This is a genomic window from Leucobacter edaphi (assembly GCF_016522535.1).
Taxonomy (GTDB): Bacteria; Actinomycetota; Actinomycetes; order Actinomycetales; family Microbacteriaceae; genus Leucobacter; species Leucobacter edaphi.
Window position 1 is genome coordinate 1 of record NZ_JAEHOI010000001.1, and the last position, 230686, is coordinate 230686.

Genomic DNA, 230686 nt, shown 5'->3' on the forward strand with positions numbered 1-230686 from the left:
CCCAGGTGTGGGCGCCGAAGCTTGCGGTGTCGACGGTTGATGGGAAGGCGTTGGCGTCGGGTGCGACGGTGTATGAGGGCGATGAGATCGTTGTGCGGGGGTCCGGGTTTGATCCTGAGGCGCATCCGCTCCCGCAGGGTTCGCGTCCGCCGGTGACGGTGGGGGATCCGACGGGGAACTATGTCGTGTTCGGGAATTTCGCGACAGAGTGGAAGCCGTCCTCTGGTGCGCCTTCTGATTCGCGTTCGGTCGCGTCGCAGAAGTGGGCGATGACGGATAAGACGTTCGGGAACCTGGATCCGCGTTATGCCTCGTCGGTCGCGAAGGACCGTATCGTGCTGGGGGCCGATGGCTCGTTCGAGGCGCGTCTTACGGTGACGGCAGCGAAAGCGACGCCGGGCAGTTACGGGGTGTTCGCGTTCGCGGCCGGCGGCCCGAAGGATGCTTCGCAGGAGATCGAGCTCCGCCTCAACTACCAGGCCGAACGGCCCCAGGTGTGGGCGCCGAAGCTTGCGGTGTCGACGGTTGATGGGAAGGCGTTGGCGTCGGGTGCGACGGTGTATGAGGGCGATGAGATCGTTGTGCGGGGGTCCGGGTTTGATCCTGAGGCGCATCCGCTCCCGCAGGGTTCGCGTCCGCCGGTGACGGTGGGGGATCCGACGGGGAACTATGTCGTGTTCGGGAATTTCGCGACAGAGTGGAAGCCGTCCTCTGGTGCGCCTTCTGATTCGCGTTCGGTCGCGTCGCAGAAGTGGGCGATGACGGATAAGACGTTCGGGAACCTGGATCCGCGTTATGCCTCGTCGGTCGCGAAGGACCGTATCGTGCTGGGGGCCGATGGCTCGTTCGAGGCGCGTCTTACGGTGACGGCAGCGAAAGCGACGCCGGGCAGTTACGGGGTGTTCGCGTTCGCGGCCGGCGGCCCGAAGGATGCTTCGCAGGAGATCGAGCTCCGCCTCAACTACCAGGCCGAACGCGGGAGCCCCAGCGTGACGGTCGACAAGCTGAACGCCTCGACCGCGGGCATCGAGGCCACGATCTCGGGCCAGGGGCTCACCCGGGAGGCCGCACCGAACGGGGTGTACGTCGCGATCGTTGAGGCGGGCGCCGCGATCATGAACGGTCGCGAGCCCGAGGTACAGGCTGTGGCGTGGATCACCGCGGACAAGATCACCGACGGCGCATTCACCACCCAGCTCCTCGCCCCCGCTGCGAAGCTCGATCGCGAGAAGAAGTACGAGGTCCTCGTGTGGAAGGCGCACGGCCCCGCGACCGCGCAGTCCACGGTCCTTAGGAAAGAGCTCCAGCTCACGCCAGCGAATTGGGACGCCGTCTTCGGCCCGAGTACCTCGCGCGTCTACATCGACCCGAAGGTGACCAAGGCGAGCGCCTCGGGCGTGGAGATCAGCGCCGACATCGCCCGGATCAAGCTCGGTTCCGCGGACGCTGGCATCTATTACGCCCTCATCGAGAAGGGCACCGAAGACAAGATCTCTCCGCAGAACATGGGGCTCGACGCGAACCTCGTGAACAAGGGAGAGATCGTCGACGGGGCGGTCAGCGTGAAGCTGAGTGGCGCAGCGACCAAGCTCGACCGGAAGAAGAACTACGAGGTTCTCGTGTGGCGCGCCCACAACATGCCAACGGCCCAGACGATCCTCGGCCGCGCGGACGTACAGATCAGCGAGGCGCAGTGGGACCAGGTGTTCGGCCCGGAGGTGACACCCGAGGGCAAGGCTCTGGTGAACGCGGCAACTCCGGCCGGCCTCTCCATTAACGCTGAACTCAGCGGATTCCGCCCCGAAAAGTACGGTGCGGGCGTGCAGTTGGGCGTGATCGAGGCCGGCACCGCGGCGACCGTGGCCGAATCGGCGGTGCTGGGTCGCACCGCCGTCGAGAGCTTCCCCGATACCGGGTCGCTCAAGAAGTCCTTCTCGATCCCGGCGGCACAGCTCGATCGCGCGAAAAAGTACCAGGTGCTCGTGTGGAAGGCGGGCGCCAAGCCTGGCTCTGCCGCGAACATTCTCGTCCTCCCGCTCGCGATCTCAGCTTCGCACTGGGACAGCGTCTTCCCCGCGGTCGTTGAAACGACCGAGGGCAGCTTCTCCTGGGGCGTCAGGAAGGCGTTCCGGAATTACGTCACCGGACCCATTGCGAGGGGGAAGATCACCGTTCAGAAGCCAGCAACGGGAACGGATGTCTACACGTTCCCGCAGACCACTGGCGGCACCTGGAACGCGAAGACCCACACGGGCACCGTGCAGTTCGCGGGTCTCGTGAACTTCAAGGGACACCTCGGACCCGAAGGCTACGCGCTCAATCTCGATCTCGCGAACCCCGTCCTTGAGATCACGAGTGCCCGCTCCGCGCTGCTCAAGGCACCGGAGAATCAGACGAAGCGCCTCATCACGATCGCGACCCTCGACCTGACGAAGGCCAAGAAAACCGCACTGAGCGGCGGAGCCGTCCGCTTCGAGAACGCCCCGGTCAAGCTCACGCGGGCGGGCGCGGACGAGTACTTCGACGAGTACCTGACGGTGGACAGCGCAATGGACCCCGCCTCGTTCACGGTCGGTGCGGCCGCGAACGTGAAGCCGGTGACCCCGCCGATCCGGCCGGTGGTCACGCCCCCCGCGCCGAAGCCGAAGCCGAAGCCGGTCCCCGTGCGGTCGACGGGCGGCCAGCAGGCCGGCTCTCTCACCTGGGGCATTTCCTCCGGTTTCGCCTCGTACACGACCGGGCGCATCGCCAAGGGGTCGATCTCCAGCAGCGGGGTCGGAGGGGGTCCTGGCGGCTACATCTACCCGCAGTCGAGCAGTACGTGGAACGCGACGACCCAGACCGGCACCGTTCAGTACTCGGGTGTCGTCACCTTCAGCGGCCACAAGGGCCTTATGTCAGAGTCCTTCGCGAACCCCGTGATCAGGATCACGAGTTCCACCTCGGGGAGCTTGACCGCCGGCGGCCGCACATTCGGGCTGAACCTGGCCGCTGGCAGCAAGTCGACCGGCCCCAAGGGCGAGGTCACCTGGAGCGGAGTCCCCCTCTCCGGAGGAATTTCCGGCGGTGGTGCCGGGGGCGGTGGCGCCTTTGGCGCCGATCCGGTCACGTTTACCGTCGGCGCGGCAAACGGGGCCGCCTTCGGAAGCTCGTCCGTCGGCGCCGAGGACACGAAACGGACCCCCGCGAAGACCCCTCCGGCCACGACGGGGATCCGCGTGATCACTTCCGCGGAGAAGATCGTCGCCGGTGGCGAGATCGAGTTCGAGGCGTCCAGATTCGAGGCGAATGAGCGCGACGTGCTCGTCGTCCTGTACTCGGAACCGATCGTGCTCGACGAGGCGGCGGGGGCCGACGCGAACGGCGTGGTCCGATGGATCGGCACGCTCCCGAAGGATCTCCCCAAGGGGACCCACACGATCACCCTCCAGGGCAGCACCAACGCCGGCGCGATCATCGAGGTCGTCGACGCGAAAAAGGCCAAGGACACGCGAGCGATCGAAGCTGCGACGGTCGACCCGCTGACGCCGGCGCAGGCCGCGATCCGCGAGGCCGAAGCGCAGGTCCCGATCTGGCTCTACTGGGCCGGGGCGATCGGACTGCTCGCGATCGCCGCCACCATGAGCGGGCTCGTGATTGCTCAGCGGCGTCGCGCGGAGTAGCTGCCGCGAGGCGGAGGCCCGCCGGGGGAGGCTGAGCGCCGCGCCCCGGCGGAACACCGTACAGTGATGAGGTCGGAACCGAGGAAGGAACCCCAATGCGTAACCGAACGGTGACAGGGAATCGGCTGCGTGCCGCCGCAACCGGGATCGGCGCGCTCGCGCTGCTCGGTGGCCTGCTCGCGGCCCCGGCAGCGGCAACTGCCGCGCCGGCCAGCGCCACCCCGACGCGCGCCGTCACGGCCGAGGCGACCGGGGAGTGCACCGCGGAGGCGGGAACGCTCACCTGGGGGGTCAAGGAGAGCTTCCGCTCCTACATCAGCGGCAGCATCGCGAACGGGAAGTGGACGGTCTCGGACGACATGAAGTACGAGACGCCCAACTTCATCTGGAACAAGATCGCAGGCGGCTTCGACCCCCGGCTCGAGTCCGGACGCCTGAGCTTCACGGGCGCGGTCGACTTCACCGGCCACGATGGCGCGATGAAGCTCGATATCGCCAATCCCGCGATCGAGTTCGCGGGAGACGACACCGCGTATCTGCTGCTCACGATCGGGTCTACCGACAAGGCGAACACGGGCGGTGCAGCCGCCGCGAAGGAGGTGCGCGCAGCGAAGATCGAACTCGCCGGAACCGTCACCGCCGGCGAGGGCGCGCTCTCGGTCGCGAAGGCGCCGGCCCGGCTCACCTCCGATGGGGCCGCCGCCTTCAACGGCGAGTACGGGAGCTACGCCGCTGGTGACGAACTCGATCCGATCACCCTCGCCGTGACGGCCGGCGGCTGCACGATCGGGGCGCAGGAGGCCTCACCGAGCGCCCCGCCCGCCACTGAGGGGAATGGCTCATCCGAGGGAGCGCTGGCGGACACGGCGAAGCAGCAGACGCAGCCATTCCCGTGGGTGCCCGTCGTCGTCGGCGGCGTCGCGCTCCTCGTGATCGGGGTCACGGCCGGGATGCTTATCGCGGGACGAAAGCGTCCGTCCGCGGAAACGCACCCGGTTTCCGATGACGGAACGTCCTCTGATCAGCAGGAACGACCGGAACACCCCGGCGGCCCCCTCGCTTAGTCGCGCTTCGGCATGACGATCCCGCGCCCGGTCACCGGGTGCGGGATCACCTCGACCGGCGTCCGATACACCTCGCTGACGGTCTCCGCGGTCAGCACCATCTCGGGGGAGTCGCAGGCGACGATCCGACCCTCCCGCAGCAGCGCGATCCGATCAGCGTAGGCGCTCGCGAGGTTGAGATCGTGGAGCACGATGAGGACCGCGTCTCCTGCGCGGGCACGATCGCGTGCCAGTCCGAGGACTGCCTCCTGGTGGCCGAGATCCAGGGCAGCGGTCGGTTCATCGAGCATGAGCACTCCGGTCCGCCCGGCCATGACGCGCGCGAACGCGGTGCGGGCCCGCTCCCCGCCCGAGAGCGAGGGCACGCGACGGTTCCCGAGATGCGAGATGTCCGCCGTGGAGATCGCCTCGGAGATTGCGGCGTTGTCCTCATCCTCGCGTTCGGTGCGGCGCCACGGCGCCCGCCCCATCTCGACGACCTGGTGCACCGTGAAGGGGAAGAGGAGGGCGTTGTCCTGCAGGAGAACGCTCCGCCGGCGCGACAGGTCGATGAGCGACCACTCGTGGATCTCCCGATCCCCGAAGCGGACGGTCCCCTCGTCGGGGCGCACATCGCCGGAGAGCACGCTCAGGAGCGTCGACTTGCCTGCGCCGTTCGGACCGAGCAGCGCCAGAACCTCACCGGCCTTGAGCTCGAGCGACACCGAGTCGAGCAGCTTTCGCCCGCCACGGCGCAGGACCACGGAGCTCGAGGAGCACACCGCGGTGCCGGTTGTCGGGCGCTCGGGCAGCCCGATATGCCGCGCGCTCATCCCCAGCCTCCGCTCCGCTTGCGCGTTCGTCGCAGCAGCCAGAAGAAGAACGGCCCGCCGACGAGGGCCGTGAGCATGCCGATCGGCATGTCGGCCATCGGCACGAGCGAGCGGGCCGCGAGATCGGCGAGGGTCAGGAGCAGCGCGCCGCCCAGGGCGGAGGCCGTGACCAGGGGGAGATGCGCTGGCCCCAGGATCATGCGCATGAGGTGCGGGATCACGAGGCCGACGAAGGAGATGATTCCCGCGAAGGCGACGGCGACGCCGGTGAGGAGGGCGACGACGAAGATCATCGCGATGCGCAGCGCCTCCACGTTCACCCCGAGGTGCCGAGCGTTGCGCTCTCCCAGGGCGAGGAGATCGAGCTTGCGCGCCGCGAAATAGGCCGCGAGCAGGCCGGCTGCCACGACCGGGGCGATGATCAGGACCTGGCTCCACCGGCTGCCCGCCAGGCTGCCCAGCTGCCAGAAGACGATCTGCTCCCGGGACTGGGTGTCGCCGAGGAAGGTGAGCAGGGCGATTCCCGCGCCGGCGATCGCATTGACCGCGATGCCGGTGAGGACGAGGGTGACCACCTCGGTGCGGCCGTCGGCGCGGCTCATGAGATAGACGAGGAGCGTCGCGCCGAGGCCCGCGATGAACGCGAACACGGCGGTCGTCCACTCTCCGAAGAAGGTGAGCCCGAAGACGATGGAGAGGCCGGCGCCCACGGCCGCGCCGGAGGAAATGCCGATGACGCCGGGTTCCGCGAGCGGGTTGCCGAATATCGCCTGCATGAGGAGACCCGCGACCGCGAGCGCGGCGCCGATCAGCACCGCCATCGCGACCCGGGGGAAGCGGATGGCCCAGAGCGTCTGGTCACCCGCGGGGTGTTCCGGCAGTGGCAGCCAGTCGATCCCGATGCGGTGCAGGAGCGATCCGAGCACCTCCTGCGGCGGGATCGCGAGCTGGCCGGTGCCTGCGGACACGAGGATCGAAAGGGCGAGCGCGATGCCGAGCGAGACGAAGAGCACCGTCTTCGCCGCGGTGCGACGGGAGACTGTGGTCTGAATGGGGGATGTCATGCGAGGCGTCGACCGCTTTCTCAGGTGACCGGGAAGCGGAGCGCGAAAGAATACAGATCGCCCCGCGATGCGTTGTGGACACAGGTCCAGCGAATATCCTACCGTCGCTGAGCTATGCTTATCCGGGTAAACATCTGATGAAAGAGGTCGGAATGCGGAAGCCGCGGACGCGGAGCCTGCTCGTGCTCGGACTGGTCGCGCTCCTCGGGCTCGGACTCAGTGCGTGTCAGACGGGGGAGGGCGGATCCGGGGTCGCGGGCAGCGAGCAGAAAGTCTCGCTGCCGCCGCTGACGGACCTCACCCCGGTCGCGGATCCGCGCGGCTACGAGGGGCCGAGCACCGCGGTCATCGGCGGGCCGAGCATTCCGCCACTCGATCCGGCACCGAAACCGAAGGTGCCCGTGACCGTGACTTCCCACGACAAGTCCGGCGACCGCGAGATCGAGGTGAAGGACGTCTCGCGCGTGGTGCCCCTGTCGCTCAGTGGTTCGGTCGGCGAGCTCGTCCACGCGTTCGGCATGGACAAGAACATCGTCGGCCGCGACGTCTCGACGAACTTCCCCGGCGCGGAGAAGATCCCGGTCGTCACGAAGGACGGCCACTCCATCGACGCCGAGGGCGTGCTCTCGCTCAATCCCACGCTCATCATCACGGACGGCAGCATCGGCCCCGTCGACGTCGTCCTGCAGCTGCGGGACGCCGGGATCCCCGTCGTCACAGTGGATCGCGCGATCGACCCCGAATCGAGCTACCGGGTCGCCCAGCAGGTCGCCGACGCCCTCGGCGTCGGCCCTGCGGCTGAGGATCTGATTGCGACGCTCAAGCACGCGATCACCGAGAAGGAGCAGGAAGTAAAGTCCCTGCTCCCGAAGGAGGAGGCCAAGCGACCGCGGGTCGCCTTCCTCTACGTGCGTGGCACCGCGGGCATCTTTTACCTGTTCGGTGAGGGAAGCGGCGTTGACAGCCTGATTCGGTCCGTCGGCGCCGTCGACGTGGCGGAGGAAGCCGGCTGGGTGGGGGAGAAGCCACTCACCGAGGAAGCGCTGGTCTCAATGGATCCCGATGTGATCCTCGTCATGACCCACGGGCTCGAGAGCGCAGGCGGAGTGGACGGGCTGCTCGCGGCCCAGCCGAGCATCGCGCTCACCCAGGCGGGGAAGCATCGCCGCATCGTGGACGTGGACGACACCCTGCTGTTCGCGGGGGGAACCCGGATCCCGGATGTCATCGACGGCCTCGCGCGGGCGCTCTACGCGCCCGACTCCCTCGCGTAGCCGACGGCCGTCGCTGTTCACCGACTGTCGAGGCAGCGCAGGGTACGCTGTTCCAGAGCGGAGCCGCGGGCTCCGTGGCGAGTCTCGCGCGCACTGCGCGACAAACCTGGCATGACCGAGGGGACCAGAGTGGCGGCAAGCGGCGGAGACGCGAACGGGCGTCGCTCGGGCAAACAGACGTACCCCGAGGATCGCTTCGATCGGGTCGAGCGCACCCACCGGGTGGGCGCGCACCGCGTCACCGCGCGTCCGCGATACGGCTGGCAGTTCGTGATCGCCGGCCTGATCGGCTTCGCGATCCTCACGGGCATCGGGATCGGCCTGTTCTCCCTGTTCGATTCCCAGGGCAGACTGCCCGCCTCCGTCACGGGCGAGGCGACGCCGAAGGCCTCGAAGTCGACGACGCCCCCGAAGATCGATCCCAAGGCGACGATCGCGATCCTCAACGGCACGTCCACCCAGAACCTTGCCGCGGGCGTCGACCAGACGATCGCCAAGGAGAAGTGGGGATCGATCGTCTTCGCGGGAAGCGCTGCGTCGACTGACGTGAAGATCTCCGCCGTCTTCTACCGCGACGACAAGGATCAGCCCGCTGCGGCCGGCCTCGCCGCGAAGCTCGGCGGCCTCTCGACCTACAAGACCGAGGACTACGCGGACTATCAGGCGACGCTCATCGTGCTCCTCGGCTCGGACTACGCCGGTCCGGGGATCGACGCCGCGAAGAAGATCACGGCGAGCGGCGAACAGAGCGGTCCGGCGTCCGGGACCGGAACCCCGACGGCCGATCCGAACTCCCCGTAGCGCGCGGCGAGCGCACCGCGATGCCCGCCGCAGCTGCGCCCCGCGGGCAAATCGCCGCTGTCTGGTTACCGACTGTTCGCTGTGCGCGAGCGAGATCGCTTGCACTCGAAAGGTGTGAGTGCCAAGATTGGTGTTAGCAGTCGATTCGACTGAGTGCTAAACAGCTGTGAGCCACGGCGGCGCATTCGATGTCGCCTGGATCACTCCGAAACGTCCGGGAGGGGCGAATACATGGCAAAGATCATTGCGTTCGACGAGGAAGCACGTCGTGGACTCGAGCGGGGTCTCAACACCCTCGCAGACGCCGTCAAGGTGACGCTCGGCCCGCGCGGCCGCAACGTTGTCCTGGAGAAGAAGTGGGGCGCTCCCACCATCACCAACGACGGCGTTTCGATCGCCAAGGAGATCGAGCTCGACGAGCCGTACGAGAAGATCGGCGCTGAGCTCGTCAAGGAGGTCGCCAAGAAGACCGACGACGTCGCGGGTGACGGCACCACCACCGCGACCGTTCTCGCACAGGCGCTCGTGCGCGAGGGCCTCCGCAACGTCGCCGCCGGCAGCGACCCGATCGCCATCAAGAAGGGCATCGAGAAGGCCGTCGCCGCCGTCTCCGCCAAGCTCCTCGAGAACGCCAAGGAGATCGAGACCACGGACGAGATCGCCGCAACGGCTTCCATCTCGGCCGCTGACGAGCAGATCGGCAAGCTGATCGCCGAGGCGATCGACAAGGTCGGCAAGGAGGGCGTCGTCACCGTCGAGGAGTCGAACACCTTCGGCACCGAGCTCGAGCTCACCGAGGGCATGCGCTTCGACAAGGGCTACCTCTCCGCATACTTCGTCACCGACGCGGACCGTCAGGAGGTCGTCTTCGACGATCCCTACATCCTCATCGTCAACAGCAAGGTCTCCAACATCAAGGACCTGCTCCCCGTTGTCGACCCGGTGATCCAGTCGGGCAAGCAGCTCCTCATCATCGCCGAGGACGTCGAGGGCGAAGCCCTCGCGACCCTGGTGCTCAACAAGATCCGCGGCATCTTCAAGTCGGCTGCCGTCAAGGCTCCGGGCTTCGGCGATCGCCGCAAGGCCATGCTGCAGGACATCGCGATCCTCACGGGCGGCCAGGTCATCTCCGAGGAGGTCGGCCTCAAGCTCGAGAACGCAACGCTCGACATGCTCGGCACCGCGCGCAAGGTCATCATCACCAAGGATGAGACCACCATCATCCAGGGCGGCGGCGAAGAAGAGGCGATCCAGGGCCGCGTTGCCCAGATCCGCCGCGAGATCGAGAACACCGACAGCGACTACGACCGCGAGAAGCTCCAGGAGCGCCTCGCGAAGCTCGCCGGTGGCGTCGCCGTCATCAAGGCGGGCGCCGCGACCGAGGTCGAGCTCAAGGAGCGCAAGCACCGCATCGAGGACGCCGTTCGCAACGCGAAGGCGGCCGTCGAGGAGGGCGTCCTCCCCGGTGGTGGCGTCGCGCTGATCCAGGCAGGCAAGGACGTGTTCGCCGGCCTCGAGCTCTCGGGTGACGAGGCAGTGGGTGCGAGGATCGTGCAGGCCGCCATCGAGGCGCCCCTCCGCCAGATCGCGCTCAACGCCGGCCTCGAGCCGGGCGTCGTCGCAGATCGCGTCGCGGGCCTCCCGATCGGTCACGGCCTCAACGCCGCGACCGGCGAGTACGGTGACCTCGTCGCGCAGGGCATCCTCGACCCCGCCAAGGTGACCCGCTCGGCGCTGCAGAACGCGGCATCGATCGCTGGCCTCTTCCTCACCACCGAGGCCGTCGTCGCCGACAAGCCCGAGCCGGCTTCCGCCGCTCCGGCCGGTGACCCGACCGGTGGCATGGACTTCTAAGTCCCGCAACCACGAGAACGGGGTCGCGCCTTCGGGCGCGGCCCCGTTCCGCGTTTCCGAGCGCTGCACGCGGAGACCCGAGCCCCTGCTCGCCCTCTCGACGCGCGTACGAAGTCTTGGCGCGAAAGCGGGGCCTGAGGGACCTCAGCGAGCGCCGGGGCGCCCGGGCGTGCGCATCGCGCGGGCGAGCGGTTGCGTCTCCGAGCGCAGCGAACCGCCCCGCGCCGCGTGTGCGTGCGCCGGGAGCGTGCGCAGGGTGTGTGCGCGTGCGCAGCGGAGCGTACGCAGCGGAGCGCGAGCCGGGAAGTGCGTGCAGGGACCGTGCGCAGCGGGAGTGCGCGCCGTGGGTGCAGGCCGGGGTGCACGCTGGGAATGCGCAGCGTGAGTGCGAAGCGTGAGTGCGCGCCGGGGCGCGGAGGTTCTGCGGCGCAGCGCAGGAAGCCCGCACCCCTGTGGGGGCGCGGGCTTCCTGCTTCGCAGCGGCGGTGGCGCGCACGCGCGCCGGGTGTTTCCTCGGGCCCCTACTTCCGCGGCGCAGCCGGGAGGTCGACCTGGAAGGTCGCGCCGCCACCGGGAGTTTCGATCACCTTGACGGTGCCCCCGTGCGCGTCGACGATCGACTGCACGATCGCCAGGCCGAGGCCCGAGCCACCGGTTTCCCGGTTGCGCGAGGTGTCAGCGCGCCAGAAACGACCGAAGATCTTCTCTCGGAGCTGCGGCGGGATGCCTTCGCCGTGGTCGACGATCTCGAAGCGAGCGAATGGCGTGCCCGGGGCGAGTCGCACCGCGGGCATGGGGCGAGTGAAGGTGTTCTCCTCGGGCCGCGCCGGAGTGCTTTCTGGTGCGGCGAAGTCGTAGCTGTCGACCCCCTGCGCGGGCGTGGCGGGCGCATCGGGCGTCGCAGCCGCGTCGGCCGCAGCGGACTGCTCCGCCGATCGTTCCGCGCCATCTGCCGGAGCGTTTGCCTGGTCGGGGGCGGGATTCGCGTTCGCGACGTCCGTGGTTTCCGAGGCGTGCACCTCGGCGTTCGCGGCTCTGCCGGCATCGCGCGGGACGCCCTCTGGGTGCCCCGTGATGACGATCTCGATGGGGCTGCCCTCGGGGGTGTGCCGCATGGCGTTGCCGAGCAGGTTGGTCATCAGCTGTTTGACCTTGTGCCCGTCGCCGAGCACGGCCGGAGCGGCAGGATCCTCGATGACGGTGATCGTGCGGTCGGGTGCCTGGGCGGTCGCGTCGAGCGCCGCGTCCTGAGCGAGCGTGTTGAGCGGCACAGCGGTGAGCTCGAGGGCGCGGCGCTCATCGAGCCGCGCGAGCGCGAGGAGATCCTCGACGAGGGAGGTCATGCGGATCGCCTCCTTTTCGATGCGCTCCATGGCCTGGCCGACCTGCTCGTCCTCCCTGAGCGCGCCCATCCGGTAGAGCTCGGCGTAGCCGCGCACGGAGACGAGGGGGGTGCGAAGCTCGTGGCTCGCGTCGCCGATGAAGCGGCGCATCCGCTCGATCGTTCTCGCGCGATCCTCCAGGGAGCCGTCGAGGCGGTCGAGCATGATGTTGAGCGATTCCCCGAGGTGCCCGACCTCAGTGTGCGGGCTGCGCACGATGATGCGCTTCGAGTAGTCGCCGCGGGCGATCTCGAGGGCGGTCTTCTCGACCTCGGCGAGCGGGAGGAATGTTGCTGTGACCAGGAGCCGCGTCAGGGCGGCCCCGAGCAGGATCACGGCGATGCCGAAGCCCGTGAAGATGATGACGTAGCGCGCGACGACCTGGTTCACGGCCGACGTTGACGAGGAGATGAGGAGTGATCCGCTCGGCTGCCCGTCGATGAGAATGGTCGTCATCACGGCGCGCCACTCGACGCCGTCGGAGCCGCGGAGGCTGAACACCTGATCGCGGACCGAATTATCGTCGAGCCCGAGTTTCGGGACCTTCGGCTTTGCGAGCGTTTCGCGGCCCTGCGTGTTGTCGTAGCGGAGGTTGCCTTCTGCATCGAGCATGGCAACGTAATACTGCGGCCCCGCGTAGAGCACGTCGTTGCGAGACAGGCCACCGCTGCCCGCTCCCGCCGCGAGGGCCGGGGTGGGGTCAGAACGGAGTTGCCTGAGTTCGCCGTCGAGGTTCCCGACCAGCATGGGACGCAGCACGGACAGCGTGCCGACGCCCGCGACGACCAGGCCGAGGAACAGAATGAAGACTGTAACTCCGGTGATCTTGGTGCGCAGCGAGACGTCGGCCCAGCTGTCGGAGAACCGACTCAAGCTACTTCGTTTCGGTCTTGAGCATGTATCCGAACCCGCGCTTGGTCTGGATCAGCGACTCCTCGGTGAGGGGGTCGAGCTTACGGCGCAGGTACGAGATGTAGGACTCGACGATGCCGGCGTCGCCGTTGAAGTCGTACTCCCACACGTGGTCGAGGATCTGGGCCTTCGACAGCACGCGGTTGGCGTTCTGCATGAGGTAGCGCAGCAGCTTGAACTCGGTGGGGGAGAGCTCCACGGAGGTGCCCTCCACGGTGACCTCGTGGGTGTCCTGATCCATCGTGATGGGGCCGACGGAGATGACCGAGTCCTCGTCTTCCTGGATGGTGCGGCGGAGGACTGCCTTGATCCTGGCGATGATCTCGTCGAGGCTGAACGGCTTCGTGACGTAGTCGTCGCCGCCAACGGTCAGGCCCTCGACCTTGTCCTCCGTGTCATCCTTCGCGGTGAGGAAGATGATGGGTGCCGTGTAACCGGCTGTGCGGAGGCGCTTGGTGACGCTGAAGCCGTTCATGTCGGGCAGCATGACGTCGAGGACGATCAGATCGGGTTCCTCCTCGAGGACGGCCGAGATGGTCTGCGCGCCGTTCGAAACGGCGCGCACGCCGAAGCCCGCGAAGCGGAGGCTCGTGCTGAGCAGCTCGCGGATGCTGGGCTCGTCATCGACGATGAGAATCCGGGGTCCCTTGTGCTGTGTAGTCATGCCATCAGTCTCTGATTATTTGCTATGAACCTGCTGGAAGTGAGTGAACTCCGAGGGAGCGCCTGATCCTCACGCCAGCGGGCCCGCCATCTTCCGGAAGTCCCGGAGATGACGGGCCCGCAGGCGTGACGCGAGGAGCGATCACGCGAGGCAGCGGATCGGGATCAGGCCCCGGTCACCCAGGTCGCCCAGGCGGCGGCCATCGCGTCGTAGTTCTTCACCCAGAAGTCGATGTCGGGTACGCGCCCGGTCTCGAACCGGGAGCTCGCGAGCCACTCCGAGAGGGTGTCGTCGACCTGCGGCTTCGCGTCGACGTTCACGGGTGACATCGAGTTGAGCTCGGTCATCTTCGCCTGCTGATCGGCGCCGAGGAAGTAGTTGATCGCGGCCTCGGATGCGCCCTTGTCCTTCGCGCCCTTCGGAATCGCGGTCGAGTCGATCGCCACGAGCCACTCGTCCCACACCGGGGCGATGGGCGCGCCAGCATCGGCGGCTCCGTAGCCGCGACCGGACCAGACGAAGCCCATGACGGCCTCGCCCGATTCGAGCTGCTGCTGCGCCTGCGCTCCCGTGGTCCAGACGATGCCGTCCTTGCCGAGGCTCTTGTACTTCTTGATGGCCTGATCGATGTGCTCCGGCTTCAGGTTGTCGAGGTCGACCCCGTCGGCCATCAGGGGGAACTCCATGTTCTGCGGGTCCACGTAGGTGGTCGCTGGAACGGTCCGCTTCCCCGGGAACTTCTTCGTGTCGAAGAAGTCGGCGGCGCTCTTCGGCGGGTTGTCCCCGAACTTGTCCTTGTTGTACGCGATCACGAAGCCGTACATCACGTTCGGGATCATGCACTCGTCGGTGAGGGTGCCCTCTGGCAGCTTGGACGTGTCGATCTTGGAGCGGTCGATCTTCTCGTAGAGCGTGCCGCAGCCGCGGGCCGAGTCGACCTGCGAGGTGTCGACGATATCCCAGGTCACGTTCTTGCTGTCGACCATGGCCTTGAGCTTGCCCGCGTCGAACGCGTCCATCTGCATCGTGGCGCCGGACTCCTTCGCCATGGGCTGCCAGATCGCCTTGTCCTGACCCTCTTGGAAGATGCCGCCGGGGCCGGCGTAGGTCAGGGTCGTCCCCTCGAGGATCCCCTCCTTGATCTTCCCGGCTGCCGGGGTGCCGTAGTCGCGTTCCTGCTCGGCGGGGGCTGCGGATCCGCTCGAGCATGCGGCGAGGAGGAGCGTCGCCGCGCCCAAGAGGGCGACGGCGGCGGCTCCACGGCCGCGGGCCCGGGGGCGACGGCCGGATCCGGATCCTGATCCATTGCGGGAGAGTTTCGTCATTGATTCTTCCGTTTCGTTGTGCGGGGGACCGCGGGTGGTCGGAGGCTACTGCCCCCAGAGTGAGAGGAACTCGTAGGCGACGTGGGCCGCTGCGAGCGAGGTGATGTCCGCGTGGTCGTAGGCTGGGGCGACCTCGACAACGTCTGCCCCGACAATGTTGAGGCCGGACAGGCCGCGGATCAGGAACATCAGTTCCCGGCTCGAGATGCCGCCCGGCTCTGGGGTGCCGGTTCCGGGCGCGAACGCGGGATCGAGCACGTCGATGTCGACCGAGACGTAGACGGGTCGGTCGCCAAGGCGCGCGCGGGTGAGATCGAGAATGCCCTGCAGGCCGGTCGTGGAGAACTCGCTCGAGTGCACGGTGCGGAAGCCGAGCGCGCGGTCTTCGGACAGGTCGTGCGGGCCGTAGAGCGGGCCGCGGATCCCGATGTGGAGACACCCCTCTGGGTCGAGCAGCCCCTCCTCCGCAAGCCGGCGGAACGGGGCTCCGTGATGCATCTCGGCGCCGAAGTAGGTGCCGAAGGTGTCGATGTGCGCGTCGAAGTGGAGCACGGAGATCGGGCCGTGCTCGGCCGCGAGCGTCTTGATCGACGGGTAGGCGATCGTGTGATCGCCTCCGAGGACCACGAGCTTGCCCGCCCGATCGCGCGCCTCGGTGAGACCGGCGAGCATCGCTTCGACCGCGCGGTCGACGCCGAAGGGCGTTACCGCGAGGTTGCCGACATCCGCGACCTGGTGCTTCGCGAAGGGGAAGGAGTCGAGCTCGACGTGGTACGGGCGGATCAGGCGGCTCGCGTCGCGGATCTGATCGGGGCCGAAGCGGGCGCCGGGCCGGAAGGTGACGCCCGAGTCGAACGGGATGCCGATCACGCCTGCCCGAGCCTCGCCGACGTCGGTGAGGCGGGGGAGGCCGGCAAAGGTGGACGGGCCGGCGAAGCGCGGCACCTCCGAGAAATCGACCTGACCGGTGATCGGGCGGCCGTCCTGGGAGAAGCTGCGGGTGTACGGGATCTCGAGGCTCATGCTGCTGCTCCGGGGTTGAGGGTGTCGGCTTCGACGCGCTGGTCGGCGGGGGCCTGGGTGATGATGACGTCGAGACCCGCGAGCCCGCTCGCCTCGCGAAGCGCGTCGGCGAGCTCGTCGGGGGTGGTTGGGCGCTGCACGCGCGCGCCGAATCCCGCGGCGATCGCCCCGAGGTCGTGGGCCGTGGTGCGGACGCCCGCGGGATCGATGTCGGTGCGCTCGAACGACACCTCGATCTCGCGGTAGCCGCCGTTGTCCCAGATCACGAACGTGATGTTTGCGCCGAGATCGTAGGCGGTCGCGAGCTCGGTGAGCGTGAAGAGGGAGCTGCCGTCGCCCGCGAGCGCCACGATCGGCGTCTCGGGCGCGGCGATGGCAGCGCCGATCGCCATGGGGAGCGCTGGTCCGAGGGTGCCGTAGCCGTAGGGCGCGATCCAGCGCCCGGGCTCGTCGAGTTCGAGGTAGTGGTGGGACTGGTAGGCGACCTGGGCGGAGTCCGCGGTGAGGATCGCGTCGCCGGGGAGGGCGCGCGCGATCGCGTCGATCCACGGCGTGTGCGGGTCCGCGGCGCGCTCGGCTGCGAGGCCCTCCCTGGCCGCCGCGGCGCGGGACAGGCCCGCGGCCGTCGCTTCGGCGTCGGCCTGCGGAAGGCGGTCGAGGGCGCGGGTGAGGAAACCGGCGACGCGGGCGCGCACGGTCGGCCGGGTCTGATCCGGGTGGGTGACGGCCGGGTCGATGTCGACGCGCACGATGTCCGCGATCCGCGGCTCGGCTGAGCCGGTGAAGAGCACGTCGAAGTCGCTGAGCTCGGTGCCGAGGCCGATCAGGAGATCGGCGTCCTCGACGAGTTCCTGGGTGCGGGGGAACGGCAGGCTGATTCCCACGTTGAGCGGGGCGTCCGCTGGAATGATCCCCTTCGCGTTGCCGGTCAGGATCACGGGAGCGGCGATCCGCTCGGCGAGCGCGGCGACGAGGGCGCCGTCGTGGCGGGTGCCGCCTCCCGCGAAGATCACGGGGCGCTCGGCCCGCGCAATCGCGGCGATCGCCTCGTCGAGCTGGGCCTCGCTCGCGTCGGCGAGTACGGGGCCGGTCGTCACAGGGAGCGGCTCGGCGGGGCGGTGCAGTTCGCCGACCTCCTCCTCGAGCAGGTCGCGGGGAATGCCGATGTAGACGGGGCGGGGGCGCTCGGTCTGCCATCGCGTGAACGCCTCGTCGATCAGCACGGGGATCCGGGCCGGATCCGTGACCGTCTCGCTGATCAGGCAGAACGGGGCGAGCACGGGCGCGAGGTCGGGGGTGTCGTGCAGGGTGCCGCGGTGCGCGCCGAGTTCGGGCCGCGTGACGGTCGAGCCGATCACGAGCATCGGGATCGAGTCGTGCCAGGCCTGCGCGATCGGGGTCAGCGCGTTGAGCACTCCGGGGCCGGTGATGAGATAGCAGACACCGGGCTTCCCGGTCACGCGCGTGTAGGCGTCGGCCATGTAGCCGGCGCCCTGCTCATGCCGGGGGATCGTGACGTTGAGGCCGCTGTCGCCGATCTCGCGGAACAGCTCGAGCGTGTGCACGCCCGGAATGCCGAAGATCTGCTCCACGCCGTATTCGGTGAGGAGCGAGCTGATCGCCTGGCCGAGTCTCATCGTCGAGTCCCCCATCCGGTCCGCGTCGTCGCGGACCAAAAGTTTGTTATTACTGCACAAAGTATCGCGGTGTAATACTCTTTCGGGAAATCGTAAGGAATTCGGAGCGGTTCGTCAACGTCCGAGATATGACAAGATCAGTGAGGTTCCCGGCGGCGAGAGCCGCGGCGGATCCCCGCGCCGGCGAGCCGGCGGAGCATGCATCGGAGGAGCGCGTGACCGAACGAAGAACCCAGGCCAGGCAGGCGCACGCCGGCGCGACCGAGCAGCTCACCCAGATCGGTTTCCGCCTGCGGGTCGCCCGCGAGGAGCGCGGGATGACGATCTCGAGCGTCGCGGAGTTCACGGGCCTCACGAAGGGCTTCATCTCGCAGGTCGAGCGCGGGCTCGCCTCGGCATCGATCACCTCGCTCGCCGCGATCTGCGACGCCCTCACGCTCCCGATGGGGCGGCTGTTCGACCCGCCCCGGGTGTACGTGAGCCGCGGCGCAGAGCGGCAACCGGCGAAACTCATGGGGGAGGGGGTGCGCGACTCGGTGCTCACCCCGCCGGGGCAGAGCGACATGCAGGTGATCGAGACGACGATCGAGCCGGGCGGCGGGTTCGAGGACGAGCCCTACCGGCTGCCCGTCGACCGGGAGTTCCTCGTCGTGCTGGAGGGCACGCTGCAGCTCGAGCTCGAGGCGGAGAGCTACCTGCTGGAGGCGGGCGATTCGATGAGCTTCGCGGGCAGGCACGCCCACATCTGGCGGAACCCCTCGGCTAGCGAACCCGCGCGGGTGATGTGGGTCCTGTCGTCGAACCCCTGATCAGATCTCGTGTGAGTCGAGAATCGCGTAGGAGTATCCCTGCTCGGCGAGGAAGCGCTGGCGGTTCTGCGCAAAGTCCTGGTCCACGGTGTCGCGCGCGATGAGCGTGTAGAACGACGCCGTCTGCCCGTTCGACTTCGGCCGCAGTAGCCGGCCGAGTCGCTGCGCCTCCTCCTGGCGCGATCCGAAGGATCCGGAGATCTGGATCGCGACCGAGGCGTCGGGCAGATCGACCGAGAAGTTCGCGACCTTCGAGACAACGAGGATCCGTTCGGCCCCCTCGCGGAACGCGGCGAACAACTCCTCGCGCTCGTCGACGGGAGTCTGGCCCGTGATGAGCGGTGCGCCGAGCGCCTCGGCCATGGACTCGAGCTGGTCGATGTACTGACCGATCACGAGCACGCTCTCGTCGGGATGCTTCGCGATGATCCGCTTCGCGATCTGCTCTTTCATCGCGGAGGAGGACGCGATCCTGTAGCGATCCTGGTCTTCGGCAACCGCGTAGTCCATGCGCTCGGACTCGGAAAGATCGATCCGCACCTCGAAGCAGGCGGCCGGGGCGATGAAGCCCTGCGTTTCGAGGTCCTTCCACGCCGCGTCGTAGCGCTTCGGCCCGATCAGGCTGAACACGTCGCCCTCGCGGCCGTCCTCGCGCACGAGCGTCGCCGTGAGCCCGAGACGGCGGCGGGCCTGCAGATCCGCGGTGAGCTTGAAAACGGGGGCCGGGAGCAGGTGCACCTCGTCGTAGACGATGACGCCCCAGTCCTCGGCGTCGAGGAGGGAGAGGTGCGAGTACACGCCCTTCCGTCGGCTCGTGAGGATCTGGTAGGTCGCAATGGTGACGGGCTTGATCTCCTTGACCTGGCCGGAGTACTCGCCGATCTCGTCCTCGGTGAGGTTCGTGCGGCGCAGGAGCTCGTCGCGCCACTGCCGCGCCGAAACCGCGTTCGTGACGAGGATCAGGGTTTTCGCTCCGACGGCTGCCATCGAAGCGGCGCCGACGATCGTCTTGCCCGCTCCGCAGGGGAGCACCACGACGCCCGAGCCGCCCTGTTCGAAGGCCTGCACCGCTCGCGCCTGGTAGTCGCGGAGTGCCCAACCGTCCTCGACCAGCTCGATGTCGTACGGGTCGCCCGGCGTGTATCCCGCGAGATCCTCAGCCGGCCAGCCGCGCGCCACGAGCTGCTGCTTGAGCTCGCCCCGTGCCCAGGCCTCGACCGGGAACGTCTGCTCGTCGATCCGGTTTCCGAGCAGGGGCGCGATCTTCTTCGCGCTCGACACCTCGCGGAGCACGGCAGCGTCCTCGGACCGCAGCACGAGCGCGCCCTCGTCGTCACGCTCGATCGTGAGGCGCCCGTAGCGCCGCATCATGTCCTCGATCTCGCTCGCGACACCCGTCGGGACCGGGAACTTCGCGTACGTGTTGAGCGTCGCGAGAATCTCCTCGGCGGTATGGCCAGCCGCGCGGGCGTTCCACAGGCCGAGCCGTGTGACCCGGTAGGTGTGAATGTGCTCGGGGGCGCGCTCGAGCTCGGCGAAGACGGCGAGCGCGTGGCGCGCCTCCTCCGCGTCAGGGTGCGCGACCTCGAGGAGGACGGTGTGATCGCTCTGCACGATGAGGGGGCCGAGAGTCATAACCACCCATTCTACCCGCGACGGGCGGTCAGACCGGCTCGACGGCTGTGATCAGGTTCACCGGCAGCGTGCGCTCCACGCCGGCGGTCTGATCGGAGGCGCGGAGCCGGCCGCCGCTCAGCGAGACCGGCAGGAGGGTGAAGCTGCGCGACTGGCCCGCCGCCTCCGCCGTCACGCGGACCGCGCGGCGCTCACGGATCGCGAGCTCGATCCTGCGGGTGAAGTCGCCGGTTCCCGGTTCAGACCTCGCGGCCTCGAAGACCCGCTCGACGAGCTCGGCAAGCGCCGACTCGTCCTCCGCGCGGCGGACCGCGGCCGGGCTGGGATCCTGCGCGTCCGCTCCGGGATCTCCGCCGCGCGATCCGGGGATATCGAGCCTGATCCCCGGCGCAGAAGCGAGATAGCGAGCGTCGGACAGGGCCGCGATCACGTGGTCCGGGCGCAGCCGGGAGAACAGCACGGACGCGTCGCGGTCTCCGCGGCGCAACTGGAGATGCTGGAGCGCGCGATCAACGAGCAGGGTTTCGGCGAGCTCGGGCCGGGACACCGAGATGCGGCTGCGGCCGTCGTCGCCGTCGTGCTCGGAGACGACGATGCTGCCCACCCGCTCCGCGAGCGAGGTGACGAGGTAGGTGAGCGGCTGTGGCACCCCCGTGAGGGAGAGGCTCGCGAACAGCTGCAGCACCTCTTCGCCGGTGCGTCCGGCCTCGAGTGCCTCGGTGACCGCGGCCTCCGTGACGCGCCTCGTTGACGCGATGCCGATGTGCTCGGGACGGGACAGCGCAGACAGCGCCTCCTCGTCCGCGGGCGCGAGCGGGCCAGGCACGATCACGCTGAGGTCCGGCTGCAGGTAGATGCCCTGGGCGCGGGCGGGGATCGCCGCCTCCGCGGCGCGCGCCGCCTCGTCGCGGTGCCCCTCGAGCAGCAGGCGACCGGGCTCGGACAGCCTGCCGCGCAGGGTGAGGCCGAGCGCTTCGGCGAGCTCAACGGAGTTCGCCGCGGCCGTGAGGTCCGCTTCCGGGAGGAGTGGATACGCCGTCGGCAGCTCGCTGAGCGCCCCGCCGAGATCGCCGTCGTGCGTTTCGAGCACCGCGCGGAGCGGCCCGGACAGCGTGCCGAGTGCGCCCTGCGCGAGCGCGATCCAGCGTTCCGCAATGTCGGCCTCGAGCCAGTCGGCGGACTCGGCCGTGGTCAGGAGGAGCGGTTCGCTCGCGGCCGGTGTCGTGAGCCCGGCGAGCCCGAGCGCGGCAAACGCCCGCTGCACCGAATCGACCGGGATCCCGATCCGCTCCGACACCCACTTCGCGGCCGAGTACGACACAACACCCGTGCGGTTCAGCCGAAGCGGCCGATCGCGCAGCTGGCGCAGGCACTCCGCGCAGCGGCCGACAGCGGTGAGCGCGGTATCGATCCACGCGGCTGCACCGATCTCCGGCTCGGAGAGGCTGTTCGTCGCCGCGGGAAGATCGTCGCCAGCGGAGGCTTCCGCGGCCTCGAGCGCGGGATCCCCGTCCTCGTCGAGCGGTGAACGCTGGGCGATCGCCTCGAACGCCTGAGCAATCGCGGCCGAAACCTCGGGGAGCGGCGCTGCGGCCCCGGCGTCCTCGCCCACGAGGCCCAGCGATAGGAGTCCCGCGATCGTGTCCCGATCCGGTTCCCTGCCGGCATCGAGCTCGTCGAGCGCTCCGAGCTGCACGATGGACAGCAGGGAGACCGCGCGGGAGATGGAATCCGGTCGAAGAAGCTCGCTCGCCAGCCCGATCGGGTCGAGTACCGCTGCCGGGGCGTGCGGCCTGCGCGCGTGCACGAGACGCGACAGCTCGTCGCGATCCATCCGCGCAAGGGCGGATGCGAGTGCGAGCGTGCCGCTCATGTCAGCCCGAAGCCTCAGTCGCCGGCGTTCCGCCGGAACTCCGCGCGCCGCCGCACCTGGCTGATGATCAGCAACAGGATCAGCAGGACGAACCCGATCGGTAGCCCGATCAGGGAAATCCCGTATACGAACGGCCACAGGCCCTCGGCCATGGCCTCCCGGTCATTCAGTCCCACGATCAGGGTCGCGAAGAACGACAGCAGGGCCACCACAATGATGGACAGCGACGCATACGCGAGGATGCGCTCGATGAGCGAGGGGGAGCTGGTTTCTGACGACATCCGTCCCATTTTACCGCGGATCCGCCGCCAATGCCTCTGCGCGGTCTCACCGCCCCAGACGATAGACTTGAACGGATTGGCGGCCCGTTCTGGGATCCGCCGCGCGGGGCGGTGCACGGGGCTCGCCGCCGGAGTGGAAAGGGACGAGGCATGCCGAACGGCAAGGTCAGGTTCTTCGACGAGGACAAGGGCTTCGGATTTATCCAGGGCGATGACGGGGAACAGGTGTACCTGCACGCCTCCGTGGTGCCCGATGGCGTCGAACTGCAGGCGGGCACGAGACTCGAGTACAGCGTCGGCGCCGGCCGCCGCGGCCCGCAGGCGCTCTCGGTGACGGTGCTCGAAGCACCGCGGCTCGCCCGCCGCAACCGCAAGTCCGCAGACGAGATGGCGATCATCATCGAGGACCTCGTCAAGCTGCTCGACGGACTCGGCGGCCGCCTCAAGAACGGTCAGTACCCGGAGCGGAGCCAGTCGCGCAAGGTCGCGACGATGCTGCGTCGTGTTGCGGACGATTTCGATGTCTGAGCAGGAGGAAGTCGTCGCGGTGGAGACCGAGCGCGTGGAGACGGCCGGTGCCGGTGCCGGTGCTGATGCGTCCGCAACGAAGGCGCCCGCCGCGATCGATCCGGACCCGACGCTGCTGAGCGCAAGGGAACAGGCGCGCGCGGCGCTCGCCGAGATCACCGACGCTCAGTCGATCGGCGCCGACGAGGGCTTCGAAGCGATCGCCGAGCGCGTGGTGACCCTGTTCTTCGAGTGCAGGCTCCCCGGCTACCCCGGTTGGCGCTGGGCCGCGACCATGACCCGCGTCGACGACGAATCCCCGATCACCGTGCTCGAGGTGGAACTGCTCCCCGGCGCGGGAGCCGTCGTGGCGCCCGAGTGGGTGCCCTGGTCGGAGCGCCTCGCTCAGTACCGCGAGAGCCAGGCCAGGCAGGCGGCAGAGGAGGCCGCAGCCGCTGAGGCAGCCGCCGAGGAACTGAGCGACGAGGACGACGTCGACCCCGAGGACGACCTGCTCGACAACGACTTCAGCGACTTCGACGACGACCTCGACGGGGCTGAAGTCGACGAGGCCGGTGAGGACTCGGATGACGACGCGGACGAAGACGACGACTCGGACGACGATGATTCCGATGACGACGATGATTCCGACGACGATGATTCCGACGACGACGACGATGACGATGACGATGACGACGACCTCGATGACGATGATCTCGACGACGAGGATGACGACTTCGACGAAGAGTCCGAGGACGACGAGGATGACGATGACGAGGACGGCGACGATGAGATCGACGACCTCGATGTGACCGACCAGGCCGACGACGAGGCCCTGGACGATGACGACGACGACCTCGATTCGGACGACGATTCTGAGGAATAAGCCTCAATCGCTGAGCGCTACCTGAACGTAGCAACCCCGACTGATCCCCGGCCCTCATTGCCGGGGATCAGTCTTTTTGTCTATAGCCTCAGCGCCTCCTCCTGCTGAGACGACCGCACGCCTCTTTATGGGTGTTTTCCACGTATGCCTGAAAACGGCGGCCCTCGTACTCTTTTCGACTTGTGGAAGCGGCGTTCGCCTGAGTGCGTTCGCCTGAGTGCTTCTGCTTCAGAGGCGGGACGCGCGTGAGGGGATGGACATTCGTACAGAGCATCGGCGGTACGGCCGGGTGAGACGTGGATCGAATGCGAATGAGCGCAGTTCAAGGTTGCGGGCCTGGGGGAGGTCTGCCCTTGCACTGTGTATCACGTGCTCGCTCCTGTTCGGGCAGGCTCCCGCGCAGGCGATCGCAGGCGGGACCGGTCCGGTGCGCGATTTCCACACTCTCGAAGCAAGCCACCGGGCAGTCCGCGAAGACGCGGGCACCTCTCTCGAACCCGAGCAGCCAGCGCCGAGTGCGCGTGCGGGGTCCTCGGAGGAACGACGCTCGGGGTCAGCGGAACTTCCTCAGCCGCAGGGCACGGAGACACCGAAGCCTCAGCCGGCGCCCACGACACCGCCGAAGCCTTCCTCGTCGAAGGCGTCCGCGCCTGCACCCATGCCCGCGCCTGCGCCCGTGCCCGCGCCCGCGCCCGCGCCTGAGGTCGATAAGGTTCCCCAGAAGACTCTCCCGACCGGAGACGTGGCAACCCCGCATGACGACGCCAATCAATCGCATAGGCGTGTTCCTCGCAGCGGCGGAAGAGGAAAGATCACCTGGTCGGTCGTCGACGAAAATGGTGACTTCGTCGGCGGGGCGACCTTCGCACTGGAGGGTCCTCGCAATTCGAACTTCTTTAGCGACGGCCTCAGCGCTGTGTGGAACGGCCGACGCGAGCAGCAAATCATGGTGAAGGATCACCTTGCTGGTGACAAGGCAAGAGTCGACGATGATCCCGACGAGGGCAAATTCATGGTCACCGACGCCTCTATCGCCGAGGCCGGTGCCAAAGAAATTCAAACCAGTTTGCGCTATCGCGTCCGCCCGCTTTCGGCGCCGGATGGCTGGGAGTTCGTTGACCCCTCTCCGGTCCTGATGCCAGCGGAGGGACCGAACTCGGCCCGTGCCAAACCGGGGGTGTGGGACTATGACGAGGCCGACCTTGGCCAATTTGTGGTGCGACCGAAGTCCGATGCGCAGCTCGTCTGGCGAGTCTCTGACCTCAGGAACAAGCCCATGGGGGGTGTGACAGTCACGGTCCAGGGGCCCTGGACCGGATGGGGCGAGAACTGGTGGTCGGAAGCAGTCGTCCCCGATTGCGTATCGGCTCCATGCTCGGGCCTCGATCGAGATCCCGCGCCCGGTGCGTTCCGGGTGACAACGGAGTCGGCCAGGTCAAGCGGCGTTCTCGATGGAGTCCGTGACGGCGGCAGATACCGAATAAAGGTGTCGACAACACCGGCTGGGTACGTTGCGCGCCCCTCCGGCTGGGTCACAATGCCAGGGGACGACTATCGAGGAACGTGGAACGGTAAGCCCCAGGCGAAGAGTCATGATTTCGGGAACCTGCAGCTTGTGCCCCCTGCCCCGGCGACAATCACGGTCCATGTCGGCGGCGATCGGATGAGTGACGGCTCCGTCAAGGGGGTGCAGGGCGCCTGGCTGGTGCTGAACACGGGCGACGATGCGCCGAGCGGCGTCCGCGCGGACGGGCTCCAGGACTTCGACATCGGGTGGGCGCGTTGCGTGTCGGACTTTTCGGGCAACTGCACTTTTTCGGTCCCCGATACGCAGCCGGGCGAACCGAATCGTGACGCACGTTTTTGGATCACGCAGATTGACTCACCCTGGAGCTGGTCCGCCAACGAGAAGCTGGGCACGGGGGCTTCCCCGGGGCAAGTAAAGGTAACTGACTATCGGTTCAGAACGGGGCCGGAACTGCGCTCGGGAGCGAGGTACGTGTTGGGCGAAAACTTCGGGACGGGTGAGCGAGATGCGGAGACCGCCACCTCCGGAGTGTGGCAGCAGTCCAGGCGCAATCCGTCAGGCCCTCTGTCCTGTGCCGCGAACATCGCACTCATCATGGATTATTCAGGCGCTGGATCGGAGCATACCCAGCAACTCCGCTCGGCCGCGGACGGAATCGTAGACAGCCTCGTCGGAACTCGGTCGAAAATGTCGCTCTTCTCGTTCTCGAATGCGAGCCCCGCTCTGGGCGCACCTCAGAACGCCGAAACTCTCACGAGTATCGAGACAGAGGCGGAGGCGGCGCAAATGAAGAATACGTATTCGTCGTGGAACGCTGAGGGCGGGAGAAACTGGGATCGAGGCCTTGCGACAGTCGCGGAGGCTGATCGCGAGGAAAACCACTTTGATCTGGCTGTAATCCTCACTGACGGGATGCCGAACTACTCCGGGAACCCGGCACAGGGGGACGGGCGAACCACTCGGTTCACAGAGATTGAAAACGCAGTTTTCTCGGCGAATCAGCTCAAGGCGAGAGGAACGCGCATCCTCGCGGTTGGCGTTGGACCCAACGCCTCCGGATCGGAAATCGCATTGGATCTGCAGGCAATATCGGGGCCTACGGCGGGCACAGACTACTTCCAGGCGACGGATTTCGCGAGTGGGAGCCAGTTCGTGCAACACTTGCTCGCCGACGGCTGCGCGGCTCCGATCAACGTCACCAACATGATCGTCCCGCCGGGAACCCCGCCTGACCGGACGGACGGCGCCGTGCCAGCAGGGGCGGGCTGGACCTTCACAGTACGCGATCCCGGGGAGGGACTCTCCCTTCCCTCGCAGTCGTCCAGGACGACCGCGGCCGATGGAACTGGCTCGGTCGAGTTCGCGTTCAAGCTGCCCGTTGAGAACACGCGCAGCGCACCGGTGACGATCGAGACGTCGCCGCTGCCCGACTATTCACGTGTCACCGCAGGCGGGAAGGTGGCTACCTGCCGCGATCAGGGTTCGGGAGCCGAGCTTCCCGCGGAGTCGGCGGGTCCACATGCGTTTCGAGTGAGTGCAAGTCGTGGCGCTCGGATCGGGTGCACCGTGTATTACCGTTTGCCGGATGTCTCTGCGTCGATGCAGGTCGAAAAAGTCTGGGTGCTGCAGGACGTCGACGGCGGGACGACCGGGGTATTCCGTGGCGCAGGCGCAGGCGCAGGCGCGGGTTCGGATTCGGGTTCGGGTTCGGGCCTCCCCGCAGGCCTGACCTCGACGCTCCGCATGAACGGCCCCGGCTCTGCGGGCGATTCGGAACAGAACTGGGGAGAGGCGCGCACGCGATACGCCGAGGGGGACCAGGTCAGCGTCACCGAGACTGCCGCGGTCGATGAGTCGCTGCTCCCAGGATGCGCGATCGTCTCGGAGCGCGCGACAAAGTTGAACGGAAAACCGGTCGACGAGGCCGTGCCGTTTGCTGCACCGCTTGTGCAGGGCGCGAACTCCGTCGAGCTGACCACCACGGTGCGGTGCGAGCAGACGCTCGAGCTGCGGGCGGGAGTGGAAAACGGATCCGCCTCAGCTGCCTCTTGGACGTTGTCTGCCTCACCCCTCACTGACGCGAGGCCGGGTCCCCAGGGGAGCTATACAGCCCAGGGGAGCGTGCGCGGGAGTGTGACCGCGGCGGCCAAGTATGCGCTCTCGACGGGAGGGGGAGGCGACGCGGCAGCGTATGTGCAGCGTGGATCCTGGGTGTGCGCGGATGCCCGAAGCGGCGCCCCGGTCGTCCTGGGAGGGGGCGGTACCGTGAGCGTGCCGCTCGGACGTAGCGTGATCTGCGAGGTCCGTTTCGCCACCGCTGAACTCACCGTCTTCACCGATGTCACCGAGGGCGATCTTCCGCCGTCGCGGTGGACCGTCGAGGGTGTCCCAGCCGGATCGGGTTCCGGGCTTGCAACAGCCCGCTGGGGAGGAACGGCCTCGGGGGCGGGGACGGCCCCGGGCGCGGCACCGGCCGCGGGTCTCGCGCTCGCAATCCGGCCAGGGCACCAATACACGCTTACGCAGCACACATCCGATGGCGCCTCGCTCGCCTACCTTCCTCAGAAGTTCCAGCGCTGGGACGGCGCAGCGTGGGTGGACGTCGCCCAGACGGCATCGGGCGCCGCCGAGGTGTCGGTGCCAATCGGTGAGCACGCCTTCTACCGTTTCGTGAACACCCGGGCGCCCGCGATTCCGCTGCCGTTCACGGGGGGACTCGGAACCGACGCGATCCTCGCGATTGGTGTTGCCGCAGCGATCGCGGCGATCCGGCTGGGCGCTCGCCGCAGACCCCGCGAGCGAGCACCCGTTGCCGCCCACAGCCACCACAGCACATCTACTGCCGATCAGGCACTTTGAATCAAAGGAGAACACACATCGTGAAACTGCACCACCCACCCCGATCAGTGCGCAGCCGGCCCGCGGCCGCACTTGTCGCAGCGCTCGTCTTCCTGAGCGCGCTCATCCCCGGGACGGCGGCACTCGCTGAGCCGCCCGGCGGTCTGACGGGCACCTCAGGAGACCTGGTCATTCACAAGCACGCCGGAACACCGGGAGCCGCCGGTAACGGCCAGGAGATCACGGACACGTCGGCACTCGGGATCGGACTGCGCGGCGTCCAGTTCACGATCGCGCGCGTCAGCTACGACGGCACTCCGATCTCGCTCACAGAGGCCGCCGGCTGGGACCTCGCAAAGAACGCGACCCTGCCACTCAGCGGCCGCTACAGCTCAGCGCCGATCGCCGGTGGCCCGATCGTCACCGATGCCAGCGGAACCGCGACCGCGGCGGCCCTCCCGTACGGGCTCTACCTGGTCACCGAGACCTCGGCGGGCCCGAACACCGTCACCGCGCCAGCTCAACCATTCCTGGTCACCGTGCCGTACCCGAACGAAACAACCGGTGGCTGGCTCACCCGCGTGCACGTCTACCCGAAGAACCAGCTCGCAGACTCACACCAGTTCACCGCGGGGAAACCGGCGAAGCCGGTCCTCGGAGACCCGATAACCTGGACAGCCACGGTGTCCGTGCCCCGGCCGTCGAGCGGGTCCACGTATACGCGCTTCGCGATCACCGACAAGCTCGACCCCCGCCTGCAGTTCACGGGCGTCACCGTGACCCGCGACGGGGTTCCACTCACCGAGGGGGTCGATTACACGGTAACGGCGCCCACCCCGGGGAACGGCAACACGGTCACGGTCACTCCGACGCTCGCATCGGTGCGCACCGGCCAGAACTACTCCGTCCAGGTGACCACCCGCGTCACGGGAACCGGTGAAATCGTCAACTCGGCGACACGAATCGTGAACGACGTCGAAACCGCGCTCGGTCCCGCGCAGACCAACTGGGGTGCGCTGCGCCTCGTCAAGCATGCGCAGGGGAGCCAAGACGCGCTGAAGGGTGCGCAGTTCGAGCTCTACGCCGCCGATCGGACGACGCTGCTCGTCCCGGCGCAGGAGACCGGGGGCGACGGGTCGATCCTGTTCCCCGGACTGTGGGTCGGAAACGACGCAACGAAGTCCGCCGAGTTCTGCCTCAAGGAAACCCGAGCACCCGCGGGGTACGTGCTCCCCGCCGATCCGTGGACCTGCCGCGCGATCGCATCGAGTGAGCCTTCCACCCGGGTGGAATGGTCGGTCACCAACGCGCGCCACACGGGGCTGCCGCTGCCACTGACCGGCGGCGCAGGCACGACCACGCTCCTCGCGGGCGGCGCGGTCCTCGTGCTGTCGGCGGCCGTGTGGGGCACCTGGGGCGCTCGTCGTCGGCGTGCCGAGGCCTAGGAGTCAACGTGCCGGACGGTGGAAGCGACCGTCCGGCACGGCCTTCGCCGCGGCCCTGCTCGCGCTCGTCGGGCTCAGCGCGATCCTCTACCCGGGGACAGCGGGATGGTGGTCCCAGTTTGAACAGTCCCAGGTGATCAGGGGGCTCTCGGAGGTCTCCGCCGATCAGCCCGCACGTACGCTCGAAAGAGAGCTCGAGCGGGCCCGCGCCTACAACGCCCAACTCACGGGTGGCGCCAGGATCGACGCGGCAGCCCGGAAACCGAGTGCCGCGGCGGGAGCATCCGGCCCAGACGGCCGTTACGAAGAACTCCTGCACGGTGACGCGGCCGGAGCGATGGGTCGCCTGCGCATCCCCGTCATCGGCGTCGATCTCCCGATCTACCACGGCACCGACGACGAGACGCTCCTGCGCGGCGTCGGGCACTTGCAGGGAACCTCGCTGCCCGTCGGCGGACCATCGCAGCACTCCGTCCTCACCGCGCATCGCGGGCTTTCGAGCGCAACCCTGTTCACCGACCTCGACCGGGTGCGGCGCGGCGATCAGTTCACACTCGAGGTGTTCGGGGAGGTGCTCGCCTATCGCGTGATCGAGACCAAGGTTGTGAACCCGGAAGACACGGACGCGCTGTTCCCCAGGCAGGGCGAAGACCTCGTGACCCTCGTCACCTGTACGCCGCTCGGGATCAACACGCAGCGCATCCTCGTGACCGGGCAGCGGCTCCTCCCGACCCCTCAAGTGGACATTGAACGTGCAGGATCCCTCCCCGACGTGCCCGGGTTCCCCTGGTGGGCGGTCGGCCTCGTGGGCGGAATCGCGTCGATCGCAGGCTATCTCGCGTGGGCGGGATTCCCGCAGCGCGCAAAGCGCGGCGGTGACCCTGGTTCCCATGCGGGTTCCGTGCAACCGGATCTTGGGGCGAGCACGGTCGAGCGGTGACCCGCGAGCCGGACCTCTCCGGCACGTCGCCGATGCAGCGGACCGTGCCGAACGCGCACCGAACTCGTCGAGCGCGAGGTGATGGCCGCGCTTCTCGATGAGCGAGTGCACGACGGCGTCCGAGAACGCGGTGGCGCCGCTGTTTTCGAGGGGATGTTGGCCCTTCTGCCCCTATCCGCCTCGGGGAGTCTGCCTCGTGGCGCGCGTTCTCGGAGCGGTACCGCGAGCGGAGCTCGTGTCTCGTGAAGGCCCCGAGATCAGGGACTCAGCGGGACTCGAAGGGGGACCGACCTGAGAGCGGGACCGCGATATGGGTATTCGCTACGGATGTCCCCGGGCCGCGTGTTTTCTAACGTTTTTCTCCGGTAATGAAACACGGTATCCGGTCGTTCGCGTCCCTTCGGCCGAGGGGCTCCTTCGAGAGCATTGGAGAGACTGTCATTTCTGAGAACGCGTTAACCCTCAGCAGGGGAGTCCGCCAATCGTTTCGCGCACGAGGCTTTGCCCGTGCGCTGCGCCGCTCGAGTGCAGCGATGTTGGCTCTGGTGATCGCGTTCGGGGGAACCGCTTCAGCGCATGCCATCCCCGACGACGGCAAGCAGTCGGCCGGCACGACCTCGACCGAGTCCGATCATCGCTCAGATCGACGGGAGCGGGATGTCCCCCGAGCTGAACCGAGGAGCGAAAGGCCCCGTGAACAGCGCGCCGCGGGTAAAGCCAAACCCCCGAAGCCGGCGACGAAGCAGGAACGCGGGCCTTCGGCCGTTCCAGAAGGGACCTTTTCGGTTCCGGGCCCGGAACGTGGCTCACCAGAGCCGCGCCTCGAACGTGGCGCTGCCCAGCCGCCCCGGACCTATGATCGGCAGGGAGAGGACCCCAGCCTGCGCTGGCTGGTGCTTGGACCGGGCGATGTGCCCGTCGCCGGGGCCTCGTTCGAGTTCGAGGGGCCGTGGGACAGCGACGACCCGTCAGACGGTTCAGAGAAACCCTGGACTTCCCGGAGTCCAACCCGGATTGTCACCGACGATTTCGGCCAGGACGGCTACATGGGATACGACGTAAACCCCGAGCCGGGCGTCGTGGAGGTGACGAACAAGCGGTTCCACAAACTCCGTCAGGAAGATGAGATCGTGGTGGGCCGGCGGTATCGCATGCGGCCGGCCACGGCCCCGCCTGGGTACGTGTGGGACGACACGAGTTGGAACGCAATGCGTCCATTCTGGTCCGATCCGAAGGCGAGTGAACTCGCGTACTGGTACCAAAATGCCGTTGATGTGCCGCCTTTCCGTCTGCACTCACGCGGACCGAAGCTCGCTTGGAGCGTCACTGACTCGGCAAACACCCCGGTCGGCGGTGCGACGAGCGAGTTTCAGGGACCCGCGACCGGAGGGGGATCGGACTGGGGCTCCGCGGTCGAGGTGCCCGACTGCCAGTCGAAGCCCTGCGCAGGACCGGATATCGATCCCGCGCCAGGCAAGTTTGCAGTCGCGCCAGGATTGAGCGGGACATCTGATGTGATCAACGCGATCGACCTCGGCAAGAGATATCGCGTACGGGTCACAGCGGCACCGCCCGGACTCGCGCCGCGGCCCGGGAACTGGGCGACCATTCCTGGCACCGGCGACTCCGGTCAATGGAACGGAGATCCAGGAGGCGTGGCCCACGACTTCGGTGCACTCCCGGTGGACGCAGAAGAACCGGCGCGCATTGTCGTGCAGGTCGGCGGAACGCGCGCTTCAGACGGATCGGTCGGTGCGCTCCAAGGGGTTGAACTGCGGTTGAACACCGGAAGAGACGCACCGAGCGGTGACCGGGCGGACGGTGTTTCTGGTGGGGGCGCAGGGTGGGCGCGCTGTGTGTCCGACGCCGCGGGCAAGTGCCGATTTGCGGTCCCGAAGGCTGGGGTCGGAGGAGCGAATCGCGACGCACGCTTCTGGATCGTCCAGGGCAGCGTTCCGCCCGATTGGTATTCGAACCCGGAACTGGGAACTGGCAGTCAGGCGAAACCGCTCACGGGCGCGAACTACGCAGTTCGCACGGGACCGGCGCTGCGCGCGGGCAGCACCTATCGATCGACTCGAGAGTTCATGTATGAACGCAGCGCGGCCTCGACGGCGTCGGACGGGGTCTGGCAAGTGTCGCGCGAGAACCCGGACGGCCCGGGTGGATGCACGGCCAATGTGGCCCTCGTCGCGGACACGTCAGGGCAAGATCCGAAGAAAATGGTGCAGCTTCGTTCTGCCCTGGATTCCATGGTCAACCGCTACGCGGGGACCGGATCCCGGCTCTCCCTATTTTCTTTTGCCGACACCGGACCGGCTGCGAAGAACGGCCTGGGCGCTCCGACGCTTCAGCCGCTCGAGTCTGCGTCGCAAATCGAGGCCTTTCGGGCGCGCTATCAAGGATGGGTTGCGGAAGGCGGGCGCAATTGGGCCCGCGGAATTTCGCAGGTGGCAGACGCGAACACTCAGAGTAACCACTTCGATTATGCCGTGGTCATCACGGACGGGAGCCCTTTCGAGGGGGACGCAACGCGGGGTGGCAACGTCAGCACGACCAGACGTGCCGACGTTGAACGCGCCATCTTCGCTGCGAATCAGCTTAAAGAGCGAGGGACGAGGGTGCTCGCGGTGGGTGTTGGGCCGGGTGCAGCGGGCAAGGGCAATGCTCTGAACCTTCGGGCAATTTCGGGGCGAGGGGCTTGGAACGATTACTTTCAGGTGGCCGACTATGCCGAGGCCGCGCGGACGATCCGCCAACGACTGCTCGGACAGTGCGAGGCGGACGTCCGTTTGACGACGATGGTGGTGCCCGAATCCACTCCTCCTGGTTCGACCTATAACGCGAGGGCGGCAGGTCCTGGATGGAGTTCGACGGCGCGGAACCCGGGACCCGGTCTCGTTCTTCCCTATCCTGCTACGCGGACCACTGGGGGCGACGAAATAGGCGTCGTGGACTTCTCCTTCCTGCTGCTCGATGCGAATATCCGTGAGACGGATGTCGGTATCTCGACGGCCTTGCCTGACGGATTCACGCTGGAGCGAGTGGGCGCGAGAAACGGCGCCTGCACGAGCAGGATCACAGGGATGCAGCATGCCATTTACGACGATGGAACGGATGGAATTCGCATACCGCTCACGCGAGAAGAGTCACTGGACTGCGCAATGTGGGTGCACGCGCCTCCCACCGCTGCGACGGTCGCCGTCGACGGACTCTGGGTGATCGAAGACGACCAGGGGCGCGAGCTTCATCGTGCGCGAAATCCCGGGCCGAACAGTGAACTTCTGAAAGGAATCACCGGAACGCCTCGGGTGGCTGGGCCGGGGTCGCAACCCGAGGCCTCGCTTCAGTGGGCGCAGCCCCGCGGGGGATATGCGGCGGGCAACAGCGTGCGGATCTTGGCGGACGCCACGATCGATCACAGCACCCTGCCCGGTTGCGTCGTGCGAGGGCAGCGTCTGACCCGGGTGAACGGTTCGGAGATCGACGATGCGCTCGCCGCAGAGCAGAAGCTCGTTCTCGGAGCGAATGAGTTCGAGATCACGACCACTATCCGGTGCGAACAAACGCTGGCGTTGCGCGTCGACGTGGAAAACGGGCCGGCGCAGAGATCAGACTGGGTGTTAACCGCGACCGGCCCAGCTGGCGCTCGCCCCGGACCGAACGGCGTCCCTGATCAGCAGGGTACGGTGCGCGCCAGCGTGAGCCCCGAAACGGCATACGTCCTCAGCGATTCCACCGCAGCGAAGAACGCGGCCTACGTGCAGCAGGGGCGCTGGGAATGCACGCGGGTGGGCGGGGGCCCAGTAGACATGGGAAACGGACCGGAGACCGTGAGGGTGCCACTCGGGCAGAACGTCGAATGCACGGTGCGCAAGGCTGCAGCTGAGGTCACCGTGTTCACGGAGGCTTCCTCGGGGGACGCCCCACCGACACGGTGGTCCGTCGAGGGGAGGCCGAGCGGTGACCAGGATGGCCTCCCCGCGGTCCAGTGGCGGGGTGCCGCTTCCGGAGCCCCAGGAGGCAGCCAAGATCAGGTCGCCGCGCTTAGGCCCGGGCGTCCCTACACTCTCTCTCAACGCGTCGCTGACGGAGCGACACTCGCCTACCTCGCGGATTCGGTGCAGCGCTGGGACGGGCAGGCATGGGTGGATCATCCGAGGCAGCCAGATGGCAGTGTCATGATCGTAGCGAACGTGGGAAGCCACGACTACTACCGCTTCGTGAACCGCCCCGCCCCGAGCCTCCTGATCCCGCACACGGGAGGACTCAGCGCCGACGTCGTTCAACTCGGCATGGTGCTCGTCGGTGGCGCTGTCGGGGTCGCAGCAACGGGTACCCGGCGCCGGAAACGACACGGCCTCGGATCCGTTCAGTGAGATCCGAGGCCGTGGGGCCCGAGCGAGCGCCGGGGCGGTGGCGCGAATGCTAGCCGAGCCGCTCCAGCACGTAGTCGATCGACGCGGTCAGTGCGCGCACGTCGTCCGGGTCGATCGCCGTGAAGGTCGCGATCCGGAGCTGGTTGCGGCCGAGCTTCCGGTAGGGCTCGGTGTCGACGATCCCGTTCGCGCGGAGGGCGCTCGAGATCGCCGATGCGTCGACCCCGTCCTCGAAGTCGATCGTGACGACGACCTGCGAACGATCAGCCGGATCCGAGACGAACGGGGTCGCGACGCTCGTTGCCTCGGCCCAGTCGTAGAGCACGCCAGAGGACTCGGCGGTGCGGGCAGCGGCCCAGCTCAGGCCACCGTTCGCGTTCATCCAGCTGACCTGCTCCTCCATCATGCCGAGCGTGGCGAGGGCGGGAGTGTTCAGCGTCTGGTTCTTGCGGGAGTTCTCGATCGCGCCCGCGAGGTTCAGCGTCTCGGGAATGTAGCGGCCGGAGGAGGTGACGCGCTCGATGCGCTCGATCGCGGCGGGGGAGACGAGCGCGAACCAGATGCCGCCGTCCGAGGCGAAGTTCTTCTGCGGGGAGAAGTAGTAGACATCGGTCTCGCTCGCGTCGAAGTCGATGCCGCCGGCACCGCTCGTCGCGTCGACGACGGTGAGCGCGCCGGCGTCGCCGTTTACGCGGCGGACCGGGGCCATGACGCCCGTGGAGGTCTCGTTGTGCGGGTAGGCGTAGACGTCGACGCCGGCAACGGCCTCGGCGACGGATCGCGATCCGGGATCGGCGGAGCGGATGTCCGGCGCCTCCAGGAACGGGGCAGCGGCCGCGGCCTTGCCGAACTTCGCACCGAACTCGCCGAACGCGAGGTGCTGGCTGCGCTTCTCGATGAGCGAGTGCACGGCGGAGTCCCAGAACGTGGTCGCGCCGCCGTTCGCGAGGAGGATCTCGTAGCCCTCGGGAGCGCGGAACAGTTCGGCGAGGCCCTCGCGGACGCTCCCGACGAGGTCCTTGACGGGCGCCTGGCGGTGGGAGGTGCCCAGCACGCGGGGCTGCAGCGAGCCAAGGAAGGCGAGCTGCTCGTCGCGGACCTTGGACGGTCCGCATCCGAATCGTCCGTCGGCGGGCAGGAGTTCGGTGGGGATGGTGATGTCGGCCATGGTTTCGATTCTACTGAGGGCGAACAGGCGGGAATGTCGAGGGAAGGATGCCCTAAGCTGGTGTGCGGACGCGAGGAGGGCGAAAAGTGACGGATCTGATCGATACGACGGAAATGTACCTCCGAACGATTCTCGAGCTCGAGGAGGAGGGCATTGTCCCGCTCCGCGCCCGGATTTCGGAGCGGCTCAGCCACTCGGGACCCACCGTCTCACAGACCGTGGGGCGTATGGAGCGCGACGGTCTCGTCGTCGTCACCGACGATCGTCGTCTCGAACTCACCGAGGCCGGCCGCACGAAAGCTGTGAACGTGATGCGGAAGCATCGCCTCGCTGAGCGACTGCTCTCCGATGTCATCGGGCTCGAGTGGGCTTACGTCCACGAGGAGGCCTGCCGCTGGGAGCACGTGATGAGCGAGCGGGTCGAGCGGAAGCTGCTCGACATCCTCGACCATCCGACGGAGTCGCCGTACGGGAATCCGATCCCGGGGCTCGAGGAGCTCGGCGCACCGCGCGCCGGCAACTTCCAGACCGGCGTCACCGCCGTCACTGAACTTCTGATCGAGCGCGACGCGAGCGTCGAAGCACGGATCAAGCGCCTGGCCGAGCCTGCGCAGACCGATCCGGAGCTGCTTGATCAGTTTGCCGCCGCCGGGATCCTTCCCGGGAGGCGCGCAGCATTCGCCCGTCGAGGGGATACGGTTCACGTCGAGGTGGAGGGATCGAGCGAGGCGCTCGATCTGCCGCTCGAAGTGGCATCGCACATCTTCGTCGCGCAGTAGTACCTGTCGGACTCGGGCTCCGCGGGATCGCGGGTTCCGCGACCGGCACTCGCCCGCTACCGGGCTGTCCCAATGGAGTTGATAGACCGAGGAGTCACCCGTGCCGCTGCCCACAGCTGAAGCCCACCTGCAGGATGTTGCGAACGTCGTAGCCCGCCGGAGTCCCGGCGAGCCGGAATTCCTGCAGGCGGTCAGCGAGGTGCTCGAATCCCTCGCTCCCGTACTTGCCGAGCATCCCGAGTTCATCGAGGCCGGGATCCTCGAGCGGCTCGTTGAACCGGAGCGGCAGTTCATCTTCCGCGTCCCGTGGACCGACGATCGCAACCGGGTGCAGGTGAATCGCGGATTCCGCGTGCAGTTCAACTCTGCGCTCGGCCCCTTTAAGGGAGGCCTGCGTTTCCACCCCTCGGTCAACCTGTCGGTGATCAAGTTCCTCGGCTTCGAGCAGATCTTCAAGAACGCGCTCACTTCGCAGCGGATCGGCGCGGGCAAGGGCGGGTCCGACTTTGATCCCGCGGGCCGGAGTGACGCCGAGGTGATGCGATTCTGCCAGTCCTTTATGACGGAGCTCGTCCACTACATCGGGGAGGACATGGACATCCCCGCCGGAGACATCGGCGTCGGCTCCCGCGAGATTGGGTATCTCTTCGGGCAGTACCGCCGGATCACGCGGCGCTACGAGTCCGGCGTGCTCACGGGCAAGGGTGTCGGCTGGGGTGGTGCCGAGGTGCGCACCGAGGCGACGGGCTACGGCGCCGTATTCTTCGCGGACGAGATGCTGCAGCGCGCCGGGCAGGGCATGGACGGGCGCACCGCGGTGGTCTCGGGATCCGGCAACGTGGCGACGTACGCGATCGAGAAGATTGCCCAGCTCGGCGGGCGCGCGATCACCGCCTCGGATTCGTCGGGATACATCGTGGATGAGGCGGGTATCGACCTCGAACTCCTGAAGCAGGTGAAGGGGGTCGAGCGCGCGAGGATCTCCGAGTACGCGGAGCGGCGACCCGGTGCGCACTTCGTTGCGGGCGGTTCGGTGTGGGACGTCGCTGGCGAGCTCGCCTTCCCGTGCGCGACCCAGAACGAGCTGGACGAGTCCGCTGCTCGCACCCTGATCGCGAACGGCGTGCGCGCCGTGACGGAGGGGGCGAACATGCCGACGACTCCCGCCGCGGTGGAGCTCTTTGAAGAGGCGGGCGTGCTGTTCGCCCCGGGGAAGGCCGCGAATGCGGGCGGTGTGGCGACCTCCGCGCTCGAGATGAGCCAGAACGCGGCGCGCTCGCGCTGGGACCGCGACAAGAGCGAGAATCGACTGCACGACATCATGCGGGACGTGCACGAGGCCACCTACAGTGCGTCGGAACGTTACGGCCGCCCCGGCGACTACGTCCTGGGGGCGAACTCGGCCGCGTTCGTGACGGTTGCGCAGGCTGTCCTCGAGCAGGGCGTCATCTAAGTCGCGGTGAAGTCACGGTATTGAGCTTGAAAAAGGCGCCCTGATCGGGTGCGGAGGGGTCCCGTCCTGCAACCATGCCGGACGGGGCCTTTTTCTCTCGGCGTCGAGATATCTCGCCGGAGCGGCTCTGGCCTGGAGCCCTGCTCCCGCTTGAAGTTTCAAGCGAGGTTGAGGGTTTCGTGACCTCAGCGTGACATTCTCGTGATCTTCCGTTAGCCTTGAACGCGTTGTTGCCGGAGGGTCCCCCTTCGGTACATGGAACCGGAAACCAAAGGTTAGGTAGACAGTCACGTGACTCAGAACCCCACCACCGACATCGTCTTCGCGGGCACCGACAAGCCCACGTCGACCAAGGGAAAGCGCTTCGCTCAGATGGCTGGCGCCGCTGCGATCAGCCTCGGCATGGTCGGCACCTTCGCCATGCCGGCGTACGCGGTGACCCCCGACCCGGTAGGCACCATCGACGGCTACCAGGATTCGCCCCAGAGCTCCCAGACGCTCAACGCGGAAGCCGCGAACGCGCAGGCCGTCGTCCTGACCTCCCCCGATGGAGCGGTCAGCAAGGAGGCCCTCGCCGAGGACGCGGCGAAGAAGAAGGCCGAAGCTGACGCGAAGACCGCAGAGGCCGCGCAGCAGAAGCAGGCCGAGGCGGGCGCGCCCGCCGCGGGCGGCAACGCCGCTCCGGCCGCGGATCAGCCCGCTGCCACTGGCAAGGACGTGCCGGCCGGCGCCGGTGCCAAGGGCATCGTCAGCGCCGCGCTCGCGCAGCTCGGCCAGTTCCAGGACTGCACGGCGCTCGTGGAGCGTTCGCTCCGCGCCATCGGCATCCCCGCAGGCGACCTCGGCACCCAGGTGGGCGAGTACACCGCGCTCGGCGGCCACGTGGTCTCCAGCGGCGACTACGCACCGGGCGATGTCCTCGTCTGGTCGGGCCGCCACGTCGCGGTCTACATCGGCAACGGCCAGGCCGTGCACGGCGGCTACGGCGGCAACCAGACCGTCGTTGCCGGCGCATTCATCGACGGCCCGCCCAGCGGCGTCGTCCGCTTCGGCTAAGACGACACAGCGTCTGCCCGCGCCGCACGGCGCACACACCGGTTCCTGAGCGAAAGGGGCGGGGGTTTCGACCCTCGCCCCTTTCGCCGTTCCCCGGCAAAGGGTGCGCCCGGGATCGGAATTGCCCGGTCCCGGCTGGCCCGGTCCCAGGCCGCCAGGGCGTCAGGCCGCCCCGGCCTCAAGGGGTGAGATCTCAGGCCGCCCGGCGGGGGCGCTCGAGGTCATCGAACTCGCCGGTGTAGTCCTCGGTCGAGCCGTCGAGTACGGGCCGGTCGAGTGTTTCTCCGGTGCGGGGCGGGTGCGCGGTACCCATACCGTTCGGGGCCTCGGTCTTGCTGCCCGGGTGAGGGACATGGGAATCAGCGTTGCGTGACATGATTGCTCCTCTCCGTTGGTGCCTCCACGGTAGCTCTGCCGTGTTGGAGGCGCCTGTGATCAGGCGGTTTCCGCACCGAGAAGCGCGTCATCCGTCGCACTTCTCCGTGATCGCTGGACCTTTCCGCGATCCCCGCGTAGCGTCTGGAACATGAACGGGCTATTTATTGCAATCATTGTGATCGCGATCATCCTCGCCATCGTCGGCGGGTTTGTGAAGGCGGTCAACTTTCTGCTGTGGGTAGGACTCGTCCTGCTCATCCTCGCCGTGATCGGTTGGTTGCTCAGGAGTCTGAGCGGCAAGAACCGATAGCGGAACGGTCCCCGGTCCTCGCGGCGCACGCCGCGGGGGCCGGTTTTTCTGTGCCGGAGCTCCGCTCAGGCACACCGCGCTTGGCGCTGGCCGCGGCGAAGAAGCTACTCGGCCCGGGCAGACACCCGCTCGTCGGCGAGCGCGTCGAACTCCGCGACGAGCTGCGCAATGTACGCCTCATCGTCAAAGTGGACCGGCGGAACCTCGCCGCGCAGGAAGGCGCGCATGCCGGCCTCGACATGCTCGTCGCCCTGCGGAACGACGTGGATCGCCCCGGGCGGCAGCGCGTCCTCGACGGTGGCGAAGGCGGTCGACACGATCGGCAGACCGCAGACGGCGGCCTCGAGCAGCACCATGGGCTGCCCCTCGTAGCGGCTCGAGAGGACGAAGCAGTCGGAGCGCGCCATCACGGCGAACGGATTCGAGAGCTCGCCGGTGAGGAATGCTTTGCCCTCGAGCGACAGTTCGGCGATCAGCTCCTCGAGTTCCTGACGCAGCGGCCCGTGACCGATGATCACGAGGCGCGTCTCGGGGTGATCGGCGTGGACGCGCGCGAACGCGCGAATCTGGCTCGCCTGGTTCTTCGCTCCGGCGAGGCGGGCGGTCGTGACGAACCACCGCTGCTCGGGTGTGCGCTCCCGCAGTGCGGCGAGCCACTCGGGAACGGGGCCGTCCTCGGGGATCAGCGTCTCGAGCGGGGCGATCGCCCCGGTCTTGACCCGCTCGGGATCAGGGAAGTTGCGGGCGGTACGGAACTGCTCAGGCTCTGCGTACGCCGCGAGTTCCTCACGGTTCAGCCGGGACAGCGACGGCGAGACCGAGACCAGCTGGTCGAAGCCGCGGTAGAGGGAGAAGACGAGCCCGAGCTTGCGCTTGAACGGCTGTTTCCCGTGCACCACGCGCGCGCGATCCGCGACCATCTCGCTGTGCAGCCACACCGCCGAGGTCGATCCGGGGGAGTGCAGGATCAGATTCGCCCAGAACGGATCGTACCCGCTGAAGTCGGCTGCCCAGTCGAAGGTCGCGGAGCCGAACATGCGCTCCCACTCGTCCTTCCACAGGCGCTCGTGCCAGTCGAGCTCGCCGGGAACGGGGAGTTCGCCGCCCCGGTCCAGGAGCCGGCGCTGCACCTGCCGCAGTTTCGAGCCGTTCATGCCGCCGACGCGCAGCACCTGGCGCACCTCGTCGGGGATCATCGCGAGATTCGCGCGCGTGGCGCTCGGCTGGAACCGCGGCATCACGGCGGTGACGTCGTAGCGGTCGTAATCGATCGACTTCAGGAGATTGAGCGCCGCGCTCGTGATGCCGTTGGAGCGCATCCCGCCCACGTAGATGAGGAGCCTGCGGCGGCCGTCCCTGCTAGCGTTCCTGATCCGGAGCCCGCCGGTGCGGCCGTGGAAGACGGCGTCGACGATCCGGTCGGTGGCGTGCCCGTCCTCGTAGGGAGTGAACCGCGCGGCCCAGTCCTCGTATCCGGGGAAGCGTTCCTTACCGTGCAGGAGCGCGGAGAGCTGGGCGCCGGTCTCGCGCGCGTCAGCGGACACCGGACCCGGCAGCGGCTCGCCGCTCAGGTAGGTGCCCCGCGACTCCTGGTAGTCCTCCGCGTCGGGAGTGTAGAAGGCGATCGGTCGCCCAGTGGCGAGGTAGTCGAAGAAAATTGAGGAGAAATCCGTGATCAGGCCGTCGGCGTAGCCGAGGAGCTGGTTCGTTGGCATGGCGCTCGGCGCCACGATCCCCGCGAGCCGCGGCGTCTGCTGCAGCACCGCGTGCACGGCCTGGTGCGGGCGGAGGAGCACGAAGGTGTCATCGCCCAGGCCTGCCTGCAGCTCGGCGACGCGATCGGCCAGCTGCTCAGCATCCGCCTCGGGGGACTGGAAGCTCGCTCCGCGCCAGGTCGGTGCGTACAGCACGATCTTGCGATCGCCCGTCTCGATGCCCTCCGCGGCGAGCTCTGCCCGGATCGCCTCGCGTTCGGCCGGGTTGAGGCGCTGGCGGTCGATTCGGGGGTAGCCCTCCTCGATGATCTTGCCGCCGTAGATGTTGCGGAGGCGGTAGGCATCCTCGTACATGGTCTCGGCCATGAGCGTGTTCGCGGCGAGGAGATAGTCCGCCATCAGGAAGTTGCGGAGCGTGTTCGTCGACTGCGCTGCACCGCCTGGCATGTCGAAGCCCATCTGCTTCAACGGGGTGCCGTGCCAGGTGTTGAGGTAGATCTGGCCGGGGCGCTTGCCGAACTCGGGCGGGAACGTTGCGTTGTTGATGAGCAGGCCGGCGGTGGAGAGCGCCTTCCAGTAGGCGAGGCCCCCGCGCGGCACCCAATTCACCCTGGGGTGCTTCGCGAACTCGCGCTCGAAGCGCCGCTGCGCGGACCGGTCCGCGATCACCCAGACGTGCTCGAAGTCCGCGAACTCGGGATCGTCGACGATCCTGCGGAAGATGGCCTCCGGGTTGCAGAGCACCCCGTTGCCCGCGAAGGACTCGTAGACGACGGTGTTGGAGCGGATCGGCAGTGAGCGCAGGTAGGCGAGGCGCTCGGCGAGTGCTGCTCGCTTGGCACGCGCCACGTTGCGCCGGAGTTTTGCTGCCGCGGACATTGTCGACTCCTCGTCGTTGCTGGTTCGGGCACTCGCGCGCCGAGAATGGATCTGCTCGACCCGATTTTACGGTAAGCGCGAGCTGATCAACGCGGGCCGAGAAGCGAGGCTTCGCAGTGGGTTTCCCGGCGGATTTGCAGCGGGACCTGGAAAGACGCTCGTCCACCGCCGTCGTGGCGGTTCTCGCATTCCACTGTACCCCCTGCGTCCCCGCGCCGGATCGACGGTGCGGACGACGGGCCGCAGATCAGTGCTCGCCGCTCGCGTCAGGGACACCCAGCAGTCGCGACCGGATCAGGAACCGCAGGCCCTCAGGGGCCTCGAGCGAGAAGCCCGAACCCCTGCCGGGCACCGCGTCGACCGTGAGGTGCGTGTGCGCCCACACCCCGAACTGCTCCCGGGACATCCAGAATTCGATCTCGCGTCCGGAGCCGGAGCCGGAGGCGGAGGCGGAGCCAGTGGCGGACTCGGGAGCGCCGCCGGGGCCGCCGGTCTCCGAGGCCGCCTCCGGTGCGATGCCCCCGGCGCCCGCGCTGCCCGCGGTTCCCGCGCTGCTCCCGGTGCCCGCGGTGCCCGTCCGGTCCTGCGGCGCCGGGAGCCCAGCGGGCGCCGGCAGCTCGAGCGTGCCGAGCAGCACGTCCTGGCCGCCCGTCTTGAATTCGCCCAGCTGGTAACACATGGGGGCACTGCCGTCGCAGCACCCGCCCGATTGGTGAAACATGAGCGGCCCGTGCATCGCCCACAGCCGTTCGATGAGCTCGAGCGCCGCGGGGGTGAACGCGAGCCGGCTTTCGGTCTCGCCCGGAACCTCCGGCCGCGCGTCGACGCAGCCGGAAATGGGGGTCGCGCCGGCGGACCGCGACGGGGGAGCGGTGAGCTCGCAGGCCTCGGCCTGCCTCGTGGCGCCTGCGGTGCGGTCCTCGCGCGGGCCGCCCGCCGCATTCTCGGAAGCGCTGGTCGTGTGCATCAGGGTCCTCAACCTCTCTGTCGGAACCGGTTCTTTCAGGGTACGCCGAGGCGGCCCGGCCCGGCGAGATCACCGTTCCGGGCCGCCCGCGCGTCAAGCCAGGGGGTGGCTTAGAAGAATCCGTCAGCGGATTCCTTGTAGCTCACCAGCAGGTTCTTGGTCTGCTGGTAGTGATCGAGCATCATCAGATGGTTTTCCCGCCCGATGCCGCTCGACTTGTATCCGCCGAAGGCCGCGTGGGCCGGATAGGCGTGGTAGTTGTTCACCCAGACGCGGCCCGCCTGGATCGCGCGGCCCGCGCGGTAGGCGATGTTGCCGGTGCGGCTCCACACGCCGGCGCCGAGGCCGTACAGGGTGTCGTTCGCGATCCTGATCGCGTCGTCGAAATCGGTGAACGTCGTCGCTGAGACGACCGGCCCGAAGATCTCCTCCTGGAAGATCCGCATCGAGTTGTCGCCGCGGAAGATCGTCGGCTGGATGTAGAAGCCCTCGGCGAGTTCGCCGCCGAGATCTTCGACCTCGCCGCCGATGAGTACCTGCGCGCCCTCCTGCCTGCCGATGTCGAGGTACGACTTGATCTTCTCGAACTGGTCATTCGAGGCCTGCGCGCCGACCATGGTGTCCGTGTCGAGCGGATTGCCCCGCTTGATGAGCCGGGTGCGCTCGACGACGGCGTCGAGGAATTCGTCCGCGATCGACTCCTGGATCAGCGCGCGCGACGGGCAGGTGCAGACCTCGCCCTGGTTGAGGGCGAACATCGTGAAGCCCTCCTTCGCCTTGTCGAAAAAGGCGTCGTCCTGCGCCATGACGTCCTCGAAGAAGATGTTCGGGCTCTTGCCGCCGAGCTCGAGCGTCACCGGGATGATGTTCTCCGAGGCGTACTGCATGATCAGGCGTCCCGTCGTCGTCTCGCCCGTGAACGCGATCTTCCGGATCCGCGGGTTCGAGGCGAGCGGCTTGCCCGCTTCGGCGCCGAAGCCGTTCACGATGTTGACGACACCGGGCGGGAGGAGATCGCCGATGAGCTCGAAGAGGACGAGGATCGACGCCGGGGTCTGCTCGGCGGGCTTCAGCACGATCGCGTTGCCCGCGGCGAGGGCGGGAGCGAGCTTCCACGTGGCCATGAGGATCGGGAAGTTCCACGGGATGATCTGGCCGACGACGCCGAGCGGCTCGTGGAAGTGGTAGGCGATCAGGTCCTCGTTGATCTGCGAGATGCCGCCCTCCTGGGCGCGGATCGCGCCGGCGAAGTAGCGGAAATGGTCGATCGCGAGCGGGATATCGGCGGCGAGGGTCTCGCGGACGGCCTTGCCGTTGTCCCACGTCTCGGCGACCGCGATCATCTCGAGGTTCTGCTCCATGCGGTCGGCGATCCTGTTGAGGATCACGGCGCGTTCGGCGGGGCTCGTCTGCCCCCACGCCGGGGCAGCGGCATGGGCGGCATCGAGAGCGGCCTCGATGTCCTCCGCGGTGCCGCGGCCGACCTCGCAGAACGGCTTGCCGGTGACGGGGCTCACATTCTCGAAGTACTGTCCCTTCACCGGGGCGACCCACTCGCCGCCGATGTAGTGCTCGTAGCGGCTCTTGAAGGTGACGGGCGATCCGGGCTGGCCGGGCGAAGCGTACACAGTCATTGCTCTCTCCTCTGACGTCGTTGTCGAAAGTCCGGGTGGAGTGGTTCATACGGACCGAACCCGGTGCTGCGACCGTAGCCCCCGGCAGGTTGCGAATGGGTTGCACCGGCCCGTCTCGCACGCGGCGGAAGCGCCGAAGTCCTGATCCGGGCGCTGATCGCGTCAGTGGGTGATGGGACCCGCCGGATCATCGACGCGCGCGATGGCCTCGAGCTTCGCCACCACCCGCGCCCGCTTGGGCGAGAGGGCGGGGAGCGTCTGCAGCAGCGTCTCCCAGACCTGGGCGTCGTCGGCGGCCCACCGGTTCGCGTACTCGAACAGCACCTCCGGTGCCGCGGACTGCAGCATGGCCTCCCGCAGCGTCGCGTCAACCTCGTGCCGCAGATCCTCCGCGGCCGGCGAGAGGGAGGTCGGCAGCGCGGCGCCCTCGTAGGCGGCGAGCGCGACCCGGTGTGCGCCCCTGCCGAGCGCCTCCATGACGTCGGTGGCGTCGCTGCGGAGCGGGCCGGAGAGTCGGTAGGGGCGCGAGCGCAGTTCGAGACCGGTGCCGCTCTGCGCGAGCCACCGGCGCAGCCGCACGAGTTCGGGGCGGAGCGTGAGTTCTGAGGCGTCCGCCCCATACACGCGGTCCGCGAGCGCTGCGGCGTTCACCCCGTTGGGTGACGCGGCCAGGGCGAGCAGGATCTCGGCGTGCCGACCGGACACCGGCAGCGGCCCCCGGTCGGTTTCCAGCTGCGCCGTTTCGCGGCCGAGCACGAGGAGGCGGGGTGCCGCGATCCTCGGGGAACGATGCTCGGCGGTCGCGGCCGACGGCGCGCCGCCGCCCGATCGCGCACCGGCGATCTGGCCGCGCAGCGCCTCGAGCTTCAGCTCGGCCTCGACCGCGGCGAGTGTCGCCTCGACGAGCGGAAGGATGTGCGGGGACGCGGCGCCGTCGTCGCCCGTCACGTCGATGACGCCGATGATCGCCCCGGTGAGCGGGTCGTGCACGGGCGCCGCCGTGCAGCTCCAGTGGTGGACGGCCCGGTTGTAGTGCTCCGCGCCGAGGACCTGGATCGAGTGATCGAGCGACAGCGCCGCACCCGGAGCGGAGGTGCCAACGGATTCCTCCGACCAGTCCGTGCCGACCGCGAAACCGATGTCCTCCGCCTTCCCGCGGAGACGCCGATCCCCGTCGATCCAGAGCAGCCTGCCGGTCGCGTCCCCGATCGCGACCAGGAAACCGGACTCGCTCGCCTCCTCGAGCAGGAGCCGATTCACGACGGGAAGCATGCGCACGATCGGGTGGATGCGCTGCAGCTCGGCGAGCTCGTCGTCGGAGAGCGCGAGCCCGCCGGGAGGCGCGTCCGGGCTCACCGTCCGGTGGCGCGACCGCAGCCACGAGTCGAGCACGACCTCGCGGAGCGCGCTCCGCGTCGCGAAATCGCGGCGCAGCTCAGGATCGCGTGACAGGGTCTCGTCGTCGAGAAATCGCTCGTGCGCGCGCTCCAGGAGTACCTTGCGTTCGCGCGCGGATTCGCCGCGACGCAGCGCCCGCCACTCGGTCATCGCACCGCACCCATCGCCTCTGATCTGGTGCCTCGAGGGTACCCTGCCGCGCTGAGGAGGGATAGGGCGGCCGCGGATCGGTCAGCGCGCCCGACCGTACTGCGCGGAGACCGGGCAGTCGAAGGGATCCCTGGCCGCGAGGCCCACGCGGTTGAGGTAGTCGATCACGATCGCGTAGGAGCGGATGAGCGAGGTCTCGGTGTATGGCACATTGAGGGTGGCGCAGTGCTCGCGGACGATCTCCCGCGCACGCGAAAGATACGGGCGGGCCATGCTCGGGAAAAGATGGTGCTCCACCTGATAATTCAGGCCGCCCATCAGGATCGTCGCCCACCAGCCCCCGCGAATGTTGCGCGACGTGCGCACCTGCTTGGTGAAGAAATCGAGCCTCGCGTCGTGGGCGATCACGGGCATTCCCTTGTGATTCGGGGCGAACGACGCGCCCATGTAGACGCCGAACACTGCTAGCTGCACTCCCAGGAACGCGAACGCCATGCCGAGCGGCAGGAACAGAAAGACCGGAGTGAGCAGCACCGCGAATCGCGCCGTGATGATCCCGAGCTCCGTCCAGCGGCCCTTCACTGGGCCTCGCCCGAACAGGTGGGTGAAGCTGTGGAGATGCAGGTTCAGGCCCTCGAGGGTGAGGAGCGGGAAGAACAGCCAGCCCTGACGGCGAGTGATCGCCCGGCGGAGTCCGCGAGCCTCCGCGGCATCCTCCTCGAGGAAGGAGATCGTGTCGACCTCAATGTCGGGATCCTTGCCCACGCGGTTCGGATTCGAGTGGTGCCGGGAGTGCTTCGAGTCCCACCAGGAGTAACTCATGCCGATCGCGCCCGCCAGGAACCGGGCGAGTCGATCGTTCGCTGGCCCCCTGCTGAGGATCTGACGGTGCGCGGCCTCGTGGGCGAGGAACGCGATCTGGGTGAAGATCAGGCCGAGGGCCGCGGCGATGAGGAGCTGGAACCAGCTGTCGCCCAGAAGGATGAACCCGGTGACCGCGCCGCCGAGCGCGACCGCGATCGCCGCCCCCGTTCCGGCGTAGAACCAGGGCGCGCGACGCAGCAGCCCGGATTCGCGCACCGTCTCGGACACCCGGGTGTACGCCTTCGCGATCGGCGGGAAGTCACCGGCGCGGGCGCGGGTCGGTCGGAGTGGCCCCAGGCCGCTCAGAGTATGGGTCGATGTCATGTTCGGCACCTGCTCACGTTGTGAACCGTCGGAGCGGTCCATGAAGCCAAGGGCGGTTGCCGTTCGCTTCCCTCACGGTATCGGAGGGGACATACCGCTTCCTGTACCCGTGTCGGTCCAGCGCGGGGTTGGCTGGTTCGGCGAGCGGTCGAAAGCGCTCGTTTACAGTGGGAACCATGAACCTGCTGACCCGGGCTTTTCGCCGCCTCGCCTGGATCGGGGTGGTCGTCCTGCTCGCTGTCGGGGTCTCCGGGTGCGCGACTCCCTCGGTGCCGCAGGCGGGCACGGAGCACGGAGGCGGGGCTCCGCATTCTTGGGAAGCGTTTCCCGAGAACGCCCGTTTCGATTATCAGCTCGGCGGGGCGTACGTGCCGCCCTCGGGGACAGCGGTGGTGGTGCGCGACCGCGGCGCGAAGCCCGAGCCGGGGCTCTACTCAGTCTGTTACATCAATGCCTTCCAGACGCAGCCGGGTGAGCAGGCCAAGTGGCCCGCCGCCTTGCTCCTGCGCGACGCGAAGGGGGTCGTCGCCGATCCGGACTGGCCGGACGAGGTCCTCCTCGACACTTCTACGCCCGAGAAGCGGGAGCGGATCGTCGACCGGGTCGGGGAATGGATCCGGGGATGCGCGTCCGGGGGGTTCCAAGCGGTCGAATTCGACAACCTTGACAGCTTCGTCCGTTCGGGCGGCCGACTGAGCTTCACGAACAACCTCCTCGCGGCGAAAGAACTCGCGAGCACGGCGCATCAAGCCGGTCTCGCCGCGGGTCAGAAGAATGCTGCGGAACACACAAGTGAACTCCGCGAGGTTGCGGGCTTCGACTTCGCGGTATCTGAGGAGTGCGCCGCGTTCGACGAGTGCGGGAGCTACACAAGCGTCTATGGGGGCGCCGTGATCGACATTGAATACGCGGATGCGCTTCCCCGAAGCTTTGAGGTCATGTGCTCCGACCCTGAATCGCCAGCGTCAATGATACTTCGGGACCGGAAGCTCCTGACCTCTGGGGATCCCTCGCACCTGTACCGGCGGTGCTGACCCTTTTTGCTGGGTGGCGCTGACCCGTGGTGGCGGTCATGCCGTCGCCGTCGACGACACGGGAGGCGCTGAGAATCATACGAATGAGCGGCTTCGGGGCAGCCCGGGCCCATTTCTTCGTTTTGGCTACAAATGTGACACTTCACAGCAAATATTGACATAGTGCACAGCAAACGAAACACTTAGCGGGCCCCTATAGGTAAAGACAAGAAAGCGGTACTGAATATGGGATTCCTTGCATTTCTTCTTCTTGGCCTGATTGCTGGTGCAATTGCGAAGGCCATTCTTCCCGGTAAGCAGGGTGGCGGCTGGATCGCAACCCTGCTTCTCGGAGTGGTCGGCGCGATGCTCGGCGGTTGGCTCGGATCGGTGCTCTTCGGAGCGAATCTGCAGGACTTCTGGTCGCTGCAGACCTGGGCGCTCGCCATTGGCGGCGCGATCGTCGTGCTCCTCATCTGGGGCCTGATCACCGGCCGCAAGCGCGACGCGTAACCGTCCGCGGTGCAGTCCACGCTCAATAGCGACGGACGCAGAAAGGGAGGAGAGGCAAATAGCCTCTCCTCCCTTTCTGTTTGGGTTCGTTACTTCTTGAACGAGTCCTTTACGTCTTCAACGCCCTGGCGGGCTGCGCCCTTAGCCTGATCGAGCTTGCCCTCGGCCTCGAGCTTCTCATTGTCGGTCGCCTTGCCGACGCCCTCCTTGACCTTGCCGGTCGCCTTCTCGGCCGCGGCCTTCATCTTGTCTCCAGCGCTCACGACAACTCCTCTGTTAGCTGGAGTCTCCCACTCAGGCTGAGCGGAAGATCTCCTGCCCCAAACCTATTGAGTTTTCAGGTTTCCCACCAGCCCTAATGAGAAAGCGCATCGCGTTCTCACAGGTTAGGGGTGCGGCGGACCCATCGCGTTCCGTTGGGAGGTGTTAGCGCGGAAGGAGCTGGAGAGGCCGCCGCACGCCGTAATCGCCTCATTAGGCATGCTCGCCGTTGTTGCGCGTGGTGCGCCCTCCCGGTCCGGTGCGGACGAGCGGCCGGGGCGCGGGCGGCGTATGCCGTCCGTTGCAGGTTCGTGGGTGGGCCTCGACGGGGGTGCGACGTGCGGAGCGCGGAGTGCCCTGGAGAGGAATCGAACCCGTCTGGCAGCCTGGGGCAACGCATCGCGTTGCGGGGCCGGGCGCGGGCGGCGTATGCCGTCCGTTGCAGGTTCGTGGGTGGGCCTCGACGGGGGTGCGACGTGCGGAGCGCGGAGTGCCCTGGAGAGGAATCGAACCTCCGACACCTTCTTTAGGAGAGAAGTGCTCTATCCACTGAGCTACCAAGGCGGGGGCCGGGTCTCCCGCGGCCTTTGGAATTCTAGCAGTGTGCTGGACGTCGAGGCTGCGGTCCGATCCGCCTCGGCTGTTCGCGCGGATCTTGGCGCGGGCCGGCGGCCTGCCTCGCTCCGCCCGCTGATCGGGGAAGATAGACACCTGTCGGTAATGCCGTCGAAACGTTGACCTGGACCGTGCGAGGGGAGAAGACTCGGCAGTGTCCACCCATTCACATCTTCAGAAAAGAGGCGATTGACATGGGTTTTTTGGCTTTTCTTCTCCTCGGGCTCATTGCGGGAGCGATCGCGAAGGCGATTCTCCCGGGGAAGCAGGGAGGCGGCTGGTTCGTGACTCTGCTCCTGGGAGTGGTCGGCGCGATGCTCGGCGGTTGGCTCGGATCGGTGCTCTTCGGGGCGAACCTGCAGGACTTCTGGTCACTGCAGACCTGGGCGCTCGCGATCGGTGGCGCGATCGTCGTGCTCCTCATCTGGGGCCTGTTCGCAGGCAAGAAGCGTGATGCCTAGCTGATCGGGAGTCCGCGACGCGGGGCTCCGCCTGCGCGGCGGCCCCGCCCAGCGGGCGCAGAAACGACTGCGGGGACGAAGCCAGTGGCCTCGTCCCCGCAGTCGTTTGTTTCAGGACCTACTTGAATGTGTCCTTCACGTTCTCAGCGGCGTCGCGCACGGCGCCCTTCGCCTGCTCGGCCTTACCCTCGGCCTCGAGGCGCTCGTTGTCGGTCGCCTTGCCAACGGTCTCCTTGACCTTGCCGGAGGCCTTCTCGGCTGCGGCCTTCATCTTGTCTGCTGCGCTCATCCTGTGTCCTTCCGGTTCAGCGGGTATCAGGCGCCGGATAATGACGCCTGATCAGCAGATTACTCCCTCGATCTTGGCGGAAGCTTGGCGCTTCCGCGGGGGTTGGGAGAAAAGAAAAGCGAGGCAGGAGCGCGTTAGCTTCCGGCCCCGTGAGTGGGGTCGGTCAGGAGTCCGACGCGTTCGCGGAGGTACGCAGCGAGCGGCTGCGCCCCTTCGAGCGGCGCGCCAGCGCGCCAGCGGATCCTGATCTCGCCGTCCCGATAGCCGATCGGGAGTTCGTCTTCGGGGGAGCGCGGCTCCGCAATCGCCGCCGTCAGCGGGAGCGGGACCGCGTCGTAGTTGACGGTGGTGCCCACGGGGTATCCGCCGCGGAGCGCTGCGGCGGCGATCTCGCGGCGCTCCTCGCGCGACGTCGACTGGTAGCCGGGTCGACCGCGCTCCGCGGAGCGGGTGGTGTGCCCGTGCGTAGAAAGGTCTCCGTCCGTGGAGAGCAACACGGTGCCCAATCGCCACGCCTCGCCCGCGGGCCGCATCGTGGCCTTCCTCGTGACGAACAGGATCGTGCGCGGAGGCACATACTCGGCGAGCGCGTCGGGCTCGATGCCAGCGGACGCCAAACGTGCGGCGGCCTCGGCGCAGGCCGCCCGTGCGCGCTCCAGGGCGCCGGCGAGCGCGGGGTCCGTGCCGCCCGCAGAGACTTCGACGGGGGTCATCACGCCAGTGTAGCCACGGGGCTAGAGTGAGGCCGTGACCGGCTTCCCTCCCGCGCCGACCGACCGCGCGAACACACTGCGTGCCGTGCTGTTCGTGCTGTGCGGCTCGCTGGGGATGCAGTTCTCGGCCGTGATCGCGATCAGCCTGTTCGACGACCTCGGCGTGCTCGGCACGAGCGCCACACGCATGGCGATCGCCGCGCTCCTGCTCCTCGCGATTTTCCGGCCCCGGCTCCGCGGGCGAACGAGGGCCGAGTGGCTCGGGATCGTGCTCTACGGTGTGGCGATGGCCGCGATGAACGCGTTCCTGTTCCTCGCGTTCGACCGTCTGCCGCTCGGGATCACGACCACGATCGACTTCCTCGGCCCGTGCGTCGTCGCGCTGCTCGCGTCGCGGGGAATCCGGGAGGTGCTGCTGGCGCTCGCCGCATTCGCCGGCGTGGCGCTGATCGCCGGACTCGGCGGACCGTTCGACCCGCTGGGTCTCTGCTTCGCCGCGCTCGCCGGCGTGGCGTTTGGCCTTTACACCTTCCTGGCGCCCCGGATCGGGAAGTCGAGCGGCGGGCTGCAAAGCCTGTCGCTCTCGGTGGCGGTCGCCGCGATCCTGACCCTCCCCTTCTCCGCACCCGCCGCGCACCTGATCCGGATCGAGCATGCGCTGCCACTCGTCGCCTCGGCGCTGCTGGGCACCGCGCTCGCGTTCACGCTCGACACGCTCGCGGGGCGGCTGACCTCGGCCCGCGTCCTCGGCGTGCTGTTCGCGTTCGATCCCGTCGTCGGTTCGATCCTCGGGGCCGTCATCCTGGGGCAGATGCTCTCGCCGATGGCGGTGATCGGCATGTGCATCGTCATCGCGGCGGGCGCGGGGATCGTCTGGTTCGCGGGAGGAAAAACGGAGCAGAGTGGCCCACCGCCCGTATCCTGATCGGGTGACTGAGAATCAGGGTGTCGAGTCCATTGAGATCGAGCGCAAGTACGACGTGCTGCCTGGCGTGAGCCTTCCCCCGGCTCCGGTGTTCGCGGAAGCGGGCCTCGAGGCCTCCCAGCCCGTCGAATACCACCTGATCGCGAAGTACTTCGATACCCCGGATCGCGCGCTCGCGCGCCTCGGGATCGCCGTGCGCTCGCGGGCAGGAGGCAAGGACGCCGGCTGGCACCTGAAGCGCAAGGGCGACGGCGGCAACCGGGAGATCGGCTGGCCCGAGAGCGCTGAGATGCCGGCCGCCCTCGTGGCGCAGATCCGGGAGCTGATCGGGCAGGAAGCCGCCTCCCGGCTGCGCCCGATCGCCGAGCTGCGCACGCGACGCATCGTCGTCGTGCTGAGCGCGCCAGGGGCCGGCGGCGTCGTGGAGCTCGCCGACGACGAGATCCGCGCCTTCGACCGGCAGGCGCCAGACCCCGCAGGCGAGATCCGGCGAGCCTGGCACGAGTGGGAATCGGAGATCATCAACGACGCCGATCCGACCTGGCTGGACCGGGTCGAGCCCGTGCTCCTGGGCGGCGGCGGCGCACCGTCCCCGAGCAGCGCGAAGATCGCGCGCGCGACCGGGCAGCTTGCGGCCGTCGCCCGCAGCAAGGGCGCCGACGCCTCGGTGATCGAGATGCTCGAGGCGATCGACCTCGCCGACCAGGCGGCCGCGCGTAGGCTGGACGCATGAGCAAGAACACCCGCGGCGGACAGGGCAGAAACGGCGACAACAAGCAGAACGAGCCGACCCCGGAGGCGCGGCGCAAGCAGATGATCGTCGCGCTGATCATCGGTGCCGTCATGGGGATCATCCTGAGCGTGCTCACGCAGTTCTGGCTGTGGCTTCCCGCGGGGCTCGCAATGGGCCTCGCGACCGGTGCAATCATGAAGCCGCCGGCGGAGTAGCCGCGGCGGTCGCGCGCTCGCGCGCGGAGGCGCGGGTGGGCGGCGTACGGATCGGTGCCGGGCCGCACCCCGGCGCCGATCCGGAACCCGGGGTGCGACCCGGCCCCGCTCCGATTCGGAACCCGGAACCCGGGTCCCACCCCGGCCACCGGTTCATAAACAGAGCGATGTGCGTTAGATAAGTCGAGAATCGCGAATACGGACTTATTAATCGCACATTGCTCTGTTTGTGCACGCCCTTTCCGGGCACGCTGCTTGCGCGCCTCCTCCGCGTGTTTTTTTCGACTGGATAGGGCACGGCATGCGCGCCCGCTCCGGGCGATGGGGCCAACTCGGGGCTGAGGTGCGGGCTGGGGGGGGCGATCCGGTACCGATGTGCGGGCCGGGAGCGATCCGGTACCGAAGTGCGGGCCGGGGGCGATCCGCAACCGGGGTGCGGCCCGGCGCCGATCCGGAACCGGGGCGCGGCCCGGGGCGATCCGGCACGGGAGTGAGGCCACCGGTTCATAAACAGAGCAATGTGCGTTAGATAAGTCGAAAATCGCGAATATGGGCTTATCAAACGCACATCGCTCTGTTTGTGCACGCCATTCCGAGCGCTGTGCACGCCCTTCCGCGCGTTGTGTATGCCCTTCCGCGCGCCCGGTCCGCGCGCCAACGGCGCACCGCACGGGCGCGGTTCAGCGCAGAAGGGCCGCAATCACCCCAAAGTCAATGCCATTGACAGTGTCATTGACATCCCCAGTATCGTATGTCACACTCGTCCTGGAACGAAGGGCCACGAGGACGAGGACCACATGCACCCCACCATTTTCGAAACGAACAAGCCGGCGGCTCGAATCATCGACGAGTCGCTTGCGGACACCAAGCTCGGCTGCTTCTGGATCGAGGACATCGCCGATACCGCGGCGAAGTATCCAACTCTGAACGGGGATTTGCGCGTTGACGACGCCGTCGTCGGCGGCGGATACGCGGGCCTCTGGACCGCGATCAAGCTGAAGGAGGAGCACCCGGAGCGCTCGGTCGCACTCATCGAGGCGAAGCGGATCGGCTGGGCCGCATCGGGCCGCAACGGCGGATTCTGCGAGGGCAGCATCACGCACGGCGAGCCCAACGCGGAGGCCCGCTGGCCCGATCAGACGGGCACGCTGCGCCGGATCGGCGACGAGAACCTCGACGCGATGGAGCGCTTCATCACCGAGAACAACATCGACTGCGACTTCGAGCGGAACGGCGCGCTGTCGGTCGCGAACGAGCCGTACCAGCTCGAGTGGGTCGGCGAGAGCGAGGATCCGCACACGGAAACCCTCGATCAGGAAGCCACCCGCAAGCGGATTAACTCGCCGACGTTCCTGGGCGCGGACTTCAACGCGCGCGAGAACGCGAACCTGCATCCGGCGAAGCTCGCGGCGGAGCTCGCGCGGCACGCCGCGGAGATCGGCGTCGAGATCTACGAGCACAGCCCGGTGAAGAACCTCGAGGGCAGCACGGACGGGCCGATCCGGCTCGAGACGGATCGCGGAACGGTGACGGCGGATCGCGCGGCGCTGTGCACGAACGTCTTCCCGTCGCTGCTGAAGCGCTACCGCTTCCACACCGTGCCGGTGTACGACTACGTGCTCATGACGGAGCCGCTGACTGATGAGCAGCTCGCCTCGATCGGCTGGGAGGGCCGCGAGGGTCTCGCCGACATGGCGAACCAGTTCCACTACTCGCGCCTCACTGCGGACAACCGGATCCTGTGGGGCGGCTACGACGCGGTCTACCACGCTGGCGGCCGCATCAGGGAGGAGTACGAAGATCGCATGGAGAGCCATCGCCGGCTCGCGAGCCACTTCTTCACGACGTTCCCGCAGCTCGCGGGCCTGAAGTTCTCGCATCGCTGGGCGGGCGTGATCGACACGAGCACCCGGTTCTGCGCGTTCTTCGGGCAGGCGCACGGCGGCCGCGTGCAGTATGTCGCGGGTTTCACGGGCCTCGGCGTCGGGGCGACCCACTTCGCGGCTGACGTGCTCGTCGACCGGCTCGAGGGCAGGGTCACGGAGCGTACCGAGCTCGAGATGGTCAAGGAGGTGCCGCTGCCGTTCCCGCCGGAGCCCGCGGCATCGATCGGGATCAACCTCACCCGCTGGGCGCTCGACCGAGCCGATCACAACGGCGGAAAGCGCAACATTTTGCTTCGCACGCTCGACGCCCTCGGGCTAGGGTTTGACTCATGAGCGCAGAAATCGCAGGTGAGCTGCTCCCCAGTGGAATGAATCAGCACGTCGGCGGAAGCGAGCTCGAGCTTCCGCTCGAGGCGGTCCCGTTCGATGAGACGGTGTCGGGCAAGCCGCTGCAGGCGTTCGTGCCGCTCGGCACGATCGGCGACGTCGAGACCGGGATCTGGGAGCTGCGCGGCGGCACGGTGACCGACACGGAGGTCGATGAGATCTTCGTGGTGATCGAGGGCAGCGCGATCATTGACTTCGTTGACGAGGATCGCCGCATGGAGGTCGGCGTGGGCGATGTGGTGCGGCTCGTCGCCGGATCCCGCACGCGCTGGAACGTGCAGGACCGGATCCGCAAGGTCTACATCACCCCGGCCTGACCCGAGGAAAACTCCTGCTGAGGCGGGGAGTGCGCTGGCGCGTGCTCCCCGCCTTTCGCGTGTGGGAGGGAACCGGGCGTCTGGAGGGGGTGGGAGTGCCGCCGTTTGGTGGGGAGCGGTGCTGCTTGGCGCGGAGCGCTGCCGTTGGTGGGAAGCGCTGCTGCTTGGCGCGGAGCGCTGCCGTTGGTGGGAAGCGCTGCTGCTTGGCGCGGAGCGCTGCCGTTTGGCGCGGAGCGCTGCCGCTTGGTGGGGAGCGCCGCCGATTGGCACGGAGCGCTGCCGTTTGGTGGGGAGCGCCGCCGTTTGGCGGGGGCCGCCGCCGATTGTCGTCCACAGGGAGGGCGACAGGCGCCGGAGCGCCCAGGTCCACGTCTCTCCGAGAAAAACGCTTCCTGGGAGTCCGCTGGGCACTAAGATCGAACATTGGCCGCGCGCCCGATGGGGTGGACGCGAGGCGAGCACACACCCCTGGAGGAGAGATCCGATGGCCCTGAGCTGGAAGCTGCACCGAGACGGCAAGCACGTCTCTCCCGACGCGATCGTGCTGCCCGAGGAGCGCCTGAGCTGGCCGCGCACGATCGGCTTCGGCGCCCAGCACGTCGTCGCCATGTTCGGCGCGACGTTCCTCGTTCCCCTGATCACGGGCTTCCCTCCCACTGCGACGCTGTTCTTCTCCGGCCTCGGCACGCTCCTCTTCCTCGTGCTCACTGGCAACCGCCTTCCGAGCTACCTCGGTTCCTCGTTCGCGTTCATCGCGCCGATCATGGCGGCCACCGCGAGCGGCGATGGCGATCTGGGCCGCGCCTCCTTCGGCATCCTGGCGATCGGCGTGCTCATGGCGATCGTCGGCCTGATTGTCTCGCGCTTCGGCACGGGCTGGATCAACGCGCTCATGCCGCCCGTTGTGATGGGCTCGATCGTCGCGCTCATCGGTTTCAACCTCGCGCCGGCGGTGAAGAACAACTGGATCGGCAATCCGGCAGCGAACCCGGGCGTTGATCAGGGGCTGTCCTCGACGATCGCTCTGGTCACCCTGGTCGCGATTCTCCTGATCACCGTCCTGTTCCGGGGCCTGATCGGCCGCCTCTCGATCGTGCTCGGCATGGCCGTCGGATACATCGCCGCGGCGTTCGCCGGCCTCGTGAACTTCGAAGCGGTCCAGCAGGCGGCCTGGGTGGGGCTCCCGGCATTCCACTCGGTCGCCAACCCGTTCGCCGATCCGACGCTGTGGGGCCTGCTGCCCGCGTTCCTGCCCGTCGTGCTGGTGCTCATCGCGGAGAACGTTGGCCACGTGAAGAGCGTCGGCCTCATGGTGAATCGCGACCTCGACGGGGTGACCGGCCGCGCGCTCCTCGCCGACGGACTCTCCACCGTGCTCGCGGGCTTTGGCGGCGGTTCCGGCACCACCACGTACGGCGAGAACATCGGTGTCATGGCAGCGACCCGCGTGTACTCGACTGCGGCGTACTGGGTCGCGGGCGTGATCGCGATCCTGCTCAGCTTCTCCCCGAAGGTCGGCGCGGTGATCTTCTCGGTGCCCGCCGCCGTGCTGGGCGGGGTGACCGTCGCGCTGTACGGCCTGATCGGCCTCATCGGCGTCAAGATCTGGATCGACAACAAGGTCGACTTCTCGAAGCCCATCAACCAGTTCTCGGCGGCGGTCCCGCTCATCGTTGGCATCGCCGATTTCACGGTGCAGTACGGTTCGGTCGTGTTCAACGGCATCGCGCTCGGCACGATCGCCGCGATCGGCGTCTACCACCTCATGCGCGCGCTGTCGAAGCTGCGTGGCGGCGAGATGCAGGTCGCCGATCCGGTGGTGACGGGCGGTGCGGACGCCGCGGATACCGAGCCGCAACGGGAAGCCCCGCGCGCCTGATCCCGGCCGCTGTTTTGCGGCGGGGCCGGGGATCCCGCTGAGAATCGCCGCACGGATTCCGGCGGATCCTCGGCCCCGCCACGTATGGTGGCGGTGTGTGGAGTGTAGATCGACGGCGGCGACCCGAAAAAGGTCGCGGCGCCCAGCGTGCGGAGGCGACGACCGCCCCCGGCGCGAACCCGGGTGCGGCCCAGTCCGACCCCGGTGAGCGGTCGATCCCGAACGACGCGGCAGGCCCGCGAAATGATCTCACGCGGAGTGAGGGCGCGCTCGCGAAGGCGCCCTCGGTGAGAGACGAGGTGAAGATGACCGAGGCCGACATGGCGGCCCAGCTCGCCGGACCCGTGACGCTGGTGGACAACTACGCTGACGAGCACGCCGACTGGATGCGTGAGCTCGCCGGGATCGGCGGGCGCAACCCGCTGCTCCACTTCGACGACCGCTCTCCCAACCGGATCGAGCTCTCGACCACGCACCCCGGCGGTCTCCCGCAGTTCATCACCGGGAACAAGATCCTGCTCTCGGCCCTGATCCGTGATGATCTGGCGCTGCGCCACGCGCGCGCGGCTGCCTCCCGCGTCACGGACAAGGCGATCGAGATGCGCGCGGTCCGCGGCCTCGAGACCGTGAACCTGGGCGTCGGCATCGCCAAGTGGACCTTCGAGGGTGAGGAGTTCTGCGCGCCCGTGCTGCTTCGCCCGCTCGCGATCCGCCGCTACGGCCGTGATTTCGAGCTGAAGCTCAAGCGTTTCCCCGTGGTGAACTCGGAGCTGATCCGTGTGCTGCGCGAGCAGTTCGGGATCACGCTCGACGCGCGGTCCCTCATCGAGCTCTCGCAGTCCGAGGGCGTGTTCAAGCCGCAGCCCGTGATCGACCGTCTGCGCCAGATGGTCGCCGGGGTGCCGGAGTTCATGGTGCAGCCGCGCCTCGTGGTCTCCTCGTTCCACAACGTCTCGCAGGGCATGGTCGCCGATGCGAAGAATCTTGACGTTCCGATCCTCGCCGCGATCTGCGGAAACGAGCCCGCGAAGAAGGCGCTCGAGAAGGCGTACCGCCCGGTCAGCCCGACGCGCCCCGACGATCGCGCCCCCGACACCGACCGCTGCCTGTACGACGCCGACGCCGAGCAGGACGATGTCCTCGCGCAGATCGACGCCGGGCACTCGCTCGTCGTCCACACGCTCCCCGGGACGGGCGGCACGCAGACGGTCGTGAACTCGATCGGCAACCTGGTGCGCGCCGGCAAGAAGGTGCTCGTCGTGTCGCCGCGCCGCGCGACCCTGGACGGGATCACCCACCGGCTCACGCGCGCTGGCCTCCCCGGGCTCGCCGTGAACCCGCGGAAGCTGCGCCGCAACCTGGTCGAGTCGATCAGCCGCAACGAGAATGCTCGCCCCGAACAGCTGCGGGACGTGGACGAGGCCCTGATCCGCCTGCGCGGCGTGCTGCTCGACTATCAGAAGGCGCTGTCGGAGCCGGACGCCCGCTTCGGCGTCTCGCCGCTCGATGCGCTGCGGCGCCTGACGGTGCTGTCGCTCGGCGACCGCCCGCCCACGACCACGGTCCGCCTCGACGATCAGGCACTGGGGCAGCTCACTCTCGACCGCTCGGCGGTCGCGGAGTCGCTCACCGACGTTGCCCGTCTCGGACAGTTCCAGTACGGCCCAGAGGATTCTCCCTGGTACGGGGTCGATTTCTCGACGACGGAGGAGGCGCGCACCGCGTACGGCCTCGCGGTCGATCTCGCGGAGTCGCAGCTCCCGCGTCTGATCTCGATGGCGAACGAGGTCGTCTCGCAGACGTCGATGCGACCGTACGAGACGATCGCCGAGCTCGGCGTCTACCTGCGGCTGCTCATGGGCATCCGGGAGACGCTCGATCGCTTCACCCCGCAGGTGTACGATCGCTCGCTCACGGAGGTCATCGCGGCGCACGCTCCGCGCGGTGGCGAGGACATGTCCGCCTCGAACAAGCGTCGCCTGCGGAAGCTGGCCCGCGAGTACGTACGGCCTGGCGTGCACATCAGCGACATGTATTCGCGCCTCGTGCAGATCCAGCAGCAGCGCGTGCTCTGGCAGCGGTACACGACGGTCGCCGGCGCGCGGCCCGAGGTGCCCGTCGGCATCGCGGACGTTGTGGTCGCGTATCAATCCGCCTATCAGGACCTTGATGAGCTCGATCGGGTGATCGGGACGGTCGGTGATCAGGATCGGATGAAGAACCTGTCGCTCGCGGGCCTCGCCGCCCGGATCTCGGATCTCGCCCGCGAGTCCGAGGTGCTGCAGAACATTCAGGAGCGCACGACGATCGTTGAGCGCATGCGAGCGGCCCATCTGGAGCCGCTGCTCGACGATCTTTCGGCGCGACACGTGCCGGCGGAGGACGTGGCCAACGAGCTCGAGCTCGCCTGGTGGCAGTCCGCGCTCGAGCGCATGCTCCAGACGAACCCGGCGTTGCTGAGCGCCAACACGAGCGTGATCGAGCGTCTCGAGGCGGACTTCCGGCTTGTTGACGACGCCCACTCGGGCGCGAACGGTGCCCTGCTCGCGGCGAAGCTTGCCGACGCCTGGCGCGTCGCCGTCCTCGACCACAAACACGAGGCGCTTGCGATGCGTGACGCCCTCCGCAGCGGATACGCGAACGCGGGCATCCTCGCGCAGCGCGCCCCGTCGCTGCTGGGCACGCTCGCCCCGGTGTGGACGATGTCGCCGTACGAGGTCGCGCAGCTGCCCGATTCGATGCGGTTCGACGCGGTCCTCCTCGTCGACGCAGGAGCCACGACGCTCGTCGAGAACATCGGCGCGATCAGGCGCGCTCCCCAGGTGGTCGCGTTCGGTGACACCATGACGCAGACCCCGTCCCGGTTCGAGATCTCCGTCGGCGCCCCCGCGCCGGAGGGGGAGGACGCCGACGCGCTGCACGCGCGCTCCGCGTTCGCCGAGCTGAGCTCGGTGCTCCCCACTCTCACGCTGACGCGCAGCTATCGCGCGGGCGGCGAGGATCTCACGCAGCTCGTGAACGGCCGCTTCTACGACGGCGCAATCCAGACGCTCCCGTGGGCGGGCAGCTTCCTCGGACACTCGAGCCTCACCTACGAGTTCGTGCGCGGCGGCCAGGGCCTGCCCGATCAGCAGACGGGCGCCGTGGAGAGCACGGACGCCGAGGTCGAGCGCGTTGTGCAGCTCGTGCTGGAGCACGCGAGCGAGCGCTCCGGTGAATCGCTCATGGTGATCACGGCGAGTGAGCGCCACGCGGTGCGGGTGTACCAGGCGGTGCTGCACGCGTTCTCGAAACTGCCCGAGTATCGGGACTTCCTGCTCGGCGAGCGTGCGGAACCGTTCGCGGTGCTCACGCTGGAGCAGGCGACGGCCCAGAGCCGTGACCGGGTGATCTTCTCGATCGGCTACGGTCGCACCCCGCACGGGCGCGTGCTGTCGAACTTCGGCGGTCTCGGCCGGCCGGGCGGCGAGCGGCTGCTCGCGGTCGCGATGACCCGCGCCCGCCGAGCGATGACGATCGTCAGCTGCTTCAAGCCGCAGGATCTCGACACCGCGCGGATCAAGCACGGCGTGATCGGGCTTTCGGAGCTGCTCGCGCACGAGCATCCCGAGCCCGTTGCGCCCTCGCTTCCCGCCGAGCGGGATCCGATGCTCGGCGAGCTCGCGGATCGGCTCGGCGAGCTCGGCCTCACGGTCGAGATCGACTACCGCGACGCGATCCCGCTGGCGGCGCGCCTGGGCGACAAGGCGATTGCGATCGACATCGATCTCGGTGCGAGCGACGGCGGGGACAGCCTGCGCGACACGCTGCGCCTGCGCCCGGCCGTGCTGCGTCGTCTCGGCTGGCACTACCACCGGGTGCAGAGCTTCGACCTGTTCGCGAACCCGGACGAGGTGGCGCTGCGGATCGCGCGCATCGTGGGCTATGACGAGGACGAGCGCGCGGAGGACGCGGCTCGGGCATGACCGAGCCGTCCGATGCGACCTCCCGGGGTCGACGCGTGTCCCGGCGCGCTCAGCGGCCAGCCGCGGAGGGCGTCGATCCCCGTCCCTCGGAGCACCGGCTGACCGCGCGCGCGGCCGAGGACCGTCCGGAGGGCTGGGGCGAGAAACCGGCGCCTGGCGGCTCGGACCGGGGCAACGACGATCGCCTCAAGCGCGATCGACCGCCGCACTGGGGGTAGCGAGACCGCTCACGCGAGCCGGGAGCTCAGGACTTCGGGGAGCCGCCCGAGTTTCCGCCGGAACCGGATCCGCCGGATCCTGATCCGCTTGAGGTCGAGGCGCCGGATCCCGAACCCGAGCCGCCGCTGGACCCGGAACCCGATCCCGATCCTGATCCCGATCCCGATCCTGATCCCGATCCGGCGCGCGAATCGGTGCGGTAGAAACCCGAGCCGTTGAAGGTCACACCGAGCGAGCCGAAGACCTTGCGCAGCGTGCCCCCGCACTCGGGGCAGACCGTGAGCGCGTCATCGGAGAACGACTGGTAGATATCGAAGGCGTGTCCGCAGTCGGCGCAGCGGTAGGCGTAAGTAGGCATCGGGTCGATGTTACCCGGAGGCGCGAGGGAACTCGCGGATCCCGCTCGGGGTGACCGCGCCCGTGATCGGGACATCGTGTGCTTCGGCGGGGAGTCGCGGATACACCTCGTCATCGTGCACGACCGCGAACACGGGGGTCTCGGGCGGGACGAGCGCGAGCGCGCGGTCGTAATAGCCGAGGCCCCAGCCGAGCCGGACGCCCCGCTCGTCGACGGCGCACGCGGGGACCAGGACGAGATCGACCGTGCCGATCGCCCCGGGCGGCAGTCGTTCGCCCAGCGGTTCCGGGATACCGTGCAGACCGGGTGCCCCCGCCTCCGCGCTCGCGCGGACCCAGGACAGCGTGCGGTCAGGGTGCGACACGGGCAGCAGGACCTCGTGCCCCCGCGATACGGCGAGCGCGGTGAACGCACCCACATCCGGTTCGCCCGCCACCGGGGAGTAGGCGGCGATGCGGCGCGCGCCGAGCCGCCCGGCGAGGCCGATCAGCAGTTCCGAAAGGGCAGCTGACGCGGCGGCGCGCTGCTCGGGATCGCGCCGTCTCCTGCGCCCGCGCACGGCGGCCCGCACCTCGGACTTGTCGGGAACCGTACCGTGGGACATGAGGCCAGCCTAGGACGATCGGGGCACGCGCATTCCCCTGCGTTGCCGCAGGTTGACAGCGGGTTTCGCAGTAGTGTTGATCCTATGACGGAAAATCAGCGAACTGGCGGCACGGTTACGAAGGCGGTCATCCCCGCCGCGGGTCTCGGAACCCGATTCCTGCCGGCGACGAAGGCGATGCCGAAGGAAATGCTGCCGATCGTGGACAAGCCCGCGATCCACTACGTGGTCGAGGAGGCCGCGACCGCCGGTCTTGACGACGTGCTCATCATCACGGGTCGCAACAAGGACAACCTGATCAACCACTTCGACAGCGTCCCCGAGCTCGAGTACACGCTCGAGCGCAAGGGCGACGAGGGGAAGCTCGGGAAGGTGCACGAGGCGAGCGACCTCGGCGAGATCCACTTCCTGCGCCAGGGCCAGCCGCTCGGTCTGGGCCACGCCGTTGGGCGCGCGCGCCGTCACGTCGGCGACGAGTCCTTCGCCGTGCTCCTCGGCGACGACCTTATCGACGCCCGCGATCCGCTGCTCGAGCGCATGGTTTCCGAGCACGATTCCCGCGGTGCGACCGTCATCGCCCTGATGGAGGTCCCCGAGGAATCGATCCACCTGTACGGCTGCGCAGCGGTCGAGGCGACCGACGATCCCGAGGTGGTGAAGATCACGGGCCTCGTCGAGAAGCCCGCCCCCTCGGAGGCGCCCTCGAACCTGGCAGTGATCGGGCGTTATGTGCTTCGCCCCGAGATTTTCGACATCATCGATGATCTCGAGCCCGGCCGCGGCGGCGAGATCCAGCTCACCGACGCCCTCAACTACCTCGCCGAGGGCAAGGGCGAGGGGCCGGTCTACGGCGTGATCTTCCGCGGCCGCCGCTACGACACCGGCGATCGGGCGGACTGGATCAAGGCGAATGTGCTGCTCGGCGTCGATCACGAGGAGCTCGGCGAGGAGATCACCGACTGGGTGCTCGGCTTCGCCGATCGACTGCGCGCGGCCCGCTCCGAGGGCTAGTTCCGATGCCGCTCGGCTCCGAGATCCCCGATCCGGGCACGCTCCAGGCCGGGCGGGTCGGCATCCGCGTCGTGCGACGCGGCGACGCCGACATCATGCGCACCCTGCTCGTGGCGAACCGCCGCTGGCTCGAGCACTGGGAGGCGACGCACCCCTCCGGGCGTGGCGTCGTCCCCGGCTCGGTGTCGATGCGGCCCACGATCCGGGTCATGCGCAAGCAATTGGCCGCCGGGACCGGGATCCCGTACGTGGTGCTCTACGACGACGTGGTCGTGGGGCAGCTCAGCGTTTCGGAGATCAGCGGGGGAGCGCTGCAGGACGCACAGATCGGCTACTGGGTGTCGGAGGAGGTCGCGGGACGCGGCATCGTCCCGCTCGCGGTCGCGCTCGCGATCGATCACCTGTTCTTCACGCTCGGGTTGCACCGGGTGGAGATCTGCATCCGTCCGGAGAACGGGCCATCACTGCGCGTGGTCGAGAAGCTCGGCCTCCGATACGAGGGGCGTCGCGACGCCTACATCCACATCGATGGCGCCTGGCGGGATCACGACTGCTTCGCCATTACCCGCGAGGAAATTCCGGGCGGGCTTGTGCACCGGTTGAATTCACCCGCTTCGTCGGCGTAGATCGTCGGTTTCTCGCGCTTTTGAGGCGCCATTTCGACTGAGTTTGCTTTTCGTTGCGTTTCGGGTCACAATCTCAAAGCATCGAAAAGTCTTTGTCTAACCTATGAGCCTCACATGATGAGTTTCTGGCTTGTTGATGAAGCGAAGTCGCGATGCGTCTTCTGCACGCCTCCTGGGGGGAACTCAACACATGAATCACAGCACCGTTTCGGGCGCGAAGTCGCGCCGATCCGGCAGGATCTCGCGCTTCGCGCGCGCGGCGCTCGCCATCGCGCTCGCGATCGGTGGCGCCGGCATCGCCGTCGCGGGCACCTCGTCTGCGGCGCAGGCGGCGCCCGGCGATCCGAACCTGCCCTACAACATCACGTTCGTCTGGAAGCTCGGCCCCGGCGCCAGCGCGGACAACCCGTTCGCCTCGCCGCAGACGCTCGTCACCTCCGGCTCCGATGCGAACAATCCGAACTTCATGCCGGCGTTCGACTACGAGTGCGGGTTCACCTACCAGATGGATCGCTACCGGATCGAGACCGCTGAGGACCAGGCGCTCGTCGACGAGTACCGCACCAGCAAGACCCTCACCAAGGCCACCGACGTGCGGGTCGGAATGCAGTGGGAGGCGCTGTACCGGGCCCAGTTCGATACGCGGTACTTCTCCTTCGACGAGACGCACCAGACCTGCGGCGCGAAGCCGGTCGCTCCCGCCGTCACCCAGGCCGTCTGCACCGCCCCGGGCCAGTCCACGCTCCCCACGGTGACCCCCGCGAAGACCGAGGGCATCGACTACGCAGTCACCGGTGACGTCGTCGCCGGCGGCACCGTCACCGTGACCGCGACCCCGCAGGCGAACTACACGCTCGAGGACGCGGACGGCTGGACCAAGAACTCCGACGGAACCGCCACCCAGACGATCACCCTCGACAAGGTCGACTGCACCGAGAACGCTGTTCCGGTCGTCCCCGAGGTGACCCAGGCCGAGTGCGCCGCGCCCGGCCAATCGACGACGCCCACGGTCAAGGTCCCCTCGACCCCCGGCATCGACTACGAGATCGACGGCACCCCGGCCGCAGGCGGCACGACCGTCGAGGTGAAGACCGGCAGCACGATCACGGTGACCGCGACCGCGAAGGACGGCTACCGCCTCGGCGACGCACCCGGCTGGACCCGCACCGCGACGGGCGCCACCACGACCGTGAAGACCACGACCCCGGACTGCAACGAGGCCGTGACCCCGGTGCTTCCGAAGGTCACGGGCGCTGAGTGCGTGCCCGGCGGCGACATCAAGGCTCCGACCGTCACCCTCGTGAAGACCACGGGGATCACCTACACCCTGAACGGCACGCCCAAGGCCGGGGGACAGGTGACCATCACCGCGGCACCCGAGAAGGGCTACACGCTCGGAAACGCCGAGAAGTTCGAGCCGCAGGCCGACGGCACCGCTGTCGCCACCGTGTCGTTCGGAACCCCGCAGTGCGCGCAGACCCCGCCGGCCAAGCCGAGCACGCCCACGGGCAAGGGTGAGCTCGCGGTGACCGGTGCGAACGACTTCGGCCCCGCCGGGATCGGGGCGATCGCCCTGCTCGTTGGCGGCGCCGCAGCGATCGCGCTCTCCCGCCGCAAGGCCGTGAAGGCCTAACGCGCGAGCTCGGCCGAGCCATTCGGCCCTGATCGGCCCCGGATCTCAGGATCCGGGGCCGATCTCATTTCCGAGCCCGGCGCGCCGGGAAGACGCGCCACCCATCAGCGCATACAGTGAAACGCATGAATAGCGGGGTGCTCGGCGGCGGTGTGATCTTCGTGGTGGCGGCCGTCCTATGGGCCGCCGTCCTCGTTCCCGTGTGGATCCGGCGCCGAGAATTCCGCGCCGCGGAGCGCAACGCGCTCCGGCTGCAGCGCACCCTCAGGGTGCTCGCCGAAACGGCAGAGGTCCCCGAGGAAGTGCGGCTCGAGGCCACCGCACGAGAGGCGCTCCAGCACGAGAAGCTCCTCCGCACCGCGCAGAAGCGCCAGGAGGCCGAGCGGGAAGCACAGCTCGCCGAGGCCCGCGCCGAGCAGGTGCGCGCCGAGATCCGCGCCCAGCAGATGCGCCGCAAGCAGGCGGCCGCGCAGCGATCGGCACGCCTGCGGAAGCCGATCGCCCGTCGCACGCGCGCCATCGCGGCGCTCGGTGCCGCGGGAGGCATCATCGGCATCCTCGTCGGGATCGGATTCGCCGTGGCCGGTGCTGGCGCCGGCGCCCTCGGCGTCTCCGCGCTCGTCTTCACGGCGTCACTCGGCACGCTCATCCTCCTCGCGCCCGGACGCGCACGCGCCCAGGTGATCCCGGCGGAGCAGGTCGACACTGCGCCGGCACCGCGCGTCGAGCCCGCGGCCCCGATCTCCGAGGACATCGCCCCGACCGGGGAATCCGAGCAGGCCGCCGCCGCGCACGCGAGCGCACAGCGCGCGGCAGCCGAACGGATCGAACGCGCCAGGGCGCTGGCCCGCGCACGCGCGGAACGCCCCGTCGCCCGCGAGAACCAGCCGGAATCGATGCTGCTGCAGGAAGCCCGAGAGCAGGTCGCCCAGGCCCGCGACAGCGAGGTCGCCCGCGACACGCTCGCGGCCGAACGCGCCCGAGCCGAACGCGACGCCCGCCAGAACGCCGCCGCCTCCGAGGGCGCCGCAGAGCAGGCCATCGCCCGCACCGCGCACCCCGCACAGCAGCGCCCCGTCCCGGCCCGCGACCCCCAGCTCGCCGCCAGCGAGCGATTCCGCAGCATGGGCGTCGTCGGCGACACGAGCGAGGGCGGCGTCAACCTCGACGAGGTGCTCCGCCGCCGCCGCAACGCCGGATAGCGAACCTCGATTTCGCGCACACCTTTTCCGTGCGCTACAGTGGATCGCTGTAAGGGTCTGTGGCGCAGTTGGTAGCGCGTCTCGTTCGCAATGAGAAGGTCAGGGGTTCGATTCCCCTCAGATCCACGAAACACGGAAGGACCCCGCCTCGGCGGGGTCCTTCCGTGTTTCACGAGTGTGTAAGTGAATCGAACCCGTGAGGGCGCGGGCGGCGTGAGAACGCATCGCGTTCGATCCGCTCGCGGCGTGAGGCGGCGCGGAGCGGTGCCGAGCGCTGCGGGTGCGCAGCAGCCGCAGCGATTCCCCTCAGATCCACGATAGAAAAGCCCCGCTTCGGCGGGGTTTTTCTGATCTGCGGGGAACCGACGCGGAGAACGCGAAGGCGGTGCCTTCGCTCCGAGTTCTCCGCGCCCCTCAGATTCTCCGCGCGAAAGCCTCAGCCCCCGCAGCTGAATCAGTAGTACTCCCCGTGCCGGTAGTCCCAGCTCGGGAAGATGTCACTCAGCATCGCCATGATGCGATCGATGTCGAGGCCCTTGCGGATGACGACCGGCGCTGGGGTGACCGAGCGTTGCCCGTTCTGGCGCGGGATCAGCGATCCTTCCGCGTCGACCATCGAGACCATCACGCCCTGTTCATACCGTGCTGCCTCGTCGCTCCCGGGCTGGATGGAGCGGACGTAGTCGTCGGCGCTGATGATCAGGTCGGCACGGTCCGCGATGCGGTCGCCGATGCCGGTCACGAGCCCGCGGTTTCCCTGGCCGGACGGGTTCGCTGAGCTCGCGAAGCTGAATCTGCCGTGGTGCTCCCACAGCGCGCGTGCGATCAGCTCGCCCGGGGTTCCGAAGCGGATAACGAAGCAGCTTGTTCCGCGCCCGTCCATCATGAGCTCCTGCGTGCGGCCAGGGGGCAGCTTCGCTCGTCCGCTGTCTTTCCAGGGGAGGATGCAGCCGAGGAGCACGTCCTCGTTCCAGCACCGTTCGTACAGCTCGTCGATTTCGTCGGTGAGTTCCGCGACCTCGCGCAGTTCCGCGAGCGAGCCGCACAGCACCACCCCGGGCTTGTCGAGTCGCCGCTGTTTGGCCTCGAACTTGCGTGCGAGGCCCTCGCCGTCGCTGGTCATCAGGATGTAGCCGACCTTGGTCGGTGTGACGATCAGCCCGCCCGGCTCTGCGAGCCGTGCGACGGCCTCGCCCTGGGTTGAGCCGTTCCAGGTGATGGTCTTGTCGGGCATGGTGTGGGGTCCTTTGCGATCGCGAACGCGCGGCGGTGTGGGAGTGCTCGCGTTGGCCGCGCTGCCGTCCGCGCGACGCTCAGCCTAAGGGAGCCGGTGGACGTGCGGCGGGGTGCGTTCTGTTCGCCGCGACGGCTTCGTTGCGTTTACCCCGGTCGACCGGCGCGTGCGGTGCTTCGTGCGGGGCCGACACAGCTTGTGGCATACAAGACAACGAAACGTAGCGTAGCATTGAGGTGGATGCGGTGACCGATTCGGACCACGCGGACCTCCGCTCACAGAAGCCGCCGGGAGAGCAGGAGGGCTCAGGGATGCAGCAGGGCGAGGAGCTGTCTCGAGAGCGATCCGACGAGTCGATCGGTCTCGGCATCCGCGAGCAGGTGAACGTGCGCGTAGGGGATCCCCAGCAGCGCGGCATGGAACTCGGCCACCGGAACCGTCTCGGTGAGTTCGCCGCGGAGCCGCGCGCGATCGAGCATCGCGACGATTTCGCCGCGCGCCGCCGCGATGAAGGACTCGCGCAGTCGCCCCGCGAGCTCGGCATCGCCGGTCATGTCGGCGAGGAGGCCGGGGAGCACGCTCCGGCCAGGTTCCTCGGCGACGAGCGCGACGGCACGCTCGGCGAGGCGTCGCACGTCGCCAGCAAGCGTTCCCGTATCGATCGCGGAGGACCCTTCGTCCGTGTGGATCACCACGGAATAGACCATCTCGGCCTTGGACGCCCAGCGGCGGTAGATCGTGGTCTTCGCGACGCCGGAGGCGGCTGCGACGCCCTCGATCGTCAGGCTGGCGTAGCCGCCGTGCCGCAGCTGCTCGTGCACCGCTGTGGCGATCCGGGCGTCGGTTCTGGCGCGTCGCGCCGATCCGCGCGCCGGTGCGATTTCTTCGGCCATCTCGCCACTCCCTCTCCAGTGCTGCGCTTCGTAGCGTATCGCTCGCGGGGTGGAGGAGCGATCTGGCACGGTCAGCCCCTCGTCGGAAAGGACACAACATGACGCTCGAAAACCTGGTCTGGATCAGTGTGGCCCTCTTCATGGTCCACGAGTTCGAAGAGCTCGTCCGCATACGTCCCTGGCTGGCCCGGCACCGGGACGATCCGCGTGCCCGCGAGCAGGGGTTCTGGAGCTTCTCGGGCACGAGCACGTCCACGATGGCGGCCATGATCTTCGAGGAGTACGTGCTCTTTGTCCTGTTCGCCCTGGCGGCGGTGCTGTTCCACCTGCCCGGCATGTTCTCGGGGCTGCTCGTTGCGTATACGCTGCACCTCCTCGGTCACATCGCCGAGGCGATCCGGCTCCGCATGCAGACGCCGTCCGTGATCTCCTCGGTGATCACGCTGCCCTGGTATCTGTATGCGATCGCCGCGCTCGCCGGGCGCTCCGGCAGCATCATCGAGGTCGGGGTGTGGAGCGTCGCGTGCATCGGCGTCATGCTCGCGAACTTCGCGCTGATCTACCGCTTGCGGCCGATCATCGAGGCGCGGCTCTATCCGGCCCGCGGGGACGGCTGAGCCGGCCTAGCGGTTCCTCGGGTGCTGCCGCGCCCTGCGCTCGTTGCCCCGCTGATAATTCCCGGTCCACCGGGCCATCGCGAGCTGCGGATCCCGCTCGGCATCGCGGAGGAACTGCGCCGCCCGGGGGCCGCGCAGGACGGTGGCCCGACGGCCGTGGTGGGTGATGACCACGGTGCCATCCTGGCGTTCGGTGTAGTCGAATCCGTGCGGGCTGCTCACACCGCCCACCCTAGACCTCGCACGCCGCGGGCCGACGGGACGCGACGGCCCGTTCGCACCTTGCGGGCCGCATCGGGGCTCCTCGCCGAAGTGGGGTGGATTCCCCGGTTGAACATTTCGTTACTCACACGATCTTGCCAATTCCGCTGCCTACTCTTGAGTAGGCAGCGAGGAGACGAGCGGCCGGCCTCAGCACGAGAGGCATCAGAAATGCGGCAACGCTCCGAGGCACGGGCCCCGGGGCCCCAGAGGCTTGGAGCGGAGCGGGTGAAGCAGCACGGCGCGCGAAATAGCGAGAGAACCCGGCGTTCCCTGCTCGATGCCGCGACCATGCTGCTCAGCGAGCGCGGCATGACGGTCTCGCTCGAAACGATCGCAACCGCGGCCGGGGTCACTCGAGCGGGACTCCTGCACCACTTCCCGAACCGGGAAGAGCTGATCCGGGCCGTTGCGGAGGACACCGTCGCGCGTTTCCGCGAAGCCGTCGACGCGAACTTCGATCCGGCGGAGCAGCGCCCCGGCGGGTTGCTCCGCGCGTATATCCGAACCCTGTTTGCGAGCGAGCGGCCCCCGATCGAGATCGACTATCCCGGGCTGTGGCACGCGCTCGCGACCTCGCCGGGCGTCGATGAATTCCTGATCGCAGACGCGCAGCGGTGGCGTGAGGCCTTCGCCGTCGACGGTCTGCACGAGGACCGGATCCTCGTGGTGATGAACGCCGCCGAGGGGGTCGTCGCGGCAGCCCAGTGGGACACGGGCATTTCTGCTGCGATGGTCTCTCGCGCCCGGCAGGTCCTGCTGTCACTGACCGAGGGCGATGGGCCGCTCGCCCTGGCCGCCGCATGAACGTATGTGCACGAGTCGCGGATCGAGCCGCGGCGCACGAGCTGCCCGAAAGGCGACACGCATGACCGATACCAGCACCGTCACCCGGACCGGGCTCACCGGAGAGGAGGCCGAGCGTCGGTTGCGCGACGGCCAGGGGAACGCGCAGCCCGCCGGTTCCGGCCGATCGCTGTGGCAGATCCTCGCGGCGAACGTCTTCACGCACTTCAACGCGATCGTGTTCGCCGGCTTCGGAGTGCTCCTCGCGCTCGGGCGCTGGCAGGACGCGCTGTTCGGGATCCCGGCCCTGTTCAACACGGTGATCGGCGTGGTGCAGGAGTACAACGCGAAGCGCACCCTCGACCAGCTGGCCGTGTTGAACGCCCCGACGGCGCGGGTGCTGCGCGACGGCGTCGAACACGAGATCCCCCCGGCGCAGGTGGTGCTGGGTGACGCGCTCGTACTGCGGACGGGGGATCAGATCACCGCCGACGCGCGAGTGATCGAGGATCACGGCGCAGGATCCGCGGCCTTCGACGTCGACGAATCGCTGCTCACGGGCGAATCCGACCCGATCCGCAAGCACAGTGGCGACGAGCTGCTCTCGGGGGCGAGCGTGGTCGCGGGCTCCGCGCTGGCGGAGGTCACGCGGGTGGGCGCCGAGTCGTACGCCGCGAAGCTCACGGTCGAGGCGCGCAAGTTCTCGCTCGTGCAGTCCGAACTGCGGGGCAGCATCAACCGTCTGCTGCGCTGGATCTCGTGGGCGCTGGTGCCCCTGATCCTCATCGTCGCGAGCGGGCAGATGCGCGCGCACGGCGGCTGGGCCGATGCGATCGCGAGCGGCGAGTGGGTTGAGGCCGTCGTCGGAGCTGTGGCTGCGGTCATCGCGATGGTCCCGCTCGGCCTCGTGCTGATCACGAGCATTGCGTTCGCGGTGAGCGGGGTGAAGCTGGCTCAGGACCAGGTGCTGATCCAGGAGCTCCCTGCGGTCGAGGGGCTCGCGCGCGTCGACGTGCTCTGCCTCGACAAGACGGGCACGCTTACGACCGGGGAGATGGCGTTCGAGGGCGTGCACCCGATCGCCGAGGTGCCGGGGTGGCAGGGCGTGCTTGGCCGGCTGGGAACGGCCCCCGACGCGAACGCGACAGCCCGCCACCTGGCCGGCGCGTTCGGCGAGCATGCCGCGCCGCGCGTGATCGAGGCCGTTCCGTTCGACTCGGCTCGCAAATGGAGCGCCCTGTTCACCGAGGGGGACGCAGCGGCACGCGGCGGGACCTGGGTGTTCGGTGCCGCCGAGTTTGTGCTGCGCACCCCCGTCTCCGCATCGGCGCGAGACGCGATCGAGCGCGCGGGCGCGCTCTCGGAGCAGGGCCTGCGGACCCTCCTCCTCGCCTACACGGCCCTGCCGCTCCCGGGCGGCGAGGATCCTGCGCTGCCGGAGGGCCTCGAACCGGTGGCGCTCGTCACATTCAGGGAGCAGGCGCGCGGCGACGCGGCGCAGACGCTGCAGTACTTCGCCGATCAGGGAGTTGGCGTGCGCGTGATCTCCGGCGACGATCCGCGCACGGTTGCTGCGGTGGCCCGCCACGTCGGACTCGCCGACGCGCGGCCCATCGACGCCCGCACGCTCCCGGAGGGCCTCGATGAGCTCGCCGAGGTGATGGAGACGGGGCGCGTGTTCGGCCGGGTGACCCCTCAACAGAAGCGCGCCATGGTGCACGCCCTGCAGCGCCGCGGACACGTCGTCGCGATGACGGGTGACGGCGTCAACGACGCTCTCGCGATCAAGGACGCAGACCTCGGCATCGCGATGGACACGGCGACCGCGGCCACCAAGGCCGTCGCGCGCGTGGTGCTCCTCGACGGCCGCTTCGACCGGATGCCCGGCGTCGTGGCCGAGGGGCGTCGGGTGATCGCGAACATCGAGCGGGTGTCGATGCTGTTCCTCACGAAGACCACGTACGCGATCGCGATCGGCGTGATCTTCGGCCTGCTCGCGTGGGCGTTCCCGTTCCTCCCGAGGCAGCTGTCGATCACGGACGGGCTCACGATCGGGATCCCGGCGTTCTTCCTCGCCCTCCTCCCGAATGCCGCCCGTTACCGCTCGGGCTTCCTGAAACGCTCACTCAGTTTTGCGATCCCGGCCGGCCTCATCGTCACGGCCGGTTTGATCGAACTCCACCTGATCGCACGCTCCCTCGGGACGTTCACGACCATGCAGCTGCAATCGGCCAATACGCTCGTGCTCGCGGGGATCGCCCTGTGGGTGCTCGCGGTGCTCGCGCGTCCGGTGCACCCGTTCAGGATCGCCGTCGTCGCCGCAATGTACGCCGGCCTCGGGCTCGTGTGGATGATCCCGATCACGCGGGACTTCTTCCAGGTCACCTGGCTTCCAGAGCCCCTGCTGTGGCTCGTCTGCGGGATCGTCGCCGTGGGGATCATCCTCGTCGAGATCCTTCGCGCCTGGCACCTCAGGAACGTGGTCGGTCGCGACCAGGGCCGGCCGGTGCGCTCGAGCTAGCCCAGCAGGAGACGCTCGACGCCCTCGGCCATCGGGGTCGCGCGGAACGCGGGGAAGGCGCTCGCGAACTTCGAGGAGTCGAAGATGTTGTCCTGCCGGTAGCGCGGAAGTAGCTCGAGCATCTCCTTGACCGCCGGGTCGACGTGGGCGCCGGCACGGAACACCTGCTCGGGGATGACGCGCGGTCGGATCCGACGCCCCGTGACCTCCGCTGCCCGCTCCACGATCCGGGCGTAGCTCGGGTGATCGGGGTCGACCGGCAGGTGCCACGTCTGGCCGTACGCCTCTGGGGAGTTGCCGAGCAGGGCCAGCGCGCGGCTCGCGTCGGGTGTCCAGATGAGGCTGCGCCTGGTCTGATCGCTGATCGGGATCCTTGGCCGCTTCCCTGCCCGGATGCGATCGAAGATCGCCGTGTTCGTGAAGCTGCGGGTCTTGTCGGGGCCGTAGAACTCGGGTGCGCGGCCGATCAGGCCGTCGATCCTGCCGTCCGCGATCGCGTCGAGCACCAGTGTCGCGGTCTCCGCCCGGACCCTGCCCTTCGCGCCGAGCGGCCGGAATTCGGTCGCCTCGGTCTGCGGTTCCGCGGTCTGCGGGTACATGTAGGTGTTGTCGAAGAACACCAGTCGGGCATCGTGCTCCGCCGCTGCCGCGAGGGCGTTCTCGATCATCCGGGGGAATCGCTCCGCCATGAGCTCGGAGTCCATGGGGAGCCCGGCGGTGACGTAGACGATATCGCTCCCGGCGACCGCGCTCTTCGTGGCCTCGGGGTCGAGGAGGTCCGCCGCGACGAGTTCGTCGCGCGGGTGCACCGCCCGCGGGCTGCGGCTCACGAGCCGGATGTCGTCGGTGTGGGTGCGACGGAGCTCGCGCGCGAGCTCATCGGCGATCTGGCCGCCGGCGCCGAGGATGGTCTGCATGGGCTGCTTCCTAGGGTGCTGATCTGGGGGTGAAGGGGATGCGGCGGGGCGCTAAAAGAGCGTGGCGAAGCGCTCGGCCGTCGCTCGGGCGGAGGCGGGGTTCTGGCCGGTCACGAGGCGACCGTCGGCGACGGTGTTGCTGACGAAGGGGAGCGCGGCTTTGGAGTAGTCGGCGCCGAGGTCCTTCGCCCGCTGCTCGACGTCATAGGGCGCGATTCGCGAGATGCCCGCCAGGATCTCCTCGTTCCAGGAGAAACCGGTGATGCGGCGCCCGGCGAGCAGCGGGGATCCATCGGGCCGAGTGGTCTCGAGGAGGCCGCAGTATCCGTGGCAGATCGCCCCGACCGCGCCGCCGCGGTCGGCGATTTCCCCCGTGAGCCGCTGCAGGCCCGTGCTCGACGGGAAATCGAACATCACGCCGTGGCCGCCGGTGAAGTAGATGCCGTCGTAGCCAGCGCTGTCGACCTCGTCAGCGGCGAGCGTCGACTCGAGGCGAGCCATCCGCCACGGGTCGCGGTGCCAGCGTCGCGCTGACGCGTCCATGAGCGGGAAGCGCAGCGATCGCGGCTCGAGGGGAGAGCGGCCGCCGGCCGGGCTGATCAGAGTGTATTCGAAGCCTCGTTCCTCGAAGACGTCGGTGGCGTGCGTGAGCTCGGAGAGCCAGAGCCCGGTGCGATGAGTGGGGCGGGTGGCGAAGCGGTCGGTGTTCGTCACCGCGATGAGGATGCGTGTGGTCATGCTGAGAGGTCCTTCGTGTTCGATTTGGTCTGCGTGCCGACTGCCCGATCCGCGTGCCCCGCGGGGAATGCGGCGCGGAAGGTCTCGCGGATCCGGGCGTCGATCTCCGCGGGATCGGCATTGGGAAGTTTGCCGTCGAGATGGAGGAAGGCGAGGCCGTGCGCGAGGGCCCATCCCGCGGTCGCGGCGCCCGCGGGCGCGCCGGCTGGGAGCGCCTCCACGATCGCCGTGTCGAGGTATTCGTGCAGTGCTGATGCCGCGCGCACCCGCTCGTCGTCCTGGTCGTTGCAGGGGCGCCCGAACATGAGCTGGAACAGCGCCGGGCGGCTCATGGCGAATCGCACGTAGGCGACGGCGAACTCGGCGCCGCCGCCCCCGGTCCCGTCGGCACCGGCGCTGGTCTGCAGTGCCGCCAGGAGGTCCTGCATGCCCTGCACCGCGAGCGCGGACTCGAGCTCTTCCCGGTCGGCGAAGTGGCGATACGGGGCTGCCGTGGACACGCTGGCCTGGCGGGCGACGGCGCGGAGGGAGAACGGTTCGCCGCTCTCGAGGAGTTCGAACCCGGCCCTGAGGAGGGCCGCGCGCAGATCGCCGTGATGGTAGGCGATCTTGTTCGTGGGCTTGGTCATGCGGAATCCTTAAGTAAGCGGTGCTTACATGGTGGCACATGGGGGCGCAGAAACCCGAGATCCGGCTGGGAATTTGCAGTTCCTCCAGGTTTCACCGGGGAGCATGCCCGGGTCGAGGGTCCCGCGGGCGTCGGGTGCGGCGCGCGAGGTGCGCAGCGCCTTTCTGCCCGAAAGCTCCCGCTCAGCCGGGGAACGTAAGATACCGGGGATGGGTATCCGGGCTGCGCTGTACCGCCGAGACCGTTCGGCCTCGTCCGGCCGATCCCTCGCGCGGATGCTGGTCATGCTCGGCACCGTCCTCGGGGTCGTGATCGGCGTCGTCGCAATGCACGGGACCGCCTCCGAGGCGGTCGCCCCGTCCACCCAGCACGCCGCGGTCAGCGGCCCCGTCGCGCAGCACGGAGGAAGTGGCGCGGGCGCGTTCGGGGAGGTCGCTGCGGGCGGCCCCTCGGCCCCCGCTTCCGCGGTCGGTTCCGCCGATGACCGGTCCTCCGGTGCCTGCGGCTCCTGCGGGGGCCACGCGGAGGGTGCCGGGGCCGCGCTCTGCCTGCTGGCCCTGCTCGCGCTCGGCGCGCTCGGGATCGTGCTCCGCGGTGCCCTGCTGGGCTTCGCTGCCGGCCGGCCACTCGTGCTGATCACGAGCGGGTTGCGTTCGCGTCCGCCCGAGGCGCCGAACCGGATCGCCCTCGGGATCTCCCGGACCTGAAGCGCCTCGGGAGGGCGCAAACGCGTGCTCTCCGTGACGCCGAATCACCCACGAGACCCGAACGCCGAGAAAGGCGAAGCTATGCCTCAAATCCCTGAACACCACACCAGAACGGGCGCCCGGCGCCTGACGATCGCGATCGCGGCGACGGCGCTGATCGGCCTACCGCTCGCCCTCGCCGGGTGCGCGAGCGCGCCGGATGCGCCCGCCGAGAGTTCCGCATCCGGGAGCAACTCCGCTGGCGGAACCGTCGCGCCCGACGCGCTGCTCGCTCCACTGGAACTCGACGGCCGCGCGACGACGGAGGTCATCGACGCGCTCGACGCCCTGCCCCTCGCCGAACGCCCCGGCGATCTCATGGCCTCGATCCGCCCTGACACCCTGGTCCTGACGAACCAGGCCGGGGCAGAGGCACGGCTCCCGATGCCGGAGGACCGGTTCTACGTGTCGATCGCCCCGTACGTCGAGCAGACCCACGAGTGCCACTTCCACAGCCTCACCACCTGCGTGGGGGAACTGCGCAACGCCGAGGTGTCCCTGACCGTCACCGACGCGAGCACGGGCGAGAACATCTTTGCCGAACAGCGCGTGACCGCCGACAACGGATTCCTGGGCCTGTGGGTGCCTCGCGGGCCCGAATACGAGGTGAGGATCGAGCGCGACGGTCGGGCCGCAGAGACCCGTATTGTCACGGACACGGCCGACGCGGCAACCTGCCTCACGACGATGCAACTCACGAACGCCTGATCACGCGAGGGGCCAGTACACTCGTGCTGTGCCCCTCGCCGTCTGGCTCTCCCTCGTTGTCGCAATGCTCGCGATCAGTCTCACGCCCGGCGCTGGGGCGATCAACACGATGTCGAACGCGATGACGGTCGGATGGCGGCGCTCGATCTGGGGCGTGCTCGGCCAGCAACTCGCGTTGATCGTGCACCTCGCGATCGTGGCGGCCGGCGTCGGGGTGATCGTCGCGAATTCCCCTGCGCTGTTCGAGGGGATCCGCTACGTGGGTGCCGCCTATCTCGTCTATCTCGGGCTGCGGCTGATCTTCGCGAAGCCGGAGACCGCGGATCCCGAGGCCCCCTCGGATCTCCCGGGGGAGTCGAACTGGTCGATCCTGCGCCGGGGCTTCTGGGTGAATCTGCTGAATCCGAAGGCCGTCGTGTTCTTCCTCGCCTTCATTCCGCAGTTCGTTTCGCCGGAGCGCGACCTGGCGCGGCAGTATTTGGTGCTCGGACTCACCGTCGTGGCGATCGATGTGATCGTGATGTGGGGGTTCTTCGCCGTCGTCGCTCGCTCCTTCCGGAGGATCACGGCAACGCGCCGCGGGCAGTTGACGCTGAACCGCGTGTTCGGCTCGCTCTTCGTCGGCGTGGCCGCGCTGCTCCTCTTCGTGCACTAGTGGCCGGATGCGGGAGCAAGAGCGTGGCCGAACCGTTCTTCCCGCGGGGAAAAGCGCGATGCCGCCTGTCGATCGTTGGGGGGAAACTCACGACGGGCGGCACCGCGGACTGTGGACCACTTCGGTGAAGCGGAGTGCGGCCGGAGCGTGGCCGCGGGGTTGCCGGGGCTGCGCCTCGACCTGCTGAGTGATTCGCGAAGACTGCGATGCTGGTGCGGATTCGAACTTGCCGACGGTTCACAAATTTATCAGGGCGATAACGTCAGACGAAGCCGGAAAGCTGGCAGTGTTCTTTCAGTGCTGTCCCGCGCCGGAACGAATCTCGCACGGGTGGCGGGGTGCGCATTGGGGCGTTTGCCCCGATCCGGCTGTTACTCTTTCACCCGCGACATGGCAGGGATCGGGGGTGTGAGAGTGGCAGACTCCTCGAACGCTTCTGGGGAATATGCCTCACCCGGCAGGGCGTCGAGCCCGAGCCGTCCCGTGCCCGCTGACACGCGCGAAGCGCTCATCCCGATGACGGCCACGGAGGGCCTCGAATCAGTCCTCCGCGCGGCCGGGTGCGTCTTCGCGGAGGAGGAAGCGGCGATCCTGCGCGGGGCAGCCGGGGGTGATCTCGCCGAACTCGAGCGTCTCGTGGCCGCGCGCGTCGCGGGCGCGCCGATCGAACCCCTCGTCGGTCGAGTCGACTTCGACGGGCTCCGCCTCCGCGTCGCCTCGGGGGTGTTCGTGCCCCGGCAACGCACGATCGCGCTCGCACGGACGGCCGCGCGGGAGCTCGCGGCGAGGAGCGAAGGCCCGTTCGTCGAGGCGTTCGCCGGAGTGGCCCCCGTATCGGCCTGGCTCCGCGCGCGCGATCCCGATCTCGAGATCCTCGTCACCGAGCGATCCGCAGCGGCGCTCTCCTGCGCCCGCGCGAACGTGGCGGAGCCGGCCGAGTTCCACGGGGGCAGCGTCCTCGCAGGGCTGCCCCGGAGCGTTCTCGGACGCATCGCCGTGATCGCGGCCGTCCCCCCGTACGTGCCGGACGGGGACGAGATGCTGCTCCCGCGAGAGGCCCGCGATCACGAACCGCGAGAGGCGCTGTTCGGAGGCGCGGACGGACTCGACCTCGTGCGGGCCCTCATCGACGAGGCGCGCGACGCTCTCGCCCCGGACGGTGCGCTCTGCCTGGAGATGAGCGCGACCCAGCTCCCCGCGGCCGAGCGCTTCGGGAGGGAGCGCGGGTACGTCTCGACGAGCGCGAGCGTTGCCGAGGACGGCACCGGCACGCTCGTGCTCGCGCTTCACTGATGCGTGACGCGCAGAAAGAACGGCGAAACTCCTGTGCCCCCAGTAGGGATCGAACCTACGACCTGCGGATTAAAAGTCCGTAGCTCTACCGCTGAGCTATAGGGGCGCGGGCATGAGTCTATCGGAAACGAGCGACCCTGATCGCCCACCGCGAAGCGCGCCAGCCTGGGTTCCCTCGCGGGGCGCTCCGGCGTATACTCGGCTGGCGCTCGCGCACCGCCGACATCCGGTTCGGCGGGAGCCAGCGCCGAACACCGAGGAGATCAGTGACCCGAGAGCACCTACGCCCCGTTCTGCAGCCCACCGCCGACTTTGACTGGATTATCGGCTCCGACGAGCCGGGCGCGGCCCATCGCCTCGCCGAAGAGACCTCGTGGGCGCTGCTCGACCGGGTGCGGAACGTCGCTGACCCGGATGTTGTGGCGCGCGTGATCGGTCTCGCGTCGGGGCCGGGGCTCGGCGACATCGCGGAGCTGTGGGCGCGCGAGAGCGAACACTCGCTCGCGGGCGTGCTCTGGCGCCTGTACCTGCTGCGGCGCGCGGTCGCCTCGGACCCCGAGGGCGCCGCCGACCTGTTCCGGCGGGGGAGCGAGGTCTCGGTGACGATTGACCGCGTCGTCGCTGGTGCGGCAGAGCCCGTCACGACCGACGCGATCTCCGCGCTCTGCGACACGATCCTGCGCGGCGCGTTCGTGGGCGATGTGGGGGCGGCGCTCGATCGAGCCTCGAGTTACGCGCGCATCATGGCGCTCGGCGCCGCCGATCTCGCGGACTCGCGCGACGCCTATGACGATGCCCACGCGGCGCAGCTCACGACCCGCGCGCTCCGCTACTCGAAGCTCGCGCATGAGCTCCACGGTGGCGCGCGCCGGTGGCGCGACGGGACCCTGGGCTGATCGGGATCCTCGTGAACGGCTCGCGCGGGACGATCACCAGGAGTCACTCAGGCGGCCCCTGCGTTACACTGGAAACTGCCGGGCCGCAGTAACCCCGGGCTCCAATTTTTGCCGCTTCGAGCGGCCTTCCGCCGAGAGGCGTTCTGCGGTCCGGTTTCTTTCTGCCCGGTCGGGGCGCTCTTACAGCAGAGGATCGAGACGTCCTACGCGACGTGCACCCAGGGTCGGCTCGTCGGGTTCGGCTCGGCCTCGCGCAGGACCTCGCGGGTCACGGCGGCGATCTCTCCCTCGCCGAAGAGGAAGAAGCGGAGCAGGTTGGCGAGCGGCTTCCCCTCGGTCCAGCGGAAGTACACGTGGGGCATACAATCGAGCTCGCGTCGCAGATGGAGGGTCACGGCCGCGATCGTGTTCGGGACGGTGCTGCCGTGGATCGTCAGCACCCGGAAACCCTCGCGGACTTCGCCGTGGACGACGAGTTCTCCCTCGAAGTCGGAGCTGTCCACGATGACGACCTCGATGAAGACCACATCGTCGTCGGGGAGGTTGTGGGCGGCGAGCGCGTGCTGCAGCTTCTCCCGGTACCGCTCGGGCGACAGGTTCTTGGGCTCGTGCGCGATGAGCCGTACGACACCCTGCTCGCTCTCGGCGATGAACGCATCAGCGGCGGGGTCGAGCCGCACCGAGGTCGCGCGGAGCTCCGTGGAGCGTCGAATGCGCGAGATGAAGCTCACCGCGATGATCCCGAGGATGAAACAGATCGCGATCTTCAGGCCGTCGGGGCGCTCGATGACGTTCGCGACGGTGGTGTACAGGAAGACGACGGAGATGATCCCGAAGCCGATGGTCGACTTGCGGGCGCGCCGCTTGCGCGCCGACAGGGTTACCGCGATCGCCGCCGAGGTGATGAGGACGAGGACACCGGTGGCGTACGCCCCGCCCTGCGCCTCGACGCTTGCCTGGAAGATGATCGTGATCACGAACGCGACCACCGTGAACACGATGACCAGCGGGCGGGTCGCGCGCGCCCACGAGGGGGCCATGCCGTAGTGCGGCAGGTATCGCGGTACGAGGTTCAGGAGCCCGGCCATGGCGGAAGCGCCCGCGAACCACAGGATCGCGATCGTGATCGCGTCGTAGAACGTTCCGAATCCCTCACCCAGGTAGGCGTGCGCGAGATAGGCGAGCGCGCGGCCGTATGCGCTGCCGCCCGCCTCGAACTCCTTCGCGGGGATGAGCGCGACGGTGGCGATCGACGACGTCACGAGGAAGGCGCTCATGATGATCGCGGAGGTGGTGAGCAGACGCTGCGCACCGCGGATGCGGCCCGCGGGGTTCTGTTCGGTGTCCTCGCGGTCGCCACGGATCTGCGGCATCACCGCGACGCCGGTCTCGAAACCCGAGAGGCCGAGCGCCAGTTTCGGGAAGACGAGCAGGGCGATCGCGATCATGAGCAGGGGATTGCCGTGCTGCGTCGTGAGGACGCCCCACCAGTCGCCGAGGAAGACGGGGTGCTGAACGAGCTGCACGAGGGCAACCGCGATGACGACGAGGTTCGCGGCGAGAAAGACGCCGACGAGGACGGTCGCGATTCGGATCGCCTCGCGGAAGCCGCGCAGGAAGACGATCCCGAGCCCGGCGAGCAGGGCGAGCGTGATGATCACCTCGGAACCGCGGAGTTCCTTCGGCATGAAGGGGTTCTCGACGAGGTGCGCCGTGGCGTCCGCGGTCGAGAGCGTCATGGTGATCATGAAGTCGGTCGCGGCGAAGCCGAGCAGGGCGAGAACGGTGAGTTTGCCTCCCCATCGGGGGAGGAGCTTCGCGAGCATCGAGATGGAGCCGGTGCCGTGCGGACTCTCCTTGGCGACCCTGCGGTACACCGGGAGCGCGCCTGCGAGCGTGATCGTGACGAGGACGATCGTGGCGAGCGGTGCGACGGCTCCGGCGGCGAGCGCCGCGATGGCGGGCTGGTAGCCGAGGGTGGAGAAGTAGTCGAGGCCGGTGAGGCACATGACTCGGAGCCAGTGGGCCCTGCGGTCCTGCTCGGGGCGGCCGTGAGGACCGGCGTGCGTGCCCGGGGGCTCGGCGGTTTCTGCGAGCATCCACTTCGTCACTCGGTCGGTACGCGTGGGGGCTATGTACTCGCCAGGATTCTCCAGGCTGGAACCTGATTCGGAATTTCGCACTGCGCTACAGTACGCCTCTCGCCAACAGCGAATGCTGAATGTAGCTTGTGAATCACGAAATAGTGGGAATACGGCACGGGGCTCGTCGATTCTGCGATCGACGAGCCCCGTGCCGGCTGAAAAGCGAATTACCCGAAGCGGCCGGAGACGTAGTCCTCCGTGGCCTGCACCGACGGGGTCGAGAAGATCTTCGACGTCTCGTCGTACTCGATGAGCTTGCCGGGCTTCCCGGTGCCCGCGATGTTGAAGAAGGCGGTGCGATCGGAGACGCGGGAGGCCTGCTGCATGTTGTGCGTCACGATGACGATCGTGTACTCCTGCTTGAGCTCGTCGATCAGGTCCTCGATCGCGAGCGTCGAGATCGGGTCGAGGGCCGAGCAGGGCTCGTCCATGAGGAGCACCTCGGGGGAGACGGCGATGGCGCGCGAGATGCAGAGACGCTGCTGCTGGCCGCCCGAGAGGCCCGAACCGGGCTTGTCGAGGCGATCCTTGACCTCGTTCCACAGGTTCGCGCCGACGAGGGAGCGCTCCACCAGGTCGTCGGCGTCGGACTTCGACATGCGCTTGTTGTTCAGGCGAACGCCGGCGAGCACGTTCTCGCGGATCGACATCGTGGGGAACGGGTTGGCGCGCTGGAACACCATGCCCACCTGGCGGCGCACGAGCACCGGATCGACGCCGGGGCCGTACAGGTCCTCGCCGTCGAGGAGAACCTCGCCCTGGACGTGCGCGCCGGGGATCGCCTCGTGCATGCGGTTGAGGGTGCGGAGCAGCGTCGACTTGCCGCAGCCCGACGGGCCGATGAAGGCGGTGACGCTGCGCGGCTCGATATTCATCGAGACGCCCTCGACCGCGAGGAACTTCGAGTAGTAGACGTTGAGGTCGTCGACCTCGATGCGCTTCGACATGCGGTGGGTTCTTCCTTAGGTCAGTCTGTTTCTGAGGTGATCGCGGTGGGCTAGCGGCCGGTCTTCGGCGCGAACCAGCGTGCGATCAGGCGGGCGAGGAGATTCAGCACCATCACGATGACGATGAGCAGGAGCGCCGCGGCCCAGGAGCGCTCGAGGAACGCGAAGGCCGGGTTGCCCTGGTTGGCGAACTGCGTGTAGACGTACACGGGAAGCGACTGCATGCGGTCCTGGAACAGGTTGTAGTTCATCGTCGCGGTGAAGCCGGCGGTGATGAGCAGCGGAGCCGTCTCGCCGATCACGCGCGCAATCGCGAGCATGATGCCCGTGGTGATGCCCGCAATCGAGGTGGGAAGTACGATCTTCGTGATCGTCCGCCACTTCGGGACGCCGAGCGCGTAGGAGGCCTCGCGCAGGTCGTTGGGGACGAGGCGGAGCATCTCCTCGCTCGAGCGCACCACGACCGGGATCATCAGGACCGAGAGCGCGACGGCGCCGACGATGCCCATGCGGACGCCCGGGCCGAGGAACACGGCGAAGACCGCGTACGCGAAGAGGCCAGCGACGATCGACGGGATGCCGGTCATGACGTCCACCAGGAAGGTGATGGTCTTCGCGAGCTTCCCGCGGCCGTACTCGACGAGATAGATCGAGGTCATGAGGCCGAGCGGCACCGAGATGATCGTCGCCGCGAGCGTGATGAGCAGGGTGCCCACCATGGCGTGCAGTGCGCCGCCGCCCTCGCCGGTGACATTGCGCATCGAGGAGTTGAAGAACTCGGCGTCAAAGCGGGCCATGCCGTTCGCGACGACCGTGATGCCCACCGAAATGAGCGGCACCATCGCGAGCAGGAAGGCGCCGGTCACGAGGCCGGTGACGAACCGGTCCATCGCCTGGCGGCTGCCCTCGACCATGGTCGACATGATCGAGATGACGAGCAGGTAGAGGAGCGCGCCGACGATAACCGCGCCGACCACGGAGAGCTCGGAGCCCGAGGCGGCCGCGATCAGTCCGAAGAGGACGAACGAGACCAGGAGGCTGCCCCCGAGGACGAGCCACGGGGTGCGCTTCGACAGGCGGTTGCCCGCGAGCGCGGAGCCTGCGGTCGAGGGGCGGACGGTGATGGACACGGGGGTGTCTCCCTTGTTCGTGCGTTCGTTCGTCTGCAGCATCAGTTCGATCCGGAGAACTCTGCGCGGCGGCTGATGATCCAGCGCGCCACTGCGTTGACGAGGAAGGTGACGATGAAGAGGATGAGGCCGGTCGCGATGAGGACGTTGATGTTCTCGCCGTAGGCCTCGGGGAACTTCAGCGCGATGTTTGCCGCGATCGTCGAGGGGTTCTCAGAGGTGAGGAGGTTGAAGGTAACCATGCCCGTTGCCGAGAGCACCATCGCGACGGCCATTGTTTCGCCGAGCGCGCGGCCGAGGCCGAGCATTGCGGCGGAGACGATGCCGGGGCGGCCGAAGGGGAGAACCGCGAGGCGGATCATCTCCCAGCGCGTGGCGCCGAGCGCGAGCGCGGCCTCCTCGTGCAGCGCGGGCGCCTGGAGGAAGACCTCGCGGCAGATCGCGGTCATGATCGGCAGGATCATCACCGCGAGGACGAGCGACGCCGTGAGGATCGTGCGGCCGGTTCCGGTGACCGTGCCGGAGAAGAAGGGGATCCAGCCGAGGTTCTCATTGAGCCAGACATACACCGGCTGAATCGCCGGGGCGAGGACGCCGATGCCCCACAGGCCGAAGACAACGCTGGGGACGGCTGCGAGAAGGTCGACGATGTAGCCGAGAACCTGCGCGAGCTTTCGCGGGGCGTAGTGCGAGATGAAGAGCGCGATGCCGATCGCGAGGGGGAGGGCGACGACGAGGGCCAGCGTTGCCGCCCAGATCGTGCCGAAGACGAGGGGGCCGACGTAGGCCCAGAAGTTCGAGGTGAGGAGCGATGCGCTCTTGTCGGTCGCCACGAAAGCGGGGAGGCTTCGGACGATGAGGAAGATCGCGACGGCCGCGAGCGTGACGAGGATCATGCTGCCGGCGAAGACCGCCGAGCGTGAGAACACGCGGTCGCCGATGCTCAGCACCGGCTTGTGTGAGGCGGAGGTGACGGTCACTCGTGCTCCTGAGATAGTGCGTTCGGGGTGTGGCCGCAGCGATCCGGGGCTGCATTCGCGAGCTGCTGCGGAGCTCGCGAACCCGGGTGCGCCCCGGGCGCGGCCAGTGCGGCCGTGCCCGGGGCGCGAGCGGGATCAGGCGATCGCGTCGATGGCCTTCTGGACCTTGTCGCGGAGCGAGCTCGAGATCGGGGCGTTACCGGCGGACGAGGCGGCCGCCTTCTGGCCCTCCTCGCTGACGATGTAGGAGAAGTACTGCTTGACGAGCTCGGCGTTCTCCGGCTTCGCGTACTTCTCGCAGCCGACGAGGTAGCTGACGAGGACGATCGGGTAGACGCCCTCCTTGTCCGAGGTGCGGTCGAGCTTGAGCGCGAGGTCGTGATCGGTGCGGCCGGTCTCGAACTCGGAGGCGTCGACGATGGCGGCGGCGGCCTCGGGGGTGTAGGCGACGTACTTCTCGCCGACCTTGATCTCGACGGTGCCGAGGTCCTTGGCGCGCGACGCGTCCGCGTAGCCGATGGTGCCGACGCCGTTCTTGACGGCCTCGACGACACCCGAGGTGCCCTGGGCGCCCTCGCCGCCGAACTCCTTCGGCCAGGTCTCGATCGAGCCGGGCTTCCAGTCGTTGGGAGCAGCAGCGCCGAGGTAGTCGGTGAAGTTGCCCGTGGTGCCCGAGTCATCCGAGCGGTGGACCGCCGTGATGTTGGAGTCGGGGAGCTTGGCGTCGGGGTTCTGCGAGGCGATCGCCGGGTCGTTCCACTTGGTGATCTTGCCCGAGAAGATCTTCGCGACGGTGGGGGCGTCGAGCTTGAGCGACTTCACGCCCTCGACGTTGAAGATGAGCGCGATCGGGGAGATGTAGGCGGGGAACTCGACGATGCCGGAGTCGGTGGCGCAGGCCTGGAACGGGCCCTTCTTGACCTCTTCGAGCTTGAAGGCGCGGTCCGAGCCCGCGAACGAGCTCGCGCCCTGCTGGAAGGTCTCGCGACCGGCGCCGGAACCGGTCGGGTCGTAGTTGACCGTGACCTTCTCGTGCGCGGTCTGGAATGCCGAGATCCAGGCCTCCTGCGCGGAGCCCTGCGAGGAGGCGCCGGCGCCGATGAGCTCACCGGAGAGGTTCGACGAGGACTTGTCGCCGCCGCCCGCGTTGTCGCCGCCCGACTCGTTTGCAGCGCACGAAGTGAGCGCGAGTGCAGCGATGCCGCCGATGGCCGCGACCTTGGTCAGAGCTGAGAGCTTCACAGGTGTGATTCCAATCTGGATTGTGCGTTCGGGGTGAGACCGCATTCGGTCACCTTGTCCACGGTAGGCAGTCCGCGTGTACCGGGGTATTCCGGGAAGTGAACAGCGAGTGAACTCAGGGCGACCGGCCGGGTCCTCCGTACAATTGGCAAGGTGACCAACACGAAGAGGTTCACCACAGCGGGCGCGGCATTCGCCCTGATGCTCGTGCTCGTCGGCTGCGCTCCCGAGCCTGAACAACAGGCGACGGAGGAATCCGGGAGGGCCACGAAGCCGAGCCCCGCGGCAACGCCCGCGCCGACCCCGACCGCCCGCCCCGGCGCCGGTCCGGCATGCCCCACCGAACACTGCGTGAGTGTGGCGGTGACCGGCGATCTGCTCTTTCATGAGGGCCTGTGGAGCCCGTTTGCGATTCCCGAGGACGCGAACGGCAAGACCTTCGACTTCCTGCCGCTGCTCGCCGGCCAGAAGCGATACCTCGATCGGGCCGATCTCGCGATCTGCCAGATGGAGACGCCGATCGCTCCGAAGGGCGGCCCCTACCTCGGCTATCCGGAGTTCAGCACGCCCCGGGAGATCGTCGGCGCGGTGCGGGAGCTCGGCTACGACGTCTGCACGACCGCCTCGAACCACTCGATCGACCAGGGCACGGAGGGCCTGATCAGGACCCTGGATGAGCTCGAAGCTCAGGGCATCCGGCACACGGGGACGTACCGCGCGGAGGGCGAACGCGATGTCCCGCTCATCGTCGAGGCGAACGGCGTGAAGATCGCCATCATCACCTCGACCTTCTCGCTCAACGGGCTCAACGCCGAGCACGACTGGCAGGTGGACTACGGCGGCGAGGAACTCGGTCTCGACCCGGAGCGCGCGATCGCCAAGGCGCAGCAGGCGCGCGGGATGGGTGCGGAGCTCGTGATCGGCGTCCAGCACGGCGGGACCGAGTACTCCGTCGTTCCCGACGCGCAGCAGACCGGGAACGCGCGCCAGCTCGCGGACAGCGGGGAGTTTGACTTCATCTACAACCACCACACCCACTCGGTGCAGCCCTTCGAACGCTACAACGACCGCTGGATCCTCTACGGGACCGGTAACGCGATCAGCGAGTCGGCGTCACCTGAGCACCGGGTGAACAATGAGTTCCTGATGGCGCGCGTGCAGTTCGCGAAACAGGCCGATGGGAAGTGGTCCACGAACGACGTCGCGTGGAACGCCGCGACCAACACCATGGCCGCGGGCTACGCGTGGTGCTCCGTGATGCCGGATCATCCCCAGGGCGTGTGCCAGTCCGAGGAGATCGACGCCGGAGTGCTCGAACGGACGCGGGCGACGGTCAACTCGATGGGGGCCGGCGAGCAGGGCGTCCGAGAGTGGCTGATCTCGCAGGAGTAGCGGCGGAGCACCGAGGCGATCAGGCCATCAGCCGGATCGCCGCCGGCGCGGCGCGCACCTCGAACGGGCCCTCGCCCACCCGCTCGCCGTCCGCGTAGGCGATCTCGCCCGGCGCGTCGATCCGCGCCGAGGAGACGGTCTCGAACGTCACCTCGGGAAGGCCGGCGTGACGCCCCCTCGCGAGCACGCCGAGCACGCTGACCAGTCGCGGCCTCGAGCACGCCGTCACCTCGATAAGGTCGAGCATCCCGTCGTCGGTGCGGGCCTCCGGGGCGATCGGAATGCCCCCGCCGAGCGTGCGGATATTCATGACGCTCGTGAGCAGGCCGTCGAACTCGCGCTCGCGGGTGCCCGTGCGCACCCGGAACGGGCGAGCCGCGAGCGCGACAATCTCCGCGACGAGCCCGAGCTGGTAACGGAAACCCCCGATCGGTAGCCGGATCGCGTTTGCGCGGCGATTGATCGCCGCATCGAATCCAATCGAAAGTCCGCCCGCGAACCAGCGCTCGGAGAACCCGCCAGGCGCGCCGGGATCGGGGAAGCGGACGACGCCGAGATCCACGGCGTGCGGCGCGCGCTCATTCGCGAGGATCCGCGCGACGGCCTCGCGATGCCCGCGCGGAACACCGAAATTGCGGGCGAAGTCATTGCCGGATCCCGCGGGAACGATCCCGAGCGGGAGCGCGCGGGCCGCGGCGATCTGCAGGACCAACCCGAGCAGGCCGTCACCGCCCACGAGGATCAGCCCGCGCAGACCTGCCCGGGAGGCCTCGGCAACGGCGGCGGCGCACGCGTTGGCGTCCTCCCCGGAAATCAGCTCGATCGGGATCCCAGCGGCCTCGAGCTCGCGGGCGACGCGCACGGCGACGCGCTTCCCCCTCCCGAGGGCCGAGCGGGGATTGACGACGAGGCCGAACGGGAGTTCGCGTCCGTCATTGGACGAGGTCATGCTGCTGCTCACTACTGAAGAAGCGACCGGCGCGGGGCGCGCCTGGTGCCGCTAGTGCTTGATCGGATAGGTCTCGACGCCGAGAATTCCCGCACCAGGACGGGTGCGGGAAATGTGGAAGACCGAGAAGGCCGCGGGGGGAAGCGCTGCCGCCTGCGCCAGATACTCACCGGGCAGGCTGCCCGTCGCGAGCGTCAACTCGCGAGCGAGGTCCGGCAGCACCGGTCGGTGACTGCACACCACGGCGCTGCGTCCGCGCGCCACCAGCTTGCCGATGAGCTTCCGCGTCTTCGTGAGGTCGCCTTCGTCCCAGAAGTCCTGGCTGAGGGAGCGCTTCGCGCGGATGCGCAGGTCGAGATGCTCGGCGAGCGGGCCGACGGTCGTCATGCAGCGGACCGCGTCTGAGGAGTAGATCCTCCGCGGGCCGAAGCACTCCAGGATCGGGGGCAGCGTCTCCGCCTGCTTCTCTCCGGAATCGGCGAGCGGACGCAGGGAATCGACCGGGAAGAGGTCGCTGCGCGGCTCGGCCTTCGCGTGCCGGAGCAGCGTGATCGCGAACGTCTCGAGCAGATCGTGCGCCGCGAGCCGGAGGAACACGTCGTAGAGCTCGCGATCGGCCTTGTAGCTGAGCCGCTTGCGCGCGTCCTCGAGCGGCACCCACTCGAGCGCCTGCACCTCGTCGTTCGGGGTGAATGTCGAGGCGAGCGCCGCCTGCGGGGTCACCTCGGCGGCCCAGTACTGCACCGTCTTCTCCCGGCCGGCGCCGAGGGCGTAGTTGATCGTCCCGAGATTCACGCCCAGGTGGATCTTCAGGCCGGTTTCCTCCTCGGTCTCGCGGACCGCGGCCTGCGGCATGCTCTCGCCCGGGTCGAGCTTCCCCTTCGGGAAGGAGACGTCGCGCTGCTTCGTACGGTGGATCAGGAGCACCATGATCCTGCCGGCGGGGTCGCCGGAGGGATCGATGACGCGTCGCCAGCAGACGGTGCCTGCGGCGAGGATAGCTTGACTCAACGCGCCCTCCGGGCCCGGGCTTCGGTGCGATCCAGCATCACGAGGTCCTGCAGATCGGGGAGCGGCTCGCCCTCCTCGCTGACGATGCGGCGCAGCCAGGTGCCGTCCGGGAGCATGCGCCACGACGACACGTCGTCGGAGAAGGCGAACTCGAAGAAGCGGTCGATGCGGGCGAGATGCTCGCGATCGGAGAGCTTCACGAGCACCTCGATCCGACGATCGAGGTTGCGGTGCATGAGGTCGGCGCTGCCGATGAACACCTCGCGGTCGCCGTCGTTCTCGAACGCGTAGATGCGCGAGTGCTCGAGGTAGCGGCCGAGCACGGACCGCACCTGGATGTTCTCGGACAGGCCGGGGACTCCGGCGCGGATCGAGCAGATGCCGCGCACCCACACCTCGATCGGCACGCCCGCCTGGCTCGCCCGGTAGAGGGCGTCGATGATCGCCTCGTCGACCATCGAGTTCGCCTTGAGCTTGATGCCACTGGGCCGTCCGGCGCGGGCGTTCTCCGCCTCGCGCTCGATGCGCTCGAGCAGGCCGCTGCGCAGCTGCAGCGGGGCCACGAGCAGACGGTCGTAGTCGGTCTCGATCGCGTATCCGGAGAGCACGTTGAACAGCTTCGTGACGTCCCGGCCGATCTCGGGCGAGGACGTGAACAGGCCGAAGTCCTCGTAGATGCGGCTCGTCTTCGGGTTGTAGTTGCCGGTGCCGATGTGGCAGTAGTGGGCCAGCCTGCCGCCCTCGTCCCGGATCACCTGCACGAGCTTGCAGTGGGTCTTGAGCCCGACGAGGCCGTAGACGACGTGGACGCCTGCCTGCTCCAGCTTGCGGGCCCACGTGATGTTGGCCTCCTCGTCGAAGCGCGCCTTCACCTCGACGAGCGCGAGCACCTGCTTGCCAGCTTCGGCCGCCTTGATGAGCGCCGCGACGATCGGGCTGTCGCCCGAGGTGCGGTACAGGGTCTGCTTGATCGCGAGCACGTCGGGATCGGTCGCGGCCTGCTCAACGAACGCCTGCACGCTGGTGGCAAACGACTCGTACGGGTGGTGCACCAGGACCTCGCGCCGGGCGATCGCGCCGAGCGTGTCCGGCTTCTCGCTCGGCGAGCTCGTGCGGAACTGCGGGTGCGTCACCGGAATGTGCGGCTTGAACTTGAGGTCCGGACGCTGGATCCCCGTCAGGGCGAACAGCCCGGAAAGATCGAGCGGGGAGGGCAGCGTGTAGACCTGCTCCTCATCGATATCGAACTCGCGCACGAGGAGGTCGAGCGTCGCGGGATCCATGTCGTCCGAGATCTCGAGTCGGATCGGCGGCCCGAAACGCCGCCTGAGCAGCTCCTTCTCGAGCACCTGGATGAGGTTCTCCGTCTCGTCCTCCTCGATCTCCATGTCCTCGTTGCGCGTCACCCGGAACACGTGGTCGTCCATGACCTCCATGCCGGGGAACAGGCCGTCGAGCTGGTTCGCGATGAGTTCCTCGAGCGGGATGAAGCGGACGTTGTCCGGGTCCTCGCGACGATCGACGCGCACATACCGCGGGATCATCTGGGGGACCTTGAGGCGCGCGAACTCGACCTTGTCCGTGCGCGGGTTGCGGACCCGGATCGACAGGTTGAGCGCCCGGCCGGAGATGTAAGGGAACGGGTGCGCGGGATCGACGGCGAGCGGCATCAGCACGGGGTAGATGTGCTGCTCGTAGTACTCGGTGAGGATCTCCCGATCCGCGTCGTCGAGCTCGTTCCAGTCGACGATCCGGATGCCGGCCTCGGCGAGCGCCGGCCGGACGTGGTCGCTGAAGCAGCGCGCGTGGCGCAGCTGCAGCTCATACGCCGTGCGGTTGATGTCCGCGAGGACATCGGTGGGGGCGCGGCCCACGTTCGTGGGCACCGCGAGTCCCGTGATGATGCGGCGCTTCAGCCCCGCCACGCGCACCATGAAGAATTCGTCGAGATTCGAGGCGAAGATCGCGAGGAAGTTCGCGCGTTCGAGCAGCGGAACCGTCGGATCCTCGGCGAGTTCCAGGACGCGCTGATTGAACGCGAGCCAACTGAGCTCGCGGTCGATGTAGCGATCGGGGGCGAGCTCCTCGGTTTCGGCGTCGCCCACTGGGCTGATCTCTTCGCTCATGCTTCCATTCTGGCACCGGGGGACCACTGCGCGGGTCGTTCCCACTGGCGGCTGCGTGAATCAATGGTGAACCCGGCCCGCTCGTACAGCTCCACGGCGCGGGTGTTCTCGCCGTCGACGTAGAGCGTGACCCGCTCCGGGGCGTGCTGGGCCATGCGGGCCAGAGTCGCGGCGAGGAGAAAACGGCCGATCCCGCGGCCGCCGAACGCGGGGCGCACCCCTACGGCGTAGAGCTCGGTCTCGACGTGGCCTTCGGCACGGACCGTTTTCACCCAGGTCGATCCGGCCAGCTCCGCGTCATCTTCGACCGGGGTCTTCCAGAGCAGCAGGAGATCAGCCGGGTCAAACCAGGGCTCGGCGCGCATGAGGTTGAAGTCGTCGACCGTGATCCGCCCCTGCTGCGGGTGATCGGAGAACGCGTCGGCGTTCGCGGACACCCACGCGGCGGCGTCGCGTTCGGCGTGCTCGGGATCGAAGGCCAGCAGTTCGAAGCCCTCTGGCGCCTCGAGTGCGCTCGGATCCGTGGCCTGATCGGGAAGCAACGCGGGGTCGAGCGCCATCCGGAACAGGGAGCGCACCGGGGTGAAGCCCGCGCCGGTGAGCAGCGCCTCCGCAGCCGGGTTGTCGCCGTGGGCCCAGGAGCGCAGCGCGCCAGGCCCCGCTTCCGGCCGCGAGAGCAGCGCGGTGAGCGCGGTGCGGCCGATGCCCCGCCCGCGTGCGTCCGGGGTCACCACCAGGTCGATCTCGTCCTCGCCGACGATGCCGGCCGCGACGGGGGCGGGCTCGCTCTCGCCGTCTGCGTCCGGCTCGGAGAACAGCACGAGGGTTCTCCGCCCCTGTGCGGCCTCCAGCAGGGCCTGATCCGAGATCGGGGGAGTGCCGTCGAAGGACTCCGCCTCGGCCGCGATCCGTCGCGCCGCCGCGATCGTGGTCTCGTCCGCCCCGACGCTCGCGCGCACGTCCGCCGGTCCGCTGTGCTCGTGCATTACTGCCCCTCCTCGCTCCTGGTGCGCGCGAAGCCGTAACCGACGCCGCGCACGGTGCTGATGAGTCCCTCGTGGTCGCCGAGCTTCGCCCGAAGGCGACGCACGTGGACGTCGACGGTTCGCGTGCCGCCGAAGTAATCGGTTCCCCACACCTCGCTGAGCAGTTGATCCCGCGTGAACACCCGATCGGGGTTCGCGGCGAGGAAGTGCAGCAGCTCGAATTCCTTATAGGTGAGGTCGAGCGGCTGGCCGAACAGCCGCGCGGTGAAGTTCGCCTCGTCGATGAGGACACCGGAGGACTGGACCGTCTGGGGTTTCGACTCCGGTTCGTCGCGCGCGAGGAGGCGCAGCCTGACCTCGATTTCCGCGGGGCTGGCCGTGGGGAGCAGCAGCTCGCTGACGCCCCACTCGGGGGTGAGTGCGGTGAGCGCGACCTCCGGCAGCACCACGATCCGGGGCGTCGCGACCCCCTCGGCGAGGGCGAGGCAGGCGGCGCGGGCCCTGCGGGCGTCGAGCGCGCCGTCGATGAGGATCGCGTCGAAGCGGGCGGCCATCGTCTCGGGAACTCGGACAGAGAGCGGCGAGGTGCGGAGCTCGTGCGGGAGCAGGTCGAGTCCCGGGAGCGACTCCGCCGGATCGCGGTCGGCGAGGCAGAGCAGTTGCATCGGTGCACTCCCTTCGCGGTCAGAGTGTCAGTGTACTTGGGCCGCGGCCCCCGAGTGCTCGTGCCAGACACGGGACGCAGTGGAACGGGGTCACGCGCGGGAAGCGTGTGGGAAGATGGGCTGGTGACCGATCAAAACGCCAGGGAGATGCCCACCGCGCACTCGTGGCACATCCCGCGCCTCATCATCGCGTGGGCGGTCGCGGCCGTGATCGGCATCCTCGTCACGGTGTTCGCCTCGGGTGAGGCCCGCTTCGCGTGGCTCGTGTTCGCGATCGGCCTGTCGACGCTCGTCACCTTCGCCCTGCAGTTGGGCACGGCGCAGCGGGTTGGATTCATCACGCGCGTCGCCGCGAGCGTCGCCGGGTCGGTGCTCGTCATCGCGGTGATCGATGTCGTCGCGATCCTGTTCCCGTGATCGGCTAGACTGGCGGCATGCTTCTCGCTCTCGAACTCTTCTTTCTCGGACTCCTCGGTCTGGCTTCGCTGGCGATCGCGTGGGTGTCCGGCACGGTCATCTACAAGCTCTTCAAGGGTCAGCGCTAGTCTCTGCAGCGCCGATCGGGGGATGAAATGAACCCGTTCCTGTCGCTTCCCGGCGCGATCGCGGGTCCCGAGGGGGTCGCGCAGCACTACGGTGAGCCCCTCGTGGAGCAGCGCGCGCTCGAGGCCGGCGCGGCCGTGGTCGACCTGTCCCACCGCGGGATCGTGTCCGTCTCGGGACCGGACCGCCTGAGCTGGTTGCACTCGATGACGAGCCAGCGATTGACCGGGCTCCCCGCTGGTGAGAGCACCGAATCGCTGCTGCTCGACGCGAACGGACGCATCGAGACCGCCTTCCGGCTCGTGGATGACGGCGAGCGGAGTCTGCTCCTCGTCGACGAGGGACAGGCCGAGCCGCTCGCGTCGTACCTCTCGCGCATGCGCTTCGCGCTGCGCGTCGAGGTGCAGGATCTCAGCGAGGAACTCGCGGCGGTGCTCGCCTTCGACGGCGGGCCAGCGGCCGCCTCGCTGCGGGCGCTCGATCCGACGGCGGAGTGGCGGGACCCGTGGGCTGAGGTCGTCTCGGGCGGAACCCAGTACGCGCGCGCCGACGAGGCGCATCCGGGTGCCGACTGGAACGCGGTGCACTTCGTGTTCCCGCGGGGGCGCCTCGCCGATGTCGCTGCCGTGGTCGCGTCCCGCGGCGACGGGAACGCTGGCGACGAAGCGGGCGGCGGGGCGATCCGTGCCGCCGGCCTGCTCGCGCTCGACGCGCTCGAGGTTCGCGCCTGGCGTCCGACCCAGCACGGCGACGTCGACGAGCGCGCGATCCCGCATGAGCTCGACTGGCTGCGGACGGCCGTGCACCTGAACAAGGGCTGCTACCGCGGCCAGGAGACGATCGCGAAGGTGCACAACCTGGGCCATCCGCCCCGGCGGCTCGTGCTGCTGCACCTGGACGGCTCGGGCGGCGAGCTCCCGCCCGATGGCGCGCTCGTGTACGCCGCGGGGGAGATCGGCGGCGAGACCGCGCGTCCCGTTGGCCGGGTCACTCGTGCCGCGCTCCACCACGAGTGGGGCGGCATTGCGCTCGCCCTGCTCAAGCGCTCGGTCGCCGAGGATGCGGCGCTCGAGGTTCGCGTGGGGGAGGACGCAGCCGATCCGGCCTCGCCCGGCACCGCCGTCGTGGCAGCAGCCCAGGAGATCATCGTGCCGCGCGACGCCGGCGCCACCCGCCGCGAGGATATTCGCGCGCACTTCTCGCGTCGCCCGCGCTGACGGAGCCGCGCCTGCGACTAGGCTGGAGGCATGACGAACAAGCTGATCCTGCTGCGCCACGGGCAGAGCGAGTGGAACCAGAAGAACCTGTTCACCGGCTGGGTGGACGTGCGACTCACGGAGCAGGGGCGCGGCGAGGCCGCCCGCGCCGGCGAGCTCATGCGCGAGGCAGGAATCCTGCCCGACGTGCTGCACACCTCGGTGCTGAGCCGCGCGATCCAGACCTCTAACCTCGCGCTCGACAGCGCGGATCGCCTGTGGATCCCGGTCCGCCGCTCCTGGCGTCTCAACGAGCGCCACTACGGTGCGCTGCAGGGCCTCGACAAGGCCGAGACGCTGCAGAAGTACGGCGAGGAGCAGTTCATGGAGTGGCGTCGCTCCTTCGACACGCCCCCGCCCGCCCTCGACGACGCGAGCGAGTGGTCGCAGGCGAACGATCCGCGCTACGACGGTATCGACGGTGAGCGCCCCCGCACGGAGTGCCTGAAGGACGTCATCGCGCGCCTCGTCCCCTACTGGGAGGGTCAGATCCTGCCCGATCTCAACGCGGGCAAGACGGTGCTCGTCACCGCGCACGGCAACTCGCTGCGCGCCCTCGTCAAGCACCTCGACGGGATCTCCGACGAGGACATTGCCGGCCTCAACATTCCCACCGGCATGCCGCTCGTCTACGAGATCGACGAGAACGGCTCGCCCGTTGGCGAGAGCCGCTACCTCGACCCCGAGGCCGCTGCAGCAGGCGCCGCCGCGGTCGCGTCGCAGGGCCGCTAACCGTTTCCGGTCGCGCCCGCGCGTGACCGGGGAACGCGAGAGGGGTGGGGGGGGGGGGGGGGGGGGGGGGGCCCCCCCCCCCCCCCCCCCCCCCCACCCCTCTCGCGTCGGCCTCGAGTTCCCGTCGGCGAATACGTCGAGAGTTCGCTCGAATGCTGCGAGCGGCATCCGAGGGGCTCGCGGGTCCTCCCCGGACGTGGCTGAACCGGCCCGGCGATCGGCCGGGTCGGTTCAATGCCGTTCGCCCGACGATCCGCGCGAAGAGCGACGCTCGCCTAATTCGGGTGTGCGCGATCGCGCTGCGAGACGGTGATGGAACGACGTCACGCTCCTGCCGGCCCGGCGTGGAAGGGAGGCTCTAGTCCTCGTCCTCGTCGTCCGAGTTGTACTTGCTGGCGTACTCCGCCCACGGATCCTCGGCGCTCGCCCGCTCGGATGCCGAAGCGAGTTCCCGTTCAAGCGCCGAATAGTTCGTGTCGGGGCTGAAGTACTTCAGCTCCCTGGCGACCTTGGTGTGCTTTGCCTTCTGACGGCCGCGCCCCATGCGTGACCCCCTTACACATTCGGGCCTCGCGGGAAATGATCCGCGAGGCAGGTACCAATTCAAATAGACGTATGGAGCAGATTCTAGCATGACCGGATCGCTCTCAAACGCGGCCGGTACCATGGGGACGTGACCTCTCAGCGCCGTCCGACCCGGATCATTCTCTTCGTCGTGCTCGCCATCGCGATCATTGCGCTCGTCGTTGCAGCGGTCATCGCGATCCCCATCTTGACCCACCAAAGTGCGGGCGGATCAGGGCAAAATGTGCCCACCGAGATCGTTTCTTCTGCGTCGGCGAAGGGTGCGGACGAGCGCACACGGACCCTCGAAGCGGTCGATTCCGACGGTAAACCGGCGGATCTTGCGGCGATCGCGCCGGGCGAACGCATCACGGTGAAGGGCACTGGTTTCGATGCCGGAATCGGAATATACCTCGCGTTCTGCGCGATTCCCGGATCCCCTGATGAGAAACCGGGCCCGTGTCTCGGAGGGATCCCGAAGGGGGCGACCGACGGGACCGTTGACAAGTCGGCGCTCACGAGCGCCTGGATTACGAGCGACTGGGCCTGGCGGGCCTTCGCGACGCACTCCTTTGAGCGGGACGGCGCATTCAGCGTCACCCTGACGGTTCCGGAGGCGACGGGCGATGGGCTCGACTGCCGCGTCACCCGCTGCGCGATCTCGACCCGAGCGGATCACACCGCGACGAAGGACCGGGTGCAGGACATGCTCCTCCCGGTGGCCTTCGCAAAGGAGTAGGGGCAAACACACCGCTCGCGACGGGGTATGCGGGGCGTTCGTCTCGCAGGCCTGGGCCGCGGGCCTGCGCCGACGGCCTGAGCCCCGGGCCCGATCAGCCCGCGGTGAGCGGGGCGATCACGAGCGTCGCGATCGTGTAGATCGCGAGCCCGGCGAGGGAGCCCACCACCGTTCCGTTCAGACGGATGAACTGGAGATCTTTGCCCACCTGAAGCTCGATCTTCTCGGCGGCCTCCTGCGCATCCCAGCGCTGGACCGTCTCCGTCACCACGCTCGCGAGATCGTGGCGGTAGGTGCGGACGAGGTGCTCGACGACATCCATCACCCAGACATCGATCTTGTACTGCAGCGTCGGGTCATCGAGGAGCCGGTGCCCGAAGTCCTGGCTGGCTGAAACGATCCGGGTGCGCAATTCGCTCCGCGGATCCTCCAGCATCTCCACGAGTGCAGCGCGGGCCGACTCCCAGGTGCTTGCGGCGAGCGCCCGGATCCGCGGGCTGTCGAACACCTCGTGCTTGAAGCTCTCGAGCTGCTCCTGGAGCCGCTCCTGCTCCTGCAGGTCGCGCGAGAGGTCGGTGAGGAAGCGGGAGATCGCGATCCGAAGCGGGTGCTGCCGGTCCTCTGCGACGGCGCGGCAGAAGCGCACGGCCTCCGCGTGGAGGCGCTGATCGACGAAGCGGTCCACGACGCTCGGCACCCATCCGGGGAGTCTGGAGGACGCCACGCGATCGAAGGCCTCCGGGTGGTCGATGAGCCACTCCTCCATGCGCTCGGCGGCCACGTCGACGAGGGTCTCGTGGTGCTCCCCGCCGACGAAGGTCTCGGTGGCGCGGCCGAGCAGCGGCCCCCACTCCGGCTCCACGACATGCTTGCGCACCAGGGACTCGATGAGGTCGCGTACGTCGTCGTCGTTGAGTACGGTGAGAGCGCCGAGCCCGGCGCTCGCGACGGCGGATCCCGCGCGCTCCGCGTTCTTGCGCTGCGACAGCCACTCGCCCGCCATGCGGGCACCGCTGATCTCGGAGAGCTTGCCGTGCACCACATCGTCCGCGAGGAAGTTCTCTTCGATGAACGAGCCGAGCCCCTCTCCGATGTCGTCCTTTTTCGCCGAGATCAGGTTGGTGTGGGGGATGGGGAGGCCGAGCGGGCGTCGGAAGAGGGCGGTCACCGCGAACCAGTCGGCGAGGCCGCCGACCATGCCGCCCTCGCTCGCCGCGCGAACGTAGCCGAACGCGGGGAAGCGATCCTGCAGCGCGAACGACACGACGAAGACGATCGCCATGAAGATCAGCAGCCCGACGGCGATGGCCTGCATGCGCCGAAGTTCGGCGAGGCGTTGGAAGTCTGCTGGGGTGGTCGCTCCGAGCGTGCGAGCGGTGCGGGACTGCGGCATTCCGTTATTATCCACCCGAACGCGCGCGGGGTGTTCTCAGGGTCTCCCGAGAGCGGGCGCCGGGGGCTCCCCGCACCGTTCCGAGCCCGATCGGCTCGGTGAGAGTCCCAGGTCGGGGGTGAGATCGAGGGTTTCAGCGCGCGCCGAGCCTGAGGCTGCGTGGGATAATCGCCCCATGCACCTGTTGACGGCGTTCAGCCTGAAGAACCGCGCGCTCATCGCGCTCGTGACCATCGTGGCGGCCGTGTTCGGGCTGATCGGGGTGAGCTCCCTCAAACAGGAGCTCATGCCGTCGGTGCAGTACCCGGCGATCGCGATCGTCACGAGCTATCCGGGTGCCTCGCCCGAGGTGGTGAACAAGGACGTTTCCGGGCCGATCGAAACGGCGCTAAAGGGCGTTCCGCAGCTCGAATCGACGAACGCCACATCGACCACGGGGTCATCGATGGTCGTGGCGCAGTTCACCTATGGGATCGATCTTCCCTCGACGGAGCAGAAGGTCGAGCGCGCGATCAGCCGGATCTCGAAGCAGCTGCCGGCTGCGGCCGACTCGCAGGTGCTCTCGGGAAGTATCGACGACTTCCCGGTGATCCAGATCGCCGTCACCCCCGGCTCCGGCCAGACGAGCGAGCAGACGGCCGCGCTCATCACGCGCCTCGTCACGCCGAAGCTCAGCGACCTCGACGGCGTGCGGGACGCCCAGCTGTCGGGCGCCCCTGTCAACCGCATCACCATCACGCCGGACTCGAAAAAGCTCGCCGATCAGGGTCTGACGACGCAGTCGATCACCGATGCCCTCCAGCAGAGCGGGGTGCTCGTCGCCGCGGGAACGGTCGACGACGGTGACCAGACGCTCGCGGTGCAGGCGGGCTCGGAGATCACCTCGGCGAAGGCGATCGCGGATCTGCCGATCCCGCGGAGCGCGGCGTCGATCGCCGCGGAGCAGCAGGCCGCAGCGCAGGCGCAGCAGCAGGCCCAGGCGGCCGACGCCGCCCGGCAGGCGCAGGCAGAGGGCGGCGATCCGGCGCAGCAGGCGCAGCTCCAGGCGCAGGCCGAGCAGCAGGCTCAGGCGCCGTCAGCGCCCCGATCGACCGCCGTGGCGAAGATCGGTGAGGTCGCGAAGGTCGTAGAGGGCCCCGGCCCCGTGACGAGCATCTCCCGGGTCAACGGCGCGGAGGCGCTGTCGATCGCCGTGACGAAGATGTCCGCCGCGAACACGGTCGACGTCTCGCACGCGGTGCAGCAGAAGCTCGACGAACTGCAGGATCAGCTCGACGGCGCGAAGCTCACCGTCATTTTCGATCAGGCGCCCTATGTCGAGCAGTCGATCGAGACCCTCGCGGTCGAGGGCATGCTCGGCCTGCTCTTCGCCGTGCTCGTGATCCTCGTCTTCCTGATGTCCGTGCGGGCGACGCTCGTGACGGCGATCTCGATCCCGACCTCGGTGCTGCTCACCTTCGTCGGGCTCAACTTCGCCGAGTACTCGCTCAACATGCTGACGCTCGGCGCACTGACGATCTCGATCGGCCGCGTCGTCGACGACTCGATCGTGGTCATCGAGAACATCAAGCGCCACCTGGCGGACGGGCCGGATCGCGCCGCGACGATCATTACGGCGGTGCGCGAGGTCGCGGGGGCGATCACGGCGTCCACCGTGACGACGGTCGCGGTGTTCCTGCCGATGGCGTTCGTGGACGGCATGGTCGGGGAGATGTTCCGTCCGTTCGCGTTCACCGTGACGATCGCGCTGGCGGCGTCGCTCCTCGTCTCGCTCACGATCGTGCCCGTGCTCGCCTACTGGTTCCTGCGCCCGGAGGCCACGGCGAAGCGGTCGCGCCGCGGGAAGCGCGCCGCGTCGGCGGGCGCGTCCGAGGGCGCGATTGAGGCGCCAAAGACGTCTGAGATCTCCGAGGCTCCCGAGGCACCCGAGGCCACGCACGGCGCGCACGCGGCCGACGCCCGGACCTCGTCGACCGAGCCGGTACGCCTCAACGCACTGCAGCGTGGATACCGTCCCGTGATCACCTGGACCCTGAAGCGGCCCGCGATCACGCTGATCATCGCCATCGCGGTGTTCGTTGGCACGATGGCGGCGACGCCCCTCATGAAGACGAACTACATGGGCGAGGACGGCCAGAACGAGATCGGCCTCGTGCAGACGCTCGCGCCCGGAACGAGCCTCGACGCCCAGCTCGCGCAGGTGAAGCGGGTCGAGGACGCCCTGAAGGGGATGAAGGACATCGAGACCGTGCAGGTCACGATCGGTTCGGCGGGAACCGGCATGGCGGCGATCTTCGGCGGTGGCGGCGACGGCACCATCAACTACTCGCTGTCGACGTCTCCCGACGCTGATCAGGCGGTCCTGCAGGACAAGATCCGCAAGGCCGCTGCACAGCTCGACGATGCTGGGGACTTCGCGATCGCCCAGTCCGGCGGCGGGATGACCGCGAGCAGCGAGATCCAGGTCAACGTGACGGCCCCGGATCAGGAGACCCTCGCGAAGGCGAGCGACGTGGTCCTCGCGAAGCTCAAGGACGCCGAGGGGCTGAAGCAGGTGCAGAGCGATCTCGCCCAATCGCGCCCCTACCTCGCGATCGAGGTCGACCGCGAGGCCGCGGCGAAGGCCGGACTGTCGGAGGCCGCGCTCGCCGGACAGGTGGCGCAAGCGATGCAGCCGACCCAGATCGGGCAGATCACGATCGACGCCGACAACGTCGCCGTCTACCTCGCGTCCGACGCGCCGCCGACCGATCTGGCTGGCGTGAAGGCATTGAAGGTGCAGACCGCGACGGGCGAGCAGAGCCTCAGCGCGCTCGCCAAGGTCGAGGTCGCCGACGGCCCGGTGAGCATCACGACCGAGGACGGCGCGCGCACCGTGACCGTCTCCGCGCTGCCGCAGGGCGATGACCTCACCACCGCGAGCGCGTCCGTCGCGACCGCGCTCGACCAGGCGAAACTCCCCGCCGGTGCGACCGCGAAGGCCGGCGGTGTCATGTCCCAGCAGGCCGACGCCTTCAGACAACTCGGGATCGCGCTGCTCGCAGCCGTGCTCATCGTCTACGTGGTGATGGTGGCGACGTTCCGCAGTCTGCTGCAGCCGCTGCTGCTGCTCATCTCGGTCCCGTTCGCCGCGACCGGCGCGCTGCTGCTCCTCATCGCCACGGGCATCCCGCTCGGCGTCGCCTCCCTGATCGGCGTGCTGATGCTCGTCGGCATCGTGGTGACCAACGCGATCGTGCTCATCGACCTCGTGAACCAGTACCGCAGGCGCGGCGACGGACTGTACGACGCCGTGGTGCACGGATCGCTCCAGAGGCTCCGCCCGATCGTGATGACGGCGCTCGCGACGATCCTCGCGCTCACGCCCATGGGCCTCGGGATCACCGGCCACGGCGGGTTCATCTCGCAGCCGCTCGCGGTCGTCGTGATCGGCGGCCTGCTCTCGTCGACGGTGCTCACGCTCGTGGTGCTGCCGACGCTGTACTACGCGGTCGAGCGGGCCCGCGAGCGCAGCGCCGAGAAGCGCGCCAGGAAGCGCGAGGGCCGGGTCGCCGGAGCCGCAGCCGTCGGGGCCGGCGCGCTCGCCGCAGCCGGTTCGGGCATCGGCGGCGGCGCGCCGGCCGGTGAGCCGAGCCAGGACGCGGAGCCGGGGGAACGCCCCGCAGCGGAGGCGGGGTCCTCCGCTGATGATCTCGCTGCCTCTCCCGGTGGGGTCTCCGAACGCCACCAGGATCAGGACCGAGCGCCGGAAGTCACGCCGGCGGAGCTGGCCTCAGCGACCCCGCTCGCCAGCGCGGCTGGCGATCCTGATCCTGACCAGGTCTCCGGTGCCGAGCAGGCTCGCGACCGGGAGGACAACGGCGCTTCAGCCGAGCACGCGAGCCCGAGCGAGCGGGGCGGCGCCCCGGGTGCAGCGGCCGGTCGGGACGCCGACGACGAAGCGGGAGCCGAGGTCGACGCTCCAGTCGCCTCCGATTCCGACCGCGATCCCGATTCCGATTCCGATTCCGATCTCGATTCTGCTTCCAACGGCGGTGCCGATTCCGGTACCGATTCCGCCATCGTCACGGGCCCGCCGACGATGGAGAATCTCCTGGTCGGGGGAGAAGAAGTCGCCGACGCGACGACCCGTCTCGCGATCCTCGATGAGCTCATGCGGGCGGGACTCGCCGCCCCCGAGGTCGCGGAGCGGGCCAGCCGCCGCAACCGTCCCGAGGCCGCCGAGGGTCACGCCGAGACCGAGACCGAGGCCGAGGTCTGGGCCGAGTCCGAGTCCGAATCGACCGAGGAGGCGGAGGACCCCGCGACCGAGGTTCCCGCCGCCGAAGCCTCCGAGGCTGCCTCGCCGGAAGCGGACGGTGAGTCCCATGCGACGGAGGGCGCAGCGTCCATCGAAGCGATCCTGCGTGAGGCCGAGGCCGCGGACGAACCCGAGGCCGCGGACGACCCCGCTCCCGAGGCCGCACCGGGTCCGGGAGCGCTGAGTGACGAAGACCTGGTCGCAGACGAGGAACCCGAGGACACGCGCAACGAGGACGCTCCGCACCCTGACCGGGCCGGTCCCCTCGGGGCGGCCGGGGCTTCAGCCGCGCCCGGTGACGGACTGCTGAGCTGGGAGCAGCTCCTGTGGCAGGCTACTCAGGAGACGGACGAGGAGCCGGGGTCCAAGCGCTCGGCTTCCGACGAGGAGGAGTAGCGTGGCCCAGCGCAAGCGCGGCGGTTTCAAAGCCCCGGCGAACTATGAGCCCGGCCGAAAGCCGAAGAGCAAGTTCCGAGGACAGCGCTTCGCCGACGGCGCGCAGGGGCAGGGCAAGCCGCGGCGCGGCGATGCTGCGGACGGGCGAGCGGCTCGCGACGGAGATCGGGACCGGGCGCGGGACCGCGATCGGGATCGCGATCGCGGACAGGATCAGGATCGGAATCGCGACCGAAATCGCGACCGGGATCAGGGCCTGGGCCGGGGTCGGGACCACCGCGAGCAGCGTCAGCGGACTCAGGCCTCGCAGCCGGCGCCTGCCCAGCGGGGGAGGGCGAAGCCGCTGCCGCGGGCAAGGGTGACGACCGCCGCGGAGGCGAGGAAGACCTCGTTCGCGGCGCTCGGCCTCGGCGGCAACCTCCAGCGAGTCCTCGGCGAACTCGGCGCCGACCGGCCATTCCCCATTCAGGTGGCGACGATCCCGGACACGATCGCGGGTCGTGACGTGCTCGGGCGTGCTCGCACCGGTTCGGGCAAGACGATCGCGTTCGGCGCAGGCCTCGTGGAGCGGCTGCTCAAGCTGAAGGCGGAGGGCGCGTTCGCGGCCGACGCCGCGGCGGCGAAGCCGAAGCGCGGCGAGCGCACCGAGCGCAGTGCGAAGCCGGGCCGCGCCGCGACGCGCAAGCCCAAGGCCCTGATCCTCGCCCCGACCCGCGAGCTCGCCCTGCAGATCGACCGGACGGTCCAGCCGCTCGCCAGGGCCGTCGGTTTTTACACCGCGCAGCTGGTCGGCGGGCAGCCGCTCGACCCGCAGATCCACGCGCTCTCCCGTGGGATCGATATCGTGATCGGCACCCCAGGCCGGGTGCAGGATCTCGTGAATCGGCGGAAGCTTGATCTCCGTGAGGTCGTCGTGACGGTGATCGACGAGGCCGATCACATGTGCGATCTGGGGTTCCTTGAACCCGTGCAGCGGGTGCTGCGCGAGACGGCGCGGCGCGGGCAGCGGTTGCTGTTCTCTGCGACCCTCGACACGGCCGTCCAGGAGCTCGTCGACGAGTTCCTGCGCGATCCCGCGGTGCACGAGGCGGAGGAGGCGAAGGCCGGCAGGGTTGCGCACCGCGTGCTCGTGGTGCTGCGCGAGGACAAGGAACGCGCGCTGCTCCAGCTCGTTCGGGAACCGGGCCGGATCATGGTGTTCTGCCGAACCCGCGCTTTCGCGGAGGCCCTCACGGAGCGGTTCACCGAGGAGGGGATCGACGCGATCGCCCTGCACGGTGACCTGTCGCAGTCGCGGAGGGAGCGCAACCTCGAGCGCTTCGCCTCGGGGAAGTCCCGGGTGCTCGTGGCCACCGATGTCGCCGCCCGCGGCATTCACGTCGACGACGTGGATCTCGTGCTGCAGGCGGATCCGCCCGACGACGCGAAGACCTACGTGCACCGGGCCGGCCGAACGGGCCGCGCCGGTGACGAGGGCAGGGTCGATACCGTCATCGCGCGAACGCGCCAGCAGCGGACCAGGGAGATGCTCGCCGAGGCCGGGATTGAGGCCGAGTACTTCGGAGACTTCGTGCCCGAGGGCGCGGTCGGTGTGCAGCGCGCCGGCTGGATCCCGGGGAAGACGCCCCACCGGCGGAAGTAGCCGGTCCCAGGAGGAAACCGCCGCGCGGTTCTTGCCGTTACCTCCAGTCGCGGGCATCGCGTTTTGTATGGTACCCACAGTGCCTCCGGGGTGATCGGGCACCCCTTCTGGTGGAATGACGAGCAGCTGTTGTCCGTGTCGGTGGCTCGGCCTAGCCTGGCTGCAGAACCTCGCGGGTCGACGATCGATCCGCCATTCGCAGGCGAAGGAGTTTCGATGTCAGAGTCCCGAATCCCCGCACAGGATCGGATCGATGTCGCCCAGGTGGGCGATGCACTGCTCGGCAAGTGGAAGAAGGAGCGCCTCGAAGCGCGCGCCCTCGCGGCCGATCCGCGTCTCCACACGATCCCGGGCCAGTCCATGCCGGAGCACCGCGAGCGTGTGCTCGAACAGCTGGGCATCCTTGTCGAGGCCGGCGCTATCCAGCGCGCCTATCCCAAGGATCTCGGCGGCGGCGACAACCACGGCGGCAATATCGCCGCGTTCCAGGAGCTCGTGCTCGCCGATCCGTCGCTGCAGATCAAGAGCGGCGTGCAGTGGGGGCTGTTCGGCGCGGCGATCCTGCACCTGGGTACGCGCCCGCACCACGAGAAGTGGCTGCCCGATGTGATGAGCCTCAAGCTTCCTGGCGCCTTCGCCATGACCGAGGTGGGGCACGGCTCCGACGTCGCCTCGGTCGCCACGACGGCCACGTACGATCCGGAGACCGAGGAGTTCGTCATCAACACGCCCTTCGCGGGCGCGTGGAAGGAGTTCCTCGGCAATGCCGCACTCCACGGCCAGGCAGCAGTGGTGTTCGCGCAGCTCATCACCCGCGGTGTCAATCACGGTGTCCACGCCTTCTTCGTGCCGATTCGCACTCCGCAGGGCGACCTCCTCCCCGGCGTCGAGTCGATGGACGACGGGGTGAAGGGCGGCCTCAACGGCATCGATAACGGTCGTCTCGCGTTCGATCATGTGCGCGTGCCGCGAACGAACCTGCTCAACCGCTACGGAGATGTCGCAGCGGACGGCACCTACTCCTCGACGATCGAGAGCCCGGGTCGCCGCTTCTTCACGATGATCGGCACGCTCGTGCAGGGGCGCGTCTCCCTCGACGGCGCCTCCGCGAGGGCGATGCAGGCGGCGCTCGCGATCGCGATCCGCTACGGCACCGAGCGCCGCCAGTTCCCCGGCGCCTCCGGCCGTGAGACCGTGCTCCTCGACTACGGCAAGCATCAGCGGCGCCTCATCCCGCTCCTCGCGGAGACCTACGCGATGACCTTCGCTGGCGACCGCCTGCTCACGGTCTTCGACGAGGTGTTCTCCGGCGCCAATGACACCGACGAGAACCGCGAGGACCTCGAGACGCTGGCAGCTGCGCTCAAGCCGCTGTCCACCTGGGCCGCGCTCGACACGCTGCAGGAGGCCCGCGAGGCCACCGGTGGCGCGGGCTTCATCGCGAAGAATCGCCTCACCGGACTGCGCGCCGACCTCGACATCTACGTCACCTTCGAGGGCGACAACAACGTTCTGCTGCAGCTGGTGGGCAAGCGACTCCTCAAGGACTACGCCGCGCAGTTCAAGCCGGGCGATCGGGCCGCCGTGGCGCGGGCGGCCGCGGCCCAGCTCAGCGACCGCGCCGACCGCTTCGGCCTCCGACAGGTCGGCCAGAGCATCGCGGACCTCGGGCAGATCGCCCGCTCGGTCGAGAGCATGCGCACCCCCGAAGCGCAGCGCGCGCTTCTCGAGGACCGCGTGCAGACGATGATCGCGGAGATCGCGCTCGCCCTCCGCGACGCCACGAAGGGCGTGCCGAAGGAGGACAAGCGGGCCCGCGCAATCGCGAACGAAGACGCCTTCAACGCGCAGCAGACCAAGCTCATCGAGGCGGCACGCGCGCACGGTGAGCTCCTCGAGTGGGAGGCCTTCACCGAGGCCGTCGAGAAGATCTCCGACCCGGCGTCGAAGCAGGTGCTCACCTGGCTGCGCGATCTCTTCGGGCTCGGACTCATCGAGAAGCACATGGCCTGGTACCTGATCCAGGGTCGGATCTCGGGCCAGCGGGCCGAGGCAGTGACGGCCTACATCGACCGGCTCATCGGGCGGCTTCGCCCGCACGCGCTCGACCTCGTCGACGCGTTCGGGCTCGGCCCTGAGCTGCTCCGCGCCGAGATCGCGACCGGCATCGAGCAGGAACGCCAGGACGAGGCCGAGGCCTACGTCGCGGCGCAGAAGGCCGCGGGCACCTGGCCCGTTCACGAGAAGGAGCTTCGCGCGCAGGCCAAAGCTGCCGAGCAGGCGGCCCGCGCTGACGAGGAGCGGCGGGAACCGCAGAACGCCTGATCCTCGATCGAATCACTGAATGCGGGGCCTCCCCGGAACACGGTTCCCGGGAGGCCCCGCAGCGCGTCTCCACGCCCTACAGTGAGAGCATGAGCGAGCAGCGCACCCTGTATCCCCCGATCGGACCGACCGAGCACGGCATGCTCGACGTCGGCGACGGCCAGCACCTGTACTGGGAGGTGTGCGGCAACCCCGACGGCAAGCCGGCCGTGTTCCTCCACGGCGGCCCTGGCGGAGGATGCACCCCCGACCACCGGCGATACTTCGACCCGGAGCAGTACCGCATCGTGCTGTTCGAACAGCGCGGGTGCGGCCGCAGCACACCGCACGCGAGCGAACCAGGGGCCGACCTCGCCACCAACACGACCTGGCACCTCGTGGCCGACATCGAGCGGCTCCGCGCGCACCTCGGGATCGACCGGTGGCTCGTCTTCGGCGGATCCTGGGGCTCAACCCTCGCGCTCGCGTACGCGGAAACGCACCCGGAGCGGGTCTCGGAGATCGTGCTCCGCGGCATTTTCACCCTCCGCAAGTCCGAGATCGACTGGTTCTACCAGGACGGGGCCTCGCACCTCTTCCCCGATGCCTGGGAGGAATATCTCGCCCCGATCGCCGCGTCCGAGCGTGACGATCTGGTCGCGGCGTACCGTCGCCGCCTCGTCGATCCGGACCCCGCCGTGCACACGCCCGCCGGGATCGCGTGGAGCGTGTGGGAGGCCAGCACGATCAAGCTTGTCCCCGACACCGACGCGATTGCCGCGACGCGAGCGGACGCCGCGGCGGCCGTCGCGTTCGCCCGAATCGAGAACCACTACTTCACGCACGGAGGCTGGTTCGAGGACGGGCAGCTGATCCGCGATGCGGCGGAGCGGCTCGCCGGGATCCCCGGCGTCATCGTGCAGGGCCGCTACGACGTGTGCACGCCCCCGCGCACCGCTTGGGACCTGCACCGAGCCTGGCCGCAGGCCGAATTCCACATGATCCCGGACGCCGGGCACGCCGCGAGCGAGCCCGGGATCGTCGACGCCCTGATCCGCGCGACGGATGCCTTTGCAGTGAGGCATTCGGACCAGCAGAATGGGAACAACACCGGATCAGAGGGACCGAAATGACCTTTAACGACAACGTCAGCATCGACACGAGCAAGACCACGCGACGCGGCGGCGGCCGCGGGGGCGTGATCGCGGGCGGCGGGATCGGCGTTGGCGTCATGATCCTGCTGTTCATCGGCTCGCAGATTCTCGGCGTTGACCTCACCGGTCTCGCGCCCGTCGCGCAGCAGGCCGTCAGCCAGGGGCCCGTGAACGAGGAGCAGGCCGGCGCACTCGAAGGATGCAAGACGGGAGCCGACGCGAACCGCGACGTCGACTGCCGGATGTCGGCGACGGCCGATTCCCTCGACAAGTACTGGGCCACGCAGGTGGGGAACTACCGCGGCCCGGCAAACCTCGTGCTGTTCAGCGGGCAGACGCAGTCCGGCTGTGGCACCGCTTCCTCGGCGACGGGCCCGTTCTACTGCCCTGGCGACGAGAAGATCTACATCGACACGGCCTTCTTCGACACGCTCTCGAAGGACTACGGCTCGTCGAACGGCTCGCTCGCCCAGATGTACGTGCTCGCACACGAGTGGGGCCACCACATCTCGAACCTCATCGGCTCGCTGCAGGGTGTCGGCCGCGAGACTGGGCCCACCTCGGGATCCGTTCGCCTCGAGCTGCAGGCCGATTGCTTCGCCGGAGCCTGGATCAAGAACGCGTCGACCGTCACCGACAAGCAGGGCGTGCCCTTCCTGAAGCCCGTGACCAACGCGCAGATCAACGATGCGATGAGCGCCGCAGCCGCTGTGGGCGACGACCACATCATGGAGCAGGCCGGGATGGGCGTGAACCCCGAGCGCTTCACCCACGGCACCTCGGAGCAGCGCCAGCGCTGGTTCCAGACCGGCTACACGAAGGGCCCCACCGCCTGCGGCACCTTCGACGTCCCGGCGTCCAAGCTGTAACGCGCGAACGTGTAGTGCGGGCCGGATCAGGGAGATACGCTGATCCGGCCCTCGCCGTTCCGCCCGGCTTCCTATTTGCGGCGGCGGGGCTTCTGCTGCGTCTTGGGCTTGGGCCGTGAAATGTGCTTCGGCTTCTTTTTTGACGCGGCGAGCTGAGCGCCACGCGACCCGGGTTTCGGTCCCGACTTCTTCGAGCTGGGCTGCGGCTTTCCCGCTCCGGCCTTCGGTTTCCGCGTGCCCTGCCCGGGAGCGGTTCCGGCGTCCGTGTCCGCGCCCGGCCGGGAACTCCTGGCGGTGCGCCCGCGCATGATGCCGACGAGCTGCTGCACGTCGGCGGCGTCGCGATCGAGCGCCCAGGTCGCCCAAATGGTGCTCTGGGCGAGTTCCGGTTCGCCGTGGAGGGCGAGGACGGCGTGCTCGCGCTTCGCCACGAGATGCCTGGCGAGGGGGAGCGGGAGCAGGATCGCGCCCGTCCCGGCTGCGACGAGTTGCAGGGCGGCCGCGGGATCACGTGGCTTCCACGAGGGGTCGGCCCAGGGTTCCGCCGCCGGCCACTCCGCCGAGTGATCGGGGTGGTCGAGGAGCGTGACGTCGCCGTCCGCGAGGTGCCCGGTGAGTTCCGCCGTCGTGAGCGATTCGAGCTCGGCGAGCTCGTGATCGGCCGGCACGACCAGGGCGAGTGCCTCCGTGTAGAGGCGGAGCGCGTGCCTGCGGCGGTCGTCGCCGCGCGTGCCCGCGGGGAACGCGCCGGGGGCCGCGCGCTCGATCATCACGTCGATCGGGGCGATCGCCGCGTTCGCGGGGTGCTGCTCGGCCGCTCCCGGGTCGGCGGCGTCGGCTGCGGCCTCGGCTGCCTGCTTCGCCGCGAGTGCTGCCCGCTTCGCGGCCGAGGCTAACTGGCCGCCCGAGGGCTCCCCGAAAGCCGTGTTGACGGCGCGGAGCTCGATCGGGCGTCCCGTTGCCTCCTCCCAGCGGCGGGCCCACTTGCTCGGGGCGATGCCGCGCGCGAATCCGAGCACGATCGCCGCGGGCGCGGGAGACGCTTCGGGCTCGGAGCCGGCCGGCCGGGTGTTTTCGGTGCTCACAGCGCAACGTCTCCAAAGATCTCGTGGGTGTAGGGGAGTCGCGCCGTCGAGAGCGCGATCCGATAGTGCTCGGGGTCGTAGACCCCGCTCGTCGGGTCCGCGCCGCGGAGGGGCGTCGACTCGTCTAGGTAGTGGGGGAGCGCGAGGCGCGAGTGCCCGCTCGGCGGCTCACCGCTCGCGGGCACGACCCGCCACCAGGGAACCGCGTGCCCGTAGAGCGCCATCACGCGGCCGACGGCGCGCGGCGCCTCCGAACCGATCGCGATCCCGACATCGCCGTAGGTCATGACGTGGCCCTCGGGGATGCGTCGCACGATCGCCAGGACGGCGTCGGCGAACTCGGGGCTGGGCATGCACCCAGACTAGAACCTCGGCGCGGTGCCGCGGATCAGCCCAGTGCCGAAACGCCGAGCAGTTTGCCGATCGTGTACGTCGCGGCGACCGCGACGCCGCCGAAGACGAGCTGCCGGATCGCGCCCATGACCCAGTTGCGGCGGGTGACGCGGGCGGCGAGGGATCCGGCGATGATCAGGCCGGCTCCGCCGAAGGCGAGCCCCCAGGCCAGGGTGCCGAAGCCGAACATGAACGGCAGGATCGGGATGATCGCGCCGACGCCGAATGAGAAGAACGAGGAGATCGCCGCGACCCAGGGCGACGGCTTCTCCTCCGGGCTGAGCCCGAGCTCGTGGGAAAGGTGGACCCGAACAGCCTGTTCGGAGTTGGCGTGGACCTGTTCCGCTGCGGTTTCGGCGATGTCGTCTGACATGCCGAGGCGCTCGAACAGAGCGGCGAGCTCGGCCTGCTCGCCCTCGGGATTGCGCGAGTGGGCGTCGCGCTCGGTCCGCACCTCGGAGTCGAGCTGCTCGTTGGCCGTGCGCACCGAGGTGTACTCGCCGAGCGCCATGGAAATCGCGCCCGCGATCAGGCCCGAGATGCCCGTGATGGCGACGACGCCCGGCGCGGCGCCCGCAGCTGCGATGCCCGCGATGAGTCCGACGTTCGACACGAGTCCGTCCATCGCGCCGAAGACGCTCGCGCGCAGCCAGCCGGAGCTGACGTCCGCGTGCCGGTGGTCGTACTCGTGCGGCTTCGAGATGTCGAAAGTAGTCATCGATCTTCCTGTTCGCTTGGCTCCCAGCAAGTCACCATAACAACTCGGGAACGCGAGAGAGAAGCCCTGATCGGACCTCGCGCGGGCGCGCTCGCGAGTTCGAGATGCCGAACTCGCGAGCGCGGTGTGCCGGACGGGATCGACCGGCTCGCCGACCCGGATCAGGCGTCTCGGCGACGTCGTGGACGAGCCGTGGCGCCCTTGGATCAGAGCGCCAGCGTTGCGCCGCTCCATCGGGTGCGAAACCAGCGGTCGTGGGTCGCGACGACGAGGGTCCCCGCATAGCTTTCGAGGGCGTCCTCGAGTTCCTCCACGAGGGTGAGCGCGAGGTGGTTCGTCGGCTCGTCGAGCAGCAGGATCGGCGGGGGATCGGCGACGAGCGCCGCGAGCGCGAGCCGGCGCCGCTGACCGACGCTGAGCGCCGCGACGGGGGTGCCGAGATCGCGCGGGGCGATCAGACCGCTCTCGACGAGGGGGCGTGCCTCGGCCCGCGCATCTCCGAGCGTGATCCGGTACCACTCTCCGGCCGCGAGGTGATCGCGATCGAACGTGACCTCCTGCGGCAAATACCCGATGCGACCGGCGGTTTTCAGCTCGCCCGTGTCCGGATCGAGCGCCCCCGCGAGGATCGCGAGCAACGTCGACTTGCCCGCTCCGTTTGGCCCCGTCAGCATGAGGCGATCGCCCGGCTCCAGTGTGAGCGAACGCGGCGCGAGCCGCCCGTGCTTCCCGATCTCCGACGCGATGATCGTGCCGGGGTGGAGCGAGCCGCGCTGCCGATCGCCTCGCGCCGCAGCGTCGGTGACGGCGGCCTCGGCGTCGGGAGCGATCCCCGCGAACGCGAGCGGCACCGGAGGGCGGCGCACCCGATCGCGCTCGAGCGCATCGAGCTTCACGCGGGCGCTTCGCGCGCGCCTCGCGGTGACCCGCGCGTCCTTGTCGGCGTAGAACTTCTTGGAGATCCGCGACTCGGATTTCGATTCGTGCTTGCGATTCACCTCCCGAGAACCGACCTCGATCTCGTGCACGAGCGCCTCCCGCTCCTCGAGTTCGCGCTCGTATCGCTCGTTCCAGCGGCGCAATTCCTCGCGGCGTTCGGCCCGCGCGGCGGAATAACCAACGCCCCACAGGCGCGGCGAATAGCCGGTTCCGGGGTCGTCGGTTGTGGGCCCGCCGAACGAATCGCCGTCGCCTGCGACGCCCGCGAGCGGCGATTCCTCCTCCTCCGCGTCTTCCGCGTCGGCGAGCGCCGACGCCGGGATCGGCAGCGGATCCAGGTCGAGGATCCGCGTCGCCACCGAGTCCAGCAGCGCGCGATCGTGGCTCACCAGGAGCACGATTCCCGGCCACTGCTCGAGCACCCGTTCGAGGTATGCGGCGGACGCGTCGTCCAAGTGATTGGACGGCTCATCGAGCAGCAGGGTGTGCGGGGCCGCGAGCAGGATCGCGGCGAGCGCGAGCCGCAGCCGCTGCCCGCCGGAGAGCTCCCCGATCGGGCGATCCTGCGCGATCCCGCCGAGCCCGAGACCCGCGAGCATCTCGCCGCGACCCGCCTCCGCGGACCAGGCATCGCTTCGCTCCGCCTCCTCGAGCGCGGCGGCGTAGCTCGCCGCGAGCTCCGCGTCGTCCGGCCGTTCGGCGAACTCCGCGCCGAGGCGCGCGATCTCATCGAGCAGGGCCACGGACTCCCGCTGGGCGTCCGCGATGACCTCGCCGAGCGTCGCCGTGTCGGGGTAGGGCAGCTCCTGGGCGAGCCGCCCGATCGTGCCGGGAACGGAAACGCGCCCGGTGTCGGCCTCGAGATCGCCGGCGATGATCCGGAGCAGGGTCGACTTGCCCGCCCCGTTCTCGCCGATGATCCCGATCCGATCGCCGGGCCGCGCCGTGAACGAGACGTCGCGGAGTACGCGGCGCCCGGGGTACGCGAAGCCGACGCCGTCGACGAGCAGGTGCTCGGCACTGGCGCCCGACCCGCCGCCGAACCCGGGGTCGGCGGCACGCGCGGCGGCGCGGCTCGCCGCGGCGAGATCCGGAGTCCCCGATCGGGGCCGAGACGGGGTGGTTTGTGTGGACGGGGAGTTTCCGGTGGTGCGTCCGGTGTCTTGCACCGTGGTGGTGTGCTGTGCTCGCATGGGCACCGCCTTTCGATACGAAAGTGAGGTCCCGCGGGGCATTGCCGGGCGCGCGTGATCCAGCCCTCGTGCGGCGACCGCGAACAGGCGGTGCGGAGAGGTGAGAAGCGACGACGCAGCGAACCGGCGCCTCAGGCGCGGAACGGGGCTGCGTTACTTGATCACACGGACGAGTGTACGTCACCGGGTGCGGGGGAACGCAAGTCCGAATTTCTCGGGGGAGATCAGGGCGTACGCTGGAGCGGTCGAGAACACCGCGAGAGGGGAGCACCATCGTGCAGGGAACCGGCGCACTCAGGAAGACGGCAGGCGGCGCGGACCTCGTGGTCCCGCGCTCGCTCGCGATGGGGATCGACGAGGCGTGGGCGTACGTGTCGGAGCCGCAGCTCACCGAGCAGTGGTTCGGGCCGTGGGAGGGCGACGGCCGCACGGGCGGCGCGATCCGCGTGCGAATGCGCTTCGAGGAGGGCTTTCCCGAGATGCCGATGAAGGTTCTCGCGTGCGAGCGGCCCCACCGCCTGTCGCTCGAGTCGGTTGGCGAACACGGCGGCTGGCTCCTCGAACTCCTGCTCGAGGAGGACGGCGAGGACACGCTCGTGACCCTGATCCACCACCTCGATGCCGATTCTCTCAAGGACGCCGGGGAGATCGGCCCGGGCTGGGAGTTCTACATGGATCTCCTGGTCGCCGCGACGGAGGGGACCGAGGAGCCCACGTTCGACATGTACTACCCGGCGCTCAAGAACTACTACCTGGATCAGGATCCGGCCTAGTTCGCTCGGCGCAGGCTCTGCATCCCGGTTGCGGGGCGGGCACATTCCTGTGGGAAAAACCCGCAGGGAACTAAGATTGGCCCATGACGCTCAACTTCGTGGTCGGTGAGACCGAGAAACACTCGGTGATCTTCGGCTATGACAAGTTCTTCGGCAGGGTCTCGCTGCTCATCGACGGCAAGCCCTACGCCGGCGCAATGATCTCCGGCAAGACCGGATCGCTCAAGCGCTGGGAGTTTGACGTCGGCGAAACGGAACGGCACCGCGTCCGTATCGAGAAGCGGCACGCGCCGCTGTTTGGGGCATTCTTGCCGCAGCCGATCGTTGCTTTCGTCGACAACCACCGCGTGGCCGAGGACACCGCGTAGCCTTCTGACTGCCGACGAGAGCGGCCTACTCGCCGTTCTCGGGTCTCGCCGCAAGGCTCTCCGCGTACGCAGCGACCGAGCGCCGGTAGCGGGGCAGCGTGGGGGCGAGCGCGAGCAGCGCCAGACGGAGCGCCTCGTCCGGCTGGCCCATGTCTCGCAGGGCGAGCGCGAGGAATGCCCGGTGAGCGTCCCCGACGGCGGCATCGCGATCAGGGGATTCCTCGAGTCCGCACAGGAGCGCAGCCGCCTCAGCCGCCCGACCAACGTTTCTGAGCGAACTCGCGAGCTGGATCACCGCCTGCGGCCGCCGTGCTCCGGCGAGGCCCGCGGCGAGCGCGGCCTCGTAGAGCGGGATCGCCTCCTCCTCGCGGCCGAGGAAGTCGTGGACCGACGCCCACTCGTAGACCCCGTCCGGGTCGTTCGGGCCGCGCTCGGCAACGAGCGGACGCAGTGCGTCGAGCGTCCCCGCCGGGTCCGCGTCGTCCGCGCGCTCCCAGAATTGGTCGATCCGCTCGTCCCACGACTCGCTCGCGACCCCGTGCTCGGGGGCAGGGTGCAGCGACGCGGGAGCGCCTGTCGGCCCAGGGGCGCCCGCGAACTGCCTGACTCGATCGAGCCAGTCGCTCACGAGCGCGCCGACGACGCTCGGCCGTTCGAGGTGGAGATTGTGTCCTGCGCCGTCGAGGGCGACGAAGGTTCCGCGCGGGTAGTGCGCCGAGGTGGCGAATCCGTCTTCGAAGCCGACGACCTGATCCTGCCGCCCGAACACGTGCAGAGCTGGGGCCGGGAAGGGCGCTGAGGCGTCGATCTCTGGGGCGTACGCCTCGGTGTAGCGCGCGCTGATCCGCTCCATGATCTCCTGATCGGAGGCGCGAAGCCCGGGGAGGACGCTCCGCTCGAAGGCCCGCAGCGTCGCCTCGCTGTGGACGACGGACATCTCCTCGTACTGCTCGCGCCAGTCGCCTGCGCACTCGAGGATCCGCTCGTCCCGCTGGATCACCCGGTGCTCCGGAAGGCGTCGCTGGGAGTGATCGCTCACGAATACGCCCGCGAGCGTTGCGAGCCCGATGCACTGGTCTCGCATGGCGTGCGCCGCGTGGCGGGCCACCATGGCGCCGAAGGAGTTCCCGATCACGGCGAACGGTTCTGAACCGATCTCCCGCGTGATTTCTGCGAGCGCCGCATCGGCGACGTCGCGTGGGCTCGTGGCCGATCGGTCATCCGACCCCTCTGCCCACGGCAGATCCAGATAGATGCGTCTCCACCCCGAGAGATCGGCGAGGTCTTCAAGCGGCTGCATGATGCGGTGATCGACGCCGAAGCCGTGGATGAGCACGAGCGGCGTTCCGGAACCACGTGAATCGATAATCACCGTTCCAGGCTACTCGGGAGGGGTGGGGCCTGCCGCACGCGCCGCGCGGTTCGCGGTGCGGGCGGAGACGAGGAGCCACGCGACCGCCCACGCGCTGGAAGCGAGGATGAGCGCCGCGATGATCGAGTTTGTGGCGTCCTCCGAGACGCCGAGCAGCGCGAGGGCGCCGCCGGCGGCCGCGAGAATCGCGCCGATGATCACGCCCCAGCCTGCGACGCTCATCTGCCTGCTGGCCGCCTTGTGTCCTGCGGCCCAACCCGCGTCCGATGCCAGGGTGATGCCCGTGCGGATGCCGACGAGGTGGTTGCGCGCGATCTTCCCGCGCTTGCTGGAGGCGGCCAACCACACGAGCGCGATCCCCGCGGCGAGCATGACGATGGCCGCGATCATCCCGACTACGACGCTTGCAGGCATGATTTCGAGCCTAGGTGAATGAGTCGGAGGCGTTGGAGTTCATGGGCAGAAGGCCCGAACCCTGCGCTCCGAACGCCTCGGTCTATGGTGTGATCGGGCCGCCTCTCGGTGAGGCTCAATCGGATGAAACCTTGCATTGCCGTGGTGAGGGATCGCAGCTCAGCGCATCGGCGCGCCGTGAGGGGCCGGCTTCGCCCGGTGCTTCTTGCGAGCGGCGAGGACTCGAAAGATGGAGCGCAGGTTCAGGAGCAGTGCTCCCAGCAGGAATGCATACGCTGCGCCGCGCAAGAATTCATTGCCGGTGGCGGCCAGGACGATCCCAGCGAGCATGAGCAGCGAGGTGCCGATCAGGGTCCAATTGGTCTTCCGCATAACGACACTATAAGTAACGAATCTTGAGGGACGGTGAGGATCGCGCCGGAGTTCCGATCGACCCTGCGCTCGCGCAGCGGCCTCGTGTGCGTCGCTGGCCGTGTTAGCTGAGGGCCGTCTGCTGATACAGGCACAGACGGATCTCCCCCTCGATTCTGCGATAGACGCTCGACATGATTGCTTCGAACGGCCCGGGGAGATCTTCGCGAGTGGAAGACGAGCGGTAGACCAGAATCGCCGCGTCCTCGCCCAGCGGGACCAGGCGGCAGTTGGTGATCTCGAAGGAGTCCCACCCGGGCAGTCCGTCCATGCCCGCGATCTCGGAACGGTTCATGATCGCCCCGTTGACCAGAACGAACAGCCCGTCCTCGGTCATGAGCGGGCCGTAGAAGCTGCCTCCCCGGGATTCGCAGAGAGACTGCCATCCGGCGGTTTCGAGCTCAAGAAGTTCGTCCATGCTGAGGGTGCTCATTCTTCGACCGTAGCAAGGAGCAGGGGCGCAGGCGGCTGCAGCGCTCTCGGAGCAGGCTCGAACGCTCGAAGATGCTGGCGAGCCGGTTGCCCGAGCCTCGCGTCGGAACAGGTCGAATAGCATGGGTCCGGTGCGAGCCTCCGGGTGGCGGCAGCTCCAGGGAATGAGGAACGGCAATGGCGCAGGAACTTCGGGCACAGCTGGACGAAGTGTTTGCCGCACGCGACCGGAGCAACATGGCTCCGACGATCGACGCCTTCTTGAACGTCCTCGAGCAGCATCCCGGCGACCCGGAAGCGCTGTACGAAGTCGGCGGGGCCTATGACACGGACGGGCAGGAAGCTGAGGCGGCTGGGTACTACCAGCGGGCCATCGAGGCCGGGCTGCAGGGAAAATGGCTCCGGCAGTGCTACCTCCAGTACGGAAGCACGCTCCGGAATCTTGGTCGGTACCCCGAGAGCTTGGCGCTGCTCGACGAGGGTCTGGCTGCGTTCCCTGACTCTGAGTCCTTGAAGGTGTTCAGGGCTCTCACGTTGCACGCGATGGGCAGCGTGGACGCTGCTCTCGGCTCGATGCTGGTTCTCGTCGCGGATCGCCTGCGGACTGACGAGATCCTCCGATACGAAGCCGCGATCCGCGGCAACGGCACCTACCTGGAATCGCGCGACGCGCAGGAGTAGGTGCCGTTGCGGCCGCGTGAGACGGCGTGGCCTTGCTACGCTGGGGGTCAGATCGCGTCTCCCTGCACAGGCCCCTCCGTGTTCGGCTTCCACCCCAGCGCCGGCGCGACGTGCTCCGCGAACGACTGCAGCACGTGCAGGTTGTACTCGGGGCCGAGCCGGTTCGACGCTGAGTCCATGTCGGGAAGACGGCGTTGCCCGTGATATTTTCTCCCCATGAATGCTGGTGCCGCTCTCCGCGGGTTGATGGTCGCGATCGATGAGCGTCGTTGGGATGAACTTCAGCGCTACCTTCACCCCGAATTTCTTTGTCATTTCGTGCATACAGGTGAGTCTTTTACCCGCGCCGAATGGATTCAATTCAATGCGGGATATCCAGACTTCGACCGTCTGGAGATTCAGGAACTCGTGGCGGCTGAATCTGAGGCAGTGTGCCGCTCACATGTCACGTGCCGAAGCGAATCAGGGCTGCTGCACTTTGCCTGCGCAAGCTTTGCGCGCATGGCTGACGGTCAGATTGTTCAGCTCACGGAAGTGTGGGCTGACATCGGGCAGCAAGCCCCTCCGGAGACCCGCGCTTCAGTTGCGAATCCGGCGTAGTTAGATCGCGTCTCCCTGCACAGGGCCCTCCGTGTTCGGCTTCCACCCCAGCGCCGGCGCGACGTGCTCCGCGAACGACTGCAGCACGTGCAGGTTGTATTCGGGGCCGAGCTGGTACGGTGAAGCAGTCGGCCAGGGACTCGACGGGAATCCAGCGGGGAGCGGTGCTCATGCTGCCTTCTTCGCTGCGCGTTCAGCGGCGACCTCTGCCCGCTTGGTGTACTTGTGATTGTCCTTGGGGACGTAGGCTCCCCGGCCCTTTACCATGCCGGGCACCTTCAGCACCGTGTACTTGCTCACTCTGACGTTTCGCTCATCCGGGAGTGCCTTGGTGATCCGCTGCGCTCCCCATCCGAAGACCTCATGCCGTTCCTTGATCCACTCCACATCGCGGGATGAGAGCTTGGGGGTAGGGCCGAGAGGAACGTCGCGCTTCCGCAGAGCCTCCAGGGACTCCCGCGTACGCTCTGCGATCCGCTCGCGCTCCATCGCCGCGACAGCCAGGAGGATACGGATCAGGAGCATACCTGCCGCGTTGTCAGGTGTTGCCCGGAGCACGCTCTCTGCGAGGGAAGTGAGGCAGCCATCGATCTTGTGGAGTTCCTTGATCTTCTCGATGGTGTCCTCCGGGTCACGGCCCCAGCGATCGAGCTTCGACACCACGACTTCCACCTGCCCGTCGTGCTCCTCGACGAAGGCCATGAGCTTCGCCATCTGCTCGGAATGGGTGTTGACCGTGCCGCTGGTGCCCTTGCCCACGAAGATGTCAGCCTCCGCTACCCCGTAGTCGATGAGCTGCTGCGTCTGTGCTTCGAGGCCGAGTTCCTGTTCCTTGGTGTTGACCCTGATTTAGCCGATCCTCTTTATGATTTGCTCCTCTGATCTGGGATTTTGCGTGATTCTTAGCAACCACAAATATTCATATCAATAGGGCTGCTGAGTGGCGAATCCTTCACGGTGGTTGCCAAACGCTCGAATAAATACCACCCACAACCGAAGCACTCAGAACGAAGAACCAGGAGTACCCGAGGCCGTCGAAGGACGGCTTCGGCAGCAGAAGGACGCTCCAAGCAGAACAGCAACCACCCAACGGAAAAACAGGCAGCCTGGAGCGTCGAAGGCTGCGTGCCCGCAGGCGACGTTCTTCCCGAATATGGCCCTTCCTGCATCACGTTCCAGAAAGCAGCCTCCCCAGAGAAGGTCGACAGCAAGCGCCCGAGGCGGGCGCTACAGCAGCGATGAGAGCAGGGCTGGAGCCTGCGCGCTCAGGAACGAAAAAGAGGGATCCGGCAGGGCAGGAACTTTCGCCTCACTCGGAGAGCACAGTGCGAGATATGATCGGCTCATCAGATCAGCAGTGACCGAGGAGAGACCGTTGGCAAAGAACACAGGCGATGGCTTCCGTCGGGGGCAGGTTACAGACCGCTACCAGCAGTACAACCCGGAAACCGACCGCTATGACAAGTACGATGGCGACGCCAACTACATCGACTCGAAGGTCACTGAAGGCCCCTACAAGGGAATCGAGGAGCGGACACCTAAGAAGCCGCCAAGAAGTTGATCCCTCCGGGGCTCCGTGGAAATCGAGTTCGCTTGACGAGAGTGCTACTTTCCAGACTTCTTTTGAGCGCCTGAGTTCCCTGCACCTCCGGACGGTGGCTTAGGCGGTGTCGTACCGGTGCGAGAGGGGCGAGCGCTTTCTTTTACCTGAGTGGGGTGAAGTGCTCCAAACTCACCTGTGCGACCGGACCCGCTTGAGCTTCCCTTGTTCTCTGCCATCTTCATTCCTCCGCTTTCAGCCACTCGACCACCGTGTTGTCATTCACTGAGATCCAGATCCCGTTGGTTCCCTCAACCTTTTCGATAAACTCACCGGTCGGACTCATGTGGTACTCCTCTTCCAAGAAGAGATCCCTCGCCAGGGGGTATGCGCCCATTGCTGAGTTTATTCCGTAGAGGCCGCCAGAGTACGTTCCGTCTTCAAGGCGAACCCGCACGAACTGTTGTTCCTGTGCTCTCGCTCCAGCCACCTCCCACGCCCTCGGCTCAGGATGCCTGCCTCTGCGCTTGCGTCGAGGCAACCATACGGTCTTGCCCCAGATCTTCGTCGAGCGAAACCCGATCTTTGCTGGCACGACAGCGCAGAGTGCGGGAATGACCATCAAGAGGGTCGCGACGGCCACTGAGCTGAGTTGTGGGTGCATGCTTGACAACGACGCGAGCGCGTCACCGCCCAGGTCGGTGAAACGCCAACCGAGGAAGAAGACGCCCAGCAGCACGTACAGAATAAGAAAGAACAGGCTGGCATAGAGCGCATCGAGTATCCGCGCGCCGGTTCCGTAATCAGCTTCTCGTGTCCCGAGGTACCGGCGCTTCACTGTCGCGTAGGTGAGTCCTGGAATCAAGATTGCGATACCGATGAGGATTTCCAGGTAGCTGCTGGGAAGACTCAACCTGACTCCTGGTGTCGTGACGGACCTTCATGGCCAGCGTAGTGCAGCGAGGTCGAGCGATGTGCGGGAGGTGCAGGTGCGCGCACACCTCTTCAGAAAAAGAAGAGATCAGGCCGCAGGAGGTTGGCAAGTTGGCATAGTTGTATCTTGACCCCACCTGACAGCCGCATCGTTGCGAACTGTCTTTCATGCGGGGGCGGCAGCGCGTCGGTCTCCTCCTACCGGACCCTCAGCCGAAGCCGAGCCTCCCAGCCTTGCGGTGCTCCAGGGAGAAAATATCTCAACCGGTCGGTTCCTTAGCGCCCGTTCGTTCCCTCTTAGGCGGTGCCGTCTACCTGTACCTACAACCTGCCGCGGTGTAGATGTCTCTGAAGCCTGGGAAGGCGAGGTTTTCCACCTGATGAGGATTGCGTACCTCACCGACACTCTTCATCCCAGCAGCCCAGTGAGCGGTTCCGTCGGCTTCTCACGGCCTTCCGTACTTCGCTGTTTGGCTAACCTCGATCACCCTCTCATGGGCACAGCAGCTCATATCGAAGCAAAAGCAGAAAGCCCCGGAAGAAGGATTCCGAGGCTTTCGCTACACGCGGCAAGTTGCGAGATCACCAAATCGAAACCCTAGTTTCATTCGCCGAAGACCGATTCTACGCCGGGGTAGAGCTGCGACACGTCAGCTCCACTCGGGCGAGCCCGCTTCTCCGAAGATATCTTTCGAGAGCTTGGCGGCTAACTCCGGATTCTCAGTGATTGTAAGGAGGGCCGCTTTCTCGTAGCGTGTGATCGATAAGAACAACAAAGCCCTTGCAACTTGAGCGCGGAAGCTCGTGTCTCTGACGGGCACCTTTCGAACGAAAGCCTCGTAGTCGTTGTTCTGCTTCGCTTGTTCGAGTTCCTGCAGGATACCTGGGTAGGGCGTAGTGAGCGTGAGGGTGATCTCATCCTCCCCGACCTCATCGGGCATCTCCGAGAGCAGCTTTCGAGCGACCTCATCCTTGGCGAGTTTCTTCGCCAGTCGCTGGAGTGTCTGGCTATCGGAGAGCGCGTCGAGTCCAGCCTGCTTCGCGGCTCGCACAAGCCCGGATACTTCTTCACCTTGCGCGTCAGCTTGCTTCTTAGCAACGGCCTCGATCACGTTCGGGAGATAGTAGAGGTTCTCAACTTCGCTGACCGGAAGCACAAAGATGCCCTTCGCGGCAAGATCTGCACGTTCGGAATCGGAACGACCGTCGCGATCTACGAGTCCCCTTGAATCCACCCAGTGATGTTCTTCGCTCTTGCTGAGACCCCCTACGCTTCGGATGACAGACTCGCAGCTCCCAGCAGGAACGACCGTCCATCCGGGAAGTAGCGTGCCGTAGAGCGGGAAGTCCAAACTTCCACTCGTTCCCTCTACGAACAGAATGCGCCGACGGCCACCAAGGATTGCTCGTTTTGCTTCGTCAGTGATCGGTGATTCGGGAGAGATCCGTTGCAACGACCAATGGGTTGCGTCGTTGCCCGACCATTTGACGCCGAGCGCGCTGAGGACTTCTCCAGGCCTCGTGCTAAGGGTCACTGCGAGATCAAGGTCATGGGTGAGAACGATAAACCCGCAGTCTGGCCGAGCTTCGATCAACGCTTCGATCAGGGAGGCCGAGATTGACCGGTGCAGATGACGTTCTGGCTCATCGAGCATGATGACTGCGTTCTCATGAGCAGCCAACACCTCCGCAGCTAAAAGGAGAGCGCTCCTCTCGCCGTCAGACATCTGTGAGATGGGGTAATCAACCCCCAACGTCCGATGCTGCGCGGTGAAGGTTTGCTGGTCTGAGGTCGCAATGGAGACATTCAGGCCAGCTTGTTTGAGGACCGCGTTCAGTGATTCGAAAAGCCGTTGGCCAACCTCGGTAACTATCTCTTGGCTTGAAACGCCCGCATATGCAAGTTCAGCAATCCGATGATCCTCAGCATGTATCCGTCCCATGAGGTCGAACAGCGCAATATCCGCCCGCTGATGATCTACGTGATCTAGGTATCGCGACTCTAATGATCGATCCCAGTGCTGCATGTTCATTGCCACATTTTCACGATCCGCGGCGCTTATCGATGCGCCTGAGTTCTGAAACCATATCTTTCGCTGAGCGAGTACGCGCCGGAGCACGCCATCGGGAGTGTTCGACGCGATCCAGGTCGCTAACGCGGACTTTCCGGCACCGTTCGCGCCGACAACCGTGATGACTTCTCCGGCTCTTGCGTCGAGGTGGAGAGCGCCGTCATCGGACAGTGGAATGTGCCATGAGGCGAGCGTGGGTGGCTGCTCTTGGGGAGGCTCCTGCATACCAATCAATCCTACTGGTGGGGCTTGCCTCGGGTAGAAGGGTGGACTCGGCCAGTTCTTCCATGGAAGGCCGGTGAGCCACTCCGAGAGTTTCACAAAAAAGAAAACCACTCCCGCACTGTTCCGCCGTCTGCTGCGGGCGGCCTCGCCTCCCGCTGCTCCTTGCTCCTACTCCTTTGATTGGTGGTAAGCCAGCAGATCATTCTGCTGGGTGAGGCTGCTGAGTGAAGGTGCCAGTCTCTGATGGCAGCTTCCAGCACTCATCGTGCTGTGGCAGATGAACTGACCTCGACAGTTGGGAAGGCGTCGAGCGCTCAGTGGAGTGTGCGCACACTCCCGTAGCTCCAACTGGGCGGTGTCGCAGGTGGCTACTCCCCAGAGGTGTTCGCACACCTCTGGCAGCACCAGTGCCTGCCGGCACTGCTGCAGAAAGGCCGTTGGAAGATTGCAGGCAATGCTTCCAGCACCCCTCCTTCCTTGCAGCGCTGCTGACAGCCGTAGACCGCGAGAGCGGGCTACCGGGAGTGCCAGGCGGGTGTTCGGTCACGCCTACCGCCAATGTCGCGGCAAGGAGTGGCGCTATTTTTCGCAGGAGCGTGTTCTAAGGGAACGGGAACTGTCACTGAAGTCGGGATTCGTGTCTTCACAGTGCTGTCGCCGCTCATTTCGATGCTGAGCGGAGTGTTGTAGCTGCCTGTCTCAGCGCCGATCTACGTTCTAACGATCGATGATGCGCGCTGGTCGAGTTGGTGCCTGAGAACTGATCCTCAGCGTGATGAGGGGTATGGGGGCTGATTCTTCGACCACGCATCGCTGCCTAGGAGTCGACCTAGCAGTTCTAATAGCAGTACTACATCGCTCGTCTGGCGCTGTGGGGGTCGACTCAGGCCGGAATCTCTAGATGAAGGAGCGGATGGGGGCGGCCATCGCCGTCGAGTTCGCTCTTGCCTACCTGCACGAAACCTTGACGAAGGTAGAAGCCAAGCGCTCCCGTGTTCTGTTCGTTGACATCGACCTTGGTCACACCGTGCCGCGCGATGACCTCGTCGAGCAGCGCGGTACCAATCGCCATTGCCACGGGCGAAGCCTGAGACGAAGAGCATTTCGAGTGACCCCTCGGAGACTCCGGCGAAGCCCACCGGTCCATCATTGGTATCGGCAACAAGTATCGATACGGCCGGAAAATACGCGGAGATCAGACTGGCTTCGATGCGCTCGAAATCAGACTCATCGAGAAAGTCATGGGTTGCGCGCACGGCGCTGCGCCAGATTTCTACGAGCTCCGGATACTCTGTCGAGTCGTTCGATGGGCGGATGAAGAATCGAGGAGACGGATCGTTCACCGATCAATCATCGCATCGCTCTCATAAGATCGCGTATCCCTCGACTGGGCCTTCGGTGTTGGGCCTCCACCCAAGAGCGGGAGCCACATACTCGGCGAACGACTGCAGCACGTGCAGGTTGTATTCGGGGCCGAGCTGGTTCGGGATCGTGAGCATGAGGGTGTCGGCGGCCATGACGGCCTCGTCGGCCTTCAGCTGCTCAATCAGGCGATCCGGGGTGTCGGCGTAGGTCTTCCCGAAGGTGGAGCGCATGCCGTCGATGATCCCGATCTGGTCCATCGATTCGCCGGAGCGCAGCCCGAAGTACGCCTGGTCCTCCTCCGTGATCAGGGGGAACACGCTGCGGCTCACGGAGACTCGCGGGCTGCCGGTGTGCCCGGCCTCCTTGTAGGAGGCGCGGAAGGCGTCGATCTGCTTGCGCTGCAGGATGTGCAGCGGCTCGCCGGTGGCCTCGGTGAGGAGGGTTGAACTCATCAGGTTGAGTCCCTGCTTGCCGACCTGCTCGGCGGAGGCGAGCGACCCGGCGCCCCACCAGATGTGGTCGCGCAGCGTGCTGGAGCGCGGTTCGATCGCGAGGTATCCGGGAGGCGCCATGTGCGGGTCGGCCTCGGCGAGACCCTCGCCGTCGATTGCCCGCAGGAACAGGTCGAACTTGTCGCGCGCGAGGTCGGCGCCGCGGGGGTCCTCGGAGCCCGTGTAGCCGAAGGTCTCGTAGCCGCGAACGGCGGTCTCGGGGGATCCCCGGCTCACGCCGAGGGCGAGTCGGCCGTCGGAGATGAGGTCGAGCGCGGCAGCTTCTTCTGCCAGGTAGAGGGGGTTTTCGTAGCGCATGTCGACGACGCCGGTGCCCACCTCGATGCGCTTCGTGCGCGCCGCCATGGCGGTGAGGAGGGGGATCGGCGACGCGGCCTGGCGCGCGAAGTGGTGGACGCGCACGTAGGCGCCGTTGACGCCGATCTCGTCGGCGCCCTCCGCGAGCTCGATGGTCTGCTTGAGCATGTCGCCCGCGGTGCGAACGCGGGTGCCGGGAACGGCTCCGTAGTGTCCGAAGGAAAGGAATCCAAAAGCTCTCATGATCAGTCAAACGCCCCGATCCGATTTATATTCCTGCGCATGCAAGTGGATTTGGCGGGGCAAGACGTGACGGATCCGGCTTTCATGGGTAGACTGATCTACCTAATAACACGAGGGAGTCCCCGATGGCACGAGTATCCGCCCGCGACCGCCTGCTCGCCGCCGCCGAGCGGCGCTTCTACAGCGACGGCGTGAATGCGACCGGGATCGATGCGATCACCGCCGAGGCCGGCGTCGCCAAGATGAGCCTGTACAACAACTTCGCCTCGAAGGCGGACCTCGTGAGTGCCTATATCGAGCACAGGCACACCGAGTGGCTCGCCCTGCTCGACGCGCGCACGGCGCTCGCCGCAAACGATCGCGACCGCGTCCTCGCCGTGTTCGACGCCTATCTCGACCACGCCAACGACGACTATCCGAACGGCTTCCGCGGCTGCGGTCTGCTGAACGCTGCGGCCGAGTTCCCCGCGGGAGATCCCGGTCGTGCGGCGGTTCGCGCGCACAAGGAAGAGGTTGAGCGGATCCTGATCGAGCGGATCGCCCCGATCGCCGGTCCGGCTGCTGCGCCGGGTCTCGCGGAGCACTTTAGCTTCCTCCTCGAGGGCGCCGTCGCCCGCGCGGGGCTCGCGGGCTCGCCCGATCTGCTCCTGCGGGCGCGCGGGATCGCGGAGCGCATGCTGGAGGTGGTGTGAGCGCCGCATCGCGGCCCGCTGCGCGCCGCGACCTGCCCGTGCCCGCTGCCGAGTCAGCGTCCGCCGCCCTGTCCGCGCCCGCCAACGTACTCGCACCCGCGGACGTTCCAGCGCCCCGCGGCACGCCCTCGCCCCGCGCCGGCGTCCTCGCGATCCTGATCGCCTGCCTGCTCTGGGGCACGACGGGCACGGCGGCGACGTTCGCCCCGGAGGTCGGGCCGCTCGCGATCGGGGCCGCAGCGCTCGGCATCGGCGGACTGCTGCAGGCGGCGATCGCGATCCCCGCGCTGCGCCGTGAGCGGGGCAGCCTCCGCGCCAGAGCTGGCACCGTGGTGGCGGGCGCGATCGGCGTCGCCGCCTATCCGCTCGCGTTCTACAGTTCGATGCACCTGGCGGGCGTCGCGATCGGCACGGTCGTGTCACTGGGCTCAGCGCCGATCGCGTCGGGCCTCCTGGAGGGAGTGCTCGAGGGGCGCAGGCCGGGGCGCTCGTGGCTGCTCGCAGCTGCGCTCGGCATCGGGGGATGCGCGCTGCTCTGCGGGGCGAAGCTCGCTGACGAGCCGGCCGAGGCCGGCGGCGTCGTGTCCGGGGTGCTGCTGGGTCTGCTCGCTGGCGCGTCGTACGCGCTCTACTCGTGGAGCGCGGCCCGGCTTATGGGGCAGGGGGTGAGTCGTGCGGCGGCGATGGGGGCCGTGTTCGGTGGCGGGGGCGCGCTCCTCATGCCGGTGCTTCTCGCGACGGGGGCCCCGCTGCTCGCGTCCCCGCAGGCGTTCGCGGTGGGGGCGTACATGGCGATCGTGACGATGTTCATTGGATACCTCCTGTTCGGTTTCGGGCTGACCCGGGTGAGCGCGAGCACCGCGACGACGCTGACGCTCGTCGAGCCCGCGATCGCGGCCGTGCTCGCGGTGCTGGTGGTGGGGGAGCGGCTGCTCCCGATCTCGTGGCTCGGCATGGCCGGGATCGCTGCCTCGCTCCTCGTGCTCGTGCTGACCCCCGCCCCGAGGACGCCCGCCGCGGCCGTGGCGCCCGCTGGCCCCACGGTCCCGCTGGCCTCCGCGACGCCCGGTACCACGGGACCATGATCCGGGTACCCAAGGAGGATTCAATTCCACCGGATCAGCCGTAATTTCGGTGGCATGGATATTCAGCCGAGCGAAATGGGCCTGGTCGCGCGGGTCGCACATCTGAGCAAGCGATACGGAGCCGGCGACCACGGGGTCGTCGCGCTGGACGACGTCTCCGTCGGCATCCGCCGCGGGCAGTTCACCGCGATCATGGGGCCGTCGGGATCCGGGAAGTCCACGCTCATGCACATCATGGCCGGGCTCGACACCCCGAGCGACGGCCGGGCCTGGATCGGCGACGACGAGATCACGGGGCTGGGGGATGTGCAGCTCACGCGGATCCGCCGCCGCCTCGGCTTCGTGTTCCAGGCCTTCAACCTCGTCCCGACGCTCGACGTGCGCGGCAACATCCTGCTGCCGTTCGAACTCGGGGGCGTGCGGCCCACCGCGGAGGATGAGCGCAGGATCGACGACGTGATCGCGGCCCTCGGCCTCAGCGAGCGCGTGTCCCACCGGCCGCACGAGCTGTCCGGCGGCCAGCAGCAGCGCGTCGCCATCGCACGCGCGCTCGCGAGCAATCCGTCCGTGATCTTCGCCGACGAGCCGACCGGCGCCCTCGACACCCGCACGGGCCGCGAGGTGCTCCGGCTCCTCCGCTCCGCGGTCGACTCCTCCGGGCAGTCGATCGCGATGGTCACGCACGATCCGGTCGCCGCGAGTCACGCTGATCGAATCCTCTTCCTCGCGGACGGCAGGATCGTGGCCGATCAGGGCGCGATGACCGCCGAGCAGATCTCCGCAGCGATGCTGCGCCTCGAATCGGGGGCGGCGGCCGGCGCGGCGGCCAGCGCGGCAGCGCGCCCGGTTTCGACGGGAGCGCACGCATGACCGGCGCGGCGCGCGACCACGGCGCGACGATCGTCGTCTCCGCGCTCGCGAGCGCGTTCTCGGTGGCGCTGATCCTGCTCACGAGCGTGATGTCGGCGGCGATGGACGCACAGGGCCTCGAGGGCGGTACCTTCCGCGTGCTCCTGCTCATCGTCTCCGGCCTGTTCATCCTGATCGCGCTGTATGTCGGCGCGATCGTCACCGCGAACACCTTCGCGACCGTGATCGCGGGAAGAACGAGGCAGATCGCGCTGCTCCGCCTCCTCGGCGCCACCTCCTCGAAGGTGCGCGCCAGGGTGGCAATCGAGGGACTGTTCGCGGGCGCCGTCGGCGCGACGATCGGCCTCGTCATCGCGGTCGGCCTCGTCGCGTTCGTCGCGCTCGCCGGCCCCGGCTTCGGCTGGTTGCCGCGGGGAGAATACCCCCTCTTCGACCCGCTCGCACTGGTCGCCGTCGTTGTCGTCGTGGCGACGACGTGGATCGCCGCCTGGTCGGGTTCACGGCGCGTCGCCGGCGTCTCGCCGATCGCGGCCACCGGCGCAGCGGTCGAGCAGAACCAGGAAGAAAGCCGGTCCCGGCGCAGCCGCTCCGTGTGGGCGCTCATCCTCATGATCCTCGGCGCCGCGATCCTCGCGGTGGGCGTGTACCTCGGAATGGTCACGGCGCTCGGGCTCGTTGTCGCCTTCTTCGGCGGGCTCATCTCCTTCACGGGTATCGCGATCGGCGCGCACCTCGTGATGCCCCCGGTGCTCCGCCTCGCAGGCCGGGCGCTCGGGAGCGGACCCGCGACGAGGATCGCCGTCGCCAACGCCGAGCGGTACCCCGAGCGCACCTCCCGCTCCGCGATCGGGCTCGTGATCGGCGTCACGCTCGTGACCATGTTCTCGGTCGCCCTCGCCACCTACGAGCAGATGACGCTGGCCATCTTCGCGGACGAGCCCGACGTCGCCGCCGAATACACGAGCGCTCTCGCCATCACCTCGCTCATCTGCACGGTGCTCGTCGGCTTCTCCGCGGTGATCGCCTCGGTCGGCATGGTGAACACGCTGTCGCTCGGCGTGCTGCAGCGCACGCGGGAGCTCGGGCTGCTGCGCACGCTCGGCTTCACGGGCCGTCAGGTGCGCGGCATGGTCGTGGCGGAGTCCGCGCAGATCACGCTCGCGGCCCTCGGGCTCGGGCTCGTGCTCGGCATCGTCTACGGCTGGGCCGCGGCGCAGTCTCTGCTCGGGGAGCAGGTCGGCCTCGTGGGCCCGACCATCCCCTGGCCGGTGCTCCTCGGCGTGATTCTGTTCGGGATTGTGCTCGCCATCGGGGCTTCTGTCGCACCCTCCCGACGAGCGGTGCGCATCGCTCCCGTCTCGGCTCTCGCCGCCGACTAAGCCACAGGCCTCTCCGGGCGCGCGCTCACCGCGAACCCGGAGAGGCCTGTGTCGGTGGCCGGGGCTAGGCTTGGGGGCATGAGCGTTGTGATTGACCCCGCATTCGATCCCGTCCCCTCCCTCTCCCGCACCGTCGACGTCACGGTCGTTCCGGTCGCGGCCGTCGACGAGGCGCCCGCGCGCGCCTGCTTCGTCGCCGCCGAGGGCGATCTCCCCGCCTGCGACTGCGTCGCGGGCGCCAGCCGCGAGGCACTCGCCGCGGCCGGCTTCACCGGCGCGAAGGGTCAGACCCTGGTGCTCCCTGGCACTCAGCTCCGCGTCCTCGTCGGTGTCGGTGCCGGGATCGCTACGGCGGCCGAGCTGCGCGACGCCGTTGCGGCGTTCGCGCGCGCGGCCCGCGAGGTCGCGAGCCTCGCAGTGGACCTCACCGCGGCCCCCGAGGTCCCGGTCGCAGACGCGGCGATCGCGGCGACCGAGGGCGCGCTCCTCGCCCGCTACCGCTTTGACGCGCTGAAGGGCGATCCGAAGACCGTCGAGCTCGAGCAGCTCGCGCTCGGCGCGGGCGAGTCCGACACGGAGGCCGCGCAGGCCGGCGTCGACCGCGGTCTGATCCTCGCCCGCACCGCGATGGTCGCCCGAGATCTCGCGAACACCCCGCCGCGCCACCTCAGCGCGGAGAAGTTCGCCACGGTCATCGAGGAGCTCGCGCCGCGGTTCGGCCTCGAGACCGAGGTCTTCGACCGCGAGGCGCTCATGGAGCTCGGCACCGGCGGCCTGCTCGGCGTCAACGCTGGCAGCGTCGAGGAGCCCCGCATGATCAAGCTCTCGTACCGTCCTGCGGATGAGGAGGGCCACCTCGCCCTGATCGGCAAGGGCATCATGTACGACTCGGGCGGCATCAGCCTGAAGCCGTCCAACGCCATGCACGCCGCGATGAAGTTCGACATGATGGGCGCCGCCGCCGTCTTCGCCTCGATGACCGCGCTCCGCGACCTCGGCGTCGACACGGCCGTCACCGGCTGGCTCATGTGCACCGACAACATGCCCTCCGGCAGCGCAACGAAGCTCGGCGACGTGCTCACGATGCGCGGCGGCAAGACCGTCGAGGTGAAGAACACCGACGCGGAGGGCCGCCTCGTCATGGCCGACGGCCTCGTCCTCGCGACCGAGGAGGAGCGGCGCCCCGACGCGATCGTCGACATCGCGACGCTCACCGGCGCGGCCATGATGGCCCTCGGCACCCGCACCGCAGCCATGCTCGCCAACGACGACTCGGTGGCGGAGCAGCTCCAGGCCGCAGCCGACAAGACGGACGAGAACATCTGGCGCTTCCCGCTCGACCACCGCTACCGCGACCAGCTCAAGTCGAACGTCGCCGACCTCTCCAACATCGGCGGGCAGTACGCCGGCGTGATCCTCGCGGCGCTGTTCCTCAACGAGTTCGTCGACGGCACCCCGTGGGGTCACCTCGACATCGCGGGCACCATGCAGGCCGAGAGCGACGACCTGTGGCGCTCCGTCGGCTCGACGGGCTTCGGCGCGCGACTCCTCGCGGAGTTCGCCGCCGACTTCGAGGCACCCGCGGGGGAGTGACCATGAGCCAGCGGGGCCTCCTCGACGACCTCGAGGTCTACATCTCGGCGATCTCGGACTACGTGATCGCGTCGCCCACCTCCTACCACGCGGCCCGGATCGCCGCGGCGCACCTTGCCGCGGCGGGCTTCGAGGTGCACGAGGAGAGCGACGAGTGGCGGCCGCTCGTCGGGGGCTCCCGGGGCCTCGTCGTGCGCGACGGCGCGATCATCGCCTGGCGTGCCGGAGCAGGGGTTTCCGCATCGAGTCCGGTGCGGATCCTCGGAGCGCACACCGATTCGCCCGGTTTCGTGCTCAAGCCGCACGCGCAGTTCGAGGCGGCCGGCTGGGAGCAGCTCGCCGTCGAGGTCTACGGAGGCCCGCTCCTCACCTCCTGGCTCGACCGCGACCTCGGCGTCGCCGGCCGGCTGGTCGATCGCGCGGGGCAGGAACATCTCGCTCGCACGGGGGCGATCGCGCGCATCCCGCAGCTCGCCATCCACCTCGATCGCGAGGCGAACACCGCGCTCACCCTTGATCGGCAGCGGCACACGCAGCCGATCATCGCGGCGGACACCGACGGCGAGCCCGTCTCGGTGCTGTCCCTCCTCGCCGCATCTGCCGGCATCTCTGAGGCGGCGATCGCGGGCGTCGACGCGCGCCTCTTCGACACGCAGAAGCCGGAACTGATCGGCGCCAACAGCGACCTCCTTGCCGCGGGGCGCATGGACAACCTGAGTTCCACCTTCGCGGGGCTCGCGGCGATTCTCGAGACGGAGCCCGCCGAGGGCACCATTGCCATGGTCGCTGCGTTCGACCACGAGGAGCTCGGCTCGAATACGCGCTCCGGCGCGAGCGGCCCCTTCCTCGAAGAGGTGCTCGCGCGGATCGGCGCGGGGCTCGGCGCGAGCGTTGAGGAGCGGGCGCGCGCCTTCTCGAACTCCTGGTGCATCTCCGCCGACGCCGGCCACTCGATTCACCCGAACTATCAGGAGAAGCACGACCCCCGGGTGCGTCCCCTCGCCGGGCGCGGTCCGATGCTCAAGATCAACGCGAATCAGCGCTACGCCACCGACGCGCACGGCGCGGCCCTCTGGGCCCGGGCCTGCGAGGCGGCCGGAGTGCCATCCCAGGAATTCGTCTCCAACAACACCGTGCCGTGCGGTTCGACGATTGGTCCGCTGACGGCCACTCGCCTCGGCATTCGCACCGTCGACGTGGGGGTCCCGCTGCTGTCGATGCACTCCGCGCGAGAACTCGCACACGTCAGAGACCTCCACGGGATCGCCCTCGCGACCGGGGCTTTCTTCGCAGGAGCCTGATCCGGATCCCCGGTGCGCCGCGGACCAGGCGCCCGGGGACCCCGGGCGGGCCGGCGTCCACCGCGGCGGGAGCCCCCGAGTCGACGCCGATATCGACCGCGCGAATCTTTCCGCAACGGAACACCGGCCGTGTACTGCCACTCACGCCCGAGTATTCGCTAGGATCGTGCTATGAGCAAGGTGCAGAGGCAGTCGGATGACGGGGGCTTCGCCCTTTCCCGCGAAACGCTGGCCCCCACCGTGCAGGACATCGGGGGACGGAACATCGAGATCACGTTCCTCGGTCGGAACGCGCACGGCCAGCCGACCTGGATCATGTGGAATGCCGCAGAACCGTATCTCATCGGCATGCTCTGCCAGGGCAAGATGGGCTACAACTTCGAGCAGCGCACCAGTCAGGGCGTCCTCGTGCACGAGAACATCTCACTCAGCCGTGTCCAGCGCGCCCTCGGCGGCTAGCGGCGCGCCTCAGCGCGACAGGGTGCCGCCGGTCGCCCGATCGTAACTCTCTTTGACGATGTCGTAGTGCGTCCACGACTCGACTGACCCCACCTCGGGCACCCCGCGCAGAGCCTCGATCGTCCCGAGCAGCTGCTTCGCCGAATTGCCGACGATCGTCGCCACAAAGTCGTAGCTGCCGTGGCTGCGGGCCGCGAGATCCACCGCGGGATCGGCGCGCAACGCCTCCACTATGGGGGCGGCGTCACCGCGCGCAATGATCCCGAGCCCGATCGCGAGCCGACCCTGCGAGAGCATGCCCGACGTGATCGTCGAGATCCGGATCACGCCCGCGTCGATCATCCGGTGCACGCGCGCCCGCGCCGATGAGGGCGAGAGGTGCACCGTGTCCGCGAGCGCGCGGTACGAGGCCCGGCCATCCACCTGCAGTTCCGCGATGAGCGCCTCGTCGAGCGCGTCGAGCCTGATCTCGACCCGCTCATCAGCGACAAAAAACCCCTTGATGATCTCCACGTACGTGGTGACGCGGACCTGGCGCACGCCGGGAATCGAACGGACGGCGTCGAGCACCCGGTGCAGCCCCGCGGGATCGGCGTCTCGCGATTCGAACACGATCGGGTACTGCCCGCTCGTGAGCGAGACGAACACCGTCGAATCGAGCTCCGCGATCCGGCGGGCGACCGGTGCCGCGGGACCCTCCACCTCGACCTTCGAGTTCGTGAGCACGTTGTGGCCGGCGAACCGCGGGTCGAGCGCGGCGACCACGCGGAGGCCGTCGCGCTCGGACAGGAGCCGGAGGCGCTGCGACACCACGTCGCGGCTGACGCCGAGGAGGGCCGCGAGATCCTTGATGCTCGCGCGCCCGTCGTCGCGCAGTGCCCGCAGCAGCGACTCGTCGAGAGACCCCGAATCGTTTCGCCCGCTCGTCTCCGCCATGCCGGTCCCTTCTCGCGAGGCCGACGCACCGGGGCATTCGGCCCGATCCGCCCATGCATGCGTCCGGAACCCGGCGCACGCCCCGCAATCAACTTACGCTCCTTTGCCGACTTCGGTACGCAGAAATGCCGCACACACCACTCAATACCAGTGATCATCAACAAAATCAGCGGTCATTGACGCAGAACAGCGGTTCAGATGCGAATTTTGCCGATCAAGTGCGTAGCGATACCGCGCGAAACGGTCTAGAGTCGGCCGCAACTGGGCGATCGACGCCCTGTGGCATCCTGCCCAAGCAAAGGAGCTTCGAATGTCCAGTACCTCCACCCAGGCGCCGGGGTTCAACCACCGGCGCGCGATCAAGGCCGGTTTCGCGGCCATGGTCGGCACCACGGTCGAGTGGTATGACTTCTACGTCTATGCCACCGCGGCCGCGCTCATCTTCCCGCACGTCTTCTTCCCGGAGGCCGACCCGGCAATGGGCGTGCTCGCCTCGTTCGCCACCTACGCCGTCGCCTTCTTCGTGCGCCCCCTCGGCGGCATCATCTTCGGCCACATCGGCGACAAGCTCGGTCGCAAGCCCGCCCTCACGATCACCCTGCTCCTCATGGGTGTCGCCACGGTGCTCGTCGGCTGCCTCCCCGGCTACAACACGATCGGCATCTGGGCCCCGATCCTGCTCATCCTGCTCCGCGTCTGCCAGGGTCTCGCCGTCGGCGGCGAGTGGGGCGGCGCGAGTCTCATGGCCGTGGAGAGCGCGCCCGAGAAGTACAAGACCTTCTACGGCGGCTTCACCCAGCTCGGCAACCCGCTCGGCGCGCTGCTCTCGAGCGGTGCCTTCTGGCTGCTCGCGCTCCTGGGGGACGACGCCCTCCGCGAGTGGGGCTGGCGCATCCCGTTCCTGTTCTCGGTCGTGCTCATCGGCGTCGGCATCTGGGTCCGCTACGCCGTCGAGGAGACGCCCGTCTTCGAAGCCAAGGTCGAGGGCCAGGAGCAGTCGACGCCCGTCCTCTTCGCCCTCAAGAACAACTGGTTCCCGATCCTCATGGGCATCGGCATGGTCGCCGTCGCCTCGGGCGGCTACTACATCGCGACCGCGTTCGTGCAGAGTTACGCGACAAGCCCCGAGGTCGGGCTCCCCGCTGTCGTCATCGTCGGTGCCATGGCGATCGCCTCGCTGTTCGAGACGATCGTGACCCTGCCCCTCGCGTGGCTCGGTGACAAGATCGGCCCGAAGGTGCTCATGTACATCGGCATCGCCTCGTCGTTCGTCCTCGTGCTGCCGCTCATTCTCTCGATCCAGAATCACAGCGTCACGATGATCTACCTCTTCGTCACGCTCATCCGCGTCGCGATGAGCGGCACGTGGGCCCCGCTGTCCGCCCTGATGGCGCAGATGTTCCGCCCGCAGTCGCGCTACACGTCGATGTCGCTGTCCTACGGACTCGGCGCCGCGATCTTCGGCGGCCTCTCGCCCGTGATTGCTTCGGCGCTGATGCTCGCGACCGGCAGCATCTGGTCGGTCGTGGCGCTCTACGGCGTCCTCGCCCTCATCGCCTGGGTGTCGACCTGGTTCGCACCCCAGCACTCCGATCTGGCACCCGTGACGGGCTCGTTCAACGCGCGCCTCGACACGACCACCGTCACCACCCCCGAAGGAAAGTAAGGACCCATGCGACCGCTCGCCACGTTTGACGCCCGCGACTCTGAACCGACCATCGTCACGGCAGGCACCATCCTGACCGTGGACGAGAACAACCCGACCGCGGAGGCCATGCTCACCGCGGGCGGTCGCATCCTCGCCGTCGGCTCGCGCACCGAGGTCGAGTCCGCAGCCGAGGCTGCAGGGCTCGATCCGGTGCGCGCCGACTACCCGGACGCCACGATCGTCCCCGGCTTCATCGACGCCCACGCGCACCCGCTCATGTACGGGCAGCTGCTCACCTGGGTCGACGTGGGCCCTGCCGAGGCGAAGAACATCCCCGAGATTGTGGAGCTGCTCCGCGAAGGCGCGAAGAAACTCCCGGCCGGAGTGCCGATCCGCGGCTTCGGCTACGAGCAGCGCAACCTCGAGGAGCGCCGCCACCCCACCCGCCACGAGCTCGACCAGGTCGCCACCGACCGCGAGGTGTACATCATGAACGCCTCCGGCCACGGCGGAGTCGTGAACAGCTTCACGCTGGAGAAGTACGGCGTCACGAAGGACACCCCGAACCCCGAGGGCGGCGAGTTCTTCCGCGACGCCGATGGGGAGCTCACGGGCGAGCTCTCCGACGCGGCATGCAACGTGCTCACCGGCCTGCACGGCGTGAAGATCGGTCACCACGGCCCCAACTTCCACCTCGCCGACGAGCCCGCAGAGCACCAGCGCCAGATGGACCTCGTGCAGCGCGAGTTCCTCGCGGGCGGTGTGACCGCGATCGGCGACGCGCAGGTGTCGCAGCGCGAGTTCGCCGCCTACCTCGCGATGGCCGATCGCGGCGCGCTCAACATGCGCGTCTCGATTTACTTCCTCTCGCACCTCCTCGATCAGGTCATTGATCTGGGGTTCACGGGCCCGTTCGGCAATGCGTTCCTCTCGGCGGCAGGCATCAAGCTCTACGCCGATGGCACCCTCGGCGGCTGGACCGCGTACTTCCCCGATGGCTACCTCGGCGATCCCTGCCGCAAGGGCCAGCTGTACCACGAGCCCCGCGAGTACACGGAGCTCGTGCGCAAGGCGCACGGCGCGGGCCTGCAGACGGCGACGCACGCGCAGTCGCCGATCGCGATCAAGATGGTCGTCGACGCGATCGAGCTCGCGCTGCAGGATCGCCCCGACTCCGATGCCCGGCACCGGATCGAGCACTGCGGCCTGCCCGCGACCGAGGAGGTCGCGCGCATGGCGGAGCTCGGCATCCGCCCCGTGAACCAGACCCAGCATTACTACAACTGGGGCGAGGGCGTCGAGCAGGCCGTCGGAACCCCCGGTGAGCGCTTCAATCCGCTCGGCGAGTTCCGCGACGCCGGCGTGCCGATCACGATCTCGTCCGACGCCCCCGTCGCCGAGCCGCGTCCCCTCGAGGCGATCCAGGCCGCCGTGACGCGCGTCACCCGCCGCGGCGCGAAGCTCGGCCCCGACTCGCTCCGGATCAGCCCCGCCGAGGCGCTGCGCGGACACACCCTCGAGGGCGCGATCTCGATCGGCCGTGAGGCCGAGCTCGGCTCGCTCGAGGCCGGCAAGCGCGCGGACTTCGTCGTGCTCGGCGCCTCGCCGCTGGACGTCGACGGCGCAGACATCGCCGCGATCCCGGTCCTCGAGACGTGGGTCGACGGCACGGTCCGCTTCACGGCGGGAGAGTAGGTCCTGATCATGCAAACAGTTGAGAAGCGCACCACCGGCTGGGTGGTGATCGAGACGATCCGCAACTACGGCGTCGACACCGTGTTCGGGATCCCCGGAACCCACAACCTCGAGTTCTACCGGCCACTGCGCCAGCTCGGGATCCGCCCTGTGACGAGCCGCCACGAGCAGGGCGCGGGCTACGGCTCCGACGGCTGGTCGCTGCAGACCGGCAAGCCGGGCGTCGTGATCACGACGAGCGGACCGGGGCTCCTGAACGCCCTGTCCTCCGCGGGCACCGCGTACTGCGAGTCGCGCCCGATGATCATCCTCGCCCCCGGGCCAGCACGCGGCGCCGAGTTCGCCGATGTCGGCACGCTGCACGAGACGAAAGACCAGCTCGGAGCCGCATCCGCGATCGTCGAGTGGGGTCGCCGCGTGCAGACCGCGCAGGAGGCCGTCGACGCCGTGCACGACGCGTTCGAGATGTTCGCGACATCGCGGCCCCGCCCCGTCTACATCGAGGTGCCCCTCGACCTGCTCGAGGAGGAGGCCGGGATCGACGCGGAGGCGACCGCCGCGCGTACGTTCGCGGCCCCCGCGGCACCCGCAGCCGAGGCCGTGGCGGAGGCCGCGCGCCTCCTCGACGGCGCGAAGCAGCCCGTGATCCTCGCCGGCGGCGGCTCACGCGGCGCCGTGACGGAACTCCGCGCGCTCGCCGAACGGCTGAGCGCCCCGCTCGTGTCGACGCTCAACGCGAAGGGAGTGCTCGACGAGCGCCACCCCCTCGCGCTCGGCTCGAACCTGCGCCTCGCCGCGGCCCGCAACGTGGCCCGCGACGCTGACGTGCTCCTCATCGTCGGCTCGAAGCTCGGCGAGGCCGAGCTCTGGACCGACGCGCTGCACGCGACGGGCACGGTGATCCGGGTCGACATCCTGGAGTCGCAGCTGAACAAGAATCAGCGGGTTGACCTGGGGATCGTGGGGGACTCCGCGACCGTGATCGGCGCGATCGTCGCCGAACTCGGCGCGATGAGCGACGCCGCGCGCGCCCGCCTCGAGCCCGCCGAGACGCTCGTCATCGAGTCCCTCGCCGCTGCGGCCCGCGAGTCCGAGCGGCTCTCGCCGCGTGACGCCGCGCTCGCCGCAGCGATCTCGGCCGCGCTGCCCGAGAACGCGATCGTCGCGACCGACTCCTCCCGCATCGGCTACTGCGGACTCCTCAACGAGCTCGTCGTTTCGAAGCCCAACTCGACCCCGTATATGGCGACCTACGCGACGCTCGGCTACGGCCTGCCCGCCGCGCTCGGCGCCAGGATCGGTGCGCCGGACCGCCCGTCATTCGTCGTGATCGGGGACGGCGCGCTCATGTTCTCGGTGCAGGAGTTCATCACGGTCGTCGAGCAGGGCCTCGACGTGAACGTGATCGTCGTGGACAACGGCGGTTACGCGGAGATCGAGCAGAACGAGGCCGACGCCGGGATCGCCCCGGTCGGCGTGCAGCTCACCCAGCCGGACTGGGCCGCACTCGGCGTCGCGTTCGGCGGCGCCGGGCGCTCGGTGGGCAACGCCGACGAGCTCGCCGAGGCGGTCCGCACCGCGGTCTCCGACGGCGGCCTGCAGGTGATCCACATCCGGCAGGACCGCTTCGACGTCGGTGCGGCGGCGTTCGCGGCTGCGGAGGGCGGCGAATGAGCGCGGGCGTCGGCAGCGGCTTCGTCGCCGTCTACACCGACACGGAGGACTCGGACGTCTCGAACGGCGTGCGCATGCTCGAGGAGGCCGGGTTCGAGGTGCGCATCCTCGAAACCCGTGATCCGGAGGCGATTATCGCCGGGGCACAGGACGCCGACATGCTGCTCCTCGGCTACGCGGCCGTGCCGCGCGAGGTCATCGAGGCGCTGCCGAAGCTGAAGCTCTTGGCCTGCATGTCGATGGGCTTCGACTTCGTCGACATCGACGCCGCCGCCGAACACGGCGTCTGGGTGTCGAACGTCCCGGGCGCCGCGACCGAGGAGGTGGCGACCCACGCGCTCGCGATCCTGCTGCACGCGGCCCGGCAATTGCCGTTCTACCTCGGATCGGCGAATGCCGAGCGGTGGAACGAGCGGGCCGCGGTGCCGCCCCGCCGCCTCAGCGAGACGACGCTCGGGATCGTCGGCCTCGGCAAGATCGGGCGCGAACTCGTTCGCCTCGCCGGGCCGCTGTTCGGCCGGATCGTCGGCTACGATCCCTTCCTCCCGGACACCACTGAGATCCGCGAACTGCTGTCCGATCTGCGAATTGAACGCGGTTCTCTGGAGGAGGTGCGGGAGGCGGCCGACGTGCTCTCGCTGCACCTGCCGCTCACGGAGGACACCGAGCGCATGATCGATGCCGAGTTCCTCGCGGCGATGCCGCAGGGCGCGGTGCTCGTGAACGTGTCTCGCGGCGCTCTCGTCGACGTGCCGGCGCTCGTTGCCGCACTCGACTCTGGCCAGCTCTCCGCGGCCGCGCTCGACGTGCTGGAGGAGGAGCCGCCCGCGGCGAGCCATCCGCTGCTCGGCCGCGACGACGTGGTGCTCACGCCGCACATCGCGTACTTCTCGGACCGCACCGAGGCCGAGTACGTGCGGATCCAGGCGCAGAACGCGATCGCGCTCGCCGAGAACGGCCGCCCCGATGCGCCCGTGAACAGCCCTTCCTCCCCGCGCAGCGTGCGCTAGGTGAGGAGCGTGCGTCGCGGAGGGCTGCCCGATCGGGTGGTCCTCCGCGGCGTATTTCGGGGCGTTTTCCGCCCCGCGAAACCCGAATGCCCGGGCCGTTCGGCCCGAACCCAGCAGCGATCGACGCTGATGAACGATCAACGTTGCTGACAGACCGACGTTGATGATCGAACGAAAGGACGGATCGTGACCGAGCTGACGGCCGCGGCGAAGCAGACCGCGCAGGCCTGGATCGACGACAATCTGGAGCGCCTCACCGAGTGGCACACCCATATTTGGGAGCTTGCGGAGCCCGCGTGGCGGGAGTACCGCTCGCAGCAGTGGTACGTGGAGCTGCTGCGCTCCGAGGGGTTCGAGGTGGAGGACGGGTCGGCGGGGATGCCGACGGCGTTCAGCGCGGTGTGGTCGAACGGCGAGGGGCCGACGGTGCTCACCTACGCCGAGTACGACGCTGTGCCGGGCAACAGCCAGGCGGCGACGACGTCGGAGGCACCGCGCGAGGGGCTCACGCGCTTCGCGCCCGGGCACACGGATCCGCACTCGGTGCTGGGGATTTCCACGCTCGCCGGTGTCCTGGCGACGAAGCGTGCGATGGAGGAGCACGGCATCGCGGGCACGATCAAGTACACGGGGGAGCCCGCGGAGAAGATGCACGGCTCGAAGGTGGTGCACGGCCTCCGCGGGTATTACGACGGTGTCGACGCGATCGTGTCGTTCCACCCGTTCTACATGCTGCCCCTGTGCAATACGGCGCGCTGGGACACGCAGTGCGGGGCGTACTACTCGAAGGTGTACTCCTTCGTCTGCGATCATCCGGAGACCTGGCAGATCTCGAGTGCTGACCCGAATTCCCCGATCCCTGCCTCGCACTCGGCCGCTCGCGCGCCCGGGGCGAATGTCGCGCTGATGCAGATGTATTCGGCGTCGCGGACGATGCTCGACTCGATGCTGCCGGCGTCTGGCGGGTGGAGCTTCTCGGATGCGATCCTCTCGGACGGTCAGGCGACGGCGGATAACCTGCCGCAGCGGGTGGCCCGGCTGCAGTTCTCTTGGCGGACGCCGGATATCGAGATGGCGGAGCATATTTTGAAGGTGCTGGATCGCAATGCCGCCGCGGCGGCGTCGATGGCGCACTGCGAGGTCGAGGAGCGCTGGGTGGCGCGGAGCCGCCCAGGACGCACGAATCACGCGATGTCGACGGTCCTGTTCTCGAATCTCGAGGAGGTCGGGGCGCCGTCGTACGGTCCGGAGGCGATCGCGGTGGCTCAGGAGGTGCAGCGTTCGCTCGGCATGGAGCCCGCGACGCGGCCGTTCCTCGCGGAGACGGAGCAGCTGATCTCGCCGCAGGAGGCGGAGCGCGGTCTGCGCGAGCACATGCCGGCGTGGCAGCGGAATTGGACGAGCGATGACTATGTGGAGATGTCGCACTACGCCCCGCTGGTGCGGTTCTACGTGTCGCGGCCGGCGCTGCAGCCGGTGGAGGGCGCCGGGCCGTATCCGTCGTGGGTGATGAACGCGCTGGGCGGGATTCCTGCGACGATCGCGCCGACGATCGTGACGGCGGGGAAGACGATTGCGGGGACGTTCCTCGATCTGCTGACGAAGCCGGAGGTGCTCGCTGAGGCGAAGCGGGAGTTCGCGGAGCGGGTGGAGGCGGAGCCGATGCCGGCGCTGCTCCCGGCCGATTTCGAGGCGCCGATCGACCTGCCCTGGCCGGACTACTCGGGCGAGGGGGAGCATCGCCACTGGTAGTGCGGTGTGCGGCGGCTGCGGCCGGGAGCGGGATCGTCCGTTTCCGGCCGCAGCCGCGTGCGCGCGTGCTCGCCCGCTCTGGGCGGCGCGCGAACTACTCTGTGCCTGGTGCGTGCTCCGTGCCCGCGGTTGCCGCGATTGCGCGGCCGAGGCGTGCCACCCCCTCGCGAATGCGCTCCGGCGTTTCGCCGGAGAAACTCAGGCGGAGGCTTCGGGGCGCGTTTCCGTGCGCGAGGAAGCCCGAGCCGGGGACGAAGATGACTCCCTCATCGACGGCGCGCTCGAAGGCGGCGTCGGCGGAGTAGCCCTCGGGGAGTTCGATCCATACGAAGAACCCGCCCTCTGGTGTGGTCCAGGTGGTGCCGGCGGGCATCGCGTCCGGGAGCGCTTCGAGCATGGCGTGCGCCCGTTCGCGGTATCGGTCGACGGATGCCGCGAGGTCGCGCTCCCAGTCGCCGCGGAGGTATTCGAGGGCGAGGTGCTGGCTCAGGATGGAGGCGTGGATGATGGTCGCCTCGCACAGGAGCTGGAGGCGGTCCCGCACGTGTTTGGGGGCGAGCACCCAGCCGATGCGGATGCCGGGGGAGAAGATCTTGCTCAGGGAACCGAGGTAGATGACCTCGGGGTTGTTCGCGCGGATCGCGGGGACCGGCTCTCCGTCGAAGCGGACGAGGCCGTAGGGGTCGTCTTCGACGACCGTGATTCCGGCCGCGCGGCAGATCTCGGCAACGCTGGCGCGGCGCTCCGCGGTGAGCGTGCGGCCGCTCGGGTTGGTGAAGTTGGGGATCGTGTAGAGCAGCTTGACCGTGCGGCCCTCGGCGCGCGCCTCGGCGATCGCGCGCTCGAGCGACTCGGGAACGAGCCCGTCGTCGTCGCACTCGATGTGGCGCACCTCGGCCTCGAGACCCTGGAATGTGCCGATCGCCCCAACGTAGGTGGGGCTCTCGGCCAGAATGACGTCCCCCGGATTGCAGAACAGCGAGGTCACCAGTTCGAGGCCGAGTTGGGAGCCCGCGGTGATCAGGATGTCGTGCGGGTCCGCTTCGATGCCCGCGCGGCGCATGATCGCGGCGAGCTGCTCGCGAAGCGGGTCGATGCCGGATCCGGCGCCGTACTGCAGCACCTCGAGGCCCTGCTCCTCGATGAGGCGTGCGGCTGTCGCGCCGAGCTGCTCGAGCGGGAGACCGGAGAGGTCCGGGTTTCCGCCGGCGAGGGAGATCATGTCGGGGCCCTTGGGGATGTCCCACACCGAGCGCACGGGCGAGGGGCGGAAGTGTCGTTCCCGGCTCGCGAATGCTGCGTGAGGGAGATCGCTGCTCGCGGCGGTTCCGTGCTGATGGTCTGGGGTGGTGCTGGTCATTCTGCCTTCTCGCGGGTGGGGGGCTGTGGTCAGGGGATTACTGGGACAGGAGGAACTCGCGCAGGATCAGCGAGCCGGTGCGCAGCGCATCGACAGGAACGCTCTCGTCGATGCCGTGGAAGGCTCCGGGGAAATCGAAGCCGGGAGGGAGCCGGAGCGGTACGAAGCCGTAGCAGGCGATGCCGAGGCGATCGAGCGACTTCGCATCGGTGGCTCCGCCCGTGAGGAAGGGAAGGAATTGTGCATCGGGCTGAACCGCTTGGACGGCCGCGCGCATGCTCGCGACGAGTGCCGTGTCGTAGGGGGCGACGACGCTCTGCCCCGTCTCCCAGGTCACTTCGATTCCGGGCCCGACGAGCTCGGCGAACACGCGTCGGAACTCCTCATCACGGCCAGGGGCGATCCGGCAATCGACCGTGGCGATTGCCTCGCCCGGCACCGTGTTGGTCTTGCTCCCCGCGTGGACCTGGGTGATGGCCGCGGTCGTTCGGAACGCGTTCGAGAACATGCCGGCGACGGGGCCGAGCGGGGCGAGTGCCTGCGCGAACCCGGATTCGTCGCGCGGATCCACGTGCACGCCGAGAACGCTCCCCAGCCCCGTGAGCACGGCGCTCGCCGTCGCGTCGACCTCCTCGGGCCACTCGTGCTCGGAAATGCGTTGGAGGGCCGCTACGAGGCGCGCCGGAGCGCCCTCGAGGTTCGGCACCATGGAGCCGTGCCCCTCGGTGCCCGTGGCCCGGAGCGTGGCCCACGCGATGCCCTTCTCGGCGATTCCGATCGTGTAGGCGTCGCCCGTGGGCGTGGGGACGGAGAACCCGCCGACCTCGCCGATCGCCTCGTTCACCCCGCGGAACACTTCCGGGTGCTCGTCGACGAGGAAGCCCATGCCGTTGGCGCCCTCGACCTCCTCGTCGGCGACGAAGAGCAGCACGATGCCGCGTCTCGGGCGGTGCCCCTCCCTGAGTGTCTGACGGACTGCCGCGACGAGCATGCCGATCATGTCCTTCATATCGACTGCGCCGCGACCCCACACGCGGCCGTCGCGGATTTCTCCGGCGAACGGATCGACGCTCCACTTCACCGGATCTGCCGGCACCACGTCCGTGTGCGCGTGGATCGCGAGACGGGGAAGCTGCGGATCCTTACCGGGGATGCTCACCACTAGATTGCCTCGTCCGGGAACGCGCTCGAACCACTCGGAGGGGAGCTCGGAGAGCCAATCCCGGATGAGCTCGGCGCACCGCGTCTCACCATCTCCGGTGCTCGCGGGATCCCCGGTGTTCGTGCTGTCGATCCGGATCAGCTCGGCGCAGAAACGCACCGCCTCCTCCTGCATGAGTGAGAGCATCTCGGCCACGTGCGCACCTCCTTTTTCTCCTGATCGGACGCCGTACTTCGGGATTCCTTCTCACAGTAGCAACGGCGCGTACTCGGCCCGAAAGATGAGATCGACGGATGGCGTGAATCTCACCCCTCGAGCCGCAAAGATCCCGTTCAGGAGCCGTGCCCGCAGTGGCACTCACCCCCGGCGCAGCAGGTTTCACCCTTTGCGGGTGAGCGGGGAGCGTCGAGCGACGGGTTGCGGTCGAAGAAACCGAACGGCTTGAGCGTGAAGGAGACCTTGTCCACCGGCATCACCGGCCAGTCCTCGCTCCGGGTGATGTGGTGAATGCCGAAGACATACCAGAGCACCACATCTGTGTCGACGAGGCTCTCGTCGTCCGCGATCCAGGCCGACATCCCGTTCCCGAGATCATCCGCTGATTGCGTTGGATAGTCGCCGGCCGGCCACAGCTCTGTGTCGTGCTGCCTCGTCACCCACAGCGTGTTCCCGATCACGGGGTTCCGCCTCAGGATCGGAGAATGCTCATCGAACATCGCGGGAAAGCTCCCCGTCGGGACGAGCTTGTATGCCGTTGGGGCGCCCCACGAATTCAACCGGTTCGGATTCTGCACCTTCCAGGCGCGCTGCCGCTCCCAGTCGAAGCGACGGCCCGACTGCGCCTCCGATTCGATCACCGTGCCGCGGGTGAGGAGGTCGAGGCCGAACGGATTCGTGTCGCTGATCGGCGCAGGCATCGAGTCGGATTCGACGACCGTGTTCGCGGTGCCGTCGATATCGAGGTCGAGGCGGGCCACCAGGAAGTGCTGATGAAATGGTGCGTACGTGCGTTGATCCACGACCGTGCCCGTCGGAAAAGCTGCGACCGAATCATCCAGGGGCGTGGTCACCATGATCCCCGTCGCGCGGATCTCGCACTCGATGTTGCCGTCCGGATAGAACCGCCAGTAGACCAGGTATTCGTAGTTCGCGACCGTCGCGTGCACCGACACCACGAAGCGCCGCATCCGCCGAACTTCGGTGCCCGCATCCGGGTCGACGTGCTTCCACAGCACAGCGTCGTCCTCCTCGTGCAGGCAGATCACGTTCTTCGTGACCCGCGGCTGCCCCGAGGTGTCCGGCAGCACGCCGTCGAGATAGGTGATCTCGCCCAGGCAATCGCATCCCAGCTCCAGCGAGGTACACATATACCCGAGGCCCCACTCGCCAATATCGAATGCCGTGCGGCGGTAATGATCAAAGCTCGAGTCTCGATAGGGAACGATCATCTCCGCGAGCGACATGCGGTAGGCGATATCGCGCAACTCGCCGCGCTCGCCGCCTGACCGACCCTTGTCGCGGCACTTGACCTCGTAAATCACGGGACCCTCGCGATAGTTGAAGCCGAGGCGGAACTCCCAGTCCTGCCACCGGATCAAGGAACCGTCGAGCTCGAACGACACCCCTTCCGGCTGCACAATATCGAGCGGCTTCAGATCACTCCGCTCCGGCGTCTCCCGCAGCTCCGGCGTGTACTCGCCATCGACCTCGGGGAAACCCCGGTCGTGCGCCTCGTCGAGATCGAGCACCTCCATCGTGTTCACGTCGATGATGATCTTCAGTCCGCTCACCGGATGCGCGTACGGGTTCCCGCCCTTCGAAGCGCGCACCCAAATATCGACCCAGCCAAGCCGGCGATCGCGCCACTGCTCAGGCATGACCGCGTGACCGTACGTCCACAGGTCGAACAGGACCAGATCGGGATCAACGCCGCGCGCCTCGAGCGCCACCCGCACCGCGGGATTGGCGCGAAGGGCGGCGTCGCAGTCGTGATACTCGTCCACCGTGAAATTCGGGGTGACACCCGGCCTATGCACCCACGTCTCGAGCTCGCCACCGGCCGCCGACAGGTTCACGACGGCCTCGAACACCTCGTTCCTCGACTTGTTCCACAGCACCGAAAGGGAGCGCCGGACAATCGGATCGCCCTCGCTCCAGGCGAGCACCTCCTCTTTCGGGGGCTCCCGCAGGATCATAGATGCGTAACGCCAGCCGCCGTCAACGCCCCGCTCGCGCGCCAGCACCGCAGCGGTCGCGGAAATCTCCTCACCCGAAAGCGAATCGAGAGGATGGGATGACATAGTCGGCCTCCAATCGAAGCGGCCCGCGTCGCTGCGGACCGTTCGCTTTTCACCCTGCCACTTCTCACCCCATCCGAAAAGGGGGAGATCGGAATCCACATCCGCTGAATTCCGCCGCAACCAGGTGCGACACGCCAGGGATACCGGCTCGCGGGGCCCCGATTTGCGCGGTGCGGGAGATTCATCGTAAGCTTTCATCTCGGTAGCAAGCGAGAAATCGCTTCGGCCCCATCGTTTAGCGGCCTAGGACACCGCCCTTTCACGGCGGCAGCACGGGTTCGAATCCCGTTGGGGTCACTAACACCGAAACACAATTGAATACACACTGTGTGCATCAACACACTATGGCCCTGTGGCGCAGTTGGTTAGCGCGCCGCCCTGTCACGGCGGAGGTCGCGGGTTCAAGTCCCGTCAGGGTCGCCAGATGAAGAGCCCTTCCTCGGAAGGGTTTCTTCGTCTCCGGCGGTCGCCATTAGGTTGATCCCAGGCTCTGTAGCTCAGTTGGTAGAGCGTTCGACTGAAAATCGAAAGGTCACCGGATCGATGCCGGTCGGAGCCACGTAGCGGAGTATTACACCGCTGCTGAACCCTCAAGAGGCTTCTACTCTTGGGGGTTCTTTTATTTTTCCTGGTCAGGCGGTGGTTCTGCTTGGCTTTGTCATCACCCCGCGCCGTTCCCAGCGTCGTCCTGCGCGCAGTCGCAGGATCCATTTTCAGGGCTAGAGACCGAGCCCTCGGTGACCTTGGGCCAAATTTGGGCCATTGCGGCGGCCGGAGTTGCTGCCGAACGGATCGGCGAACGAGTCGTAGGGATTCGGGGTCGCTCGATTGCGGCGCGGTTTCTTCATCTCGTGAATCTTGCCTTTCTTCTTCCGGTTCGGCTCGTCCGGCTCGAAGAGCCCATCGAGTACCGACCCCGCTCGCCGCGCGACGCCCTCGCGTGCTCGTGAGTAGCGTTCGGTGACTTGCAGGCTGGAGTGTCCGAGCACCGCCTGAACGTCGGGTGCGGATGCTCCGGCGTCGAAGAGGATCGTGGCGAAGGTGTGCCGGAGGTCGTGCACGCGCAGGTCGGGGCGGCGCAGTGCGGTCTTGATCTTCTCCCACTCGACCGCGCGACGGAAGTTCCGCGCGGTGAGCCTGCTACCGTTCGGCCCGGCCCACAGCAGGTCGTCGGGCTCTTTGCCCTTGGCCGCTTCGAGAACGTGCGGGAGGAGCTGCTTCGTGATCGGCACCTCTCGTTCCTTGTGGCTCTTCGGGCTCTGCTCGATCAGCTCACCGTTCTTGCCGGGTGAGAAGCTTCGGCTGACGCGGAGGATTCCCTGCCGCAAGTCGGCATCGCGCACCCGCATCGCGGTCGCCTCGCCTGCCCGCATCCCCGTGAATACGAGCGCCGCCGCGTAGCGACGGTACACACCCGGCTCGATGAGTTCGAGTATCTTCGTGATCTGTCGCACGGTGAGTGCCCGCGAAGTCGGCGATACGGAGGTGTCCTGGCTCGGGCGCTTCACCTCGCGTGCCGGGTTGTAATCGATGATCCTCGCCCGCCTCGCTCCGTCGAGCAGGCGGCTGAGCACCGCGAGCGAATCGACCTTGATCGACGGCGAACCCGCCCACGACACCATTGCCGATTCGATGAGCGGCGAGGTGATGTCTTCGAGCTTCTTATCGCCGAGGGTCGGCTGCACCCGCTTGCGCCACGACACGTCATACCCGCGCGCTGTTCCGACGCGTACCGACGCGGCGACGGCAGGCCAGTAGCGCTCGTGCCACTGGGTGAGCGTCATTCCCGCGTTTGGGTTACAGCCAGCAATCTCTTTCGCCAGTTCCCGTTTCGCCTCGGTGAGCGTGAGGAACATGCGTGAGAGATGCTGCTTGGTCCCCGCCAGATCGGTGACCGTCACCCGAATCTGATACCGGTTGCGATCCGCGCGCCACCGTATCCCCTCAGGCAGCGGTCGACCTGTCTTCGGGTCGATACGCCACGGGGAAGAGTTCGACGGTCGACCAGCCATCAGCGTCTCGTTCCGCCGACTTCAAGAAACTCGTCGATCGTGTCCGCGCGCCAGAGCTTGTGCTTGCCCACCTCGGCATCCGGCGCAGGTATCAACCCCTCGCGGCGCAGCTTGTCGAAAGTCGGCAGCGGAACCCGGCATCGGGCGGCGGCCTCAGCGCGCGTGAGGTAGTCCATCTTGGTCGTCGCCTCGGTCATGCCCTTTCCTCTCATTGGGTGTGGGTGAACACTGGCATATCTAGCGTTTTTGCGAGTACCTGATATTAGAACACAAACAACGTGTAACCGCAACTACATGAGATAACGCGTGTTTCCGATAGAATCGTGCGCATGGCACTACCCACGTCCCGGCCGGGGGATCAGAGCGCAGACGGGCTGCTCACGCAGGCTGACCTGCCTGCGGGCTGGCATCTCGCTTCTCGCTTTCCGGGCGAGCGCCCTGACGATGCGAGCGACGAGATAGACCGTGTGCTCGGCTACGACGACCAGGGCGTGGGCGACAACGAGTCTGAGCAGAACGAAACCGCCGACGGTCGCTGGCGGTACATCGAGCACGAGGGTACGGCGACACGGGTGATGATCCGGTTGCAGCGGCAGCTCTACGCTACTCCCGAGGAAGTGCGCATCACGGGCGTGATCTACCTACCATGGCGGCCGGGCGACCCCATCACCAGCCACCTCCTGCGCGAGCTGCCCACTGCGAAGATCGAGGCCGCGATCAACAAACGCCTCTTCGCGATGAAGCGCGTCGCTACCGTCACCGGCAACAAGATCGTGCTCCCAAGCGGCCGCAAGGTCAGCGACCGCGACCTCTTGAAGCCGCTCGGCAACCCGAAGCAGGTGCCCGACTTCTATGAACTCGTCGCGTTGCAGCACGGCAAGCTCTCGGGGCAGGGCGACGAGAACCCGTCAGCGACAATGGCCGACATCAGCGGTGTCGCACTCAGCACCGCGCAGGGATGGGTAGCCAAGGCCCGCAGCCGCGGCCTTCTCCCACCCGGTCGCCGCGGGCGTGCAGGGTAGGCAATGCCTGGCTGTGATCCGCAAGAGAAATCTGCGCTGTCGTAGGGTCACGGTAGTTTTGAGTGGAGCCATTGTCGCTGTGATGGCGCAATATGAGGAGGACAGATGCGGCTTACGCTCAAGGAGATCGAAGCGCGGGTGCAGGTTGTTGCCGACCGCTCGACGTTTGATCGTGACTTCATCTTCGAGCTGCTGTTCGCGTATGGCCGAAGCAAAGGCAACCTCACCCGGCTGCGCTCCACTACAGCGAGCTCACTCAATGTTGCGGTCGATCCCTCAACTGAAGTGGCTCAGAAGGGAGTCCTCTACTTTAAAGAGGTTCCCGAGGGTTCCGAAGAAGCTCATCTCGAAGTCATCGAAGAACTCAGTGTTTCACCTGCGGTCGTTCGCTACAACACGCGCTTTGTGATTGTCACCGACTACGAAACGCTTCTTGCCAAGGACACCAAGACCGGGGACACGCTCACAACTCCGATCAGTGAGATCGCCGAGCACTTTACGTTCTTCTTGCCCTGGGCTGGGATGGAGAAAGCTCAGTACACCGCCGAGGCACATGCGGATGTGAAAGCCGCCGAACGTATGGCGAAGCTCTTCGACGAGCTAATCAAGCTCAACCCAGAAGCCAACCAAACGCTGCTCAGCAGGCGCTCACTCAACATCTTCTTCACCCGGCTACTGTTCTGCTTCTTCGCTGAAGACACTGGCATCTTTAGCGAAGGACAGTTCACTCAGGCCATTGAAAGCCTTACACAGACCGACGGATCTGACCTCGACGATTTCCTCACCGACTTGTTCGTTGCTCTCGATACCGAGCGCTCAGGCGATAAGAAGAGTTACGTCTCTGCGTTCCCTTACGTCAACGGGCACCTTTTTACGGTGAAGTCCGATCAAGCGGTGCCGGTCTTTAATAAGAAGGCTCGTGATTACCTGATTGAGAGCGGCAAGCTCAACTGGAGCGAAATCAACCCTGATATTTTCGGGTCGATGTTCCAAGCTATTGTCACGCCTGGTCAGCGGTCGAACCTCGGGCAGCACTATACGTCGGTACCGAACATCTTGAAAACGATCGAGCCCCTGTTCCTAGAAGAACTCCGAGATGAGTTTGACGCCAACGTTTATAACGAGAAAAAGCTCGTCGTGCTTCTGAACCGGATTGCGCAGATTAGGGTTTTCGACCCTGCTTGTGGCTCCGGCAATTTCCTCATTATTGCGTACAAGGAGCTCCGTAAGCTTGAGCATGCGATCCTCGAGCAGATGCAGGAGCTTCTAGGCGAGAAATATACGTTGGGTTTGCTTGGCTCTCAGGTCAACATCGAGAACTTCTACGGCATCGAGATCGATGATTTCGCCGTCGAAGTAGCTATCCTTTCGCTGTGGATCGCAAAGCATCAGATGAACGTCGAGTTCCGTCAGAAGTTCGGTACCGATATCCCCCTGATTCCGCTACGTGAAATGGGTCAAGTTAAGCAGGGAAACGCAATACGCCTGGACTGGAACAGCGTCTGTGAGAACGACGGTAAAACCGAAATCTATCTCATCGGGAATCCCCCTTATTTGGGTAGCCGAAACCAGAAGCCAGAACACAAAGAAGACCTGAAATCGGTTACCCCAAATTTCAAGAGCCTGGACTATGTCAGCGCATGGTTCATTAAGGGAGCCGAATACATCCGAAACTCTCGCGCCGAGCTTGCTTTCGTTTCAACCAATTCAGTGGTTCAAGGTGAGCAAGTCAGTCTGCTCTGGCCGAGTGTACTTGGTAGTGACCTGGAAATTGGATACGCCTACACCTCCTTCAAATGGTCAAACTCAGCAAAGGGCGCCGCAGGGGTTACTTGTGTTGTTATCAACCTTCGGGGATCACAAACCGGCCCCAAGTTTCTTTTTGCCGAAGATTTAAGCCACAGTGTTTCACGGATTAACCCATATCTTGCAGAGGGCCCCAACGCTTGGATCGGCCGACGGAGCTCACCAATCTCAGTCGTTCTCCCGAAACTTGGGTTTGGATCAATGCCAAACGACAAAGGGAACCTGATCCTCTCTGAAACCGAACGGGCAACATTACTCGCGGAGTATCCGGAGGCGCAAAAGTACATCCGTTACTTCAGCGGTTCAGAAGAGTTCATCAAGGGGAAGACCCGCTATTGCCTTGTGATTCCTGATGATGAGGTGCGGAATGCACGAGTGATAGAGCCGCTGCGCAGACGCCTAGAAGGAGTCACTGCACATCGCGCAAAGAGCTCCGAGAAGTCTACCCGAGCGCTGGCAGCCACGCCGCACAGATTCTATTTCTTTGCTCACCAGGACTCGAACTCGATTATCGTTCCGGCGACCTCATCCGAACGGCGCGAGTATATTCCGATCGGGTACCTCGACCCGCAGACCGTGATCTCAAACTCGGCGAATGCCGCTTACGACGCGGAACCATGGGTGTTCGCGTTGTTGACATCGCGGATGCACATGGTCTGGACCCGTGCCGTCGGTGGGAAGCTGAAGACCGACTACCGCTACTCAAACACGATCGTCTACAACAACTTCCCAGTGCCACCGCTCTCAGACACGGCGAAAGAGCAGCTGACTGAGCGTGCACTACGGGTGCTTGACGTTCGTGAGTATCATTCCGAGCTCACTCTCGCCGATCTTTACGATCCCGACAAAATGCCAGAGAACCTGCGGCGTGCTCATCAAGAGCTCGATGAGCTTGTTGATTCGATCTACCGCAAACGTGAGTTCTCGAGCGATGAGGAACGGCTGTCGTTGCTGTTTGAGATGTACGCCAAGATGACAGAAGCCGAGGGCAAGAAATGAACCAGCGACGCTCCCCGAAACATGCGGCGAACCCACTCGGTAACCTGATCGACGTGCACTACGCGCAGACTGGCGCAAGCGTGAATACCGATGAGCTCGGGATGCGTGAGATGCAGCAACGCGTGTTTGCGCAGCGCGGCGCGAAGTACCTGCTCGTGAAAGCGCCACCTGCTTCAGGCAAGTCACGTGCGCTCATGTTCGTGGGGCTCGACAAACTCTATGAGCAGGGCCTCAAGAAAGTGATCGTGGCGGTGCCGGAGCGATCCATCGGGCAGTCGTTCGCGACGACGAAGCTCACTGAGCATGGGTTCTGGGCTGACTGGGAAGTGAAGCCAGAGAACAATCTCTGCACTCCGGGTGGTACTTCGGCTAGCAAGGTAGAGCAGTTTATCCGGTTCATACACAGCAACGATGCTGTGCTCGTCTGTACGCACGCGACGCTCCGCTTCGCCTTTGAGAAGCTGTCTCCTGCTGACTTCAACGACACGGTGCTCGCCATTGACGAGTTCCACCATGTCTCCGCAGATACCGAATCGAGCAGACTGGGTGCGCTGCTTGCCGATGTGATGGCTGAGTCTGACGTGCATATCGTCGCGATGACCGGTTCGTACTTCCGCGGTGACAGCGTGCCGGTGCTGCGGCCCGAAGTTGAGAGCATGTTCACTCCGGTCACGTTCAACTACTACGACCAGTTGAACGGCTACCGTCACCTGAAGTCGCTCGGCATCGGGCATCACTTCTACCAGGGGCGCTGGTACGACGTGCTTGATGAGGTGCTGGATCTCAATAAGAAGACGATCCTGCACATCCCGAACGTGAACAGCGGCGAGTCCACGAAAGACAAGATCGAGGAAGTCGGGCGGGTCATCGAAGCGATCGGCGATTGGGAATATACAGATCCCGAAACTGGCGTCATGACCATTCGCAGGCGCGACACCGGCGAGGCGCTACGGGTCGCCGACCTCGTCGATGACACCGACGCCTTCAAACGCAGCCAAACCCTTGCCTACCTCACTCAGATTGCGTCGAAAAACCGTGACGCTGTCGACATCATCATCGCGCTCGGGATGGCCAAGGAAGGGTTTGACTGGCCGTTCGCAGAACATGCCCTCACTGTCGGATACCGAGCGTCCTTGACCGAGGTGATTCAGATCATTGGGCGTGTGACGCGGGATAGCGAGGGGAAGCCTCACGCCCAGTTCACGAACCTCATCGCTCAGCCGGATGCGACCACTGATGATGTGACGCTTGCGGTGAACAACATGCTGAAGGCGATCACTGCGTCGCTGCTGATGGAGCAGGTGCTGGCCGAGAATTTCACGTTTAGAGCGAAGAAAGGCAACGACGACGCGCCAAAGCCCGGCGAGCTGCGGATTGAGGGATTCAAGGAGCCGTCATCGCCGCGCGTGAAACAGATCATCGACACCGACCTGAACGATCTGAAGGCGACGATTCTGCAGGATGACTCCTTCGCGAAAGCCGCAAGCGGCGGGCTTGATCCTGAGGTCTCGAACAAGGTGCTGATCCCGAAGATCATTCGTGAGCGCTACCCTGATCTGAATGAGACGCAGGTCGAGGAGCTCCGCCAGCAGGTCATTGTTGACTCGGTGATCAAGAACGGTGAGGTGAAGACCGTTGGTGATGACCGCTTCGTGAAGATGCAGCACCGTTGGGTGAAAGTCACCGATCTGAACATCAACCTAATTGACAAGGTAAACCCGTTCCAACGCGCGTTCGAGGTGCTGTCGAAGTCCGTAACCGCGTCGGTGTTGCGTGTGGTGCAGGACGCGATTGCGGCGACGAAAGTCGAGATCACGGAGCAGGAAGCGCTTGCGACGTGGCCGAAGATTCAGCAGTTCAACAAGGTTGAGGGTCGTGCGCCCAATATTCGGAGCGAAGATCCGATCGAGAAGCGATATGCCGAGGTGCTGGTGTGGTTGCAGCGCAAGAAGGCTGAAGCTGCAGCCCAGAAGGCTGCGCGTGAGGCGGAAGGGCAACTGCTATGAACGACAAACCGTTGAACGTAGACATCGTCTCGTTCGATAATCTCCAGGCCATCTTCGACACCGAGGATGCGCTACTGAACGCGCCCGAGAAGCCTAAGAAGATCACCTCTACCGACAGGCTCGAGCGATCTTTCGTGGAGATCCTCGAGTTCGTGCGTGAACATGGGCGGGAGCCCAGCGCAACCACGCGCGAAATCGCAGAACGCAAGCTTGGGGCCAGGCTCGAGGGTATCCGGGGCAACCCGGAGAAGGTCGAGCTGCTGCGGGACCTAGACGAGCTCGGACTGCTTGATGAACCTGAGGCGCCGGCATCGCTTGAAGATCTGCTGAGCTTGGACAGCATTGGTGACGGGCTCGGGTTGCTCGATGATCCGAGCGGTCTTCACGATGTTGCTGCGCTGCCCGTTGACCGCCGAACGCACTCCGAGACTGGGCAGGGCGCTCAGCGCGAGAAATGCGAAGACTTTGACCAGTTCGAGCCACTATTCAAGCAGAAGCACGCCGAGCTCGCCGAGGGCGCTGCGAGGCTGATTCCGTTCCGTGGAGGACAGACGATCCGCGAAGGTGCTTTCTTCGTTCTGAACGGCATGATGATGTTCGTCGCTGAAGTTCGCGAACCGGAGTACAAGAAGACAACCGTTCGAGAGAACAGGCGTGAGCGGCTACGACTGATCTTCGAGAATGGCACCGAATCAGCTATGTATCGACAATCACTGAACATTCGCTTCGGTGAAGGTGACGGTGGTTATGAAGTTGTGCCAGTCTCGTATGAAGAGTTGCTGGCAGATGATGTTGCAACGGGTTGGGTTTACGTTCTGCGCTCTCTGAGTGATGACCCCCAGATTTCCATGCGAAAGAACCTCTACAAAATCGGATTCTCTACAACCCCGGTGGAGAAGCGCATCGCGAACGCGAAGAACGAGCCAACCTATCTTATGGCTCCAGTCGAGATCGTTGAAACCTACCGAACCTACAACATGAAGACCTCAGCGCTTGAACACCTGCTGCATCGAGTGTTTGCTGGGGCGCGTCTGAGAATCAACCAGACTGGTACGGATGGGCGCTCCTACAACGTTACTGAGTGGTTTGAGGTTCCGCTGCATGTGATCCGGCAGGCTATCGAGCTCATTACTAACGGGGAAATAGTGGACTATTCCTATGCCACGGATTTACGGTCCCTCGTGCCGACGATGAGCTAGGGCCTTGAGAATGCCCGATGCCTCCTGCCCATTCTGCGGGTCACGACAGAAGAAGACCAAGGAGCACAGGATTCCAAAGTCTTGGAAACCATATCTCCACCTTGTACCGGAAGTGGTCTCGACAACCGCAGTAAAAGGCATCGTTGGTGAACCATCTGGCAGCAGTAGATGTCAACTCGACGTTCAGTACGGAGGCATATGTGCTGAATGCAATAACGGCTGGTTGAGGGAAATTGACGAAGCTGCAATGGCGCGGATGCTGAATCTCGCTCGCTTCAATACCCAGGAGATTCCGGCGGGCGAGGTTCTATCAGTTATGCGTTCAGTAACTCGGGCGGCATTGATGACCACATGGGGAAAGCGAGATATCGGAGCGTATCCTGCTGCATCTTTCATTGAGTTTTTCGAGACTCGACTTCCGCCTACAGGAGTCTATATATTCATGGGATTTACTGATTGGTTCTCTATTCATGCCGCTGGTCATCATGCTCTATGGCCTGTAGAAGAATCTGGCGGGGCCCACCTTGTTTCATGGGGCCTTGACCGCCTGTTCATCGTTGCTGTCCTCCCGAAGGATGGTGACTTTGTGTCGGCGACGACCGTGGCGTCCTCACTGCGAAAGAAGTCGAAAGGGTTCCTGAAGCAAGTGTGGCCGAACCGGGTCGGACATGGTTTGAAGATTCCGTCTCAGAACGCACATCGTCTTGATCGCGAGGTCGTCGGCGGTCTCACTCAAATTAAGCCACTGCTCTTTGATGAAGAGCCGTTGATCTTTGACGTCGACCCGGAACGTAGTATTGCGCGCTATAGCGGGATGAGTGAACGAGAGCTTCTTGAAGCCTACGTCACTCGACCGAGCAAACAACCCCCAAATCTCTAGGTCTTCCCTCTCTGGCAGCGTAAAGCCGACTTTGCCGATTGAATCCCCTGCATCCCAAAAAGACCTGTTGATTTGAATGTACGTATGTTACCGTATGTAGTTGCAAGAACATGATTGCATGGAGGTGGTCACGGTGCAGGGCGGTGTGATCTTGTTCCGGGGCACCGGAGCGGATGTGCTGCGCTATGTCGAGGCCGACCGCTCGCGTGCTGACGACTACTACCTGTCCGACAGCACCGGGGTTCAGTACACGGTGCTCGACGCCACGGGCGAAGCTGTGAGCGCGCGCGCTGACAGCCGATGAATACGCGGGCTGGGTGGATTGGATTAATCCTGATACCGGCGAGCAGATGGGAAAGCCCCGTCTGGCGGGGTCGGATCGGCAGGGGTCGCCCCGGTTCGCGGAAATGGTCATCAACACGCCCAAGTCGCTGTCGATCGCTGCCGCCCTGCATCCCGAGGTCTCCAACGCTTTGGACGCGGCGCAGCAAGACGCACTGGCGGAGATTCAGCGGTGGCTCGCGCAGCACTCCGTGACTCGTGTCGGCCCACGAGGTAAGCAAGAGGTCGTGCCGGTCGAGCACATGCAGCTCGTCGGCATTACCCACCGCACGAGCCGGGCCGGTGACCCGCACCGGCATATCCACATGCAGATCGGCACCCGCGTCTTCGCGGCCGGGAAGTGGCGCGGGCTGGACACCGCTGCCCTGTTCCGTCAGCAAGGCGCGATCCGTGCCCTCGGTACCGCCGTGATCGCCGCCAGCCCCGCGCTCGCCTCGGTGCTCGACCGGCACGGCCTCACCCTTGACCCTGTGAGTGGCGAAGTTGCCGAGCTTGAATCGTTCAATGCGCTCATGTCGAAGCGGGGCGAGCAGGTGCGGAAGAACCTGGCCCGGCTCGAAGCCGAATGGGAGACGGCGCACCCCGGCGAGACGATGGGGCGGGTCGTCTCATCTCGGCTCACGGCGCAGGCGTGGGCGTATGAGCGGCCCGCGAAGAAGCCCACGACCTTGCGGGAGGAAGAAGCCTGGCTGACCGAGCTCCGCGAAGCCGGCTACGAGCCCAAGCACCTGACGCGCAGGCCTGCGCGTGCGCCGGTATCGACGGATGGACTCTCGGTGCAGCGGATCGCGTCGCGCGCGTTGGATCGGTGCGCCGCCGCAGAGTCAGCGTGGACTCGCCACACCGTGCAAGAGCACGCGACCCGGATCATTACCGAAGCAGGCGTGCGCGCAACCCCCGGTGAACTCCGCGAGTTGATTGCGGTTGCTACGGCGCTCGCGCTCGAGGATTGCTTCTCGATCCTGCCACCCGACGCCGCTACCCCGGAGCAGGTCGCGCACCTGACGAGTTTGCGGGTGGTGCAGGTCGAGACGGAGCTGCGCGACCTCATCACCGCACGCACACCCGAGCAGGAGCCGGAGCACGCTGATGTGCGTGAGCACGCGCCCGCGCTCGGGCAGCGCCTCGACATAGGCCAGCTCGTCGCGGCCGCAGCGGTCGCCTCGCCTGATCCGCTGGTGATCGTGGAGGGTGCCGCAGGTGCGGGCAAGACCATCATGCTCGCCACCGCGATCCGCGCCACCGAACAGCGAGGCGGCGCGGTGCGGGTGGTTGCGCCGACGAAGCGCGCTGCTGAGGTCGCGCACCAGGAACTCGGCGTGCCCGCCGAATCGGTCGCCGCCCTCGTTCACGCGCACGGCTGGCGGTGGAACGCTGACGGCGTATGGACGCGCCTCGCCGTAGGCGACACCGACCCGGAGACTGGCGCGACCTACACAGGCCCGCCACGAGCAGCACGGTTGCGTCGTGGTGAGCGGATCGTGGTGGACGAGGCGGGGATGCTCGACCAAGACACCGCACTCGCCCTGTTCACCGTCGCCGCAGAGACGGGCGCAACGCTCGCGCTCGTCGGTGACCGGGCGCAACTGCCCGCAGTCGGCAGAGGCGGCGTACTCGACCCGGCCGCGCAACTCCGAGGGCGCACCTTCGACATGGCCGAGATACACCGCTTCACCAACCCCGAATACGCCAAAGTCACCGTGCAGATGCGCGACCGCCGCAACCCCGCTCAAGTGTTCGACCGTCTGCGCGAACTCGGGCTGATCCGTCTGCACGCCGATGCCGACGAGCTGCGCGAACGCCTCGCCACCAGCAGACGAGACGGCGAAGCCCTCACCGTGGCATCCAACGACGAAGCCGCACGGCTGAATGACCGCATCCGTGACGAACGCACCCGCCTGAGTCTCGTCGACGACACCACCACAGCGAGCGGCAGCGACGGTCTGAGTATCGGGCGGGGTGACCTGATCCAAACGCGACGAAACAGTGCCGACTTGGGGGTGGCGAATCGGCAACAGTGGATCGTGCAACACGTCGAGCAGGACGGCTCGCTGTGGGTGCGTGACGCACATAGCGACCGCAAGCGCGAGCACTCGATCCATCTGCCTACCGAGTATGTGCGCGAGCACGCCCATCTGTCCTATGCCGCGACCGCATATGGAGCGCAAGGGGTGACCGTGCCTGCCTCGCACACCGTTCTCGGCGAGCAGATGGGCGGCGCGGCGGTCTATGTCGGCATGACCCGAGGCCGCGAGACAATCACCCTGCACGTCGTCGCTGACGATATGGCCGACGCACGAGCACAGTTCATCGAGGCGATTGAACGCGATCGTGCAGACCGTGGCCTTGCCGACGCGACCGAGCGCGCAGCCGAGGTGGTGCGCGGCCTTGTCGCGGACGGCCCCGTGAAGCTCGTGAGCGATGAGGTTGTCCGTCTCTTGCGCGAGGCCGAGCGTGCCGAAGCAAGAGCGCAGAAGTGGGAGCGGATTGCGGAACGTATCGACCGGCAGCGCGCCGCGCACAAGGCGGAGAACGAGCAGAGCGCCGAGGCGATCCGCGCCGCCGAGACTCGCGCAGCCCAGGCCCGCGCCGAGGTCGTCGCGGAGTTGGTGCCGCAGGCGGTCGAGGACGGCGAAAATATACCTCGCCGCCGTCGCCAACGAGAACACCGCATCGGATCGCCTGGCGACAGTGGGCAGGTTCGCACGACGCAGAGCACGGCAGGAGCACCAGGCCGCAACCGAGCACACCCACGCGGCGCGCAAGCGGGCGCGTGACGCCTGGGGCAGCCTGCCGCGCCAGGCCGACGCGCTCAGCGAGTGGGCGGTGACAGCCGCCGAGCGCCGCGCTGAGGACGACCCGCGCGTGCTCGATACCGCCCGCACTCTCACCGCTGCGCTGACGGAGCACGCGGCGCTCAAAGACCGTCGCGACCGCGAACGCCTCACGTTACTCGCGCAGGAGTTGGGTGCCGAACGGGTGCGCCGCGAACCGATACGAGCGAGGTTTATCCGCCCCGAACGTGAAGCCCGCGACGCGCACGCACAGGCGACAGAGGCTCGCCGTGAAGCCGAGGAACTGCGCGCCCCACCGCCTGAGGAAGCCGCCCTGCTGATTGATACGAAGCGTGCAGCGGCGGAACAAGCACGGCAGCTCGCCGTCGACCGAGCACGACGGTTGCACGGCGCATCCAACCGAGAACCTTCGACCGCGCAGTCTCGACGTGATGATCCTGGTCTCGGGATGTAATCTGTGCTCAGTCGAGACTGTCGAGGATCAGAGCCTCGTAGTCGCTGCCACCGTAGTAGACGCCATGAATCTCAACCTCATTGTCGGTGACTAGGAACGCGATCATCGCTCGCCGACGGAACCCGATCACTCGCATCCCGGGCGTCAGGTCATCCCGAGCACGACCCCGGAGAGGGAAGTCGGCCAGATCGTCGCAGTAGTCATAGATCGAGAGCACGAATCGCTGTGCGATTTCCGGACCAGCTTCGCCCGCGATCCGGTCATAAATCGCGCGCAAATGTTGATGGGCGCGCGGTGAGTAGACGATCCGATGCGTCACGACGAGCTGTCTGCAAGGCGCTCGGCATGCCAACGGGAGAGCTCGGCGCGCATCTCTTCTGAGCTAATGGCCCGCGAGGGATCGGCGCGCAACTCTTCGACAGAGGCGATGACCTCGGTGCGCAGCCAGTTCTCGACTGCTTCGTCGCGCGCGAACAGTGCGCGCAAGCCATCACGCACGACCTCGCTCTCGCTGGCGTATGCGCCGGAGGCGACGCGCTCTTTGAGGGCGTCCGCCATGCTGTTGGGGAGAGTGATGCTGAGTTGCTTCGTGGTGCGCATGATCGAGCCTCGCTTTCGAGTATGACTCAATCCTACTTGAATCTTGCCATCGAGGTAGCGAACAACTGATGATCCTCAGATAAGCACGCGGGCACCCCCAACAGAAGTAGGCCGTGGGGCGCGTAGGCAGGGCCCAAGAACCGAGATGACTATGCCGAGACCATGACCATTCTGATAGGGAGCCGCAGCAGTCTCGGCCCGGAGTAGAAGAAGCCTAGAGTTGCACTAAGCACCAAGCAGTGACCAGCTCGATACCGGCTCCAAGTAGGGTGAATCTCAGAGCCCACTGCGCCCAACGATGTTTTTTCCACGCGATACCAGCCATGATTACTAGCTGCCTCGACAGAACAGAAAGGATGTCGTTCTGCTTTAGAGCGACTTCAAGTTCTTCAGGAGTCCAATGCCTCAAATGGCCGAAGTAAATGAAATTGTTCTTCGACTCGTTCTTCAAAGCGGTCGAACGGCGGAGGCGTGGCACGACTACAAGAGATGCCAACAGAACGCCGCCCAGGAGGCAGGCGAGGCCGAGCCAGTATCCGATCTTCAGCCAAGTATGAGAGATGTCATGGAACACCCTCCCATTTACTGACAAAGCGACCGCCGTGGCCATGGACGCTGACGCTATTGCGAAGATGAATGATGCCTTGGCATCTACCTTGCCCGTCCAATCGGTTTGTGCTTGATGGATGCGCCAAGCTGCATCTACCCCGTCGGAGTTTGTCATGGCGTTCTCCTCCAGCCTGAACTATAGGTAGTGACTATGTGCGGGCCGACTGCGCTCTCACCGCGCTTCTTCCACATGGACTCGCCGTTCTTGGCGGTCTTGTTGTGATCAAACAGGAAATTGTAGATGCGTGAAGTAATGGTGACATTGCCGGATTCGCCGCGAATGCTGCTGAGTTTCGCGGCGATATTCGGGGCAGATCCGATCGATACGAGATCACTGTTGTCTCTCGCCCCACCTCGAACGATGAACGTACTTCCATCGTCAATGCCGCATCGTTGACTGACATGCCAAGACAAAGACTGTTTTTCGAGTCGTGCTTTGATCAAGGGATTGAGCGATTTATCGACAACCCACTGGATATTGAGTGCAGCTTCTACTGCGTCGTTGCGTCGCCTGTCGCCAATGAATATCCCCATTACCCGATCGCCGTCGAAACTCCTGATGTGGCCCCCTTTAGCACGGATACAGTCGACGGCGATACGGAGGTATGAACGAATGACACGCGCGGCGAATTCCGCCTTGAACTTCTTGGATAACAGCGTGGAGTCTGCGAGATCCGCGTAGAGGTAAGTAGCCTCGACTCGTTTGGCACCGTCTTTCTGCTTTACGTCCTGAGTCTTTGGCACTACCCGAGCATCCTGCGCATCCCAAGGGGTGTTGAGTATGTCCTGCAGCTTTGCTTCGAACTCGTCCATCCTCGCGGACATCATGCCTCCTGAGTGTTGGGATTGGATAGGAAATCGATGAGTTGCTGGCGTCCGTGAGGGAAGTGCTGGTCTGGACCTTGAAGCTTGTTATATAGCCCACTGGACCGTCGTGCCATGAACACCTTGTGATTTTCCGCCCACGCTAATGCCGTAGACCCGATCCCAGATCCGCTTATTGCCGTCGTAATAGAGAAAGTTTTCATCCAGTTCATTTTTTACACGGTCCGTGACGAAGGTGGATTGGCCGCTACGAATCTCACTGAGTTTGGCAGCAACGTTGGGTGCTTCTCCTATTGAAATGAGATCATTGTGATTTCTTACGCCACCACGAACGATCAGTGCTTCTCCGGTGTCGATGCCCACTGCATGATTGATCCTGTAGAAATTGTCCCCGTCTGACCAGGTCGACTTGATCGCGGGACGGATTACTTCGGCTACTGCCCACTCGAGTCCTAGTGCAGCCCTCACTGCATTGTGATTCTTCTTCTCGCCAACAAAAATGGCCATGACTCGATCGCCATCGTAGCTGCGAATCTCTCCGCCGCAGTGGCGAAGGATGCGGGCAGCCGTATTGACATATGATCGGATGATCTTTGCGGTGGTTTCAGGCAAGAGCGTTTGCGCGAGCTTGCTTGAGTCAGCTAGATCGGCGTAAAGATATGTGGCGGTTACCCTCTTGCCGCCGTTCTTCAAGACCACATCTTCTGAAGTTGGAACTACGCGCCCATTGGTGATGTTCCAGGGAGCGCTGAAGATCTCGCCAACGCTTGTTTCAACCGAAGGGTACATTCAACTCCTCTGATTAAAAGCTATGCCTATGTGGATTCTATCCGTGGGTTCTCACCTTGTATTAAGTGAGCGGGACAGGGAACGCTCGTAGACCTTTGGGGTAGAGAAACGTTGGGTCGGATTGATCAATGTCTGGGCCATTGTCGGGCCATTCTTTCCGTGAAAAGCAACTGAGACCAACTGACACGCACCGACTGAAACCGCGTGTTTCTGCGGATCGTGCCTATATATACAGTACGGAAAAACACCTGATCAAACTGAAAATCGAAAGGTCACCGGATCGATGCCGGTCGGAGCCACGTAGCGGAGTATTACACCGCTGCTGAACCCCCGCGTAGCTTCTACATCGCGGGGGTTCTTTTCATATCCTGATCCGGGCGTAGAAGCTGCTTAGGAGCGAGAGTTGTCACTGTATTACTCTAGGCGCGCCGCTTTGGAGCTCTTTGACGAGGCACTTCTCAATGCAGTTGCTGCTCAGCAGGAGGAGACCGAAACGGCCGGTAGCGCGTCAGTCTTTCCATTTGCAGCATCAATTAATCGCAGGCGTAAGCTCTATCGGAGTAATGCGGATGTCATTCGGAAGTGCGCAAAAGTAAAGAAGCTGCGTTGGGCCTCGCCGCCCGAGGCTGAGGCCGGGGACGTGGTGGATCTCAGGCTTGGTGAGGCAAGTCTTGGCGTGCATCGGGTGCTCGATGTGCCGGGTGGGGTCTTTCTGCTGAGTGGCGAAGTAGTTTCGGGTGAGATATCGTCGCCAGTTTCAGTCATAGCTGTGGGGTCCCCTGATAATTACTCGCGATACCACGGGCACATCGGGGTTCCGGAAAGCGGATGGTATCCCTCTTCCGCTCACGGGCGGGCGCTCCTGTACGAGAAGGTGGGTCTCCTTCCAACTGGAGGCCTGGATCCTGCTTTTGTCGAGCGGTTCGCTTCGGAGCCCGGGGCTCAGTGGAAATGCTTCAGCATGGTCCATGGCTTGCTGCTCAAAGCTCGCTACAGTGAGGAAGCCGGGTTTCCCAAAGTCGTTGAACGGGTCCGAGTTCAGGCAGTTGTGGAAGATAGGTACGACTCTCGGGACGAAGCTGGCCGTGTGGTCTTCTCAGGGCTGCTTTTGCGGTTGATTCTCGTTGACGGTTGAAACGTAGCTTATGCCTCGGCAGCACTGTCGGAGAAGTGTCCAGAATGGCTCCGTGGGGTGCGTGATTTGGTTTCGCCTTTGGCGCGAGCAAACCCTGCCGAACAAGTAATGCGCGAGGGCAAGGCAGATTTTCCCCCGGACCACCTCACTCCACCCGAATCACCGTCTTCCGTAGCTGCCGAAGGTGCAGGGCGGTGCGGCGCCCGAGCCACACCCAGCAGAGGACTGCGCCGGCCGCGATCACCGCGGAAACCGGCTGCCCGAGCAGAGTCGAGGCCGTGCACGCCGAGGTGAATGCGATCAGGTTCAGGACCACGTCGTAGATCGGCGCGATGAACTTGCGGTTGATCACGTGCAGCCCGGCGATTGCCACACCGGCCCCGAAAGTGAGGGATAGGAGCGCATCGATATGCCAGGTCATGCGATGTTCCTTCGCGCTCGAATGGAGGGGAGTGCCCGCCGGGAGTTTGAGGCCCCAGTGTATCGATAGCGTCGAAGCGGGTTCGGAGCCCGAGGCGATCCTGGGCAGCGCGTAGGGCAGGTCTCACCGTCCCGTGCCCAGCACGCGGCGGGGAGTCCCGCCCGCGCAATCTCGCCACCGTTCGCGCTTCCGCACCGAATGGCCCAGCCTAGTTACCCGGTGAGACCTGGGTTGCTCGCAACAAGCGTGTCGAGTGCAGACTGTGAGTAGTCCGATTTTCCGGTCTCGAAGATGGCAATCCACGCGTTCTCGATGAAGATGTATTGGATCTGGGTTGGGCCCGTCATTCGGTAGTTCTCCGGGTCGTCCGTCTGGTAGCTGAACACGGTGGAGGCGCCCAGCCGAGACTCGGTGTAGTCGGAATCGCGCAGGCTCCGGATCAAGGTTTCGCGAGCGGCCTCGCCGAGTTCAGCGGTGTACTGCGTCACGTTGTTTCCGTGGATGTACAGGTACCAGCGGCATCCCCTCACGGTGGCCGCCGATTCCAGTGCCGCTTGCGCGCTCGGCCCGGCAAGGTGATTGAACACGCCTCTGTCTGCCGGACCATTTGTGACGGTGAGCCCCTCGCCCCACGAGGCGTAAAACTCGGCGCTCTCCTGAATGGCGAGCGGATTTGCTGCGTCACACTCCGGGAATGTGATCGGTGAAGTTCCTGCTTGAGGCTCGGCCGTCGTCTCGCTGGCGGGCGACTCGACCGGCTCGGTCGTAGCGACTTCTGTTCCCGGGGCGTCTGTCGGCGTGCCCGTCGGCGTCGACGGTTCTGCAGCGCAGCCGGCGAGCAGCAGTCCGGCGGCCACCGCCGCGAGGGCCGGAGTCAGGACGTGAATTCGGCTGATCATGATCCAATTCTGGCGCATATTCACGTGCTGTCAGACATCCGGCTCAGGGCCTCGTGGTCCGCCCCGAAAGATCCGATCGCCCCGCGACCCGGAGCGTTGGTACTCTAACCAGCATGGCACCCGAACTGGTCCCCATTGTGCTCGCCGTGTTCGGCGTCGTGATCCTGCTTTGCGTGCTCATGATCGTCGGCGCGGTGAAGATTCGAAAGAAGCGGGCGGGGGTGGCCGCAGCGGCCCCTGGCGCTCCCACCGTGCAGATTCCGTCGGATCCGCGGCTCCGGTTCGGTCCGGCGCTCGCGGCGATGTATGCGCGCAGCGAATGGCACCGGACGCGCGGCGCGAAGCGGACGCTGACGGCAGAGCAGTGCTACTTCGGTTACGGATGCGTGCTCCCGCAGAACGATCTGCGTGCCGCGCTCGCCAGGGACTGGGGCGTGCGTGACGCCGCGTCGGCGCGGCAGCAGATCGCGGCCGGGCTGCAGGCGATCGAGGCGCAGACGGGGTCGGGCGGCGAAGGAGGCCGGGCGCTCTCCGCTGATTCTGCCGCTGAATTGGCGTTTGACCTGGGTCGCGTCGCGAACCTCGTGCGGTGGAGCGGCAGCGCCGGATACCTGCAACTGGCGGAGGCGCAAGACGCATCTGCGGACCTCGGCGCGAGGGCGGCGACCGCGTTCGGCAGCTGGGAGTCCTTCGGTGAGCAGTACGTGAACGGCCTGCGCGCCCACTCCCGAAGCGGGAACCGGACCTTCGAGCAGGCCACGGCGTGGCTCCTCAGCGACGCCGAGAGTCCCTGGCGTCAGCTGCCCTGGCCCGCGGCGGCCTGAGACGCGGGCCCGAACGCGGGCGCTCTACCGCAGAAACACCGTCTCGCCCCCGAGGACGGTGCGCGCCACGCGCAGCCGGTCGAAACTGTGCGGGCCATCGACGGGGCCGGTGAGGAACACGAGGTCGGCATACTTGCCGGGCTCGAGGCTCCCCACCGTGTCAGCCACCCGTGACGCCTCGGCCGCGCCGAGCGTGTAGGCCCGGATGGCGGTTGCGACGTCGAGGCGCTCCTCGGGCTGGGCAGGTTCCCGCGACTCGGCGTTGAGCGCGTGCACGTCGGCGGTCGGCGCGGTGCGGGTGCAGGCGGTGTGGAGACCCCACAGAGGATCGGGGCTGGTCACGGGCCAGTCGCTGCCCATCGCGAGGTGCGCGCCCGAGCGGTGCAGCGATCCGAACGGGAAATGGAATCGCGCGCGGTCCTCGCCAAGGAGCGGGAATTTCCGTTCGAGGATCTCCTGGTCGTTCCGGGCCCACAGCGCCTGCAGGTTAGCGGTGACGCCGAGTCGCGCGAAGCGCGCGAAGTCGGCGGGGTCCACGACGTCGAGGTGGGCGATCTGGTGCCGGCTTCCGGCACCGTTTCGCTCGCGCGCGTAGGCGACGGCGTCGAGGCACTCGCGCACGGCACGGTCGCCGACGCCGTGGAAGTGCACGCTGATGCCCTCGGCGTCGAGCGCGGCGGTGATCGTTTTCAGGTCCTCGGGGGAGATGACGGAGTCGCCGCGAGACTCAGGATGCACCCCGCGATACGGCTCGAGGAGCGCTGCGGTGCAGTTCTCGCAGATCCCGTCCTGCATGATCTTGACGCTGCGCACCGGGAAACCGGCGTCGCTCGCTGCGCGGAGCCGATCCCTCATCTCGGGGAGGTATTCGGGGCCAGCCGATGGCGGCCACCACATCGATCCGGTGACGCGTGCCCGGAGTGAACCGTCCGCGAGGGTGTCGAGGTAGCTGGGGAGACAGTCGGGGAGCGTGAGGTAGGCGCCGAGGATCGCGTCGTGCCAGGCCGTGATTCCGAGCGAAAACAGCCGATCCTGGGCCGCGAGCAGCGCCGCGCGCAGATCTGCCTCGCGGTGCGGGGGAATGAGGCGGGTCACGAGCTCGCCCGCGGTGTCGAACAGCATCCCGGTGGCATCGCCGTTCGCGTCGCGCACGATCCGGCCAGCCGGCGGGTCCGCGGTGTCGCGGTCGACGCCGGCGAGTTCGAGGGCCCGCGTGTTCACCCAGACGCCGTGGGCGTCGTGACTCGTGAAGACGGCCGGCCGGTCCGGGATGAGTTCGTCGAGGAGCTCCCGCGTGGGCAGCCCGCCGGGGAACGCGTCGCCGAACCAGCCCGCGCCGACGATCCATTCGGCATCGCTCGTCGCGGCGAAGTCGCTGATCAGCTCCGAGTATCCGGCGACGGAGTGCGCGGCGTCGAGATCGCAGCCGAGGAGCCCGAGCCCTCCCGCCTGCGCGTGGATGTGGGCGTCATGGAATCCGGGAAGCACCGCCGCACCGGCCGCATCGATCCGCGCGGTGTCGGGCCCGGCGAGGGCGAGGATCTCGGCGTCGCTTCCGACGGCGACGATGCGCCCGTCGCGGATCGCGAGCGCGGTGTCCTTCGACGGCTCCGGCGCCCACAGCTGTGCCCCGGTCACGATCGTGTTCGGCGCGTTCATACCAGTGCCTCCGCGTTCACCCTGCTGCGCTTCCACAGCACGTAGACGACACCGGGGACGAGGAAGCCCACGATCCAAGCGACGTCGACGAAGCCGAGCGGTCCGGCGAGCGGGCCGGTGTACATGGTCGTCACCATGAACGGGACCTGCGCGAGCAGGCCGACGAGATAGCTCGTGAGGCCGATCGCATCCCATTTTCCGTACATGCCGCCGTCGCGTTCGAACATGTCGCCGACCCGGTAGTGCCCCTTGCGGAGGATGAAGTAGTCGGCGAGGTTGATCGCGGACCAGGGGATCAGGACGTACAGCAGGATCGTGACGAAGTCGCTGAAGATCAGGAGGAAGTTGTCCTTGCCGAGCACGGCGGCGAGCAGTGCGACGAGGGCGTACGCGACGGTCATGATGACGCGCTTGCTCGTGTTGATCCTGATCCGCGCAGAGAACGATTCGAGCACGGTGAGCGAGGACATGACCCCGGAGTAGATGTTCGCCGAGTTGATGACCGCGGAGGAGGCTCCGAAGCCGATGAGCACGAGCGGGCCGAACCCGCCCAGCAGCTTCCCGAGCGCGGCCATCGCATCGCCGTCCGCAGTGGTGAGGCCCACGAGCGCCCCGAGGAGCATGACCAGGACCGTGCCAGCGACGAGGCCGAGGAAGGTGGCCCAGAACGCGGCGCGGGAGCCGCTGCCCCTGGGCATGTAGCGCGAGTAGTCGGAGACATACGGGGCGTAGGCGAGCTGCCAGGTGACCCCCACCGCGAGCATCCCGAAGAAACCGGCCGTGTTGTATCCGAGCTCGGCGTCTCCCGCCACATCGAACGTGGCCGGGTTGCTGATCAAGACAAAAATCGAGATCACCACGAGGACGCCGATGAACACCGAGAAGATCCCCATCATCTTGCGCACGAGATCGTATCCGAAGATCGCGACCACGAGGGCGACCACGGCGCACACGACGATTCCGACGTTCACCGAGAGGCCATCGAAGATGGCCGCGAAGCTCTGGGAAGCGACAACGAGGTTCGAGGCGAAGAAACCGAGGAACATGATCACTGCGACGAGCGACAGCAGACTGCCCCCGTAGAAACCGAACTGGCCCCGGGCCTGCAGCATCTGCGGGATTCCGAGCTGCGGTCCCTGAGAGGCATGGAGGGCGGTGGCGATGCCGCCGACGACGTTGCCGATGATCACCGCGACCATGGTCCACCCGAGGGAGAGGCCGAACAGCGTTGGGCCGAGCGCGCCCGTCACCACGGTCAGCGGCAGCATGTTGATGCCAAGCCAGACGAAGAAGAGCCCGCGGGTGGTCCCGTGGCGTTCATTCTCGGGGATCGGATGAATGTGGCGACGCTCGAAGGTGATGATCTTCGTCGTGGTCGCCGAGAGACTCGGGTACTCGCTCATGGGGTTCCTATCGCCATCGATATGGAGTGCTGCGGGGGCGCTCCCGCAGTCGGCCGCGCCGCGGCACCTTCCTCATGCTGGCAGCCACGACGGGGGAGGGAAAATAGCGTTTCCCGGTGGCCTGGAACTGTTTTTTCGATGGGCGGCGGGGCTCTAGCCCTCGGGGCGTTCCCCGCGGCTGGGCGTTGCGCAGGGGCGCCCGAGCGAGCGAGTTCGGGTGCTTGATTCGCCCGTCTGGATCATCCCAGACCGAAGAACCACCCGATCAGGAGGCCGAGAGCGCCCATGAAACAGAGCACGTTGAACGCGAACCGGAAGGTGAAGATTCGGGTGCCGTCGTGCTCGTAGGACTTTCGCGTGCGTCCACCGCGGTACACGATCATCGACAGAATCGCGATCGCGACGACGAAGACCTGGAGCCAGAAGCTCTTGATGGCGACGAAGTTGAGGACCGTTCCCGCGGCGGAGAGCAGGGCCAGGAGGAAGCTCAGCACGATGCCGTCCGTGTCTCAGATGAATGCGGGGAGGGGGCCGTGGCGTCGCTCACGAGCCCGGTCGTGTGCAGGCGGCGACCCATTGCATCAGACTAGCGATCTCTCGCTGGGGCGCGGGTGTGCTCGGCATCGTCGAGCAGCGCCGCCCGCAGCGCGTTCGCCTGCGCGTCCCAGAACTGCCGGGCCGCGCGGCTGTCGGGCGCGAGCGCCTCGAAGCCGTGGTAGCCGCACTCGACCAGCACGTACTCGGTCTCGACCCCGGCCTCCTTGAGCTGTCGCGCAAACAGGGTGTCCTCGTCGAAGAAGAGATCCTCGGTGCCCACGCCGATCCACGTCGAGGGGAGCTCCGCGAGCGCGGTCGCTCGGGCGGGGGCCTCGTAGGGGGTGACGTCCTCGCTGCCAGGCTCGCGGCGCAGATATGTTTCCCAGCCGAAGCGGTTGTGCTTCGGCGTCCAGAGCCGGGCGTGATCGAGGTCCTCGCGGAGCGCGGTCCGGTCGTCGAGCATGGGGGCGATGAGCAGTTGCAGCCGCAGGACCGGCCCGCCGTGATCGCGGGCGTACAGCGCGAGTGCGGCGGCGACACCGCCACCGGCGCTGGCCCCGCCGATCGCCACTCGATCCGGATCGAGACCGAGCTCCTCTGCCCGGTTCACGATCGCGGTGAGGGCGTCGTAGCAGTCGGTCACCGAGGTGGGGGACGGGGCCTCGATCCCGATCCGGTATCGCACCGCTGCGACGGCGATCCCGAGCTCCTGCGCGAAGGCCATGAGGGCGCGATCGTCCTGTTCCGGCGCCCCGCCGACGTGTCCGCCGCCGTGCATCCACAGCAGCAGCGGGAGGGGCCCCGTGCGGTTTCGCGGGCGGATGAACCGAACGTGAACGTGGGAGTTGACCTCCTCCTTCGTGACGACGAGGTCTGCTGGCGGGGTCCGCCTCGGGACCGGGAGGAGGCGCCCGGCCCGGCTCAGGATCGGGCCGACGGGAAGGTGATGAAACCATCGAAGCGGGGTGACACCGGTGATGCGGTGGTTCATAGTTCTCCTCGGGTGAGGTCGGTCGGAGGCGGGAACGACGGTGGTGCGGCCCCGGGAAAGGCCGGTGGAGCTGCGCGCTCGGGCGGGGATCCCGGGCGGTCGTCGGGAAGTAATTTTGCCTCGCGTTCACCCGATGGTCAACTAAGTTGACTAGTGCATACTGTGTGCCATGCGGCATTCCGAGACTGACAGTAAGGGTGAAATTTTCGCTGCCGCCTCGTACCTCTTTTCTGAACAGGGATATTCCGCGACCACCGTGCGGCAGATCGCCCACAGGGCCGGAATTGACCCGGCAATGGTGATTCGTCACTTCCATACAAAAGAGACGCTCTTTCTCGAAACGATGCGCGCGCTGGTGGATCTCGAGCTGCCGATCACCCCGCCGGTCGAGACGCTCGGGCGGCGCATCGTCGGCGCCCTCCTCGACGCGAGCCCCGGGATGCGGAAGACCTATCTCGCGCTCCTCCGGGCGAGCGAGGTCCCCTCGGTTCGGGAGGTCCTGCGCCAGGCGAACAGCCTCGGCATCGTGCGGCCTCTCGAGGAGCTCCTCGAGGGTCCCGATGCGGGCCTGCGCGCCCACGCGACCGCCGCGATGGTCGGCGGCTTCGCCTACGCGCTCTGGCTGCTCGAGGATCCGGCACTCACGGGAGCCGACCGGGAAGCGCTGCTCGAGCACTACGGGAACTCGATCCAGGCGGCGCTCACCGGCCCGTCGTCGAACCTCGCACGATGAGTTCCACGGGGAGTGTTCTGGCGGACATTTCTCCACCTGACATCCCCAGCAGCAACTGTTCCACGGCAGAAACCCCGACCTCCGCGGCGGGGGAGCGCACCGTTGTGAGTGGCACGGGAAGCTGGCCGACGAGCGGGATGTCGTTGTAGCCGACGAGCGAGAGATCGTCCGGGATTCGCAGCCCGCGGTCGCGGGCCACGCCGAGGGCGCCGACCGCTGCCGTGTCGTTGACCGCGAAGATCGCCGTCGGCGGCTCGGGGAGATCCAGCAGGAGATTCGCTCCGGCGATGCCGCCCTCGACCTCGAAATCCGTATGGACGATGAGCTGATCATCGACGGGTATTCCGGCCCGCGTGAGCGCGTCGCGATACCCGAGCGTGCGACGCCACGCGGTGCTCGCGTGGCGCGGCCCCGCGATGATGCCGATCCGCCGGTGGCCGAGCTCAAGCAGGTGTTCCGTCGCGAGCCTGCCCCCGGTGCGGTCGTCGGCGGTGACCGCGGTGATCGAGTCGTTCCCGGTCCGGTTGACCGCGAGCGTCGGTACGCCGCTCGCGCGCATGCGGGCGAGCATTTCCGGGTGTCCGAGGTGCAGGGAGGTGATGAGGAGGCCGTCCACCTGGCGGTCCTGCAGCAGGTCGATGCTGCGCAGCTGCGGCTCCACCTCGTCGGGGGGCGTCGCGATCAGGATCTGGTATCCGGCCGCGGTCGCCGTCGCCTCGATCGCCTGGCAGAGCGAAGCGATCACGCCGTCCGCGAGACGCGGGATGACGACGCCGATGGTGCGGGTGCGCTGGGTGCGTAGCCCCGCCGCGATGAAGTTGGGGCGATAGCCCATCTCGTCCGCGAGCGCCCGGATTCTCCGCACCTCAGCGCTCGGCTCCCGCCCGGGCCGAGTGGGGCGAAGCGCTCGCGACACGGTCGAGGCGTGCACCCCCGCGACGTCGGCGATTTCCTTCAGGGTCGGGACGGGGGTGCGTGCCGACTCGCCGTGCCTCGTCATCCCTGCCCCTTCCGATCGGGCAAAACGCCACTTGACGGGCTGCTCGATTGTCCATATCGTACTAGTCACCCCCACCTTGCAATCGATTGCAAGAAGTGTCAATGTGAACGCGAGGTGCGGGCAAACGGTCATCGCAGAGCGGCGATGCCGGTCGGCAGGCGCGAGGGAGCGTCGTGAACCAGAAGGACCCACATGACCCAGAACATCTCCGCCGGAGCCCGGCCCCAGGTAACTTCGCCAGCCAAAGTGGCGTTCGCGAGTTTCATCGGGACCGCCGTCGAATGGTACGACTACTTCCTGTTCGGAACCGCGGCCGTGCTGGTCTTCAACCACCAGTTCTTCCCGAACCTTGACCCGACGGCCTCGACCCTCGCGTCCCTCGCCACCTTCGCCGTCGCGTTCATCGCGCGCCCGCTCGGAGGCATCGTGTTCGGGCACTTCGGCGATCGCTTCAGCCGAAAGTCGATGCTCGTGTGGTCGCTCCTGATGATGGGCCTTTCGACGTTCCTCGTCGGCCTGCTCCCGACCTATGATCAGGTCGGGCTGCTCGCGCCCGCCCTCCTCGTCGCCGCACGGGTGATCCAGGGCGTCGCGGTCGGCGGGGAGTGGGGCGGCGCCGTGCTCATGGCGCTCGAGCACGCACCCGAATCGAAGCGGTCGTTCTACGCGAGCTGGCCGCAGGCCGGGGTCCCCGCGGGTGTCGTGCTCTCGAGCTTCGCCTTCTTCCTCGTCCAGCTGCTCCCCGAGGAGCAGCTCCAGGCGTGGGGCTGGCGGATCCCGTTCCTCTTCTCCGCGGTGCTCATCGTGATCGGCATGGCCATCCGCCTGAAGCTCACCGAGTCGCCGGAGTTCGAGGCCGCGAAGCAGCTCGAGCAGCCCGCCGCGCGCCAGAAGATCCCGTTCATCGAGATGCTGCGCAGCTCCAAGCGCGCCCTGATCGTCAGTGTGTTCTCGCTCGCTGGATCCAACACCCTGTTCTACGTTGCGACGGTCTACCTGCTCTCCTACGGCACCTCGAATCTCACGTTTGATCGGGGAATGATCCTGCTCGCGGTCGGCGCGGGCGCACTGCTCGACGTGTTCGCGATCCCGCTGGTCGCCACGTTCGCGGACCGCTTCGGCCGCCGCCGCATGATGATCGTCGGGTCGCTCGTGACCGTCGCGTGCTCCTTCCCGATCTTCTGGCTCTTCAACCTGGGCGGCTGGGGCGTCTTCGCGGCGCTCGTCATTGCGATGCCGATCGCCCACTCCTTCGTGTACGCGACGGTATCCGGTTTCATCGCGACGCTGTTCACCCCGAGCGTCCGCTTCACCGGCACCTCCGTCGCCTACCAGGTCGGTGGCATCGTGGCATCCGCTCCGGCGCCGATCCTCGCGACCATGCTCTACACGCAGTTCGGAAGCTACGTCGCGGTGGCCGCATACCTGCTGGTCACGAACCTGATCGCTCTCATTGCGGTGCTGTTCGCGCCGAAGGAGGTCCCGATCACGCGCGCGGTGCCCGTCGTCCCCGCTGCCGTCGAGGCAGAGGAGCGCCGCGGGCTGCACCGCGGCGCTGAGGCAGCGGGCGAGGACGAGCCCTCATGGGCATGAGCGGTACGGTCGAACCGAGGCGGACGAGCCCCGACCGGGCCCTGGAGGTGGGCGAGATGGAATCGGTATCTGAACAGGTCCTTGCTATGGAAGCGGGCGAGGTGAGTTCCGAGGAACTCACCCGTCGCGCGCTCGAGCGAGCCGCGGCATCCGGTAAGACGTTCATCACCGTCGACGGCTCGGCCCTGGCGGCGGCCGCCGCCTCGGATCAGCGACGCGCCGCGGGGAAGCCGCTCAGTCGGATCGACGGCGTCCCCACCGCGATCAAAGACGTCATCGACACCGCCGGACTGCGCACCACGATGGCTTCCGAGTTCTTCCGCGACAACGTCCCGGAGTCGGACGCGGAGATCGTCACCCGGCTGCGGGATGCGGGCGCGATCATCGTCGGGAAGACGAACGCTCAGGAGTTCTCGTACGGAATCCGCGGCGATTCCGGGGCCTTCGGATACGTGCCGAACCCGTACGACGAGTCGCGGGTCTCCGGCGGATCAAGCTCGGGGTCGGCCGCTGCGGTGGTGCAGGGAGTGGTGGCGTACTCGGTGGGTTCCGACACCGCCGGTTCGGTGCGGGTGCCAGCGGCGCTCTGCGGTGTCGCCGGTTTCAAGCCAACGCTCGGGCTGATCGACACGGCCGGCGCTTTCCCGCTCTCGCAGAGCTTCGACACGCTCGGGTTCCTCGCCTCCGATGCGGAGGGCATCGACCTCGTTATGCGTGAGGCCGGGTATCTCTCTGCCCCCGCCGCTGACGGGGAGGCGAGCGTTCGGCTGACCGCGTTGGATGACCTTCGCGCCCAGGTCGCCGATGCGGCTCCGGCCGAGGCCTACGATGCGGCGATCTCTCGTGTACCCGCGCAGCACGGCGCGCTCTTCCCCGAGGGGAGCGAGGTGTTCGACTTCGACGAGCTGTACCGGGTCGTGCGGTCGCGGGAGGCCTACCTGATCCACGAGGATCGGGTCGAGCGCTCGCCCGAGCGGTTCCAGCCCGAGGTGCTCGCGAACCTGCGCGCGGGTGCAGAGGTCACGGACGAGGAGGTGCGATCGGCGCGCGCTGAGATCGCCCGCGCGCGTGCAGCGATGGCCGAGCGATTCGCCGATGACGAACTCCTGATCAGCCCGACCACGCCGATCCTCGCGCCCGAGGCCGGCGCAACGGCGGCGAGTGGGCCGCTCGCCTCGCTCACGGTGATCTGGAACGTGCTCGGGTGGCCCGCGATTTCGATCCCGATCTGGGTTCCCGGTTGTGCGCTCCCGCAGTCGATCCAGATCATCGGAAAGCCCGGCCGGGATCGCTCGGTCCTGCGGGCAGCGGCAGCGTTGGAACGGGAGCTTCGGGCCTAGTTCGGCGGGAAGCTGCATTGGGTCTCGCGCTCTGACGCCTCGGCGCGCCCGTCGCGGCGCCGAGGCGTCAGCTTCGCGCGAGAAAGCGAGTACGCTGCGTGGAAGCCCAGTGGGCAGGTCAGAGTGGAGCGGGATGGAAACGACTCATGGGCCCTGGGGAAGCGGGGCGGTTCTCCCACTGGTCGAATCTCTCTCATGCGTGACAGTCCTTGCCGTGGGTGTCGTCTCGGTTCTGTGTCTTCTGCGAATCGTGTTCGAGGCGCCTCCGAGAGCCATTCGATCGGTGCTCGCCCTGGTCTATGCCGCGGCTCTGCTTTACCAGTTCATCGTTGTCTGGGACCCGGGGGAACTCTTCGGCGCATTTGCAGCGAGCATTCGTGCGCAGCTGGCTGCGGATTCGGCCACTGGGCCGGATGCCGGCTCGATGCTGTCGATGGCTTCCGAAGCGTCAGAATCAGCGATGCTGCAGGCCCAGGACTATTTCTGGGGGAGCGTGATTACGTTTACGGGGACTTTCGTCGTTGCCGTCGACCTCGTGCTGCAGGGAGCGAAAGCGTCCGTCTGGCGGACGGTGCGCCGTTTAGTGGCGCTCGCGATCCCGCCAGCCAGTCTCTTTCTCGCCGGGATGAGCGGGGAGAACCGGCTGCCATTCGCCCTCCTGCCGGAAAGCTGGCTTCCGCTCACGCTCGTGGTGGCGCTGCCTGTCGTCATTGCGTGGCTGCCGGAGCAGAGGACGAGAGTATTCCCCATTCAGCGTGCATGGTCGCCCGCGCAGTGAGCGAGGTTTCGAGTCCTCTTTTCGATCACGGGGAATGTGTCGATTCGTCGGCTTCAGCGGGTATAGGTTCCCGGCTTGATTAATCGAACGCCATTCGGTTTGATAATCGAGCGGCGTTCGATTAGCGTGAGGTCACCCGACGATTGGATTGCGATGGCGCGACCCCTCACCCCGCTGCTCAGCGAAGCACGCATCCTCGATGCCGTGCGGCGCCTGAGCGTCGACGGCGACTTCACCCTCGCACAGCTCGCCCGCGAACTCGACGTGCGGGTGTCCTCCATCTATCACCACGTTCCCTCGAAGGCCGCGATCGTCCACCTGCTCCGACGCGACTGGATCCACCGGCTCCGTGAGCAGCTGGGCGAGAGCTCGGGTCGCGAGCGTTTGTCGAGGATCGTCCGCTCCTACGCGGCCTTCGCCTCAGAGATCCCCGCGCTCGTTCCGCACCTGATCACCGAGCCACTGCACGACGACGAGCTCACCTGGCTGTACGAGGAGCTCGCGGCAACCCTCGCGGACCTCGGCGTCCCCGAAACCCGAATCGTGCCCCTGATCGGCACCATCGATGCGATCGTCATGGGCGCGGCTTTCGACCTGCTCGCCCCGCCGTTCCAGGCGAGCGAGGTGAGCGAGGACGCGCATCCGAGACTCAGCGCCGCCCTCGCGACGCTCCCCGAGGACACGGATCGGCGCGAGCACCTTGCGGGCATGATCGATCACCTCCTGGCGGGTCTCCTCGGCGAGGATCCCGAGCGATTCATCGCCGCCCGCGAGGCAGACGCTTCAACCCCCTGATCCGGCGCCGTCGCCCCGCGGGTGCGGCCGCGGCGGCCCCAAACCGAACCCTCCCAGCTCACCCCAACGAAGAGGAAAGCTCACATGACACCGCCCCGAACAAGCGGCCAACGCGCGGGAACTCCCGCAATGGGCGCGCTCATCACCACCTGGGTGTTTGCGCTTCTTCCGGCGAACCTGGTGCCATCGATCGTCGAGAAGCTCGTCTATCAGCTCGGGGTCGAAGTGACGACCGCCGGTGCGGTCGCAACGGGGATGACGCTCGCGAACGCCGTCGCGGTGCTCTCGTCGCGGCGGGCGGTGCAGCGCGGCAACCGGGTCGCGATCGCGCGGATCGGGCTCGCGGTCATGATGCTCGCGTTCGCTTCCGGCGCGATCTGGCCGACGGCGGGCGTCAGCATGATCGCCCTGATCGCCGGGGGAGTGGGTTCCGGTCTCGTGATCTCGGCGGCAACGGCCGCGGTCTCGGCGACGCCGGACCCGGATCGCGCGACCTCCGTCGTTATGATCGTCAACCGATTCGTCGTGGCGGTCGCGTTCCTCGCGATCCCGCTCGTCGGCGGCGGCGTGCGTGAACTCTTCCTGATCCTCGCGATCCCGGGCATTCTGGGGTTCGTCGGCGCGCACTGGCTTCCGCGCTTGCCCGAGGAGACCGCGATCGTCTCGGTCGTCGGGACGGCCGCCTCGGCGGCTTCTGCGGGAGACGCGGCCCCGCCGGCGCCCGCGTCGCTGCGCGCCGCGAGGGCGGTCGTGACTCCGGCCGCCCGGCGCACGCGCAGGATCGGCTGGCTGCTCGCGATTGGGTTTGGCGCGTGGTCGATCACCGACGACGGCGTATACGGCCTCGTCGGGATTATCGTGGGCGAGAGCGATATGCCGGTCTCGGAGAGTTTCGTTCCGATGATCTTCTCACTGTCGATCTTCTGCGGTCTGGGTGGCGCTCTCGTCGCGCCGTTCCTGCATCGCTGGTTCGGCCGCACCCCGACCCTCGCGGCGCTGCTCTCCGTGAGCGCGCTCGCGAAGCTCGGGCTGATCCTGATCGCGGATCCCGCGATGTATGCGACCGCGAGCGCGGTGTGGGGCTTCGTGTTCGGCGCTATGCTCCCGCTCGTGTTCGGACTCGCCGCCTCCCTGTCGAAGGACGGGGGCGCGAGCGTTCTCGTGAACGGCGTGTATGTGATCGGCGTCGCGCTGGGCCCGTTGATCTCGACGCAGCTCTTCGACCGCTTCGGCACGTTGCCGCTCGCCATCGTGATGACCGCGCTCGCCGGAATCACCGGGTCGATCATCGTCTACGCATCTCGTTTCGCCGAGCCTTCGAGCTCCGGCACCGCGAGCCCCAATCTCGAATCATCCCCTTCCTCCGCCGCACCGGCGGCCGAAACGATCGGAGCCGACGCATGACCTCCCGGACCCTCTTCCTCAACGCGACCGCTTTCCTCGCCGGAGCCCCCGTGCCCGACCGCGGGGTGCTGATCCGCGACGGCAGGATCGCCGCGATCGGCGAGAGCTCGGCGATCGCCGCGCTGCCCGAGGCCGCGGACGCGGAGCGGATCGATGCCGCCGGCGGTCTGCTGCACCCGACCTTCGCCGACGCGCACGTGCACACCGTGTTCGGCGGCGTCGAGCTCGGGCGCCTCGACCTGAGCAACACGGTCGATGCGGCGGACACCCTGGCGCAGATCGCCGCGTACGCTGCGGAGTACACGGGCGAGTGGATCCTCGGCGGCGGCTGGCACATGTCGTTCTTCGAGGGCGGGATCCCGACGCGCGAAGCCCTGGACTCGGTGGTGCCGGATCGTCCTGTTTTCCTGATCAACGCGGATCACCACGGCGCGTGGGCCAACTCGCGCGCGTTCGAGATCGCCGGGATCGACGCGAGTACGCCCGACCCGGCCGACGGTCGGTTTGAACGGCACCCGGACGGCACGCCGTCGGGGGCGATGCAGGAGGGCGCGCAGGAGCTTTTCGCCCACGTGCTTCCTCCCACGACGATGGAGGAGTGCCGATCCGGTCTGCTCCGCGGGCAGGAACTCCTGCACCGACTGGGGATCACGGCCTGGCAGGAGGCGATCCTGGGTGAGTATGCCGGCTACCCGGACGTGACCGAGGCGTACGCCTCTGAAGTGGAGGGGGGTCTCGAGTCGGACGTCTCCGGCGCGCTCTGGGTCACTCGCGCGCTGTCCGATCCGGATTCCCCGATCGACCCCGATGCTGTTGTCGCTGATTTCGAGCGGCGCCGCGACGAGGCCGCCGCCCGCGGCTTCCGTACCAGCACGGCGAAGATCATGGTCGACGGCGTCGCCGAGAATCTCACCGCGGCGATGAACGAGCCCTACGTCCGCGGTTGCGACTGCGGCGGTGGCGACGAGAATCGGGGCCTGGCCTACTTCTCCGCCGAGGACCTGAAGGTCCTGGTCCCGAAGCTGAACGCGCGCGGCTTCCACGCGCACTTCCACGCGATTGGCGACCGGGCGGCGCGGTACGCGCTCGACGCGGTCGAGATGGTGCCAGCGGCCGACCGCGCGGGCGTCCGCAACCATATCGCGCATCTGCAGGTTGTCGACCCCGTCGACGTTCCTCGCTTCGCGACGCTCGACGTGACCGCGAACTGCCAGGCGCTGTGGGCGGTTCTGGAAGCCCAGATGGTGGAGCTCACCCTGCCAATCCTGGGGGAGGAGCGATCCAGCTGGCAGTACCCCTTCGGATCCCTGTTCCGGAGCGGAGCCACGCTCGCGTTCGGGTCCGATTGGCCCGTGTCGACCCCCGATCCGTGGCAGGCTCTGCACGTCGCCGTCAATCGGCGCGCGCCTGGCGAACCCGACTCCGAGCCGCTCCTGCCCGGTGAGGCCCTCCCCCTCGCGGTGGCGCTCGACGGCTACACGCGCGGTTCGCACGAACTGCTCGGCACGCCGCGTGGCGCAGGGCGGCTCACCGAGGGCGCGACGGCGGACCTCGCACTCGCGGATCGCGACCCGTTTGCTGGTCCAGCGAGCGAGATCTGGATGACCAGGAACCTGATCACGATGCGCGAGGGCAGGATCGTCGCCGACAACCGCTCGGAGTGAGCGCCCCACCGGGCTCCCGGCTCAGTGTCTGCGGCGCGCCATGAGCGCTGCTCCGCTGACGGCCGCGAGTCCGGCGAGGGCGGCGAGCGCCATGAGCGCGGGGCCCCGGTCTTCCGCGCCGGTTCGTGACAGCGCGGTGTGGCGCGGAGCCGCTCCGTCGGCCCTGAATGTCGCTCCGCTGTCGGCCGATTGCGAAGACGCCGCTGGCGCTGACGCTGCGGGTGCGCTCGGTGTCGTGGGCGAGGCGCCTTGGGGCTGCTTCGCTCCGGGCGCGGAACTCGCCGGTTCCGATCCTGGCTGAGCGGGTACCGCGGGAGCCTCGGCCGCGATGGGTGCCGGCCGGGTGGCGGTGAAGGAGAGGATCCGCACCGAAGGGACCTCGCCGTTCCAGGTGAAGGACGCGGGCGCGCCCGCAGCGAACGTGACGCGGGATCCTCTCGGATCTGCGGTGAGGTCGCCGAACGACCGGCCCAGGTGCTGGGACGCCTCGGTGCCGCCGATCACGGCGCCGCCCGTGAAGCTGTCTCCTGGCGCTGCCGGGCGCAGCAGATCTGCCGCGTTGAGCACCCCCGAGGCGGAGAGCGGGAGCGCACCGGTGACGAGCGCTCGCGAATCTATCGCCGCGACATAGCCGGCGCCGCGCGGCGCCGCGTCCAACGCCCCATCCATCCCGCCGATCAGGAGCACGGACCAGCCCTGCATGCGCGCCGCGCCGACGGCGTGACCGAAGTGATCCCCAGCTGCGATTCCGTTGATCCACCATCCGCGCGGCGTTCCGCTCTGTGCGCCACGCACGGCGGGTTCGGTGGCGTACTCGGGATGCGTTGACACGCTCTCGCGCTCAGCGGACCCGCGGACGACGACCCCGCTCCCCGCGAGTGGTTCGTCGGAGTCGCCTCCGAGGAGGAGGTCATCGAAGCCGTCTCCGTCGATGTCGCCGATCCCCACCGATGATCCCGCGATCAGGTCGTATCCACGGGCCGGCCCGTCGATCCGGAAACCGGGAACGTCTCCAGAGGAAAGATCGATGTCGCGTTTCAGGTCGGTCAGGACCCACGCGGTTCCCGCGCCGTTCCCCGGCGAGCTCTCCGGTCCCCGCGCGGGTGCGCCGACGAGGAGATCTGCCCGGCCGTCTCCATTGACGTCTCCCGCTCGACTCGCTGAAACGAGATCGATGCCCTGACCCGAGATTCGGACTCCCGGTGCCTGCTTGAGCGTGCCCTGACCCGACGCCGCAGTGGGGCTCAGCAGCGTGACATCGCCGCTCGTGTCCGTCACGGCGACATCGGCCCGGCCATCACCGGTGACATCGCCGACGCCGATCGCTCGGGTGACGGAACCGCTGAAGCGCGCGCCTCGGGTGCCCAGGTCATCGAGGGCGACCTCTCTGAAGTCAGCGGCCCCGAAAACGATGTAGACCGCGCTGCCCTGGGCCACGACGGCCAGGTCATCGAAGGAATCACCGTTGACATCGCCCGCGCAGCGCACGTCGACCCCTCCCATCGGGTTCTCGGCGCTGTCGAGAATGCGCACGGCGCCGCGCTCCTCGATCGGGCCCGACGCTGTGTCCTCGGTGACGTCCAACAGAACGTAAGCGCCGATCGCGCCGGGGCTGGAATCGAAGGTCTGGGAGTTTCCGGCGGCGAGATCAGGGATGCCGTTCCCGTTGATGTCGCAGGATTCCTGAGAAACGGTCGATCCGAACGCCAGCCCAGGCGTGCCGGTGATCGAACGATCGGAGTGCCACTGAAGCGGTGTGGGCGCCTGCCGTTCCGGCTGCTCGACGGCCCCTGCCGCAGTGGCATGAACAGCGGAAACGATGGGGAGGGTGAGAATCGCTGCGGCTACGGCGAGCGCCGTTCTGCGGATCCTCGAGGGAGAGACGGGCATGCGGTGGCCTTTCCGACGTCTGTGTGAATGTGCGCGTTGAGCATACATCAGATGAAGATAAGGCTGCACTTCATTCTTTGTTCGGCGCTGACAGGAGAAATGCAATCGCGCGGAACTCGAAGGGCGGGTGGGGTGCGCGACACCTCGGCGAGGCCTTCCTCTCTCAGCACTTGCTGCGAGCGGCGAAACCTTCCCTTGACCTTCCGAGCCGAGCTTCATAGCCTGAGGTTAGGCAAACCTTCATCGGATGAATTGGGTGGTGCACGTGACCGAAGTACAGCAGCTTGCAGAATTTGTTCACTCGGCGAGGTTCGAGGACCTGAGTCCGGAGGCCCTCGAGCAGCTGAAAATCCGGCTCCTGGACACGCTGGGAGTCGCCATCGGGGCCCTCGATGCTGATCCGATCGTGGCGATCCGGGAGCTCCTCGACGACCTCGGGGGTTCCCCGGACGCGACCCTCATCGGAGGGGGAAAGACGAGTCCCGAACGCGCCGCGTTCTTCAATAGCGCCGCGAGCCGCTACCTCGATTTCATGGACTCCTACCTCGCGAAGGGAGAGACGAACCACCCCTCCGACAACATCGGTGCCGTGCTCGCCTCGGCCGAGAGCGTCGGGGCCTCCGGGAAGGAACTGTTGACCGCGATCGCGGTCGCGTACCAGGTGCACACGCGGCTTTCCGATGTGGCTCCGGTGCGCGCAAAGGGGTTCGACCACACCACGCAGGGCGCCTTTGCCGCCGCTGCGAGTGCAGCAAAGGCGCTCCGGCTTCCCGCCGATCAGATCGCGAACGCGATCGCGATCGCGGGTACCGCCAACGTCGCGCTTCGCGTCACGAGAACGGGAAACCTCAGCCACTGGAAGGGCCTGGCCTATCCGCACGTCTCCAAGGAAGGAACGTTTGCGGCGCTCCTTGCTTCTCGTGGAATCACCGGTCCCGAGCAGGTATTCGAGGGGAACAAGGGGTTCAAGGACTCGGTCTCAGGGCCGTTCGAGATCGACTGGTCCGCGGAGAACCTTGAGAGCGTGCTCGGCACAATCATCAAGAAGCACAACGCGGAGATCCACTCGCAGTCCGCGCTCGACGCGGCGCAGGACATCCGGGCGCAGGACGGCTTTAACGTGCGGGCCATCGAGAAGATTCGGCTGCACACGTTCGACGTGGCCTACTCGATCATCGGAGGAGGGGAAGAGGGAGACAAGCGACTGGTGCGCACCAAGGAAGAGGCCGACCACTCGCTTCCCTGGATGCTCGCGGTCGTCCTCCTGGATGGCGTCTTGACCCCGGCCCAGTACGAGCCAGAGCGGATCGTCGCCTCGGACGTGCAGAGCCTGATGACACGGATCGAGATCATTCCGAAGCAGGAGTTCTCCGACCGTTTCCCTGCGCAGATGCCAGCGGACCTTCGGGTGGAGCTCGTCGACGGCACCGCGTTCTCCTCGTCTCAGGACAGCTATCTCGGATTCCACGACAACCCGTTCGACTGGTCCTCCGCACGAGCGAAGTTCGACTCGCTCGCGTCCCCGTTCGCGAGCGAGTCGCTTCGGAATGAGATCGACGAGATCGTTCACGACCTCGAGAACCGGACGGTCGGCGAACTCACCGATGCCCTCGGGAGGGTCTCCAGGAATCAGGAGCACTGACCCGCACGGAGTCCCCGCACGCAACGAACCCGCCTGCACAGCAGGAACAGAGAGAGGAATCATCATGTCCAATGCAGTTCCGCACGACGTCTCGTTCAACTTCGTTCCCCGCGCCTACCGGCCGGCAAAGCCTCGGACCTTCGGTATGACCGAGGTGCGGGCGCCCTACTATGCCACCTTCGGCACGCGTCACCTTGAAGACGTGTTCGAGATCGCGGGGCAGTGGGTCGACGGCATCAAGTGGGCCGGCGGATCATTCGCGCTCGCGCCAACCGAGCAGGTGCGAAAGTTCAGCGACATCGCCCACGCGAACGACGCCTACGTTTCTTCCGGTGGGTGGATCGAAACTGTACTGCGCTACGGGGACGACGCCGTTGACCACTATCTCAAGGAGGCGAAGGAGGTCGGCTTCGATGTCATTGAGATCTCGACCGGTTTCATCATGCTCAACACCTCCGGCCTGCAGCGGCTGGTCGAGAAGGTCGTCAAGGCAGGGCTGAAGGCAAAGCCCGAGCTCGGTATCCAGATCGGATCCGGGGGAGACTCCGGCGAGGCCGAGCTCGCGGCAGAGGGCAAGAAGGACATCGGCGATCTCATCGACCGCGGCAAGCGCACTCTGGAAGCCGGCGCCTCGATCATCATGATCGAGTCCGAGGGCATCACGGAGAACGTGACCGAGTGGAACACCGGGGCCGCGGCTGCGATTATCAACGGCCTCGGACTTGAGAACGTGATGTTCGAGGCCGCCGACGGGCCCGTGTTCGAGTGGTACGTCAAGAACTATGGCAACGAGGTCAACCTCTTCGTCGACCACAGCCAGGTGCTGCAGCTCGAGGGCCTCCGCCAGAACATCTGGGGCAACAAGAGCACCTGGGGCCGTGTGATCAACCCCGCGCCCTAGCCGTTTGGGGTGCGCTGCAGGGGCGACGGCAAGAACCGGCGTCCCGCGGCACTCCCGTGCCGCGTCGTCTGGGTGAGACCGTGGGTGAATCGGCGCTCAAATGAGGCGGGGGGCGCCGGAACGCCTCCTGCGCGTCGCTACGATGTGACACGCAGGAGGCGTCATGAACACCGCAATTGCCCAGATGGCACATGAAAACGGCTGGAGCTACGAGGAGGCCGGGGACCCACCGGCGCTCGGAGGAACCCTGTGGGAGCAGGTGTCGAACGGCACTGCTCGCGACAAGGTGGTCGGCGACGGGTGGGAAGCCGGAACCATCACCGGCGGCTCGCGCTCGGCCACCCAGGTGAGCAGGAAAGGACGCCTGGAGGTTCGGCGAACGGTAACCGTCTCTGCGCCGAAGCGCAGCATCACCCTCGGGTACTTCGCGATCACGCTGCCTCGGAGGCTCCCGCACATGGTGCTCGACGCCACGCGGAACGGCCGCGGCATGGTGACCAGACCCCGCGCCGGACAAGCGCTCTCCCTCGAGGGAGACTTCGACTCGCACTTCCAGCTCTACGCCCCGAACGGCTATGAACGGGACGCGCTCTACGTGTTCACGCCCGATCTCATGGCGCTCCTCATCGACGAGGCGGGCGACCTCGACGTCGAGATTCGAGACAACCAGCTCATCGTCTACCGGGAGGGCGGGTTCGACCTGCTCGATCCGCGAGTGCGGGAGCGATTCGCGCAGCTCCGGGCGACGATCGGTGCGCTCGCCTGGTCGCAGAGCGACAGGTACCTCGACGATCGGGTGCCGGCCCCTCGGCTCCTCCGAGCGGGGCCGGCCGACAACGAGGTTGGTGCAGGGGGTCAGCGACTCCGACGGAAGCTGCCGAAGGAGGCCCTGATCGGGGTGTGGGCTGCGGGGGGCGGGCTCGCCGTCGCCGCGGTCACGGGCCTGCTCCTGATCCTGCTGCGGTGACTCGTGCGCGCGACGGGGTTCCCCGGCGGCGCTGACGGCCGCCCGGCGATCACCTCGAGTACGAGTAATTCGGCAGGAGAACCACGAGGAGAATCACCCCGATGACCGCGATCACCTCGAGAGCGAGAATGACATACCCGATGATAGTGCCAGCGAGCGCGAGCCCGCGGCCTCGCTCACCGGACCGTTTGATCTGACCCAGAGCGATATGCCCGCAGATGATGCCGACCAGGCTGACGAAGAACGAGGCGACGAAAGCGACGATCGCGAGCGTGTTCGTGGGCGGAACAGGCTGCTGCGGTGCGTACGGCTGCTGGGAGTACTCGGGCGCGGGCGGGGTCGGGGGAAAAGCGGACATGACGAGACGAGATCCTTTGCTCAGGGGGAAAGCGAGGGCACGACGGGTGCGCTGCGCGAATACTGCAGCGTGGCGCACGACTTGATTCTACGGCTCGGGCAATGGAGCCTGCCCCAAGGTGACGTTCCGAGCGTGCGAGGTCACCGACTCAGGGGGTGCGAAGGTCGCCCGATGCGGGTCGGGCAAGGGTTGGCAGTGGCGGAAAAATCCCTGGTGAAGCGCGAGAAGCGCGGTAGCATGGAAGAAACTACGAGGGAGTGGCTCATGATCGAGAACCGAAACCGCAGCCGCCTGTTTCTGCTGCCGATTGGCATCGCGATGGTCCTCGGGGCGGGCTCATTCACCTTCGGCTCGGCCGGTGCGCAGTGGATGTGGGCCGATCAGCCCTGGGTGGCCGTGCTGTTCGTTGCGCTCGGCGCTGCGATGCTCGCCGTCGCCATGTTTTCCCGGCAGCCGGCCAGGACGCGACCGGCGAAGCGGGCGCGTCGCCGATAGCACCCCGCGCCGCCCGGGCCCTGGGCGGTGTCGCCGTAGGCGGAGGCATTGTGGGCGGTGGCGTCGTGGATGCCGTCGTTCGGTCGAGCTCCTGCCCGCTGCGCCGCTCGCTCGCCTGCTGTGCGTGGCTGCCCGGTTTCTCCTGCTCAGGAAGAGGAACGAGCAGCGTCCCTCGGCTCCTCGCTCCCCGCTGAGGATGCCGGTGGGGCATCGTGGTCGGCCGGAATCGCCGGCGGGCAGGACAGGTGCGTCGGCTTTCCAGGCCCGCCGCGGTCGATCCGGTGGTCCTTCATCGGCTGCGCGCAGACGGGGCAGCGGGGATCGGCCGGCGGAACGTAGGGCGGCTCATTGGGGTCGCCGAGATCCGCGGTTCCCTCGAACTGGTAGAAGAAACGCAGCCAGGCATTGAAGAAGCCAGGCTGGCCGTCGTAGGGGGTCGGATGCCAGAGTCGTCTTTTTCGTTTGGGCACGAACGAAATGCTACCCGATCGTTTGGGCACAAACAAGATAGGGTGGTGACATGGTGGAACCCTCCGATGATCTGCTCGAGCTCGACCGACAGGTGTGCTTTGCGCTCGCGGTCGCGAGTCGCAGCGTGATCGGCGTGTACCGACCGATACTCGAGCCGCTCGGGCTCACGCACCCGCAGTACCTGGTCATGCTGGCGCTCTGGGGTGACGCCCCGCTGCGCTTCCGCGAAATCGCCGAGATGCTGCGGCTCGATCCGGCAACGCTGTCGCCGATCATCAAACGGCTCGAGCAGAACGGACTGATCGAGCGGCAGCCTGTTGAGGGGGACGAGCGCACGTTCAGCCTCGTCCCGACCGAGACCGGACGCGCGCTTCGCGAGCGCGCACTCAACGTGCCGCCCGCGGTAATCGATCGGCTCGGCATGCCCGTCGATCGTCTCCTCGCGCTCCGCGACGAACTGGGTGAGATCATCGCCGCGGTCGACCGCGGAACCGAGCAGGCAAGCTGAGCCACTAGGCTCGGGCACCATGGCCATCGGCGCAACGATTCACAGTTTCGACATCGATCTCGCAGACGTGGACCGCGGGGTGTACGAGACGCTCCCGCTGAAGGTTGCGCGGCACCCCTCGGAGACCGAGGCATTCATGGTCACCAGGGTCCTCGCGTACTGTCTCGAGTACGACGAGGGGATCGCCTTCGGTGCCGGCGGAATCTCCTCGACGGACGAGCCCGCCGTGCTCGTGCGCGACCTCACCGGCCAGATCACGGCATGGATCGAGGTGGGGGCGCCCGACGCTCAGCGGCTGCACCACGGCAGCAAGCTCGCGCGGCGGGCCGCCGTCTACACGCATCGCGAGCCCGAAGCGCTGCTCCGCGGGTGGGCGGGCAAGACGATCCATCGGGCGGAGGAGATCGCGATCCGCTCCTTCGATCGGGCGTTGATCGACCGCGTTGCCGGGAAGCTGGAGCGTCGCAACTCGGTATCGCTGTCGCGCACGGAGGGGACGCTCTACCTCGTGATCAACGGGGAGGCGCTGGACGGAGAAATCCGCGAGCACGCGCTCGTGTGACCTCGTAGGGCGATCATTTTTCCCGATCCCGCCGGAAAAGCTACCTCTAGGGTTTTCACAGCAACCGCATCAGGCAAATATAGTGGTGCTCGAGGGCACGGAAACCTGCCCGCGGAACGGCAATCGAGGGCGGTACGTGTGAGTCAGGTCGCAGCCGGGTGGTATCCGGACCCGGAGGTCAACGGTCAGCTTCGCTGGTGGGATGGCGGCGCGTGGAGCGAGCACGTCGCGCCCGCGCAGGCTCCCGCGCAAGCGCCAGCGCAGGCCCAAGCGCCAGCGCAGGCCCAGGCACAGGCAGGTCCGCAGCAGTTCGCGCCGCAAGTCGCCGCCGCAGTGCCGGCGCCCGCGGGCCAGCAGCCGACGCCGAAGCCGAGGAAGGATCCGGCACGCCGCGTGTGGAACGCCGGAACATGGGTGACCTTCGGAATCTGTCTCGCGCTCATCCTCGGTGCGATCGTCGCGGTGCCCCAGATCTACGCCAGTGCGAGCGCTGCGAGTGACCGCGAGGCGGAGGCGGTCCTCAAGAAGTTCATCGCGGCGGGAGAGCGGCAGGACGATTCGTGGCGGGACTACGCGACGCCGCAGTTCTCGGCACGCGTCCTGGCGGGCGCGCCGATCGGGGGCGAGCGGAACACCGCCAAGGCCCTCGACCTCAAGGTGACCACCGAGGTTGAGAAGCTCAAGCTCTTCACGAACGAGTGGTACTCCGCCATGCCGCCGCGCTCGGACCAGCTCGACATGGGCACCGCCGACATCACGATCACCTACAACTTCACGATCGGCGGGAAAAAGCAGGAGGCCGTCGTCGAGCAGACGGTGTGGATGGCCCGGCCGTTCTACTACGGCAACAAGAAGCCGGCGATGTACAGCACGACCAAGACACCGACGGCGGTCGGCCCCTGGCGCGTCTTCCGTCTCGCGAATCGAGAGTCGAACGGGCTTCCTCCGAGGTGGCTGACCACGCTCTCTGAAAAGAAGAACCAGGAGACATCACTGACCTGTGACTCCGGTCCAGAGGCGTACCAGGACATGTCCGACTACCTTCGCGTCGACAACCAGTTCTATTCGAACTGCCTGTTCGGGAAAGCCGGTGTGAAGATGCCGGAAGACGTGGACCGCAAGGATATTGCCGCGCACGTGCCGGCCATCGACCCGATCAGCGGTATGGGCAACGCCGCCGAGATTACCGGCGTCGGGGACATCTACCTCGGCGCGAAGAATACCCCGATCATGCAGTTCCCGTTCAAGGGGGAAAAAGCTACCTACGTCGTCACCTTCGTGCTGGTCAAGGAGGAGGAGTTCGGGATCTCCACAACGGACGAGACTCGCGCGGCGCTCGTCGCCGTGCAGCCCGCCGCGGTTGTGAAGGGCGACACGGACACCGGTGCTGATGAGGGGAAGAAGAAGTGAGCGGACAGCCGAACGCCCCGCACGACGTGAATGGCACCGGGCAGCGCACCGAGCCAGGGGCGCACGACACGACCGAGCCGGCACAGGCCGCGTCGGCGGGCCGGACGAAAGCCCGCCCGACTCCCGCAGTGAAGCGTAAGCGACTGAGCGCCCGACTTGGCATGGTTCTGGGCACCGTCGCGGTGCTCGCGCTGACGGCCGGCATCGTCTTCCTGACGCTGCCGAAGCCCCCGCCCCTTGGCGCAGCGTCCGACCTGCCGAGCACGGGACTCGAGTCGTGGGCTCAGACCAGCGACCGCCTCGGCATGAGCCAGGGGTGGAAGGACCTCAACGAGGCGATGGCGGACGGTGATCGCGAGAAGTTCCTCTCCTACGCGGAACCGGCCGCGCGCGAGGGGATGGCGCGCTGGTGGGATGGAACGAAGAAGGTCGGGTGGACGCTCGGATTCGCGCTTCCCGGCGCTCGCGTCGATGAGAAGTCGAACGAGACGGTCCAGCAGATGACCCTGGGCGCGCAGCTCGCGTTCTCGGCACACGCCGATCGCGGCAGCGGACTGAGCGCCTCCGGACTGAAGCTGACGCAGTCGTACCAGTACGACGTCACCTACAAGGTCAACGAGGGCGACGATCTCAAGATCGCCACCTTCAAGCCGACCGCGGACAACTGGATGCCGTGGGACGACGGGGAGATCTACGTGGTGAAGCGCCCGCACGTGGTGCTGTTCGGAATGGCGTCCGAGAAAAAGCTCGTCGACTCGACCGCGGATGTCGCGGAGGAATCCGCGGTGATCGCGCTCGATTCGCTGAAGAAGCTCGGCGGCACCGCGCCCGTGAAGGGCTTCGTGGCCGCGATCACGGACGACGAGAAGCGCTTCAGCCGCTGGTACGGGCCGAACCAGGCCGCGTTCGACGTCGCGGGCATCGCGACCCAGACCCTGAAGCCCGGCTCCGAGGTGCTGGAGCTCGATCCCGAGATCGCAACCGGCGACGGGAACTCCGGCATGCTCGTCACGATGTCGCCCAAATCGGTCAATCACCGAAAAGAGACCTTCGTTCACGAGTTCGGGCACGTGATCCACGAGACCGCTGCCCCGGACGAGGGCGCCTTCAGCTACAACAGCGAGCAGAAAGTCGAGGGCTTCGCCCGGTACTTCGAGAATGTCGCGGGCGTGGGGAGCGGCTACTTCACCGACCCGCGCACCGCCCAGAACATCCTCGAGAAGGGCGATGGGGCTCTCTCCGACGAGATCTTCAACAGCAAGGACGCGGGACTCTTCTACGACGCGGCCGGCTCCTACTACCAGTTCGTCGCGGACTCCGGTGGGAACGCCTGGGATATCGCGCTCAAGTGGAACGGCTCGGAATCCCTGATCTCGCTCGGGACCGAGCAGAACAAGAAGTTCAGCGTGGAGAACTGGCAGGCCTGGGTGCGGGAGCAGACCGGCGGCTAGTCCGTTGGGTGCGTGTGCGCGGCGGCCTCGGGGGTTCCCCGGGGCCGTCGCTGTGCGTGGGCCCGTACGTCGCGGCAGCGCAACAAACGCCCCACTTCGGGGTATGCGACTTGAAAGTTCGGCATGTCGAACATTAGTGTTCTAGGCACCGATACTGCACTCGCACCGAGGAGGCCACCGCATGCGCGCTCGCACGTCCAGGATCATCAGAACCCTTGCCGGGTTGACCGCGGCAGGGGGGATGCTCGCCGCTCTCGCAAGCTGCGCCTCCGGGCCCGCGAGCCACGCGAAACCGCAGGATGATCGTCCCGTCGTACTCACGACGTTCACGGTGTTGCAGGACATCGCCAAGAACGTCGCGGGGGACCGCCTGCGCGTCGAGTCGATCACGAAGCCGGGCGCGGAGATCCACGGCTACGAGCCCACGCCCGGCGATATCCGCCGCGCCGAAGACGCGGACCTCATCCTGGACAACGGGATGCATCTCGAGGCCTGGTTCGAGAAGTTCGTGAGCGGGCTCGATGTTCCGCACGTCGTCGTGAGCGATGGGGTGACGCCGATCGACATCTCCGAGGACGCCTATGCCGGTACCCCCAACCCGCACGCCTGGATGAGCCCGGACAACGCAATGATCTACGTCGACAACATGGTGCGCGCCTTCTCGAAGCTCGACCCGGACGGTGCAGACGATTTCGAGGCGAACGGGAAGAAGTACCGCGCCGAACTTGCCGAGGTGAAGAACGAGCTCCAGACGGGTCTCGCCGAGCTGCCTGAAGCGCAGCGCGCACTCGTGAGCTGCGAGGGCGCCTTCTCCTATCTCGCCCGCGACACCGGGCTCGCGGAGAAATACATCTGGGCGGTGAACGCCGAGCAGCAGGCGACCCCGCAGCAGATCGCGTCCGCGATCGACTTCGTGAAGGACCGGAAGGTGCCAGCGGTGTTCTGCGAGTCGACGGTCTCCGATGCGCCGATGCAGCGGGTCGTCGAGGCGAGCGGGGCGAGGCTCGGAGGGACGCTCTACGTCGATTCCCTCTCCGAGGCTGGCGGTCCCGTGCCGAGCTATCTCGAACTGCTCAGGCACGACAGCCGGACGATCGTCGACGGGCTGACCGGAGCGGGCAAGTGAACGGCCCGGCGATCGAAGCGCACGGCGTGACCGTGCGGTACGGCGAGGTCGTCGCGCTCGACTGCGCGACGCTCACGGTGGAACGCGGGCGGGTGTGCGGCCTCGTCGGTACGAACGGCGCGGGGAAGTCGACCCTGTTCAAGGCGATCATGGGCAGCGTGAAGCTCTCCGGGGGCACCGTGCGAATCGACGGCATGGATCCCGTGCGGGCACGGCGCGCCGGGGAGGTGAGCTACGTGCCGCAGAGCGAGGACGTCGATTGGGCGTTCCCGCTCACGGTCCGCGAGGTCATCATGACCGGGCGTTACGGGCGCATGGGCGTCACGAGGCGGGCGGCAGCAGCCGATCACGCTGCGGTCGACCTGGCGATCGACCGCACCGAGCTCGGCGAGCTGCAGGGCCGCCAGATCGGCGAGCTCTCCGGTGGGCAACGGAAGCGCGTCTTCGTCGCCCGCGGGCTCGCGCAGGAGGCCGCGATCCTGCTCCTCGACGAACCCTTCGCCGGGGTCGACAAGCGCAGCGAGGCGACGATCTCGCGCGTGCTGCGCGAGCACGCTTCCGGCGGCGGCACGGTGCTCGTCTCGACCCACGACCTCGCAGCACTCGTCGCGCTGGCCGATGAAGCTGCCCTGATGGCGCGCCGGATCCTCGTCCACGGAACCCCCGAGGAGGTGCTGCGGCCCGAGCACCTCACGCGCGCCTTCGGACTCGATCCGCTCGCCCGCACCGCGGAGGGAGTCGCCGCATGAACCCGCTCGATCTGCTCCTCGCACCGCTCGAATACGACTTCATGGTGCGCGCGCTCCTCACGGCCCTCATCTCCGCGATCGTGTGCGCGATGCTGTCGTGCTGGCTCGTGCTCGTCGGCTGGTCGCTCATGGGCGACGCCGTCTCTCACGCGGTGCTCCCCGGTGTCGTGATCGCCTACACCGTCGGTGCCCCGTTCGCGCTCGGTGCGACCGTGTTCGGATTCCTCGCGGTGGCACTCATCGGATTCGTGCGGGATCGAGGCCGCGTGAAGGAGGACGCCGCGATCGGGATCGTCTTCACGACGCTCTTCGCGCTCGGGCTCGTGATGATCTCCGTGACGCCGTCGCAGACGGACCTCTCCCACATCGTGTTCGGCAACCTGCTCGGTGTCTCCGCGCAGGATCTGCTCCAGGTCGCGATCCTCGGTGCGATCGTCGCTGCGATCCTCCTCGTCAAGCGGCGCGATCTCACGCTGTTCGCCTTCGACCCGACCCATGCGCAGGCCATCGGCCTGAACCCGCGTCGATTGGGCGCGCTGCTGCTGGGGCTGCTCGCGCTCACCGCGGTCGTCGCGCTGCAGGCGGTCGGCGTGATCCTCGTCGTCGCAATGCTGATCATCCCGGGGGCCACCGCGCGGCTCCTGACCGATAGGTTCTCGCGAATGCTCCTGATCGCGCCAGTGATCGGTGCCGCGAGCGCGGTGATCGGCCTGTACGTGAGCTACTACACGGACGCGGCATCCGGGGGCATGGTGGTGCTCGCGCAGGGCGTTGCGTTCGTGCTGGCGTTCCTGTTCGCGCCGCGGCACGGGGTGCTGGGCTCGCGAGTGCGCACGCGTGCGCGGGCGGTAGGGCAGCGGCCGGACGTGCGGGAGACGGCGAGCGAACGGCAACCGCAGGCGGCGTAGATCCGGGCAATAGCGATTACCAGGGGGCTCGCCGGGTCGGTGGATGCTGGGTATCAGCTGGCTGATTTCTCTTGCTGGGTCTTGTCAGTTTGCTGAGTCGCTGCTGAGATGAAGCTATGGACGAACAGGTGAGAGAAGCCGCGATGAGGCGGCTCGAACGCAAGCGGAGCTTCTGGGGGCAGGTAGGAGCGTACGTTGCGGCGATCGTTGTCACGAACGTGGTGTGGTTCGCTCTCGGGGGCCAGGGGTATTACTGGCCCCTGTGGGTCATCGTCGGCTGCGTATTGGGATTGATCTACAGCGCGATCTCGACATTCGGCCCCGCGAGCCGGCCCGTGACCGAGCAGGACATCCAGCGCGAAGCGCGGCGGATCTCCGGCGAGGATCTGGGTCGCCGGTAAGGCTCGGGAATGCCCCTGGAGGGTGTGATCCGAGCGCATCGCGTGCGCACGCAGTGCCCTCCGTCGGCGCCGAGCCGCTTACTTCTTCACGGAGTTGGCGGCGATCATTGCCGCCGCAACGGCGCTCGCGGTCCGGTGCTCCGGGTCCTTGGAGTGACCGATGATCATCGCCGTCCCCGGGAAAGCGAGCCACCAGAACGACTCGTGCACCCCGTCCCTGTGGATGCCCTGGAAGGTTGTCACCCCGTCGAACTCGCCCCGCACGAACTCTGAGCCGTCGAGCGCGGTGAGCAGGGCATTCCGGGCTGAAATCGAGAGCTCGGCAATGAACACGACGTCGCTCACATCGGACTGCGGGACGCCCCACGCGCAGAATCGCTGTTGCAGGGCGTTCGTGTATGCGTCGAGTGTGATCGGTGGGAGAAGCGTCGTGAACTCCGCGGGATCCACGAGCTCGGTGGCGTTCACGAAGTCGGCGTGCCCGGAGATGGAGGCGACACGAACGGGCGGAATGAGGTCATCGCAGGAGGGGATCCGGAGTCCGGTGCGTGCCGCCTGAGGCGGCTCAGAAACCGGGGTGTCGTCCCGGGCGTCGACGATCCCGGGTGCGGGGGACCGTTCCAGGGTTGGGGCCGGCGCGACCCGTGGAGAGGGGGCCTCTGAGGCCTGATGGGGGAGAACGTTCTCGGCATCTCCTGGGGCGGTGCAGCCCGCGAGCGAAGCCAGGGTGAGGACGGTGGCGGCGGTGGCGGCGAACGCGCGAAGCGTGCGGTTCCGGGTCATGCTTCCAAGTTATTCCGGAGTCGAGAAATCAGGAAGATCCTCGCGGCAAAAGGCCCGCTCAGCGATAGATTCGGGAGGTAATGGAATCCGGAATCGTGGAGCGTGTCCTGGCCGGATCCGCCCGGCGTTCGGGGACGGGGCTGCGGCCCGGATCAGGCGAAGCACCTTCGCGGGGAGCCGGCCGGCGTGCTTGTGGAACACCCCGGTGAATGTTGGAATGGGGCGGAGACGGGGCCGCGGCGGCGCGGCAGAAATGCAGATCCCTGGAATACCCCCGGGGGGTATGTGGTTGTGGCTTCTGAGCGCGATGCACCGAGCGTCCCGCGAAGGAGGGAACCATGAACGACCCAGCGGATCAGTATCCGGGCCACCGAGGCCACGCTGGTCATGAGCGGCAGCCGGATCATGACGGGGATGCTGCGCGTGAGCTGGAAAGCCCCGACCATGACGCGCACGCGGGTCACGAGCAGCACGCTGGGCACGACGCGCACGCAGACCACGACGCGCATGTAGGTCACGACGCGCACGCGGGTCACCGCGGTCACGACGCCCACGACGCCCACGCCGGGCACGGCCACGGCGGCCACGGCGATCACGTCGCCCAGTTCCGCCGCCTGTTCTGGATCATGCTCGCCCTCGCGGTGCCGACGGTGCTGCTCTCGCGCATGTTCGCGTCGATCGTCGGCTATTCGCTCCCGCAGAGCCCGGTCATCGATGGGATTCCGCCGCTCCTCGGAACCGTGATGTACGTGTGGGGCGGGAGGCCGTTCCTCGGGGGAGCCGTGTCGGAACTCCGCGCGCGGAAACCGGGCATGATGCTCCTGATCGGGCTGGCGATCACGGTCGCGTTTCTCGCGTCGTGGGGTGCCGCGCTCGGGCTCCTGCACCACGAGCTCGACTTCTGGTGGGAGCTCGCGCTGCTGATCGTGATCATGCTGCTCGGGCACTGGATCGAGATGCGCTCGCTCGCGCAGACGAGCTCCGCCCTGGACTCTCTCGCGGCGCTGCTCCCGGACGAGGCGGAGCGGGTCGAGGGGGATCGCGTGGTGCGCGTCGCGCCCGTCGATCTCCGCGTCGGCGATGTCGTCGTGGTGCGACCGGGCGGCAGTATCCCCGCGGACGGCACGATCGTTGACGGCGCTGCCGCCGTGGACGAGTCGATGGTCACGGGCGAGTCCCGCACCGTTGCGCGCGGTGTCGGCGACGTCGTGACGGCCGGGACCGTCGCCACGGACTCGGGGATCCGCGTCCGTGTCACGGCGGTCGGCGACGACACCGCCCTCGCCGGGATCCAGCGCCTCGTGACCGACGCGCAGAACTCGTCATCACGGGCGCAGCGCCTCGCGGACCGGGCGGCCGGCTGGCTGTTCTGGTTCGCCCTCGGGGCTGGCGTGCTCACGGCGATCGTCTGGTCTCTGATCGGAATGCCCGATGAGGCAGTGATCCGCACAATCACCGTGCTCGTGATCGCGTGCCCCCACGCCCTCGGGCTCGCGATCCCGCTCGTCGTGTCGATCGCAACCGAGCGCGCGGCGCGCGGTGGTGTCCTCGTGAAGGACCGACTCGCGCTCGAGGCGATGCGCACCGTCGATGCCGTGCTGTTCGACAAGACGGGAACGCTCACGCGGGGCGAACCGGAGCTCGTGCAGCTCGCGGTGACCGACGGGCAGGAGCCGGATCGGGTTCTCGCGCTCGCCGCAGCGGCCGAGTCCGACAGCGAGCACCCGCTGGCGCGGGCGATCGTGCGCGCGGCCGAGGGGCGGGGTCTCGAGATTCCGGCAGGGGAGAACTTCAGCTCCTCGCCTGCGGTGGGCGTGACGGCGACCGTGGAGGGCGCGGCGATCCGCGTGGGCGGACCGCACCTGCTGGACGAGGAGGGCGCGACGGAGCTTCCCGACGTCGCAGCGTGGCGCGGGATCGGCGCCACGATCCTGCACGTGCTGCGCGACGGTCGGCCGATCGGGGCGATTGCCCTGGCCGATGAGATCCGGCCCGAGTCTGCCGAGGCCGTCGACGCCCTGCGGAGGATCGGCGTGGAGGTGGTCATGATCACGGGCGACGCCGAACCGGTGGCGCGGGCCGTCGCTGGCGAGCTCGGGATCGAGCGCGTCTTCGCGGGAGTGCGCCCGGAGGACAAGGTCGCGCGCGTGCGGGAGCTGCAGGCAGAGGGGCGACGCGTCGCCATGGTGGGCGACGGAGTAAATGACGCGCCGGCGCTCGCGCAGGCCGATGTCGGGCTCGCGATCGGTGCGGGAACCGACGTGGCCATCGCGTCCGCCGGGGTGATCCTCGCTGGCGACGACCCGCGCGCGGTGCTCTCCGTCATCGAGCTGTCCCGCGCCGCATACAGGAAGATGCGACAGAACCTCTGGTGGGCGGCCGGATACAACCTGATCTCCGTGCCGCTCGCGGCCGGCGTGCTCGCGCCGATCGGGTTCGTCATGCCGATGTCGATCGGGGCGATCCTGATGTCGCTGTCCACGATCGTTGTGGCGCTGAACGCGCAGCTCCTGCGGCGGCTCGATCTCCGGCCCGCCGTGGTGGCGCGCGCCATCAGCGCGCCCGTGGCGCGGCGCGGCTGAGTCTCGCCCGAAACGCGGAGAGCGGGCGGGGCGGCCCCGATCGGGAACCGCCCCGCCCGCTCTGCGGTGCGGTCAGTTGTTCTGCAGCGAGGCGTGCAGCTCGGTGAGCTTCGCGCGCATCGCCTCCTCGTTCCACGACCAGATGTCGTCGCCGCGGAGCACGGTGTCCGCGCCGCCGTCGCAGTAGATGGTCTGGCCGCAGCAGTGCGTGTTCTCGGGAGAAATGAGCCAGATCAGGAGATTCGCAATGCTCTCAGGGCCCTGATGGGAGTTGAGCGGCATCGGGACCATCGCGTCGACGAGCGCCGAGCCCTCCTTGGAGGCGAGCAGGTCCGCGGTCATCGGGGTCACGACGGTGCCGGGGGCGACCGCGTTCAGCGGGATGCCAGCGCCCGCCCACTCGGCGGTCGGGGCGACCCGGCGCACCCAGCGGGAGATCGCGCGCTTCGAGGAGGAGTAGATGGCGGTTGCGGCCGCCTCGTCCTGCTCGAGCTGCTCGGCGATCGCGACCGCGGTGGCCTCGTCGCCCGCGAGGAAGGCGTCGACGAGGGGCTCGGCGACGGGCTGCATCGATGCCATCGAGGAGATGAGCGCGGCGCGCGGCGCCTCGGCCTTGGCGAGTGCCGGGCGGATCGCCTCGAGGAACTCCGTCATGCCGAAGTAGTTCACCTTTGCCGTGATGCTCTTCGGCGCAGACAGCCCGGCGCAGGCGATGACCGCGTTGACGGTGCCACCCGCGAGCGCGATGGCCTCGTCCGCGGCGGTGCGCCGGCCCTCGGGGGTCGACAGGTCACCCGAGACCTCGACGCCCTTGAGGTCGACGCCGATGACCTTCTCGCCGCGATCCCGCAGGATCTCGGCGGTCTTCTTCCCGATCCCGGAGGCCGCTCCGGTGATGACGATGGTGCGAGTCATAGCGTTTCCTTTCGATGGGGTGCAGCGGGTGCTGCGAGCAGCCCCGCGACGAAGCGGGGGAGGAGATCGTTCAGTCGATCCACGTCTTCCGGGTCCCAGTAGGCGGTCGCCGAGGCGACCATGTCGATCCCTGCGCCGAACAGCTGGGAGAAGGCGCGCTGCCCGTCCGCGCCGAGCGTGACCCCGAGGCTGCGGCGGTCCAGGGGATCCGGCACGCGATCGACGAGTCCCGCGGCCTCGAGCCGGCCGAGCAGCTTGGAGGTCGAGGGGCGGGAGAGGTGCAGCGCGCCGGCGAGCTCGCTCGGGCGGATCGGGCCGTCCGCGAGCCCGAGGAGATACACCGCGCGCACGGTCGCCGGATCGAGGCTGACGCCAGCGGCAACGCTCACCCGGCGCTGATAGTCGTGCGAGCTCCACAGCGAGGTGAGCCGCGCGAGCGAAAGGAGGATCGCGGGGCCGTCGGGGGAGCCTCCGGTGGTCATGGCCCCAGGCTACGCCAGATAGTTGCCTGAGGCAACTATTTCGCACCGGGCTGAATCTTGCTCTGGGCACCCGGACCGCGCGCGCATAGGCTGAATGGATGACGCGCACACTTATCTTCGGCGGCCACGGCAAGATCGCTCTCCTCGCAACGCCCCTCCTCGTCGAGGCCGGCGGCACGGTCACCTCGGTGATCCGCAACCCCGAACACATCCCGGCCGTCGAGTCAGCCGGCGGCACGCCGCTCGTCGCCGACGTCGAACAGCTCGGCACGGCCGAGCTCGCCGCCCTCATCGCGGACCACGACGCGGTGGTGTGGTCCGCGGGTGCCGGCGGCGGCAACCCCGCGCGCACCCGGGCAGTGGATCACGACGCAGCGGTGCGATCGATGGAGGCCGCGGCGCAGGCGGGCGTGCAGCGGTACGTCATGGTCTCCTACTTCAACTCATCGCTCGCGCACGGCATCAGCCCCGACCACTCCTTCCACGCCTACGCCGAGGCGAAGGCCCAGGCGGACGAGGTGCTCCGGGCCTCGTCCCTCGACTGGACCGTGCTCGGACCGAGCACCCTCACCCTCGACCCGCCGAGCGGCCTCATCGACACGGCCGCCGAGTCCTCGGAGCACGTCTCGCGCGGCAACGTCGCGCTCGTGATCGCCGCGGTGCTCGCCGATGAGTCGACGATCCATCGCACGATCCGGTTCAACGACGGCAATACCCCGGTCGTGGCCGCGATCGCCGATGCGGGGGCCGCAGATGGCGCGCGCTGACGCCGCGGTCACGCCGGTCGTCGCGCCCGTGCGCGCGGCGATCGTGACGGGAGCCGCACGCGGGCTCGGGCGGGCAATCGCGCTCGAACTCGCCGCTCGGGGCGAGCAGGTCGCGCTCCTCGACCTCGACGAGGTGGGAACGGCGGAAACGGAACACCTGATCCGTGCGGCGGGCGGCAGCGCGGTCTCCGTGCGCGTCGACGTCACCGACGAGGGGTCGGTGCGCGGCGCCGTCGCCGAGGTGGCCGAGCGGCTCGGACCGCCCCTGATCCTCGTGAACAACGCCGGGATCCTGCGCGATGACCTGCTGTTCAAGATGCCGGTCGAGGGCTGGGACGCGGTCATCGGCGTGCACCTGCGGGGCGCATTCCTCATGACCCGCGAGTCCCAGTCGTTCATGGTGCAGGCCGGGTGGGGGAGAATCATCAACCTCTCGAGCACCTCGGCGCTCGGCCACCCCGGCCAGGCCAACTACGCTGCGGCGAAGGCCGGCCTACAGGGCTTCACGAAGACGCTCGCGCTCGAACTCGGCAGGTTCGGGATCACCGCCAACGCTGTGGCCCCCGGATTCACCGTCACCGACATGACGCGCGGCGTCGCCGACCGACTCGGCGTTCCGTTCGAGGAACTCGTCGAACGCGAGGCGGCAGCGACCGCGGTGCGCCGCGTGGGCGCACCCGAAGACATCGCGAACGCCGTCGCGTTCTTCGCGGCACCCGAGAGCGGCTTCGTCTCGGGGCAGGTGCTCTACGTCGCCGGGGGCCCGCAGGGCTAACGGGATCAGATCCGCCGGTCAGATGCCTTTTTCGTCCTGAATCGCGTTGCCGCCGTCCACGACGAGCACCTGGCCCGTCACGTACGAGGCCGCCGGCGACGCGAGAAACTCGACCACGGCGGCCACCTCGTCGGGCGTGCCCGAGCGTCCCATCGGCGTCGCGTCGCCCATCCGGTTCTCGTGCTCCGTCGCCGACCCGGTCCGGATCCAGCCGGGAGCCACCGCGTTCGCCGTGGTGCCGCTGTCCGCGAGGTCGACCGCGAGCGAGCGGGTGAGCCCCACGAGCCCCGCCTTCGCGGCGTGATATCCCACGTCGCCCCGGTAGGCGAGGATCGGGCCCGACACCGACGAGACCGTGACGATCCGCCCCTGATCGGCCGCGACCAGGTGCGGAAGCGCTGCCCGCGTCACGAGATACGCGGTCGTGAGGTTGCGGGAGAGGGCGTGCTCCCACCCGGCGAGGCCGAGCTCTGAGGCCGGGAGCGGATCCTGCGGATCCGTGGTCGAGGTCATTCCGGCGTTGTTCACGAGCACGTCGAGGCGGCCGAACTCGTCGATCGCGGCGTCCACGATCCGCGCCGCCCCGGCCTCCTCCGTGAGGTCAGCGACCACGGGCATCGCCCACGAGCCTCCCCGCTCCGGATGAGCCGCGCGGCCGATCTCCTCGAGCTCCGCCGCCCGCTCCTCGATCCGATCGCTCGTCGCCCCGACCACGACCCGGTAGCCCGCGCGGACTAGCCGCGCGGCCGAGGCGAAGCCGATGCCGTCCGGGGCGCCCGCGCCCGTGACGATCGCGACCCTGCCCGTCACTGGGCGGACTCCTCGGGCCAGCGAACATCGCCGACGAAATCGGGATGCTTGCGCAGCCACCCCGCGACGAACGGGCAGTGCGGCACGATCGCGCGCCCGAGGAGACGCGTCGCCGTGAGCGCCTCCGACACGAGCACGCCGCCGAGGCCGCGGCCGCCGAACGCCGGATCGATCTCGGTGTGCACGAAGTCGTAGACCGTGCCGGCCTCGCGTTCACGATAGGCGGTGAAGCCGGCGAGCTGCCCGTCGACGGTGACGGCGAAGCGGTGCGCCTCGGGTTCGTGGATGACGGCGATCTGCTCGTCCTCGTCCGTGTCTGCTGGTGATGTCATCGGGGATTCCTTACTGTTCTTCGGTGCCGGTCCCGAGCGTTCCCTCGGGACGAGCCTGGCGATGGGCAACGGGGGTGCCGAGAGCGGCGGGGCTGGTTCGTTCTCCGGCAGGCCGAAGCGGTTCGCGTCCGTCTCTGCTGGGAGCTCGCGGTCCGCTGCCGCCGCGACCGCGGCGCCCGGGGCGCCCTCGACGGCCACGTCGGCGACGCCGACCGCGGCGATCTGCGCCTGCCAGTCGGCACGCGCCCGCGCGATCTCATCGTGATCGCTGCCGACGAAGTTCCACCACATCACGATCTGCTCGTCGAAGGGAGCGCCCCCGATCAGGAGCAGATGCGCGCCCTCCGCGCCCGCGGTGATCGTGAGCTCGGACGGCCCGGGAGCGGCGTAGGCGAGGTGATCCCGCGCGACGTCAGCGGTCTCCGATCCGCGAGTGAGGCTCGCCGATCCGGAATCCAGCAGGATCCCGTGCTCGAACGCCGGATCGCAGGCGAAACGCAGCGCCGTCCCCGGTGCGAGCGTGAGCTCGGCGCCGAGCAGCGGCGAGTGCGTCTCGACCGGGGAATCGGAGCCCAGCAGCGAGCCGAGGAAGACCTGTCCGTGCCAGCCATCACCGCGCACGACCGGCGGGACGTAGTGCGCAAACGTCTTCGCCGTGCCCCGGCTCGCGGCGGGAAGCGCGATCCAGAGCTGGGCGCCGTGCAGCACATCGGTTTCGGGAGTGGAGCGCTCGGAATGGCTGATCCCGTGACCCGCGGTCATGAGATTCAGCTCACCGGGACGAACCATCGCGTGGAATCCCGCGCTGTCGCGGTGCTCGATCTCGCCGGAGAAGAGCCAGCTCGCGGTCTGGAGCCCGATGTGGGGGTGGGCATCGACGTTCATGCCGCCCGTGTCCGCGACGTGATCCGGTCCGTAGTGATCCAGGAAGCACCAGGCTCCGATCAGTGAGCGCGCGCGCTGCGGGAGAGTGCGGCGCACGTTCATGGCGCGCAGGCCGCCGAGCGGCACGTCGCGCGGCTCGATGAGCTGGATCCCCGCGCCGTCGGGCGGGCCGGCCTCGCACACGGTCTCGGCCGGTCGTTCCTCGGTGTTGCTCATCGCGCCTCCTGATCCTGGCCCAGGTCACCCGGCCATTCGGGTGCCACGGCTCCAGTCTGCCATCAGTCCGTCCGAGGCGGGCCACAGGCTCCGGAACCGTGAGTGTCAGAGGTCCGCTCTACGCTCCTCGCATGGGACGAATCATCTACGACGCCGCCGCGACGGCGAACGGCTTCATCGCGGACGCGGATCACTCGCTTGACTGGCTCTTCGCGGTCGAGGGCGGAGAGGCCCCCGAGGAGGGCCTGCTGCCCGCCGAGGCTGCGGTGCTGGTCGAGGGCTCCCGCACCTACGAGTGGATTCTCGCGCAGGAGGGCGTGCTCGAACGCCCGGAGCGGTGGCAGGAGCTCTACGGTGAGACGCCCACATTCGTGTTCACGAGCCGGGAATTGCCGGTCCCAGCAGGGGCCGACGTGCGATTCCTCTCGGGGGAGGTCGCCGCCGCGCTCCCGCAGCTCCGCGAAGCGGCCGCGGGGGGAGACATCTGGGTCGTCGGTGGCGGCGAGCTCGCGGGGCGCTTCCTCGACGCGGGGGCGCTCGATCTGATCTCGGTGTCGATCGCGCCGGCCCTCTTGGAAGCTGGCGCGCCCTTCCTCCCACGCCGCGTCGGGGCGGACCGCCTCAGGCTCGTGTCGGCCGCGCAACACGGGCAGTTTGCGCGGCTCCACTACGAGGTGATCCCGGCGGCGGGGTGAGGGGCCAGCCGGGCACTCAGGCGGGAGGCGATAGCCTGGGAGGAAGCCGGATGGGGGCCGTGCGCGCCGGCCGCGCGCCGACACCGCCCACTCGACGTCGCCAGCGGAGGACACGAATGAACACGCCCGCACCGCAGACCTGGTGGAGCGCCCAGAGCGCCTCCACGAAGACGATGATCATCGTCGTGCCGACACTGCTGCTCCTCGTCGGCGTACTCATCCTCGTGACCATCCTCAGCCGGCCGGGGGCGCCCGCGGTTCCCGAACGCCTCGGCGCGGCGGACACCGTCGCGGAGAACTCGCACTACATCGACGAGGCGGGATCAGACGCCCCAACGCTCGTCGAGTTCCTCGACATCGAGTGCGAGGCCTGCGGCGCGCTCGCGCCCTACATCGACGAGGTCCGGAAGGCGTACAGCGGCGAGATCAACGTCGTCGTGCGGTACTTCCCCCTCGACGGGCACGCCAACTCGATGACCGCGGCGCTCGCGGTCGAGGCGGCCGCGCAGCAGGGCAAATTCGAAGAGATGCTCGCCAAGATGCTCGCGACGCAGTCCGAGTGGGGAGAGCAGCAGGCCTCCGAAGCGGAGCGCTTCCGCGGATACGCAGAGGCCATGAAACTCGATCTCGCAGCCTACGACGCCGCCGTCGCCGACCCGAAGACGCTCGCGCGCATCGAGCAGGATCGGGCCGCCGGGAACGCGCTCGGCGTCACCGGAACCCCGACGTTCTTCCTCGACGGGGAGAAACTCGAACTCACCGGTCCGGACGATCTTCCCGACGCCCTCGACCGGGCACTGAGCCGCACCAAATAGCGGGTCGGGTCCGCGCCACACCCTGGCCGTCCCCGCGCACGCGCTGGCCGTCCCCGCGCACGCGCTGACGTGGGCTCGGCCGGCTCGGGCCGTCGGCTACTGCCCGCCCGCAGCCTCGGCGAGTTCTTGCCCGGTCAGCGCCTGAATCGCGGCCATGATCCGCGCCGTCGCCTCGCGCCGCGCACGCCCCCTCGGGAGCGCGGCCAGATCAGACAGCTCAACTGGGGCGCCGAACCGGATCTCCACGCGCGGCACCCGCCCCGTCCGCGGATCGACGAGCCGGCGATTCGAGCCGATCAGCCCAACGGGCACGACCGTCGCGCCGGTCTCCAGCGCCAGCCACGCCGCACCCCCGCGGCCGGGCTGCAGGCGGCCGTCACGCGAACGCGTGCCCTCGGGAAACACCGCGAACACGCTCCCTGCGGCCAGCACGCGTCGCCCCGTCTCCAGCGCGGCCTGAGCCGAGGCCGACGCCTCGCGCTGCACCGGCACCGCGCCGATCTGACGGAAGAACCAGCCGCCGAGGCGCGAGGCGAACAGGGAATCCTTCGCCAGGAACTGCACCATGCGCGGCGCGAACGACGGGATCAGGATCGTGTCGAGCGCCGACAGGTGGTTCGCGGCCAGGAGCACCGGGCCGCTGGCCGGAACATGCTCGCGGCCGGAGATCCGCGGCCGGAAACGCAGCGCGAGGATCGGACGCAGCAGCGCCCGCCCGATGAAGAAGACGGGGCCGGGACGCGCGCTCCCCGCCGACGCACTGCTGCTCACGCGAACACCCTACCCGGCCGGCTCGACCCGGACGAGCCGTCGGCCGGGCTCGTCGGGGCGACCGCGCGGACCGCGCCGTCAGCCCACCCGTCCGCTCCGCCGGTTCCGCACGCTCCGCCCGCGCGAACACTGCGGTCCGCCCCCGGATCAGTTGATCCCGAGCCTCCCGTCGATACGATTGCCGCATGACGGACACCCACGTGAATCTCGGCATCATCGGCTCCGGATCTGGCAATTCGCTCATCACCCCGTTCTGGGACGATCAGCGCGTCATGATCGCCGAGCGCGGCGTCTTCGGGGGAACCTGCCTCAACGTCGGGTGCATTCCGACCAAGATGTTCGTGCGGCCGGCCTCGCTCGCCCGCATCCCCGAGGAGGCGGCCCGGCTCGGCGTCGAGCAGCGCACCGTCTCTGTCGACTGGCCCGCGATCCGGGACCGCGTGTTCGGGCGCATCGACCCGATCTCGGAGGGCGGGGAGCGCTACCGTCGCGACGAGCTCGACAACGTCGAACTCGTGTCGGAGACCGTCGTGCTCGACGGCCCCGTGAGCACCTCGGGGCCGAAGCCGTTCGGCGATCCGAAACTGCTGCGCACCGAGGACGGATCGCGGATCTCGTGCGAGCAGCTCGTGATCGCGGCCGGCAGTCGCGCCGTGCTGCCCGACATTCCCGGCATCGACCTGCCTGGCGTGCACACCTCCGACACGATCATGCGGCTCGACGAGCTGCCGGCCAGGGTCCTCGTGCTCGGCGGCGGCTACATCGCCTGCGAGTTCGCAGGCGTCTTCTCGGGGCTCGGCTCGGAGGTCGTGCAGCTCAACCGCGGCCCCCGCCTCCTCTCCCGCTCCGATCAGGAGATCTCCGAGGCGTTCACGGAGGTCGCCGCGCAGCGCTGGGACGTCCGCCTCAACACGACCGTGGCCTCGTTCTCGCCCGCTCCCGGCGGCGGGATCATCGCCGAGCTCACGGGAACGAGGACCGGGGCTGGGACGGGGGCCGGAGCCCGAGCCGCGAACGGCGCAGCAGAAGCGAGCGACGGCGCGGACGGAGCCCGCGAGCGGATCGAGGCCGACGTGGTGCTCGTCGCCGTCGGCCGGCGCCCGAACTCCGACCTCGTTGGCGCGGCGGAGGCCGGGATCGATCTGCTTCCCGACGGCAGGATCGCCGTCGACGAGTACCAGCGCGTGCTCGCCGGCGGCGCGCCCGTCCCGGGTCTCTACGCGCTCGGCGACGTCTGCTCGGAGGCCCAGCTGAAGCACGTCGCGAACCACGAGGCGCGCGTCGTCGCCCACAACCTCGAGCACCCGGAAGACCTCCGCGCCGCGCGCCACGAGGCGATCCCCGGCGCCGTCTTCTCCGACCCGGAAGTCGCGCAGGTCGGCCTCACGGAAGCCGAGGCGATCGCCCTGATCGGGGCCGAGAACGTGACCGCGAAGACCCAGCGCTACGGCGACACCGCCTACGGCTGGGCGATGGAGGACGAGTTCGGCCTCTTCAAGGTCGTCGCGGACCGGCGCGACGGGCAGATCCTCGGCGCGCACGTGCTCGGCTACCAGGCCTCCAACCTGATCCAGGTGGTGATCATGGCGATGAGCTTCGGCATCGACGCCTACACCGCCGCCCGTGGGCAGTACTGGATCCATCCCGCACTCATGGAGGTCGCTGAGAACGCCCTGCTCGGGCTCGACGTGCCGCTGCCGGAGCACCCGGCGCTCTGATCCCGCGCGGCGATCGCGCACCGCTTTCCCGGCCGATACCCCGGTGGGAACTCGCAGATCAGGGCTAGTGTTGCCGCATGGGTACCCAGGCCGAGACCGTCGAGTTCATCTCCGACCAGCTGAGCGCGCTGCCCGCGATCACGTCCAGGCGGATGTTCGGCGAGTACGCGCTCTACTGCGACGGCAAGGTCGTCGCGTTCGTGTGCGACGACGAGCTTTTCATCAAGCCGACCGACGCGGGCAGAGCCTACATCGGAACTCCCGATGAGGCGCCAGCGTACCCGGGATCGAAGCTGTACTTCCGGATCTCGGGCGACCGCTGGGAGGACCGGGAGTGGCTGACCGGCCTCGTGAGCGAAACCGCGGCGGCGCTGCCTGCGCCGAAACCGAAGAAGCCGCGAGCACCGCGGACGCCGAAGGCCCAGCAGGCGCAGAAGCGCTCCGGGCAGGAACGCGAGCGCTAGGCCGAACGCAGCGCGGGGAAGACGAACTCGGTGGTGAGCGGGGCGATGTCGCTCCGCTCAGCCGCGGGATCGATCCACTCCACCGCATCGATCTCCGCGTGCGCCCCCGCCGCGAGCGCCGCCGGCACGAGCGGGTGCCCGAAGACCGCTGCCTCGACCACGAAACCCGGCTCGTTCGCGGCCGCCGCGCGGAAGACCCCGACGGTGCTGAGCCGATCCGGATCGAGTTCGATGCCGAGCTCCTCCGCGAACTCGCGCAGCGCGGTCTCGGCCGCCGATTCGCCGGGCTCCGGTTTTCCTCCCGGCAGCATGAACGCATCGGTGCCGCGCTTACGCACGTTGAGCACGCGACCGGTATCGTCGCGCATCACGATCGCGCTGACGCGGATCACCCGGTCGGCGGCGGAATCTGCGGGTGCGGGGGAGTGCGTCATGCCGTCGAGCCTAGTCAGCGTAGCCGGGGGCGGCAGGCAGCCCGAAGAACTCCTCGAGCGTGACGACGCCCGTGCGTTTCATCTCGGCCGCGAGCTCCTTGCCGACGTACCGGAAGTGCCACGGCTCCGGGATGAACCCCGTGACCTCCTGCTTGCCCTGCGGATAGCGGATGATGAAGCCGTGCTCGGCCGCGTGCTCCGCGAGCCACTTCCCGGCTGCGGTGCCGCCGAAGCACTCCGAGAGTGCGCACCCCGATCCGTCGTCGAGGTCGACGACGAGCCCCGTCTGGTGCTCGGAGAAGCCCGGCCGTGCCGAGTAGGTGTCGGCTGCCGCCTGGCCGTCTCGGGCGATGTAGCTGTTGTACAGCTCCACCTGCATCCCGTACGGCCGATAAGCGCTGATGATCTGGACGTTCAGCCCGTTCTGCGCGGCGGCACCGAGGAAGCCCTCGACCGCGGTGGCCGCCTCGTCGCGGAGCGGCTGCCCGTTCGTGTTGACGAACCCCTGCGGCATCCGCAGGTCGGCTGGCTCGTACTCCTTCGGGGCGAGGGGGCGGAGCTTGTCGGTGACGACCCAGATCGAGGCGGGATCGTCGATCGATCTCGCCTGCTTGTCGAAGGCGGGCGGGGCCGGCGGGGTCGTGGGTTTCGGGGTGGGCTTCGCAGTCGTGGGCGCCGGCGCCGTCGGGGTGGTCGTCTCGGCGGGCGTGGGCTTCGGCTCCGGCTCGGGCTCGGGTGCGCAGCCGGAGAGGCCGAGCGCGAGGCCCACGAGGGTCGCCGCGGCGAGGGCCTTCCCGGCGCGCGATGCCGCGCGGGGTACGCTCGTTCGCGCCGGAATCATCATGCGGTCTCCTCGCCACTCGCGGTGCTCAGGCCAGGGTAGGCGGAGCGGTCGAGACGATCGCCGAGTACGGGGAATTCGGCACGGACGACGGCGGTGAGCCCGACGTCGATCCGGCAGCGGAGCACCTCCTCGTCCGCGCCGCACTCCGCGAGTACGCGACCCGAGGGATCGACGATCCGACTCGAGCCACCGAGCTCGACACCGCGCTGCACGCCGCACGCGTTCACCGCGACGACCCACAGCTGGTGCTCGACGGCCCGCGCCTGCGTGAGGAGGCGCCAGTGCTCGCGGCGCGCAGCCGGCCAGGCCGCCGGAACGACGACGGCCTCGGCGCCGCGATCGCTGAGTTCCTGCCACAGCCCGGGAAAGCGCAGGTCGTAGCACGTGGTGCTGCCGGTGGCGCCGAGGGGGGAGGACACGACGCTGAGGGTCTCGCCCGGCGTGAGGAGCTCGGATTCGAGCGACTGGTAACCGAACACGTGGATCTTGCGATAGGTCTGCGCCACGAGCCCGCTCGGGGCGATGAGCACGGCGGTGTTGTGCAGCCGGCCGGAGGGATCGCGCTCGACGATGCTCCCCAGATGGATCCAGGCGTCGAGGGCTGCCGCGACGCGGCGGCCCATCGCGACCGTCGGCCCGTCGAGGGACTCCGCGAGCGCGTCGTAGGCGTCGAAGGAGAAGTAGCCGGCGCTCCACAGCTCCGGGAGGACGTACACGTCCGCCCCGGGGTTCGCGAGCAGCAGCGCCTCGACGCGGGCAATGCGCTCATCGCGGGACTCGGAATCCGGGCTCGCGACCTGCACGAGGGCGACGTCGACGGAATCCGCTGGAGCTGAAACGGGAGTGGCCATGCGAACCACACTACGTGAGCGCCCCGCATGCCGCGCCGATCCGCACGGAGTGCCTGGGACCGGGCACGCGCGTGGCAGGATGGGGGAAGTACCCGGTCGCGGCCGCGACTGGACACGGGACGAGACCGGGAGCGGTGAGCACATGGCGATCGACACTGCGGAGCTTCCCGAGCCGGAGGGCCCGGAGGACCGCCCGGCCCCGGCGGGTAACCCCGGCTGGCTGAGCGAAGAGGAACTCGCGATGGTGCGGGGGAGGCTCCCGCTCGTCTACGTCGAGGCGATCCCCGTGCGGCTCGACGGACTCGGCCAGGTCACCGAGGTCGGGCTGCTGCTGCGCAGCACGGCGGACGGCGTCATGACCCGCGCGTTCGTTTCGGGCCGCGTGCGCTACGGCGAGACGCTGCGCGAGGCCCTGTTCCGTCACCTCGAGAACGATCTCGGGCCGATGGCCTTCCCGCAGATGCCGACCGCGCTCGTTCCCGCGCAGGTGGCCGAGTATTTCCCGATGCCGGGAATCTCCCCGTTCGTCGACGAGCGCCAGCACGCCGTCTCGCTCGTCTACGTCGTACCGGTGACGGGCACCTGCAATCCGCGGCAGGACGCGCTCGAGGTCACCTGGATGGCGCCGGCCGAGGCGCTCTCCCCGTCGACGATCGACGAGTTCAGCGGCGGGCGCGGGGCGCTCCTGCGCCAGGCGCTGTCCGCAATCTCCTGCTGAGGGCCGCGCCGGCGATCAGCCGCGGCGCTCCCACGTGATGAGGTGGGCCGTCGAGAATCCTCGCGCGCACTTCGCGCAGGAGGAGGTCCTGGTGGGACGGCGGAAACGGAAGTGCTCGTGCCCGGCGGGGCAGCGTCCGACCCAGGGCGCGCGCTCGTGCGCGATCTCGCCGTCGTGCGTGCGACCGCCGACGTAGCCGATCTCCTCGGCGATCCGCTTCCAGCGCGGGCCGTGGCCGGCGTTCGGGCCGGCCATCGCGTGCGCCACCTCGTGCAGGAGAATCTGGTGGATCTCGTCGTCGTCGAACTTCGCCGCGAGGTAGCGCGACACGGTGATCCGTCGCTCCGTGTAGTTGCACAGGCCGGCGCGGCGCTTCGCGTTGTCGAAGCCGAACGACCAGCGATCCGGATCGAGATGCATGCGGATGAGGGCCTCGGCCCAGACGCGGACGCGCGGGAGCTCAGCCACGATCGAACAGCTCGCGCGGCGGGGCTGGCGAGGCCTGCGCCGTCGCGTCGGACACGGGGCGGACGCCGCGCACGAGCTCGGAGAACTCGGGGCCCGCGAGCATCCTGGCCGGGTGCGGACCGCCGGCGAGCAGACGGGGGAGCCAGTCGAGCGCGTCGAGCTCGACGGGCGAGGCGACGAACACGACGTTGCCGTAGCGGCGCCCCTTGAGCACCTGCGGCTCGGCGACCGCGGCGACCGCGGGGAACAGCTCCTGCAGCGTGGCCGCCTGGCCCCGCACGAAGGGGAGACCCTGCCCGTCTGCGGCGTTCACCACGATCAGGCCGTCCGGGGCGAGCAGCGGACGGATCAGCTCGTAGAACTCCGTGCTCGACACGTGCGCCGGGGTCTGCGATCCGGCGAAGATATCGACCACGACGAGGTGCATCGCGCCCCGCATCCCGTCCGGCAGCCTCCCGAGCACCTCGCGCGCATCGCCGCGCCGCACGCGGATGCTCGCGCGCTTCGGCAGCGGCGCCGCCTGGCGAACGAGGTCGACGAGCCCGCCCTCGAGTTCCACGACCTGCTGCCTGCTGCCCGGCCGCGTCGCCTCGATGTACCGGGGGAGCGTGAACGCGCCCCCGCCGAGGTGCAGCGCGGAGATCGGCTCGCCCGGCGTCCGGAACAGGTCGATGACGTGGCCGATCCTGCGAACGTACTCGAAGAACAGCTCCGACGGATCCTCGAGGTTGACGTGCGACTGCGGGGTGCCGTCCACGACGAGCTGGATCGCACCGGGCACCCACGGGTCCGCCTCGACGGCGGCCTCGAGGCCCGAGGAGAGTGCGATCGGATCCGGCAGCTGGAGGCGGTTAGCCATCGAGCTCGGCCGTCGGAGCGAGGCCCAGCTCGGCGATCTTCGCCAGCATGTCGGCGTTCGAGGGCTCGACCTGGTGGCTGCGATCCGGATACAGGATCACCGGGATGTTGGTCCGCCCGGAGATGTCCTTCGCAACGTCGGCTGCCGCGGGATCCGCGACGAGGTCGACATAGCGGTACGGGGCGCCTGAGCGGTCGAAGACGAGCTTCGCGCGGCGGCAGTCGCGGCACCAGTCCGCGCCGAAGATGACGGTCTCACCAGCGGGGGAGGTCTCGGTCTCGGTCATGGTTCCAGCGTAACCCGCTGCGGCGGCGTCCTGATCCAGAGCGCCCTCGCGGTGAACGCTGCCGCGATTCCGAGTGCGGCTCCCGCGAGGGTGTCGCTCAGCCAGTGGGCGTGCAGCGCGGTCCGGCTCCACATCATGGTGAGGGTCCAGACGGCGGCGCCGATCCAGGTCCAGCGGATCGCCTGGCGCGAGATCCCGTCGAACGAGGTCACGGCGAGCGCGATCGAACCGGAGAGCGCGGCGGCCCCCATCGAGTGCCCCGAGGGGAACGAACTGCCCCAGGTCTCGAACAGCGGCCCCTCGGGTCTCGGCCGCAGGACGAGCGACTTGATGAGCTCGGAGGTCCCGACTCCCAGGAGGAGCGCCGTCACCACGGCTCCAGCGTCGCGCGCTCGCCGCTTGACGAGGAGCAGTGCCGCCACGATCGCGGTGCTCGCCGCGGCCCCGATGGAGGCGCCGATCTGCGCGAGGAAGATCGCGATCGCGTAGGGGAGGGAGCCGCGGGTGGCCCCGACGAGGTCGTTCCAGGCCGTATCGATGCCGAGCGGCGCCGCCGACACGAAGCGGAAGTACGCGCCGAGCGCGAAGATCACCGCGAGCGCGGCGATCGCCCACGGCAACGCCGCGCGGGGATTCCTGATCAGCCTGTCCATCCCGAAACAATAACGAGAGATGTCCGGGAGGTGTCCGAGAGCGAGGTCGAAAAACGGCCGATCCGGGCCGAATTCGGTGACTCAGCGAATGCTCAGCATGCGGAACGGATTGCGCTAGACAGTTTTGGTTCGGCGTGTTACCGTTGATAGTTGCACTACTGACACCCGTATGCCCGCATATGGCGGTGGGCGCGAGAGCCGGCGTGAAAACGCAGATAAGCCTCGCATGTGTTCCGGTAGCTACGCAACTCTCGCAAGACCAGGTCAACCGGCCCGACGGGGCCCACGGAGGTAGTTTCCTTGGCTGCTGCGCGCAACGCATCGTCAACCCATAACCCGAAGAACGGTCGCGATCACCAGCGACTCTCGTTCGCCAAGATTTCCGACACGCTGTCGGTTCCCAACCTGCTGGCACTGCAGCTTGAGAGCTTCGACTGGCTCGTCGGAAACGACGCCTGGAAGCAGCGCGTCGTCGAGGCCCAGGCTGAAGGGCGCGACGACATCGCCCTGAAGAGCGGCCTCGAGGAGATCTTCGACGAGATCTCCCCGATCGAGGACAACGCTGGCACCATGCAGCTGTCCTTCGAGAACCCGATCCTCGATGAGCAGAAGTTCACGATCGAGGAGTGCAAGGAGCGCGGCAAGACCTACGCCGCGCCGCTCTACGTCGAGGCCGCGTTCTACAACACCGAGACGCAGGTCCTGAAGAGCCAGACGGTCTACATGGGCGACTTCCCCATCATGACCGACAAGGGCACGTTCATCATCAACGGCACCGAGCGCGTCATCGTGTCGCAGCTCGTCCGCAGCCCCGGCGTGTACTTCGAGCGCACGCAGGAGAAGACGAGCGATAAGGACGTCTTCACCGCGCGCGTGATCCCGAGCCGCGGTGCGTGGCTCGAGTTCGAGGTCGACAAGCGCGACCAGGTCGGCGTCCGTATCGACCGCAAGCGCAAGCAGTCGGTCACCGTCTTCCTCAAGGCGCTCGGCATGACGAGCGAGGAGATCCTCGAGGAGTTCGCCGGCTACGAGTCGATCGCGCTCACCCTCGAGAAGGACACCGTCCTCACGCAGGAAGAAGCCCTCAAGGACATCTACCGCAAGCAGCGTCCGGGCGAGCAGGTGGCCATCGAGGCCGCGCGTGCGCTCCTCGACAACAGCTACTTCAACCCGAAGCGCTACGACCTCGCCAAGGTCGGCCGCTACAAGATCAACCGCAAGCTCGGTCTCGAAGCGCCGATCACCGACTCGGTGCTCTCGCTCGAGGACATCGTCGCGACGATCAAGTACCTCGTCGGCCTGCACGCCGGAACCGAGACGCTCCCCGGCGTCCGCGACGGCAAGCCCTTCGAGAACCGCCTCGACACGGACGACATCGACCACTTCGGCAACCGTCGTATCCGCGCCGTCGGCGAGCTCATCCAGAACCAGGTCCGCACGGGCCTGAGCCGCATGGAGCGCGTCGTCCGCGAGCGCATGACCACGCAGGACATCGAGGCGATCACGCCGAACACCCTGATCAACACGCGCCCCGTGCTCGCGGCGATCAAGGAGTTCTTCGGCACCTCGCAGCTGTCGCAGTTCATGGATCAGAACAACCCGCTCGCGGGCCTGACCAACAAGCGCCGCCTCTCGGCGCTCGGCCCCGGCGGCCTCTCGCGCGACCGCGCGGGCGTCGAGGTCCGAGACGTCCACCCGTCGCACTACGGCCGCATGTGCCCGATCGAGACCCCTGAAGGCCCGAACATCGGCCTGATCGGCGCCCTCGCGACGTTCGCGCGCATCAACGCGTTCGGCTTCATCGAGACGCCGTACCGTCGGGTCATCGACGGCAAGGCGACCGACCAGGTCGACTACCTCACCGCGAACGAAGAGGACGAGTACCTCATCGCCCAGGCCGGCGCCCCGCTGACCAAGGACGGCAAGTTCGCCGAGAAGCAGGTCCTCGCGCGCCCCCGTGGCTCCGAGGTCGTGCTCGTCGACGCCGACCGCGTCGACTACATGGACGTCTCGCCGCGCCAGATGGTGTCGGTTGCGACCTCGCTCATCCCGTTCCTCGAGCACGACGATGCGAACCGCGCGCTCATGGGCGCGAACATGCAGCGCCAGGCGGTGCCGCTCGTCCGCAGCGACTCGCCCGTTGTCGGCACCGGTATGGAGGGCTACGCGGCCATCGACGCCGGTGACGTGGTCACCGCGCAGAAGTCCGGCGTCATCGCAGAGGTGTCCGCCGACTTCGTCACCGTCCAGGAGGACGAGGGCGGCTCGAAGAGCTACTTCATGCGCAAGTTCGACCGCTCCAACCAGGGCACGAACTACAACCACCGGGTGATCGTGAAGGCGGGCGACCGCATCGAGGCCGGCGAGGTCATCGCCGACGGCCCCGCGACGCAGAACGGCGAACTCGCGCTCGGCAAGAACCTGCTCGTCGCGTTCATGTCCTGGGAGGGTCACAACTTCGAGGACGCGATCATCCTGAGCCAGAACCTGGTCAAGGACGACACGCTCTCGTCGATCCACATCGAGGAGTACGACGTCGACGCGCGCGACACCAAGCTCGGCAAGGAGGAGATCACCCGTGACCTCCCCAACGCCAGCATGGAGGCCCTCAAGGACCTCGACGAGCGCGGCATCATCCGCATCGGCGCCGAGGTCGCGCCCGGCGACATCCTCGTCGGCAAGGTCACGCCGAAGGGCGAGACCGAGCTCTCGGCCGAGGAGCGCCTGCTCCGCGCGATCTTCAACGAGAAGAGCCGCGAGGTTCGCGACACGTCGCTGAAGGTGCCCCACGGCGTCTCCGGCACGGTCACGTCCGTCAAGGTCTTCGACGCGGAGAACGACAACGACGACGAGCTCGGCTCGGGCGTCAACCAGCGCGTCGTGGTCTACATCGCCCAGAAGCGCAAGATCACCGAGGGCGACAAGCTCGCGGGCCGCCACGGCAACAAGGGCGTCATCTCGAAGATCCTCCCCGTCGAGGACATGCCGTTCCTCGCGGACGGCACCCCCGTCGACGTGATCCTGAACCCGCTGGGTATCCCCGGCCGAATGAACTTCGGCCAGGTCCTCGAGATCCACCTCGGCTGGATCGCCAAGCAGGGCTGGAAGGTCGAAGGCACGCCGGAGTGGGCTGCAAAGCTCTCCCAGCAGGCCCTCGAGGCCGCCCCGAACACGAAGGTCGCGACCCCCGTGTTCGACGGCGCCTCCGAGCAGGAGGTCGCCGGTCTCCTCGACTCGACCCTGCCGACGCGCGACGGCGAGCGACTCATCGACTCGACGGGCAAGACCCGCCTGTTCGACGGTCGCTCGGGCGAGCCGTACCCGTACCCGATCTCGGTCGGCTACATGTACATCCTGAAGCTCCACCACCTCGTCGACGACAAGATCCACGCGCGCTCGACGGGCCCCTACTCGATGATCACCCAGCAGCCGCTCGGCGGTAAGGCCCAGTTCGGCGGCCAGCGCTTCGGTGAGATGGAGGTGTGGGCGCTCGAGGCCTACGGCGCCGCATACGCGCTGCAGGAGCTCCTCACGGTGAAGTCCGACGACATCCTCGGCCGCGTCAAGGTGTACGAGGCGATCGTCCGTGGCGAGAACATCCCGGAGCCGGGCGTGCCCGAGTCGTTCCGAGTGCTCATGAAGGAGATGCAGTCGCTCTGCCTGAACGTCGAGGTCCTCGGCGCCGACGGCAACGCAGTCAACCTGCGCGACAACGACGACGAGGCTCACCGCACCGCGGAAGAGCTCGGCATCAACCTTTCCAGCCGCTTCGAGACCTCGTCGGTTGACGAGATCTGATCCGGTCCAGACGAGAACTCTTTCCAGGTAACAAGGAGAACAATTTGCTCGAGGGTACGAGTTTCAACGAGCTGCAGATCCGTCTGGCGACCGCCGAGGATATTCGCAGCTGGTCGTTCGGCGAGGTCAAGAAGCCGGAGACCATCAATTACCGCACGCTGAAGCCGGAAAAGGACGGCCTGTTCGGCGAGCAGATCTTCGGTCCCAGCCGGGACTGGGAGTGCGCGTGCGGCAAGTACAAGCGCGTCCGCTACAAGGGCATCGTGTGCGAGCGCTGCGGCGTCGAGGTCACGAAGTCCAGCGTCCGCCGCGAGCGCATGGGCCACATCGAGCTCGCAGCGCCCGTCACGCACATCTGGTACTTCAAGGGTGTGCCGAGCCGCCTCGGCTACCTCCTCGACATGGCGCCGAAGGACCTCGAGAAGGTCATCTACTTCGCCGCGTACATGATCATCGACATCGATGAAGAGGGACGCCACGAGGACCTCGGCGAGCTCGAGGCCGAGCTGCGGCTCGAGCTGAAGGCGCTCGAGGACCAGCGCGACATCTCGATCGCCCAGCGCCAGCAGCAGGCCGAGTCCGATCTCGCCGCGCTCGAGGCCGAGGGTGCGAAGGCCGATCAGCGCCGCCGCGCCGAGGCCTCCGCCGAGAAGGAAATGACGGCCATCCGCAAGGGCTTCGACGAGGACATCGCTCGTCTGCAGCGCGTGTGGGAGGATTTCCGCAACCTCAAGGTCGGCGACCTCAAGCCCGAGGACGCCGTCTTCGCGGACCTCATGGACCGCTACGGCGACTACTTCGAGGCGTACATGGGCGCCGAGGCGATCAAGAAGCGCCTCGAGTCCTTCGACCTCGAGGCCGAGAGCGAGCTGCTCCACCTCCAGATCGCCGAGGGCAAGGGTCAGAAGAAGATCCGCGCCATCAAGCGCCTGAAGGTCGTCAACTCGTTCCTGCAGACGGGTGCGAGCCCGGCCGCGATGGTGCTCGACGTGGTCCCCGTGATCCCGCCGGAGCTCCGTCCCATGGTGCAGCTCGACGGTGGCCGCTTCGCGACCTCCGATCTGAACGACCTCTACCGCCGCGTCATCAACCGGAACAACCGTCTCCGCCGCCTGCTCGATCTCGGCGCCCCCGAGATCATCGTGAACAACGAGAAGCGCATGCTGCAGGAGGCCGTTGACGCCCTGTTCGACAACGGCCGCCGCGGCCGTCCCGTCACGGGCACCGGCAACCGCGCGCTGAAGTCGCTCTCGGACATGCTCAAGGGCAAGCAGGGCCGGTTCCGTCAGAACCTGCTCGGCAAGCGCGTCGACTACTCGGGCCGTTCGGTCATCGTCGTCGGCCCGCAGCTCAAGCTGCACCAGTGCGGTCTGCCCAAGCAGATGGCGCTCGAGCTGTTCAAGCCGTTCGTCATCAAGCGCCTCATGGATCTGTCGCACGCGCAGAACGTGAAGGCCGCGAAGCGCATGGTGGAGCGCGCGCGCTCCGAGGTGTGGGACGTGCTCGAGGAGATCATCCGCGAGCGCCCCGTGCTGCTCAACCGCGCACCGACCCTGCACCGTCTCGGCATCCAGGCGTTCGAGCCGCAGCTCGTTGAGGGTAAGGCCATCCAGCTGCACCCGCTCGTCTGCGCCGCGTTCAACGCGGACTTCGACGGCGACCAGATGGCTGTCCACCTGCCGCTGTCGGTCGAGGCCCAGGCCGAGGCCCGCGTGCTCATGCTCGCGTCGAACAACATCCTGAAGCCGTCGGACGGCCGCCCGGTGACCCTGCCCTCGCAGGACATGATCATCGGTCTGCACCACCTCACCACGATCAAGAAGGACGCCACCGGCACCGGCCGCGCGTTCGGCTCGATCGCCGAGGCGATCCTGGCGATGGACGAGGGCACCCTCGACCTCGGCGCGCTCGTGAAGATCCGCCTCATCGGCTACACCGATGAGAACGGCGTCACCAACGAGAAGCCCGTGCTCGTGGAGACCTCGCTGGGACGCGCGATCTTCAACGAGGCCCTCCCCGTCGACTACCCGTACTTCGAGCGGGTCGCCGACAAGGGCAGCCTCTCCGGCCTGGTCAACGACCTGGCGGAGCGCTACCCGAAGGTGGAGGTCGCAGCGACGCTCGACCGCATCAAGGACGCCGGCTTCCACTGGGCCTCGCGCTCGGGTGTGACGGTCGCGCTCTCCGACATCGTGACCCCGGCGAACAAGAGCGACATCATCGCGGAGCACGAGAAGCGCGCCGCGAAGGTTCAGCGCGACTACGACCGCGGCATGATCCAGGACAGCGAGCGCCACAAGGCGCTGACGGAGATCTGGACCGAGGCGACGGACGAGGTCGCGCAGGCGATGCGCGATTCGTTCCCCGAGGACAACACGATCTTCCGCATGGTGTCGTCGGGTGCGCGTGGTAACTGGCTGCAGATCCGCAACATCGCGGGTATGCGCGGCCTGGTGTCGAACCCGAAGGGTGAGATCATCCCGCGCCCGATCATCAACTCGTACCGCGAGGGCCTGTCGGTTGCCGAGTACTTCATCGCGACCCACGGTGCCCGTAAGGGTCTCGCCGATACCGCGCTCCGCACGGCGGACTCGGGCTACCTGACCCGTCGTCTCGTCGACGTCTCGCAGGATGTCATCATCCGCGAGGAGGACTGCGGCACCCGTCGCGGCCTGGATCTCCCGATCGCTGCAGCGGACGCCAACGGCGTGCTCGTGCGCGACGAGGACGTGGAGAACTCGGTCTACGCACGCACGCTGGCCGCTGACGCGGTCAACGGTGCCGGCGAGGTCGTTGCGACCGCTGGCGAGGACGTTGGCGATGTGCTCATCGACCGTCTCGTCGCCGCTGGCGTCACCGAGATCAAGGTTCGCTCCGTGCTCACCTGCGAGTCCGCCGTCGGCGTCTGCGCGACCTGCTACGGCCGCTCGCTCGCCACGGGCCAGCGCGTCGACATCGGCGAGGCGGTCGGCATCATCGCCGCCCAGTCGATCGGCGAGCCGGGCACGCAGCTCACGATGCGTACGTTCCACACGGGTGGTTCGGCCTCGGCCGACGACATCACGCAGGGTCTGCCCCGCGTGCAGGAGCTCTTCGAGGCGCGTACCCCGAAGGGTGCATCCCCGATCGCCGAGGCGGCAGGCCGCATCGTGATCGAGGACACCGAGAAGAGCCGCCGCATCCTCCTCACGCCGGACGACGGCAGCGAGGAGAAGGCCTACCCGGTCCTGAAGCGTGCGACCCTCCTCGTCGAGGACGGCGACCACGTCGAGCTCGGCCAGCCCTTCCTCGCCGGTACGCTCGACCCGAAGGACATCCTGCAGGTCGGCTCCACCGAGAACGGCAAGCACATCCCGGGCGAGCGCGCGGTGCAGAAGTACCTCGTCGAGGGCGTCCAGGGCGTCTACCGCTCGCAGGGCGTGCCGATTCACGACAAGCACATCGAGGTCATCGTGCGCCAGATGCTGCGCAAGGTGACGGTCGTCGATCACGGCGAGACCGAGCTGCTCCCGGGCGAGCTCGTGGACCGCTCGCGCTACCAGCGGATCAACCGCGAGGCGCTGCTCGAGGGCAAGCGTGCCGCGACGGCGCGTCCCGAGGTCATGGGTATCACCAAGGCCTCGCTCGCGACCGAGTCGTGGCTGTCGGCCGCGTCGTTCCAGGAGACCACCCGCGTGCTCACGCAGGCGGCGATGGAGGGGTCGAAGGATCCGCTCATCGGTCTCAAGGAGAACGTCATCATCGGTAAGCTCATCCCGGCCGGTACCGGCCTGAGCACCTACCGCGACGTCGACGTTGAGGCGACCGAGGAGGCGAAGGCGGAGCGTTACCCGAACCGCCTGTTCGCGACCGAGGGCACCTTCGACGAGAACGACCTGTCGTTCGTCGACTTCGACAGCTTCACCGCTGACGAGTTCAACCCGGGCAACTACAGCTAGTCGCACCGTGGCCAGAAAGGGGCGTCCGCACAGTTCGTGCGGGCGCCCCTTTCCGCGTGTTCGGGGCTCATCGGCGTGCGCTCCACGGATTCTCGCCGCGGGCGGGTACCTTGGCGACGAAGAAATACGTCCGTCCCCGGTCTGAGGGCGCGACGTGAGGGGTGCTACGAGAGGTGAAGCCATGAGCGACGAGCGGAAGCCCGCCGAGTCGACGGCCACGGACGCGACGGAGAACGTGGAAGCCGCCGAGCCCGCGGGAACGGCAGTGCGCGCACCGGGCGCCCCCGTCGAGGAGGACGCCGCAAGCCGCACCGAGGTTCTGCGAGCGGTGGAGCGATCGCGCGAGGCGGGGGAGACCGCGGTCGTGCTCCCCGCTGACGCCGACGCCGCCGACGCCGATGCGAACGTTGCCGGCGGCGGGGCGGCGATCGGGGGCGAGCGCGGCGTCGCGGCTTCGCCCGACGCGAGCCGAGCCGGATCCGGCGCCGCATCCGACACGGACGCCGCAACGATCGCGGCCGAGGCCGAGCATCGCCGCGAGGTGTCCGAGGTCGACACGCAGCTCGATCTCGAGCCGGTGGTCGCTCCGAAGGGCAAGAGCCGGAAGGTTCCCCCGACGACCCTCGACGACCTGCCGAGCGCGGCGGCCGAGCCCGCCGCCGATCCGCTGACCCGCGGCGATGAGATCCGGATCAGCGCGGATCATCCCATGGCAGCCCTCTACATGCAGTCCCCGATGCCGCCGGAGATCCGCGGGAATCGCGGCGCTGGAACGCTGATCTCCCTGCTCGCGACCCTCGGCTTCGCCGCGGTGCTCGCCGGGGTGATCGCCCTGTGGCTCGCGCCGCAGTACCCGCCGTCGACCTTCCTTGAGAAGGGCCTGCTGCCGATCGTGACGAGCCTCGGGTTCATCGCGGCGGTCGCGGCGTTCCTCCTCGCGATGGTCGTGCTCGTGCTCGTCGTTGGCCGCGCGGGCTGGTGGGCGTACGTGCTCGGCGGCTTCCTGGTGGCCGTGGCCGTGTGGGGAGCGACCGTGGTCGGTCTCGCCATGCACGACCGCTTCATCCTGGGGATCACGACGAGCCTGCAGCCGCTCCAGATGATCGCGAAGTACGGCCTGACCCTGCCGGCGATCGCCGCCGCGATCGTCGCCCGCGAGGCGTCGGTCTGGTTCGGTGCGTGGATCGGTTCCCGAGGCCGCCGCATGAAGCTGCGCAACGCCGAGGCGCTCGCCGAGTACGACGAGGCGCTCGCGGAGGCGCAGGCGAAGCAGTCGTGACCGCCGAGCCGCGTCGCGGAGTCACCCGGGGATACGTCGGGGGGCTCCTCTTCGCGGCCGTGATCACGGCGGTGGCGCTCACGGTCGCGGGGTGGGGGCTGCTCGCGCTGTTCTCGGATCGTGAGCCGGTGTCCTCGCCCGAGGTGCCGATGTGGGCGGCGCCAGTGGTGCTGTTCGTCGCGCTCGCGATGCTCGCCGCGTCGCTCTGGCAGCAGGCGCTGATCCTCCTGCGCGGTCGGCGGGCGCCCGCGTGGGGAGCGATCATCGCGACGGCGGGCGGCGCCTACCTGCTGTGGTGCCTCGGCGGGATCCTTGCTGGGATGTCGATCGAGGAGACCTGGCTGAGCCCGTTCGCGATGCTGCTCGCCCTCGCCTGGGGGATCGCCTCGCTGCTGTTCTGGGCGGTGCTCGCGCGCCGCGTGTACACCGATCGTCCCGCGCCGAAGTGGCCGTGGGAGCGCGAGGACGAGGACGAGTGATCGTGGCAGGCACACTCGACGAACGAGTCGACGCGGCCGTCGACGCCTGGCTCAGGTGGGTGCCCCGCTGGCAGCCGGGAACGCACCGCGGCAGGGCGAGACTCTGCCGGAGGTGCACGGGCTCGCCCCTGCTCGCCGCCGCGGGCATCGGGGCGGACGTTCCGCATCAGGTGACGCACGCGCTCGTCTCGCGGATGCAGCGGATCATCGATCGCGATGTCGACGACTACACGGCGGCCGAGCTTCCGGCGCTGCACGCCGAACTGACCGGTGCCGAGATGTGGCGGGCGCCCGGCTACGACCCTGCCGCCGGGCTCGATCCCGAGTACGACGGGATCGAGCCGGATCCGGAGCCAGGGGAGGGCGAGCAGCCGTTCCTCTTCACGCTCGCCGGCCTCGCCGAGGAGAGCCGCCCGGAGCCGCCGCTGCCGCGCCCGCCGCTGAGCGCCGAGGAAAAGGCACAGCTGCGGCGGGAGATCGAACTCGCCGACGCGCGCGCAGCCGAGACGGGGCGCGGCGTGTGCTTCTCGCTCGTCGCGCACCGGCCGAGAATCGAGTCGGCGATCAGCCGGTTCATCGAGCCGCAGATCCAGGCGATGCTCGATGAACTGAGCCGGAACCTCGAGCCGCCGCAGTGAGTGTTCGTCCCTCGCGGGCGAAGCGTTGCGTGTGCGGTTCTCCCCGCGTATAGTTGTTTCTTGGTGTGTTCCACCGATTCTGCCGTGCCTGCTCGCGAGAGCCTGCGCGGGGGAGCGTGGGAATGCGCCGCAGGGTCACTCGCCCCCAAGGGCGATACCCCCACGGCATACCTGCACTCGGTTCCCTCCCCGGGGGGAGCAGCAGGTTCGCGGGCGCGTGAGCGGCCGCACATGCTTTGGATTTCCAAAAAGCATTCCTGTCACCGTGCAGGATTACATAGGAGAGTCAGTGCCTACCATTCAGCAGTTGGTGCGCAAGGGCCGGACGCCGAAGGTCTCGAAGACCAAGGCTCCCGCGCTCAAGGCGAACCCGCAGCAGGCAGGGGTTTGCACCCGTGTCTACACCACCACGCCCAAGAAGCCGAACTCGGCGATGCGCAAGGTCGCTCGTGTGAAGCTCCGTAACGGCACCGAGGTCACCGCCTACATTCCGGGCGAGGGCCACAACCTGCAGGAGCACTCGCTCGTGCTGGTTCGCGGAGGCCGTGTGAAGGACCTCCCGGGTGTCCGCTACAAGATCGTGCGCGGCGCGCTCGATACCCAGGCGGTCAAGGATCGTCAGCAGGCTCGTAGCCGCTACGGTGCGAAGAAGGAGAAGAAGTAATGCCTCGTAAGGGTCCTGCTCCGAAGCGCCCCGTAGTCGCCGATCCCGTTTACGGATCGCCGGTCGTTAGCCAGCTGGTTAACAAGATCCTCCTCGACGGCAAGAAGGGCCTCGCCGAGCGCATCGTTTACGGTGCACTCGAGGCCGTTGCCGAGAAGTCCGGCCAGGATGCCGTGACGGTTCTCAAGAAGGCGCTCGACAACGTGCGCCCCACCCTTGAGGTCCGCTCGCGTCGTGTTGGCGGCAGCACCTACCAGGTGCCGGTCGAGGTCAAGCCGCACCGCGCGAACACCCTCGCGCTTCGCTGGCTGACGAGCTACGCAAAGGCTCGTCGCGAGAACTCGATGACCGACCGTCTCACCAACGAGATCCTCGACGCTTCCAACGGCCTCGGTGCCGCTGTCAAGCGTCGTGAGGATACCCACAAGATGGCTGAGTCGAACCGCGCGTTCGCTCACTACCGCTGGTAGAAACCCATCGGCCGGCCGGATCGCCGATCGTGATCCGGCCGGCCATCAGCGGGGCAACCCGCTCCGCAGTCTGAATCTTTCATCCCCACCTCTGGAGGAGATCCCGTGGCACAAGACGTGCTCACCGACCTGAGCAAGGTCCGCAACATCGGCATCATGGCCCACATCGATGCCGGCAAGACCACCACGACCGAGCGCATCCTGTTCTACACGGGTGTCAACCACAAGCTCGGCGAGACCCACGACGGTGGCGCGACCACTGACTGGATGGAGCAGGAGAAGGAGCGCGGCATCACGATCACCAGTGCCGCGGTGACCTGCTTCTGGAACAAGAACCAGATCAACATCATCGACACCCCCGGCCACGTGGACTTCACGGTCGAGGTCGAGCGCTCGCTCCGCGTGCTCGACGGTGCCGTCGCCGTCTTCGACGGCAAGGAGGGCGTCGAGCCCCAGTCCGAGACCGTGTGGCGTCAGGCCGACAAGTACGGCGTTCCCCGCATCTGCTTCGTCAACAAGATGGACAAGATGGGCGCCGACTTCTACTTCACGGTCGACACGATCGTCAGCCGCCTCGGCGCCAAGCCGCTCGTGATGCAGCTCCCGATCGGCTCCGAGTCCGACTTCGTCGGCGTCGTCGACCTGCTCTCGATGAAGGCGTTCGTCTGGGAGGGCGACTCGAAGGGTGACGTCACCCTCGGCGCCAACTACGAGACGCAGGAGATCCCCGCAGACCTCCAGGCCAAGGCCGAGGAGTACCGCGAGAAGCTCGTCGAGACCGTCGCCGAGACCGACGACGCGCTGCTCGAGAAGTTCTTCGGCGGCGAGGAGATCTCGGTTGACGAGCTCAAGGCGGGTATCCGCAAGCTCGTCGTGAACAACGAGATCTACCCCGTCTACTGCGGCTCGGCGTTCAAGAACCGCGGCATCCAGCCGATGCTCGACGCGGTCGTGGACTTCCTCCCGAACCCGCTCGACGTCGGCGCCATCGAGGCGCACGATCCGCGCGACGAGTCGATCGTCATCGAGCGCAAGCCGTCCTCGGACGATCCCTTCTCGGCGCTCGCGTTCAAGATCGCCGTGCACCCCTTCTTCGGCCGCCTCACCTACGTCCGCGTTTACTCGGGCAAGGCTGAGTCGGGCGCCCAGGTCATCAACTCGACCAAGGGCCGCAAGGAGCGCATCGGCAAGATCTTCCAGATGCACGCCAACAAGGAGAACCCGGTCGACGAGCTGACGGCGGGCAACATCTACGCCGTCATCGGCCTGAAGGACACCACCACCGGTGACACCCTCTCGGATCCGAACAACCAGGTCGTGCTCGAGTCGATGACCTTCCCCGAGCCCGTGATCGAGGTGGCCATCGAGCCCAAGACCAAGGGTGACCAGGAGAAGCTCGGCGTCGCGATCCAGAAGCTCGCCGAAGAGGACCCCACGTTCCGCGTGAGCCTCAACGCCGAGACCGGCCAGACCGTCATCGCGGGCATGGGCGAGCTCCACCTCGACATCCTCGTTGACCGTATGAAGCGCGAGTTCAAGGTCGAGGCGAACGTCGGTAAGCCCCAGGTGGCCTACCGCGAGACCCTCCGCCGCGAGGTGCCCAAGTACGACTACACCCACAAGAAGCAGACCGGTGGATCCGGTCAGTTCGCGAAGGTGCAGATCGCGCTTGCTCCGCTCGAGGAGACCGAGGACAAGACCTACGAGTTCGAGGACAAGGTGACCGGCGGCCGCGTGCCGCGCGAGTACATCCCGTCCGTCGACGCGGGTATCCAGGACGCCATGCAGTACGGCATCCTCGCGGGCTTCCCGATGGTCAACGTCAAGGCGACGCTGCTCGACGGTCAGTACCACGACGTCGACTCGTCGGAGATGGCGTTCAAGATCGCCGGCTCCATGGCGTTCAAGGAAGCGGCCCGCCTCGCGCAGCCCGTGCTCCTCGAGCCCATGATGGCCGTCGAGGTCCGCACCCCCGAGGAGTACATGGGCGACGTCATCGGCGACCTCAACTCCCGTCGTGGGCAGATCCAGTCGATGGAGGACGCGAGCGGCGTCAAGGTCGTCCGCGCCCTCGTCCCGCTTTCCGAGATGTTCGGGTACATCGGCGACCTGCGGTCGAAGACCAGCGGTCGCGCGGTGTTCTCGATGACCTTCGATTCCTACGCTGAGGTTCCGAAGGCCGTGGCCGATGAGATCGTTCAGAAGGCTAAGGGCGAGTAATTCCGTCCGCTGATCGGCGGCGGCCCACCAGTCGCCGCCGATCGAAACGCCCAGGTCGCGATCATGGACCTGAGCTTGTAACATAAGTACACACCCCGTACTCGTGCCCTTCGAAACCGTCGGAGGGGGAGGGTACTCGACGTCCTGAGGAGGACCATAGTGGCGAAGGCCAAGTTCGAGCGGACCAAGCCGCACGTAAACATCGGAACGATCGGTCACGTCGACCACGGTAAGACCACCCTTACCGCGGCGATCTCCAAGACCCTCGCCGACAAGTTCCCGTCGGACGTCAACGTCCAGCGCGACTTCGACACGATCGACTCGGCTCCCGAGGAGCGCCAGCGCGGCATTACCATCAACATCTCGCATGTTGAGTACGAGACCGACAAGCGCCACTACGCGCACGTCGACGCTCCGGGTCACGCTGACTACATCAAGAACATGATCACCGGTGCCGCTCAGATGGACGGCGCAATCCTCGTGGTTGCGGCGACCGACGGCATGATGGCTCAGACGAAGGAGCACATCCTTCTCGCGAAGCAGGTCGGCGTTCCCTACCTGCTCGTTGCCCTCAACAAGAGCGACATGGTCGACGACGAGGAGATCCTCGAGCTCGTCGAGATGGAGGTCCGCGAGGAGCTCTCCAAGCAGGGTTACCCGGGAGACGACGTCCCCGTGATCCGCGTTTCGGGCTACGAGGCGCTTCAGGGCAACGAGAAGTGGGTCAACTCCGTTCTCGAGCTCATGGAGGCCGTTGACGCCAACATCCCCGACCCGGTGCGCGACAAGGACAAGCCGTTCCTCATGCCCGTCGAGGACGTCTTCACCATCACCGGTCGTGGCACGGTCGTCACGGGTCGCGCCGAGCGCGGCACGCTGAAGATCAACTCCGAGGTCGAGATCGTGGGTCTGCGCCCGACGCAGAAGACCACCGTCACCGGCATCGAGATGTTCCACAAGCAGCTCGACGAGGCATGGGCCGGCGAGAACTGTGGTCTGCTCCTCCGCGGCACCAAGCGCGAGGACGTGGAGCGCGGCCAGGTCGTCGTCGCCCCGGGTTCGATCACCCCGCACACCAACTTCGAGGGGACCGCTTACATCCTCAAGAAGGAAGAGGGCGGCCGTCACAACCCGTTCGAGACGAACTACCGTCCGCAGTTCTACTTCCGTACGACTGACGTGACCGGTGTCATCACCCTGCCCGAGGACAAGCCGATGGTTATGCCCGGCGACACCACCGACATGACGGTCGAGCTGATCCAGCCGATCGCTATGGAGGAGGGCCTCGGCTTCGCGATCCGTGAGGGTGGCCGCACCGTCGGCGCCGGCACGGTCACGAAGGTGCTGTCCTAAGTCTCAGTGACTGATCAGGGGTTGTGCTGAACGGCACAGCGCTTGAAGAAAAGCCCCCGGGTTCGCCCCGGGGGCTTTTCGCGTTCCCTGGAGGATTCCCGCGCCCCCGCGAACCCTCCCGTCTTTCCACAGGAACCGCACGTCTGCGCTGGTGCGGTGCGGAGGACCGCTATCCTCGAAGTTGACCTGTAACCAAACAACCGTTGACGTGAGGAGAACGCGTGCCGGAAACCGTCGGTGGGCGGATCGCTCACTTCGTACGCCAGTACGGCCTGCTCTACCTCGTCGACGCCGCGGCCTGGGCGGTTGCGATCCTCGCGGCGCTCGTGCTCCGCTTCGACTTCGACTTCGACCGCATCCACTGGGGGTGGACGAGCGCCCTCATCGGCGTGACCGCCGTGCTCCAGCTGATCGCGGGCTGGGTGTTCTGGCTGTACCGCAACCGGTACGCGATCGGGAGCTTCGACGAGGTGCGCGCGCTCGTGCTGGAGATCACCTGCGTCATGGTGGCCGCGTGGCTGTTCGCCTATCTCGTCGGGTACGGCAACGGGATCCCGCGAAGCACCATGATCATCGCCGCTCCGATCGTGTTCAGCCTGATGGGAGTGGTCCGCTACGTGCTGCGCCTGCGCAGCGAACGGCAGCTGCGCCCGGGGGAGCAGGCGGAGCGGACCCTGCTCTACGGCGCGGGATACCTCGGCGTGCAGACGGCGAAGCGCATGCTCACGGACCCGCGCGCGAGCGCCCTGCCCGTCGGTTTCATCGACGACGATCCCGCGAAGAGCAATCAGGAGGTGCGCGGCATCCGGGTGCTCGGCGGGTTCCGCGATCTCGAGGAGGTCGTGCGTCGCACGCGAGCCACGCGGCTCATCGTGTGCATCGGGGATGCCGACGCGACCATGATGCGACGGATCGACGAGGTGGCCGACCGGATCGGGATCACGGCCCTCGTCCTTCCCCCGCTCGAGCAGATCCTGCAGAACAACTCCGTGATCTCGGACGTCCGGGAGCTGACGATCGAGGACCTCATCGGCCGCCACCCGGTGCGGCTCGAGACGGGGTCGATCGCGTCCTACCTGCAGGACAAGCGGGTGCTCGTCACCGGCGCCGGCGGTTCGATCGGCTCGGAGCTCTGCCGTCAGCTCGCGCGCTTCGCGCCGCGGGAGCTGATCATGCTGGATCGCGACGAGACCGCCCTGCAGGAGACGCAGCTCTCGATCAGCGGCCACGGTCTGCTCGACACGAACGACGTGGTGCTCGCGGATATCCGCGATCCCGCGGCGCTCGCCACGATTTTCGCGGAGCACCGCCCGGAGGTCGTGTTCCACGCCGCAGCGCTGAAGCACCTGCCCATGCTGGAGCAGTATCCCGACGAGGCGTGGAAGACGAACGTGCTCGGCACGCTCAACGTGCTGAACGCGGCGCGGGACGCCGGCGTCGGCGCGTTCGTGAACATCTCGACGGACAAGGCCGCCAACCCCACGAGCGTTCTCGGCCATTCGAAGCGCGTCGCCGAGAAGCTGACCGCCTGGATGGCCGAGCAGACGGGGCAGCGCTACCTGTCCGTGCGCTTCGGCAACGTGATCGGGAGCCGCGGTTCGATGCTGCCGACGTTCCGCCGCCTCATCGAGGCTGGCGGGCCGGTCACGGTCACCCACCCGGATGTGACGCGCTTCTTCATGACGATCCCCGAGGCCTGCCAGTTGGTGATCCAGGCCGGCGGTATCGGCCGCCAGGGCGAGGTGCTGATCCTCGATATGGGTGAGCCCGTCTCGATCCTCGATGTGGCCCGCCGCATGATCGCGCAGTCCGGGAAGGACGTCGAGATCGTTTTCACCGGCCTGCGGCACGGCGAGAAGCTGCACGAGGAGCTCGTGGGGCACGGCGAGGGCGACGAGCGCCCGTTCCACCCGAAGATCACCCACGCGCACGTCGACACGATCTCGCCCGAGGTGCTCGATCACGAGGGCTGGGTGGCGCGCCTCGACCTCACGAGCCAGGCGGAGGAGCGGATCCAGTGAGCCCGCTCATGCCCGCCGTGGTCGCGGGTGCCGTGACGCTCGCGCTGAGCCTCGCGCTGCCCGTCGTCGTGAAGCCGCTGCTGCAGCGGCTCGGGATCATGGACGTTCCGAACGCGAGGTCCTCGCACGAGCGGCCGATTCTGCGCGGGCTCGGTCTCGCGGTGCTCATCGCGATGACCGTGGGTGCCGCCGTCGCGATCGTGTGGTTCGCCGCGGCGCCGGACGCCGGAGCCGGTGCCCGCTGGGACGTGCTGCTGATCGTCGCGCTCGGTTCGCTCGCGGCCGGCCTGCTCGGCCTGGGGGAGGATCTGCGCGGGATCAGCGTCCTCGGCCGCAGCGTCTGCCTGATCCTGATCGCCGTGACGGTCCCCGTGCTCCTCCTGATCGCACGTTCGAACCCCGGGGCGGGCGCGCCCTTCGGGGCGTCCGGCGGGTACCCGAACGCGCTGGGGCTCCCCCCTGACCTCCCGCTGTGGGGAGCGATCGCGATCGGGGCCTACGCCGTGTTCTTCATCTCGAGCTACATCAACGTTGCCAACTTCATGGACGGTCTGAACGGGATCAGCGGGCTGCACGGCGTGATCGCCGGGCTCGCGTTCGCGGCTGGCGGGCTCATCGCGGGGGAGCGGCCGTGGCTCGTGGCTGCTGGCCTGATCCTCGCCGCTGGCTTCGGCGGGTTCCTGCCGTGGAATCTCTCTCGGCCCGGCGCATTTCTCGGCGATGTCGGGAGCTATCTGCTCGGGGGCGCGACGGCCGTGACGAGCCTCGCCGCCTGGCTCTCCGGGATTCCCCTGCTCGCAACGATCGGGCCGATGGTCATCTATTTCGGCGATGTCGGCGTCACCCTCGTGAAGCGGGTGCGCGCGGGGCATCGCTGGGACGAGCCCCACAAGGAGCACGCCTACCAGCGGATCCAGCAGCTTGGATACTCGCACGTGCAGGCATCGGGCCTGACGGCGCTGTGCACGGCCGCGGCCTCCGTGCTGGGTCTGTGCTCGCTGTTCACCTCGCTCCCC

201 protein-coding genes, 6 tRNA genes and 2 pseudogenes (1 of these 209 cut by a window edge) are annotated in these 230686 nt (G+C 67.6%); 118 read left to right on the forward strand and 91 right to left on the reverse strand.

All coding sequences use genetic code 11. The features are described from left to right. Positions 1-269: 269 nt before the first annotated feature. Together JD292_RS00005 and JD292_RS00010 are read left to right on the forward strand one after the other, a co-directional pair. A complete protein-coding gene (locus tag JD292_RS00005) occupies positions 270-3662 on the forward strand; it encodes an HtaA domain-containing protein (protein WP_200130696.1) in 3393 nt (1130 codons plus the stop codon). 95 nt (positions 3663-3757) lie between these two features. Continuing rightward, positions 3758-4726: an HtaA domain-containing protein gene (locus JD292_RS00010; RefSeq protein ID WP_200130697.1), complete on the forward strand. Its 969-nt coding sequence runs from the start codon at positions 3758-3760 to the stop codon at positions 4724-4726. Here JD292_RS00010 and JD292_RS00015 read toward each other — a convergent pair. Further along, positions 4723-5538: a heme ABC transporter ATP-binding protein gene (locus tag JD292_RS00015; RefSeq protein WP_233613103.1), complete on the reverse strand. Its 816-nt coding sequence runs from the start codon at positions 5536-5538 to the stop codon at positions 4723-4725. The genes JD292_RS00010 and JD292_RS00015 overlap by 4 nt on opposite strands. Then, positions 5535-6602 carry a FecCD family ABC transporter permease gene (locus JD292_RS00020; RefSeq protein ID WP_200130698.1) on the reverse strand — a complete coding sequence of 356 codons (1068 nt, stop codon included), beginning with the start codon at positions 6600-6602 and terminating at the stop codon, positions 5535-5537. Before JD292_RS00020 ends, JD292_RS00015 begins: the two co-directional genes overlap by 4 nt. 152 nt (positions 6603-6754) lie before the next feature. Here JD292_RS00020 and JD292_RS00025 point away from each other — a divergent pair, with 152 nt between their 5' ends. The 3 genes from JD292_RS00025 to groL all read left to right on the forward strand — a co-directional run bounded on the left by JD292_RS00025 (position 6755) and on the right by groL (position 10531). Then, positions 6755-7876, forward strand: a complete 1122-nt coding sequence (locus JD292_RS00025) for a heme/hemin ABC transporter substrate-binding protein (RefSeq protein ID WP_200130699.1) — start codon at positions 6755-6757, stop codon at positions 7874-7876. 111 nt (positions 7877-7987) lie between these two features. Next, positions 7988-8677: a LytR C-terminal domain-containing protein gene (locus JD292_RS00030; protein ID WP_200130700.1), complete on the forward strand. Its 690-nt coding sequence runs from the start codon at positions 7988-7990 to the stop codon at positions 8675-8677. Positions 8678-8908: 231 nt separating this feature from the next. Then, entirely contained in the window at positions 8909-10531 is a 1623-nt protein-coding gene (gene groL, locus JD292_RS00035; protein WP_200130701.1) for a chaperonin GroEL, read from the forward strand. A 521-nt stretch (positions 10532-11052) separates the two neighbouring features. Here groL and JD292_RS00040 read toward each other — a convergent pair. From JD292_RS00040 to JD292_RS00060, 5 genes are all read right to left on the reverse strand, one after another. Further along, a complete protein-coding gene (locus JD292_RS00040; protein WP_200130702.1) occupies positions 11053-12786 on the reverse strand; it encodes a sensor histidine kinase in 1734 nt (577 codons plus the stop codon). Between the two features lies 1 nt (position 12787). Next, positions 12788-13489, reverse strand: a complete 702-nt coding sequence (locus JD292_RS00045) for a response regulator transcription factor (protein WP_200130703.1) — start codon at positions 13487-13489, stop codon at positions 12788-12790. A gap of 164 nt (positions 13490-13653) precedes the next feature. Then, positions 13654-14814 carry an ABC transporter substrate-binding protein gene (locus JD292_RS00050; RefSeq protein ID WP_200130704.1) on the reverse strand — a complete coding sequence of 387 codons (1161 nt, stop codon included), beginning with the start codon at positions 14812-14814 and terminating at the stop codon, positions 13654-13656. Between the two features lie 45 nt (positions 14815-14859). Continuing rightward, positions 14860-15837 carry an agmatinase gene (gene speB, locus JD292_RS00055; protein WP_200130705.1) on the reverse strand — a complete coding sequence of 326 codons (978 nt, stop codon included), beginning with the start codon at positions 15835-15837 and terminating at the stop codon, positions 14860-14862. Next, a complete protein-coding gene (locus tag JD292_RS00060) occupies positions 15834-17474 on the reverse strand; it encodes a 5-guanidino-2-oxopentanoate decarboxylase (protein ID WP_200130706.1) in 1641 nt (546 codons plus the stop codon). Before JD292_RS00060 ends, speB begins: the two co-directional genes overlap by 4 nt. A 215-nt stretch (positions 17475-17689) precedes the next feature. Between JD292_RS00060 and JD292_RS00065 the strand changes: the two genes are divergently transcribed. Then, positions 17690-18283, forward strand: a complete 594-nt coding sequence (locus JD292_RS00065) for a helix-turn-helix domain-containing protein (RefSeq protein ID WP_200130707.1) — start codon at positions 17690-17692, stop codon at positions 18281-18283. Here JD292_RS00065 and JD292_RS00070 read toward each other — a convergent pair whose 3' ends face one another. From JD292_RS00070 to JD292_RS00080, 3 genes are read right to left on the reverse strand one after another with little or no spacing between them, the layout of a single operon-like run. Beyond that, complete coding sequence (locus JD292_RS00070) at positions 18284-19918, reverse strand: DNA repair helicase XPB (RefSeq protein WP_200130708.1); 1635 nt, start codon at positions 19916-19918, stop codon at positions 18284-18286. Positions 19919-19946: 28 nt separating this feature from the next. Beyond that, positions 19947-21791 carry a helicase-associated domain-containing protein gene (locus JD292_RS00075; protein ID WP_200130709.1) on the reverse strand — a complete coding sequence of 615 codons (1845 nt, stop codon included), beginning with the start codon at positions 21789-21791 and terminating at the stop codon, positions 19947-19949. Positions 21792-21805: 14 nt separating this feature from the next. Further along, positions 21806-22072, reverse strand: coding sequence for a hypothetical protein (locus tag JD292_RS00080; protein WP_233613104.1), 267 nt, complete (start codon positions 22070-22072; stop codon positions 21806-21808). Between the two features lie 150 nt (positions 22073-22222). Between JD292_RS00080 and JD292_RS00085 the strand changes: the two genes are divergently transcribed. From JD292_RS00085 to JD292_RS00110, 6 genes are all read left to right on the forward strand, one after another. Then, on the forward strand, positions 22223-22600 hold the full coding sequence (locus tag JD292_RS00085) for a cold-shock protein (RefSeq protein ID WP_200130710.1): 378 nt from the start codon (positions 22223-22225) through the stop codon (positions 22598-22600). Then, the gene (locus tag JD292_RS00090) at positions 22593-23465 is read left to right on the forward strand and encodes a DUF3027 domain-containing protein (RefSeq protein ID WP_200130711.1); all 873 of its coding nucleotides are present in this window, start codon (positions 22593-22595) and stop codon (positions 23463-23465) included. Before JD292_RS00085 ends, JD292_RS00090 begins: the two co-directional genes overlap by 8 nt. A gap of 742 nt (positions 23466-24207) precedes the next feature. After that, positions 24208-27852 carry a VWA domain-containing protein gene (locus tag JD292_RS00095; RefSeq protein ID WP_200130712.1) on the forward strand — a complete coding sequence of 1215 codons (3645 nt, stop codon included), beginning with the start codon at positions 24208-24210 and terminating at the stop codon, positions 27850-27852. Positions 27853-27872: 20 nt separating this feature from the next. After that, positions 27873-29276 (forward strand): SpaH/EbpB family LPXTG-anchored major pilin, encoded by a 1404-nt coding sequence (locus JD292_RS00100; RefSeq protein ID WP_200130713.1) that lies wholly within the window; start codon positions 27873-27875, stop codon positions 29274-29276. Continuing rightward, positions 29263-30216 carry a class C sortase gene (locus JD292_RS00105; RefSeq protein ID WP_200130714.1) on the forward strand — a complete coding sequence of 318 codons (954 nt, stop codon included), beginning with the start codon at positions 29263-29265 and terminating at the stop codon, positions 30214-30216. The genes JD292_RS00100 and JD292_RS00105 overlap by 14 nt, the downstream gene beginning before the upstream one ends. A gap of 533 nt (positions 30217-30749) precedes the next feature. Continuing rightward, a complete protein-coding gene (locus JD292_RS00110) occupies positions 30750-34595 on the forward strand; it encodes a VWA domain-containing protein (protein WP_200130715.1) in 3846 nt (1281 codons plus the stop codon). Between the two features lie 49 nt (positions 34596-34644). Here the strand turns inward: JD292_RS00110 and serC are convergent, their stop codons facing one another. After that, positions 34645-35763, reverse strand: a complete 1119-nt coding sequence (gene serC, locus JD292_RS00115) for a phosphoserine transaminase (RefSeq protein ID WP_200130716.1) — start codon at positions 35761-35763, stop codon at positions 34645-34647. A gap of 86 nt (positions 35764-35849) precedes the next feature. Here serC and JD292_RS00120 point away from each other — a divergent pair, with 86 nt between their 5' ends. The 3 genes from JD292_RS00120 (at position 35850) to JD292_RS00130 (ending at position 39051) form a co-directional block, all read left to right on the forward strand. Then, entirely contained in the window at positions 35850-36542 is a 693-nt protein-coding gene (locus tag JD292_RS00120; protein WP_200130717.1) for an iron-dependent transcriptional repressor DtxR, read from the forward strand. 100 nt (positions 36543-36642) lie between these two features. Further along, complete coding sequence (gene gdhA / locus JD292_RS00125; RefSeq protein WP_200130718.1) at positions 36643-37995, forward strand: NADP-specific glutamate dehydrogenase; 1353 nt, start codon at positions 36643-36645, stop codon at positions 37993-37995. A 291-nt stretch (positions 37996-38286) separates the two neighbouring features. Further along, positions 38287-39051, forward strand: coding sequence for an NlpC/P60 family protein (locus tag JD292_RS00130; protein WP_369411089.1), 765 nt, complete (start codon positions 38287-38289; stop codon positions 39049-39051). 193 nt (positions 39052-39244) lie between these two features. Here the strand turns inward: JD292_RS00130 and JD292_RS00135 are convergent, their stop codons facing one another. Continuing rightward, positions 39245-39427, reverse strand: coding sequence for a hypothetical protein (locus JD292_RS00135; RefSeq protein WP_200130719.1), 183 nt, complete (start codon positions 39425-39427; stop codon positions 39245-39247). A gap of 150 nt (positions 39428-39577) precedes the next feature. On the opposite strand from JD292_RS00135, the gene JD292_RS00140 reads away from it, so the two are divergent. Further along, complete coding sequence (locus JD292_RS00140; protein ID WP_200130720.1) at positions 39578-39739, forward strand: hypothetical protein; 162 nt, start codon at positions 39578-39580, stop codon at positions 39737-39739. 104 nt (positions 39740-39843) lie between these two features. On the opposite strand, the gene JD292_RS00145 is transcribed toward JD292_RS00140, so the two are convergent. From JD292_RS00145 to JD292_RS00165, 5 genes are all read right to left on the reverse strand, one after another. After that, positions 39844-42333, reverse strand: a complete 2490-nt coding sequence (locus JD292_RS00145; RefSeq protein ID WP_200130721.1) for a glycosyltransferase — start codon at positions 42331-42333, stop codon at positions 39844-39846. A 247-nt stretch (positions 42334-42580) separates the two neighbouring features. Then, positions 42581-43171, reverse strand: coding sequence for a DUF779 domain-containing protein (locus JD292_RS12540; protein WP_439649255.1), 591 nt, complete (start codon positions 43169-43171; stop codon positions 42581-42583). Positions 43172-43410: 239 nt separating this feature from the next. Beyond that, complete coding sequence (exaC, locus tag JD292_RS00155; protein ID WP_200130723.1) at positions 43411-44934, reverse strand: acetaldehyde dehydrogenase ExaC; 1524 nt, start codon at positions 44932-44934, stop codon at positions 43411-43413. A gap of 162 nt (positions 44935-45096) precedes the next feature. After that, positions 45097-46482, reverse strand: a complete 1386-nt coding sequence (locus JD292_RS00160) for a sigma-54-dependent transcriptional regulator family protein (protein ID WP_200130724.1) — start codon at positions 46480-46482, stop codon at positions 45097-45099. 81 nt (positions 46483-46563) lie between these two features. Then, positions 46564-47670, reverse strand: coding sequence for a fatty acid desaturase family protein (locus tag JD292_RS00165; RefSeq protein ID WP_200130725.1), 1107 nt, complete (start codon positions 47668-47670; stop codon positions 46564-46566). A gap of 176 nt (positions 47671-47846) precedes the next feature. Here JD292_RS00165 and JD292_RS00170 point away from each other — a divergent pair, with 176 nt between their 5' ends. Beyond that, positions 47847-48704, forward strand: coding sequence for an endo alpha-1,4 polygalactosaminidase (locus tag JD292_RS00170; RefSeq protein WP_200130726.1), 858 nt, complete (start codon positions 47847-47849; stop codon positions 48702-48704). A gap of 225 nt (positions 48705-48929) precedes the next feature. After that, positions 48930-49196 (forward strand): GlsB/YeaQ/YmgE family stress response membrane protein, encoded by a 267-nt coding sequence (locus JD292_RS00175; protein ID WP_200130727.1) that lies wholly within the window; start codon positions 48930-48932, stop codon positions 49194-49196. An 89-nt stretch (positions 49197-49285) separates the two neighbouring features. Here JD292_RS00175 and JD292_RS00180 read toward each other — a convergent pair whose 3' ends face one another. Together JD292_RS00180 and JD292_RS00185 are read right to left on the reverse strand one after the other, a co-directional pair. Next, positions 49286-49459, reverse strand: a complete 174-nt coding sequence (locus JD292_RS00180; protein ID WP_200130728.1) for a CsbD family protein — start codon at positions 49457-49459, stop codon at positions 49286-49288. A gap of 489 nt (positions 49460-49948) precedes the next feature. Further along, a tRNA-Arg gene (locus JD292_RS00185) sits at positions 49949-50021 on the reverse strand. Positions 50022-50266: 245 nt separating this feature from the next. Here JD292_RS00185 and JD292_RS00190 point away from each other — a divergent pair. Further along, positions 50267-50533 (forward strand): GlsB/YeaQ/YmgE family stress response membrane protein, encoded by a 267-nt coding sequence (locus JD292_RS00190; RefSeq protein WP_200130729.1) that lies wholly within the window; start codon positions 50267-50269, stop codon positions 50531-50533. A 118-nt stretch (positions 50534-50651) separates the two neighbouring features. On the opposite strand, the gene JD292_RS00195 is transcribed toward JD292_RS00190, so the two are convergent. Both JD292_RS00195 and JD292_RS00200 read right to left on the reverse strand, forming a co-directional pair. Continuing rightward, positions 50652-50822, reverse strand: a complete 171-nt coding sequence (locus JD292_RS00195; RefSeq protein ID WP_200130730.1) for a CsbD family protein — start codon at positions 50820-50822, stop codon at positions 50652-50654. A gap of 134 nt (positions 50823-50956) precedes the next feature. Beyond that, a complete protein-coding gene (locus JD292_RS00200) occupies positions 50957-51535 on the reverse strand; it encodes a hypothetical protein (protein WP_200130731.1) in 579 nt (192 codons plus the stop codon). Positions 51536-51569: 34 nt separating this feature from the next. On the opposite strand from JD292_RS00200, the gene JD292_RS00205 reads away from it, so the two are divergent. The 8 genes from JD292_RS00205 (at position 51570) to JD292_RS00240 (ending at position 62060) form a co-directional block, all read left to right on the forward strand. Next, positions 51570-52460, forward strand: a complete 891-nt coding sequence (locus JD292_RS00205; protein ID WP_369411090.1) for an EamA family transporter — start codon at positions 51570-51572, stop codon at positions 52458-52460. 4 nt (positions 52461-52464) lie between these two features. Further along, the gene (locus JD292_RS00210) at positions 52465-53193 is read left to right on the forward strand and encodes a CYTH domain-containing protein (protein ID WP_200130732.1); all 729 of its coding nucleotides are present in this window, start codon (positions 52465-52467) and stop codon (positions 53191-53193) included. Further along, positions 53190-53408 (forward strand): HPP family protein, encoded by a 219-nt coding sequence (locus JD292_RS00215; RefSeq protein ID WP_200130733.1) that lies wholly within the window; start codon positions 53190-53192, stop codon positions 53406-53408. The genes JD292_RS00210 and JD292_RS00215 overlap by 4 nt, the downstream gene beginning before the upstream one ends. Positions 53409-54205: 797 nt before the next feature. Further along, a complete protein-coding gene (locus JD292_RS00220; protein ID WP_200130734.1) occupies positions 54206-55627 on the forward strand; it encodes an NAD(P)/FAD-dependent oxidoreductase in 1422 nt (473 codons plus the stop codon). Then, positions 55624-55998 carry a cupin domain-containing protein gene (locus JD292_RS00225; protein WP_200130735.1) on the forward strand — a complete coding sequence of 125 codons (375 nt, stop codon included), beginning with the start codon at positions 55624-55626 and terminating at the stop codon, positions 55996-55998. Before JD292_RS00220 ends, JD292_RS00225 begins: the two co-directional genes overlap by 4 nt. Before the next feature lie 484 nt (positions 55999-56482). Further along, positions 56483-57877 carry a uracil-xanthine permease family protein gene (locus JD292_RS00230; RefSeq protein ID WP_200130736.1) on the forward strand — a complete coding sequence of 465 codons (1395 nt, stop codon included), beginning with the start codon at positions 56483-56485 and terminating at the stop codon, positions 57875-57877. A 305-nt stretch (positions 57878-58182) separates the two neighbouring features. Beyond that, positions 58183-61842 (forward strand): AAA family ATPase, encoded by a 3660-nt coding sequence (locus JD292_RS00235; protein ID WP_439649256.1) that lies wholly within the window; start codon positions 58183-58185, stop codon positions 61840-61842. After that, positions 61839-62060, forward strand: coding sequence for a hypothetical protein (locus JD292_RS00240; protein ID WP_200130948.1), 222 nt, complete (start codon positions 61839-61841; stop codon positions 62058-62060). The genes JD292_RS00235 and JD292_RS00240 overlap by 4 nt, the downstream gene beginning before the upstream one ends. A gap of 26 nt (positions 62061-62086) precedes the next feature. Here the strand turns inward: JD292_RS00240 and JD292_RS00245 are convergent, their stop codons facing one another. Together JD292_RS00245 and JD292_RS00250 are read right to left on the reverse strand one after the other, a co-directional pair. Continuing rightward, entirely contained in the window at positions 62087-62419 is a 333-nt protein-coding gene (locus JD292_RS00245) for an FmdB family zinc ribbon protein (RefSeq protein ID WP_200130737.1), read from the reverse strand. A 10-nt stretch (positions 62420-62429) separates the two neighbouring features. Continuing rightward, positions 62430-63023, reverse strand: a complete 594-nt coding sequence (locus tag JD292_RS00250; RefSeq protein ID WP_200130738.1) for a 5-formyltetrahydrofolate cyclo-ligase — start codon at positions 63021-63023, stop codon at positions 62430-62432. A gap of 84 nt (positions 63024-63107) precedes the next feature. Between JD292_RS00250 and galU the strand changes: the two genes are divergently transcribed. From galU to JD292_RS00275, 5 genes are all read left to right on the forward strand, one after another. Beyond that, positions 63108-64034, forward strand: a complete 927-nt coding sequence (gene galU / locus JD292_RS00255; protein ID WP_200130739.1) for a UTP--glucose-1-phosphate uridylyltransferase GalU — start codon at positions 63108-63110, stop codon at positions 64032-64034. Between the two features lie 5 nt (positions 64035-64039). Next, positions 64040-64660 carry a GNAT family N-acetyltransferase gene (locus JD292_RS00260; protein WP_200130740.1) on the forward strand — a complete coding sequence of 207 codons (621 nt, stop codon included), beginning with the start codon at positions 64040-64042 and terminating at the stop codon, positions 64658-64660. Between the two features lie 190 nt (positions 64661-64850). Next, entirely contained in the window at positions 64851-66293 is a 1443-nt protein-coding gene (locus tag JD292_RS00265) for an InlB B-repeat-containing protein (protein WP_200130741.1), read from the forward strand. 125 nt (positions 66294-66418) lie between these two features. Continuing rightward, positions 66419-67495, forward strand: a complete 1077-nt coding sequence (locus JD292_RS00270; RefSeq protein WP_200130742.1) for a hypothetical protein — start codon at positions 66419-66421, stop codon at positions 67493-67495. A gap of 53 nt (positions 67496-67548) precedes the next feature. Further along, positions 67549-67621, forward strand: a tRNA-Ala gene (locus JD292_RS00275). A 328-nt stretch (positions 67622-67949) separates the two neighbouring features. Here JD292_RS00275 and JD292_RS00280 read toward each other — a convergent pair. After that, positions 67950-68729 (reverse strand): L-threonylcarbamoyladenylate synthase, encoded by a 780-nt coding sequence (locus tag JD292_RS00280; RefSeq protein ID WP_200130743.1) that lies wholly within the window; start codon positions 68727-68729, stop codon positions 67950-67952. 305 nt (positions 68730-69034) lie between these two features. Next, positions 69035-69622, reverse strand: a complete 588-nt coding sequence (locus tag JD292_RS00285) for a TetR/AcrR family transcriptional regulator (RefSeq protein WP_200130744.1) — start codon at positions 69620-69622, stop codon at positions 69035-69037. A 98-nt stretch (positions 69623-69720) separates the two neighbouring features. On the opposite strand from JD292_RS00285, the gene JD292_RS00290 reads away from it, so the two are divergent. Continuing rightward, entirely contained in the window at positions 69721-70239 is a 519-nt protein-coding gene (locus JD292_RS00290) for an HXXEE domain-containing protein (RefSeq protein WP_200130745.1), read from the forward strand. A 6-nt stretch (positions 70240-70245) separates the two neighbouring features. Here JD292_RS00290 and JD292_RS00295 read toward each other — a convergent pair whose 3' ends face one another. Continuing rightward, positions 70246-70461, reverse strand: coding sequence for a hypothetical protein (locus JD292_RS00295; protein WP_200130746.1), 216 nt, complete (start codon positions 70459-70461; stop codon positions 70246-70248). A 267-nt stretch (positions 70462-70728) separates the two neighbouring features. Between JD292_RS00295 and JD292_RS00300 the strand changes: the two genes are divergently transcribed. After that, positions 70729-71307, forward strand: coding sequence for a TetR/AcrR family transcriptional regulator (locus tag JD292_RS00300; RefSeq protein ID WP_200130747.1), 579 nt, complete (start codon positions 70729-70731; stop codon positions 71305-71307). Positions 71308-71368: 61 nt separating this feature from the next. Continuing rightward, complete coding sequence (locus JD292_RS00305; RefSeq protein WP_200130748.1) at positions 71369-73807, forward strand: HAD-IC family P-type ATPase; 2439 nt, start codon at positions 71369-71371, stop codon at positions 73805-73807. Here JD292_RS00305 and JD292_RS00310 read toward each other — a convergent pair. The 3 genes from JD292_RS00310 to JD292_RS00320 are packed head-to-tail and all read right to left on the reverse strand — an operon-like array spanning position 73804 to position 76091. Next, positions 73804-74724, reverse strand: coding sequence for an NAD-dependent epimerase/dehydratase family protein (locus JD292_RS00310; protein WP_200130749.1), 921 nt, complete (start codon positions 74722-74724; stop codon positions 73804-73806). The genes JD292_RS00305 and JD292_RS00310 overlap by 4 nt on opposite strands. Positions 74725-74775: 51 nt before the next feature. Then, on the reverse strand, positions 74776-75462 hold the full coding sequence (locus JD292_RS00315) for a type 1 glutamine amidotransferase domain-containing protein (protein WP_200130750.1): 687 nt from the start codon (positions 75460-75462) through the stop codon (positions 74776-74778). Then, complete coding sequence (locus JD292_RS00320) at positions 75459-76091, reverse strand: TetR/AcrR family transcriptional regulator (RefSeq protein ID WP_200130751.1); 633 nt, start codon at positions 76089-76091, stop codon at positions 75459-75461. Before JD292_RS00320 ends, JD292_RS00315 begins: the two co-directional genes overlap by 4 nt. 208 nt (positions 76092-76299) lie before the next feature. On the opposite strand from JD292_RS00320, the gene JD292_RS00325 reads away from it, so the two are divergent. From JD292_RS00325 to JD292_RS00340, 4 genes are all read left to right on the forward strand, one after another. Next, positions 76300-76797 carry a hypothetical protein gene (locus JD292_RS00325; protein ID WP_200130752.1) on the forward strand — a complete coding sequence of 166 codons (498 nt, stop codon included), beginning with the start codon at positions 76300-76302 and terminating at the stop codon, positions 76795-76797. 81 nt (positions 76798-76878) lie between these two features. After that, positions 76879-77544, forward strand: coding sequence for a CueP family metal-binding protein (locus JD292_RS00330; protein WP_200130753.1), 666 nt, complete (start codon positions 76879-76881; stop codon positions 77542-77544). Between the two features lie 28 nt (positions 77545-77572). Next, positions 77573-78199, forward strand: coding sequence for a LysE family transporter (locus tag JD292_RS00335; RefSeq protein ID WP_200130754.1), 627 nt, complete (start codon positions 77573-77575; stop codon positions 78197-78199). A gap of 483 nt (positions 78200-78682) precedes the next feature. Next, positions 78683-79492 (forward strand): N5-glutamine methyltransferase family protein, encoded by an 810-nt coding sequence (locus JD292_RS00340; RefSeq protein WP_200130755.1) that lies wholly within the window; start codon positions 78683-78685, stop codon positions 79490-79492. A gap of 34 nt (positions 79493-79526) precedes the next feature. On the opposite strand, the gene JD292_RS00345 is transcribed toward JD292_RS00340, so the two are convergent. Then, positions 79527-79598 (reverse strand) — tRNA-Lys (locus tag JD292_RS00345). Positions 79599-79758: 160 nt separating this feature from the next. On the opposite strand from JD292_RS00345, the gene JD292_RS00350 reads away from it, so the two are divergent. Next, the gene (locus tag JD292_RS00350; protein WP_200130756.1) at positions 79759-80388 is read left to right on the forward strand and encodes a hypothetical protein; all 630 of its coding nucleotides are present in this window, start codon (positions 79759-79761) and stop codon (positions 80386-80388) included. Between the two features lie 203 nt (positions 80389-80591). Here JD292_RS00350 and JD292_RS00355 read toward each other — a convergent pair whose 3' ends face one another. The 5 genes from JD292_RS00355 to pstS all read right to left on the reverse strand — a co-directional run bounded on the left by JD292_RS00355 (position 80592) and on the right by pstS (position 86831). Then, complete coding sequence (locus JD292_RS00355; protein ID WP_233613105.1) at positions 80592-82487, reverse strand: APC family permease; 1896 nt, start codon at positions 82485-82487, stop codon at positions 80592-80594. A gap of 212 nt (positions 82488-82699) precedes the next feature. Further along, complete coding sequence (pstB, locus tag JD292_RS00360) at positions 82700-83479, reverse strand: phosphate ABC transporter ATP-binding protein PstB (RefSeq protein ID WP_200130757.1); 780 nt, start codon at positions 83477-83479, stop codon at positions 82700-82702. 50 nt (positions 83480-83529) lie between these two features. Then, the gene (gene pstA, locus JD292_RS00365; protein ID WP_200130758.1) at positions 83530-84651 is read right to left on the reverse strand and encodes a phosphate ABC transporter permease PstA; all 1122 of its coding nucleotides are present in this window, start codon (positions 84649-84651) and stop codon (positions 83530-83532) included. Further along, entirely contained in the window at positions 84651-85589 is a 939-nt protein-coding gene (gene pstC / locus JD292_RS00370) for a phosphate ABC transporter permease subunit PstC (protein WP_200130759.1), read from the reverse strand. Before pstC ends, pstA begins: the two co-directional genes overlap by 1 nt. Before the next feature lie 135 nt (positions 85590-85724). After that, entirely contained in the window at positions 85725-86831 is a 1107-nt protein-coding gene (gene pstS / locus JD292_RS00375; protein WP_200130760.1) for a phosphate ABC transporter substrate-binding protein PstS, read from the reverse strand. Between the two features lie 153 nt (positions 86832-86984). Here pstS and JD292_RS00380 point away from each other — a divergent pair, with 153 nt between their 5' ends. Continuing rightward, entirely contained in the window at positions 86985-88223 is a 1239-nt protein-coding gene (locus tag JD292_RS00380) for a CapA family protein (protein WP_369411092.1), read from the forward strand. A 19-nt stretch (positions 88224-88242) separates the two neighbouring features. Here the strand turns inward: JD292_RS00380 and JD292_RS00385 are convergent, their stop codons facing one another. Genes JD292_RS00385 through JD292_RS00405 form a run of 5 tightly spaced genes read right to left on the reverse strand, consistent with a single transcriptional unit; the run spans position 88243 to position 93960 of the window. Next, positions 88243-89172, reverse strand: a complete 930-nt coding sequence (locus JD292_RS00385; RefSeq protein WP_200130761.1) for a diacylglycerol/lipid kinase family protein — start codon at positions 89170-89172, stop codon at positions 88243-88245. A gap of 51 nt (positions 89173-89223) precedes the next feature. After that, the gene (locus JD292_RS00390; RefSeq protein WP_200130762.1) at positions 89224-90183 is read right to left on the reverse strand and encodes an NUDIX hydrolase; all 960 of its coding nucleotides are present in this window, start codon (positions 90181-90183) and stop codon (positions 89224-89226) included. Beyond that, positions 90180-92309, reverse strand: a complete 2130-nt coding sequence (locus JD292_RS00395; RefSeq protein WP_200130763.1) for an RNA degradosome polyphosphate kinase — start codon at positions 92307-92309, stop codon at positions 90180-90182. Before JD292_RS00395 ends, JD292_RS00390 begins: the two co-directional genes overlap by 4 nt. Beyond that, positions 92306-93295, reverse strand: coding sequence for a mycothiol synthase (gene mshD, locus JD292_RS00400; protein WP_200130764.1), 990 nt, complete (start codon positions 93293-93295; stop codon positions 92306-92308). Before mshD ends, JD292_RS00395 begins: the two co-directional genes overlap by 4 nt. Continuing rightward, a complete protein-coding gene (locus tag JD292_RS00405) occupies positions 93295-93960 on the reverse strand; it encodes a winged helix-turn-helix domain-containing protein (protein ID WP_200130765.1) in 666 nt (221 codons plus the stop codon). The genes mshD and JD292_RS00405 overlap by 1 nt, the downstream gene beginning before the upstream one ends. A gap of 123 nt (positions 93961-94083) precedes the next feature. Here JD292_RS00405 and JD292_RS00410 point away from each other — a divergent pair, with 123 nt between their 5' ends. From JD292_RS00410 to JD292_RS00420, 3 genes are all read left to right on the forward strand, one after another. Next, positions 94084-94377: a hypothetical protein gene (locus JD292_RS00410; protein WP_369411093.1), complete on the forward strand. Its 294-nt coding sequence runs from the start codon at positions 94084-94086 to the stop codon at positions 94375-94377. A 155-nt stretch (positions 94378-94532) separates the two neighbouring features. Further along, positions 94533-95720: a CAF17-like 4Fe-4S cluster assembly/insertion protein YgfZ gene (ygfZ, locus tag JD292_RS00415; RefSeq protein ID WP_200130766.1), complete on the forward strand. Its 1188-nt coding sequence runs from the start codon at positions 94533-94535 to the stop codon at positions 95718-95720. Between the two features lie 30 nt (positions 95721-95750). Then, positions 95751-96491, forward strand: a complete 741-nt coding sequence (locus JD292_RS00420; protein WP_200130767.1) for a phosphoglyceromutase — start codon at positions 95751-95753, stop codon at positions 96489-96491. A 358-nt stretch (positions 96492-96849) separates the two neighbouring features. Here JD292_RS00420 and JD292_RS00425 read toward each other — a convergent pair whose 3' ends face one another. After that, entirely contained in the window at positions 96850-97035 is a 186-nt protein-coding gene (locus tag JD292_RS00425; protein WP_200130768.1) for a DUF3073 domain-containing protein, read from the reverse strand. Between the two features lie 129 nt (positions 97036-97164). On the opposite strand from JD292_RS00425, the gene JD292_RS00430 reads away from it, so the two are divergent. Further along, on the forward strand, positions 97165-97794 hold the full coding sequence (locus JD292_RS00430) for a hypothetical protein (protein ID WP_200130769.1): 630 nt from the start codon (positions 97165-97167) through the stop codon (positions 97792-97794). A 94-nt stretch (positions 97795-97888) separates the two neighbouring features. Here the strand turns inward: JD292_RS00430 and JD292_RS00435 are convergent, their stop codons facing one another. Next, positions 97889-99187, reverse strand: coding sequence for a DUF445 domain-containing protein (locus JD292_RS00435; protein ID WP_200130770.1), 1299 nt, complete (start codon positions 99185-99187; stop codon positions 97889-97891). Between the two features lie 175 nt (positions 99188-99362). Here JD292_RS00435 and JD292_RS00440 point away from each other — a divergent pair, with 175 nt between their 5' ends. The 5 genes from JD292_RS00440 (at position 99363) to ypfJ (ending at position 109852) form a co-directional block, all read left to right on the forward strand. After that, on the forward strand, positions 99363-103883 hold the full coding sequence (locus JD292_RS00440) for an efflux RND transporter permease subunit (protein WP_200130771.1): 4521 nt from the start codon (positions 99363-99365) through the stop codon (positions 103881-103883). A gap of 1 nt (position 103884) precedes the next feature. Beyond that, positions 103885-105525 (forward strand): DEAD/DEAH box helicase, encoded by a 1641-nt coding sequence (locus JD292_RS00445; protein WP_200130772.1) that lies wholly within the window; start codon positions 103885-103887, stop codon positions 105523-105525. A gap of 216 nt (positions 105526-105741) precedes the next feature. Continuing rightward, the gene (locus JD292_RS00450) at positions 105742-107850 is read left to right on the forward strand and encodes an acyl-CoA dehydrogenase family protein (protein WP_200130773.1); all 2109 of its coding nucleotides are present in this window, start codon (positions 105742-105744) and stop codon (positions 107848-107850) included. Between the two features lie 89 nt (positions 107851-107939). Continuing rightward, the gene (gene pip, locus JD292_RS00455; protein WP_200130774.1) at positions 107940-108962 is read left to right on the forward strand and encodes a prolyl aminopeptidase; all 1023 of its coding nucleotides are present in this window, start codon (positions 107940-107942) and stop codon (positions 108960-108962) included. Then, complete coding sequence (gene ypfJ / locus JD292_RS00460) at positions 108959-109852, forward strand: KPN_02809 family neutral zinc metallopeptidase (RefSeq protein ID WP_200130775.1); 894 nt, start codon at positions 108959-108961, stop codon at positions 109850-109852. Before pip ends, ypfJ begins: the two co-directional genes overlap by 4 nt. A gap of 71 nt (positions 109853-109923) precedes the next feature. On the opposite strand, the gene JD292_RS00465 is transcribed toward ypfJ, so the two are convergent. From JD292_RS00465 to JD292_RS00480, 4 genes are all read right to left on the reverse strand, one after another. Beyond that, on the reverse strand, positions 109924-110937 hold the full coding sequence (locus tag JD292_RS00465) for a LysR substrate-binding domain-containing protein (protein WP_369411094.1): 1014 nt from the start codon (positions 110935-110937) through the stop codon (positions 109924-109926). Beyond that, positions 110934-111290, reverse strand: coding sequence for an MGMT family protein (locus JD292_RS00470; protein ID WP_200130776.1), 357 nt, complete (start codon positions 111288-111290; stop codon positions 110934-110936). The genes JD292_RS00465 and JD292_RS00470 overlap by 4 nt, the downstream gene beginning before the upstream one ends. Before the next feature lie 35 nt (positions 111291-111325). Beyond that, positions 111326-112048 (reverse strand): VIT1/CCC1 transporter family protein, encoded by a 723-nt coding sequence (locus tag JD292_RS00475; protein WP_200130777.1) that lies wholly within the window; start codon positions 112046-112048, stop codon positions 111326-111328. Between the two features lie 206 nt (positions 112049-112254). Further along, positions 112255-114180 carry an ABC-F family ATP-binding cassette domain-containing protein gene (locus JD292_RS00480; RefSeq protein ID WP_233613106.1) on the reverse strand — a complete coding sequence of 642 codons (1926 nt, stop codon included), beginning with the start codon at positions 114178-114180 and terminating at the stop codon, positions 112255-112257. Positions 114181-114455: 275 nt separating this feature from the next. On the opposite strand from JD292_RS00480, the gene JD292_RS00485 reads away from it, so the two are divergent. Both JD292_RS00485 and JD292_RS00490 read left to right on the forward strand, forming a co-directional pair. Further along, positions 114456-114953 carry an SRPBCC family protein gene (locus JD292_RS00485; RefSeq protein WP_369411095.1) on the forward strand — a complete coding sequence of 166 codons (498 nt, stop codon included), beginning with the start codon at positions 114456-114458 and terminating at the stop codon, positions 114951-114953. 83 nt (positions 114954-115036) lie between these two features. Beyond that, positions 115037-115321 carry a hypothetical protein gene (locus tag JD292_RS00490; RefSeq protein ID WP_200130779.1) on the forward strand — a complete coding sequence of 95 codons (285 nt, stop codon included), beginning with the start codon at positions 115037-115039 and terminating at the stop codon, positions 115319-115321. 25 nt (positions 115322-115346) lie between these two features. Here the strand turns inward: JD292_RS00490 and JD292_RS12400 are convergent, their stop codons facing one another. From JD292_RS12400 to JD292_RS00515, 4 genes are all read right to left on the reverse strand, one after another. Next, positions 115347-116693, reverse strand: coding sequence for a tetratricopeptide repeat protein (locus JD292_RS12400; protein WP_369411096.1), 1347 nt, complete (start codon positions 116691-116693; stop codon positions 115347-115349). Between the two features lie 9 nt (positions 116694-116702). Then, on the reverse strand, positions 116703-117107 hold the full coding sequence (locus JD292_RS00505; RefSeq protein ID WP_200130780.1) for an SdpI family protein: 405 nt from the start codon (positions 117105-117107) through the stop codon (positions 116703-116705). A 159-nt stretch (positions 117108-117266) separates the two neighbouring features. Further along, a complete protein-coding gene (locus JD292_RS00510) occupies positions 117267-117479 on the reverse strand; it encodes a hypothetical protein (protein WP_200130781.1) in 213 nt (70 codons plus the stop codon). 103 nt (positions 117480-117582) lie between these two features. Continuing rightward, positions 117583-117951 (reverse strand): nuclear transport factor 2 family protein, encoded by a 369-nt coding sequence (locus tag JD292_RS00515; RefSeq protein ID WP_200130782.1) that lies wholly within the window; start codon positions 117949-117951, stop codon positions 117583-117585. A gap of 176 nt (positions 117952-118127) precedes the next feature. Here JD292_RS00515 and JD292_RS00520 point away from each other — a divergent pair, with 176 nt between their 5' ends. Next, positions 118128-118631, forward strand: coding sequence for a tetratricopeptide repeat protein (locus JD292_RS00520; protein ID WP_200130783.1), 504 nt, complete (start codon positions 118128-118130; stop codon positions 118629-118631). A gap of 47 nt (positions 118632-118678) precedes the next feature. Here the strand turns inward: JD292_RS00520 and JD292_RS00525 are convergent. Continuing rightward, positions 118679-118795, reverse strand: a pseudogene (locus JD292_RS00525) (LLM class flavin-dependent oxidoreductase); the annotation flags it as partial. Between the two features lie 52 nt (positions 118796-118847). Here JD292_RS00525 and JD292_RS00530 point away from each other — a divergent pair. Beyond that, positions 118848-119231: a nuclear transport factor 2 family protein gene (locus JD292_RS00530; RefSeq protein WP_200130784.1), complete on the forward strand. Its 384-nt coding sequence runs from the start codon at positions 118848-118850 to the stop codon at positions 119229-119231. On the opposite strand, the pseudogene JD292_RS12055 reads toward JD292_RS00530, so the two are convergent. Both JD292_RS12055 and JD292_RS00535 read right to left on the reverse strand, forming a co-directional pair. Next, positions 119232-119351, reverse strand: a pseudogene (locus tag JD292_RS12055) (LLM class flavin-dependent oxidoreductase); the annotation flags it as partial. 48 nt (positions 119352-119399) lie between these two features. Then, positions 119400-120080 (reverse strand): recombinase family protein, encoded by a 681-nt coding sequence (locus JD292_RS00535; protein WP_200130939.1) that lies wholly within the window; start codon positions 120078-120080, stop codon positions 119400-119402. Between the two features lie 526 nt (positions 120081-120606). Between JD292_RS00535 and JD292_RS00540 the strand changes: the two genes are divergently transcribed. After that, positions 120607-120792 (forward strand): hypothetical protein, encoded by a 186-nt coding sequence (locus JD292_RS00540; RefSeq protein WP_200130785.1) that lies wholly within the window; start codon positions 120607-120609, stop codon positions 120790-120792. 220 nt (positions 120793-121012) lie between these two features. Here the strand turns inward: JD292_RS00540 and JD292_RS00545 are convergent, their stop codons facing one another. The 4 genes from JD292_RS00545 to JD292_RS00560 form a co-directional block, all read right to left on the reverse strand. Then, positions 121013-121684 (reverse strand): DUF6338 family protein, encoded by a 672-nt coding sequence (locus JD292_RS00545; RefSeq protein ID WP_200130786.1) that lies wholly within the window; start codon positions 121682-121684, stop codon positions 121013-121015. A 670-nt stretch (positions 121685-122354) separates the two neighbouring features. Beyond that, positions 122355-124001 (reverse strand): AAA family ATPase, encoded by a 1647-nt coding sequence (locus tag JD292_RS00550; protein ID WP_200130787.1) that lies wholly within the window; start codon positions 123999-124001, stop codon positions 122355-122357. 883 nt (positions 124002-124884) lie between these two features. Continuing rightward, entirely contained in the window at positions 124885-125079 is a 195-nt protein-coding gene (locus JD292_RS12405; RefSeq protein ID WP_233613110.1) for a GNAT family protein, read from the reverse strand. Between the two features lie 286 nt (positions 125080-125365). Next, a complete protein-coding gene (locus tag JD292_RS00560; RefSeq protein WP_200130788.1) occupies positions 125366-126418 on the reverse strand; it encodes an LLM class flavin-dependent oxidoreductase in 1053 nt (350 codons plus the stop codon). A 125-nt stretch (positions 126419-126543) separates the two neighbouring features. Between JD292_RS00560 and JD292_RS00565 the strand changes: the two genes are divergently transcribed. The 7 genes from JD292_RS00565 (at position 126544) to JD292_RS00595 (ending at position 133797) form a co-directional block, all read left to right on the forward strand. Next, the gene (locus JD292_RS00565) at positions 126544-127110 is read left to right on the forward strand and encodes a TetR/AcrR family transcriptional regulator (protein WP_200130789.1); all 567 of its coding nucleotides are present in this window, start codon (positions 126544-126546) and stop codon (positions 127108-127110) included. Then, entirely contained in the window at positions 127107-128195 is a 1089-nt protein-coding gene (locus JD292_RS00570; protein ID WP_369411097.1) for a DMT family transporter, read from the forward strand. The genes JD292_RS00565 and JD292_RS00570 overlap by 4 nt, the downstream gene beginning before the upstream one ends. A 54-nt stretch (positions 128196-128249) precedes the next feature. Next, entirely contained in the window at positions 128250-129065 is an 816-nt protein-coding gene (locus JD292_RS00575) for an ABC transporter ATP-binding protein (protein ID WP_200130790.1), read from the forward strand. After that, entirely contained in the window at positions 129062-130444 is a 1383-nt protein-coding gene (locus tag JD292_RS00580; protein ID WP_200130791.1) for an ABC transporter permease, read from the forward strand. The genes JD292_RS00575 and JD292_RS00580 overlap by 4 nt, the downstream gene beginning before the upstream one ends. Before the next feature lie 78 nt (positions 130445-130522). Next, complete coding sequence (locus JD292_RS00585; RefSeq protein WP_200130792.1) at positions 130523-132037, forward strand: leucyl aminopeptidase; 1515 nt, start codon at positions 130523-130525, stop codon at positions 132035-132037. A 2-nt stretch (positions 132038-132039) separates the two neighbouring features. Continuing rightward, complete coding sequence (locus JD292_RS00590) at positions 132040-133338, forward strand: M18 family aminopeptidase (protein WP_200130793.1); 1299 nt, start codon at positions 132040-132042, stop codon at positions 133336-133338. A gap of 171 nt (positions 133339-133509) precedes the next feature. Next, the gene (locus JD292_RS00595) at positions 133510-133797 is read left to right on the forward strand and encodes a hypothetical protein (RefSeq protein WP_200130794.1); all 288 of its coding nucleotides are present in this window, start codon (positions 133510-133512) and stop codon (positions 133795-133797) included. Between the two features lie 9 nt (positions 133798-133806). Here the strand turns inward: JD292_RS00595 and JD292_RS00600 are convergent, their stop codons facing one another. Then, the gene (locus tag JD292_RS00600) at positions 133807-134733 is read right to left on the reverse strand and encodes an Lrp/AsnC family transcriptional regulator (protein ID WP_200130795.1); all 927 of its coding nucleotides are present in this window, start codon (positions 134731-134733) and stop codon (positions 133807-133809) included. A 310-nt stretch (positions 134734-135043) separates the two neighbouring features. Here JD292_RS00600 and JD292_RS00605 point away from each other — a divergent pair, with 310 nt between their 5' ends. The 5 genes from JD292_RS00605 (at position 135044) to JD292_RS00625 (ending at position 142512) form a co-directional block, all read left to right on the forward strand. Then, a complete protein-coding gene (locus JD292_RS00605) occupies positions 135044-136399 on the forward strand; it encodes an MFS transporter (RefSeq protein WP_200130796.1) in 1356 nt (451 codons plus the stop codon). Positions 136400-136405: 6 nt separating this feature from the next. After that, on the forward strand, positions 136406-138076 hold the full coding sequence (locus tag JD292_RS00610; RefSeq protein ID WP_200130797.1) for an amidohydrolase: 1671 nt from the start codon (positions 136406-136408) through the stop codon (positions 138074-138076). A gap of 9 nt (positions 138077-138085) precedes the next feature. Continuing rightward, entirely contained in the window at positions 138086-139750 is a 1665-nt protein-coding gene (locus JD292_RS00615; protein ID WP_200130798.1) for a thiamine pyrophosphate-binding protein, read from the forward strand. After that, positions 139747-140760 carry a C-terminal binding protein gene (locus JD292_RS00620; protein ID WP_200130799.1) on the forward strand — a complete coding sequence of 338 codons (1014 nt, stop codon included), beginning with the start codon at positions 139747-139749 and terminating at the stop codon, positions 140758-140760. Before JD292_RS00615 ends, JD292_RS00620 begins: the two co-directional genes overlap by 4 nt. Positions 140761-140946: 186 nt before the next feature. Continuing rightward, a complete protein-coding gene (locus JD292_RS00625; RefSeq protein ID WP_200130800.1) occupies positions 140947-142512 on the forward strand; it encodes a zinc-binding metallopeptidase family protein in 1566 nt (521 codons plus the stop codon). A 94-nt stretch (positions 142513-142606) separates the two neighbouring features. Here the strand turns inward: JD292_RS00625 and JD292_RS00630 are convergent, their stop codons facing one another. The 3 genes from JD292_RS00630 to JD292_RS00640 all read right to left on the reverse strand — a co-directional run bounded on the left by JD292_RS00630 (position 142607) and on the right by JD292_RS00640 (position 147334). Further along, entirely contained in the window at positions 142607-143872 is a 1266-nt protein-coding gene (locus JD292_RS00630; protein ID WP_233613112.1) for an aminotransferase-like domain-containing protein, read from the reverse strand. A 37-nt stretch (positions 143873-143909) separates the two neighbouring features. Further along, the gene (locus JD292_RS00635; RefSeq protein ID WP_233613169.1) at positions 143910-145220 is read right to left on the reverse strand and encodes a M20/M25/M40 family metallo-hydrolase; all 1311 of its coding nucleotides are present in this window, start codon (positions 145218-145220) and stop codon (positions 143910-143912) included. A 146-nt stretch (positions 145221-145366) separates the two neighbouring features. Beyond that, the gene (locus JD292_RS00640) at positions 145367-147334 is read right to left on the reverse strand and encodes a primary-amine oxidase (protein WP_200130802.1); all 1968 of its coding nucleotides are present in this window, start codon (positions 147332-147334) and stop codon (positions 145367-145369) included. Between the two features lie 224 nt (positions 147335-147558). Here JD292_RS00640 and JD292_RS00645 point away from each other — a divergent pair. From JD292_RS00645 to JD292_RS00655, 3 genes are all read left to right on the forward strand, one after another. Then, positions 147559-147631 (forward strand) — tRNA-Glu (locus JD292_RS00645). 49 nt (positions 147632-147680) lie between these two features. Beyond that, a tRNA-Asp gene (locus JD292_RS00650) sits at positions 147681-147757 on the forward strand. A 63-nt stretch (positions 147758-147820) separates the two neighbouring features. Further along, positions 147821-147893 (forward strand) — tRNA-Phe (locus tag JD292_RS00655). A 160-nt stretch (positions 147894-148053) separates the two neighbouring features. On the opposite strand, the gene JD292_RS00660 is transcribed toward JD292_RS00655, so the two are convergent. Together JD292_RS00660 and JD292_RS00665 are read right to left on the reverse strand one after the other, a co-directional pair. Further along, entirely contained in the window at positions 148054-149118 is a 1065-nt protein-coding gene (locus tag JD292_RS00660) for a tyrosine-type recombinase/integrase (RefSeq protein WP_200130803.1), read from the reverse strand. Positions 149119-149345: 227 nt separating this feature from the next. After that, complete coding sequence (locus tag JD292_RS00665) at positions 149346-149543, reverse strand: helix-turn-helix domain-containing protein (protein ID WP_200130804.1); 198 nt, start codon at positions 149541-149543, stop codon at positions 149346-149348. Positions 149544-149675: 132 nt separating this feature from the next. Between JD292_RS00665 and JD292_RS00670 the strand changes: the two genes are divergently transcribed. The 8 genes from JD292_RS00670 (at position 149676) to JD292_RS12070 (ending at position 160849) form a co-directional block, all read left to right on the forward strand. Further along, positions 149676-150368, forward strand: coding sequence for a hypothetical protein (locus JD292_RS00670; RefSeq protein ID WP_200130805.1), 693 nt, complete (start codon positions 149676-149678; stop codon positions 150366-150368). 105 nt (positions 150369-150473) lie between these two features. Continuing rightward, positions 150474-153173, forward strand: coding sequence for a class I SAM-dependent DNA methyltransferase (locus JD292_RS00675; protein WP_200130806.1), 2700 nt, complete (start codon positions 150474-150476; stop codon positions 153171-153173). Then, positions 153170-155179, forward strand: a complete 2010-nt coding sequence (locus tag JD292_RS00680; protein WP_200130807.1) for a DEAD/DEAH box helicase — start codon at positions 153170-153172, stop codon at positions 155177-155179. The genes JD292_RS00675 and JD292_RS00680 overlap by 4 nt, the downstream gene beginning before the upstream one ends. After that, on the forward strand, positions 155176-156378 hold the full coding sequence (locus tag JD292_RS00685; protein ID WP_200130808.1) for a GIY-YIG nuclease family protein: 1203 nt from the start codon (positions 155176-155178) through the stop codon (positions 156376-156378). The genes JD292_RS00680 and JD292_RS00685 overlap by 4 nt, the downstream gene beginning before the upstream one ends. Before the next feature lie 247 nt (positions 156379-156625). Continuing rightward, on the forward strand, positions 156626-157258 hold the full coding sequence (locus JD292_RS00690) for a hypothetical protein (RefSeq protein WP_200130809.1): 633 nt from the start codon (positions 156626-156628) through the stop codon (positions 157256-157258). 118 nt (positions 157259-157376) lie between these two features. Next, positions 157377-157562, forward strand: a complete 186-nt coding sequence (locus tag JD292_RS12065) for a hypothetical protein (RefSeq protein WP_233613114.1) — start codon at positions 157377-157379, stop codon at positions 157560-157562. 46 nt (positions 157563-157608) lie between these two features. Continuing rightward, positions 157609-160377: a MobF family relaxase gene (gene mobF, locus JD292_RS00695; protein ID WP_233613171.1), complete on the forward strand. Its 2769-nt coding sequence runs from the start codon at positions 157609-157611 to the stop codon at positions 160375-160377. A gap of 88 nt (positions 160378-160465) precedes the next feature. Beyond that, positions 160466-160849 (forward strand): hypothetical protein, encoded by a 384-nt coding sequence (locus JD292_RS12070; protein ID WP_233613116.1) that lies wholly within the window; start codon positions 160466-160468, stop codon positions 160847-160849. Positions 160850-160856: 7 nt separating this feature from the next. Here JD292_RS12070 and JD292_RS00700 read toward each other — a convergent pair whose 3' ends face one another. From JD292_RS00700 to JD292_RS00720, 5 genes are all read right to left on the reverse strand, one after another. Next, positions 160857-161168: a type II toxin-antitoxin system RelE/ParE family toxin gene (locus JD292_RS00700; RefSeq protein WP_200130810.1), complete on the reverse strand. Its 312-nt coding sequence runs from the start codon at positions 161166-161168 to the stop codon at positions 160857-160859. Continuing rightward, complete coding sequence (locus JD292_RS00705) at positions 161165-161449, reverse strand: ribbon-helix-helix domain-containing protein (RefSeq protein ID WP_200130811.1); 285 nt, start codon at positions 161447-161449, stop codon at positions 161165-161167. Before JD292_RS00705 ends, JD292_RS00700 begins: the two co-directional genes overlap by 4 nt. 214 nt (positions 161450-161663) lie before the next feature. Continuing rightward, positions 161664-162173 (reverse strand): Pycsar system effector family protein, encoded by a 510-nt coding sequence (locus JD292_RS00710; protein ID WP_200130812.1) that lies wholly within the window; start codon positions 162171-162173, stop codon positions 161664-161666. After that, positions 162170-162871: an adenylate/guanylate cyclase domain-containing protein gene (locus JD292_RS00715; RefSeq protein ID WP_200130813.1), complete on the reverse strand. Its 702-nt coding sequence runs from the start codon at positions 162869-162871 to the stop codon at positions 162170-162172. Before JD292_RS00715 ends, JD292_RS00710 begins: the two co-directional genes overlap by 4 nt. 99 nt (positions 162872-162970) lie before the next feature. After that, on the reverse strand, positions 162971-163672 hold the full coding sequence (locus JD292_RS00720) for an adenylate/guanylate cyclase domain-containing protein (RefSeq protein ID WP_200130814.1): 702 nt from the start codon (positions 163670-163672) through the stop codon (positions 162971-162973). A 403-nt stretch (positions 163673-164075) separates the two neighbouring features. Between JD292_RS00720 and JD292_RS00725 the strand changes: the two genes are divergently transcribed. Beyond that, complete coding sequence (locus JD292_RS00725) at positions 164076-164807, forward strand: hypothetical protein (protein ID WP_200130815.1); 732 nt, start codon at positions 164076-164078, stop codon at positions 164805-164807. Positions 164808-164952: 145 nt separating this feature from the next. Here JD292_RS00725 and JD292_RS00730 read toward each other — a convergent pair whose 3' ends face one another. Next, positions 164953-165228: a hypothetical protein gene (locus JD292_RS00730; protein ID WP_200130816.1), complete on the reverse strand. Its 276-nt coding sequence runs from the start codon at positions 165226-165228 to the stop codon at positions 164953-164955. A gap of 212 nt (positions 165229-165440) precedes the next feature. Beyond that, on the reverse strand, positions 165441-166127 hold the full coding sequence (locus JD292_RS00735; RefSeq protein ID WP_200130817.1) for a hypothetical protein: 687 nt from the start codon (positions 166125-166127) through the stop codon (positions 165441-165443). A gap of 113 nt (positions 166128-166240) precedes the next feature. Between JD292_RS00735 and JD292_RS00740 the strand changes: the two genes are divergently transcribed. After that, a complete protein-coding gene (locus tag JD292_RS00740; protein WP_200130818.1) occupies positions 166241-166951 on the forward strand; it encodes a DUF1266 domain-containing protein in 711 nt (236 codons plus the stop codon). A gap of 24 nt (positions 166952-166975) precedes the next feature. Here the strand turns inward: JD292_RS00740 and JD292_RS00745 are convergent, their stop codons facing one another. The 4 genes from JD292_RS00745 to JD292_RS00760 form a co-directional block, all read right to left on the reverse strand. Further along, positions 166976-168610, reverse strand: a complete 1635-nt coding sequence (locus JD292_RS00745) for an amidohydrolase (protein ID WP_200130819.1) — start codon at positions 168608-168610, stop codon at positions 166976-166978. Continuing rightward, on the reverse strand, positions 168607-170013 hold the full coding sequence (locus tag JD292_RS00750; RefSeq protein ID WP_200130820.1) for a purine-cytosine permease family protein: 1407 nt from the start codon (positions 170011-170013) through the stop codon (positions 168607-168609). Before JD292_RS00750 ends, JD292_RS00745 begins: the two co-directional genes overlap by 4 nt. Before the next feature lie 239 nt (positions 170014-170252). Continuing rightward, positions 170253-170507, reverse strand: coding sequence for a hypothetical protein (locus tag JD292_RS00755; RefSeq protein WP_200130821.1), 255 nt, complete (start codon positions 170505-170507; stop codon positions 170253-170255). Between the two features lie 92 nt (positions 170508-170599). Continuing rightward, positions 170600-171541 (reverse strand): alpha/beta hydrolase, encoded by a 942-nt coding sequence (locus JD292_RS00760; RefSeq protein WP_200130822.1) that lies wholly within the window; start codon positions 171539-171541, stop codon positions 170600-170602. Positions 171542-171710: 169 nt separating this feature from the next. On the opposite strand from JD292_RS00760, the gene JD292_RS00765 reads away from it, so the two are divergent. After that, positions 171711-172274 (forward strand): TetR/AcrR family transcriptional regulator, encoded by a 564-nt coding sequence (locus JD292_RS00765; protein WP_200130823.1) that lies wholly within the window; start codon positions 171711-171713, stop codon positions 172272-172274. Here the strand turns inward: JD292_RS00765 and JD292_RS00770 are convergent. Continuing rightward, positions 172243-173274 carry a LacI family DNA-binding transcriptional regulator gene (locus JD292_RS00770; RefSeq protein ID WP_200130824.1) on the reverse strand — a complete coding sequence of 344 codons (1032 nt, stop codon included), beginning with the start codon at positions 173272-173274 and terminating at the stop codon, positions 172243-172245. The two genes, JD292_RS00765 and JD292_RS00770, sit on opposite strands and share 32 nt — an antisense overlap. Positions 173275-173466: 192 nt before the next feature. On the opposite strand from JD292_RS00770, the gene JD292_RS00775 reads away from it, so the two are divergent. The 6 genes from JD292_RS00775 (at position 173467) to JD292_RS00800 (ending at position 180848) form a co-directional block, all read left to right on the forward strand. Then, positions 173467-174867, forward strand: coding sequence for an MFS transporter (locus JD292_RS00775; protein WP_200130825.1), 1401 nt, complete (start codon positions 173467-173469; stop codon positions 174865-174867). Between the two features lie 56 nt (positions 174868-174923). After that, entirely contained in the window at positions 174924-176207 is a 1284-nt protein-coding gene (locus JD292_RS00780) for an amidase (protein WP_200130826.1), read from the forward strand. Positions 176208-176457: 250 nt separating this feature from the next. Then, on the forward strand, positions 176458-176985 hold the full coding sequence (locus tag JD292_RS00785) for a hypothetical protein (protein WP_200130827.1): 528 nt from the start codon (positions 176458-176460) through the stop codon (positions 176983-176985). Between the two features lie 153 nt (positions 176986-177138). Continuing rightward, on the forward strand, positions 177139-177780 hold the full coding sequence (locus JD292_RS00790) for a TetR/AcrR family transcriptional regulator (protein WP_200130828.1): 642 nt from the start codon (positions 177139-177141) through the stop codon (positions 177778-177780). Between the two features lie 84 nt (positions 177781-177864). Next, on the forward strand, positions 177865-179184 hold the full coding sequence (locus tag JD292_RS00795; protein WP_200130829.1) for an MFS transporter: 1320 nt from the start codon (positions 177865-177867) through the stop codon (positions 179182-179184). Beyond that, positions 179181-180848, forward strand: a complete 1668-nt coding sequence (locus JD292_RS00800) for an amidohydrolase (RefSeq protein WP_200130830.1) — start codon at positions 179181-179183, stop codon at positions 180846-180848. The genes JD292_RS00795 and JD292_RS00800 overlap by 4 nt, the downstream gene beginning before the upstream one ends. Before the next feature lie 21 nt (positions 180849-180869). Here JD292_RS00800 and JD292_RS00805 read toward each other — a convergent pair whose 3' ends face one another. After that, positions 180870-182738, reverse strand: coding sequence for an FG-GAP and VCBS repeat-containing protein (locus tag JD292_RS00805; protein ID WP_200130831.1), 1869 nt, complete (start codon positions 182736-182738; stop codon positions 180870-180872). Between the two features lie 265 nt (positions 182739-183003). Between JD292_RS00805 and JD292_RS00810 the strand changes: the two genes are divergently transcribed. From JD292_RS00810 to JD292_RS00820, 3 genes are all read left to right on the forward strand, one after another. Then, the gene (locus JD292_RS00810) at positions 183004-184380 is read left to right on the forward strand and encodes an MmgE/PrpD family protein (protein WP_369411098.1); all 1377 of its coding nucleotides are present in this window, start codon (positions 183004-183006) and stop codon (positions 184378-184380) included. A 64-nt stretch (positions 184381-184444) separates the two neighbouring features. Next, a complete protein-coding gene (locus JD292_RS00815) occupies positions 184445-185281 on the forward strand; it encodes a phosphosulfolactate synthase (RefSeq protein ID WP_200130833.1) in 837 nt (278 codons plus the stop codon). Positions 185282-185444: 163 nt separating this feature from the next. Beyond that, entirely contained in the window at positions 185445-186248 is an 804-nt protein-coding gene (locus JD292_RS00820) for a hypothetical protein (protein WP_200130834.1), read from the forward strand. Positions 186249-186297: 49 nt separating this feature from the next. Here the strand turns inward: JD292_RS00820 and JD292_RS00825 are convergent, their stop codons facing one another. Beyond that, positions 186298-186606, reverse strand: a complete 309-nt coding sequence (locus JD292_RS00825; protein WP_200130835.1) for a DUF4190 domain-containing protein — start codon at positions 186604-186606, stop codon at positions 186298-186300. 264 nt (positions 186607-186870) lie between these two features. Between JD292_RS00825 and JD292_RS00830 the strand changes: the two genes are divergently transcribed. Beyond that, on the forward strand, positions 186871-187101 hold the full coding sequence (locus JD292_RS00830; RefSeq protein WP_200130836.1) for a hypothetical protein: 231 nt from the start codon (positions 186871-186873) through the stop codon (positions 187099-187101). A gap of 146 nt (positions 187102-187247) precedes the next feature. Here JD292_RS00830 and JD292_RS00835 read toward each other — a convergent pair whose 3' ends face one another. Next, positions 187248-187571: a hypothetical protein gene (locus JD292_RS00835; RefSeq protein ID WP_233613118.1), complete on the reverse strand. Its 324-nt coding sequence runs from the start codon at positions 187569-187571 to the stop codon at positions 187248-187250. 50 nt (positions 187572-187621) lie between these two features. On the opposite strand from JD292_RS00835, the gene JD292_RS00840 reads away from it, so the two are divergent. The 8 genes from JD292_RS00840 (at position 187622) to JD292_RS00875 (ending at position 194687) form a co-directional block, all read left to right on the forward strand. Next, positions 187622-188080, forward strand: coding sequence for a MarR family winged helix-turn-helix transcriptional regulator (locus tag JD292_RS00840; protein WP_200130837.1), 459 nt, complete (start codon positions 187622-187624; stop codon positions 188078-188080). 19 nt (positions 188081-188099) lie between these two features. Then, a complete protein-coding gene (locus JD292_RS00845; protein ID WP_200130838.1) occupies positions 188100-188642 on the forward strand; it encodes a YaeQ family protein in 543 nt (180 codons plus the stop codon). Positions 188643-188780: 138 nt separating this feature from the next. Beyond that, positions 188781-190052, forward strand: coding sequence for a DUF2510 domain-containing protein (locus JD292_RS00850; RefSeq protein ID WP_200130839.1), 1272 nt, complete (start codon positions 188781-188783; stop codon positions 190050-190052). After that, a complete protein-coding gene (locus tag JD292_RS00855) occupies positions 190049-191503 on the forward strand; it encodes a hypothetical protein (RefSeq protein ID WP_200130840.1) in 1455 nt (484 codons plus the stop codon). The genes JD292_RS00850 and JD292_RS00855 overlap by 4 nt, the downstream gene beginning before the upstream one ends. Before the next feature lie 181 nt (positions 191504-191684). Next, positions 191685-192629: a metal ABC transporter substrate-binding protein gene (locus tag JD292_RS00860; protein ID WP_200130841.1), complete on the forward strand. Its 945-nt coding sequence runs from the start codon at positions 191685-191687 to the stop codon at positions 192627-192629. After that, entirely contained in the window at positions 192626-193378 is a 753-nt protein-coding gene (locus tag JD292_RS00865) for a metal ABC transporter ATP-binding protein (RefSeq protein ID WP_200130842.1), read from the forward strand. Before JD292_RS00860 ends, JD292_RS00865 begins: the two co-directional genes overlap by 4 nt. After that, positions 193375-194286, forward strand: a complete 912-nt coding sequence (locus tag JD292_RS00870) for a metal ABC transporter permease (protein WP_200130843.1) — start codon at positions 193375-193377, stop codon at positions 194284-194286. Before JD292_RS00865 ends, JD292_RS00870 begins: the two co-directional genes overlap by 4 nt. A gap of 143 nt (positions 194287-194429) precedes the next feature. Beyond that, positions 194430-194687: a 2TM domain-containing protein gene (locus JD292_RS00875; RefSeq protein ID WP_200130844.1), complete on the forward strand. Its 258-nt coding sequence runs from the start codon at positions 194430-194432 to the stop codon at positions 194685-194687. A gap of 78 nt (positions 194688-194765) precedes the next feature. Here JD292_RS00875 and JD292_RS00880 read toward each other — a convergent pair whose 3' ends face one another. After that, positions 194766-195470: a hypothetical protein gene (locus tag JD292_RS00880; protein WP_200130845.1), complete on the reverse strand. Its 705-nt coding sequence runs from the start codon at positions 195468-195470 to the stop codon at positions 194766-194768. Positions 195471-195808: 338 nt separating this feature from the next. Between JD292_RS00880 and JD292_RS00885 the strand changes: the two genes are divergently transcribed. Further along, positions 195809-198052 carry a heavy metal translocating P-type ATPase gene (locus tag JD292_RS00885; RefSeq protein WP_200130846.1) on the forward strand — a complete coding sequence of 748 codons (2244 nt, stop codon included), beginning with the start codon at positions 195809-195811 and terminating at the stop codon, positions 198050-198052. Between the two features lie 72 nt (positions 198053-198124). Here the strand turns inward: JD292_RS00885 and JD292_RS00890 are convergent, their stop codons facing one another. Further along, positions 198125-198967, reverse strand: a complete 843-nt coding sequence (locus tag JD292_RS00890; protein WP_200130847.1) for an SDR family oxidoreductase — start codon at positions 198965-198967, stop codon at positions 198125-198127. Continuing rightward, entirely contained in the window at positions 198964-199449 is a 486-nt protein-coding gene (locus tag JD292_RS00895) for a MarR family winged helix-turn-helix transcriptional regulator (protein WP_200130848.1), read from the reverse strand. The genes JD292_RS00890 and JD292_RS00895 overlap by 4 nt, the downstream gene beginning before the upstream one ends. 98 nt (positions 199450-199547) lie before the next feature. Between JD292_RS00895 and JD292_RS00900 the strand changes: the two genes are divergently transcribed. Continuing rightward, positions 199548-200216, forward strand: a complete 669-nt coding sequence (locus JD292_RS00900) for an SDR family oxidoreductase (RefSeq protein ID WP_200130849.1) — start codon at positions 199548-199550, stop codon at positions 200214-200216. Further along, the gene (locus JD292_RS00905; RefSeq protein ID WP_200130850.1) at positions 200203-200991 is read left to right on the forward strand and encodes an SDR family oxidoreductase; all 789 of its coding nucleotides are present in this window, start codon (positions 200203-200205) and stop codon (positions 200989-200991) included. Before JD292_RS00900 ends, JD292_RS00905 begins: the two co-directional genes overlap by 14 nt. Before the next feature lie 18 nt (positions 200992-201009). Here the strand turns inward: JD292_RS00905 and JD292_RS00910 are convergent, their stop codons facing one another. Next, on the reverse strand, positions 201010-201801 hold the full coding sequence (locus JD292_RS00910; RefSeq protein WP_200130851.1) for an SDR family NAD(P)-dependent oxidoreductase: 792 nt from the start codon (positions 201799-201801) through the stop codon (positions 201010-201012). After that, positions 201798-203234, reverse strand: coding sequence for a bifunctional pirin family protein/GNAT family N-acetyltransferase (locus JD292_RS00915; RefSeq protein ID WP_200130852.1), 1437 nt, complete (start codon positions 203232-203234; stop codon positions 201798-201800). Before JD292_RS00915 ends, JD292_RS00910 begins: the two co-directional genes overlap by 4 nt. 131 nt (positions 203235-203365) lie before the next feature. Here JD292_RS00915 and JD292_RS00920 point away from each other — a divergent pair, with 131 nt between their 5' ends. Beyond that, entirely contained in the window at positions 203366-203929 is a 564-nt protein-coding gene (locus tag JD292_RS00920) for a dihydrofolate reductase family protein (RefSeq protein ID WP_200130853.1), read from the forward strand. A 116-nt stretch (positions 203930-204045) separates the two neighbouring features. Next, positions 204046-204744 (forward strand): DsbA family protein, encoded by a 699-nt coding sequence (locus JD292_RS00925; RefSeq protein ID WP_200130854.1) that lies wholly within the window; start codon positions 204046-204048, stop codon positions 204742-204744. A gap of 96 nt (positions 204745-204840) precedes the next feature. On the opposite strand, the gene JD292_RS00930 is transcribed toward JD292_RS00925, so the two are convergent. Continuing rightward, a complete protein-coding gene (locus JD292_RS00930) occupies positions 204841-205515 on the reverse strand; it encodes a lysophospholipid acyltransferase family protein (RefSeq protein ID WP_200130855.1) in 675 nt (224 codons plus the stop codon). Positions 205516-205700: 185 nt separating this feature from the next. Between JD292_RS00930 and JD292_RS00935 the strand changes: the two genes are divergently transcribed. Together JD292_RS00935 and JD292_RS00940 are read left to right on the forward strand one after the other, a co-directional pair. Next, entirely contained in the window at positions 205701-207233 is a 1533-nt protein-coding gene (locus JD292_RS00935) for a mycothione reductase (RefSeq protein WP_200130856.1), read from the forward strand. 77 nt (positions 207234-207310) lie between these two features. Beyond that, a complete protein-coding gene (locus JD292_RS00940; RefSeq protein WP_200130857.1) occupies positions 207311-207697 on the forward strand; it encodes a TfoX/Sxy family protein in 387 nt (128 codons plus the stop codon). Here JD292_RS00940 and JD292_RS00945 read toward each other — a convergent pair. Genes JD292_RS00945 through JD292_RS00955 form a run of 3 tightly spaced genes read right to left on the reverse strand, consistent with a single transcriptional unit; the run spans position 207694 to position 209826 of the window. After that, entirely contained in the window at positions 207694-208131 is a 438-nt protein-coding gene (locus JD292_RS00945) for an NUDIX hydrolase (protein WP_200130858.1), read from the reverse strand. The two genes, JD292_RS00940 and JD292_RS00945, sit on opposite strands and share 4 nt — an antisense overlap. Positions 208132-208141: 10 nt before the next feature. Continuing rightward, positions 208142-208975 carry a M15 family metallopeptidase gene (locus tag JD292_RS00950; protein ID WP_233613119.1) on the reverse strand — a complete coding sequence of 278 codons (834 nt, stop codon included), beginning with the start codon at positions 208973-208975 and terminating at the stop codon, positions 208142-208144. Further along, on the reverse strand, positions 208972-209826 hold the full coding sequence (locus tag JD292_RS00955; RefSeq protein ID WP_200130859.1) for a carbon-nitrogen family hydrolase: 855 nt from the start codon (positions 209824-209826) through the stop codon (positions 208972-208974). The genes JD292_RS00950 and JD292_RS00955 overlap by 4 nt, the downstream gene beginning before the upstream one ends. 142 nt (positions 209827-209968) lie before the next feature. On the opposite strand from JD292_RS00955, the gene JD292_RS00960 reads away from it, so the two are divergent. Continuing rightward, positions 209969-210544 (forward strand): NUDIX hydrolase family protein, encoded by a 576-nt coding sequence (locus tag JD292_RS00960; RefSeq protein WP_200130860.1) that lies wholly within the window; start codon positions 209969-209971, stop codon positions 210542-210544. A 15-nt stretch (positions 210545-210559) separates the two neighbouring features. Here the strand turns inward: JD292_RS00960 and JD292_RS00965 are convergent, their stop codons facing one another. The 4 genes from JD292_RS00965 to JD292_RS00980 are packed head-to-tail and all read right to left on the reverse strand — an operon-like array spanning position 210560 to position 212810. Further along, a complete protein-coding gene (locus JD292_RS00965) occupies positions 210560-211012 on the reverse strand; it encodes a SprT-like domain-containing protein (RefSeq protein ID WP_200130861.1) in 453 nt (150 codons plus the stop codon). Further along, entirely contained in the window at positions 211005-211871 is an 867-nt protein-coding gene (locus JD292_RS00970; RefSeq protein WP_200130862.1) for a spermidine synthase, read from the reverse strand. Before JD292_RS00970 ends, JD292_RS00965 begins: the two co-directional genes overlap by 8 nt. Next, entirely contained in the window at positions 211864-212157 is a 294-nt protein-coding gene (locus JD292_RS00975) for a glutaredoxin domain-containing protein (RefSeq protein WP_200130863.1), read from the reverse strand. The genes JD292_RS00970 and JD292_RS00975 overlap by 8 nt, the downstream gene beginning before the upstream one ends. After that, positions 212154-212810, reverse strand: coding sequence for a phosphatase PAP2 family protein (locus JD292_RS00980; RefSeq protein WP_200130864.1), 657 nt, complete (start codon positions 212808-212810; stop codon positions 212154-212156). Before JD292_RS00980 ends, JD292_RS00975 begins: the two co-directional genes overlap by 4 nt. Before the next feature lie 300 nt (positions 212811-213110). On the opposite strand from JD292_RS00980, the gene rpoB reads away from it, so the two are divergent. The 11 genes from rpoB to JD292_RS01035 form a co-directional block, all read left to right on the forward strand. Then, complete coding sequence (rpoB, locus tag JD292_RS00985) at positions 213111-216608, forward strand: DNA-directed RNA polymerase subunit beta (protein WP_200130865.1); 3498 nt, start codon at positions 213111-213113, stop codon at positions 216606-216608. Between the two features lie 44 nt (positions 216609-216652). Then, the gene (locus JD292_RS00990) at positions 216653-220546 is read left to right on the forward strand and encodes a DNA-directed RNA polymerase subunit beta' (protein ID WP_200130866.1); all 3894 of its coding nucleotides are present in this window, start codon (positions 216653-216655) and stop codon (positions 220544-220546) included. A 181-nt stretch (positions 220547-220727) separates the two neighbouring features. After that, positions 220728-221825, forward strand: coding sequence for a prolipoprotein diacylglyceryl transferase (locus tag JD292_RS00995; RefSeq protein ID WP_200130867.1), 1098 nt, complete (start codon positions 220728-220730; stop codon positions 221823-221825). Continuing rightward, positions 221822-222304 (forward strand): DUF6121 family protein, encoded by a 483-nt coding sequence (locus tag JD292_RS01000; protein ID WP_200130868.1) that lies wholly within the window; start codon positions 221822-221824, stop codon positions 222302-222304. Before JD292_RS00995 ends, JD292_RS01000 begins: the two co-directional genes overlap by 4 nt. A gap of 2 nt (positions 222305-222306) precedes the next feature. Further along, a complete protein-coding gene (locus JD292_RS01005; RefSeq protein ID WP_200130869.1) occupies positions 222307-222942 on the forward strand; it encodes a spermidine/putrescine ABC transporter substrate-binding protein in 636 nt (211 codons plus the stop codon). Positions 222943-223231: 289 nt separating this feature from the next. Beyond that, entirely contained in the window at positions 223232-223606 is a 375-nt protein-coding gene (gene rpsL, locus JD292_RS01010; RefSeq protein ID WP_105804987.1) for a 30S ribosomal protein S12, read from the forward strand. Then, the gene (gene rpsG / locus JD292_RS01015) at positions 223606-224076 is read left to right on the forward strand and encodes a 30S ribosomal protein S7 (protein WP_200130870.1); all 471 of its coding nucleotides are present in this window, start codon (positions 223606-223608) and stop codon (positions 224074-224076) included. The genes rpsL and rpsG overlap by 1 nt, the downstream gene beginning before the upstream one ends. A 105-nt stretch (positions 224077-224181) precedes the next feature. Next, entirely contained in the window at positions 224182-226296 is a 2115-nt protein-coding gene (gene fusA / locus JD292_RS01020) for an elongation factor G (RefSeq protein WP_200130871.1), read from the forward strand. A 159-nt stretch (positions 226297-226455) separates the two neighbouring features. Next, on the forward strand, positions 226456-227649 hold the full coding sequence (gene tuf / locus JD292_RS01025; protein WP_200130872.1) for an elongation factor Tu: 1194 nt from the start codon (positions 226456-226458) through the stop codon (positions 227647-227649). A gap of 221 nt (positions 227650-227870) precedes the next feature. Beyond that, on the forward strand, positions 227871-229670 hold the full coding sequence (locus JD292_RS01030; protein ID WP_200130873.1) for a polysaccharide biosynthesis protein: 1800 nt from the start codon (positions 227871-227873) through the stop codon (positions 229668-229670). Beyond that, positions 229667-230686: the 5' portion of an MraY family glycosyltransferase gene (locus tag JD292_RS01035; protein WP_200130874.1), read on the forward strand. 84 nt of this gene lie beyond the right edge of the window; only the first 1020 of its 1104 coding nucleotides appear in the window; the start codon lies at positions 229667-229669; the stop codon falls past the right edge of the window. The genes JD292_RS01030 and JD292_RS01035 overlap by 4 nt, the downstream gene beginning before the upstream one ends.

Coding starts and splice junctions, on each gene's coding strand:
- JD292_RS00005 (WP_200130696.1), top strand. CDS start 270: ATGACGGATAAGACGTTCGGGAACCTGGATCCGCGTTATGCCTCGTCG.
- JD292_RS00010 (WP_200130697.1), top strand. CDS start 3,758: ATGCGTAACCGAACGGTGACAGGGAATCGGCTGCGTGCCGCCGCAACC.
- JD292_RS00015 (WP_233613103.1), bottom strand. CDS start 5,538: ATGAGCGCGCGGCATATCGGGCTGCCCGAGCGCCCGACAACCGGCACC.
- JD292_RS00020 (WP_200130698.1), bottom strand. CDS start 6,602: ATGACATCCCCCATTCAGACCACAGTCTCCCGTCGCACCGCGGCGAAG.
- JD292_RS00025 (WP_200130699.1), top strand. CDS start 6,755: ATGCGGAAGCCGCGGACGCGGAGCCTGCTCGTGCTCGGACTGGTCGCG.
- JD292_RS00030 (WP_200130700.1), top strand. CDS start 7,988: ATGACCGAGGGGACCAGAGTGGCGGCAAGCGGCGGAGACGCGAACGGG.
- groL (WP_200130701.1), top strand. CDS start 8,909: ATGGCAAAGATCATTGCGTTCGACGAGGAAGCACGTCGTGGACTCGAG.
- JD292_RS00045 (WP_200130703.1), bottom strand. CDS start 13,489: ATGACTACACAGCACAAGGGACCCCGGATTCTCATCGTCGATGACGAG.
- JD292_RS00050 (WP_200130704.1), bottom strand. CDS start 14,814: ATGACGAAACTCTCCCGCAATGGATCAGGATCCGGATCCGGCCGTCGC.
- speB (WP_200130705.1), bottom strand. CDS start 15,837: ATGAGCCTCGAGATCCCGTACACCCGCAGCTTCTCCCAGGACGGCCGC.
- JD292_RS00060 (WP_200130706.1), bottom strand. CDS start 17,474: ATGAGACTCGGCCAGGCGATCAGCTCGCTCCTCACCGAATACGGCGTG.
- JD292_RS00070 (WP_200130708.1), bottom strand. CDS start 19,918: ATGACTCTCGGCCCCCTCATCGTGCAGAGCGATCACACCGTCCTCCTC.
- JD292_RS00075 (WP_200130709.1), bottom strand. CDS start 21,791: ATGAGCGGCACGCTCGCACTCGCATCCGCCCTTGCGCGGATGGATCGC.
- JD292_RS00080 (WP_233613104.1), bottom strand. CDS start 22,072: ATGTCGTCAGAAACCAGCTCCCCCTCGCTCATCGAGCGCATCCTCGCG.
- JD292_RS00085 (WP_200130710.1), top strand. CDS start 22,223: ATGCCGAACGGCAAGGTCAGGTTCTTCGACGAGGACAAGGGCTTCGGA.
- JD292_RS00090 (WP_200130711.1), top strand. CDS start 22,593: ATGTCTGAGCAGGAGGAAGTCGTCGCGGTGGAGACCGAGCGCGTGGAG.
- JD292_RS00110 (WP_200130715.1), top strand. CDS start 30,750: ATGTTGGCTCTGGTGATCGCGTTCGGGGGAACCGCTTCAGCGCATGCC.
- serC (WP_200130716.1), bottom strand. CDS start 35,763: ATGGCCGACATCACCATCCCCACCGAACTCCTGCCCGCCGACGGACGA.
- JD292_RS00135 (WP_200130719.1), bottom strand. CDS start 39,427: ATGTCACGCAACGCTGATTCCCATGTCCCTCACCCGGGCAGCAAGACC.
- JD292_RS00140 (WP_200130720.1), top strand. CDS start 39,578: ATGAACGGGCTATTTATTGCAATCATTGTGATCGCGATCATCCTCGCC.
- JD292_RS00145 (WP_200130721.1), bottom strand. CDS start 42,333: ATGTCCGCGGCAGCAAAACTCCGGCGCAACGTGGCGCGTGCCAAGCGA.
- exaC (WP_200130723.1), bottom strand. CDS start 44,934: ATGACTGTGTACGCTTCGCCCGGCCAGCCCGGATCGCCCGTCACCTTC.
- JD292_RS00160 (WP_200130724.1), bottom strand. CDS start 46,482: ATGACCGAGTGGCGGGCGCTGCGTCGCGGCGAATCCGCGCGCGAACGC.
- JD292_RS00165 (WP_200130725.1), bottom strand. CDS start 47,670: ATGACATCGACCCATACTCTGAGCGGCCTGGGGCCACTCCGACCGACC.
- JD292_RS00170 (WP_200130726.1), top strand. CDS start 47,847: ATGAACCTGCTGACCCGGGCTTTTCGCCGCCTCGCCTGGATCGGGGTG.
- JD292_RS00175 (WP_200130727.1), top strand. CDS start 48,930: ATGGGATTCCTTGCATTTCTTCTTCTTGGCCTGATTGCTGGTGCAATT.
- JD292_RS00190 (WP_200130729.1), top strand. CDS start 50,267: ATGGGTTTTTTGGCTTTTCTTCTCCTCGGGCTCATTGCGGGAGCGATC.
- JD292_RS00195 (WP_200130730.1), bottom strand. CDS start 50,822: ATGAGCGCAGCAGACAAGATGAAGGCCGCAGCCGAGAAGGCCTCCGGC.
- JD292_RS00200 (WP_200130731.1), bottom strand. CDS start 51,535: ATGACCCCCGTCGAAGTCTCTGCGGGCGGCACGGACCCCGCGCTCGCC.
- JD292_RS00215 (WP_200130733.1), top strand. CDS start 53,190: ATGAGCAAGAACACCCGCGGCGGACAGGGCAGAAACGGCGACAACAAG.
- JD292_RS00220 (WP_200130734.1), top strand. CDS start 54,206: ATGCACCCCACCATTTTCGAAACGAACAAGCCGGCGGCTCGAATCATC.
- JD292_RS00225 (WP_200130735.1), top strand. CDS start 55,624: ATGAGCGCAGAAATCGCAGGTGAGCTGCTCCCCAGTGGAATGAATCAG.
- JD292_RS00230 (WP_200130736.1), top strand. CDS start 56,483: ATGGCCCTGAGCTGGAAGCTGCACCGAGACGGCAAGCACGTCTCTCCC.
- JD292_RS00235 (WP_439649256.1), top strand. CDS start 58,183: ATGACCGAGGCCGACATGGCGGCCCAGCTCGCCGGACCCGTGACGCTG.
- JD292_RS00240 (WP_200130948.1), top strand. CDS start 61,839: ATGACCGAGCCGTCCGATGCGACCTCCCGGGGTCGACGCGTGTCCCGG.
- JD292_RS00245 (WP_200130737.1), bottom strand. CDS start 62,419: ATGCCTACTTACGCCTACCGCTGCGCCGACTGCGGACACGCCTTCGAT.
- JD292_RS00250 (WP_200130738.1), bottom strand. CDS start 63,023: ATGTCCCACGGTACGGTTCCCGACAAGTCCGAGGTGCGGGCCGCCGTG.
- galU (WP_200130739.1), top strand. CDS start 63,108: ATGACGGAAAATCAGCGAACTGGCGGCACGGTTACGAAGGCGGTCATC.
- JD292_RS00260 (WP_200130740.1), top strand. CDS start 64,040: ATGCCGCTCGGCTCCGAGATCCCCGATCCGGGCACGCTCCAGGCCGGG.
- JD292_RS00265 (WP_200130741.1), top strand. CDS start 64,851: ATGAATCACAGCACCGTTTCGGGCGCGAAGTCGCGCCGATCCGGCAGG.
- JD292_RS00270 (WP_200130742.1), top strand. CDS start 66,419: ATGAATAGCGGGGTGCTCGGCGGCGGTGTGATCTTCGTGGTGGCGGCC.
- JD292_RS00280 (WP_200130743.1), bottom strand. CDS start 68,729: ATGCCCGACAAGACCATCACCTGGAACGGCTCAACCCAGGGCGAGGCC.
- JD292_RS00285 (WP_200130744.1), bottom strand. CDS start 69,622: ATGGCCGAAGAAATCGCACCGGCGCGCGGATCGGCGCGACGCGCCAGA.
- JD292_RS00290 (WP_200130745.1), top strand. CDS start 69,721: ATGACGCTCGAAAACCTGGTCTGGATCAGTGTGGCCCTCTTCATGGTC.
- JD292_RS00305 (WP_200130748.1), top strand. CDS start 71,369: ATGACCGATACCAGCACCGTCACCCGGACCGGGCTCACCGGAGAGGAG.
- JD292_RS00310 (WP_200130749.1), bottom strand. CDS start 74,724: ATGCAGACCATCCTCGGCGCCGGCGGCCAGATCGCCGATGAGCTCGCG.
- JD292_RS00315 (WP_200130750.1), bottom strand. CDS start 75,462: ATGACCACACGCATCCTCATCGCGGTGACGAACACCGACCGCTTCGCC.
- JD292_RS00320 (WP_200130751.1), bottom strand. CDS start 76,091: ATGACCAAGCCCACGAACAAGATCGCCTACCATCACGGCGATCTGCGC.
- JD292_RS00325 (WP_200130752.1), top strand. CDS start 76,300: ATGGGTATCCGGGCTGCGCTGTACCGCCGAGACCGTTCGGCCTCGTCC.
- JD292_RS00330 (WP_200130753.1), top strand. CDS start 76,879: ATGCCTCAAATCCCTGAACACCACACCAGAACGGGCGCCCGGCGCCTG.
- JD292_RS00355 (WP_233613105.1), bottom strand. CDS start 82,487: ATGCTCGCAGAAACCGCCGAGCCCCCGGGCACGCACGCCGGTCCTCAC.
- pstB (WP_200130757.1), bottom strand. CDS start 83,479: ATGTCGAAGCGCATCGAGGTCGACGACCTCAACGTCTACTACTCGAAG.
- pstA (WP_200130758.1), bottom strand. CDS start 84,651: ATGCTGCAGACGAACGAACGCACGAACAAGGGAGACACCCCCGTGTCC.
- JD292_RS00385 (WP_200130761.1), bottom strand. CDS start 89,172: ATGACCTCGTCCAATGACGGACGCGAACTCCCGTTCGGCCTCGTCGTC.
- JD292_RS00395 (WP_200130763.1), bottom strand. CDS start 92,309: ATGAGCGAAGAGATCAGCCCAGTGGGCGACGCCGAAACCGAGGAGCTC.
- mshD (WP_200130764.1), bottom strand. CDS start 93,295: ATGCACGAGCACAGCGGACCGGCGGACGTGCGCGCGAGCGTCGGGGCG.
- JD292_RS00405 (WP_200130765.1), bottom strand. CDS start 93,960: ATGCAACTGCTCTGCCTCGCCGACCGCGATCCGGCGGAGTCGCTCCCG.
- ygfZ (WP_200130766.1), top strand. CDS start 94,533: ATGAACCCGTTCCTGTCGCTTCCCGGCGCGATCGCGGGTCCCGAGGGG.
- JD292_RS00420 (WP_200130767.1), top strand. CDS start 95,751: ATGACGAACAAGCTGATCCTGCTGCGCCACGGGCAGAGCGAGTGGAAC.
- JD292_RS00425 (WP_200130768.1), bottom strand. CDS start 97,035: ATGGGGCGCGGCCGTCAGAAGGCAAAGCACACCAAGGTCGCCAGGGAG.
- JD292_RS00435 (WP_200130770.1), bottom strand. CDS start 99,187: ATGCCGCAGTCCCGCACCGCTCGCACGCTCGGAGCGACCACCCCAGCA.
- JD292_RS00440 (WP_200130771.1), top strand. CDS start 99,363: ATGCACCTGTTGACGGCGTTCAGCCTGAAGAACCGCGCGCTCATCGCG.
- JD292_RS00450 (WP_200130773.1), top strand. CDS start 105,742: ATGTCAGAGTCCCGAATCCCCGCACAGGATCGGATCGATGTCGCCCAG.
- pip (WP_200130774.1), top strand. CDS start 107,940: ATGAGCGAGCAGCGCACCCTGTATCCCCCGATCGGACCGACCGAGCAC.
- ypfJ (WP_200130775.1), top strand. CDS start 108,959: ATGACCTTTAACGACAACGTCAGCATCGACACGAGCAAGACCACGCGA.
- JD292_RS00470 (WP_200130776.1), bottom strand. CDS start 111,290: ATGCCCAGCCCCGAGTTCGCCGACGCCGTCCTGGCGATCGTGCGACGC.
- JD292_RS00475 (WP_200130777.1), bottom strand. CDS start 112,048: ATGACTACTTTCGACATCTCGAAGCCGCACGAGTACGACCACCGGCAC.
- JD292_RS00480 (WP_233613106.1), bottom strand. CDS start 114,180: ATGCGAGCACAGCACACCACCACGGTGCAAGACACCGGACGCACCACC.
- JD292_RS00490 (WP_200130779.1), top strand. CDS start 115,037: ATGACGCTCAACTTCGTGGTCGGTGAGACCGAGAAACACTCGGTGATC.
- JD292_RS00505 (WP_200130780.1), bottom strand. CDS start 117,107: ATGCCTGCAAGCGTCGTAGTCGGGATGATCGCGGCCATCGTCATGCTC.
- JD292_RS00510 (WP_200130781.1), bottom strand. CDS start 117,479: ATGCGGAAGACCAATTGGACCCTGATCGGCACCTCGCTGCTCATGCTC.
- JD292_RS00515 (WP_200130782.1), bottom strand. CDS start 117,951: ATGAGCACCCTCAGCATGGACGAACTTCTTGAGCTCGAAACCGCCGGA.
- JD292_RS00520 (WP_200130783.1), top strand. CDS start 118,128: ATGGCGCAGGAACTTCGGGCACAGCTGGACGAAGTGTTTGCCGCACGC.
- JD292_RS00530 (WP_200130784.1), top strand. CDS start 118,848: ATGAATGCTGGTGCCGCTCTCCGCGGGTTGATGGTCGCGATCGATGAG.
- JD292_RS00550 (WP_200130787.1), bottom strand. CDS start 124,001: ATGCAGGAGCCTCCCCAAGAGCAGCCACCCACGCTCGCCTCATGGCAC.
- JD292_RS00560 (WP_200130788.1), bottom strand. CDS start 126,418: ATGAGAGCTTTTGGATTCCTTTCCTTCGGACACTACGGAGCCGTTCCC.
- JD292_RS00565 (WP_200130789.1), top strand. CDS start 126,544: ATGGCACGAGTATCCGCCCGCGACCGCCTGCTCGCCGCCGCCGAGCGG.
- JD292_RS00575 (WP_200130790.1), top strand. CDS start 128,250: ATGGATATTCAGCCGAGCGAAATGGGCCTGGTCGCGCGGGTCGCACAT.
- JD292_RS00580 (WP_200130791.1), top strand. CDS start 129,062: ATGACCGGCGCGGCGCGCGACCACGGCGCGACGATCGTCGTCTCCGCG.
- JD292_RS00585 (WP_200130792.1), top strand. CDS start 130,523: ATGAGCGTTGTGATTGACCCCGCATTCGATCCCGTCCCCTCCCTCTCC.
- JD292_RS00590 (WP_200130793.1), top strand. CDS start 132,040: ATGAGCCAGCGGGGCCTCCTCGACGACCTCGAGGTCTACATCTCGGCG.
- JD292_RS00595 (WP_200130794.1), top strand. CDS start 133,510: ATGAGCAAGGTGCAGAGGCAGTCGGATGACGGGGGCTTCGCCCTTTCC.
- JD292_RS00600 (WP_200130795.1), bottom strand. CDS start 134,733: ATGGCGGAGACGAGCGGGCGAAACGATTCGGGGTCTCTCGACGAGTCG.
- JD292_RS00605 (WP_200130796.1), top strand. CDS start 135,044: ATGTCCAGTACCTCCACCCAGGCGCCGGGGTTCAACCACCGGCGCGCG.
- JD292_RS00610 (WP_200130797.1), top strand. CDS start 136,406: ATGCGACCGCTCGCCACGTTTGACGCCCGCGACTCTGAACCGACCATC.
- JD292_RS00615 (WP_200130798.1), top strand. CDS start 138,086: ATGCAAACAGTTGAGAAGCGCACCACCGGCTGGGTGGTGATCGAGACG.
- JD292_RS00620 (WP_200130799.1), top strand. CDS start 139,747: ATGAGCGCGGGCGTCGGCAGCGGCTTCGTCGCCGTCTACACCGACACG.
- JD292_RS00630 (WP_233613112.1), bottom strand. CDS start 143,872: ATGACCAGCACCACCCCAGACCATCAGCACGGAACCGCCGCGAGCAGC.
- JD292_RS00635 (WP_233613169.1), bottom strand. CDS start 145,220: ATGCTCTCACTCATGCAGGAGGAGGCGGTGCGTTTCTGCGCCGAGCTG.
- JD292_RS00640 (WP_200130802.1), bottom strand. CDS start 147,334: ATGTCATCCCATCCTCTCGATTCGCTTTCGGGTGAGGAGATTTCCGCG.
- JD292_RS00660 (WP_200130803.1), bottom strand. CDS start 149,118: ATGACGCTCACCCAGTGGCACGAGCGCTACTGGCCTGCCGTCGCCGCG.
- JD292_RS00665 (WP_200130804.1), bottom strand. CDS start 149,543: ATGACCGAGGCGACGACCAAGATGGACTACCTCACGCGCGCTGAGGCC.
- JD292_RS00670 (WP_200130805.1), top strand. CDS start 149,676: ATGGCACTACCCACGTCCCGGCCGGGGGATCAGAGCGCAGACGGGCTG.
- JD292_RS00675 (WP_200130806.1), top strand. CDS start 150,474: ATGCGGCTTACGCTCAAGGAGATCGAAGCGCGGGTGCAGGTTGTTGCC.
- JD292_RS00680 (WP_200130807.1), top strand. CDS start 153,170: ATGAACCAGCGACGCTCCCCGAAACATGCGGCGAACCCACTCGGTAAC.
- JD292_RS00685 (WP_200130808.1), top strand. CDS start 155,176: ATGAACGACAAACCGTTGAACGTAGACATCGTCTCGTTCGATAATCTC.
- JD292_RS00690 (WP_200130809.1), top strand. CDS start 156,626: ATGGCGCGGATGCTGAATCTCGCTCGCTTCAATACCCAGGAGATTCCG.
- JD292_RS12065 (WP_233613114.1), top strand. CDS start 157,377: ATGGAGGTGGTCACGGTGCAGGGCGGTGTGATCTTGTTCCGGGGCACC.
- mobF (WP_233613171.1), top strand. CDS start 157,609: ATGGGAAAGCCCCGTCTGGCGGGGTCGGATCGGCAGGGGTCGCCCCGG.
- JD292_RS00705 (WP_200130811.1), bottom strand. CDS start 161,449: ATGCGCACCACGAAGCAACTCAGCATCACTCTCCCCAACAGCATGGCG.
- JD292_RS00710 (WP_200130812.1), bottom strand. CDS start 162,173: ATGACAAACTCCGACGGGGTAGATGCAGCTTGGCGCATCCATCAAGCA.
- JD292_RS00715 (WP_200130813.1), bottom strand. CDS start 162,871: ATGGACGAGTTCGAAGCAAAGCTGCAGGACATACTCAACACCCCTTGG.
- JD292_RS00720 (WP_200130814.1), bottom strand. CDS start 163,672: ATGTACCCTTCGGTTGAAACAAGCGTTGGCGAGATCTTCAGCGCTCCC.
- JD292_RS00730 (WP_200130816.1), bottom strand. CDS start 165,228: ATGACCTGGCATATCGATGCGCTCCTATCCCTCACTTTCGGGGCCGGT.
- JD292_RS00735 (WP_200130817.1), bottom strand. CDS start 166,127: ATGATCAGCCGAATTCACGTCCTGACTCCGGCCCTCGCGGCGGTGGCC.
- JD292_RS00740 (WP_200130818.1), top strand. CDS start 166,241: ATGGCACCCGAACTGGTCCCCATTGTGCTCGCCGTGTTCGGCGTCGTG.
- JD292_RS00745 (WP_200130819.1), bottom strand. CDS start 168,610: ATGAACGCGCCGAACACGATCGTGACCGGGGCACAGCTGTGGGCGCCG.
- JD292_RS00750 (WP_200130820.1), bottom strand. CDS start 170,013: ATGAGCGAGTACCCGAGTCTCTCGGCGACCACGACGAAGATCATCACC.
- JD292_RS00760 (WP_200130822.1), bottom strand. CDS start 171,541: ATGAACCACCGCATCACCGGTGTCACCCCGCTTCGATGGTTTCATCAC.
- JD292_RS00765 (WP_200130823.1), top strand. CDS start 171,711: ATGCGGCATTCCGAGACTGACAGTAAGGGTGAAATTTTCGCTGCCGCC.
- JD292_RS00770 (WP_200130824.1), bottom strand. CDS start 173,274: ATGACGAGGCACGGCGAGTCGGCACGCACCCCCGTCCCGACCCTGAAG.
- JD292_RS00775 (WP_200130825.1), top strand. CDS start 173,467: ATGACCCAGAACATCTCCGCCGGAGCCCGGCCCCAGGTAACTTCGCCA.
- JD292_RS00780 (WP_200130826.1), top strand. CDS start 174,924: ATGGAATCGGTATCTGAACAGGTCCTTGCTATGGAAGCGGGCGAGGTG.
- JD292_RS00790 (WP_200130828.1), top strand. CDS start 177,139: ATGGCGCGACCCCTCACCCCGCTGCTCAGCGAAGCACGCATCCTCGAT.
- JD292_RS00795 (WP_200130829.1), top strand. CDS start 177,865: ATGACACCGCCCCGAACAAGCGGCCAACGCGCGGGAACTCCCGCAATG.
- JD292_RS00800 (WP_200130830.1), top strand. CDS start 179,181: ATGACCTCCCGGACCCTCTTCCTCAACGCGACCGCTTTCCTCGCCGGA.
- JD292_RS00805 (WP_200130831.1), bottom strand. CDS start 182,738: ATGCCCGTCTCTCCCTCGAGGATCCGCAGAACGGCGCTCGCCGTAGCC.
- JD292_RS00815 (WP_200130833.1), top strand. CDS start 184,445: ATGTCCAATGCAGTTCCGCACGACGTCTCGTTCAACTTCGTTCCCCGC.
- JD292_RS00820 (WP_200130834.1), top strand. CDS start 185,445: ATGAACACCGCAATTGCCCAGATGGCACATGAAAACGGCTGGAGCTAC.
- JD292_RS00825 (WP_200130835.1), bottom strand. CDS start 186,606: ATGTCCGCTTTTCCCCCGACCCCGCCCGCGCCCGAGTACTCCCAGCAG.
- JD292_RS00830 (WP_200130836.1), top strand. CDS start 186,871: ATGATCGAGAACCGAAACCGCAGCCGCCTGTTTCTGCTGCCGATTGGC.
- JD292_RS00840 (WP_200130837.1), top strand. CDS start 187,622: ATGGTGGAACCCTCCGATGATCTGCTCGAGCTCGACCGACAGGTGTGC.
- JD292_RS00845 (WP_200130838.1), top strand. CDS start 188,100: ATGGCCATCGGCGCAACGATTCACAGTTTCGACATCGATCTCGCAGAC.
- JD292_RS00860 (WP_200130841.1), top strand. CDS start 191,685: ATGCGCGCTCGCACGTCCAGGATCATCAGAACCCTTGCCGGGTTGACC.
- JD292_RS00870 (WP_200130843.1), top strand. CDS start 193,375: ATGAACCCGCTCGATCTGCTCCTCGCACCGCTCGAATACGACTTCATG.
- JD292_RS00875 (WP_200130844.1), top strand. CDS start 194,430: ATGAGGCGGCTCGAACGCAAGCGGAGCTTCTGGGGGCAGGTAGGAGCG.
- JD292_RS00880 (WP_200130845.1), bottom strand. CDS start 195,470: ATGACCCGGAACCGCACGCTTCGCGCGTTCGCCGCCACCGCCGCCACC.
- JD292_RS00885 (WP_200130846.1), top strand. CDS start 195,809: ATGAACGACCCAGCGGATCAGTATCCGGGCCACCGAGGCCACGCTGGT.
- JD292_RS00890 (WP_200130847.1), bottom strand. CDS start 198,967: ATGACTCGCACCATCGTCATCACCGGAGCGGCCTCCGGGATCGGGAAG.
- JD292_RS00895 (WP_200130848.1), bottom strand. CDS start 199,449: ATGACCACCGGAGGCTCCCCCGACGGCCCCGCGATCCTCCTTTCGCTC.
- JD292_RS00900 (WP_200130849.1), top strand. CDS start 199,548: ATGACGCGCACACTTATCTTCGGCGGCCACGGCAAGATCGCTCTCCTC.
- JD292_RS00905 (WP_200130850.1), top strand. CDS start 200,203: ATGGCGCGCGCTGACGCCGCGGTCACGCCGGTCGTCGCGCCCGTGCGC.
- JD292_RS00915 (WP_200130852.1), bottom strand. CDS start 203,234: ATGAGCAACACCGAGGAACGACCGGCCGAGACCGTGTGCGAGGCCGGC.
- JD292_RS00920 (WP_200130853.1), top strand. CDS start 203,366: ATGGGACGAATCATCTACGACGCCGCCGCGACGGCGAACGGCTTCATC.
- JD292_RS00925 (WP_200130854.1), top strand. CDS start 204,046: ATGAACACGCCCGCACCGCAGACCTGGTGGAGCGCCCAGAGCGCCTCC.
- JD292_RS00935 (WP_200130856.1), top strand. CDS start 205,701: ATGACGGACACCCACGTGAATCTCGGCATCATCGGCTCCGGATCTGGC.
- JD292_RS00940 (WP_200130857.1), top strand. CDS start 207,311: ATGGGTACCCAGGCCGAGACCGTCGAGTTCATCTCCGACCAGCTGAGC.
- JD292_RS00945 (WP_200130858.1), bottom strand. CDS start 208,131: ATGACGCACTCCCCCGCACCCGCAGATTCCGCCGCCGACCGGGTGATC.
- JD292_RS00950 (WP_233613119.1), bottom strand. CDS start 208,975: ATGATGATTCCGGCGCGAACGAGCGTACCCCGCGCGGCATCGCGCGCC.
- JD292_RS00955 (WP_200130859.1), bottom strand. CDS start 209,826: ATGGCCACTCCCGTTTCAGCTCCAGCGGATTCCGTCGACGTCGCCCTC.
- JD292_RS00960 (WP_200130860.1), top strand. CDS start 209,969: ATGGCGATCGACACTGCGGAGCTTCCCGAGCCGGAGGGCCCGGAGGAC.
- JD292_RS00970 (WP_200130862.1), bottom strand. CDS start 211,871: ATGGCTAACCGCCTCCAGCTGCCGGATCCGATCGCACTCTCCTCGGGC.
- JD292_RS00975 (WP_200130863.1), bottom strand. CDS start 212,157: ATGACCGAGACCGAGACCTCCCCCGCTGGTGAGACCGTCATCTTCGGC.
- JD292_RS00980 (WP_200130864.1), bottom strand. CDS start 212,810: ATGGACAGGCTGATCAGGAATCCCCGCGCGGCGTTGCCGTGGGCGATC.
- JD292_RS00995 (WP_200130867.1), top strand. CDS start 220,728: ATGAGCGACGAGCGGAAGCCCGCCGAGTCGACGGCCACGGACGCGACG.
- rpsG (WP_200130870.1), top strand. CDS start 223,606: ATGCCTCGTAAGGGTCCTGCTCCGAAGCGCCCCGTAGTCGCCGATCCC.